The following is a 230,686-nucleotide window of genomic DNA, read 5'->3' as shown; positions in this document are numbered from 1 at the left end:
AGTACTCTCAAAATGATTTGCATCCGTCTTAATATAAAAAAGTATTTTGTCTCCCTTTGATAAAATAAAAGGATATGCTTTTTTATCTACAATTAGAATATAAGATGATAGGTCTAGATCTTTTTTTGAATTCCATGAAAATTTGCCGTCTTTAACAGGAACGTCTACTAAAGTATCTTTTAATTCTTCGGAAACAATTTCCACACTTTTAATTTTATCGGGAGAAGAAATATAACCCTGAATTAAAGTAATTTCTTCATCTTTATGTGGATAGACAGGTTTGGTAATGATTAAATATATACCTATAAATACTGAAATCCCAATTAAAGTTTTTGTAACAGATACACTATTTCCTACAAAAGCATTTTTGAAACCTCTTCTGCTATACCAAATATAACCTGTTACAAAAAATAAAACAGTCCAAAATAAACTTAAATATTCAGTATAATTAAAAAAACCATTCAGCTTAAATGGATCTTTATATTCTAAGGCTGTACATATGTAATTGTAAGGAGATAAATCGTATGTTTCCTGTCTAATTTTCCCTATAAAATTCCCTATAAGGCCTACAAAACCAATAGCAAAAGGCCAAATAAAACCCGAAATAATTACTGAAAACATTAATTGCGCAGAAATTATTCCTAAGCTAAGCACCAGCATCCTGGTATAAGTCTGAAAAAGCCAGTACAAGTCAAAACTGAAAGTCAGATTCTTTTGTGGAAATATGACTTGAATCAAATACCCAATGAGAATTGTCGAAATAAAAAAAATACTTATGGAAATGAAACTAAGAAAGGTCAATACTAAAAATTTACCGGAATAAATACTTAATTTGCTTAAAGGTTGCGTTTCCAAAAACGTCCAGCCGTTATTTTTATGATCAGTCTGCGCAATTCTAGTGGCAGCAATAATTACAAATAAAAAAAGGAAAAAACTACCATAAGCATAAATTAGTTCTTTGATATGAAAGTTAACAGTTGATATTATAATTCCATCGTATAATCTTGCTTCTTTACTGAAAATTTTGAATACAAAAAGACATACGGGTAATAAAATAGCAAAAACAATAGTTATTATAAAAATGCCGAGATTTTTTATTTTCATCCATTCTATTGTGAATGCAGTTTTTATATAGTGTAGTTGCATACTCATTATTCTAGTTTTTATTTGTAACTTCTCTAAACCATTCTTCTAAGCCACCCATTGGAGAAATTTGGAATATCTGCGCACCTTCTTTAACTAGCAATGTATTTATATCAGCAATTTCATTTTGAGAATGGGGAACTACTGTAATTTCGGTCTCGGAAAGAATGTTAACATTGTATTTCTCTTTCAAAAGCTCATGAAATTTATTAGCTTCATTGAGATGGAATTTAATTTTTTTATATTCGTAAAGTTTATGTAATTGAGCCTTGCTTCCTTCAAACTTCATTTCACCTTGAGAAAGAATTCCTAAATGAGTAACCATTTTTTCAATTTCTAAGAGTAAATGACTAGAAATGAAGACAGTTATTTTCTTTTCTTTATTGAGTTTTACCAAAAGCTCTCTTACCTCTAACATTCCAATAGGGTCTAGACCATTCACAGGCTCATCTAATACCAAAAGATCAGGGTTTCCAATCAGAGCTAAACCTATGGCAAGTCTCTGTTTCATTCCCAAAGAATACTTTCTCATTTTAATATTTTTTGCATGAGAAAGCCCGACTGTCTCAAGAATTTCATCGATCATCTTCACATTAATTTTTTTAATGGTACAAACAATCTTTAGATTGTCATACCCGGAAAGATGATCATAAAAAGCAGGATAATCAATAAGAGATCCAATATTCTGAAGAGCTTGCGGATATATTTCCGAGATATTTTTATTAAAAACTTTTACAGCCCCCGAATTATCATTGAAAAGACCCATAATAAGTCTCATTGTGGTTGACTTTCCTGCTCCGTTAGCTCCTAGAAAGCCATATATAGAGCCTTTAGGAACATTTAAATTTAAATTTTTAAGAATTAATTTCTTACCAAAACCAAAATTTAGATTTTTGACTTCTATAATATTCTCCATAATTTTTTTTTAATAAGTGCATACTATTATATAAATAAATTATTTGGGCGATATACCGGAGACCTGAACTTTCATTACTGAATCCTTTTTAGAGATTGTCTCATTTTGTTGTAGACAATAATCAGAACCCTCCAAACAAAATGTTTAATATATCCCTCTGGAAAAAATTAGGAATGCCTGCTATTAATAATAACCTTCCGGCTTGTATGAATTTGTCATTGAAAGATCTTCCCGAAGAACAATGGAAGTGATACCTGGATTTGAAAAAAGGTTTCTCAAATCCAATAAAGGGTGTATAAACGACAGGCGAGCTGGATTTCGATGGAAAGAACAGATCCTCTCTCAAATGATCTCTTTTACAAGTGATACATCGTATTCTCTTTATTGCTTAGTGCGCCATCAGGGATAAATACCCATATACCATTTTCTTCACAATTTAATTTGTCCATAGAGCCACAAATAAGCATTATAAAAGATTCTGGAAAGAAAAATTGAATAATACTTAATTGTTGGTTTCCGTACATAGTAAGATGCTTTGATAATAAACAAATTGAATTGGATAAATTACAAGCATTTAGCCCATCGGTATCTATTTTGAAAGAACTAATTTCGTTCCTATTAATGTATACATGATGGTATTTTTCCCACCGGTAGGACAACAATTCGAATCTTTATCCTTATAGATAGGAAATGTCCTTTTCAATTTCCCTCCTGAGAGTTGAAAATTATCATGTCCCATATACCCTTTCATGGTCAGTGCAGGAATCGTTATCGGAGCTAACTGTTGGTCTTTGACCGACGTAAATCCAAATACACTTTCATAGCTTCCTGAGCCTACACCTTGAGTTACAATATATATCTCATCAAATCCGTTTTTATCCAAGTCTCCTACAAGAACATCTTTAACCGGATCCGTATCCTTGATAAATGTTGAACTTTTTTTTAAAAATCCAGACGTCGCTATTCTAACCGTATACATACCTGTCTTATTATTTTTAGTTTGATATATATTGATGGTTTTATTTGTTTTCGTTTTAATTTTCTTAAGAAGAACTTCATGCTGTAACACTGAACGGCCATAAAAGTTGCTACTGGATAAAACTGCAATACATAAAGCTAAAGGGTAAATTATTTTTTTCATGGTAAATATTTATTAAGTTAAACTGTAATTGAAGAGAAAGAACGATCTGCTCTTAGATTTTAGGGCTAAATACGATCTTCAAACATACTCCCGCATCATTACCAACTCAAACAAAATTATAGAATCAGGAAATAATATATACTACGGGAGCATTAAAATTATAACTAAATCAATGTAGTTTTTTAACTGCCGAGACTAAACCCTATCATCCGAGCATCACTTTAATATTCAGATACAGTCCATAACATTTTCTGTAAAAGGTCATCAAATTGTAGATCGGATTGTTTCTATTGCTCACCCTCCTATTTATTGTAAGCATTCCTATCCAGCAAACAGCAAGTTTTATCTCTAATATAAAATTTGCCGTCCATCAATCTTAACCATATTCTCCTGTTCCATTCTTTTAACAGTGCGTATAACGGTTTCAACCCGCAGACCAGTTAAATTCGCTATTTGCTGTCTTGTGAACGGAACTTCATAAGAATATTTCTTTTTTTTTAAAGAACTCTCCTTATAGTAATCCATTAACGATTTAATCTTGATTATCGGATCAAGAGCCGAATTATTAAAAAGCATAACATATTTATAGAAAAGCCTGTCGGAAAGATATTGGAAAATAACAAACATGAGTTTATTATTCTCACTTAGCATCTTCAGAAAATCCGGTCTCGCCAATTTTAAAACTCTGCAGTCTGTTTTAGCTATGGCATTAGTCGGATATCTTTTATCACTGAAAAGCAAGGACTCACCAAAACTTTGCCCTTGTGAAATTATATTCAATGTAAATTCCTTTCCGTCTTCATGGTAATTGTTCAATTCAACAGTTCCTCTCATCACCTGGAAATAATAGCGGGGTCTATCCCCCACATGATAGATCAGTTCTTTTGCGGAATACTCTTCATATAACGCTCCATTTTTCAGTAAAAGATTTTCATCAATCATATTCTTATTGTTTTAAGAAAGTGTCTAAGGAAGATCACAGTATAACAGGTATTATATTCCCAACACCATATACTGCACATAGTGGTCATCTAATCATAATTTCTTTATCGCTGTCAGGAATCCGTCAGATAATTTATTATTAAAACTCGAAAACCTCACCCAGCTCAGGCAGGATAAGCTCAACATTTCGGTCTGCAAAATGCCTTAATGCGATTTCGTGATCAATCTCAATAAGCGGAAATGTATCAAAGTGACATCCGATCACCTGTGGCGTTTTAAGAAGCTCGGCAGCAGCGAAAGAAGCTCCCTCTCCATCCATTGTATAACGGCCCCCTATAGGAAGAATAGACAGGTCTATTTTTCCGAATAATTCAGGAAACAGCTTCATATCAGCCATAACTGCCGTATCTCCCGCAAGGTAAATATTACGTCCCTCAGAAATTCCCAACAGATACCCCACAGCAACGCCACCGTACTGACCGTCCGGAAAAGAACTTGTATGCAGAGCCGGAACCATCGAAATAGTAAGCTCGCCTACAGCTAAAGATCCTCCAAGATTCATAGACTCCATGTTCTTTGCCGATTTAAAATAGCGGCAGACTTCCGGAACCCCTATAATGGAAGCTTCGGGATGAAACTCTAATACTTCATCTACATCCGCAATATGATCACCGTGGGCGTGAGTCAGCAAAATATAATCAATCTGTTGATCACTGATATTAAATCCTGATGTAGCTTTATTGTAGTTGTAAAAAGGATCACTTAAAATTGTTTTGTTCTTATCATTGAATAAAAAGCAGTTTTGCCCTAAATATTGAATTTTCATATTGTATAATTTAAAGATTAATTTATAAAAGGAATTCTAAGCCTGATATCGGAATGTTGATAATGCTTACCCATATTGATAGGAAAAAATATTTTAGAATAGCAGCCTTTCTTCTTGGAGCAATATTATCCGGTCCGAATTTTCTGCTGTTTTCTTCCCTATGGTGAGCCTTTTGCTTACGCCAACAATAATATAACGGAAATAAAACAATTTTATTATGAGAATTGGCATGCTGCGCAACAAAAACAACGTTTTTTATACAATCAGCCAATATATTTTCTATTGATGTAGTTTTTATATGAAATACTAGTAAAAAAAATACAAACAGTTAGTGATAATACTATATTTTACCGGCAAGATATTAAATCACAACGTTTTATATTTGTATCAGAATATTAAAATAGAACAATTGATATCGATTTGTTCGCAGAACCAGCAATAATCGTATTACTTCCTTTGGCTTAAACCATCCTTTAATACAGCCGGGTAAAAGTTGATGCATGACATACAACAATTACCGATCCATTGCCTATAATGCTTTACTTAAGGCAATAATAAAAGACAAAACCTTTCAACGTACAATAAAGGATGAAAATCAAAACTTAAGAGAATGACACATTAAAAAGATATATTATGAGAAAAACAACATTATGCATCATCTATAGCATTACCGGACACTTTGTTTTTGCACAACAAATCAAATTTGAAGAAAACAGATTTTCAGAAGCTCTTGCTAAGGCTAAAAGAGAAAATAAGCTTGTATTCTTAGATTCTTATACATCCTGGTGTGCTCCCTGCAAGCTGATGGTAAACAAAATATTTTCCCTTCCCAGCGTATCTGATTATTATAATTCTAATTTCATCTGTACTCAATTCGATATGGAAAAAGGAGAAGGACCGGCTCTTGCTAAAAAATATAAGGTAGGCTCATATCCGACTTATCTGTTCGTTGACGGAAATGGTGAAGAAGTCCACAGAGCCTTAGGGTATATGGAAGAAAATGAATTTATCCAAATCGGAAAGGATGCGCAGGATCCCACTAAGCAGATTTCTACCCTTAAAAAGAAATTTAAACATGGAGAGAAAGACCTTGCTTTTTTAAAAAACCTGATCCAATTGACCACGGATGATATGCAATTTAACTATCTTGTTTTTAAGCGCTATTTAATATTAAAGGATAAGATTGATAATGAAGACGCCATTCTTTTATTTACTTCTCTTACCGGCTATCAAGACCTTCGATATAAACTACTCCAGGAAAAAAAAGAAGATATAGTAAAGGTTTTGTCACAAGAAAATTTTGATGAATATAACCGCTTCATAATCATGAAAGGCATACGAAATAAGACATATAACAAAACAACAAAGCAGTTAGATGAGAATACTTTTTTAAAAGAAACAGAAAAATTCTTTGGAAAACAAGAAGCCTATCAGCTTTTGTCAGATCAAAAAGCAAATATCGCTCTTGAAAATAAAGATTATCGTACCTACGAGCAAATGATATTACAAAAATATCGAAACGGATATACCAACCAAGATCCGAACGAACTGTCCTTAATTGCCGGAACTTTCAGTGACTATATTACTACTGCATCCTCCCTGGAAACAGCAATTCTTTGGGTATCCGATGCGGAAAAAAGAAAACCAAATCCGATGAACCAGTATATACTAGGTAAACTATATTATAAACTCGGCGACAATGTTAAAGCGAAAGAACATGCTGAAAAATCACTGGAAGGCGCAAAAAAGTTAGAATTTAAAGACCCTGATTTTATAGGGAAAATTCAGGATTTGTTACACAGTATTCATATTTAATTATTTGACATTATCGTCAGGCAAAATTACCGTTACAATACGGTTATATAGAAAACTCTTATTAAGAAATTTTTCTCTATGATCAATGATATGATCCCTATTGCCTCTATTAATGATCAGTAAATTCTAAGACGAGATATACAATGAATGCGACTATGCTATTAGTCGAAAAAACCGAGCAATCACACAACAACAGCCAAAACACTATTAAAACTACAATAAAACACTTTGTGATAGTGAAAAAACTACAATATGTTAGCGAAAGTACTACAGGATTTAAAACTTCACTAACGATCTTAGGGGTTAAATTTGTATAACATTTTATAGATCATCTTTTTATCACCGCATATATTTACCGGATTTAAAAAGCTGAAAATAATTTAAAAATTTGTTTAACACAAATAATTATACCAATGAGAAAAAGTTTATTTGCTATTGGCTTGTTAGCAGCAACAGGTTCTGTTCAGGCGCAGAACATTCTATTACACGTAGATGACACTGCTAAAACTTTCGTAAGCAAGGGTACACTGTTATATAACGGTGGAGGCTTACAAATGAGAGGAAGTGGTACTATTGAAAACCACGGTAACCTTATGGTTTCAGGTACCCCCTCGGATTCTTTTAAAACGATCACTACAGCAGGTACAGACAAAGCTGAAGGTTCCGTAACAGGTAATTTTGTTAATAAACTTAACGAACCTACCGCCTATGCTTCAGCTAATGAAAACAGTTCTGCTGCCACACCGGTTTATACCTACGGCCAGCTTTACATTTCTGGGATTCCGCAATCCAATATTACAGGTATTGTAGATCAGGAGTATAGAGCATTTAAACATGGTAGTTACCAACAGATCGGAATGCCGTTTTATGACAAAACGGCCTCTACGCTAAGTACAGAGCTGGGTAAAACTTTTAGTAATAACAGGAATTCAAAAAATGAGATCCTCTGGTCGAATAATGCCAATACGGTTTCAACTAATTTTAGTACCAGTTCTAAATTAGGAGTTACTAATCCCGGTAGTACATACTATATGCTTGGAGGAAATGGTCTGGACTTAAGTACCAGTACAAAAGTCCTTTCAGGGAGACCAGTGACCGATATGGAACCTGCTGTAACATTACATGATGCAGCTGTCGGCGTTAATTTCGGTCCCAATGGTTCAGCAGTAAATATGTACAATGAACATTATAGCTCCTATGTGCAAGATTCCTTTGAAATTGCTTCAGGAGGTACCGAATGGCAGGGTAATTATGGTAAAAACATTTATTCATTCGCTAATCCGTTTCTGACTAATCTGGACTTATTCAACATTGCGCAGAATGAACCGGCAGCCAACGGAGACGGCGTTTATCTGAGTAACATATATGGAATACGACTACAACCAGCAACAGTAGTTAGTACCGCTGGAGGTACACTAGATATAGGAGCATTTAAATTTGTAACTTTTAATGCGGGAGTACCTACAGGTGATATCGATTACCTAATGGTCAGACCATTAGAAACATTTACAATTAAACTTAATGACAATAATGCTGCAGATCAGCTTAATTTTGCCAATCTGAGAAGGTTTAATTATTACAGCAGATCAGGGAGTACAGACTATAATGTAACAGCCAATAAAAATACGACAGGAACCGTAAAACAACTTGGCGTTATAGGACTTGATGTTAATGGCAATGAAGTATCCAGAACATATTATATAGTTTATCCGGAAGGAGTAACAGGACACTCTTCCAATGCCAGAACACAAATTACAAACAGTTCTACCAATGCTATTGGTACTTTTGAAGAGGCTCCTAACGGAGGCTATGATACTACCTATATGAACCAATACTGGCTGTATATTAATGAAGCTAACGAAACTAATTTCCAGGGAAAGAATATTAAGTTAGTGAATTACGACTTAAATAGAGTTAAGTCCTACAAATTCGAAATCAGAGAAAATGCACAACTGATTAGTACCGGAGTCTATGCTCTATCTACCGGTATTGGATTCTATTATAAATCACCAAACGGTACAGCTCAGCAGGTTAAACAGGGAGACATTATTCCCGTTAACGATACCGAGTTTGATTTGTACTACGGCGAACCTAACAATGTAGTACTGGCCACCGGTGAAACAAAGCGCCCTTCAAGAACAATGGTTGTTTATAATCCACAGATTACAAACTATATTGTCAGATTCGACCCGACATGGAAAAAAGCAGATATCGAAGTTTATGATATGAGTGGAAAACTGATTATCTCTAAAAAGGCTGTTAATACTTCTACAGATTTTGTAATTGAACTGGATAAACAAGTTAAAAGTACATATGTTGTAAAAGTTGTTTCAGATAATGGGGAAGTTGTTAACACAAAAATCCTAAAATAAAGTATATGAAAACTATTAATAAATTATATTTAACTTTTTTCCTTTTTACAGCTGCATTACTTAGTGCAGGTGTAGGGCCAGTGGGACCGGGTGCACCTCCTAATCCGGGAGGTGTAGGACCAGTTGGTCCAGGAGTTCCCGCGTCACCTATTGATATGTATGTGCATGCCTTAGCTGCTATTGCCATACTCTTGGTACTATTTTTCTCCAGGAAATACGTAGTCAAAAAGATATAAAATTATATTGAATAAAACACTCTCTGAATAATCAGAGAGTGTTTTATTTTATATATATCTTTATTGGTTTATACAATAAGTCAGATTCGATTACTACTACTTCATCAGATCTCATCAAAAATGATTTAAAGGTTAGCGGATTAGCCTTATATCCCTCTAATAAGAATACAGGATTTTGTTATAGGGTTGTAGACGATTTATTTTATATCTTTACAGAAACAAAAAAACCGGAGGTAAACCCCGGTTAACACACAAATAAATGACAAGAAATAATTGTATTCAATAGATCGTAGGTCATGATACTATGAGCTATCGAAAAACCGGAATATTTCTATTCAGGTGAAGTAATATAGTTGGTATTACTCCTAGTGCTTGTCATACAATGTTTTGAAAAATTTAATAACTATTACATCAAAATGTTTCTACATTGTCTTTACAAACATACAGCATATAGAGCAGAGTACACAGGAAAGTCATATAGTTTTATATAGATTTAAACGTAAAACAATCACTACATTTAATATGTATCTTTTTCAGTCAGTGAACCAAGAAATGCAAACTAAGGCAGATAAAAAGATAATTATGCTATCACTCCCATTGAGCAGTTCAATACCACTTTAGAATGAGCCACACAGAATCACAGTTTTCCTACGGGCCGATAACTCACTTTTTTCATAATCACAATAATTCTACCCTGTTTTTTTGGTCTTATATTTTTTTATAGTTAAAAATTTAAAAGAAAAATATTCGCCTGGTGACCATTCTTCGGATATTCTGACCTTAACAGACAGATCATATGGGTCAAGCACAAAAGTTGGAGCAAAAATAAAGTCTTATTTTTGTTAAATGTCTAGTGAGAACGACCTTGTGAAGTTATTGATTCCCGAATTTAATTTCCTATTTCGATATTGTTAGCTTTGAAGAGAAAGACAACTTGTTGCCTATTTACTTTGAAGAAAAAAGCACATTGCCCAAAGAGTTTTCATCTCTTCATTTACAGTCAAAAGGCTTCCATGCCGAAATTTCGGTGATGATTTTCCTCTGCGCGGTAAGTCAGTGAAGCTTACATTAAACGCCGCCGGTGGATCGATGTAAAACCCGGTAAAATTCTTCAGAGAGACTGGAATCTCATTGCAAAAGGGACCCGCATGACTCAAGAGTTTGCTGAGTTCTTAAAAAAACAGCCGATACTAGCCCTTTCCTGCAAAACCATTGGTGATCTGTATGGTGTTGATGGAAGGAAATTTCAGAGACAGTATAAAAATAGCCTCAGCGATTTTAAAGATTGGAAACAAAAATCCCATGGAGAAAATTGGATTCTCCATCCTGAAAACCTTTCAGATCAGCTTTCCCTGGATGAAGTAGCTCTCTGATGGAGAACTGTATACTCTTCTCACCTCAAAGCATGCGAAAGATAAAAAGGGAGCCCTGGTTGCTGTTATCAAAGGGACAAAAAGTCAAACCGTTACCGAATAACTTTTAAAAATCCGCAGCAAACTCCGAATGACGGTAAAGGAGATTACTTTGGATATGGCAAGCTCGATGAAGTTGATTGCAAAAAGATGTTTTTCTTGTGCAACACAGGTGATTGACCGCTTTCATGTTCAGAAGCTGGCTATAGAAGCCCTTCAGAAAATCAGGATCAGACATCGCTGGGATGCTTTTGAAATGAAAAATAAGGTAGTGGAAGGGCCGGGTGAAAAGCAAATTCCAAGCACACGGACAAACAAAACCGGCTGGAATTTTTCCCAGCCGGAGAATGATAATAATTCAGCAATAAACCTAAAGTCTAACAAAAATTCTTATAGAAATGATATTTTTAAATACCTATGTAAAGATAAAGATATAATATGTACAACAACCTAAAACCAAAGTCGTATTTTTACTAATATATTATAATTTTTAAACTATACACATACAGCCGGAATATATCAATCATTTAAATCAATTTTTATAATCGTTTTATAATAATCATCACCCTGTTCTGAAAAGAAGTCAAACTTTTCAGGGAAATAATTTTCCAGGATATGAATTACAGCACTATCGCTGGTTACTCTGGCTGATTTTTCATCAGATGTACTTTCGCCCTTACCCCTACAATTGATTTCATAAAACAAATTAAGATGGTCCGCTTTACAGCTTATCCTTATAAACCCTTCCGGATTTTCTCCTATCTCAGAATGCTTAAGGGCAGTCTGAAATAAATTGAGAAAAAGAGATGATGGAATTTCTATACGATCCAAAATATTCTTACCCTGAACATCCACCGCAAGGTTAAGCTGGTGATTGTATTTTAACTGATACAAAGATGCAAGGGCCTGCACAGAAGAGAGTTCCTGAGCTACCGTTATCTTCTCTTTCTCACTGTCGTAGAGATGATAATGCAAAAGCCTACTCAGCTGTAGAATGGAATCTGAAGTTTTTGTAGGACAGGTAAAACTTGCATCATGAATAGTATTAAGAGTACTGAATAAAAAATGAGGATTTAATTTAGATTTCAGTACCACAGGATAATTATTTCCAGTTTGTTTTTCTTGATCGGAAATACTTCTTTCCATTAAAAATTTATCTTTTGTAATCCCTAAAATTGAGGCAACTACAATGACCATCGCCTGATACATATATACATTATATAAGAAATTCATATAATAGCCTTCTTTACTCAATTCCATTGTAAATACAACCTGCTCCCATAAAATTCTGAAAAAACATGACAATAAAAAACAGATCAAAACATACAGAATAAAAACCGGATATTTACTGGACCTATAGAAATTAGGTACCAGATAATAATAGACCAAATAATAGATACCAACATTAAAAATGCTGTTTAAAATAACACTCCAGATTAAATCAGACATACTGAGAAAAACATTCTCAGTAAAAAAAATGATGCCCATAAAAATAATGCAGAAAAAAATATGCTGGAGATGCAATACCAATTTCCAAGGGAGTTCTGTGCATGTTTTGATGATTTTACCGTTGAGTAAAATCAATATCATCACCGGAATTATAATGATATTGGCTATTAAGAATATTTTTACCATTTCTCTGTGTTAAGTTAGTACTTGATTAGGTTTTTATAAGTGTTATTAGAGCTGTAATGAGGCGGAAGTCTGAATCTTCCAGGCATGTGCTTTCCTGTTGTCAAAAGTCTGCTTTACCCCATAATTTGCCTCAACACCGATTCTAAACTTTTTGTAAGGCTGAAAAATCAGGTTAAGACTCATATGATAAAGGCTTTTGGTCATATCTTCCAAAACATAATCTTTAGCTCCAACTTTTGAGTAGCTGGCATAAGCAACGGAACTCCATTGCCCATCCCACCAATGTTCATACATTCCAACAATGTTAAATAGCGACAGCGTTTCTAGGAGGTTCTGATGACCCGGATTGGGAACTGCATCATATTTCTCTCCGTTTAGATCAGCATTGTAGGTGGATATTCCTTTTCCAAAAGAACTTTCAAAGCTAAAAATGTTTTTTTCATCACTCCTTAATTTCCCTGACATCATACCCCCCCAACCTGCAATAGTACGGGTTTTAAAACGATCTTCATTATTCTGCTTCATCCCATAGCTAATGGGTAACAAAACGGTACCAGCTTTTATATAACTGTTTTTATCACCATACCTGTACATGGCCGAGAATGACGGAAGTATTGCCCTTTTTTTCCATCCTAAAGAATCTGAAGGAAGAGCTATGCTCGGCGTATTGGGATCTTCCAATGAGAAAGAAAGAATCCCTTTTTTGGATACAGCAGTATAATAGCTAATCTGAATTCTGCGTGAATATAATAGACCGCTGGGACCATTAAAATCAAAGATATTGGGATAAATTTCAGTATCTGAAAAGTTACTGGCCGTCTGGCCGATGGTAAATCCGTTCCAGCGAATAAATCCATGTTTGAACCGGGGTGCCGTTGCTCCATCCTTACCGTAAAAGTCTATTTCAAGATAGGAAGAAAAACTTTTTTTCCTTTCAACATTCTTGTTCTTTATTTCCAATCCGATACTGGACTGCTTCAGGCTAAAATATCCTCCCATATTATCGCGCTGAGGAACCTCTATTGCCTGGGGAACAAATCCGTCTGTTGCATTCATATTCTGAAACGTAATGCCGTAGTTCGCCTGTAAAAGTGGCCTTAGGGAAACTTCAAATTCATTATCAGCATTTTGTGTTTTAGTAAGAACAATCTGTGCCCGCCCTTTTGTGGCAATAATGGACATCATAAGCAAAAGTATGGACCTTTGTATTTTCTTCATCGTAATGTGTTTTTGTATACGTTTTCACAGGTATTGGTTTTTTTTTTAAGGATTAAACGATCTTCTAAACCCCTATAGAAAAGTAAATTTATTTCAACGTTTTTGGTAGAATCATGATTCTAATCAGTTTTTAAAGCTATACATCCGTAATAGAAAAAGTTCTATAACCTTACATTCTTATCATATTCTGCATTTTAATATCTGCAACCTTGAGATGAAATAAAAAAGAAAAGCTTCCCCAGAGGGGAAGCCAAAAACACAAGTGAAAAAGTTCCCATATCATTGGGATGTTCAGTCGTTGAGTTCCATAACTATAAAGATTAAAAATATACAATGAGAAAAATTGGACTCAAAACTGAAAAACTTTAGCCAGATGAATTATTTTCCTTATGCTTATCAAGTTCAAGCTTAAAACATCCCAGAATGAATTCAGTATAAAATAACTTGGCACTTACTGACTTTGTTCTTGAATGCAAGTCCAGCCTTTCTGAAAGAACGATATTGCCTTTGTAGGCAATGGCAAAATAAGCATAGACCTTTCCTTTTGATTCTTTTACCGCAGCTGCATATCCTGTTATCCCTATAGACCAGTCGGTTTTATAAAGACTTGCTACTTCCAGGGCCATCGTTTTGGCAATCTGACGCGATACACAGTTGTACTGCCTGGCTTCACCTTCATCCACTGCAAGAAGATTGACCTTTTCATTCAACGAATACGCAGTCATGCCGCCTTTAAAGAACCCGCAAGCCTCTTTCATCTGGGAGAAAGAAAACTGTAAAAAACCTGAGGTAACGCCTTCGGCAGTAGAAACGGTTTCACCGGATGAAAGCAGATACTCCCCAATGCAGTCAAATAAGTTTTCCAATTCTACCATCAGACATACCAGCGATTTTACCGGCACCGGATCATACTCAGAAATTTGAAGATATTTTAAGATCATTTGATGTTTTAATTATAATTATCCATTCTCTCTTTGAGCAGCTAAACTATCTGAATAAAAAACGGAAAATCATGATTACAATCAGTTTGTTTCTCCCACTTGTTTCATCTTCTCATCTAGAGACAAAACAAGTACACCTAATAAGAAACAGCAATTTTAGCCTGAAAGACCCATACAATAGAGATTCTTAGATCAGTTAAAAATGAATATTGTGGGTTTAATAAGACACCTTTTATACTGAATAGAAGTATGTCTTCATGCCTGTAGATAAAGTTCTATCTATATAACGACTGTTTTTCAAATACAACAATCGTAAAAAAAGAGGCTTTCTCAATATTGAGAAAGCCTCTTCAGGATATTAAAATTAGTGTGGAGAAATACAATATTATAATTGCGCGGATCCTTACTGCTACTTAAGGTCATATGAATCTTGAACCATCTTTACTCTGTTATAATAACAACCATCAGAGCAGCTACGAATAAGCCCCTTATCATGATTACCACTTCTTAAGACCCGGATTACGATTATATATAGGAACTTTGTGTTTTTAACGTCAATAAAAGTCATGGGTCTTAAGCAAGTGTAAAAAAATATAGTGATCAGGCATTGTTAGGATTCCATAGTAAGGAGCTTCCTTTTAAAAATACAACATAACATCCGCTTGTGATTTACTGGTAACATCAAATATAGATTTCAGTTACACTACTGATCCCCACCTGTCCGTAGCATAAAACACCAAGGAAAATAGGTAATAAGTACAATTTTTTCTCATTTATTATATATTTAATGAATATTTTATTTTATAACAATAGTAATATATTATCCCTTCATTATAATACTACAAATATAAAACCTCATTGGTCAATAAGAAACGGATTATTAGTCATACTATCGCTAATTCAGTATAGTTTTTTATCTAGTGAAATGCATAACCATTAGTTACATCGCTATATGTAAATCCAGATACTACGACACACCATCATTCCATACGATTAGGAATTCCCTTTATTTTTGTTCAATACTTGTAAAGCATGAAAACTATTTTATACCTTACTGATTTTTATTACGTGGCTAAGGGAAGAGCCTATTACCGAGAAGACCTTTATATTACTTCAAAACTGAAAAATTACTTTAATATCCTGATCGGTCATCCCCACCAAGCCAATTCCTATCTGGAATATGCAGACATTATCATTTTTAGAAATACAGGATCAGTAATGAAATATGAACCTTACTTCAGAGAATTTGTTCATAATGTTAAACATAAAGGTCTTTTAACATTCAACTCATTTGATGGAAAAGGAGATCAGAGAGGAAAAAACTACCTGTTGTATCTGACCAGGATTCATTTCCCGGTTATTCCTACCGTAGATAAATTACAGAAGCTGGATAGGCTGGGAATTTCTGAGAGTTATATGGTTAAGATGAAAAACGGCGCAGATTCCATTGGACAGCAGCAAATCAACATTGAAGATATCCATTCCATAGAGCTTAGCGGCAAGATTATCCAGCCATTTATTGATTTCATCTATGAAGTCTCCTTTGTCTATCTCAATGACAGGTTTCAGTATGCCGTATATGCCCCACAAAAAGATAAAAGATGGGAACTTATTGAGTACATTCCGTCTGCCAGCGATATCGCATTTGCAGATCAGTTTATTCAATGGAACCATCTAACCAGAGGAATTACCAGAATAGATGCCTGCCGTCTACAAGATGGTACACTTCTCCTTGTTGAATTAGAGGATCTTAATCCTTTCCTGTCCCTACAGGTCTTAACTAAAAATAAACAAGAAATATTTATCAAAAACTGGATAGAGATATTGCAGGCCATGTAAGCAAAACAAAATATTCGATAAGTAAATATTTATATTTTACCTCGTCTTACCCTCCCATACCACTAGAGAAATAAAAAACCGGCAATGGAATACCATTGCCAGTTGCTAATAAAAGTAAAACACAAACCTGATGTTAAAAAAATAATCCTTTCGATCAAGATAATGGATACCCTCGAAACAGGTCTGCATGCAAATCTATAAATATGCTTTTGATTCCTAATATCAAAAGCAGTAATATTATATTGAACAGATGATCGTTTTTTAACTACAACTCTATCAGGATCTCAGCTTCTGCAAAAAGCTCAACAAATAATTGTATGCTGCCATTAATAAATATACCAAAGGATTCTTTTATTCAGAAAGATCTTGATCTCCCGTTATTTTTAAGGTCTCATCATATACTTTCCTTCTGAAAGAGACAAAGTTTATATTCTACCGGATAATTAAAATGAGCGTTTCATTACATCATTGAACCTGGAGTAACAATATCATTTTTAGTCTAAAAAAGCATCTTCTGTAGAACTGTCGTCCAGATAATGACTTCCCAGTTACGATACATCTGAGTAATCAAAAAATCATAACAGGTTTAAAAAATATGACGTTATTGTTGTCAGCTATGAAAATTGAAAGTTATTATTATATATTGAAGGTTAATATGAGAGTATCTACAGAAAATAAAAGTATGACCTATCTTTACAACAAGCGCAACAATTTATAGTACTTTATTTAACAGGTTATAGTTTTTTCATTACATCTTATAATTGATAGACAGCTGATTTTTTTTTTTTGACCCTTTTCTTTTGCTTCAGGCTTTGGAAAATCCTGATCGTTTCATCGCCTCAAGGGAGTCTTGTTAAATTTTTAGCAATCCTGCTACAGAGGGGGATTCTAAGCAGGTGTCATATAAAACTAAGAGCCTATATAGGATTGCAATTTCATCTGCCTTGGATAAAATTCACGTAAATACCAACCTATCCATGACCCTGCTATTCAAACCACTATCATAAGTCACAAGCCGCCGCTCTACTTGTTTTATGGTAATTTTTTAATTATTTTTGTTGCATATTTAATACCCAAATTTTTTTTTTGAATAGTGTGCTGCGATCTTCACTGATTAATAGTAATCAGAAGGCAATCGGCGTGATCATATACCAGCGTAAGCTGGTCATTTTAAACTTTCAAAACAAAAAGTAATCATGGATTTTAATCAGGCGTTAAAGCACAAAAAAGAAATTTTACAAAGCTTGGGAGAATTAAGAGATTTTAGTGATTCGGAAATTATGATCTTTCCTTTTAAAGCAGAGGATTTTCAAAGGTATATGGATGAATACAGAAAGAATCCTAAAAAATGTAATGACCAATCCTGTATTAAATTTTCAACCGACAATAAATATATGGTCTACAGGATCTGTGAAGATCAGCTTCTCAATTGCAGATAGAAAATTCCAACAAGTACACTGCCCCTATCCTGTCAATTGTTACTTATCAACATATGGATATTTACCAGATGGCTAGAAGAAAACATGGTGGAGAAACAAAATGAAAGCATGACCTATTTTGCACTTCAAAATATACTTTCCATAATAAACCAAATGGTAATGCCCAGCAGTAAGTTTTAGGAGAATCTGAACAGGTTTTGGAATAAAAGCGGGAGATTGATCTTTTTGACAAAAAAGATTCTCCCGTATTTTTGCTAAAAGCCATTCCATAATTAATACCGGCTTTTACAAATCTTCACACGAATTAATAGAAAGGTGTACCAAATTTCCACCTCCGGGATACACCGCAAAAAATTTGGGATTGCCCCGGTTGGCATCGAAATAGATACTTATCCCGTCCGGCTTTCGGGGATGCGGATTATTTTCAATGAAATATTCTTTCCCCCCCAACTCAATGATAATCTTGTACGTTTTTAAAACCGTCTGATTTCCTTCTCTGTCAAAAATGATAACTTTATCAAATGGAACGTTGCTAACAGCATGATTGTCGTTTTTCATATATTAATTTTTAATTAGACGTAGATTAGGATATACCCAATATCAATAATTACATCCAGATCACTATTTCAGAATGACCCTGAATTTACCTTTCTGACTGCCTGAAGCCATTGAGCTTTTCTGTATGACAATACTGTAGTCCCCTACCTGATTGAGCTCATATTCAAAATCTTTTCCGAAAGGACCATCAATACTTTGCTTATTGAGCTCAATATTATTAAAACGAATATTATCCTGTCCGGATTCGGGGATAATGCGACCTGAAATTTTTGTGCTCCTGACGTTTCTCAACTGCAATACCAGTTTCTGATTTTCATCCGTAAATTCTTCAGCAATTTCAACAGGAAACTGACGCATATCAACAGTGCGGTTTATAACATTATCTGTGACAACTCTTTCAGGTTCCAGATGGTTGCCGGAAATAAGCGTATCGGTTCTGTACATACCCGGAGTAGCCAAATATTGTGGTTTCCTTGTATTATTTGACTTATTCGAACAAGACATGAGAGACAAAATCAAAATGCCTGATAAAACGGAAAAATATAGTTTTCGCATGGAATTGGTTTTTGTATGATTATAATCTAATACTCAATCTGATCAGATTGATGATTTTATTGCGGGGTAAGTGCTGGTTTGCTCTGCGTCAATGAAATAAAATCCGGTAATGGTCTTACCCAATACCGGATAATGAAAACAATAATTCAGATTAAATACTTCAAATATATGTTGAAATATCTTCCTAAGATTGTATACAAAGCTAAAAAGATATTTCACATATTTTGTATAATAGTCTTCGTTTTATTATTAATAAGGTGTAGTTTTTCAACTATTTAAGCCTTGATCAGATTCCCATTTTCAAATGCAGCAATTTCAACAAATAAAATCACCATCACAATGATAACAATAATACAATGTTGAAGTTTCCTTCGGAAATCCGAAAATAGATCTGCTTATCCTAAAAATACCACCCAATTTTTCAATCTGGAAAATACGCCCGGATCCGCATCGGGTACACACGGGAGGCTTTTCATCATCTTCTGCCGTAGTTTTATCTACATACCGCACATCATCATGATTTCTCTCAGAGAGAACATTCATAGCATCCTCCATATCAACATCAAAAACCTGAAGCTGCACTCCCCCTACCGTCTGTGACAACTGCCAATCTGGCTGAACGAGATGTTCATTGGCAATAAATCCATTTATTCCGTTTTTTTCTAATAACCGCTTATCTTTCCTTGCCTCGGCAATCTTCCTGTAAAACCTGATACTTACTAATCTGGACATAATAATCATCTTGTGAAACAGCAGCAAATAAGTCTGAAGCAGATAAAAGATTGGATTCCTAAAAAATAATGAACAAGCGTCTGCCCAACCGGATATTAAAACCTTTTTTAAGGCCTCTTTATGGTTGATACACTTATGTAACAGTGAGTTTAGATCCCAGCTCTTATCAACATATCAATTCTGCTGTTTATAACTTCAACATTCATAGATATAGATACTTCAGTAATAAATTTTACCGTTGCGGATCGTGACAATCTTATCCTTTTCCATTTTTTTTAAGGTCCTGATGACCGTTTCCTCACAAAGCCCCGTCAGACATGCCATCTGATTCCTTGTTAATGGGATTTTGAACGAATACAGGAATTTCTTTTTCTGGAAACCCTTCAAGTAATCCAGCAGTCCTTTTATTTTAACCGCAGGGCTTAAAGAAGTAAGATATTTTTTAATAATACATTCATCATACATTCCATGGGAAAGATTTTTTACCATCACCGATAACAACTCCGTGCTCTGTTCTACCAGTTCAAAAAATGTTTGCTTGGGAAGTCTGACAATACTGCTTTGAGTAACAGTCTCGGCATTCATTGGATAGGGCTTTTCAGCGAAAAGCGTATATTCTCCAAAGCTTTGTCCGTCTGAAAATATATTATGAATAAACTCCTTACCCTCTTCTTTATAACTATTGAGCTTTACCTTGCCATTGATAATCTGATAGTAATAAAAAGGAAATTCATCTTCACAAAAAATTAATTCATTCGGCTTATAATACCTAATTTCACCCTTTGCTAAAAGCAAATCTTCGTCTATTATCATACTGCTTCTTTTAAAAAAGTTGAATAAAATTTACTTAGGTTATAGTTTTCTAATAGCGTAAAAGTCAAACGCTCAATGAATACCCGGCTATGATACTATAAATTGAGAATACCTATACTATTTAGCTGGCAAAGAATATCTGCTATAGGAGCAGATGAATTTTGCTGCAATATTTGCGGAGGAATGTCCTGTATTACTACCTATAAAAATCATAAAGCGATCAGATAAAATACCACAATACTGCAACAAAAGTTAAAATATGGATCTTTAATAAAACAAATGTAAACAGTTCATTTTTAAAATCCTCCCAATTAAAGTCGTATTATCTTGAATTAAATGTCGATTTTTCACTAAACATATTAAGAAAAAATCGATTTTATAATCGAAGTATTTCAGAGGCTTTGAAGGCAAATGCTACTGCACCCGTAAAAGCAAAGGGGCCTTCTCAATTATTGAGAAAGCCTCTTCAGTAAATTAAAAATTAGTGGAGAAAACACTATGATTTGAGGAGGATCCGTACTGCTACTGACGATACATATGAAATCTTGCACAAATTATATTATTAATAACAAAACCATCAGTGCAGCTACGGACCAGTCCCTTATCATGATTACCACTTCTTAAGACCCCGCTAAGATTATATAGGAACTTTGTGTTTTAACGTCAAAAAAAATCATGGGTCTTAAGCTGTTGTAAAAATATATAGTTAGTTAAGCATGGTTATATGGACTATAATGAAATGTTTTCAAACGAAGTTGATCATTTCAATAAGGATAAGAATTAAAACTAACGGTAATATTCAATTGCTTTAACTTTAATGCTAATGATATAAATTAAAGTTAGTTTAGTTCATATGTATTTAATATCGAAACATTTTAATGAATTTAGTACATTAATAAATAGAAAAATTAATACAATCATAGAATTTTGAACTGCTAGTGAACAAATAATAGGTGCCGGCAGTACCTGCATCAATTTCAGTATTGCTCACCCAGTTATCCTGAGAATAATTAAACCTTCGGAAGAACTTCCTTCTGTGGTTTTACTCGTAACATCCAACCTAGATTTGGGAGTTACATTGTTGATCCCAACCTGCCCGTAGTACAGATAACCAAGAAAAACAGGTAATAAATACAATTTTCTCATTTGTTTATATATTAATGAATAATTTTATATGAACATGATCAAAACATTTCCCTCAATACTACCATCTTATAGAAATACAGATGATATTATGCAATCTCCTGAAATTGTTTTATAATGCATTATGGTTCCAAACAATACTACTATATAACCCCTTCATTACCATATCACAAATATAACACCTCATTCGTCAACAAAGCAATGATTGCCAGTCATACTATCACTAGTTCACTATAGTTTTTTATCTAACAATAATAACAACAATCAGCAGTTGGATAGTGCGTCATTCTGACAGCTCAATAGTGGAAATCCTTGGCGGAAAATAAAAAAATCCCTACTTCAAAAGCAAGGATCGTATGAGGTAACGTCATATTAAATCATGGCCGATAGTTATTCGGTATCATGTTTTTCACAATGCCCTTTATGGGTAACGGATATCTGGCCGCCGGTAGTGCAGTGGCATATGCTTTTTTCCGTAAGGACCTTATGATCATTAAAACTGTTCTGCTTTGCAGTGTTCTCCCACTTTATAACAACAGGGATACATTTTATCCTGGTAATGGAACAAAGCCCGAAAGAACCGATATTGACTTCTGTATTCTTATCTGCTTCTGTGGCTATAAGCTTACCATCTGCCCTGTAACAGCATTGGCTGGTAACCGACAATGATGATGGTGCTGCTCCTTTGTCACATAACAAAGAAGCTTTTTCTGTGATTATCTCTGGCATATCTGGGATTTATCTTATTTTTTTTGGGTTGAGCTTACAGGAGCCGTTGGATCTGTTGTCAGTTTTTTGTATTTATCTACGTATTCCAGTCCTTTATCAATACTCGAAGGAATAATTTTCTCCAGACCGAGCGCTTTTACTTTTTCCATATCTTTTTCCTGCTTCGTTTTTTCAGGGCCCTTAGGCTTATTATCCATACTGATTTTACCACCTTTTATCCCTACACTGGACTTGGCATTCACAATAGCCTCCTTATCCGAGTGCATCATTAATTTCTCTTCAGCACTTAAGGTAAGTTCTTTTGTTTTCAGATCGAGTTTCTTTTCACCCTTTGTCATAATTTCCAGCGCCGAATATTCAATTTTTGCTATGGCTTTGGCACTGATCTGGGTGGCAGTGGTTTCCAGCTTATTGGCAATAGCTTGCTCCATATTAACCGTTGCAACCGATATTTTTGCCCCAGCAACCATTTTTATTTCTGCCCCAGCAGTAAGATGAATGGATTTAGGTGCATTAATTTCAATATTCCCCTTACCGTCCAACACAATAGTATTGTTACTGGCATCCCTTATGATAATACTTCCTGTCTCATCATTCATTTCAATACGGTTTCCACTTCGGGTCTGAATCACTTTTTTAGCATTATTTTCCGTCTGGTAGCCACTTTTCTCAGATCCGTTGTAGTGGGCTCCCATCACATAAGGTTTTTCTGCATTGTTACTTTCAAATCCCACTGAAATTTCTTCTCCCGTCTCGGGCACAAAATAAAAGCCTTTTCCAACACCTCCATGCGGCTGAACGAGTCGAAGCCAAGGAGAACTGGTTCCTTTACTCTCCTGCCAAGGAAACTGAACCCTCACTCGCCCCATTCCCATCGGGTCATTATTATCCACAACCCTTGCCGACTGCTGTTCACCTACAGGTACCGCCTCACCATCCTGATAAGGGGCAATATAGAGATCCGGAATACCGGAAAATTCATTATAGTAGATATTTCCGTCATGATAATGCGTAATCTCGGTAATTCTATAGGTCTCCATTGCCTTTCCGTTGATATCTATCAGCTGAACCCTCCCTCCTATCTTTACTGCCGGATCCTTACTTTTTCCTCTTACCTGAACAAGCTTTTCCCGGTTCTCCTTCTCCTTAGATACCACTTCCTTAAGCTCTTTTTCCGTAACATCGGAAATACCACTGTAATTGAACAGCATCTGCTGCTTCTTTTGATATACTTCCTTCGAAGCATTAATAGCAATAGCCTGGAAATGATTTTCTTTATATTGTGAACGGATAGAGGATGATTTTGCTTTTGTATTGATCCCCTTATTGGCATCATAAACCGTATATTCAAAATCCTGAGGTTTGATGTTGAGCTCAAACTCAACTTCAATAAGATCAATATTTTCTTCAAGGATAACCGTAGACTGCACTTTGTTACCAAATACCAGCTGCTGGCCATTATAATAAAAGTACTCCCCATATCGTTGGGCAAGCCTTTTTATAAACTGATAATCCGATTCCTTGTATTGTACAGTATAAGGTAAGATATACTGAGTGTTCAGGTTCTCAACAAGTATTTTAATATCCGAATGTTCCTCTGTGATCTCTTTGATGATTTCATTAAGCTTTTTGTTCTCAAAACTGTGGCATGCTTTGCCATTTTCAAGGAGAATACTAGGCGCATTTCCGGTGATAATGAGCTTACCGTACCCGTTTTCTTTCTTATTCCTGATATTGGTGATAACTCCGCTGAAAGACTGACATATGCTTGCGAAACGATGAAAAGAAAAGGTAATATTTTTTCCTAGAATATTTTTGGAATTCTCCATCACATATCCTTCAAAACCGTCCAATGCATCGTCAGGAACAAGGATCGTAAAACAATCGTGTTCATTGGTAAGCTGCTGCAATTCTAATGAAAAACTGGAGGTATCAAGAAATGGCTTTCCTTCAAGCGCCAGCGTACAATATACTAAAGGACTTTCTTTTTCTTTTAGCATGGAAATTATCGGTTGGGAAGAATTCTGTTCTGCATATGGATCCCCGGATGTATCCGATGAGGGATCAGACTGTGTATATATTTTTTTTGACATGACAAAAATTGCATTGAGATTAACTTGATTTAAAGTGCCTTGCAGGAAGTTTCCTATACGTGAGATGTTACAGCATATCAGGGATATGGATCATACAGCATCACTGCTCAACATTTTTTTATTTATTTCCACATTTTCTCATGAGTTGCACTATTGAGATCAAACTTCTTTGCAATCATGCGCATTTCAATCTGTAAAGGTTGGGTGCTGTTGGCATCAAATTTCTCCTTAAAACCGATGCAGTATGCTTTTTCAAAAACCAGTTCCTGAAGTTTACTGATCGCATCACGGCGATAAAAAATAATCTTACCGTTTTTCGTCTGATTATGATCCAGCATCCAGGTTAAAAGTTCCGAATTTCCCGTACTTTCAATTTTAATCAGGATTTCTCCTCCCTGAGGTATGCCCTGAGGCTTACCGGTATTATCAGTTGCCTGGGTAAAACCATATTGACACTCAAGGATATTGTAGGTAATACCGTCTAGTTCTAATTTCGATAAAAATGACATAATATAATAGCTTATAATTAAATTAATAAACATGGATAAAAAGATAAACAGTAGTAAACAGATTACTACTGTTTATCCTCAAGGTTTATACCCACTCATTTTCATAGGCACCCGTTCCCAATTCGATTTTTCTTGAGGAAATCGTAAAGGCTTCAGTCAATGGATTATCTCCCGTAGAATCAAAATCTTCCTTGTGCTTCACCAGGTATCCTTCTGTGAATTTCAATTCTTTTAGTGTTGCATCGCTATCCCGCTTAGCAAATACAATACTTCCATCTTTTCTTTCAAAAGAATTGGTCATCCACTCGAAAAGATCAGTAGCCCCCGTCCCCTCTATGACAATATCAATCTTCCCTCCTCTTGTAACGGTGGAAGGCCTTCCCGTTGCATCAGTCTCCTGAAATAATCCGTAGCTGACTTTAAGTATATTATACTCTTTACCAGCTACTTTTAACTTTGCTTTAAATGACATAATGTTAAAATTTAATGTTAATAAATATTTGAAATACAATACATTCCTCACACAAGCAGATGCCGAAATATTCAGAAGCGGGAACCCTGAAAAATAGCGTCTGCATCAGCAGATACAGAATGTTTGTAGTTTTGATTCAAGTCAGAAAGAAGTAAATAACAGTCTTTTTACGCTGTACCATACTTACCCGACTTTATATAATATTGGTGCTTTAATCAATCTGCAATACCTTTAAGGATGCATATCTCTAAGCATATTCAGTAATCTCCTCGATAGAAGAGAGAATGCATAAGTATGCTTTAATCGGAACTGCTTTTTTGAATTGATTCCCTAAAATAATTACAGGCGTTGGCAAAATAAGCTCACTCTAGTTTTGCTTATATTCCGTATCCCATTCATTCCCCTGATCTCCTTTATGACCATCCATTTTAATCAAAAAGTTTTTAGCCGGAAAATAAGGTTTCATATGAATATCCAGATGAATACGGTCCTTTTGAACAGGATCCTGCTCAAATCTTTTGATTTCAAAATTTTCTATCAGTTTTCCAGGGCCGGCAATGCTGTCCAAGAATCCGACAATCTGATTCATAATTTCCTTTCGGGTCACTGCCGTGAAATTTTCAAATGCCCTTCTGTTCAGAAAATCCATCAACACTTTAGTAACGTAATCAAAAACCCGCACTACGGAATAGGTCTGCAGCCCCAAGTTGTCTCCATTGAAAAGAGTTTTCCCTGAAAAAGCCATCACCTTCCCATACTCATTCACCATAGGAATAAGACCTAAATTTTCAAGATTGGCAATTTCACTTTTTTTAAGATCAAATTTTACGCCCTCCACTTCATTAATCCCCCCGAATTTTTTTCCTGCTGTAACCTGAGACATCAATGTTTTATAAATCTTTCCCGCCAATGCAGTAGATGGGGGTATATACATGTTCTCACGCTCCTCTATTTCTTCAAACCTGCCTCTGCCTACAAGCCAGTTACAGGTCATCAGCACATTTGATCTGTATACGTCTCCCCCTGTAAGGTAAGCCTGATCAAACATTTCCATAACATCGTCAGGCTCATCAAGATGCTCGAAATCCGTGACAAGCATTACCTTATTTTCATACACCAGTTTAGCCCATTTTTCTATAACCTTATTGGAACCTAAATAACCGGGAATAACTAAAATTCCATAATTATTTTTAAGATCCAGTCTGTCATAATTATCCGTGAGCTCCGTATGGATGGTGTCAATAAAACGGGTATTATCCAGATCCTTGAGCTGGTCCAGTGCAGCATTGACAATCGTAATATTTTTAACCTTTGCAGACTCTGTATTTTTATAAAATAAGGATACCGTTCTGTAATTTGCCTCAATTTCATTGGTATCTTCAACCGCTTTGGATAAATTGTTAACTAACAGCTGTTCCGCAAACTTTTTCCTTTCTTCACAATCCGTAACCATATCTGACAAAGATTCACTGTTAGCCAGCACACTCGCCCACAACTTCAGGGTCTTTTTTAAGGTATCCTTTTCTTTCTCCTTACCAGGCTCCGTTAAAAAAATTCTTTTCCGGGCTTTTCTTTCAGGATTAATATTCTGAACCCCATCAATGGATATTTCCAAAAGGTCAAACCCCCCATAACGTGCCAGTGCTGCCAGGTTATCTACCGGAGCATATTCTTCTTTAAATCGTTCCGGGATACCAGATGATTGCTGTACTTGTTGTTGCTTGTCCATAATTTGTGCTTTTATTGATTATTTTCCAATTCCAGGATCAAAGCCTGCAAAGTGCTATATAAAGCTTTTCGGGCGTCAGGATCCTCTATGGCGGCTTTTAAAATCTTATTGGTTTTCAGCTGCCTGATGATTTGTTGGTATTGATTTTTTTCCGTTTCCAAACCTGACAGAAAATCACTCTGCCTGGTAATCCCTTTAATCCCGAAATCTCCAAGATTATTGAATTTCAAAGATTCTATTTTAGAACCTCCCTTTTCATCCTCAAATTCAACTTTAATTTCCGGCTTAAAATGTTCAAAAACTTTTTCTACCGTATCCAATCCTTCAACCAGTTCAGGTTTTACAGGATCATGGGCCGTTAATTTTTGCGCCAAAAGTGTCCTGTTCTGGGGAATTTCAAAGATGGATTCGCTTATTTCTGGTGGAACTTCGTTTCCTCCAATTCCTTTGTTTAATAACATAATATATATTTTTAATTATTATTTATAGTCTTTAGCTTTCAAGGTCAGGTCTTAACCTCCCTATAAATCAGCAACATATTAATGTTCAAATATCCTGTAAGGAAGCATATGAGTAGAATTATTTTCGAGTTTCAACAAAAAACTCTCACAGCTATATTTCCATTCTTCCTCACCAATATCCCCTATGGACAGATTTCTAAAAAGATGAACATCTACAGTCCTGCTGAAGCCATTCTTTAAAGCCACTTCTTTCCTGGTCCCTTTCTCTACCCTGGCATCTGTAATTGTATCCTTGAAATGTCCCATAGCTAACTCCCGGATATCTGCCGGGGTTACTATTCTTCCTCTGCTAAGCAATGCCGTTCTGAAAGAAAGAATCTTATCCTGTGGTGAAAGGCTTTTTCTTCCACCCCATGAGGAGGTTATCATCACAGAATTCCTTTCACATATCAAACTTCCAGGCTGGTCCGCAGCAAAGAGGGTTCCCGGCCTGATATGATTGGCTTCTTCAGCCTGGGTATTCCAATACGAAATATTATAAGAAGTCTCCGACCTTGATGTATTACCAGTTATCATAAGGTAGGGGTTATGGATATAAGAGAAATTCTTCTCCTGGGCAAGCTGATGCAAAGCTGCCATATTCTGGCTGATCTGCACCAGCATCTCCCTGGCTAAATCACCTCCGATTGCTGAAAATGCAGCCGTTTCATCTTTGATCACTTCCAACAGATATTGAAGCAGCTCAGAAGCACTCCGATGATCAAACCTGCTCACCCCTCCTCTCCTCAGAATAGCAGATATGCTGTCTCTTTCCCTCTCATAGTTCTTTACATCAAATCTTCGCCCTGCATCATCGGATACATAATCCAAAGCTAAAAAATGATCTTCGGACTGAATCGGAAGAATATCAAGTCTTCCCAAAGCTCTCTTATAGGCCTTGGTATTATAAATATTAACGACCGGAACGCAATTAAGAATAATACTGACATTCTGCAGTACCTCATCCTCTACTGTTTCAGGGAATTTAAATTGAAGCCAGATTATATCCTCATCTTCAGCTATTTTGCTATCAGGAAAATAGCGCGTAAAAAGCTCCCCACTCTGACATTTTTCAGCAGGCTCTATTTTTTGCTTCAATGTAAAAAACCTCGAAAAATAATAGGCATTCACATCCTGGTATATATAGTCAAGCTCCAAATGGTTTTTCATAAGAACATCACTAAAGTCAACAGGCTTCTGATCAACATTATATCCCTTGACAAGCTCAAACTCCTGATTATTGTAACATACTTTCACTTGGTTGATATAGTGAAAAAATAATTCTTTCTGATACTGATTATTAAGATCAATATAAAACATCATATTGTCCAGAGATCCTGAATCTGAACTGCGGATTCCTACCCATATTTCACCAGCCGGCATATGGCTCTCACTTTTCTCTAGTACCGCCGTGGAAAAAGAAGTCTCCTGCATCTTCATAACCTTACCGTGAGCCAGATACTCAACCCGGGCTGTAGTCAGGTGAGCTTCTATTGTGGGACAAAAATAAATATCCTTACCTGGAGCCTCCGAACGGTTAAGACCTTGCGATGCCTTTTGATCGATTTTAAAATGATCATGTAATGAAAGCCTGGTCCCATTTTCAAGAGGAAATATCTGAAGTACAGATCTGGAAGGCATCACACCGGAAACTTCCTCCGGAAACAACACCTCCAGGACCCGTTCAGTAATACGTGCCCTTGAGCTTTCGAGTTCAAATCCGAGCTTTTCAAGCTCAGAGGCTGTAGCTGACAGCATAAGACCTACAATAGGGTCAAAGGAAGAATCTGCTTCCAGTTCATTATATCCCCAGAGTTTTGCCGCTCTGCGGAATATTCTGTCTTTAATTTTTTCTTGATTCATACAATTTTAATATGAAAGAGGTCCTATAAAAAAAGATTTTTGAAAAAAGAAAGGCCTGTCCGTTTCTTTTATCAATCCTTTTACAGCAACCGTTACCTTTTTCTTTACTCTTTTCCGTTCTGATTTTCCAATGTCAGTATTGCTAACCGCCACTTCTATATCCTCCAAGAGAAGTCTCTTTTCGTGCCTTATAATAGATTTTTTGACCGTTCTGCTGATAAATTCCTTGATAGAATTATCACTTTTAGGAAGATCAAAGTCTACTTCAAAAATTTCAGTTCCAAAGTGATCATCAAATTTGCACCTTCCTAAGGGAGTGGTAACAATCATAAAAAGATGCTCAGCAATAGACTGATCAACAGATACTTTTTCGCCGTCCCTTTGATCCATAATCCGACCAAAATCCATTGGGGTCTTATAATAAATTCCTCTCATTGCAATAATATCTCCATTTTTAAAGTTTCACCATCACATTCACCTTAACGCTGAATAAAGCATTATTTCTTATCATGTGTTATCCTTGAGGTCATATCGGCTTTATCCTATAGGCAGCCAGACAATGAATCTGATTATTGATATTATAGTTCTGCGTACTACTTATCAAAAATTCGTAATTCTTTTGATAGGTATATATTTTGATAACAGCCATTTCTTTTTCATTTATTGTCTTTAACTCTTTTTGATTAAACTTCCTTACAAAAATGCCGTCACAGTTCACAGGGTAATCATTTTTATAACTCACCGTTTCACCACTGACATATTTGATCTCCACCACCTGCTGTTTTTTAATGCATACATTTTTATCGATAATCCTGATATACATAAAAATAGAATTGACTCTTTTCCCCAGCTCCATGATGGCATAAACAAATTCTTCATTTTCAGCTCGAAGCCTAAGATCCTGGGTACTGACGAAATATTTATTCCCGAGCTTTTCCTTGGTCTGCGTTATTTTACAATCGAACTGAGCCGTTTTCAGAGCAGAGTCCAAAACCACCTGTGCCTGTAAAAACAGTCCCCCGAAACCAATGAAGAAAAAAGTCCAATAGGTTTTGAAAGTATTCATTACTGAGCTTTATAGAGTTGACGACAGACGTCAAGGTCTGTTTTGATTTTATCATATTCCTGTTTCAGGATTTTATTGATCGCCCGTAAACTGTCTATGTTCTTTCCCACTAATGACAGGCGTTTGATCTCTTTCTTACGGTCCACAAGGTCTTTATAACCCATGATAATATTACTATACATAACCTCATTTTTGATACTGTCTTTAGGAAGTTGCTGATACATGTCCGTAAGGAGTGATAAGGCCAGATTCTCATTGAAGAAATCGTTCTTACCCTGTACTCCAATAGAGTCTACAGCGAATTTTACTTTCTCTAATTGAAAAGAAAAGTGATCCTGAATATCCATTTCCTTCTTAAGCGTATTATTTTCAGCCTTTAGTAAAGAATTCTCCTTAAAAGGGAAATACGTATTAAAAAACAGTCCTGCAACCAAAGTAAATACGGCAACCAGAAAGAACAAGATAAAAAAAAGAAATGCACGTAATCTTTCTTTTTTGTTAAGGATTTCCATCATACTACAATAGTCATAAGGTTATTACTCTGCCAGAAAAGAATGATTCCTTTTGGCTTGATGGACAGCATCCCGATCACCCGGCTTTTCAGAAACAAAAATACTTCCGTCTCTCTTTTTACCGATATAATCCAACTGATTAAGAATGGAAAACATCTCCTCTGTAGTTTTTATCAGCCGCTCTGTTTTAACAACAATTCTATCAATCTCATTATGATTATAGTCAGCATTCAGAGCATCAGAAAAAATAGATTCAAAATCTCCCTGACTTACATTACACCACTCCGTCAGGTAATTCAGTAATTCTTCTTTACCTGAACCTGTATAAGTCTCTATACAATTCTTCAGGACTCTTCCCAAAGCAATAACCGATGAGAACATACGAGTCGGAGGCGCATAAGGAGCAGACCAGCGATAAGCATTAATTTCTGATCCGAGGTAGCCAAGCGTTTTATCTGCCATATCATCCACCATTAAAGACAAAAGATGGGTCTGCTTTTTAGCACGAATCTTTTGTTTGATTTGGGAAGCATAAAGTTCCAGCTGGCTATAGAAACGGTCGATCTCAATATACAAATCTCTTAATTTTGTATGACCTGAAACACTGATGCAAGGAGGAATATAATCCATATCCATGGTACATTCTCCACCACTTACCACTATCCTTGCCACCGTAAGATAACCCGCTCCAAAACCCATCGTATTTTTTAACTCACTCTCCGGAATAAGTTTCAGTGAATATCCTGATTTTGCATAAGGATATCTTGGAGGATTTTCATCAGGATCAGGCTCCCCAAAAGGTACTCTGTTAAAGAGGCTTACCGCAACACAAACCATCAGCCGCATATCTTCATCATCTCTGATCTCATAACTCGCATCATGATGTAATAGCATATCTTCAGATAATCCGGCATCATCACCCCCAATATCAATCCTGGAACCATTAGGAGTAATAGCCTGACATTCTTCAATAGCAACTTTCAACAGTCTGTGCTGGTCTACTGCCATTCTGATTCTAACGGCATCACCCGGTAAAAGTCCGTAGTTCACAGGATAAGTATGAATCCCGACTGAATCTCGAACAGCATCACTTATATAGTTCTGAATCCCTATAAAATGATTTTTATTAATCTTCATTCCATCAATCCAGTGGATGGGATAATGTTTTAGCTTTTCTATCATTTTGTTTATTTTTTTATTAATTCACCATATTCTCTTCTTTATACTCAAAGTCGGGCTGCTGATCATTTTCAACCTCACTGATGATCATATGCTGCGCACGGGCACAGATGACTACACAGTTTTCATCAATACCATTCATATAGAGGGGAAGATCTGCATCTACATATTTTGTAGATTCATACCACTTGGGCCTTAAGAAAAAGACCCAATTGTAGAACCCATTCTCCCCTTCCACTTTTATCTCGCTTTCAGGATGTTTATCATTATAATCCAATATAAAACTGTAAAACAGTCTGCCGAAATCAATCCTTGTTGGTCCTTTCGCTTTGTAGGCACTATAATTTTTTGCATTCCTGTCTTTATCGATCAGCAGCGTAAAGACAACCAGATCCTTCATCTCCTCATCTGTAACCCCCGGAAGGTTCTTATAATTCTCCGGAAAATGCCATGTTTTATAAATCTTCGGTGGAATAGCCATTGCCCTGTTAAAAGTCTCATTGAGCAATGTGGGAAGAAGAAATAAAACATACTGTCCCACCATAAGAAAAACAAACTTACTCCCATTTAAAAAAGTATAGATTAAAACAAAGGGGATGATGCTGTAACCCATGATCAACAGAACAAAAAAGTATTCCAAACCCCTTACCTGATTCCCGAACTTCTTAAAAAAAGCCTGATACATATAACAATGTAAACTTCCCAAACACAAAGAGCCCAGTTGATAAAAAGCAAACTCAAGCTGCACATCATCCGTGAAAAGTTTATTATATCCTACAAAACTGAGTAATGCATTGATAATGATGATGACAAAAACATAAGAATTGAATTTGGATTTGTACTTATTTTTAAAATCCGGTATCCTCTGTCTGAAAATTGCGGTCATCATAATACAGACCGAAAGAATGACAAGGATGGAAACCAGAATTTCAGGCTCCGTTAGATTCAGAAAATATTTTTTCAGATGCATTATATCCTTGTATTATATCCTAAAACGGTTACTTCTTTTGCGTTCAGGTCAAAATCTTCTTCTTCCCTGAATAAAGTAATATTAAATTCAATCTCGGCTTCAATGGAAAAGAAATAAGAGCATAATAAATCCAGAAACTTCTTCTTCTTTCCCTTGTCAAGGTAGTCACAAAAACCTCCTTTTTTTATTGGTCCTACGATCACACTTAAGTGGTCCGTATAATGGTCATAATTGCTGCCTGACACCATATCAATACCTAACTTGCAATCTCCCAGCAAACTGTTCTGCGCATCATTATCATATGTATTATAATTTTTCCTGCTGATTTTAACCTGGTCTCCAAGAAGTAGTGAAAGCACCTGGCAAGTCATTTCAACATTACCTACAATCCGATAAGTAAAAGGCAGTATCCTAATCAGGCGGGAAGCCATTTCAGTGGATAAATCATCATGGATACCTAACAGTTCATAAAATATTTCCGGAGAAATCGAACTCTGCAGCCGGCATAAAAAGTCCTGCTCAAAGGTTTCAATGCCTACCCCATAGCTGAAAATTTCATTTTCAAAGGGTTGAAAAAAAAGCCTTGCATTCTTTTGCTCCTGCTTTTTAATCCTGTATTCCTGTATCATCACATCCACGCTGTTCTCAGTAATATCACTGCTCAGATCATGTACTATGTTTTCAGGCAACATATCATAAATGCTGTCACGGGAAAGAATAAGTTTTAAAAAAGGAGCACTCCCAAAGCTATACTTGCCTACCTCGGAATCCAGAATATCATATCGGTAGGCCCTTGAAAACTGCCCATCTTTCTCAATAATAAAATCCTCATATTCCAGATCTTTATTTATCAACAAATCATTGACTATAACCTCTGCCTTGATATCATACGGCAAAGCGCTGATCTGCCCGGCAATATTCTCAAAATATTTCATTCTCCTAGCTTTTAGGTTTTAATCTGCCCGCCGCAACATATCTCAGCTGGAAATACTGATCATTAAAATCATAGATATTTAATCCTCCGGCAGTGCAGGCAATTATTCTGTTATTTTGTAAGTATATAGCTTCATCAGAAATTGGATGCAGTTTATCATACCGGAAGAATAAAATATCTCCCTCCTGTAGAAACTTCCTGCCGGTAAACAATTCAATGTTTTTTGAGCAAAAAACATTTTCAGGAACCGGAGAAATCGTCTCCTGATATACCTCATTAAAAAGTAAAGAGACAAACGGTGCGCAATCAGCTCCTTTATTCTGTGCAGAGGTCTGCTTATTACCTGGATCGCTCATCCACCTGTCGATAAAAGAATATAACTTATAATTTGTGATTTTTTTAGGCATTACTCCCATAATAATAGAGTACCTTTCCTGGATATCCAGATCCTGATCACTGAGCTTTTCATCCTCGTGATCTGTCATTGCAAAAGTGGAATCGATACGATCTTTGATCCCACTTAATTCCTTGGTATATTGCTCATAATGATGCATATAAGGCAATTCGTTTATATACTTTCTCTCCGTACATGACACAAGTCCGGATAAGGAAAGAAGACTTACCAGTGCAACCCAGTATTGTTCTAAATAAAATTTCATCTTTATGTAGGTGTTTTAAAAAATACTAATACGGCATACCTGATACGGCGAGATGGAAAAGCAGGTATTATCAAAAACCAGAATAACGGTGATGAACTTTTTCATATTATATATACACAAATGTATAGGATGAATTTTCTCATTTTCATGATTCAAATCATGAAATGACATAGAATAAAATCTATAAAATAGCAACATAAATTATGGATATAAATACATTGCCATTATCTTTGTTATTATATTACCACAATAAACACAAATACTATGAAATATTTTTTTTCTTCCAGCCTGGATTCCAAGGTCTTTTGGAGCATTATCATCCTTTTAGCTTTAGGTATACTTTTATTCATCTACCAATACAGCAGGCATGTAGATTGCGAAAATGCACGCTTTATCATATATGCCAAAGAGTTTACAACCAATAAGGCAGTAGAATTTGATGACAGCACAACCGGGGCAAAAAGCTGGGAATGGGATTTTGGTGACAGTACCCGGGCAGACAAAAGGCAACGCACCCTGCACTCCTACAAAAAGCCCGGCGATTATATTGTCACACTCACAATTAATAAAAACTGTGTCCATCAAAAATTAATAACAATCACCAGTACTGACCAGTACAGTGAAAATTTGCCATTGATCATTGCCCCCAATGTTGTGACAACAGGAAAAACTGTTGCATTTAACGCGATTAAAAAAGATGGTGTTTCCTGGGAATGGAATTTTGGAGAGTCCAATCAAATAGATGCAGTAATCCAAGCACCCACTTATCAGTTTAATTCAGAAGGTTCTAAGAAAATAACCCTTGTGGTCAATGGTGACAGCCAACATTCAGCAAGTAAAACAATCTATGTTGCCCCCGTAACAAAAGAAGAAAAACCGAAAATAGATATCCGCTCCTATGAATTCGAAAAATCTCATTCTTCTTTTTCATTGCCTGTGGGAAATCCCGAGAAGGATCCCTTAGTAGATGCATTACAATATATTCCGGCTTCTCCTAAGTCAGTGACTAAAAAAGATACCCTCATATCACACGCAAATGCACCCGAAATATCGAACGAACAGTTTAGAATATTACTGCAACAGGTAGCTGCAGAATCAAAAACCAAAGAAGATTTTAGTGGTTTTATATGCAAAAAATATAGCATTCCCGTTGTCGTTAACAACAAAAAAATCATCTCATTTGAACAGTTTTGCCAGCTTATCAGCGGAAAAAAAATAAAAATCACCCTGTTGAGGCTGGAGAAAAATAAGCAAAATTGTATAGAACATATCACAATTCAGTACAAAGTGAAAAAGTTTATGCTATGGATAAAAGAATAAAAATATTGAGAATACATTTCCCTCCAAATAAAAATCAGAGACCATGCCTTCTCTGATTTTTTGTTTTAATTAACTAAACGGACATAAAAACTGGAACTTTATTAAAAGTCATCGTCAATATTCATCCTCTCTTTAAAGTCATCGCTTAATGTTCCCTCCAATTGATCCCAGGATATTGGAATCACAAAATCCAAAAATGAAGAAGAGATAATTTCATGAGGATTATAATGAAAATACAATCCGTTATTATCAAAATAAAAATTACCGGTATCCGGAATTTCATGCAAACCATTCATTTTAGACATCCTTTCATCAAACTCATGGATCCGCGGATCACCTACTGCATTAAAAAATATTTTGTACATATTTTTTTTCAATAGTACCAGCAACTGCTCCCTGGATATTTTGGTGATATCTTCAAGGATAAGTTCCCGATTATTCTTAAGGTCAAACATTTTGTCTTTGTAGGTACACCGTGCCATTGTATAGCCTTCATTATGGATATCTGTATATTGAATATGCAGATACTGATGAAGTAAAAATTTCACCTCCATCTCACTGCTGTAAACCCATACACCATTAAGGTTTTTTGTTTTACGAAGATTTTTCAGATGATCATAATGTTTTAAAAGATCTCTTTCCATATAAATCTCTAATTCCTGCTTTGAAAAATAGGCAGAATCTTTATATTGAAAATAAATACGATTAAGCAAAGCTGTATTCTGGATAAAAGGAAAATAAAGTTTCTTCGAGGAATAGATCATAGAAAACGAATCCGTAATCTTGATCGTATCTGTAACATTGAATGAGTCAATGGTGTATATATCCTTCTCTATCGGAGGATAGGGCCCAGCCTTTTTACATGCCGTAATGACAAAAAAGACAGTAGCTAAAATTATCGTTGCACTTCTCATGAGTTCTTCAAGTTAAATTTGGTAAATTCTAAAAGAATAATTAGAGTTTCATGTTGATCCAATCTCTGGGTTTAAGCCATTCTTCCATCTGAGCTTCAGGACTTCCTGCCATAGGATGAAAATCATATTTCCATGTTGCCATAGGGGGAAGACTGATAAGAATTGACTCTGTACGTCCACCCGTCTGAATCCCAAATAAAGTGCCCTGGTCATGGATAAGGTTAAACTCAACATAACGCCCGCGCCGATAAGCCTGCCATTCCCGATGGGCCCGAGTATAGGGTATATCTTTATTCCTGATGACCAAAGGAATATATGCATTCAAAAAGGCATTCCCGTTGGACTGCGAAAGAGCAAAAATATCTTCAATACTTTTACCTGTATCAGGACGCAGATCATCAAAAAAAATCCCACCAATACCCCTGGCCTCATTATTACGGTGCGCATTGACAAAATATTCATCACACTGTTTTTTAAACAAAGGATAAAGTTCCATGCCAAAAGGATCACATGCTTCTTTAAAAGTACGATGAAAGTGACTCCCATCACATGCTTCAAGGTAGAATGGCGTTAAGTCCGCTCCTCCCCCAAACCAGCAATCTTTAAGCTCCCCGCTTTTGTCATAAAGCTCAAAATACCTGAAATTGGCATGCACAGAAGGAACAAATGGATTAATAGGATGTATTACAAGTGAGATGCCACAACCCATAAAAGAATCACAATTGCTTACCCCCTTAGCTGACAGCATTTCAGGAATCTTACCATGAACAACTGAAGTGCTGACACCTGCCTTTTCAAATACATTGCCGTTCTCAATAACGTGTGTACGGCCACCTTCACCTTCGCAGCGCTGCCACACATCCTGCCTAAAAATAGCCTTCCCATCTATTCCCTCCAAAACTTCACATATTTGTAACTGAAGTGATTGTATAAAATATATAAATTCGTTTTTAATCTTCATCTTCAAAAAAATTAATACAAGACCTACATCCACTACATACAAGCAGGTTTTTACCTTCTGAGCAATTTCAGGACTATTACCAGTAAAAACAACAATATAATAGTGCCTGTAATGAATGGCCCGTAATAGATCATTGCTAAATATTTTAAAATAATACAGCACCCCAGTAAAAGTAAAATCAAAATACCCATCTCATTGATATGCTGTAAATTGATACTTGGAGTCTCTAAATCATATCCTTTTAGTACTTTTAAATGGCGGATTTTCTCAAAACACCAATAATGATAAATGCTCAGCATAGAGAGAAAAATCAATTTTAAATCAAACCACTGCATGGTCAAAAGATATTTTTTTACAAAAAACATAATCAGCCCCGTTACAAGCATAATCAATCCACCCGGAACAACAATAATATTCCATATCCTTTCAATACTAAACAGGTATTGTCTTCTTAAAATCTTCTTTCTTGCTGTTGAAAATCTATCCGTGTATTTGTAACAAAGGAATAAATGTCCTATATAAAATATCCCTAAAAAATAACCTGTAATAGAAATAATGTGCAGCAATTTGATTGTAATGATAAACATATCAGTATCCAACAATTAAAAGGTTTCTATAGTTGTATAGTATATCCGACCATTAACTGAAAACTTCTGTTGTAAACATATTTTGTATTGACAACATTTTGTAATCCCAGATCATATTGCCCTCTGATATAAATTCCTATAGGAGATTGATAACCAAGACCAAAACTCAACCCGTAATCAAAGCGCTTAACCTGATTGACATGATCTCCGAACTCAATTTCTTTGGTGCTTTTTTCAATATCCATATCTGAGCCCCTAATTGTTTTCAACGTATGACCTCCCGTAGCTAAAGCCAGATACATCCCTGCTGACACAAACAAACCTTCAGCATTTTCCCCATTAATATAATATACTAGATGAGCCGGTAATTCAAAATAACTGATTACCCGTCTGGAATTAATAGTTGTATTGTCCTTTGATATCGTCCTTTGAGCGCCTTTTGGATTATAAAATATTCCTGACTGAATTCCCCAATTATTGTTAAGTTTGATACGTACCGAGACTCCCGCATTAAAATTTGATGCATTTGAAATACCCGTGGTCTCATTGGTATGTACCGTGGATATCCCAAAACCTGCTTCCGGTGCTAAAGCTATCTTCTGAGCAGGTACTGTTGCTGAAAGAATCAAAAGTGAAATGATGAATTGCTTTTTCATGTTTATATATGTATTTTTAATTATTATTTCCTGATATCGATAAACATTGTACCTTGGGCTGTATATCCGACCAACTGAGCGTTAGTAACTTTTCCGTCAATTCCATCAGGGTCGACAGCGCCATAAATATATCCGCTATTAGTATCTATAATTGTTGTTATATATGAAGAAGACCCCTGATAAGTAACCTCACCTAAATAGGATGACTGACTGAAGTTCAGATCATCACTGGAATTTCCATTATTGAAATCCAATTGTCTGAGTTTGCATCCTCCATAGGTAAAACCATTCGCAGTATATTCCAATGCAATACTCTGCCCTGGGGCCAGCGCTATCTTTTTATCAGAGCATCCTGTAAATTTCATCACAATATTCTCTAAAGCCGGATAATTAATATTCCTGATTTTTAAAGTAGCTGGGGTGTACTTATTAAATGAATGCACCTGCCTGTCCGTATTACGGTCTGAATTCCACCGTTTCAAATAGATACACGAAGTATAATCATCTATTTTTTGGGATTCCACGATCGCTTTCCTGCTACCGCCATCAATACCGTCCCTATTGGTAAAATGGTAATACGCTGTATTTTCCGGATGCACGTAGTCTTTAATCAGTATCATCGATCCATCGCTATCCATAGGATCTGATACCTTAACAAAATACTTAATATCATTTGATCCCGACCAACTTAACTTTATATAATTGGTGACATCATTTCCATTATTAAGACCAAGTTGCTGTACCACGTGACCGTTATAAGTATATCTATCCTTTTGCGAATCATAATAAAGCATAATTTCTTCCTCCGGATTTAAAAACATGATATCAGGATCACTTCCTTCGGTCCTCATTTTTACTCTGACAACATTATAATCAATATTTCTCAAGATCAGTTTTCTGGTGTAGTAATATTGAACAAGCATGATATCTTTTGGGCTTAATCCTAACAGAGGCCGCTCTACAATACTTCCATCTTTTTTGGTAAAGAACGGCAGAGATTGGCTTATTAATAGGTCTCTCAAAGCAATGTTATTTCTCGGATATGAGCCATACATCATCACAGATTGTATGTCAAATGGAAAAGGATCACCTAAATTGGTCTCCTCTATTCTAAAATTTTCAATTAAAGTCTGGTATATTGAATGGTAATTGCTTTCTATAAAATTAAAAGTTTCAGGCTTCATAATGATATGGCCGTTTCTGCTGGATTTTTGATGTTCATGATTTAATCCAACGACATGGCCTAATTCGTGGATAATACTCTGAAGATCACATGATGGGCTGACCTGAACAATATTTTTTTCTCCGTTTTCCGGGTATCCCAGGCCGGCCCTGCAACCGGAGTCCACTTTTTTAAAATATACTTTTTCATTGACCGGAACCCGAATAAATATGATCCTAGTTTTATTATTCCAATGCTGTATCGCTTTATCTATCATTACCAGCTCCGCATTGGTAAAACCGGGGCCGATATTGAAACTGATGAGTCCCCCAGGCCAGAGAGATACATTAATATTTGTTATTTGCTCCCAATCCAAAAGTGCATACTTATTTTGTCCACCAGATCCGGACAATTCATTCACCTCATTTCTATAAAGGACAATATCATCCCCCACAACGTAATTTCCATTTTTATCCTTCCATGCAGCAAGCTTCTGACCCCTGTATTCCACTTCAACCATTCCGGCGTGGCTTTCAAATTGCAGGTCTGCTGCCTGGTCCTGAAAATCATCCTCTTTGCAGGAAAACATAATCATGCTTACAATTACTAGAATTAAGAGTTTTATATATAACATATTTAAAATGGTTTCGATGCTAATACTTCCGATATTACGCTGTTTATCCAGCTTTGAGTACAGCCATAATATATAACCTCAATCCTTATCAGATGTGTTATAAATAGATTCAGTACCTGACCGGCAGGCTTTTTTGATTATTACGTTTTTATGAAAAATGTAAACCAGAAATCTGTGACATTAACAAAAACATTCAGCAGTATCTATAATTCTTCCTTACTAATAGAATCAGGAATTTACTACACACCAGCCGGTAACTCTACCGCTGATTTCTAAACTTGTGCCTAAAATACCGGGCCTAGAATTCTAGGTCCCGGTTAAATAAAACAATTTCTAAAAAGGTTTAAAAATAATGTGTAAAATGTTATTACAAAGGTAGAAACAAATTTCTACTATAGATATGAATTACTATAGCATTAGATGGATTTTAATGTAGTTATTATGTGACAATACGCAACTTTAATACAAATTTTCCCCACTCTGTTAACCATAATCTTTGTGGTCAATCTAATGATGCAGTAAAGTAGACAGAATATAGGCCAGAAACTATAAAACAGACTTAACTCTAGTTTTTAATCTTGTAAAAAACGTGAAAATAAAAAAGGAACCCAGATGTTAAACCACAATCTGAATTCCCTTATCAAATGAATTATGAAAATAAAGTTTTAAACTTAAAATACAGGGTTTTAATTAAAAAACCCTGTGAGGGAACTTGTCATCTTTCTCATCACTTTGCTAAAAAATGAATAAAAATTTGTACTACAAACATAAGGACAAAATCACTAGAATGACCCTCGTAGCCTGTAGCATTATCACGAATTATATATAGTTTTTTAGTTACATTAAATCATTATTTAGCTGTAAACATATATACCTGAGCCATTTTAACAGAATTGGTTGATTTTTGAATAAAAAACCATTTCCAAAAAGGAAATGGTAAACATAAATAATATAATTAAAAAGTGATTGAATCTATAACTGATGATTAAGGTTCTGCTGGACTTTTTTCAGGAACTGATAGGCTTCTACAGATGTTTTCGTTTCCAATGAAAAAGAAAGAACGTTTTCTTTAAAATTTCTGTAATAAACACTTTCCTTCCAATTCATAAAGTGGCGCTCATTCATCTTTTTTTTCAGTACTATTTGTACACGATCCTTTTCCATTTCCATAAGGCCATACACGGAAAGCCTGTTTATGATTTCAGGGAGAAAATCATTTCGAAAATTAATGCTGACAACATGTTTTCTGAGGTATTTCATATGCCTTACTTCAGGCGTATATTCACCGATCTCCCATACGCAGTAGGCACTTTGCTCATAAGCAACCCACAGGGACCCGTATTTGTAAAACACTATAGTTTTTCCATTTTCTTTTGATATAATGTTTTTAATTGTCATAGCTTTTTCACTATAATTTCAACAATAAACAATTTAAAAACAATCCATTGCCGGGCAATTGTTTGCTTTTGGAATTATTTTATAGTCAGGTTATATTTCTATTTTTCACAGTTTAAATTTACACGTATTACCATTTTAGGCAAAAACCTACCCTATAGTTTTATCACTATCCGAATACAAAATTATAACTACAAAAAAAAGAACAATCATTTGCAATAGTAGATCATAAGCTTTTTAAAAGAATAGATAAAGCATTTTTCAGAAGATGCAGTAAGCAAGCTTCGGCAAAGCAGAAGTAGTAGATTTTAATCTATACTAAATTAAACATAATACTATAACAAACCCTATTAAAAACTACACTTCGAAATAATTCTATGACCTAAATTTGTGTAAATATTGACAAGATGAGAAAATATCTACTATACATCCTAATCTAAGGAGGGTATTAATCTTCAGTCATAAAGAGATAATAAAATATACCATTTACTTTACATTGCCATTCATTTTGTGAAAAATTTTAACCAAAAAACAAATTAAGCTTAAAATTATCACGTCAATTTGAATTACATTATTTTTAATAAAATAAACACAATTATTATATTTTAATATAATATTAAGAAATTAAATATAAAATATATATTTTTTTTAAAATATTCTTAAATTAGAAATCAAAAATAAAATTTAAATCAAAGTGATTTTTTTTTACAATTATTGAAAACAACATGATAGATATAAATTAAAAACCCAATTGTAAGGATGAAAAATAGACTTATATTTATTATATTACTGGCCTTTCTTAAACTGCATGCCCAATCTGAGCTTATATGGCAAAACTATACTATTGATAACGGACTACCACAAAACAGTGTCAAAGATATCATCAATGATAAATATGGCTTTATTTGGATTTCCACGGAAAATGGAATTACCCGTTTTGACGGCAGCCAGTTCATGACCGTAAAAAACCACTATAACCAAGCGAGATATACTAATTTTTGGGGCAGTATAGAAAAGGATTCAATTTTCAATGTTGACGAAACCGGTAAGACAACGTTATTTATAACGGGGCGAAAGTTGTTAAAAAAACCAATGCCTACAAAATACTTTACACTCACTGTAAACTATAACGGTCGTAGGTATAAATTATACAATAAAAATTCTATTGTGACCCCCAGAATGGATAAAGAGAGGCTTTGTATTCATGCAGGCCAATACATTTATTTTCTTGATAAGGATTGTTTTACCTACTATAACCCCGCAACCAATATCGGAACAACAATAAAAGTTCCTTTCAATATGGTTTTAGTAAAGAATATTTTTATGAGTGACAATAATCTCTTTATGACCGTTTCCGGTTATAAAAAGGTCTTTAAAATCAGTAATGGCCTGATTTCACAGGTAGAAAGCAGTCCGCAGCATACAAATCCACAAAGCGTTATTTTCTGGAGCCAAGGCACCCGGCAAGTCTATATGGTCAATAAAGATATCCTTTATAAAAGTATATACCGAAACGGCCAGCTCATTGCAGAAAAAATAGCCCATATTCCCCAAATCAATAAAAGACTCGGCCTGTTGTATATTACCTCAATTGTACACAATAAAGGAAATGGGCATGTATTTTTAGGAAGTCCCACAAAAGGATTATATATAATTACCCTTCCTCAGTTCAGCACTCCAAGTAGTGAGTCGTTATTTACCGGTAATGTTTTTTATGCTACCCTCCCTTTTGATAGCCACAGCGTCATAACACCTCAGGGAAATATCTACGACAGTATATCTCAGATTATAACTCAGCACAAAACTGACAATAAAGATGTGTTTAATGATTATAATAAATATTCTTTGGCTATCAATAAGGCAAAAGATATATTTTTTATAAAAAACGATATACTTTATAAACGCCTTAAAGCGTATCAGTATGATAAATATAGAACCGTCCCCGTACATGAAGAGATGGATGCTGTATACAGTAAGGATGGCCAGCTGTATATTGTGTATATAAAGAATGATAAATACTATCTTTCAGAATATAATGATCAGCTCCAAAAAACAACCCCGCTGTTTTATTTTAACTACCCTGTTAATGATATTAAAAAATACTTCGGTCAGCAGCTTCTTATAGGAGGTTTAAATGGGCTTTATCTGGGCAACCACTCAAAAAAACAAATTAAAAAGCTGCTGGATTACCCCGTAAAAAAAATCATTCAGACCTCTGACCGCAATATCTGGATCGTTACAAAAAATCACGGATTCTTTCTCCTCAAAAAAGATAGGCTGATCAGAATGCCTCTGGATGAAAACTCTTATATTCTTGATACGCACACGATATTAGAAGATAATCAGCACAACCTCTGGATATCTACCAATAACGGTCTTTTTAAGGTCAAAATGCAGAGTCTGCTCCAATATTCCGATCATAGGAATCAACCTGTCGGATATTACCGGTATACTACCGCAGACGGGTTACCAACTAATGAGCTCAATGGTGGCGGAAATCCCAACGGAAATATTTTAAGTAACGGACAAATGGTATTCCCATCACTCAACGGGCTGGTGTTTTTCAGACCGGATAAAGTAAAATCATTCTATCTGAAGGCTACCGATTTTTATATTGACAGAGCCTACCTCGATGGCCGTCAGGTTAATATTAAGGATAATACCCTTCATATTGTCAATGATAATTTCAAGACACTTGAGATTTTCATGGACTTTCCTTATTTCAATAACTTAAATAATGTAGACCTGCATGTATCAACAGATGGAAACCAATGGATAGATTTAGGAATACAGAGAAAATATACCCTGGAAAAATTAACACCAGGAAAACATAAGGTTGTATTTCGATATCTGGGCAGTAATAACAATTATATTTATAAAACAGTAGATGTCAAAATTGGCTTATTTTTTTACCAGAGTCTTTATTTTAAAGCATCAGTCATTGCCGCTATGGCATTTCTAGCATTTTTATTAATAAAATTCAATGATAGAAAGCTTAAATCCAGGAACGACCTTTTAGAAAAAGCCAATACAGAAATCAATGCCCAAAAAGAGGAAATCAACAGCAGTAATATTATTCGTGAAAAACTCATTGAGGCCATTTCTCACGATATTGCTACGCCGATAAAACACCTTTCCCATCTTTCTAAAAAGCTCAATGAAACGGATAGCCTGGAGATTCAGAAAAAGTATTTTCATAGCATACACAGGTCTTCAGAACTTTTGTATCGATTCACCCTTGAGCTGGGTAATTATGCGTTTCTATTTTCCAGCAAGATTGAGGAATCGGTCCCCTATCTGCTCAATAAACTGATTATGGAGAAAAAAACATTTTTTGAAAATATTGCTCAGGATAACAATACTGCTATTACTTTCATCCCTAAAAATGACCTGTATATCCAGACCAATAGCTCCGTTCTGGCAGCAATTGTTCATAATATCCTTGACAATGCAGTAAAAAACACCAGCGATGGCAATATCATCATCGACACAGATTGCGATGATTCCTTTATTTATATACAGATTACAGATGATGGAAAGGGGATGTCTCCCGATCAGATCTACTATTACAACAACCTCCATTCCATCTTGATCGGAGACGTGGAACTCCAGAAAAAAGGCTCCGGCTATGGACTTAAGTTTGTACTTCTTCTGATTGACAAAATTAAATCTCAGATAACTTTTAACAATAATTTCCCCAGAGGAACTGTAGTAGAAATTAAAATACCTAAATAAAATGTTGACAATTATGGAAAAAAACATCATTATAGCAGACGACCATTATGTCGTAAGAATGGGTACTGCTATAATTCTAGAAGGCGCACATCCCGATTTTAGCATTGATCATGCCGAAAGTTTTTATGAAGTTCTCGAAAAAATGAACGAAAAGAACTACGACCTACTGATCCTTGACCTCGAAATGCCGGGAAGTACTTTTGAACATATGATCAGGGATATAAGAAAACTGCAAGATGACATCAAAATTCTTATTTTCACCAGTCATAAAGAAAGTCAGGCAATCTCCTACCTATCCGCAGGAGCTAACGGATACCTTAATAAATCCTGTGAAGACACTAAAATTATTGAAGCGGTACATTCCATTTTTACTTCCGGATATTATTATCCGCAAGCATTATTGCATGAAGTGATCAATAACGATTTTAATCCCTCCGGTAAAGTGACAAGACCTTTGGATATGCTCTCTGAAAGAGAAGCAGAAATTTATCACCGACTGGTAGAAGGACATGGTATTCTGGAAATTTCTAATATACTGAACATTCACATGTCTACTGTCAGTACCCATAAACTCAGAATATTTAAAAAGCTCAATGTCCATTCCATCGCAGAGCTGGTACATCTCCACAATAAGTACTACTCATAATAACTACAAAGGACCGGTCATTAACCGGTCCTTTTTAAATTGTTAAAAATGCACCTGCGCAAGCCTGCTGGAGTTAATTTTAAAACGACATTAAATTCGTGATAATACTATAATAAATCCAGTGCAAAATAAAAAACATCGTTTTACATTTGTTGCATCAATCCATATACCCAAGGACATTACTTTCTTGTCCAATGGTACGCCGAATGGCTTCTGATAAGACTTAGCATTTATCATTAACTTTTATACATCACTCCTCAAAAAGCAGGGTGTAAATCCACAGCCTCCGAAACAGGGGGTCTTAATAATAAACTTATATCCGTGACTCAAATCAAAAAAAAATATTATACAACAGATTTAGCACAACCAATGATGAAAACATTTCTTATATATTTCATACTATGTACACCTTTTCTCATATACGCTCAAAATAATTCAAATCAAGATATGCAATCCCTATTGTGTTATCTGAAATATCAGAAGTTCGATCAGGCAGAGCGGATAATAGATGACAATTTTATCCATTCCCCTGATGATTCTAAAAAAGTAATCGGATATATTGGATTATCTTTACATTATGACGCTGCCAATCAGTCACTAAAAAGAAGGATGTTACTGCAAAAAGCAAATGAAATTGCCGAACGTACCCATAAGCCGACCGATCTGGCTTACGTAAAGTACGGACTTGCAAAATACCATCTCGTTCGTAAGGAATATGACCTGTTTTTAAAAGATTATAATATTGGTTTTACAACACTTAAAGATTTAAGCAAAGAACATTTTCTGGTGAGTATGTTTTACAACCTAAAAACCAGATATTTGATTGAAACTAGTAGCGCTGAAGGTAAAAATCAGCAGGATATTAAGGAGAACTCCATAAAAGCCGTTGAGTATGCCGTTGAATCAGAAATCCCTTTTCTGTTTGATATAGAGAGCAATGGGAAATCATTGGAAATCTTCTATCACATAAGCCAGAAAAATCAAATTATTAAAGAGCTCAAAACAAAAAATAAAAAATACAGAAGGCAAAAATATATCTTTCTGTTAATGACTGTACTTTCAGGACTTGGAATTATTAGCCTGACCTATACCTTTCAGCGTAAACAAAAATTAAACAAGCAACAAACATATCTCATCACTACTGAAAAGAATTTCCTTCAAGCGCAGCACCAGATACTAACCATGCAACGTGAAAAGCTTCAAAAGCAGATTATTGTAACCTCACTTCAGCTGAATTCAAAGAATTTAGCATTAAATGAGTTAAAACAGAGTATAGAAAATAATGAAAACGATCTTAAAAAAATTTTAAAGCAAGAACAGTTAGCAGATAACGATTTCAATGAACTACAGTATATCACTAAAGAGGTCCATCCCAATTTATTTAACCGTATTCAAAAAATTTCCCAAAATAAGCTCACTCATCTGGATCTTAAATACACTGCCTATATCTATCTTAATATGAATAATTTTCAGATATCCAATGTCCTAAAAGTGGACCCTAAGACTGTGAGGGTAACAAAATACAGGTTAAAACAAAAGCTAGGACTCAACAAAGAAGTCGATCTCTGCGACTTTATTCAAAACCTGGGAGCAGTAACATAAATCCTATATAAACTCAATATCTTCTGACAGTCATAAGATTCACTGAAAGTTTTCTTTCCAAAGCCTTCTATACAACATTATAGGAAAAAATAATAATGAAGAGGTTGTCTCCAAGACAGTCTCTTTTTCGTTAGATAATAGAGCGAACCTCTATAATGAGATTTTTTTATACGAAAAAACATGTTGAAAATTAACTTTTTATGCTACTTCCTCTAAATTTCTGGTGATAAGCCATGGTAAAAGTCCGGTTTTTATATGATATTACTCAATATTCAAAAACTTAGAACAATCTTACAGCTTATGTAACAGCTTATGCTGCTCTCTGATCTATGATATATTGCTTAGCTCCACGCCTGATATATTGATGATAAGGCTTCTATAACGAATTTATATATATTATCCCCTATTTAACCGGAGGATAATGTAAACAAAAAGACTGCCTCGCTTTGAGACAGCCTATCATTAAATATATAAAATGTTGAGATTAAATAATTTAAGGCCAATAGTCTTCTCTTGGATTTCCTCCTACCCCGTTTACTCCGGCTGGCCCCATTGGAATGTCACCTCCAAATCCCGGATCAACATTGGTAACACTGGTCGAACTATCATAAATTCCATACAATACAATAGCGGTATTTGTTCCGGATTTAGCTTGCCAATATTCCCTTGTATTAAAAATAATACGGTATTTAAATTTCTTAGTGCCTCCGAGATTATTAAACCATTTACTGCCTGAAGTATTAGCCATCGTAAAAGTAGCCCCTGTTCCACTTACTTCACCATATATTGCAGAATCGATTCCCGCGTGGGCACCTACATCACCGGTTGTTATAGGTTTAACATTGGTACCCTGAAAATCATTCTGAAGGTAGCAATCCAAAGAGCCTAATTTTTCACCGGAACTTATTGTTCCGCTCCACTTTTTTATCTGATTCAGGTTATCTGCACTCGATCTGACAAATATGGACGCAGTCATGGAACTACCTGAAAGATTATGTGCCCATACTTTATAAAATTCTGGGGTACCTGAATTACCATGAAGAGTATATCCATCCTCTACTTCCAGCCTGAACATTCCATTATCTGCACCTGTTCGAAGGCTTTTAATATTTCCGGAAATAAAAGTCTCCCATACATGAGGTTTCACATCAATAGAGAATGAACCGCTTACTGATGAACCACCGCTAGCGGCATAAGCATTACTCACGGAATATGATGAGCTCTGATTATTACTGCCGTTCCCCCCTTGAGAAACTTCTTCAGAAGTCATGGGAAATTTACCCGTAGTTGCAGTTGCTGCATTCATAACAATAGTCTGACTTCCCGTAGTGGTTGTAACAACTTCACCACTGTCAAAGAAAATTCCATTTTTATCGGTGGATTTTAATCTAAGTTTACCGGGTTCGCTTACATTGATAACCACATTAATTTTATTTGAAGAAGTAAGGTCTGTAGCCACTGTGTATGTCCCATGAGGAGTTATACTTGAGGTCGAGAAAATAGCCGGAGTCACACCAGAGTGAGAAATATGAATACTACATACAGACCCGTCAGAATTTGTCATAGGCAGATCAGTATCTGCTGTGGAAGGTGTTCCGCTATAAGCAATATCAATTGATGTTGTAGAAGATGTAGCTCCTGTAATACCCGCAAATGTATATACTACTCCATTGATGGTCTGATTAATCGCCGGAATATTTCCAGTACCCGTTACCGCTACCGGAACTTTCACAATACCTGAGCCCTGCACTCCTTCTGTCATAGATGGAGTAACTGTTGCCGAGGAACAGCTATAAGTGTATGAAGCAGCAGCTACAGAAGATTTGGTATAAGTACATGCTGAAATTCCATTACTTTTAACACTAAAGTTTAAAGTAGAAGAGGATGGAGCACCGGCAGCATTGGCAACGGTTACATTTTGTGTACCTGTTGCTGAAAATGTACCTGTTGCTGAATAAGAAACACCATTATCAGAAATAATTCCGATAGAGTAAGGCCCGACATGAGTAACATTCACACTCACTGTAATCGTATTTCCTGTAACCGCCCCTCCTGCTGTATAAGTATTGGTATCGGCCGCAGGAAACTGATTACAATCTATTGTAAAATCAGCAAACGTAGAAGGATCACAAGCCGTCTGGCATAATGATACCCAAGCACTTTGCGCAATATTCCAGTAATTATAACATCCGGTATCGGTATTGTAAATCAACAATCCGTCACGACCGGCATCTATGGTTCCGGGTGAAATAGCATCTCTTTGAGCCTGCGACATTCTGGGCATTAATACACCCTTTTCCGTGGAAACAATATCCAGCATGGATTTGGTATTGGGACTGGTGGTGCCGATTCCCACCTGAGCCATACCCATACAGCTTAACTGCAGAAGTATGAAATATAATATTTTTTTCATTGTTTTTTCTCTTTAAAGTTTGTACTTTGATTGACAAATTTCTGATGAGGCAAAGGAACCGTAGAATCTGGCATACCACACATTTGCTTCCACACTGCAGATAACGCATGGTAGTAATTGAAACATTTTTCATCTGTATTATAAATTAAAAGGCCGTCTTGTTGAGTGGAAACGGCAATTGCATCTCTTTCCAAGGTAGTAAGTCTTGGAAATAATACACCAGCATCTTTAGACCCCACATCTAAAATTGCCTTTACGTCAGGGCGGAATGAAGAATCCTTACTTATTCCTACACCTGTGTTTTGTTGGGAATAAGCATAAACAGAAATAAAGCAAACCATAGCAAGCAAATTTTTTTTCATTTGTTATGTATTATTGGTTAATAAAAAATTTAAAGTTTGACACATTTCTCAAGTCTAAGAAATGAACGGATATGAATAATCGTGCTATTGATTATGAATCCGCAAAGATTGAATAAAAAACCAAAATATCTAAATTTCTTACATTACAATTGATATACAAGCTGGTAATCAGCGTATACAAAATATATACACTCTTAAAAAAGACATTGATTTTCAGTGGTTTACTTTTTTTGTTATACCTTTTTCTGAAAGCACTTGTGGGTGTAAACATAATTTTTGATAAGTAATCTTTTACCCTAAATAGATATATCACTTGCCAGAATTGCAAGCAAGTGAAAATCCGACCCCTTTAGAGCCGGATTAACAAAAAAAAATTGATGAAAAATTATATGAATTATAAAAACCTGATAGGTTTTACTATTTAAAGTTAGCGGAATAAAGACTCTCTGAAATTGCTGTTATAAATATCTGCACGAATAATCGTATCATCTACAATTAAATATTTTATAATCATCCTCCATTTTCTTAAAAACGAGGCATCGCCTATACGTAAACTATGATACATTCTTCGTATGTGCACTTTTATTTCTTCAGGAACCGAATTCTCTTTGCAAGCCCATTCATGAAGCTCTTTCCACAGGCCCACTTTTTTGGAAGCAGGGCTCATCTCATCCGGAATAATAATGCTGGTCCTCTCAGGTTCATAAATACCTCTCATGGCTATGGGGCTGCTGATAATGCCAGGATACAGATTCAGATAGAATGAAGCACGCAATAAAAAATCCGTATCGGCATAAAAGGGTATAGGTTTAAAAAAATATTTCATTTTTTTTATCAATACTTCCTTCCGAAGCGTCAATGTATTGACATTCAACTGCCCAAAAAGGCTACCCAAGGTCAATTGACCCGTGAAAACCGATTCAGGCCTGCATTTTTCACAAACCGTTATCAGCCTGTTTTTGTAGAGATGATGATATTTATCTTTTGCTTTCTTTGAATGATAATGAACTCCCAATGCTCCATATACACCATCTACCTTACTATTTTCAAATAGTTCCTTTTCTGCATCAAAGCGGTTGGGAAGATAATGATTCCGGGCATTCAAGAATGCAATAAAATCTCCACAGGATTTTTCAATTCCAAGGTTTCTACTTTCACTGACTCCATGATTTCTTAGATCTGAATGCTGAAAAAGCCTAACCCTTTCATACTTTTGCTCCAGGTCCCGACATACACGTAACGACTGGTCATAAGAGCCATCCTCAATAAGGATTACTTCATATACTTCTTCAAATTGTAAAGCAGATTCCACAGCATTTGTAACACATGCTTCTGCATTACAGACAGGGATGATAACGGAAATTCTCATTCAAATAAATTTTAGCCCTTTCTTGCATCGTATCTCCGGTAGAACATAGATTTCCTTTACAATCAATAGTTTGGACCGGAATGATGTACAAAGGATTAGGGGATTAATAGGACAGACAGATTATATATCCACTCTGAACATTTGTTTCATATTTTCAGGGTTGTATGTTTAATTGTAATTACCAAAGATTGACATTAGTCACTGATAACTTCGTAATCAAATACCAGAACGCCTCTCTCAGGATCCAAATACGGACCTACAAAATTTTTAAAATCATCATGCATCGGATCGAAAGTTCCAGGATCATTCTGAAAAGGCTTTCCGACATAATAATCACGATCTTTCTGTGATAAAAAGATGACACGGAAGGCCATTTCAAAATCCGGATCTTTCGCTAAATAGTTATTTTCATATCCGTAGTCAATCAACTCTATATAAGGTTTTCCGTTTTTAAGAGAACTTTTTAACTTAAGAAAACGGTCGGTTATCTTCTGACGGTCATCCGCTGTTATATCTTTCCGGAACTTAAACAAGACCCAGTGGTCCAATCTTTCTTTATTGCCCTTAACATGGGCATTTTCATTGCTGACAAAATCGAAACTGAATAATTCACTATTGGGATCCATATAAGGGATCATAAAAGCTTTGAAATATTCATATGCCGATCCGGATTCCGGCATTCCCGGCTCAGGTGAATTTCCGTCAAAGTAATCACGGTCTTCATAAGATCGGAAAGAAATTCTTACTGCCAAATCATAACCTGCCGAAAGACCTTCCCGGCTATTCTGCCAGCCATATTCTATATGCACATAAGGCCTGCCGTTTTTTAATGATTTCCCTACATCCATGATCTTTCGTAAAAGCCTTCGTTTCCTTTCTTCGGAAATATTTTTTTTTAACCTGATCAAAACCAATCTTTCAATTCTCTGCCCAGATTGTAGGGCAGTAAAGTTCGGATCACATGATAAAGCAGAAAATGCAAGTACCGTTAAAACACCCACACATAAAAATCTCAACAGCTTTGAACCATTAGATCTGCCCTTTGTATACTGATTAACAGTTTCACAATATTTCCAGAGTAGGTCTTCATCCTTATAACTTACTTGCTTGTTTTGTCCTTCCTCCATTATTTAAGTGTTAAATAAATACCATGATCAAGATTCTTGACCTTTTCATATCGTGCTCCACAAATACTTCCGCTGATGCTATATTTTCCCTTTTCAAGGACTATAAAATTCTCGCCATCATGAGGAACTGCAAGATCATACTCTTCATCCGCCTCCCGGATATGTAAAATCATATTGCAATGGCTATGGTTTTTAACCACTAGCAAAGCATTGGGCGAATCTTTCGTACTGTTGAACATCTCGTTTAAAAGAGCAACAGTCTTATTTTTGTGATTCACCCTATCCGCCTGTAAAAGTTTTTCAAACTGCTGAGTATCTACCCCTGTCATCATATTTTTCTTCTCGGCTGCCTCTCTGACTGCCATTGACTCAGAATCCACCGGTCTTTTCATCCATGCATTATTTTTAAGTTCTATGATTCTTTTCTTTAACAAAGCATTTTTTGGGTCATCAGGATGAGCATTATCAAGGTAATTCTCAATCTCACCAATATCATTACTTGTCAAAATATTACGTACATTTTTTGTACCGCTGCAATCAAGCATAACTAAGCTATAGCCCAGCAAAAGCAACACTTTTATTATTTTTTTCATCATTTTGTTTTTATATAGACTCTCATTAAAAAATTAATTTGATTAATTTTTACCGGATTTGCCACTCCTGTACTTGGCTACCCACTTATGCAGGGTGGTTTTTGGAATGCCATATTCTGCAGTAATTGCACTGATGGTTTTCTGCCCGGTGTTCACCAACTCAATCATAAAATCTATAACCTCTTTGGTATAAATGCTTTTCCTGAATTTGGGCATTCCGCTCCTATGGCTGCTCTTAGTATCCAGCATTCCGGAGGCCGGGGCATATAAAATCAGATGCTGGGAATAAATACGGAAAAAATCATATTCCAGAAGTTTACTCCACATCAATAAAAAACCCGAATCAATACTTTTTTCCTCATACATAGCGGTAACCTCTGAAATACTTAACGAAAAAAATGAAGCGATCCTCGATTCATCAATATCCAGTTCACGGGCTCTTTTGCTGATAAGCTCTCCCATATGGATATCCTTATAGATATAATACCCTGTTTTACCTTCCCCCTGACTGTTCATAGCCTTTAAAATTAATTGATTAGAACTTCATTGATTAAACCGCTTACAGAAACTTCTTTTTCCATTTGGTAACCGTATTCCTGCTGAGACTGAAATACCCCGCAAGCTGCTGATTGCTGCACCCATACTTTTTCTGGTAGTCCAGAATCCTCATAATGGTATCAAGGTCATAGCATTTATGCCTGGCATTAAATGATAGGGTCTCTCTATCATCCCTGCAGGTGATAATACTGCTAAGCTGCAATACATCATAGCTCACCAGGGACTCCTTTTCCAGAAAAGACCTGCATTTTTCCATCAGGTGAGGGTATTTCAAGGTGATTAAATCCGTATATATTTTCTTATAATCAGGCCTTGAAGGGCTTTTCGATTGCGCAGGTTCTTGCTTATTATATTTCTTCATATTATATTCCTTGGCATTGTTATAATTGAGGCGGTACATAGGGTCTTGGAGGCCTGCGTATTTTTCTCCATAATTCAGTGGACGGATCCGTAAGCGCCTTGAGCGCATCATCTGCTGAGCCCAGGCGGGAAGTGATATTTCCCCACTGGTCAACAATAAATAAGGTAGGGGTAGCCTGGACTCCGTAATTCATAAAGTTGATCCCTTTCATTCCCTGCGTATCACAGGATATCATCCCCTTCCATGGCAGCTTGACGGATGCCTGCTCACATATCTTCCTGTCCGTATCTGCCGAGATAGCCATCACACGGACTTTACTTTTATTAAGATCCTCAAGCTTCCCGGCAAGGGTTTTCATCACTTCATCACAATGTCCGCAGCCTGAGCTGTAAAATACCAGAAGTGTTTTCTGGTACCTCGTATCGGTAAAGTCCATCTTACCGGTCACCTCCGGCCACGTTCCAATCAGGTGCAGCGACAGCTCAGGGGCTTTACTCCCGGGAACCGCTTTTTGATATACGGACATAATTCCGCTATAAGAAGTTATTTTTCCTGAATTTAGAATTACAGGTGAGAGTCTGGCGATGATATCATCATTCCCCGACTGCGTCAGGTAATAGGTAACCCGCTCTGCAAATGCAGTATACAGCGCATGGTCTGAGATCTTATCCCCAATACGCTGAAAGTCATTAACCAGGGCTTCGCCCCCATCTTTTTTATCTTCCAAATCCGTAAACACAGCCAAAACACCATCCCAATGCCCCGAAGTGTAAAGACCTTCCCAGGGAATGTCCTGGGTAATGGTACGGATGAGTTCCTTTTTGTTATCATCCTCATTTTCCTGTAGCGATCTGCCCAGCCCATTAGTAAGGTTAACCATTCTAAGGAATGCCGAAGCGTAATCCTTATTGTTCATAAGGGCTTTCTCAAAGCCCGCGTAACGGTCCTTCTGCAAACCCAGTTCCTTAGTAAAAACCCCATACTGTTTATGGTCTTTGGGGTACGCTTTTCCAGCCATCACCATGGATGTAAACCGCCCTACAATAGCGCTCTGCTCATTATACATAGTCCCTAACAGGCTGTTTTCATCATTGTCCTTGTACACAATATTCTTATTATCCGGAACCGAAGCCGTGCACTGAACAGAAAAATCATGACCCGGAATGATCATATCAAGTCCTCCACCCTCCTGGGTTCCTGTGATAAGCCACCTGGACATCCCCCTATAAGGAGAGAGCTCCCGGGGAACAGTGAGGGTAAATCTGCCATCAGAAGGGATAACCCCTTTCTGTACCCGGGTATCCTTACCCTGGAATACGATAAAATCATACGACTTCCCAGCGAAATGAGGAAAATACATGCTTACCGCCTGACCGGAAATACCACTGCTCATCCCTAAACAGACCATGATCCTCAGTATTTTTTTTCTATAATGCATAGTAATGATGTTAATAGATTATCAGTTTTTTAAATAGTTTCTTTTATTTTTAAGTTCTTTTAAGGCCTTTTTAAGTGCAATTTCTTTTTGTCCTTTTCTCCTTTTGTCTTTTTGTTTTATGCTATTTTTTGATGGGGGCGCCGCTGCTGCCTGCCAGGTAAAAAACAAATGTTAAAACGTTAAATGTCAAATGTTAAATGTTAAATGTTAAAAATGTACCGTCAAAATATAATTCCCGGCAGCAGCAACGAAACTATGCTCCCCTATGCTTTACAGCCATTCTACCCGTCTTTGCTTTATAGAAACTTTGTGTTTTTAGCTTTTCTTTATTTATTCTAACTTACGCTCGCTTTTGTTGAGGAAACAAAACCGCTGTAACAGGATATCACTCGTTTATCATAACAGGTTTCATGGGTATTAACTAAGTGGGTATTTCTGTACTGCATATAAACTATATTTTTCTAATGATTCGTTAAAGTATCCGTATCTATCATATGGGTTAGGACATTCATTGGCAAGGGTTCGAAAACGTAACCGAAAAGTTTTATAATGCTTCATCAGACCGAGATAAGAATTGAGACTATTTCTTAATATAATCAGATCATTTCTAACTACATAATTTTTCTGACCAAGTATTTTTTTTTGATCATAAACCATTTTTTTAAACGAATTCTTAGTTCTTTTACCAATATAGGTTCGGTACGGTTTAATATATACTCCTAGAAAAGAAAATCCTTTCGTATAATGTTGCAGGAATATTTTTTTAGGATGAATCTTTAACTTAAGGTTTTTTTTTATATACTCGTCAGATATTCTCATGATTTCTTTAAGGTGATCCTTAGAACTATGCATAAAATAAAAATCATCTACATATCTTCCATAGTAATCTATTTTTAATGTATTTTTAACAAAATGATCAAAATCATTAAGATAAATATTACTGAAAAGTTGAGAAGTGAGATTACCAATAGGAAGACCACAGTTTGTCGGAGAACTGAAAAGACTTTTATCATTTGGTAATCCAGCCCAATCTTGGTTATGACCTTTAATAACACAATTTCTAGTAGGATCATTAAAAATAATTTTATGAAGAAGAGCCATAATCATTTCATAACTAATATCTTCTTTATTATTCTCAAATACAGATTGGAATTTTTCCTTTGTGAAAATATTTTGTACTTTACGTATTAAAATATTTTTATCAATAGCCATAAAATAACCTTGAATATCAAGTTTTAAAATATATGCGTCTTTTGAGTAATCAATGCTCACTTCTTTCAGATATTGTTCAGCTTTTTTAATTCCATAGTAAGTTCCTTTTTGTTTCCTACAGCTATAACAATCTTCTATTAAAACAGGTTCAACTAAAGGGTTAAGGTACATATATATTAAATGATGAACTACCCTATCTCTAAAATCAGCTGCAAAAATTTCTCTTTTTACAGGTTTATTAAGAACAAAAGCAATACTTTTACCAATATTATAGGTATCGTCAACTAAATCTTCATATAATTTCCATAACTCTCTTTCATAATTAATCTCAAATCCAAGCTGGTTACAAGTATTCCTTTTATTTTTTCTTGCGAGATAATAAGCTTTGAAAAGATTTATTTTTAGTTCATTCATAAAATTGCTTTATCAATATTTATTGTTAAGTTCTGCAATACAACGGACTGAGAATCCGTTCGTACGGTTGTTATTGTTCGCGGGATTAATGGCACCACTATTGAAGTTCAGGTTGTAGGCGTTCGTACTATTCTCTGTACTGCTCCAATAGTTGCCGTTGTAAGCTCGGTTGTTCAGTGCTCCCGTTGTGTTGTTCCGGTTTCCTGCTGTAGGAAAGAAACACTTTGAGTAGAATCTTTTGTATTTACCTGTTAGCACATCTTTTCTTAGTGACGTCTTTACCCCTACAGGTGTTCTACTGAATTTAACAGGCACTCTCATAAGTGCATAACACACCATGACTCCCACCTAATAAATATTTATAAAATCTCATTCTTTTTTACCTGCTGTATATACCAGGCATTAACTTGTTTACTGATTGTTTCTAATTTTTCTGATAAATTAACAAATTCTTTAAGGGATATCTGTTTTAAATCATTCAACAGACGTATTAGCAATCTTAATACTTCTATATTTTCTTTAGCATCTGATAGAAGTGTTCTTTTGTCATATAAGGTATTAGCCCTATATATACAGATAATAAGCTCAATACCTTCAGCTTTAATCTTTTCGCCTATTGTAAACTTAAAATCTCTTTCCATTTTTTTCGTAACATCGAATAACTGTAACAAAAAATCATAAACGGCTTTATATACAGGCAACTGATCATAAATAGCCATATTTTATTGTTTTACAATAAGATTATTTTTAAGTGTTATCTGTAAGATGCCGATCAATTGAAAGGCATCCATCGGTGTCTTGTTCTCCAGGTTAAAAGACATAATTTCTTGTTCCACGTTTGAAGTGTTTGACCTTACTTTCCAATGAATAAAATCACGCAGACAGATACTCTCAATAAGTTGTATTTTGATATAAGAATCCGATTTCTCTACAGTACAACCTTGACATTCAAAATATTTGATAATTTCCATTAAAGCGCTTTCCGGAAAACTAACACTTGTCACAGTTTGTTTTAGATATTTTATATACTTTGAAATGGCTTTATATTGCCTTATTTTCCATATTTGATAAGCACTTTGTTGATAAGTTATCCAAAAAACCCCTTGTTTGTAGCAATTTATAGTATTGCAATTCTCTTGTAATAGTTTATGTTTCATGGCAATCAGGTATTAGATTAATTATAGTTAATAGTTGAATTATTTTGTGCGGCATTTACTTTGCCGCACAAAACTTAAAAAAAATATTATTTACACTTATACATCGTAGAAAATTAAATTGTTAAATAAAATTATTACATGTTAAAATATCATAAATAAATTCTAAATAGAAAAATTAATACAATGAATAGAATCTATTCTGCAATACAACGGACTGAGAATCCGAACGTACGGGTGCTACTGTTCGCGGGAGTAATGGCACCACTATTGAAGGCCAGGTAGTAGGCGTACGTACTACTCTCTGTACTGCTCCAATAGTAGCCGTAGTAAGCTCGGTAGTTCAGTGCTCCCGTAGTGCTGTCCCGGGTTCCCGCTGTAGGAAAGGTTAGTGTACTTCCATTGTTAGTGAAGACTTTGGCGACAGTAAAATTGGTGGCGCTACCTGGAGATGCAACAAAAGTCCCCATATTGGAGGTCGTACTGTTGGTATTAAAGCTTACCCACTCGTTTCGGGTAGGTACCCTAAATCCGGTAGGACATGGATCATTGACTGTTTTATTAGGAATGGTCTCAGTACCAGTGTTCCACGCTTTATCAGCAGCAGCAGCAGTGTTCCATCCCGCAATAGCAGTGGCAGGAGTATCGGCGTCAGCTACGGGATTCTTTCTTCCCCATTGGTAATAACTTCCATGAATCCCCTTGACAACAATATTAGGATCCAGGCTTGTATCAGCCCCCAGGTTATGGGTCATCATCTGAACGGTCTGGCCATTAATCTTAACCGGCACCACATCAGGAAAGCCGCTTGCAGGATCTACCGTCCTGATTAAACCACAGTTTATACCTCCAAAACTAATATCAAATGTCGCAGTACCATCAGTAGAAGGGGTTCCTGAAATATCAAAAACTAAATTCCCGCTCCCGTTGTTTAATGTTCCTGAAGAAAGAGTAGCGGTAAGACCTGTTACTCCAACAGAAGCTATGCTCATCCCAGAGTAAATACCACCGTTTCCGCCGGTATAAGGAACACTGCTGCTTACACCCGCCGCAGGATCACCCGCTTCCAAAGTTCCCAGTTTAATAGCCGTTGCACATGATAACTGGGTCACAGCGGCCGTAGTAGCGCCACTGGAAATCATCTTTACCCAGCGGTTACTTCCCGCATCGAAGTAATAAAAACCCCTGGAATCCATCCCCTCTACCTGACCCGTACGGTTGGCAGGATCAGGCTCCACAGTAACAAATACCAACGTAGCGTCCTGATCTGCGCCATATACAGTAGCCGTTTCAGCTAACTTTAAAGCGTTTCCAGTTACACGGGGGATAATTAAACCTTCAGAAGCACTCCCATCTGTGGTTTTACTCGTAATATCCAACGTAGATTTGGGAGTTACACTGTTGATTCCTACCTGCCCGTAACATAGAGCCCCAAGGAAAACCGGTAATAAATACATTTTTCTCATTTTTTATATATTTAATGATTAATATTTAAATCAATATCAGAAAAATTGGCCTTAAGGTAAATCTTAGATACATTTTATAGTTCTATCAACTTTATGCTGTACTATCTTTTAAGAAACCTTTAAGAGTTTTTCCGAGATTAAAATTACCAATTCCACCACAAATAAAACCTTGATTATTAGTCGTATTATCACTAAATGATGGTAGTTTTTTAACTATAGCTGTTCTTGCCTTGCAAGAGATTCCAGAAGGAACCTGTGCTAAAGGATCATGTTGATGTGGTTATTAAAAAGCTGTTGTGATATAGCCCTTAAGAATCTAGCCTTACTTTATAGATACTTATTCCAAAGTTGCTTCTAACATTTAAAGCTAACAGAATGCACATGCTTTTCCACAACAATGGAACAGGAAGTATCTCTTATACCAACGATGGGCTTATAGCATACTTAAGAGTATAACGACAAGAAAAGCAGAAAGGTAGAAAGATTGATTACCACGGCAAAGTTCAGATACAGGGCTTTATAGAAGAGATTACTACACCTTCTTCCAGGAATATTGATAAGAATCCATTGCGGTTATCTTTGATCTATCTCTCAGAAGCAGAATATCCTTATTACAAAAGTACAGGAGTGGTAAAGTTTCATTGGCTAGTGATGTATTATAGTGTCTTATTTTTTGTATCTAATGCAGTGGTCCGCTTCAAGCGTCTATCATTTTCAAGATTTATTAGCATTGCTTTTTAAAAACTGCCCTTCTTTATATATATGGTTTTGTTGTAAACTATACTCTAACGCTTCAAAAACACCTCTTTTTATATCCTCTGTCACACGGGAAAAACCAAACAATTTAGACACTAAAGGCACTAATTCTTTTGGTTGTATTGCAATAGAGTCGGAAATAACTTTTTGTATGCCCAAATCAATTTCTTCGATTGAAATATATGATATTTTTCTAGAAGCAGGCGGAAGCATCATTCTGTTCCTAATCTCTAATTTTTTTTCAGGAACATATAAAAAATCTCCTTTTTTTATTAATAGATTATTATCGACTGCGTAATCAACCGCATTTATTAAAGATGTACGGATACGGCTCCCTACTTTAGAGATACCATTGGCCTCGGCCATTCTCCTGACAACTTCTTCAAAATGAACAGGACTTTCAGTTTTCACAACATTACAAATCCACTCACCAAGCTTTCCCACAGTATGTAGATGGAGCTCGCGGTCTGCAACTTCTAAAGATAATACAGCCTGTTCATATTCTGGATATACTTGTTTTTCTTCTGCAGTGGACTCCTCACGGACCAGGTTTCGGAGTTCCTCCATAAGTTCTTCCTCTAAACTATCATTGTGTTCAGCCTGTGTTTTTGCTCTGTTCACAGCTTCAGCAATTAGCCCAAGCTCTTCAGCTGTATTACGGAACCAATCCAAACTCCATACGTGGATTAGAGACCAGCCCATGCCTTCAAGCACTGAATTTCTTAGTCGATCCCGATCTCTTGCTGATTGAGCATTTTGATAGGATCTGCCGTCACAGTTTATACCTAATAAGTATCTTCCCGGATGATCAGGATCTGCAATTGCCAAATCAATATAGAACCCTGCAGAACCTACTTTTTCTCGTACAATATAACCCTCTTTTTTAAGTGTTTCCGCCACTATGCTCTCAAACGGCTGGGGCTGGTAAGGCAACTCGCTGTTATTACTTTCAAATTTTCCATACTGAGCGAAATAGAGAAAACTTTTCAAAGCACGGATTCCAAATTTTGCATTAGGACCTATGATCATATCTGCCGCTGTAATATTAGTAAAGACCTCACAGCGAATTTTCGCTCTTGTAATCAGCACATTGAGTCTCCGTTCCCCTCCTTCATTATTAAGTGGCCCAAAGCTCATCGGTACTTTCCCGTCTTCAGTTCTCCCGTAGCCTAAGCTTATAAAAATAACATCTCTTTCATCTCCCTGTACATTTTCCAGATTTTTCACAAAAAAAGGTTCGTCTGCATGCTCCCCAAAATAATTTTCGACCTCAGGGTTTTTTCTTCTTCTTATTTCTATAGCGTTTTGAATTGCCTGCATTTGCGCTGTACTGAAGGCAACTACTCCCAGACTTAACTTGTGATTAGTCAAGGCGTGTTGAATAACGGCATTTGCTACTTCCTCCGCTTCTCTTGGGTTGGTGCGGGTTTTACCCTTATCATAATATGTATCCGGTAAATGATTAAATACCAGCCCCATCCTATTCTTTGATCCCGGGCTTGGGAAAATTACTAACTTATCTTCATAAAATTCCTGGTTAGAAAGACTAATCAGGGATTCATGTCGGCTTCTATAATGCCAACGCAACATCCGTTGTGGGGCTCCTTGTGCATCGCACATGCCTAAGATACTTTGCATATCGGCTGTTACGTTGTCTTCATCTTCTGTATCGGTATTCAGCTTATCAAAAAAGCTAGTCGGAGGCATTTGTCTGGTATCTCCTACCACCACAATCTGCCTTCCTCTCAGGATGGCTCCCAGTGCATCAACTGGTCTTACTTGGCTGGCTTCGTCAAAGATTACCAAGTCAAAATCAATACTGTTTGGAGGCAGAAAACTAGCAATTGACATTGGACTCATCATAAAAACAGGCTTGATCGCTTGAATTGCCATGCCTGCCTCTTGGACTAGTCTCCGTACCGGCATATGTCTCGCTTTACGGTTAAATTCACTTTTCAGTATATTGATCTGGCCGCCACCATCTTGCTTGGGCACTCCTTCCCAGTGCTTTAAAGCAACCTTTGCCCTGTTATAGTATTGTTTCAATACATCCATTTTTCTAAATCCAGCAATGGTTTCTTCGTGGGTAGACCGTTCAAACTTTCTCAGTTCTGCACTTTCAATCATAGCCTGCTCAAGAATATAATCATACCAGGTTTTCTGGAAAGCAGTTTTTAAATAAAATGCAGCATCTTCCCAGTTTTCAACTGCCTTAATAAGAAAACCGGCTCCATTCTGTTGGATCTCATCCTTCAAAACATTCCATTGAACAACTTTATGAATTTCTGGCAACTGTTCTTTCCAAAGGTTCAGAACCGCAACCTGCTTAGGGAGCTTAAAGCCTTCAATACCATTGCCCTCAAAATCCAGATGCTTAAATATTGCTTTGAAAGCTTTCTGCTGCTCATCTGCAAAATGGATAGCATTTCCTGAATATTGTCTGATAGTATCCGGATTTTTATTTTTTTCTAACAGCTCTATAACCTCTGGATGAGCGTCCCCTTTACTTATAAAGCTATGAACTTTCTGTAAATATTCTGTTCCTGCTTTCAACATTGCCCAATCTTTTTGTTGTTGAAGCCAATGCTGACCATAAAGTTGGGTTCCTAATCTTTCGAAAGGTTGTAATGCTGAAGAAAGTCTTTTTTCTTCCATTATAATATTCACCAGCTCTAGCTTCTTTTCTAAAGGATCTGGCATTGGAGAATTTAACAAGGAACCAAGCTTACTTACACTTTTTTTATAATCTCCGATGATAAATCTGTACCACTTTTTACCATGGACGATTAAATTTTGCCTGATTTCCATCATATCCTGGTTCCAAGCTTCAGGAATAAATACTGAATCATAAGTACGATGGATCTCAGCCAGTCTGCTACCAATCTCCAGCATCGTATCAATATCGGCTTTATTATTTAGCCATGCAATATCTCTTACAGACATTGAACCTATCCCAGGATTTTGTAGGATAAGTTCAACAGTATCCAAAGTTTTGTTGATTTCTTCAAGATCTACCGGGATCTGAAATTCCAGATATTCAGCAAGTGCTTTTGAAGCATTTATGAGATTTTCCGTTAGCTCTATCCCATTTGCCAGCAATTCTTTTGCAAGCTCTTCATCCTTAGGAAGAAAAACTGATAAAGTACTGCCATAGAAGACCAGGCTCTCGGGAGATCCTATTTTATTAAGCCTTACCTGAATCTTTTCGGCACTTCGTTCAATATCCCAGATTTCAGCAGAAGTTAACGTAGAGAGATTTTCTACATTGATTTTGGGAAATCTATAGCCTTTATTTTCAGTATCTATTTTTAACAACAGTCCTATTATGTCATGAACAGATAAGCCGCTTTGCCCGGCAGGATGGTTTATCTCATCTGCATAGGCATTCAGCTCATTGGTTACCGGCTCCAATAAACGGATTTCATCTTCAAGATGGGCCATAGTGGGTTTGCCCAGTTCTAAAATACGTTTCAGCTCTGCGTGGAGTTCACGTTTATTAGCTTTATTACTGTGGAGCTCGAGACAGGCTTCACCTAAACCGATACTGTCCAATCTCCTTTTTACGACTTCCAGCGCAGCCATTTTTTCAGCTACAAACAGTACCTTTTTTCCGGTGCCGATCGCATTGGCAATAAGATTGGTAATAGTCTGAGATTTTCCGGTTCCCGGAGGACCCTGAATGACCATATTTCTACCTTCATGTACCGCCAGCATGGCGATAATCTGGGAACTGTCTGCATCTACTACCTGCAATAACTTATTTGCATCTGTCTCCTTATCCAGCATGTGTTCTTCTCCAACTATAGGTTGTGGCTCAGTAAATCCGTTTCCAAATAAGGACTGCAATATCGGATGGTCGTATGGCTTTTTGGTCTGCGGCCATTCGTTGCTGTCTAGATCATGATAGATCATGAATTTACCAAAGGAAAAGAACCCCAACTCAATAGCATTAGATTCTACCTTCCAGTTTTCAAGATGATTTATATGCTCCTTAATTTTATTAAAATATTCAGCGATATCAAGATCTTCATCCTCTGGAAGATTCGGAATAGTAATATTAAAATCCATCATCATTTTGGCCTGAAGAGATAAATTAGCTCCGATTTCACCACCTGTATATCGTAACCTAAATCTTTCGCTGGCACTTGACCGTTCTAATGCAACAGGAACAAGTATCAGTGGTGCTAATTTAACATCCTCTTTGCCTGTTGCAAACCAGCAAAGCATTCCCAGTGATAAGAATAAGGTATTTACTCCCTGTTCTTCAATACTTGTTTTTGCTGCGTAATAAGTATTTAGAATTTTCGTCTGAAGCTTTTGTTCTGATTCATTAGTTTGGAGTCTGGTATCGTTATAAGCATCCTGCAGCTCAGCTTCTGAAAGCGGAGGCAATTCAAAAAGCTTATCATCATCATCTTTGCCGGGTCTGCCTAAAAAAGTCATCGCTTTATTCTGCTTTACCAGAATATTGTAAATGGAAATTGTCTGTTCCTGGACAATGTGTAACCCGCGGGCTTTCGGAATTTTGTAATTTAATAACGTATTACGCATCCCAAGATCCAGCAGTTCCTTTCTTGCTGCTTCTAGCTTAGGATATAAGAGATCTCTCATAGTTACATGATTATAATAAGTTTCTAATGTAGAAAAAAAAGAGGATATTATAAAACGGAAAGTCGTAAAATATTAGCTCACTTTTTAGTACTGTAGTTTAGGATTCTATAATAATTTAAATGCAACTGGATTTTAGCCTAAAGCAAATATGAATTCTATTATAAGGTTTTTATTTTATAGTCTACCAAAAGGTAATTCATCAACTTCGTCATTTGTTTTGTCTGGATACTCATAATAGTTATTATCCACACTTTCCAATATTATGTTCATAACACTATCAGGCAAATCGAGTAAATTTCTGCTTATTTCATCTTTTATTTTCAACTCTTTTGGATTATCAGAACTTGTAACAGCCGACACCTCTGTAAAACCTCTTAACTCAAATCTTTTTAATATTGAAGAATAGTTCCTTGATAACTTATTATCAATTTCATTAATTATTTCCCATTCTTTGATATGGTCAATTTCGTTTTGCTCTTGCCATCCAGTCATTAGTTTAAACCTACCAGTTTCGATAATGTAATGCAATAATATAAGTTCCTCCTCTTTTAATTTTTTTGAAAGTATTAAGTTAGTAAATTTTGAAAATAAGTCTTCTTTGTTTAAATGCGTAGTTATGGAGATAGTTGGTAGCGTTTTAATATTTTCTTTTGCAGTTGTTGATTCTTCTTTTTTAGTTTTATTCTCGTGAGATTTTAAAATCGTAGTTTCGTAGTTTTCAATTTCATTTAAGAACCTTTTTACACTTTGAGAAATGATAATATTACTTTTTGAATTTCAAAGTCTTCAGAAATTAAATGTAAAAATGATAATATTCTCTCTTCATCAGTAATATAAAATCCAATTTCTCTAGGATCTAGCGCGCCACTTTGAAAATCTTTGCTAGATAAATTAAAATTAGGTGAAAAAATCGCAGCATGCTTGTTCTCAATAATCCAAGCAGCACCCATTTCATTTAAACAAGCAATACTTCTATAGTACTCTTCAGATAAAAGATATATAACAAAAGGTTTTTCTGATATTTGAGATTTTAACCAATTAAATATATTTTCTCCAACAGGAATGCCATATGCAATATTACTAGTGAAAACTATTTCATGTTCTTTTATGCCAACGTTTCTTAGTAGCTCAACTAATTTTTCACCATAAAATTTATTCTTTGATGAATGGGATATAAATATTTTCATTTACGTATTTTATCCTTTTTTGAGAAAATTTAGATAATTTAATGTAGTCAAAATCATTGATTTATTTTCATCCAATATAAATGGAATTATTGATTACGTAAAAAGTCCTGCTTGTTAATATAACCTTTTATCCAACCCATTCTGCACCTTAATTTGCAATGATCAAGATTAGAAGGTTTCAATAACTTTTGATTGTAAATATTTTATACTATTTTACATACAACACAAAAATCCTTTATTATTTTTGTTTCCATAGATAAATGTTTTGACTTTACACCATAAATTTAAGCCTTTGTTATAGCGGATCATTGATACCTTACAAAAAAATCAGTAGTTTTTTTAGTAGGAAAGCTGACAGACATTACATATTATCTGCTTTCTTACTTCTTTAAAGAGAGCTCTATCGGGTTGTTATAATCGTTTATTTTGTCTTTCTCTTTTTTCTCCTCTTCTCTAAACATTTCGCCCCAGGTCTTATTTTGCCCCTCAACCATTTCGTTCATCATTTCAGGTGTTAATCTTGATCTTAATTCCCTCAACGGATCTGATTTATAACTTTCTAAAGCTTTTTCAAATTTTTCTTTTGTTGTAGGAATAGTTTCAAATGTAACGCCCTGCTTAGCAATCATTCTTTCGGCATAAGAAATTTCATCATAGTTTTCAATATTCTGATTTCCTTGGAGTACCCACGAGTAGTTTTTCCCAGTGTCTTCTATTTTTACAATCAGACCCGGAAGTCCATAAAATTTGTAAGGGCCGTCTTGAAAAGGAATTCTGCACTGAACCAAGCCATCCATTGTCTGCCTCCAAATTCTGTAGTCGCCTTTTGGGTATTATATTCTCCAATTTTCTCTTTCTCGTTTAGAATTTTCCAATTAAACTGAATTTTATCAGTATAACTGAATTTATTGCCTGCCCAATCTATAATTTGCTCTTCTTCCAAATCAGGATAAGGTTTTGTGACTTTATGCCCAAATTTCGGAACTTTCACATAGTTTCCCAGATCATATTTCCGTCCTGACTTTTCTGCTGTTTCAACAACATTTTTTACTATAGAATCCTGCGCACGCTTTGTAAAATCTTCATAGATGGATTTTTTATCCATAATATCTAAAATAGTCATTACTTTTTCCGTGATATCAATTTGTTTTTTTGGCTTAAAAGTAAGTTCGTAGAAAAACCTATTGGCAGTTTGTTGAGCCTGTATAAATGGGAAGCTTATAACCAGCAATGTTAATTGTATTCTTTTCATTTCGAGTTTTTTATATCTAATTACAAATATATTAATATATTGTTGAATTTTCATAATATGCCCAGCAGTATGAAATGGAAATTCATCCGTCCAAAGTTTGCAGATATAGATTGTTAGTGTGCTTCATCCTCTCTTAATGGAATTAAGTATCCATTAAATGCCCATTTGTCCGAGAGGGAATAGACCTACCGATGTGTAAGAAAGCTCTAAAAAATCTTCATCATTGTTAATAAATAGTTCTCCCATTCATTAATTCTACTGGCTAAAAATGTTAATATCGCTTGGAAATCAACTCCAGTTACTGTTGAAATTGAACTTAAACATTGAGTCCTAAAATATTATTTTTATTATCCTTATAGGTGCAACCACTACAGCAGGCTCTGAAATCACAGTAGAAGCCTTATCTGAGGTGGCAAGAAAATTGAATTTCAGATTTACCGTTCGCAATAACAGAGCCGGCGGGGCGGGAAATAATTCCGATGATGCTGTAATTACAGTAAACCCCAAAGCAGGCCCATTTAAGGTAAGCTCACAAAATTCTGCTGTAATCTATGCCGGAGGAAGCTCACAAACAATAACATGGAATGTTGCAGGAACTACCGCAAATGGTGTTAATACAGCAAATGTAGATATCCTTTGGTCACCTAACAGTGGAACTACCTGGACTACTCTATTGGCAAAAATTCCGAATGACGGATCTCAGGCTGTAACGATTCCTAATACAGCAACCACAACTGGAAGAATAATGGTGAAAGGTTCCCATCACATTTTCTTTGATGTTAAAACGCCAATATAAAAGTCACCGCATCCTCAATAAAAGGAAAAGACATCAAAGATCTGACCACTGAGGTTAAGCTATATCCTAACCCTGTTAAAAACGTCTTAAGTGTTTCAAATACCACATCAGAAGGGTATAAAATTTTCGATATGGGTGGGAAGCTGATCCTTTCAGGAAAAACTTGAAAGAGGTACTGTTAATGTAAGCAACCTTACAAAAGGTGTTTATCTGATTCAGACAGGAGAAACAACTAAAAGATTTATTAAAGAATAATTTTTTTTGATCATAGCAATTCTAAGCTTTGAACATCACTACCAAAAAGATATGTATTTTTACAAAACTCAATACCGTATCAGTTACTACACTCCCAGCAATAAAACAATAAGAACATTGATTTGCTATATCAATATCGTTATACCCATGTTGGGATCGGCTCACGAAACGAAAAATATTTAGGGGTAAGGATAAAATCTATTGATTTAACATATTAATACAAAATCCATGCATATTTAAAAGATGTAGTTTCTGAATATTTGACCAACTGACCACATAAACGTTCAAAATGACCAACGATTAAATAGATAATCCAGGGTCAAAAAGCCAGGATATGATACAGTATTTAGCTGTATAAAATTTTGGACATTCTGTTAGAGATGTATATAAAAAGGATAAAAAAGGAGCTATTATCATAACAAAAAGTATTTAGTGATAAAAAATTCTGGAGCATATGCGGTCAGTATATCTTTCTGTTTCAATCAGGATATTAGGTCTCGGTTAAACAAAAGACAGAAAATTTAACTGAAAAACATTTAATAATTAATTATCAATGTTTTACTTTTATATTTTAAAAATTTTTATTCTATTTAAAAATCGAATAATTCTTCAGGATTAAATTGAGGTTCTTCCTGCAAAACAGAAAAAAAGGCGGTTTCAAAAGTTGACCATTTCAAGGTTTATGAAGTCACTGGGTCATAAAAAATGAATAGTGTCTGCCAGCATAATTCCTCATATCACATTATTTTATTAATCTCGGAAATATTCAGAGCATCAATACTCCAGCCTATTCTTACGATTTGCAAAGCATCGGATAGGTAAACAGTAAAAAGTGGATTAAGTTAAAACAGAAGTGCATAAAAACAGAAGCCATAATACCCCCTTTATGATATGCTACGCCATATCCGAACCCGGCTATAAATGCCATCAGCATTAGAGGCCATCCTCCAGTAGTATGAATGACCGCAAATATCATTGCTGATATGATCAATGATAAATAATACAGCTGCTTCATGAATACAATATTGCCTACATATCCCTGTAGATATCCCCTAAAAAGTACCTCTTCGGGAACAGCTATCAACAAAAGGTTATGCAATGTCCATATCCATAAATAATTAAGCAACAATTTAGGTTCCCATGCCACAAAATGTAATGCCCATGCGGTAAATATGCAAAGAATTATAATCATTACCAGTGGTATCACAATTGCCTTTGCAATCTTCCCTATGTCATATTTTCCAATATAACCAATTTTTAGTAAAAAGGTAAAAATGCTAAAACCGGCAAATGTTTTGTCGAGATTAAAATACATGGTGAAGGGAGCCGCATCTGGGGTGAATTTTATGTCATCAAAAATAACCACGTTGTGAAAGCCTGGCAGCTGATGTTTAAAAAGTAATATGCTTAATACAAAAACTGCAAGATGAGTAATTATCCTTTTCCAACCCGACGCATATTTCCCTACCAATAAAAGCAACACAGCTTCCAGGGTTAACAGGAAAATACCGATAATGGTGATGTTTCCATTGAAAAATGCCAGCGCATATGCGATGATCAATATGATCCAGCCCACCTTTACAGCACGAAAGAAACAAAGGAGTATGCCGGCAATAAATAAAAGATATCCGGGTAATAATTGTAAATCCAATAACATCATAGCTTTTTTACTTTTTTGAAATGCCTCTAATTTGTATTTTTTGATAGTATATTATTATTCAATCTGTAAAAACTTGTTTTGCTAATCCCGGCCTGAGGACAGGCTTTATCATTTTTTTTTAACTTTCATACAGATGCTGAGCATACTGATATTTTTCAAGAATTTCTTTTTTTGCTCCTTTTGGCCGCCCTAAATGTTTCTTTCTTCTTCTGGCTACTTCTATACCCGCTGTAGTCCTTTCACTAATAAGATTTCTTTCAAATTTTGCAACAGCTCCAAAAAATCTGAATAATAAATTTACGTTAGCAGAAGTTGTATCGAACACATGCTCGCTCAAACTTCTCTGGAGTAGAAACTCTGGCATATCCTACGATCATATTTTTGTTTTATAAAAAGTATATTAACAAAACTATTAAATAAAACTGAAAATGTGACTAAATGGGCTCGGCTCAACTTTGGCTCAGTGACCACATAAACGTTCAAAATAGCCAACTTTTAATTTTCTATTTTTGACTTTAGAAATCGTAAGTCTGGAGCATCTTAACAGGAACTGAATTTCGCTATAGTTTTACAAAATTATGTCGTACGATATTTATAAAGCAATTATTTCTGTGATTTCACTCGCTTATTATATATTCTTATCGGTAGTCTTCAAAAGAAGGCATTAAATGTTTGGAATACATAAGCTTTGCAGTATATTTCAGACAAAGCGGATGAAATACGTCTCCAAGTATTTGAGACCATTTGAGAGGGTATCCATTATTATTTCCCATAATATTTCCCGGATTCATTTTTAAATTGTCATACTGCTGATCCAAAATATCATGGACTTTTTCCAGCCATTCTTTAGCAAAAGGCGTATTTTTTTTAAAAATATAGCCCCCATTACCTATCAGTAGGAAAAAGTGTTTTTTCATATGTGTTTCAAAATTTTTGTCAGAGCAGTTGCCCACACCTCTTTTACCTAATTCCCGATAACCTATTATCCAGTGATTGTTACTTTTATTTAATCTGTGAAATGACTTTTTCCAGGAATTATTAATATGTTTTATGTCACAATATCCTCCCCCGTAGTGATACATAAAATAAGACCTTAAATAATCTGATTTATGTACTAAAGATAAATAAGGATAGGCTTTGTGCAGGGGATACATCGGCAATATATAATTATCAAGCATATCGGCAGTGATGCATTTCACCCTTACTGCGGATTTCTTATAAATACTTTCTAAAGCTCGCTGTCTGTTTTGTGGCATTTCATTGTACCCGGTCCAGAAACAATAAATGATTTCTTCAGCTTTTTCCGAGCTTCTATCATTTTCTTTATCGGGTTTACTAAAGCAAAATACTTTGTAATGTAAAAACATAATCTTTACATAAGCATGATATAGTATTTTTTTTATATAAATCTGCATCTAAAGTTTATTTATGTAAGATAAAATATTTGAAATAATAATTTTAAGTCTCAACTCTCCCGGTTTTAATATTTATTTTATTATTCCAGACATAATCTCAAGTTAGGTGAATATGTTCTCAACCTAATAGGAGAAGATACTAGAGTAATTCCGGGTTAATCTCTTCTCCTTGCTGTTTAAGGTATTTCACTGCATTATATAATGAATTATATCCTTTCGCTACATTATCCCAATATTGGGATTATTCCAATTATTTATTTGTATCCATATAATAAATTATTAACCAAAAACTCTACTTTGACTGTACCCAAAGCCGACGATTACATAAGGCACTACCTATTAAATGCATAACAGATATGCGAATGAATTAAATTACCTAACTCTAAATTACTTCCAAAAATACAGCAACACTTTATTAATCATTATATTGGTAATCAATTGTTGTTGTTAAGGCTTCTGTATTATCCAACTGTATATTTTTTGTAGGATAGCCCTTATCATTATAACTGATCGTGTTCTCAATCATAACTTCCATACTACTACTCAATTTTATGTTCAAAAGGTTATTATTTCCTGGAAAATTTATTTTTTCCAATTCATTAATGCCCTCTCCCACCATATAGATTTTATAGTATCCTCTAATATTTTTCAAGGGATTATTTTTAAGATCGAAAGTTGAAATTAATTTTTCGGGTAGATCAATCTTTATTAGATTTCCATTATTATCAAAATAAGCCTCAATTTGAAATTCGATATTTCCATTATCATCAAACGCATCATATTTTATATGATTAGCATCTAAATATTGGATATTTTTAATGTATTGTACCGCGGGGGATACAGACTCGTTAGTAACTTTTACAGAGGCTACTTTATCATTGGAATACGAAAAATCTTTTGCCATTTTAAGCTCACCTCCTTTATATAGCTCTTCTCTTATAATATTATCGCCATTATAAATATATTTATACCTATTGCCGCTACTAGTCGTTACCTCTTTTAATTTATCTCCGATATAGAAATAATTTAATTGGGATTGGCTATTGTTGTTAACAGCCGTAATAGTTGTAGGAAGCACAGGAACTTTTTCTGCGACACTAGGATTAGAGGTGTCATCGTTTGAACGACAACTTGAAGTTATTGCTAAAGCAATAAGTCCTACTATGAACTTTTTCATTATTGTTATTTTAAAGATTAGTATTAAAAATAATGTACATTACACAGATCATAAACTAATGTAATTCTGGAATACCTGAGTGTGAGCATTCACCCGGGAAGCAATAACCTCTGTACAATATCCTGAGGTACAATACCTGAAAATCCATATCTTTGGCAATATAAGATGCTACATTATCTGTTTTCTCTTTTTCTTTATCTAAAATTTCAGTCCTATTCCTTGGATAATTGATAATGGATATTAGCTGTTTCGCATAAGGGTCCGGAAAGCGAAGACTGAAATCACGATAATGTTTTTGGTTTTGATATTCTTATTCAAAAAACAGGATATTCTTATCAGTTTTTAGGATAAGATCTAACAACCTGAAGCATGGAGTCATGGCACACTAAAATATTCTGTTGTTTTATATATAATTCATTGAGTTCCTTGTTATGCACTTCCTTTGTATACAATATTTTGTCCCATAGGATTAGATTCAGTACATCCTTCCCAGGAAACAGCATATCAAGAACACCTCCATCTTTAGAATTTGTAATAAGCCAGCAGCTCATTCCAGATAGAATATCGTCTTTGGGAAAACAGAGTTAAACTTACCGCTGTTCGGGATAATACCCCTGTAGAAGTTTTTGTTTCTCCCTGGAAGTAAATAAAACCAAAAGCTTTTACCCACAAAATGTGGAAAATACATGGCAATTTTCTGAGCCTGTGTCCAGCAACAAAAACTACACAGCAAAAGATATATTTTATTTTTTCATCATTTTGTTTTTATATAGACTCTTCATTAAAAAATTAATTTGATTAATTATCACCGGATTTGCCACTCCTGTACTTGGCCGCCCACTTATGCAGGTGGTTTTTGGAATGCCATATTCTGCAGTAATTGCACTGATGGTTTTCTTCCCAGTGTTTACCAGCTCAATCATAAAAATCTATAAACTCTTTGGTATAAATGCTTTCCTGAATTGGGGCATCCCACTCTTCCAGTTACTTTTAATATCATGCACTCCCGAAGCAGGGGCATTTAAAATCAGATGCTGGGAATAAATACGGAAAAAATCATATTCCAGAAGTTTACTCCACATCAATAAAAACCTCGAATCAATACTTTTTTCCTCGTACATAGCAGTAGTCTCAGAAATACTTAACGAAAAAAAAGAAACGATCCTTGATTCATCAATATCGAGTTCTTGAACTCTTTTGCTAATAAGTTGTCCCATATAGATATCCTTATAGATATAATAATACCCTGTTTTATCCTCTCCTTGCCTGTTCATGTCTTACATTAATTGATTAAACCTTCGTCGATTTAAAAACTCTTTCTTCCATTGGATATCCTTACCCTGAAGTATAATAAAGTCATGGTATACATCACTAAACAGACAATGATCCCTGGTATTTTTTTTCTATAGTGTATAGTAATGATATTAAATGGGTTATCAGTTTTAATTCGTTTTAATTTTTTAAGCTTTTTTTTGTGTAATTTCCTTGTACTTTTTTTGTTTTTTGAAAGGGCGCCGCTACTGCCTAAGGGGAGAAACAAATGTTAAATAATTGTACTACCAAATATAATCCCCGGCAGCAGCAACGGACTCCCTTATGCTGTTACATCCCTATGCACGGTATTTACTTTATAGAAACTTTGTGTTTTTAGTTTTCCTTATATTAATATTCTAACTTATCCGGGCATATGTAATATATTTAATGATTAATATTTAACTCAACAGAGTCAAGAAAACTCACTTTAAAAGTGAATGTTAGATTCCCAATTATAGGTTCAAGAATCAACTTCAGCCTCTCATTTCTTTTAAGAAACCTTTAAGAGTTCTTCTGAAATTAAAATTACCACTTCCATCACAAATAAATCTTTGATTATCAGTCATATCATCACTAAATAATAGTAGTTTTTTAACTATAGTCGTTATGATTGTTTCTCCTTTTTAATAAAAATACCGCAAAGATACCTATCTATCAAAGGATAAGTATGCAGGCTAAGGATAAAAATAGTAATTCAAATTACCGTTGGATATAGCTAAGAAACTATTTATTTGAGTATAACTCAAAACCAATTATATTTTTGAGAAAACAATTTTTCATATTAAAAATTGAAAGGTACCTAACTTCTTCGTATAGTTGTGAAATTCTATGTATCTCAAAATTGATTTTAAGAAAATCATTATAATAACACTTGCTTGGTTTTTAGCAGTCGCTTGAGTATGGAAAAAAACTGAGCTATCAATATTCTACAAACTTGTAGATGGTGCTTATTTATTTGGCAACTCAGATGAAATGCTCATGGTAGCTGAAATTGATAATGGAGAGCTTACGATTAATATTGATGAATCAATGTTCCCAAACTAGTTTATCGAATACGCGCGCCAATCAATATGGTCTAAGGGCAGGTATGCAAGGTATTCCGCAATTACAAGAAAGACTAAAAAGCTCTGAAGATTCTGCAATAGTCGATATATCATCTAATCTTATTTGTGGAAAAGCAGGAAACGAAACTGCTAAATATGTTTCAGAAAGATTAGGGAAAACTAATCAGAGAAAAACTACCATTAACGAAAGTTCCGAAGGCGAATTTTCGTTTGGATATACAACTGATAAGGATTATTTGGTTTCTCAACCTCGGAGTTAGTGAGTTCTGTGGAACTATTGTTAATGATTTTAAAACAAAGATTAAGCAGAAAAGATTTTTTGGACGTTTCATAGTTGATAAGAACATAGATCCTATTTTATAACTCTAAATCTTGTGGATTTTTATGTCCGTCCAAAAGGAAAGAATTTGAATTGTTTTATTATTAATCCTAAATTAAAAACTTTTTAAGGACAACTACATATCAAACATCTGGAATATCAAAACTTCCTGTCCTGCGTAAAGGTTGTTAGTAATTCAATCCTCTTTTTCAGAAACCTGTTTTACTATCTTTCTTGAATAAGCGGCTTACTTGTTATGATTGATCCAAAATTCCAAAGCTTCCAGATATAAACGTTCTGCTTTCTCGGTACATTCTATTTCGAACATAAAGCCGCTGCTTTTTCTTACTTCTTCACTTGAAATGAGCCTTCCCTCTTCTGCAGCTTTTATACCTTCTAAGATAGAGTGTTTAATCTCTTCAGAAATTATAATGTCTTCCTGGATTTTAAAACTGATTTTCATCTCTTCTAAAAAAAGCTTCAATAACGGAGAATTGTTTTGGGTTATCCGGATAAATAACAATACTTTTCATAATAAGATTATTTAAAAAATAAATATTTCAAACAAACATATCGCAAAATATTTTTATCTTGCAATACTCTTTTCCAGCTGTAAAATTCATGATTCCCGAATATTCTGAGTCCTGTTGAAAAAGGTTAGTTTGTGAAAAATAATTTGACATAGGGATTTAAATAAATATACCTAATGCATAGTAATGACGTTAAATAGATTATCAGTTTTTTTAATAGTTTCTTTTATTTTTTTAAGGTCTTTTTAAGTGCAATTTCTTTTTGTTCTTTTCTCCATTTGTCTTTTTGTTTTATGCTATTTTTTTGGTGGGGGTGCCGCTACTGCCTAAGGAAAGAAACAAATGTTAAATGTTAAAATGTACCGTCAAAATATAATTCCCGGCGGCAGCAGCAACGGACTATGCTCCCCTATGCTTTAAAGCCCTTCTACCCGTCTTTGCTTTATAGAAACTTTGTGTTTTAGCTTTTCTTTATTTATTCTAATTTACAGGCGCTTTTGTTGAGGGATCAAAACCGCTGTAACAGGATATTACTCATTTATAACAGGTTTTCATGGGTATTAACTAAGTGGGTGTTTCTTTAACCGTATATATATAGACCATACTTTTCTAATTGCGTTATTAAAGATCCGTATCCGTCATATGGATCAAGAGTCTTTGATATTGTTATTAGTTTACCAATGGTTTAGTTTTTAAAAAGTGCGGCAAATTACTTTGCCGCACAGGTTCGAATGAAGAAACAAACCTATAATAGCCTTTTAATGCTAATGATAAAAATTAAAGTTAGTTGGAGTTATATTTATTTTTATTTGTAAACTTTTAATGGAATTTAAATAGTAAATGATTAATATTTCAATATTCAGAAAATTTGCTTTAAGGTAAATCTTAGATATATTACAGTTCTATCAACTTTATGCTGTAGTATCTTTTAAGAAACCTTTGAGTTTTTCCGAGATTAAAATTACCAATTCCACAACAAATAAACCTTTAATCATCAGTCGTATTACCACTAAATGATAGTAGTTTTTTAACTACAGTATTGGATTGTTAAACTTTTTATCGAGAGTTATGTAAAATTGGTCTCCCTACTTTTAGTAGTTAAACAGAATTTAGAAAGATTTTACGAAATAAGCTGACAACTGCATCTTTAGAAGTGGTTCTTTATATTGTAAAGGAATTTTTAAAATAGCACAGTACCCATTGAGTATTGATATTGTATTTGTGATTGAGATTATCGTGATGCTGCTCAGTTCTGCCAATTTTATCAGTTTACAAAGCGTTAAAAATAAGTATCCGGCCATTAAACTAAATCTAGTTAATGGCCGGACAATATATTGGTTTTTTAGAATATCTTAATTTAAAATAAATCGCTTCTGAAATTAATATTATACAACCCTGAACGTATACTTTTATAATCCGTAAAGAGATACTTTGTAATCATTCCCCATTTTTTCAGCGGCGGAGCATTGGCAATCTGGAAGCTTCTGTATACTCTTTTAATATGAAGCTTAATATCATCAGGAATGGCATTCTCATTCTCTGCCCAATGATTGACCTCCTTCCACAACATGACTCTTGTAGATGCAGGTTTAACTTCTCTTGTATCTACTTTGGAAATTCTGTTATTCTCATGAACGCCTCTTACTGCTACTGCTTTGTCAATAATTCCGGGATATAAATTATGATAGTAGGAGAGTCTGAATAGAAACTCTGTATCCTCGTGGAGGTCTAAATTTTTAAAGAAATACTCCATATTTCTCAGAGAGCTTTTACGGATGGTCAAAGCATCAATGCTGAAAAGCCCGAAAGTACCTTTCATATTAAGCTGTCCGGGAAATACATCTTTAGGAGCATGTTTTTTATAAACTGTGGTAAGGCGGTCGCCAAAAATCTTATAATACCGTTGCTTTGCTTTTTCACCATAATAATGGACACCAATAGCGCCATACACTCCATCAACATCTTTATTGATAAAAAGTTCTTTTTCTGCATCAAAACGGTTCGGAAGATAGTAATCATCTGCATCAAGGAATGCAATGAAGTCTCCTTCTGATTTTTCTATACCCAGGTTTCTGCTGGCTCCTGCCCCGTGATTCCCTTTGTCCGGGTGCTGAAAGAGTTTTACTCTATCATGTTTTTCAGCAAGTTTTCTGCATACTTTCAATGCATTGTCAGGGGATTTGTCTTCTACTAATATCACTTCATATACATTTTCAAACTGAAGAGCAGATTCTACAGCCTGAGAAACATAGTTTTCGGCATTGTAAACGGGAATAATGACTGAAATTTTCATTTTATCAAATTATGTTTTTGTGGATGTTAAACTAAATTTATGACAGCAATTAAATTTTGTAGAATCCCTTGCCATACTAGCGGTTAGTTCACGGGAAGTAAAAGACCCGATTTTGCAGATCACCATTACTATCTACTGACACAGAAGGTGAGCACGAAGTAAAACCGGTAATAAATACAATTCTTTCGTTTATATTTAATGATTAATTTTTAAATCAAAGACTACGAACTTTTAAAGGTAAATCCAGGTCTATATGCTAGAGTTCTGTATCATAAATTTGTGATACAAAGTTACCATTCCACCACAAACAAAACCCCAGCCTTCAGTCATATTATCACCAAACAAGTATAGTTTTTTAACTAACATACTCACACTGAATTCCTGAAACTAAATATAGATGTGAGTGCTAACAGTAGGCATTGTGATATTTGGAATATTAATCTTAATAGAAATAAGGATAAATCCAGTATCGGAAGGAGCAATTAAATAAACAAATTGACTCTTTAAAAGAACATTAGAAAAATCAAAGAGGACCCAAATAAACAAATAAGCCCTCTTCTTTTAATATGCTGCTGTAAGGTAGTATAACACCTACTTTTTAGATTAAATTTAATATTTAGACCTTTACTTTAAGATTTTTTCCCAAATAAGTCCCATTACAAATGGTACTCTTGCAATATTATGCTGAAGTGTCTTGAAACCGTCTATCGTAAATCTGATATCTTCAGTCATTCCGTATTCTGAAAAGTCAACCTCAGGAACAGCTTTATGTTTAAAGTTGATATTCAATAAGTTATATTGATGGATAATCACGATGTACATTTCCTTGCTGTTATCCACTGAAAAATTAGGATCATGACTTTTTCAAATGTACATGAAATTGACCATACGTGCAAGTAGGTTTTTCATTATAACTATTGGAATTACTACACTTTACGGCTGAGCTAGTTCTTTGTTGCATCTGCCATGGCTCCTATCTACTTTTCTTAAAGTATCATTTTTACCTATCGGATAAGATTTTAATTACGTTCCTCCGGAAGTTTTTTAAGAAAGTTAACAAGGTCTTTTTCTGCAGCACCTTAGCGAAAAGGCCCAATACGTATAAGATACTTTTTTCAAAGGAGTGTTATTTATTTAGATTTCTTTTAAGTTTCAAAAGCAACCGGAATTGTCTGGTTTTAAGAAGTAAAAATAAAGCTTTTCTATAAAAATCTGTATATGTGAAATGATTGATGTTCACGGATGACGTTACGCGGTTTAAATTTTTATAGGCTTCTTTCCTACACAGGCTTTTACCAATAATGCCCTGATCGATGCTGGATTCAATAATATCCCAATCTACCTGATAAACATATTTTTTTAATTTTTTTCCCGATTGTTGCTGATGTGGAAAAATAAAATCTATTATGGCAGTATGTAATTTGAATAAGGATTCAAAGGTGTGTTCTGATCTGCTTAATGAGCTTTCAGTATACTCGTAATGATAAAGGGAGGCATCAATGATCTTTATGGCTTTAATGTGTTTCAAATATTCCAAAAAAAACATCAAATCTTCACCATAACTGACTTCTTTGTTAAAAATAATCGTATTTTTCATTATGATTTCCCTTTCAAAAAATTTTGCAACAGGTCCTCCGAAATACAGTAGATTATTTCTCACCAATAATTCTGTAAAATCTGTCTGTATTTGATAGGTCTTATAATGAAGATTTCTAGGTTTACCCCGGATAATGTTCTGAAGAAGCAAAGTATCTGGTGATGTATAGTTATCAACGAAAACCTGGAGATAATTTTTTTCAACCCAGTCATCAGAATCTATAAAGCAGATTATTCTTCCTTTTGCATGAGAAGTACCGGTATTCCTTGTATCACTTACTCCGCTGTTTTTAATTTTATCAATGACTTTAACTCTTTGATCTTTTTCAGCAAATGAATTCATGATTTCTAAAGAGCGATCAGCAGAACCATCATTTATTAACAGTAGCTCAAAATCTTTATAGCTCTGATCTAAAATAGAATCAATGCAGTGATGCAGACTGTCTGCAGAATTGTAAACAGGAATGATGACGGATATAAATATATATTGTTCTAAAGTATCTTTTCCCATTGCAGTAGTATTTTTTCTTTACTCCATTTTTCTGATTCTGCTTTACTGGATAACATAAGCTCAGTAAGTTGACGAGGGCTGTTAATCAGATGTTTCAGTTTTATTATAAAATCCTCCTTGTCACGCAACCCAATCAGATAGCCGTTATTGGTATTTATTATTTCGGAAGGACCCGTAGGACAGTCATAGGCAATAAGAGCGTTACCGCAGAACATTGCTTCAATGAGAACGGTAGGCAGCCCTTCGTTCAGTGAGGTCATGCAAAATATTTTTGACTTTTTGTATAGCTCCAAGATTTGCTCCTGAGGAATACTTCCGAGAAACTCAATAGTATGGGGGCAGAGCTTTTGAGCCTGCTCTTTCAGGAATTCTTTTTGGTCCCCATCACCGGCAATTATGATTTTCCAATCTTTATCTATATTACATCCTTTGATGATATTAATAAAATCTTCTATATTCTTTTCAGGGCCAAGTCTACTTACCGTACATATAATATTTTCTTTATTGGAAATATCCAGTTGAAAATTTTCATAGTTGTCTCCGATAATATTGGGGATAACAACTGAATTTGGATTTATTTTTTTATAATACTCTAACGACGTATGTGTCAGAGAGATAATGGAGCGCAAGTTTTTATAATATTTCCGTAAAGTATTATAAACCAGCCCGCCTGTTTGGTAGCTGATATGTTCCCAAGCAATGGTTTTCTTGCTTACCTGGCTGTCAACAGCCAGCATTGAAGAAATTTTATACCAGCAGGAAATAATAGTGTCATATTTGTGATGGTTTTCATTAATCCATTGTTTTAGTACCCTGTATGATCCAAAATCATACAAATATGAATAAATATTATATATTTTGGGGATTTTATTATATTTCTTATAAATAGAGGTCCCAAACTTTGCATATTTATCTTCAAAAGAATTAATATAGTGTTTTTTAACTTTAGTATGTATTGGAAAAAAATCTTTGTGAGGATTAATCAGGAATAGAATCTCAATGTCGTAATTAAGCTCTACAAGTTCCGAAGTTATATGAGAAAGTGCTTTTGCTATGCCACCAGCCTTAGTATTTTGGTAATATATAAATAAGATTTTTTTTCGTTCCATTTGTCTTTATTTAATTTTTCTTGTTTTTTTGAATTTGTAAAAAGGTTTTCTTTGATATAGGCATCAGTTTTTTCTCTAACTGACGGGATATTCCGTACAGAGTACCTAGTAACCGAAATAAATACAATTTTCTCATTTGTTATATATTTAATGATTAGTTTTTAATCAATAGATGTAAGAAACTTTAAGGTAAATTTTAGATGGACATGTTATAGGTCTAATCAACTTGTGTTATTTTAAGAAATCTTCTAGTATAAAAATACCATTCCTACTATAAATAAAACCCTGATCATGAGTCATATTATTACTAGCCGCATATAGTTTTTTAACTATATATTATTCTACTCCTATATCGTATAAAAAATGGTTGATTTGGTCTATCAAGGATAAAACAAAAGACTAACGCTAAGAATAAAAATAGTAATTAAATTACTGGCTACAACGATTAAAAAAAGATCTGCTTAAAAGTCTCGGTATTTGATTACAATCCACGCCGGACGCTTCAATTAAAATAATAAGGATAGTAATATTGTCATGGTTTGAAAATCACCTATTATCACTACAATTCATGAGGATAGAAGCGTAATGATTTTTTCTTATCTTATGCGGTAGATCATGCATTTGTGGTCTGTTCCGGCTTCTCATTTATCTGCAATCTCATAATGCAGCTCAACCAACTAGTGATAAAACTATATAAAATTAGATATAATATTACTGTCGCTTAGGGAAATATGAAAAAATTCTTCTTTACATTTGAAGTGTATTTAGAGGATACTGATACTCAATATTATTTTATACAATGAGAAAAATTCAAAGTATTGAATAGTCAGGCGTACTTAAGGCGGCTTAGCTAATCCTTCAATAAACTATAAGAACTAAACATATGAAAGAAAAAACCATAAAAAATTTGTTAGTAATAGCTTTTATAGCCTTTTGTGTTAATGTAAGTATTGCACAAACAATCACACCAACAGTCCCACAGCCAAAAACTAAAAGCGAAGCAGCATCTACTGTTAAGCTAAAGAAAGACGGTACACCGGATAAACGCTACAGTACAGCCAATGAAAAAACAACAGTCAGACCCACACAGAATCAAACGGTTACCAGACCAAGCATTCCAAACAGCACCAATACAACAAGTTATACACCTACCGTAGACCGAACCTTAAAAGGTCCTAATGGTGAAGAAATATTGACTGGTCCCAGGGGTGGTAAATACTATATCAATAAAAATGGAAATAAAACCTACATAAAAAAAAATTAGCAGAAATTTTTTAGTGTTTAATTAGATTTCTCTAAGCTGCAAGACCTCTGGTATTATCAGAGGTCCTGCTATTTATTTGCACCCGGCCGAAAGGAAAAAAAGCTCCTGCTATTGATTTGGGATATCCCTGAAGGGAATATCCGAATCATTCAAACATTTTACTGCTGAGATATTTACGGGAGGAATTCTTGTTAAAGCATGCGGTTCATCCTGATAGAAAGGGCAATAACTGTTTTTTGATGTTTACGCAGTATATTATACAGGCTCCGGGTTCACATTCTTTTATGCCGTTCCTGTCCATAATAATATGGGAGCATTAACTTGATGGGCATTATACAGCGGGTCATTATCCATATACTCCTGTTTATGGGTCACAAATCCCCAAGCTGAACTGCCCGTCTTAGACTGCACCCAAAAAGTTAGACAAAATTAAACAATATTATTATATGAAAGAGTTCGGTACTGTACCGGGCTCTTTCCTTTTAGATTAAGTCTTATCCTGTCGTTATTGTAGTAATTGATATACTTCTTTATTTCTTTTTTGAGCTCATCAATGGTTTTAAATTTCTTAGTATAGAACATTTCAGATTTTAAAGTTCCAAAGAAGTTTTCTATTACCGCATTATCCAGGCAGCTTCCTTTGCGGGACATACTTTGGATAATGCCTTTTTCTTTTAACAGCTGCTGATAGGCTTTCATCTGATATTGCCAGCCTTGATCAGAGTGGATGATGAGGTTTTCAGTATTCTTAATTTTTCTGAGCCCTTTTTTGAGCATATTCACAACCTGCGTAAAGACAGGCCTTTCCGAGAGATCGTAACTGATAATCTCGCCATTGTAAAGGTCAATTATCGGCGAAAGGTACAATTTACTGCCCGAGACATTAAATTCTGTCACATCAGTGGCCCATTTTCTGTTTGGCTGATCTGCCTTAAAGTTCCTCCTCAGAATATTTGGCGCTATCCTGCCTTGCTCTCCCCGGTAAGATTTGTATTTTTTAACCCTAACGATACTTTTCAATCCCAGGGTCTTCATCAGTCTTAAGACCGTTTTATGATTGATTACAATTCCTTGTTGATTCATAATCAAGGTAATACGACGATATCCAAACCGACCCTTATGCCTATGATAAATTTGTTTTATCAAAGTTTTTACTTCTCCATATTTATCCTTTTTATCAAGAGCTTTCTGATGGTAATAGAAACTGCTTCTGGCCATACCTGTACAATCCAGCAGGAGCGACAGGTCATATTTTCGCCTTAATCCTTCGATGGCCTCTGCTTGTTCTTTTTGAGAGTTAAGGCGTCTAACTTTTTTAGAAAATCAATTTCAGCTCGCAGTCTTTCATTTTCCAGTAAAAGTTCTTCTTCTCTGGTCAATGGCTTATCCGACTTTCTTTTCTTACGTTTGTAATCACTCATAATCCTGGGTCTTCCTTTGGGGGTATTCTTTAACCCTAAAATACCACTTTTTTCGTAATCCCTCTGCCAGCTCAATACTGTAGACTGAGCTGCGATATCGAATCGGATACATGCTTCCCTTTGTGAGATACCTTCTGTTTCGATGGCTTTTAAAACTTTAATCTTGAAATCCAGGGAGTAGCTTCTGTTTTTTCTAGGTTGTAGTCCTGAGATTCCGTACTTGTTATAAAATCCAAGCCATTTGCGAAGATTAGATTCATTAAAACTCTTTTCTAATGCAATTGATTTTATGGAACGATGGGAACCTAAATGAAGTTCAATACATTCCAATTTGAAATCAATACTAAATTTTTCTTTCTTATACATAAAAATGCCCCTAAAAAGCGTCTAACTTTTTGGGGGCAGTCCATCTTCATACCTCCAGTAATCAGCAGAAAAATGATTGTAATTAAAGACAAATGAGGTATTGATCACATTTGGAATAGATGCCCCTGAAATATGGGCGGCTGGACTAAAGAGGCAGTAAAATTAATATCCTGTTGAGATGTGGGTTAATGATTAAAAAAAATATTAATCTTAATTTATCTTAAAGCAAACAGCTCCTATCTCCATAAAAATAGCAATAGATATAAAAGTAATATCAAAAATTGTCCCTCTATGCAAATTTATTAAAGACACAAAACATTTGAAAACGCATAAATTATCCTGAATTTAAGAAACTTTTAGAGCTATATTGATCTCATCAAATCTGAATTCCCAAAAAAACTTAGGAGTAGATTTGGCCTTTTTACAATGCTGTCCCTCCCACCAAGATAAAATCTTTGAGTTTCTCATCCCTTCATTAATCATTACAAGAGCTCCCATATTTCCTTGCTTACGGTTTCTTTGTATAACATAATTTCAATTTTTCCAAAAAAATAATTATGCATACCCAGAACCTTATTAAGTGGACGATGTGTGTCTGCCTTTGGCGTTTATTTTCTTATTAGTTGTCATTTATGTTTAGTTAAGAATTGTTTTTAATATGAATGCAATTTCTATCGATGAAATTGTATGTACAAGGTAGCGAACTTGCTTTACAGGAAATCTCCACGAGAAAGCCTATATTAAAGAATCGTGTAGATAAAGCTATTGAAATACTGTTATTGATGTAGCCACAAACCTGCTCTAAGGGGCAGCTTAGAGTAAAGCAACGAGCTTAAAAAGAAAGGCTTTATTGTATCACCAGACGGAGTTAGGAGTATTTGACCCAGAGATAATCTCCATGCTTTTAAATTGAGATTAAAAGCCTAAAAAAAACGTTCAGGACTGTATTGTTCTTACTGAATCTCAGCTTTAAGCATTAGAAAAGAGCCGAGAAAGAGAAAAAGTCTCTGGAGAGGTTGAAACACATCTTTTGGATATTTGAGCACAAGACACTTATTATGCGGATTAACATAAAAGGTTGGGCATATTATGTCGTAAATAGCTGTCTGATCTTTTTATAATAATGCTTGCGTTTATCATCGTTTGTACAAATAATTTGAATTTATGAATAATGAGAGGTTAAAGCTCTCATTATTCCTATTTTTTTTGTGCTCTCCATTCTACAAACTTATCTCTAGTTTTTGGATTGTTTCTAAAGAACTGATCCATGTCTTTTAGGAGCTGATCTCTTTCTATTGGAATAATAACATTTTCCTTCAGGAGCTCTTCTCTATACTGCTCCGTTATTTTGAGCTTTGGTGGTAAAAGCTTTCTGATAAGCGAGATACAGAGCAAGAAAACTGATAATGGTTAAAGCTAAAGAAGATAACCAGACGTAAAGACTTAAATTCGGAATTTTTAAGAGTGAATTAAGACGTTTAACATTCTCTAGTCTTTTCCATGTAGAAAGAATTTATGGCGCTTAAATCAGGCTGTATGGAGACTGTCTTTAATTCCTTTATTTTCTCCTGTATGTCATTTTTTTCTTTCTTCAACAGAAGAACCGTTTCTGCAAGTTCATTAGCAATCTTGCGTTCCCTCAAAATAGAATTATTTATTTTTTCAGCGTTCTGGGTGATAATCTCAGCGAGTTGTTGGTTAGTAAAATCTGTCATTTTTTTAATATTTTATCTTGGTATTCTCGGTCAATGATGCCTTTAATGAATCCTGTTAGATCTTTTCACCCTTGTCTTTCCGATGTCAGAGGCCTTGAAAGTCATAGTTTTTTGTTTGTGCAACGTAAACCACGTGTTCACCTTGCTTAATAATTGTGGGAGCATTTCCTCTCTCTGCACCTAACAGTTCCGAATACTGCGAAAATTACTTCTTTTTATTTCTTTTACGTGCGATATAGAGTACGTTTGTTGATCTTCCAATCCTTGATCCGTAACAAATAATGGTTCGCTTTTTGAGATTAGTTATTCTAAAACATAAGCCTTTTTTAATTATGTAATTGTAAAATCTGACGATTCAATAAGCTCCGATCCTTCTTCAAATAATTTCTTTTCTGATTTCTCCACCGGTTCAACTCTTTTCAATATTATTTCGTGATTTAGTCAGTAGTAGTATATTTTCGCAATTTCATGATGCGGATTCTTTAGAAACAATTACACCATTCTTTTAGATGTTTTTTAAATTCTGTATCACGAAGTTTAAGTTCCTTTGCTTCTTTACCATATTTGATATGCTGACCTTTTCATATCAATTTTTGCGCATAACTTAACTTTCAACTATTCAAATATACAAAATGTATATAATATACAATATCATTATGCTGATTGTCAACGTTTCTAAGTTCGCTGATCCATATGACAAGAGAAAAATTTTGCGATAAAATAGTAAACGTGAAATTTTTATTTTTTTTTAATTTCAGTTAATTGATATTAATTCCTGAAATATAACAACTAAAAAACGAATTGAAAGATCGGGCTTGCGGATAAATAAAGTATATTTATAAAAATATTCCCAACACATATTGTAATTTTTAATGATGAAAAGCCTGATTTTAGGAAAGATCAGCCCGGAGTTTATCAAAGATGAAACTCTGCCTGAATTACTGGTTCCCACCTTTGATAAATATAAAGATAAAACTGCCTTTATATTTAAAGACAAAAAAATATCCTATGCTGAACTAGACAGCTGGAGTAACTCAATAGCTCTTCAACTGCAGGATCAGGGAGTACAACCCGGTGACTGCGTAGGAGTATGGTATCCCAGAAGCCTGGAACTTCCTGTAGCTATACTAGGAATTTTGAAAACTGGCGCATCATACATTCCGTTAGACCGCGAAATGCCTGAAGACAGGATCAAAAAGGTGTTTACAGATATCAATATCAAAACCTATTTTTCTGATACAGATGTCCATATCCACTGCCAGCCCATAGAAATCGCTCCACAGCCTCAACATGTTGTTTCTTTATCTGCCATAGAGTATACGCCGGATCATTGGGCTTATGTCTTATTTACCTCCGGCAGTACCGGAAACCCTAAGGGAATACCTATTTCTCACCGAAATATCTGCCATCTGATTCGTTCTGAAGGGAATTTTATAGCAATTAAAGATACAGACGTCATTTATCAGGGGTTTTCAGTGTCTTTTGATATGTGGTGTGAAGAAGTATGGATCAGCCTCTTTTCAGGCGCTACCCTATGGATTGCTGATGCTACTACTGTAAAAGCAATAGATGAATTGAGTGGTGTTTTAAAAAAAAATAACATTACGGTACTTCATGCCGTGCCAAGTATTCTAGCTATTATTGATGAAGTTCCTACCATACGACTAATCAATACGGGAGGTGAAGCATGTACAAAACAGGTACAGGAAAAATGGGCAAAACCCTATAGAATATTCATCAACAGCTATGGACCTACAGAAACTACGGTTTCATCCAATATGGCTCAACTCAATAGCCGACAAGAACTGACAATCGGCCCCCCTCTTGCTAATTATCATGTTGCCGTCATTGATGAAAATATGAATATTGTTCCGCGTGGAGAACGTGGTGAAATGATTATTTCCGGTCCGGGAGTAAGCAACGGATATTTTAATCTTCCTGAGCTTACCGAACAAAAATTTTCACCTAATCCTTTTCCTGGAGACCTCCCCGGAGACAGGGTTTACAAAACCGGAGATGCCGTTATCATCCGTGAGGATGGCTTTATTGAGTTCCAAGGAAGAATAGATGATCAAATCAAGTTGCGTGGTTACAGAATTGAACTTGGCGAAATAGAATCACGACTCAATCAGCTTCATGACGTTTGCTCTGCTGCTGTGGCAGTGAAAGAAGATTCTAATATGCAGGGACAACTTGTAGGATATGTTGTCGTGAACAGTGACGCTTCTTTTGATGAAAATGTAATGCGGAAGGAACTGGCGAAATTTCTGGCTCCTTATATGGTTCCTATTTCTATTGTACTGATGAAAGAAATGCCAAGGATGCCCAGTGGTAAAATCGATAGAAAACGACTTCCGATTCCAGAAAGTTTTATTAGCCATGAGGGAAACGAAGAGATAAAAATTGACAATAAAGCTCCTATAGAGGAAAGACTTATTCAGACTCTGAAATGGGTGTTTCCCGGAAAAGAAATTAACCTTAATCAGGATTTCTTCACTGATTTGGGCGGACATTCTCTATTGGCAGCGACATTGGTTTCTCATCTTCGTCAAAAAGCAGGAATTCCCACAGCTTCATTGAAAGAAATCTATGAAAATCGACCTTTGTCAGCCTATTCCGAATGTCTTAAAAATAAACACACTCAGGAAACATCTCATCAGCAACCTTTTCACAGAGCTTCTACATTACAGTATATTGCCTGTAATATTGCTCAAACGATCAGTTTGCTGGTCGTATTTGCTTTATTGAGCATTCAGATTTTTTTCCCTTATTTAAGTTATTATTATTTTCAAATGAACGGATATGGACTACATTATGCTTTAATGAGTGCTATTTTACTCTATACATTGATTCCGCCTGTATATTCCATTATTATTGTTCTTACCAAATGGCTTGTGATAGGGAAAATAAAAGAAGGAGATTATCCGCTTTGGGGATGGTATTATTTCCGATGGTGGCTATGGAAAACGATCAAAAGACTATTGCCCTCAGAATTTATTGTAGAAACACCTTTATATCCTAAATATTTAAAATTACTGGGAGTAAAAGTACATCCAAGTGCACAACTGAGTTTACTACCTATTGCTGCTGAAGATCTTGTGACTATTGATGAAAATGTGAACACCAGTTCCGGTTGCAGCATTGACAATGCTTCTGTTGAAAACGGAATTTTAAGAATAAGAAAAGTACATATAAAAGCGCATGCCTATCTGGGATCTTCTGTTATCATATGCGGAGACACGGAGATTGAGAAATTTGGAGAACTTCAGGATTTAAGTTGTCTGAATGAAAGTGAAAGAATCGGCTTTGGAGAAGTGTGGAACGGCAGTCCTGCTGAAAAGATAAGAGTAAAATCAGGTGAGGAAATTGTAGTACCCAAACTGGCTTCAGCAGGAAAAAGAAACCGGTTTGCATTATTGTATGCATGTTCACTATTTTTCTTTCCGCTTCTTATTGTTCTGCCATTAGCACCTACACTTTATACTTTATATTATCTGGATGATCGCTCGGCCGATTATACTTTTTATTATCTATGGCAGGCTCCGATACTTTCTACTGTATATATTCTACTGTTTATTGGAGTGGTAAGTATACTGACACGCATTTTACAGTACCATATGAAACCGGGCATCTATCCTGTGTACAGTTTTATGTATTATAAAAAATGGATAAAGGATCAGATTTTCAACCTGTCTCTCATTATTGTTCACCCTCTTTTTGCTTCTATTTATATTAGTAAATTTTACAGAATGATGGGAGCAAAAGTGGGAAAAAATTCAGAAATATCGACCGCAAGTGATGTTTCTCACCATCTTTTGGAAATAGGTGAAGGTTCATTTATTGCCGATGCCGTCATCCTTGGAGAACATGATGTAAGAAATGAAAAATTAATTTTAGCAAAAACCACCATTGGAAATAACAGCTTTGTAGGAAATAGCGGATTGATTCCCCAAGGATATGAGCTTGGAAATAATATGCTGATCGGCGTATTAAGTAAAGCTCCGTCTGAAGAACAATTGAAAAGTTCTACTGAAAAAGACTGGTTCGGATCTCCTCCAATTGGTCTTCCTGCGAGACAAAAATCTGATATATTTCAGGATAACCTTACCTATAACCCACCATTCAAACTTAAACTTGCTAGAGCTATTGTAGAAGGAATCAGAATCATTCTCCCGCAAACTGTAATAATCATCTGCAGTGTATTATTTATTGCCTATACAAGTACTTACCTGGAAGGAAACATTCATTATCTTATCTTACTGGCTCCTTTTTATTATTTAGGAATTGTAGCTTTACCTTCATTTTTTTTCACAGTAATACTGAAGTGGGTATTTATTGGAAAATATAAAAAAACAGAAATGCCAATGTACAGCATGAAAGTATGGCTGAGTGAAGGAATAACGACTGTTTACGAAGCACTTCCTGTACAATTCTTCCTTGATTTTCTAAGAGGCACATTCTGGCTGCCATTCTTTATGAGATTCCTGGGCGTAAAAATCGGAAAAAGAGTCTGGCTTAATACGACTGACATTACAGAGTTTGACATGGTAACTATTGGAGACGAAACCATGCTGAACGAAGATTGCGGTCCCCAAACCCATCTTTTTGAAGACAGAATTATGAAAATAGGGAGTGTAAAAATTGGAACCCAAAGCACAATCAATTCGAGAACAATTATTTTATATGACAGTGAAATTGGAAACAATGTCAATATAGATCCGCTTTCTCTGGTAATGAAAGGAGAAGTACTTTCTGATAATACATCGTGGTCTGGAAGTCCTTTGAGAACGAAATGATGAAGGTTCGGTTGGAAGCTCGAAGTAATTAAAAGTTAAAAAATATGTTTATGAATTATTCTATCAGAAAAATAAAAATCAATGAAAATCTTTCTATTGTAGATGAAATGGTAGGAGAGCTTCATGTTTCGGAAAAAGAAATGAATAACAAAACTGCTGATTGGAGCCAGATTAAGGAAAACTATCTCCGTTTTATGTCACAATGTGAAAAGGAAAATGATGGCACCTTCTTTATCGCGGAAGTCCATGGAAAAGCTATAGGCTTTCTCTTCGGATATATCGATGAGAGGGATGATAGCAATTTTGAACTTGAAAAAGGAGATGATCTGTATGTATCAGAAGGCTATGTGAAAAAAGAGTTCAGAAAACAAGGAATCTATTCTGCTCTCAATACAGCATTTGAAAAAAACTATGAAGATTATAAAATCAGAAAAATTTACCGCTATACACTTTGTACCAATGACACTATGCAGCGTTGGCTGGCTTCCCAAGGGTATCAGCCCGTAAGATTGGTTTATGAAAAATGGATGTAATGGTAGTGTTAAAGCTCTTTCCTATATAGGAAAGAATAAAAACTCTGACAAGCTTTGCTTGCCGGAGTTTCCGTGAAGACTTGGTCTTATTATTTCTGAATACTCTTCAATCGGAACTCCGGTAAACCTGAATCCTTTTTCTCAGCTGATTTTCAATAAATATCTTATAAGGCACCTGCATACATTGTGGAAGGTTACAGAAAATACAAACCGTGGGAAATATTTAATATTTTCCTTTCAATACCAGTGATGGTGTATTTCTTGAAGATAGGAAGCATTACTTCATTCAGTTGAATTTAATTTTCTTCTTACGGTCTTCATATATCTCCATGCTACTTGCACTCTCTAATTTCATTGTTATGATCATCAATTATCTATTAGTAATAATTTATATGCTGTATATTATATAAATCAATTGAGAAATACAAAGAAAAAGCATACCTGTCGCTTCCTCTCTTATTGTACCCGTAAATCTAAAGTTTAAATTTGAATAATTCAAAAATTTATACATATGGATACAATTACAAAAAATGATCTCGAAACATTCAGAAACCTTATCGTTTCTGATATAGAGAGGCTAATGAAAGTTAAAACTACTGAGGCAGATGGGCACGAAGTATTTGGGTGGCTTCGTAGTAAAGCAATACGAAAAATACTCGGTATCTCCGCTGCAACCCTTCAAAATCTAAGGATTGCCGGTAAAATCCGGTTCAAGAAAATATTAGGTTCTTACTATTACAATAAAGAGGACCTTGAAAATTTATTTAAAGATGAAAAATAATAATCCAAAGAGATGGTTTGATTTTATGGATCATATTGATAGTGATCCAAAACTCAATGTCTGGCACATCTCATTACTGCTTGCTATTGCCAGACTTGCTCAAAGACAAAATGAAAAATGGATCATCAGGGTAAGCAGAAGTAAACTCATGGCTCTCTCCCATATCAATACGCTACCCAGTTATCATAAGTACTTTAAACAGCTCCAGGAGCTCGGATACATTAAGTATACCCCTTCCTATCATCCAGGGTATCGCAGTACCGTCGAGGTATTAAAGAAACAAAAAGATTAATACATTAATAAGCCTCAATATGATATTGAGGCTTATTAATGTATCTTGTCCCGTCCTGAAATAAGTTGACAGTTAATCAGCTTATATTATGAAAGATCAGGAATTAAAAATTGAAAAGCGTACTCAAAAAAGAGATTACAGTGTAGGCTTTAAATACGAGTTGTTTCTCGGTAGAAAAACAGCGATTACACGTATAAGCAAGGCCAAAAAGAGTATGGAATCCAAGGCAGAAGTACTGTTTTGGTTTGGTTGCGAAGATATGGTAACTTAGATTGGAATAAACCTAAACTTCATACTATGCACAATTCTAAAGAAACTCCGGCTTAAAAAATTAAGCGTTTGGAAAAAGAATTAGCTGATGAAGTACTAAAAGACCATCTAAGTCTTAATATGCAAACGCCCAATAAAGTGCATAAAAAATCCGAAGAAATAAATGCTTCTCCGGATTAAATATTGTCTAATTTTATGTCAACCTATTTTAGGACGACTCATCTTATATTTTGTTTTTAAGCATATCCTTAAAGATGGAATATCTATTGGCCAAAATCTTGTTTGGTTCACTTTTGTGAATACTTTTTGACAGATTAGAAGCTTTTTCAATCTGTTTAGAAGGGTTAAATAAATGATTATCCAGATCTTTCTTTTTCTGATTCAATTTCATTTCGAGCTCTTTCATTTCACGGGCAATAGATTCCTGCTGGGTAATTGCATAATCTTCCGTCTGCTTTACGGAATGATGTCCAAGCATTTCTTTTACAACGTGAATCGGAACGCCATTATTTAAAGTAACTGTACTGGCAAAGGTGCGCCTTGCCTTGTGAGTATTAAGGCTCGTAAATACATCACACAATGCAGCAATTTCCTTGAGATATTCATTCATTTTTTGATTTGACCGGCCAGGTAGAACCTTTTTTCTGTTCAAGCATAAAGGATGATCCTTATATTTAGCCATAATTTCAAGAGCTTTTGGCAAAAGAGGAATATCCGTATTTGATTTTGTTTTTTGCCTATCCGACATGATCCACAGGTTTCCATCACTAGCTTCTTTTATGTCTTCCCAGGTAAGCTGATAAGCATCAATATATGATAATCCTGTATAACACTGGAAAATAAAAATATCCCTTACCATATTGAGTCTTTCTGAGCTAAATATTTTTTCTTCAATTCTTTTAAGCTCACTTTGAGTCAGGGGTTTCTTTTTAATTTTGGTTTTCTTACTCACAAAAAGCTTAAAGGGATCTTTAGAAATGATTTCTTTTGCAACCGCTCGTAAAACAATTTTTTTGAAATTACTGATATATTTCAAAGAGGTATTATTTGAACAATTTCTTACCGTTTTTAGATATAGATCATAGTTCTTGATAAATTCATAATTTAGAGCCCTAAATTCTATATCATCTTTATCATACTTAAATCTTATAAATTCTTTTATATGTGAACGTGCCGTAATATACCGCTCATGCGTTCCCTTAGCATATTCACCCCTATTAACCAAGGCTTCTAATTCATCATTATGTTCCTGAAATTCTTCAAGCACTTTATTGCAAGGACTGTAGCGTCCATTTATAAAATTGATAAGCTCTACAGAGGTAATTGCAATACCTTTGTTAAATAGTTCTGTTCTGTAGCTATTGATTTTCGTAATCAAGGATTCAAGAAAATAAGTTAGCGCCCTAGCATCTTCTTTTGTTCCCAATGGTCTACCTTCCTTCTGATCCCATCTATCCAACTCCCATTTCCGTTTAGTAGAAGTCTCTTTAGGTATCCCATTTACAGTTATACGAAGATAAATGTAGCGCATTTTTTTGCTTGAGCTCTTTAAAAAGAAGCTAAGCCCATAACTTTGTTCTAACATAATTCAACATTTTAAAGGTTAATAAATGTCAAACTAAATTTTCTTTAAATCAAGATATAAAAACTCATTACAGGTTAATTGTCATATAGTTAAATTATTTTTTATGGCAATTTTTTCCGATTTTAGATATTGCCACAAAATTGACACATTTATTTTGGAATATAATGAAAATTCAACTCCTGCTAAAAAAACAAAATCCTGCAAATCATTGATTTCGCAGGATTTAAATGTTTTTTGATGCTTTTTGAAAACTTCAGTTTTCGCATCTGGCGGAGAGTGAGGGATTCGAACCCCCGGACCTGTTACAGTCAACAGTTTTCAAGACTGCCGCAATCGACCACTCTGCCAACTCTCCCTAAACTCCGGCTATACCGTTGTTTTCAGTGGTGCAAATATAGAACGATTTTTAATTTCTGCAAAACTTTTCCCACACAAATTTTAACAAAACTTAATAATAGACTAGAAATCAAGGGAATTATTTTCTTGAAACATCTACCCTATTCCCGGTCTACAATTGCAATGAAACTGTTTTTTAAAAAATCTGATGGATATACAAACTGATCTCCATCTTCTCCCTTTACAACAATAGCAGCCTGTTCATCATTCAGGCATTTGTCCAGCTGGGTTTTCATATCATTAAGGGCTCCATTGGGAACATCAATGATATAAGTTCCGGTGGTATGTTTGATTTTTATGATTTTTGTTTCCATTTTGTTTTGATTTGGAACTAAATTTAGAGATTTTACAAATGCTGGTAATGTCCACACCTTCAGCTGTATCATTTTAAAAGAGTGGCTGATTTGATCTATTTTAACTATTCTCCTGCCGGCTCGAATAATTCAATCTTGTTTCCTTCCGGGTCCAGAATGTGTACAAACTTTCCGTACTCATAGGCTGCTACCTCATCCAGAACCGTTACCCCTTCTTTCTTTAGCTCTTCTACCAATGCTTCAATGTTCTCTACATGGTAATTGATCATAAATTCTTTGGTGGAAGGCTCAAAATATTGGGTAGACTCTTTAAAAGGGCTCCACAAGGTATATCCTTTCTTATCGGATTCTGCTTCTCTCCAGTCGAATTTGGCACCGTATGGGCTGGTTTCCAGTCCGAGATGGGTTTTGTACCATTCATTTATATGCTCAGGTTCTTTACATTTAAAGAAGATGCCTCCGATAGCGGTTACTCTTTTCATTTTTATTCGTTTTTTTGTTCAGTTTATAGTTTCTTACATGCAATTTCGATCGTTTTGCAATTTCACAAATATATCAATGTTTTTGTTAGTTGTTTGATGATTTTATTGATTTTTTGACAGGAGTTGTTGGGAAAACTCCAGGGCGCTAAGCATATAGGAAATATACTGCTGCAAGACGCAAAGATTTTATCTTCGGTAAAATTGATTATGTTTTATATTGGCTGAACATCTTGTATACTCTTGCGCCTTAAGACTATTCTGAAAAAACCTTGTGCTTTTGCGGTTATCCAACAAAAGCAAACGAAAAAAGCGCACCCATCGGGTACGCTTTGTAGTGTATAACTGAATACAATTAGTGTAATTCAGCTAAGTATTTTTCTGCATCCATTGCTGCCATACACCCGCTTCCTGCAGCGGTAATAGCCTGTCTGTAGATATGGTCCTGAACGTCTCCGGCAGCAAATACTCCGGGAAGATTTGTTCTTGAAGAACCTTTTTCAGTAACGATATATCCGTTTTCATCAAGATCTACCTGACCTACGAAAATATCTGTATTTGGTTTGTGACCGATTGCGATAAAGATTCCTTCCACATCTACTGTAGATTTTTCCTGAGTCTGGTTGTTGATGATAACAGCTCTTTCTACCAGACTGTTTTCACCTTCAATCCCGATTAATTCATGGTGAAATTTCACTTCAATATTCGGGGTGCTTTCTACTCTGTGAATCATTGCTTTTGACGCTCTGAAAACATCTTTTCTCACCAATAATGTTACTTTCTTACAAAGTTTGGCAAGATAAGTAGCCTCTTCAGCCGCTGTATCACCTGCTCCTACTACGACAACGTCTTTTCCTCTGTAGAAGAATCCGTCACATGTAGCACAAGCTGAAACACCGCCGCCTGCATATTTTTTCTCATCATCAAGACCTAAATATTTTGCGGTAGCTCCTGTAGAGATAATGACTGTTTTGGCCAGGATTCCTTTGTTTCCTGCATATAATTTGTGAACACCGCCTGCTTCCTTGGAGAATTCAGCCTTGGTGATCATTTCATAATGAACTTTGGTATCAAATCTTTCTGCCTGTTTTTGCAGATCCATCATCATTTCAGGACCTGTAATCCCGGCTGGATATCCTGGGAAGTTATCCACCTCCGTAGTTGTAGTTAATTGTCCGCCCGGCTCCAAACCTGTATACAATTCAGGTTTCAAGTCTGCTCTTGCTGCATAGATAGCAGCGGTGAAGCCAGAAGGCCCAGATCCAACGATCACACAATCTAAAATGTTTTGCTCCATAATTTACTTTTGTTCGAAAAGATTTAATTTGAATTAAGACTGCTAATTTCGGAATTTTTAATTTCTTTTTAAAGTTATTTTAATGATACTTGTCAATATCTGATATGTTGAATTTCGATGGCTGCTCTTGTCAGGGATTCGGGGTTTGGGTTACAGGAATTTAGATTACGAAAAATTGAAAAACTTCCTTTTTCTTTTATTTCTCCTATCTTATAATTTGAAGGACTTATCTCTCTACCCCGTATCTCACAACCTCGCATCTCGTTACCTCGTATCTCGCTACCTCGCATCTCGCCTCACACTTTCATCTTAATCTTATCCACATTAATAATCTTGTACACCAGCTCCCGGATCAGTTCTGCTTCGCCCATATTCACCGCTCCGAGTCCTTTTCCTTTCATATCGAATTCTCGGAGGATGGAGATCACTCTTGTCGCATGTTTTAAAGGATAAAGCCTTGCACTTTCTGCATAGTCTTTGATAAAATAAGGATTTACTCCCATTTGTGAAGCAATCGCCTGTGGAGGCTGCCCGGCCATAGTCTGATAAATAATAACGTTCGAAAAATAATTGTAAAGGCTTGCCAGCATCATCACGAAAGGGTTATTCTTCGGATTCTTTCCCATAAAATGGGCAATTTTAAAGGCCGTATTGGCATTTTTGGTCCCCAAGGCCTTCTGTAGTTCAAAAATATTATACTCCTTACTGATTCCGATATGGTTTTCAACGATTGTCCCGTCAAGGATTTCTCCTTCTTTAAGAATCATTTTCAGTTTATTCAGCTCATTGGCAATTCTTGAAAGGTCATTTCCAAGGTATTCTGCCAGAAGATGAGAGATATTGGGAGCTGTATTGATTTTAAGCTTTGCACATTCATCCGAAATCCATTTGGGAAGGTTGCTGTCCTTTACAGATTCACTCAGAAAAAGGGCTTTGGCTTTGTCTAATGCTTTGGACGCTTTTTTCCTGCTGTCCAGCTTCTTGTGTTTATGGGCAAAAACCAATACTGTAGAAGGTACCGGATTTTCTACATAAGATTCCAGAATTCTGTTTTCTTCTTCATTGAACCGCAGATCCTGAGCTTCTTTTACGATAATCACCTGCTTGTCGCCCATCATCGGAAACTGTCTTGCCAGAGAAAGCACTTCCTGATAAGAGGTATCTTTTCCGTAGGTAACGGTTTGATTGAAAGCCTTTTCATCTTCTTCCAAAAAGTTGTGTTCAAGAGCTTTTACAGCAGCGTCGATAAAGTAAGCTTCTTCTCCGTGGAAAAAATAAATAGGTAAAACTTCTTTATTTTTAATATTTTTGAGGATTAAATCTAATTCTTTCATCTTATTAATGGAACTTCCAAAACTGAATTTTCAGGAAACTTTTGATTTTAAATTCAAGAAAGACAAAGATAAGTTTTTTATTTATGATCTGGTTCGCAAAACTTATCTTCTGCTCACTCCTGAGGAATGGGTCAGACAGCATTGGATTCATTATTACCTCACCGTAAAGTCCTACTCCACATCGGCCCTGATTACCGAAAAAAAAATTATACTGAATGGTCTTACCAAGCGTGTAGACCTTTTAATTACTGAAAAAACAGAACCGGTGATTCTGATTGAATGCAAGGCTCCGCAGATTAAATTAACGGAAAAAACATTTGAGCAGACCGCCAGATACAATTCTATTATCGGAGCAAAGGAAATTATCCTGACCAATGGACTTCAACATATCAATGCTTATTATGAAAACGGACAGTATCAATTTTATAAGCCTAATTGAGGGTAAGACCTACAATGTTTGATAATTTCTAAAAAGAATTTAATCATATTCTATTTATACTCTTTCTGATTACATTCTTTCTGAGTTATTTTTATTAAATTCGATAAAGCTTTTTTTAAACATTAATTTCACAAATTTCTACACGAATTACACAAATTGTTATTCGTGGTAATTGTAAAAATTAAGGTCATTTGTATTAAAATAAATTACAAAATATGATACGTTCAATATTATTATCAGCATTTTTACTGACTTCAGGAACGGTTTTCAGCCAGAAACTTAAAACGGTTTCCTACCAGGACGGTTCACAGAAACTGAATGGCTTAATCACCTCCAACGCAGGAAAAAAACTTCCGGGAGTCCTGATCCTTCCAGCCTGGAAAGGTATAGACGAAGAAGCTAAAACAGCAGCTCTGGAGCTTGAAAAGCAAGGCTATATTGCATTTATTGCTGACATTTATGGCGAAGGGAAAATCCCTGCTGACAATGAATCTGCGGCTAAAACTTCCGGATATTATAAGCAAAACTATCCGGAATATCAGAAAAGAATTTCCCTGGCATTGGAGCAGCTGAAAAAAAACGGAGCCGTTTCTGACAAAGTAGCTGTTATCGGGTATTGTTTCGGAGGTACCGGCGCACTGGAATCTGCAAGAGGCCACCTGCCTGTAGCCGGTGTTGTCTCTATCCATGGAAGTCTTTCCCGGGATCAGAGCAGAAAAAATGAAGCGTTAACAGCTAAGATCCTGGTTGAAAATCCGGCCGACGATAAAAGCGTTACGCCAGATGATTACAATAATCTCATCAAAGAAATGAATGAAGGCAACGCCGACTGGCAGATTATTACGTATGCTCACTCAAAACACACCTTCACAGATCCAAAATCACCGGATTATAATGAAGTAATGGCTAAAAGAGCCTGGAATCATACACTGATGTTCCTGAAAGAAATTTTAAAATAACATAAAAGGCAAATTCACTCAATCACGAATTTGCCTTTTTATTTTATATTTTTTAGACTGATTACGGCTTAGCCTGCAGCTCAACATCATATTTCTTTGGAGAATATTTGGTCAGAGATCCTGTGGCAGCATCAATTCCCACTCCTATTGCTCCGCCAAGAATAATATTCAGCAACGTTACGGCATTAAAGTTTTTTGTCAGCTTTACTTCTTTCTTCTCAAATCCTTCTTTTTCAAAGGTAACCATCTGTTTACCCAAAGCTCTTGGAATTTTAGTGGTACAAGGTGTTGTGCATTTTTCTATTCCTTTATGAAACACTTTTGCACCTTCAGGGCTCGAAGAAAAAGCTATTGAATCCTGGGTTCCTGTAAAAATAGTAGCACATGAAGTGGTTGAAAGCATGATTCCCAGCATGAATACAACTGATAATTTGTTTTTCATAGATTTTAATTAGTTCGTTTTTTTAAGTCCGCGAACTTACAAAATAAATTAGAACAATCAGGCATAAACGAAAAAAACTATTGTAAAATATAGTATGGACAGGCAATTTCAATATTAACATATTAAAATCCGAGATCGGAGGTATTCAATAACAGCTGGTTACATTATATTTTTGAATAGTAACAAAAAAGCAAATCTGCTGTTGTGCAGATTTGCTTTTTATATTTTGTAATAGCTTTTTTAATCTACTCCTTCCTCTTCTCTGTTTACCAATTCCATAGAGAAAGCGGGCATACAGATCGCAAGGTATTCGCAAGGTTCTGAAAACGGGTTGCTGTAACGGATTCTTGCTCCTTTTTCAATAAGAATACTCTGTCCTTTTTCTAAAACAACAATTTCTCCGTCAATTTCAAATTGCTTTTTTCCTGAAATGATATAGGTAAACTCATCAAATTCTGGCGTCTGGTGAGGCTCGCTCCAGTCCGGAGGTGCTACCATATGCGCAATCGAAATAGCAGAATTTCCGGTAGAGTTTCCCCAGTGTTCTTCAATCAGTTTTCCGTCTGTAGTAGGCACTACAAATGGGGACTGCTGGATTTTATATTTTTTCATGCCCAGTCTTCTTTTTTGATTTCATACACAAAATTGGTTCTCGTAGGTTCCGCAAAATAAGCTACTTCTTCTTCAGCTATTTTTTGTCCTCCCAATCTCTCCAAAGCTTTTTGGGAACGGAAGTTTTCTTTCCCGATATGGAAATGAACTTTATCTACAAACTGGAAGATATAATCCAGCATCAGCTTCTTAATCTGCGGATTGATTCCTTTTCCCCATGATTTTGTTCCGTAAAAAGTATACCCGATGAAAATATGATTATCTTCTTCATCAAAATCATAATACCGGCTGCTTCCCAATACATCTCCGGTAGCTTTCTCAATAATTTTAAAAGCACCTCTACTCTCCATAGCTCCTGTAAAAAAGTTTTCAAAAACCTCTCTTTTATAACGATCTTTATTGGGGTGCTGTTCCCAGACTTTAGGATCGGAAGCTACTTCATATAAAGATTCAAAATCCCCTTGCTGTAAGGGGATTAATTGAAATTCTTCATTCTCTAAAACAGGCTGAACAGAAAAATTCATGGTTTAGCTCTTTTTAGAAGAATCTGATTCTATTTTCTTGATTTCTTTCAGCTTGTCGGAAATCTTGATGACAGTGTCTAATTTTGATGGTTTTAACGGAACTTCTGCCTGAGCCATATCCCATTTGATGACCAGGTTTCCGGAATTTTCATCTGTAGGATTCAAAGTAATTTCAAACCACTCCTGTTTGTCTGCCAGTTTATTCACCGGTACCGTAACGTCTACTACATCCTGCTTAGGATCGTAAGTATATGCTCCCCACTGTTGGAAATCTTTATTCAGGATTACTTTCCATTCTTTTTCTGTAGGAACGATGAATAATCCGTAAGTTCCTGCCGGTACTGTTTTTCCACCGAAATTAACGGCCTGTCCGAAAGTAATTTTTGTAGATGAGTTAGCTCCGGCTCTCCAAACCTGCCCATAAGGGACCAATTCTCCGAAAATTTTACGCCCTTTCACTCCCGGTCTTCCGTAATCAATGGTAATTTTAGACATTGAAAACTGCTGCTCTACCTTCTGGCGCGGACTTGCTGCCGGCACAGAATAATCCTGAGCAAAACTGAATGCTGAAACTGAAATGCAAACTGCTATTATTAACTTTTTCACGTGTAAATTTTTGTTTAAAATTACGAAAATCAAAATAAAAAAGCTTTCTCAAACTTTAATAATTTTTGTTTTACCGATATTTTTCTACAGTTATTCTCTTCCAGCCAAATCCTATTTAGAAATGAATCTGATTACCAATTTTGTCCTGAAGGGTGAAAAAATTTCTAAAATAAAATCGCCTTTTCCAGCTCCAGTAATTTCTGCTTTCTCCAGATGCCACCAGCATAACCTACCAGTTCACCGTTTGAGCCTATCACACGATGGCACGGAATTAATATGGCAATTTTATTGATTCCATTAGCTGTTCCTACGGCGCGTATCGCTTTTGGATTTCCCAGTATTTCAGACTGCTGCTTATACGTTCTTATTTCTCCCATCGGAATTTCGCGGAGAAGCTGCCAAACTTTTTCCTGAAACTCGGTTCCAGTAATAAACAACGGAACTTCAAAATGGCTTCTTTTGCCGTCAAAATACTCTTTCAGTTCTTCTTCCAGCTGTTTGAAATGAAGATGTTCTTTTTCTGCAATATCTGCCTTCAGAGCTTTTGACAGTGCCTTCAGCTGTTTTTCAATATTCTTGCGGTCTGTGAATTCCAGCAGACAGATTCCCTGGTCTACGGCACAGGCGATCATTTCTCCCAATGGGGTTGATATGGTTTTTTGGTGTATAATTCCCATCATTTAAAATTAAGCTTTTTGGAAAATCATATCTTCTTTTTTTATTTAAAATTCTTTTAATCTGTTCAATATGCCTTGCATTATAATAACAGAAGTATCCGTACTGCCCGGATTCTTCAGAAACTCATTTCTTCTGAATTCTTTCTTTTCCCAATGGATTCTGCTTTGAAGCAATTTTTCAACCATTTTATTTTATTTATTTGCTGTTCCAAAGATAATAGGTAATTTTAAAGTTTTAAAACACTAATCACTGATAATGCTCAAAAAAACAGTCCTTTTCATACTGCTTTCTGCCGGATTTTATGGTATGAAAGCACAACAAACCATTCCCTTCCGGATCACAAAGCACAATAATATTATTGTCAAAACCCTTGTCAACAAAAAGGATTCACTGGATCTGATGTTCCAGATTGCAATGAAGGATTATTCAATTTCTCCCGAACGCAAACGAAATGCTGATCATATTATTTTCGACAAAGAAGAAATAAGTGACCACAATACCGTTCAAATCGGAAAAATTACCCAGAAAAATGTGCGCTTTTTTGATAATCAGTTAACAGGACATGAAGCTGACGGAAAAATAGGAACCGGAATTTTTGAAGGGAAAGCATTCAAAATTGATTATGACAACAATCGATTTGTGATATACGATAAAATTCCAGATCTGAAAGAGTACCAGCCGATCAATATCATCTTAGACCATGACGGGCTTTACCTTGCTGGAGATAATATCATTGATGATCAACAGCAGGAGGCTTATTTTGTACTGCAGTCCGGATTTTCCGGGGCTATCCTGTACAGCAACAAATTTGCTGAAGAAAAGGACCTGGAGAAAAAGCTAAAGGTAACCGGAGAGAAAACCTTAAAAAATTCCGAAGGGAAAAGTCTGATTACCAAACAGGCCGTTCTTCCCTATTTTAAATTGGGCAACAGAGTGTTTAAAGATGTGGCTGTAGGATTTTTCTCAGGAGAGCTTAAAACACAAAATGTAAGCTATCTCGGGGCCGATATGCTCCGCAGATTCATCTGGATTTTTGATGCTGACAGGAAAATGGCTTATATAAAACCCAGCAAATATTTTTCAGAGCCTTATTACAAAATGAATTAGAATATGATAAACACTTTAATGCTAAAGAAGATTATAAACCCCCAAATGGTCGCTACTCTTCTATTTTTGCCATTGGCTATTGTAAGCTGCCAGAAAGAAGAGAAGAAAACGGTTGCCACGGAAACAAAAACCACAACAGACTCTATAAAAACAATAAAAACTAAAGAGAAAATAGATTATACCCATTTTAATATTTTCAGTCTGTCCATCATTTCATCCGCGGAAAAAGATGCTGATATGGATATTTTTATTTCTGTTTCGGATGTTTATAAAGGAGAACAGCCTATTCCTGCGGATATTATGAAAAATCAGAAGCAGATGACCTATGAGGAACGCCAGCATTTTGAGCTGGATGCTCCCGGCAGAAAAAAATTGCTTGATGGGATTTATCTTACAGAAAAAGATTCGTTATATATCTATGAATATGGGACTAATAAACTTCAGAGAATGCCTGTTAGTCAATTAAAAGCAGTGGCTTATTTAAGTCCTTATTCAGATGATGAAGATTTAGATCCGAATTCTTACATGATGGGCTTTCAGGTAGCCACTCACCAAAAAACGACAGACTATGACCGATATAATAATGCCATCGCTTATTTCGGGAATAAAAATCCGTTTGTAGAAAATAAAATGAAGGCTGTAAAATGGCAGAAAGCCGGTACAGCTATTTCAAAAAAATATTTTAGCCAATCAACATTTACTCAGGGAAAAACCTACCAGGCACAGTATGAAAATATGACCTATTACCTGCAGGATTATCTTGAAGAAGGAAACACGGTAGAACGCAGACTGGTCATCATTAATGATCACAATGAAAAGATTGCTGAGAAAACATTTTCCCTTGCCGGAAGTGATGGTGGAGAATTTCTTCCACTTTATGGAATAGATGCGGATGAAGCCAATATTTTCCAATGGACAGGTTATCTCTTCAAAGGAAAACCTCCTGTTATTTTCGGGTTCCTTGCCCAGTCTTTTGGTTGTCCTTCCATTAGCTTTTTAGATAAAAACGAGAAAGATTTTCCGATTAATTGTGATAACAGGCATTAATGGAGCGAACGAGGAAATAGTAAAAAGACGAGTATAAAAACTTGTTGGAGTTTTTGTCATTGCCTTTAATTTCCCTGATATCAATCCTTGTCAAGGTTTTAAAACCTTGACAAGGATTCATGGTAAGCCTAAAGTTATCTCTCCTATATCACGGCAGATGAGATCATGGACATATAATAATTGGTGCAATGCAAAGCGTTTATTAAAACAATTTCTTTCTCCGGAAAGGTTTCAAAATCGTCAGATGTGGTGATCTGATATTCGTAATTCAGGGAGGTCCATTTTAAATGCGGTTTGATGATCATAAGCTCAACTCCTTCCTGATCTGTAAGGACAAATGATTCTTTAAAGATGCCTCTGTGTTTAAAGAGATAACCGTTTTTCACGCCATCAAAATAAGTCTGCACCACAATTTCCCCGTTCCAGTTCATTCTGAATTTCAAAAGTACCCTTTCATGATCTTTGAGCTCAATGGTAGTTCCCCAAAACCCTTTCGGTTCCACCTGATAGATTTGTCCATCTGCAATTTCAATAACAGCATTAAATTTAAACCAGCTCGTATAGGTAAGTTTGCCGATTAATTTTTCTTCTTTTGTGACTTCAAAAGATAAAGAATTGCTTGATTTTGCGTAATATTCTGCCATGGTTATATGGTAATTTGGTGGAATTTTTATTAGTTTTTAAATAGCAATAACAGCTTGAATTTTAACGCTCTAATTTATAAATATTTCGGCAAAAAATAATGTATTTTAAGCTGGTGTGATAAAAACGATTGATAATTAATTGGGAGTTATACTTTTCAATCAAGTTTTTCATAATAATGATTCGAATCTGCATTTAGAACAATCTTAGGTTTTTCAAAATCCCATTTAAGAAATAGGTTTTATAAACAGCTGACTGACCAAAATCTGTATAATGAAGTTCTATTTCAGGATTTATTCCATTATCTAATTTATATGTCCCAATCCCATAAAATTTACTTTTAAACGTATTATCTTTATATAAAACTAAAGTATCAGCGGTATGAGGAGCTTCCACACAGCAAATTGGCTTATCAAAATTCATGTTAATATATTTTCCATAGATATTTTGCTTTCTTAATGGAAAATTGATATTGAGAATAAATATAGCTCCCAATACAAAAGTGAATGCAAAAATTTTTTTTCTCATAAAATAATTGATAATGCCACGATATTCTTAATCGAAATATTTACTGGCCTAAATTATAAAATTTATAGAAAAAACCTCATAGATTTTAGAAATCTATGAGGTTTATAATATTTATTCAAGTTCGAAATTACATCGTCTCCATTTTGAAGCTCATGCTTTCGATCACTTTTAAGATGGCTTCTACTGTATCCATTGAAGTTAAACAAGGAACACCGTTTTCCACACTCATTCTTCTGATCTGGAATCCGTCTCTTTCAGCCTGCTTACCTTTTGTAGTGGTATTTACAACATACTGAACTTTTCCTTTCTGGATCAGGTCGATAAGATTTACGCTTTCTTCTCCTATTTTGTATCCTATTTTGCAAGGAATTCCTTTTTCTCCGAAGAACTTTGCAGTTCCTTCCGTAGCCCAGATTCTGAATCCTACTTCATGGAATCTTGCGGCAAGCGCTGCTGCCTCCTCTTTATGCTTATCTGCTACTGTGAACAGGATAGAACCGTGCATAGGAACTTTTCTTCCTGCTGCTACCAATCCTTTGTAAAGTGCTTTTTCAAGGGTGGTATCTTTCCCCATAACCTCTCCTGTAGACTTCATTTCAGGGCCTAAAGAGATATCCACTTTCGTTAGTTTAGAGAAAGAGAATACCGGTACTTTTACGAATACTCCTTCTTTGTTTGGAACCAATCCGTTTTTGTATCCTAAATCTTTCAGCTTCTGTCCCAGAATTGCCTTTGTTGCAAGGTTTGCCATTGGAACTTCTGTGATTTTGGATAAGAAAGGAACTGTTCTTGAAGAACGAGGGTTTACTTCGATTACATATACATTTCCTTCAAAAAGAACGTACTGAATGTTCATTAATCCGATAACCTTTAATCCTTTTGCCAGTCTTTGTGTATAGTCTACCAGAGTATCAATCTCGCTCTGAGAGATATTTTGCGGCGGATATACTGCGATAGAGTCTCCGGAGTGAACTCCTGCTCTTTCGATGTGCTCCATAATTCCAGGAATCACTACCGTTTCACCGTCACAGATGGCATCTACTTCAATCTCCTTTCCTACCATGTACTTGTCTACCAATACAGGGTGTTCCGGGCTTGCTTCTACTGCATTTTCCATGTAGTGAGCCAATTCTGCTTCTGCATATACAATTTCCATCGCTCTCCCTCCAAGAACGTAGCTTGGACGTACCAATACCGGGTAACCGATCTCATTAGCAATTTCTATAGCTTCTTCTTTCGAAGTTGAAGTTCTTCCTTTTGGCTGAGGAATTCCAAGCTCCTGAAGTGCTTTTTCGAATTTATCTCTGTTTTCAGCCCTGTCAAGATCTTCCAATGAAGTTCCTAGGATCTGTACTCCATGAGAGGCTAATTTATCTGCAAGGTTGATTGCAGTCTGTCCTCCGAACTGTACTACGACTCCTTTAGGTTTTTCAAGCTCGATGATGTTCATTACATCTTCTTCTGTAAGCGGCTCGAAATATAGTTTGTTAGAAATTGAGAAATCTGTAGAAACTGTTTCCGGGTTGTTGTTGATGATGATCGCTTCGTAGCCCATTTCTTTGATCGCCCATACTGAGTGAACCGTTGCGTAGTCAAATTCTACTCCCTGTCCGATTCTGATTGGTCCTGAACCTAGAACGATGATTTTTTCTTTGTCTGAAGCAACACTTTCGTTCTCTTCTTCATAAGTTCCATAGAAATAAGGGGTTTCACTTTCAAATTCAGCAGCGCAGGTGTCTACCATTTTGAAAACCGGCATGATTCCGTTTTCTTTTCTGAAGTTGAAAATCTCACGCTCTTTTACATCCCAAAGCACTGCGATATTGATGTCTGCAAACCCTAATTTCTTAGCTTCAATTAATGTTTCTTTATCGAATTTGTTTTCAGCGATTACTTTTTCAAAATCAACCAGCTTTTTCAGTTTCCAGATAAAGAACTTATCGATTTTGCTCCATTCTACAATCTGTTCCCAGTCGTATCCTCTTCTTAAAGCATCACCGATGATGAATAATCTTTCGTCATCACATACTCTGATTCTTCTTTCGATTTCCTCAGCAGTAAGTGCCTCAGCTTGTTTTGTTTTTAATCCTAAATGTTTGATTCCTGTTTCTAATGAACGGATTGCTTTCTGTAAGGATTCTTCAAAATTTCTTCCGATGGCCATTACTTCACCGGTCGCTTTCATCTGAGTGGAAAGTCTTCTGTCTGCTGTTTCGAATTTATCGAACGGGAATCTAGGGAATTTTGTTACCACGTAGTCAAGAGCAGGCTCAAAACATGCGTATGTTTTTCCTGTTACCGGGTTCATAATTTCATCCAGCGTCAATCCTACAGCGATCTTTGCCGCAATCTTTGCAATCGGATATCCTGTTGCCTTACTTGCTAACGCTGATGAACGGGAAACTCTAGGGTTTACCTCGATGATATAGTAATCGAATGAATGCGGGTCCAATGCCAGCTGTACATTACAACCACCCTCAATTCCTAAGGCTCTGATGATTTTTAAGGATGCATTTCTCAGTAACTGATACTCTCTGTCTGAAAGCGTCTGAGAAGGAGCTACTACGATAGAGTCTCCTGTGTGAACTCCTACCGGGTCTATATTTTCCATGTTACAAACCACAATGGCGTTGTCGTTTGCATCACGCATTACTTCGTATTCAATTTCTTTGAAACCTGCAATTGATTTTTCAATAAGACACTGAGTAACCGGGCTGTATTTTAGTCCCAATTCAGCAATCTCTTTCAATTCAGCTTCTGTGGAAGCGATACCTCCTCCGGTACCTCCCATGGTGAAGGCAGGACGAACAATTACAGGGTAACCGATTCTATCTGCAAAAGCAAGAGCTCCTTCTACCGTATTCACGATATCAGATTCCGGCACCGGCTCATTCAGCTCTCTCATCAGCTCACGGAAAAGATCTCTGTCTTCCGCTCTGTTGATGGCAGAAAGCTTGGTTCCCAATACTTCTACTTTGCACTCTTCAAGAATTCCTGATTTCTCCAGCTCTACCGCCATGTTCAGACCCGTCTGCCCTCCCAGTGTTGGTAATAATGCATCCGGACGTTCTTTTCTGATGATGTGGCTTACAAACTGTAATGAAATCGGCTCGATATATACTTTATCCGCGATTTCCACATCCGTCATAATTGTTGCAGGGTTTGAGTTGATCAAAATTACTTTGTAGCCTTCTTCTTTCAGAGACAGACAAGCCTGCGTTCCTGCGTAATCAAATTCAGCTGCCTGACCAATGATGATAGGTCCTGAACCGATTACTAAAATTGTTTTTATATCTGTACGTTTTGCCATTTTTCTTTTTTTAGATACAAGATGCTAGATGTCAGATTTCAGACATCCAACAGGATGTTTTACTTTTTTAAATTAGATTTGAATGTATAAATCATTCTTTGAATTTCATTCAGATTTGATATTAAACTGTTAACTTTTTCTACATCAAGTAAATTTAATTCTCTAGTTAAAATTAACTGGGTCTGCAATTCAAAAGAGGAGGCATTTGCGATACCTAGAAAATGATAAAACTCTTTATCATTATTTCTTCCTGCACCTTCCGCTATATTTGAAGGAATGGAGATTGCAGATCTTTTAATTTGAGAAATCAAACCAAACTTTTCATCTTTAGGCAATTCTGAACAAATGATATACACCTGTTTTGCAAGTTCAATCGATTTTTGCCAAAAAACTAATTTTTCAAAATTATGCATGATAAAATCTGTTATCTGATGTCTAATATCTGAAGTCTTTCTTACTTTTTAAAGTCTTCCATCATTTGAATGAACTCATCAAACAGGTAGTTTGCATCTTCCGGGCCAGGGCTCGCTTCAGGGTGATACTGAACTGAGAAACAAGGATGGATTTTGTGTTTTAAACCTTCGTTTGTTCTGTCGTTCAATGCGATGTGTGTTTCGATAAGGTCTGTTCCTTTTAAGCTTTCCTGATCTACAGCATATCCATGGTTTTGAGAAGTAATGGCTACTGTATTTTTCTCCAGATCCAATACCGGGTGGTTTCCTCCTCTGTGTCCGAATTTCAGTTTGAATGTTTTTGCGCCACAAGCAAGACCAATCAACTGATGCCCTAAGCAGATTCCGAAGATGGGAACTTTTCCTAATAGCCCTCTGATCATATCCAAAGCATGTGGTACATCTTCCGGGTCACCAGGACCGTTTGAAAGCATGATTCCGTCCGGATTCATCAACAGAATTTCTTCTGCTGTGGTATCCTGTGAAACCACGATGATATCGCAGTTTCTTTGAGATAATTCTCTGATAATTCCCAGCTTGGCACCGAAATCTACCAATACTACTTTGAAACCTCTGTTGGGGTTAGCATAAGGCGTTTTTGTTGAAACCTCTTCTACCTGATTGGTTGGGAAATTTGTTGATTTCAGCTCTGCAGCTACTGCATTTTCATCGGCATCAGCATTGACAATTTTTCCTTTCACCACTCCATGGTTACGAAGAATTCTTGTCAGTCTTCTGGTGTCGATTCCTGAAATTCCTGAAAGGTTTTTCTTTTTAAATAATTCATCTAAAGTAATCTGAGTACGGAAATTGGAAGGAAGATCGCAAAGTTCTTTTACGATAAGCCCTTTGATTGCCGGCTCAATACTTTCATAATCATCACGGTTAATACCATAATTTCCGATAAGCGGATAGGTCATACAAACTATCTGACCGCAATATGACGGGTCAGAAATCAATTCCTGATACCCTGTCATTCCGGTATTGAAAACTACTTCCCCCGCAGTTTCCAATTCTGCTCCGAAACCTTCTCCATGAAACACTTCACCGGACTCCAGTATTAATTTTTTCTTCATTTTTAAAAATTAGATTTTCTATTATTTTTTTTGTACAATGTATTCACGTACTAATATATTCATGAATACTTTTTACATTTTACTTTTTACAACTTATTTAAAGGTATATCCTTTACTTTCCAATGCCTCTTTCAAAATGGCCATTCTCGCGAAAACACCATTCTGCATTTGCTTGAAGACTCTTGATCTTTCGCATTCTACAAGATCTGAATCTATTTCCACCCCTCTGTTGATGGGAGCCGGGTGCATGATGATTGCTCCTTTTTTCATCGCCTGTTCTCTTTCTTTAGTCAGGCCATATCTTCTGTGATATTCTGAAGCTGTGAAGCTCATTGCATCATCATGTCTTTCATGTTGAATTCTTAATAACATTAAAACATCTACTTCACCGATCAGTTCATCTACTGACATGTAAGTTCCGTTGATCAGGGCTCCTTCATCAAACCATTGTTCCGGTCCTGAAAAGTATACTTTAGCGCCTAATCTTCTTAAAGCCTCTGCATTGGAGTTGGCAACGCGGCTGTGTTTTACATCTCCTACAATTCCTACTTTCAATCCTTCAAACTTTCCGAATTCCTGATAGATCGTCAGCAAATCCAGCATACATTGTGAAGGGTGGTTTCCTGTACCGTCTCCTCCGTTGATCACAGGAATGCTAATATTTTTAAGTTCTTCGAAATATCTGTCTTTCTTGTCACGGATTACCACCAGGTTTACGCCTATACTTTCAATGGTCTTTACGGTGTCATAAAGGTTTTCACCTTTGTTTACCGAACTGTGTGATGCATCAAAAGGAACTACCTGAAGTCCCAGTTTTCTTTCCGCAAGGTCAAAACTTGTCTTTGTTCTTGTACTGTCTTCGAAGAAAAGGTTTGAGCAAAAAACTTCTCCTTCAATTTTAGCAGTTTTACCATTTGCAAAAGCCATTGCTTCTGTCAGTATACTGTTGATTCTCTCGGTGCTTAGTTCTGTAATCGTAAACATAATTCTTATTTTTGGGCATAAAAAAAGCGAAGACAACAATCTTCGCTTAATAACAATAAATATCGTAAAGGGCGCTTTCGCCCGGTAAATCTAATGATATAAATGCTTTTTTATTCATTAGGTGCAAAGATACAACAATTTTATGAACCTGCAAAAATTATGTTCAAAATAAATTAAAACTTCAGTCCTTCTTTATTCTCATTAAAAATTAATATTTTTGTTACAACTCAAATTTATTCTATGGATTTAAAAGACAAAATGATTCTCAGCATTATTCAGGAAGACTCTACACTATCGGTTAAAGAAATTTCCGAGAAGATTGGTCTTACTTTTACGCCAACGTATGAGCGTATCAAACAACTGGAGAAGCAGGGAATCATTCAGAAATATGTTGGCCTTTTAAACCGTGAAAAACTGGGTTTAAATATTGTAGTCTACTGTAATGTACGTCTTAAGGAACAATCCAAGAAAGTCCTGGAAACCTTTGAGAATCACATTGGAAAATATGATGAAGTACAGGAAATCATCAGCCTTTCCGGAGAGTATGACTATATGCTGAAGATTATCGCCAAAGACATCAATTCTTATAACGAATTTGCCGTTAATGTTATCTCCAACATTCCTAATATCGGGCAATACCACAGTTCTATCGTACTTCACGAGGTGAAAAAATCTACCAAGTTTAAAATTGATCTGGAATAATCTTTCTATTTTTAAACTCATTATTATTCTGATTTCACTTGCTGAAAAATCTTTGATTTTCTTGCGTCTTGAAAATAAGATACATCATTATCATTTTGCGTTTTCCAACAGATTTTTTCTGATCTTTATTTTTATGAGAAAAGTGCAAAGGCGCAAAAGGAATTTATAAACTTTATGCTATAAGGCGCAAAGATTTTTATCTCCGATAAAATTTTATGCTCAGATTTTCACATGTTGAAAAGTCAACCAAGTTTAAAATTGATCTGGAATAAATTCTTCTATTTTTTAAGTCATTAAGAGCTTTTAAGAGGTGAAGATAGATAAGGAATTCGCAAGCGAATTTTAAAACTTTATAGCTAAAAAATCGCAGATTTTCTTAATTTACCTTACAATCTTTATTTATCTTAATTGTTCAGTTTATCAATCATCAAATTCAAAGAGCGGAATTACAATCCAGCCATTAAGATCACTTACGCAGTAAGATTTATTAAAGATTAAGGTTCACAACGAAAAAGACAGCAGGCTAAAATAATTTTTAGAATTCTACTGATAATGCCTACGTTTATGACCCTAATGGCTTAGATTCTAACCCAATAATTTATTTTTCAGTTTATTGAACTGATATTCTATTTTATCCAGACAAAGATTTCCGATACTTCCCTGGTGGGTATGTTCAAGAGTTCCCTGTTCAAATTCAAATTGATTATTTTCAATCTCCTGCCCTACTTTTATATAAGCGTCACGGAACGAGCTTCCGTTTTTCACTTCTTCATTGATCTTTTCTACGCTGAACAGATATTTATATTTTTCATCTTCCAGAATGCCGTCTTTTACCTGAATATTGGGTAAAGTATAGCTTACAATTTCCAGACATTCTTTTAGAGAATCTATTGTAGGGAAAAGTATTTCCTTGGTCAACTGTACATCCCGGTGGTACCCCGAAGGCAGATTGTTTGTCAGAAGAATCAGTTCGTTTGGAAGTGACTGGATTCTGTTGCATCGTGCACGAACCAGCTCAAAGATATCCGGGTTCTTTTTATGAGGCATGATACTGCTTCCTGTAGTAAATTCCTTTGGAAAGCTGATAAAGTCAAAATTCTGACTCAGATATAAGCAAACATCATAAGCAAACTTTCCAAGTGTTCCAGCTAAAGTAGCCATTGCCATTGATAACATTTTCTCCGACTTGCCACGGGTCATCTGAGCATATACCGAATTATAATTCATCGACTGGAAGCCCAGGTTATACGTGGTACTTTCACGATTGATCGGAAACGAAGAACCATAACCAGCTGCAGATCCCAGTGGGTTTTTATTAATGATATTCTTTACAGAAAACAACATTTCTACATCATCCAAAAGCGCCTCTGCATACGCTCCGAACCATAATCCGAATGATGAAGGCATAGCAACCTGCAAATGGGTATACCCCGGAAGCAGCACGTTTTTATGCTGATCGGCCAGTTGAATTAAAATCTGGAAAAACTTGTCTGTAAGGACTGTTATTTCACGGATCTCATCCAGTAAGTACAATTTAATATCCAGTAAAACCTGATCATTTCTAGATCTTGCTGTATGGATTTTCTTTCCTGTATCGCCTAATTCTTCAATGAGAATGGCTTCTACCTGAGAATGGATATCCTCAGCATCTTTATCAATTTCAAAACTGCCGTCTTCAATTTTATTTAAAATACTGTTTAAAACAGATAACATCTGCTCTGATTCTTCCTGAGTGATAATCCCGGTTTCTGCCAGCATTTTACAATGCGCCATAGAACCTTTCACGTCATATTTGGCTAAACGCTCGTCAAAGTCAAGATCTTTCCCGACTGTGAAATTATTGACTAATATATTGGTGGCAAGGTTATCCTTCTGCCATATTTTTTTCATATATAATTGTTTATTTTTTTTAAATCATATGCAATCACCACTTCTATCTGTTCTATTACCAGAAAAATTCGTTGGTAGTGATTCATGATAAATGATTTAAAATATTTGTTGATTTTGACATGCCCGGCAAGGCAATCCTTATTACTATTAACTATAAAAAAACATTTCCTTATGTAAAGCTTTCATTTCTAATTTTCTTTTTTGCATAAATCTTATTAAAAACTAAACTTCAATGCCTGCCGGGCGGAGTCAAAACATATATTGAGCTGGAAGCCTGAAGCTGGGGGCTGGAAGTTAATAACGTACTGTAATAACTTCCCTCTTCCTGCTTCCCTCTTCCATTTTTATAACACTTTTTCTAAAATGCTGATGTAGATTTCTATACCCTCTTCTATTTCCTGGATATAGATAAATTCATCTGCGGTGTGGGAGCGCCTACTGTCTCCAGGTCCCAGTTTTACTGATGTACATGGAATAATCGCCTGATCTGAAGAGGTAGGTGAACCGTAGGTTGTCCTTCCGATCTCAATTCCCGCTTTTACAAACGGGTGATCCATTTCGATTTTTGAAGAATTCAGCCTGAATGATCTCGCCGTTAAAGTAGATTTCATCTGAGACTGAATGATTTCAAATGCCTCCTGATTGGAATATTCGTCTGTCACCCTCACATCCAGCGTAAAATTGCACGATTCCGGAACAACATTATGCTGTACGCCTGCATGAATTCCTGATAAAGTAACTTTAACTTCTCCCAGATATTCTGAAACTTTTGGAAATTTAAAGTCTAAAATATGCTGCAGATCCTGCATACATTTTATAATCGAGTTATCATCATTAGGATGAGCGGCATGAGAAGGAGTCCCTTTCATTTCTCCATCAATCACCAGAAGTCCTTTTTCTGCAATCGCCAGATTCATCTGCGTGGGTTCTCCTACAATGGCAAGTTCTACGTTGGGTAGCTGCGGAAACAGTGCTTCAATTCCATCAAATCCTGAGATCTCCTCCTCTGCCGTCAAAGCAATAACTAAATTATATTTTAAATCTTCTTTATCATAAAAATGTAAAAAAACCTGTGCCATAGAAACCAAAGAAGCTCCGGCGTCATTGCTTCCCAACCCAAACAGCTTACCCTCTTTTTCAATAGGAATAAACGGATCCAGCGTGTAAGCTTTATTGGGTTTTACCGTATCATGATGGGTATTCAGCAAAACGGAAGGTTTAAAAACATCAAAATGTTTATTCACCGCCCAGATATTGTTTTTAAAACGTTTGGTAGGAATCTGGTGTTTTTTGAAAAAATTCTCAATTTCTACCGATGTATTAAATTCATCTTTGCTGAATGAAGGAATCCCAATCAAATTTTTAAGCAATCCGACCGCATTATTCAATAGCTCTTCTTTATTATAAACAGATTTCAGTTCCTGCATGATGATTTTCTATATGGTTTTTCAATTCTGTTTCTTTGATCAGAAACACCTTATCTACATTATTTTTTATGGCTCCGAGAGCATTTTCAAGTTTGGGTAAAATCCCTTTGTGAAGCTTTCCTTCTTCTTTTAATAGGGTAAAATCTTCTTCAGTAACACTTTTGATCACTGATTCAGGATCGTTCACATCTTCTAAAACGCCTTCTTTATCAAAACAGTACAGCAATTCAACTTCATATTTTTCTGAAAGAGCCTGCGCCATTACAGATGCAATGGTATCTGCATTGGTATTGAAAAGATTTCCTTTTCTATCATGGGTAATCGCTGAAAACACCGGAACAAGATCCAGCTTGATCAGTTTTGAAACCAGCTTCCTGTTCACACTTTTCTTATTGATATCTCCAACAAATCCAAAGTCTATCTCAGGATGTACTCTTTTTTTGGCTTTGATTAAGTTTCCATCAGCCCCGGAAAACCCTATGGCATTGCATTTTTTATGCTGCAGCTTTTCGACAATATTTTTATTGATTCCTCCCGCATACACCATCGTTACAATATCCAGCGTTTCTTTATCCGTAATCCTTCTTCCGTTGATCATTTTCTGTTCGATGCCCAGTTTATCAGCCAATGTTGTCGCCAGTTTTCCACCGCCATGAACAAGGATCTTTTTTTCCTTAATTTCAGAAAACTGTTCTAAGAACCGGGTTAATAATTCCTCATCATCAATTAAAGCTCCGCCAATTTTTATGATGTATAACTTTTTTTTCATTGTCAACTTTTTTTCATCCTTGTCAAGGTTTTAAACCTTGACAAGGATCATTATTTGGCTTCTAATTCATCTAAAATTTCACTGAACACAGCCTGTGCAGAGAAAATACGGTTTTTAGCCTGTTGGTAGATGATGGAATGGTCTCCATCCATTACCTCGTCACTCAACTCCACATTACGGCGAACCGGAAGACAATGCATTACTTTCGCATTATTGGTATTGGCTAATTTCTCGTTGGTAAGCATCCAGTTACCTTTTACTTCAGGCATTGCTGCATAATCATCAAAAGAAGACCAGTTTTTCACATAAATAAAATCTGCATCTTTTAAAGCTTCATCCTGATCATGGATTACTGTGACATCTTTTGTAAAGTTTTTATCCAGATCATATCCTTCAGGGTTTGCAATCACCAACTCCACATCCATTTCCTGCATCCATTCTGCGAAAGAGTTTCCGACCGCATGAGCAATAGGTTTGATGTGCGGCGCCCAGGTCAATACCACTTTTGGTTTGTGCTCTTTTTTCCAGTTTTCTGTAATGGTAATACAGTCTGCCAGACTTTGCAACGGATGACGGGTTGCACTTTCCAGTGAAATAACAGGAACTTTTGCATGTTTTTCAAACTGGCTTAAGATACTTTCATTTACATCGTCTTCTTTGCTTTTCATTCCTGCAAAACAACGTACCGCGATGATATCGCAATATTGGTTTAAAACTTCGATTGCATCTTTGATATGTTCCACAGTATCACCGTTCATGACAGCTCCGTCAGCAAATTCAAGATTCCAGGCTTCCTGGGCAGCATTTAAAGTCAAAACATTCAAACCTAGATTTTGTGCTGCAATCTGACTGCTCAGACGGGTTCTCAGACTTGAATTTAAAAATACAAGTCCGATTGTTTTTCCCTTTCCTTTTTCTGTTTCAGTAAGGGGGTCTGCTTTTATCTGTAAAGCTTTTTTTATGATGTCCTGTAAGTTTTCTACATCACTTACAGAGGTAAATTTTTTCATTTCGAATTAATTTTAAAGATTTTGTTTACACATTGATTATTGATCTAACCACAAAAGGCACAAAAGTTTTTATTAAAACACTCTAGAATATTAAGTTTTAAAAGCTTATTATTAAAAAAACATATAAGTTCACATAAGAAGAAAATCAAAGATTTTCGAAAACTTAAGTGCACTTCTTAAGCCTTTAATCTTTTCTTAAAATCACTTAAGTGTTTAAATTCTTTTGTGACTTTTGTGGTTTAAATTTTTCCAAGCACTGCTTTCAAAGCATTGATGAAAAGATCTGTTTCCTCTTTTTTGATATTCAGTGCCGGAAGAATCCTCAACACTGTTGTATCATTCGAGTTTCCAGTGAAAATATGATGATCAAACAATAAGCTTTTCCTTATTTCTGAACAGTCTCTGTCGAGTTCTATTCCGATCATCAATCCTTTCCTTCGGATGGATTTAATATGTGGTAAATCTTTAATTTCACTTTCAATATATTCGCCCATCTGTTGAGCATTTTCGATAAGATTTTCATCTTTCATGACATCCAGCACTGCAATGGAAGCCGCACAGGCAAGATGACTTCCCCCGAATGTAGTTCCCAGCAAACCGTTGCTTACCTGGAATTTAGGATGGATCAAAACTCCACCCACAGGAAATCCGTTCCCCATTCCTTTGGCCGTAGTGATGATATCTGCTTCTACACCAAATTCCTGATGGGCAAAGAAATATCCGCTTCTTCCATATCCGGACTGCACTTCATCCAAAATAAGAACAGCGTCATATTTTTCGCATAGTTCTTTAATTTTAGACAAAAACTCCGGTGTAGGAATCATAATTCCGCCTACGCCCTGAATTCCTTCAATAATCACAGAAGAAATTTCATTTCCGTGGAGTTCAAAAGTTTCTTCAAGCTGTTGTACATCATTCCATTCTGATTTGACAAATCTTTCGGAAAAGTTAACCGGAGCCACAATTTTAGGATTATCAGTCACCGAAACCGCTGCAGAAGTTCTGCCGTGGAATGAACCTGAAAAATAAAGCACTTTGCTTTTTCCATTATGAAAAGAAGCCAGCTTCAATGCATTTTCATTCGCTTCAGCTCCCGAATTACATAAGAAAAGGTTATAATCTTCATATCCTGAAAGTTTCCCTAATTTTTCAGCTAATTCTGTCTGCAATTCATTCTGAACGGAATTGGAATAGAAAGAAATTTTTTCCAGCTGATCCTTTAATTTGTTTTGATAATAAGGATGGTTATGCCCAATGGAAATGACAGCATGACCTCCGTAAAAATCAAGATATTGTTCTCCTTTATCATCCCAAAGGAAAGATCCCTGAGCTTTTACCGGATTGATGTTGAATAATGGATATACGTTGAATAAATTCATTTTTTTGTTTTTTATTTTTCTTTTGTCTTGAAACAAAAGAAACAAAAGTTCAAGACCTGGAAACTTCCGCTAAAAATTAGTTCTATTCTCTAAAAATTCTAAAACTTGTGCGAAATCCAAATGGGTTCTTCGGTTCTGTTTTTTTCTCGCACTTCGAACAGTAGAATTTTCTTAACGATTCATTTTCCTAAGTCAGATTTACTTTTTATTTAAAATTTTCAATTATTTATTGTCAATTTAAAAGGCTATTGGTTTCAGGTTAAGTCCTGCATTTTCTTCCCAGCTCATGGCCAGATTCATATTTTGAACTGCCTGTCCCGAAGCACCTTTTAACAAATTGTCAATCGCTGAGTGAATAACGACAACATTTCCACTCTTTTCGATCTGAATCACACAGCGATTGGTATTGACAACCTGCTTTAAATCAACTGCCTTCCTACTTACCGTAACGAAAGGCTCCTCTGCATAAAAATCCTGATACCATTGTTCTATCTCATCCAGATTCAAGTCCGTCTTCATGGTGGAACTTGTAAAAATTCCTCTTGCAAAATCTCCTCTCCATGGAACAAAATTCAGGTTTACTTCTTTATTATTGAATGAAACCAGCTGCTGCAAAATCTCATCTACATGCTGATGAGTTAATGTTTTATAGGCTGATACATTATCATTTCTCCAGGTAAAATGAGTGGTAGCCTGCAAAGATTGTCCGGCTCCTGTAGAACCTGTAATCCCTGTAGTAAAAACTTCACTTAACACTCCCTTTTCTGCCAATGGCAATAAGGCCAGTTGAATAGCTGTTGCAAAACACCCCGGGTTCGCAATGCTTTTTGCACCTGCCAGTTCTTTTTTATTGATTTCCGGTAACCCGTAGATAAAATCCCTGTTTCCGAAATTCCCTTCCAAACGGAAATCGTTTCCGAGATCAATCACCAGCGTTTCATCTTTAACAGGATTCTGAGTTAACCAGTTTTGACTTTCCTTATGCGGAAGACACAGAAAAAGAATATCTACGTCTTCAGGTTGATCCGTCAAAACCATTTCACAAACCGTCGTTAAATCCGGGTACAGGTCCGAAATTTCTGTTCCCGAATTCGAGCGGCTATATAAAAAACTCAATGTCACATGGGGATGAAAAGCCAGTAAGCGTATCAGCTCACTTCCTGTATAACCATTGGCACCAATTATTCCTACTGTTTTCTTCATTTTGATTCTGACAGAATTTTGTTCTGCCTTCCATTAAATCGTCCCTTCGGAACTAGTTGATATTCTGGTTAATCTGGTGGTATATGTTTAAAGAATTGCTTACAATCTTTGTATATCCTTTTACATCATCGCCTGTCCATGCTCTGTTGGCTTCTCCATAACTTCCGAATTTATCGGACATCAGGTCATGATCGGATTCAATTCCATTCAAAATAAATCTGTACGGGTGAAGGGTTACAAATACTTTTCCGCTTACTGTTTTTTGAGAATCTGTCAGGAAAGATTCAATATTTCTCATCACAGGATCTAAGAAAAGTGCTTCATGAAGCCAGTTTCCATACCAATCGGATAGCTGGGACTTCATCATTTGCTGATATTTTGAAAGGGTATGCTTTTCTAATAAATGATGGGCTTTGATGATTACCGATGCTGCAGCGGCTTCAAATCCTACTCTACCTTTAATCCCAACAATGGTATCTCCTACGTGAATATCACGACCGATTCCATATGCTGAAGCCAATGTTTCTATTTTTTGGATAGCATATACTGAATGTTCAAAGCTTTCTCCATTTACCGCTATTACTTCTCCGTTTTTAAACCCGATCTCCAGTTCTGAAGGCTGGGTTTCTTTGATTTGAGACGGAAAAGCTTCTTCCGGAAGATAATTTCTTGAAGTTAAAGTTTCTTTTCCTCCTACTGAAGTTCCCCAAAGTCCTTTATTCACGGAATATTGCGCTTTTTGGAATTCCATTTCATAACCATGTTCTTTTAAAAACTCAATTTCCTCTTCACGGGATAAAGCCATATCGCGAATGGGCGTAATGATTTCAATATTCGGACACATCACCTGGAAAATCAAATCAAAGCGAACCTGATCGTTTCCAGCTCCTGTGCTTCCGTGAGCAATAGCATCTGCTTTTACTTCAATCGCATATTTTGCAATTTCCTGTGCCTGAATAGTACGTTCAGCACTTACAGAAAGAGGATAGGTATTATTTTTCAATACATTCCCGAAAATCAAATACTTTACACATGAATTATAGTAATCTTCCTGAGCGTCTACACACCTGTATTCTTTTACCCCAAGGGTTAAAGCTTTTCTTTCCAGTTCTTTTTCCTCTTCTTTTGAAAAACCTCCGGTGTTTACAGTAACTGCATACACATCATACCCTAGTGTTTCACTAAGATATTTGGCACAGTAGGAAGTATCTAAACCTCCACTAAACGCTAAGATGACCTTTTTCTTCATAACTTTCATTTTCGGGCTTATTGTTACCAGCCTCATTTTCTCTTATATTATCCGGAACGAACAACATGGCTGTACACAGACAGTTTTTACGTTCCTTCATCATTAAAATCTCATAGTTCACACAGTTCTTGCATCCGTTCCAGAATTCTTCATCCTGAGTCAGTTCAGAATAAATGACCGGTTTATAGCCTAAATCACTGTTGATTTTCATCACGGCCAAGCCTGTGGTTAATCCAAATATTTTTGCATCCGGATATTTATCTCTAGATAGCTGGAAAACCTTCTGCTTAATCTGAGTTGCTACTCCCCCGTTCCTGAATTTCGGTGACACAATCAGTCCCGAATTGGCCACAAACTTACCGTGCGACCAGGTCTCTATATAACAGAAACCTACCCACTCACCGTTTTCAGTGGCTACCACAGCATTGCCTTCTGAAATCTTCTTACTTAAATATTCTATAGAACGTTTTGCGATGCCCGTTCCTCTACGCTGTGCAGAATCATACATTTCCTGCTGTATTTCACTCACATACATTAGATGTTCGCATGAGGAAATTTCTATTTCCATTTATTTATCTAAATTTATCGGCAAATTTAAAATATAATTTCTTTTAAATCCAAATAAAAAAGATATTTTTTTTGTTTTAAAATTTTAAACAGGTAAATTTATCTTTATTGAAAATAATATTTTTGCTAATTTATTATATATTTGCTAAAATAATATAGTCATGGAAAATACCTGTCCTAAATGCAACAGTATCAAAGTAGTAAAAAGCGGCATCATCAATGAGAAACAGCGCTTCCACTGCAAAGACTGCAAGTATTATTTTACCGTTAAAAAACTGGGGAAACAGATTGATGACTACTATGTCACCAAGGCACTTCAGCTTTACCTGGAAGGCTTAAGCTACCGTGAAATTGAAAGAATTATCGGCGTTTCACATGTTACCATAAGTTCATGGATTAAAAAATACAATATTACCAGACCTCCTCATTCTGAATTTCACCCTGTTTATAAAATATTGAAACAAAATGAATTGATTGATTACATTGCGCAGGAAGAAAATATTAAAAATTCAGGGATTATCATTACTCAGTTTGCGGATAAGTATATGCTGATCAAATGGGAACGATTTAAGAAATAAGTAAGGAAAATGGGGGTAGTAGACTAATAGATAATAGACTAATAGATAATAGACTGATAGATAATAGACTGATAGATAATGGGCTGATAGATAATGGACTGATAGATAACAGATTTTACATTTCATTCAAATACTAACTATATCATTACCATTAATATATATTAAATTTTCGTAAATAAATTATTAATTACAATTTGGCATTCACAAAAAACAACGCCAAAAATTGATAATTTATGAAGAAATTACTTGTATTTATTGGAGTAGCCTTAATCAGCAGTTCTATATACTCCCAAGGGTCTCCTGATTACGGCAATGGCTTAAAACTCAACCTCAACCCCGATGGTGATAAATTCGTCCGTTTCATTTTATGGGACCAGCTTTGGCTGAGAAACACCTCTATGAATCCCGGAAGTATGGTAGGTGGCGAGCCTACAGATAACTCCTGGAGCATAGGAAACAGACGATTACGTGCTTTAGCCTATGCACAGGTCTCTAAAAGATATATGATTCTCCTCCATTTCGGAATCAACAATCAGACTTTCATCAATGGAGGGGCCACAGGTACTTCCGGCACAGGAGGTTACGGAAACGGAAAGAAAACCCAGTTATTTTTTCATGATGCCTGGAATGAATATGCAGTTATTTTACCTGGAGAAGCAGGAAAATTCAGTTTATCTTTAGGAGCAGGCCTTCATTACTATATGGGACTTTCCCGTATGACGATGGCTTCTACGCTTAATTTCCTAACTTTAGATTCTCCTGTTTTCTCATGGCCGTTGATTGACAATTCTGACCAGTTTGCAAGACAGCTGGGAATGTTTGCAAAAGGGAAATATGGTAAACTGGAATATCGTTTCAGCTTAAATAAACCTTTCGCAACAGATATTATTCCTGTGAACGTAACAGATCCTTCGAAAGCTGCAGCTGTAGACAATAATGGTAATCCAAGTTTCTCAAAAGCAGGATATATGGAATATCAGTTTCTTGATGAGGAATCAAATACGCTTCCCTACAAAGTGGGATCTTACCTGGGAACAAAAAAAGTATTTAATGTGGGAGCCGGTTTCTATCATCAGGCAGACGGAACAAGAACTTCTGTGAACTCCAATATTGAAAAGCATGATATTACTCTTTTTGCCGTAGATGCTTTTGCAGATATTCCTTTGGGAGAAGCAAAAAACAAAATGGCCGTTTCAGCATATGCAGGATATTACAACTACAATTTCGGACCGAACTATGTAAGAAATCTGGGAACGATGAATATTGCAGCTTCAGACCCTAATTTCACTGGCAATAAAGCCATCGCAGGACCAGGAAATCTGCAGCCAACTATCGGGACAGGTAATATTATCTACGCACAGGCTGGTTTATTATTACCGAGCCAGGCAGAAAAACCAAAAATCAGAATACAGCCTTTTGCAGCCTATACTCACAAAAACTTTGAAGCTTTTGACAAATCTTCATCACAGTTTGATGTGGGAGCCAATTGGTTCATAGACGGTCATCATGCGAAAATTACGACACAATATTCAACAAGACCTGTTTACACCAATCCTACAGAAAGTCCATCTTCTAAAGGGGAATTTATTGTACAGTTTCAGATCTACTTGTAAAATTTGAACTATTAAGAAAAGTAAAGAAATTAAGATAAGTTAAGTTCCATCAAGGATGGGTAGGAAGAATACCGCTGCATAAAATAGTTTAGCTATAATCTTAAATTATTCTTATCAACTTAAAAGCTCTTAATGGTTTAAAACAATTTCAAACTAAATCCTAATCCAATAACATCAAAAACTAATCTATATGAGCGAAAATCATCACGAAAGCTACGAAAATATGACCGACAGGCAGAAAAACCGCACTATCTGGAGCGTGATCACTGCTTCATCCCTCGGAACATTGATAGAATGGTATGACTTCTATATTTTCGGAAGTTTAGCCGTCGTTTTAGCGACCAAATTTTTTCCTGCAGACAACCCTACAGCGGCATTTTTATCCACGCTGGCCACTTTTGCCGCCGGATTTGTTGTAAGACCTTTCGGAGCTTTATTTTTCGGAAGACTCGGAGATCTTATCGGAAGAAAATACACTTTCCTTGTCACCTTACTGATCATGGGATTTTCCACGTTCCTGATCGGATGTATTCCAAGTTATAAAACCATTGGATTTCTGGCGCCGGTCTTAGTTTTAATTTTAAGATTACTCCAGGGCCTTGCTCTTGGAGGTGAATACGGAGGAGCTGCCACTTATGTTGCAGAATACGCCCAGCCTCATCGCCGCGGATACTGGACTTCATGGATCCAGACTACCGCAACAGCCGGCCTGTTTATTTCATTAATCGTTATTTTAATTACCAAGACAACGCTTTCTGCGGAAGAATTTGACAATTGGGGATGGAGAGTTCCCTTCTGGATTTCTATCCTGATGGTGGCTGTATCTTACATTATCAGAAAGAACATGAAGGAGTCTCCGCTTTTTGCTAAGGCTAAAAGTGAGGGGAAAACTTCTAAAAATCCTTTAAAAGAAAGCTTCGGGAATAAATACAACTTCAAGTTTGTATTATTGGCTTTATTTGGGGCTGCAATGGGCCAAGGGGTAATCTGGTATACAGGACAATTCTACGCCATGAGCTTCCTTCAAAAAGTAATGAATGTAGAGTCTGCACAGGTAGATTCACTGATGGCTACCGCTTTATTTTTAGGAACGCCTTTCTTTGTGTTTTTCGGATGGCTGTCAGATAAAATCGGCCGAAAAGCAGTGATGATGACGGGAATGCTGGTTGCTATTTTAGCTTACAGACCTATTTACGACAGCATGTTCAAGAGTGTAAACCTTGAAAATAAAACTGTTGCTGCTAATGGAATTACAGAAAAAAGAACGGCGAAAATACATAGTGATATTGCGACAGACAGCCTGGTTACTTTTCATAAAGAAACCCTTTATACAGATGGAACTTTAATCAAAAAAGACAGTATTGTTCACTGGTCGCCTGCCGGAGTTGTCATGAAAGACGGTAAAGCTGAAGAAGCCAAAGTTTCTCAAAGCTTAAAGTTAAGTGATAACACCAAGTGGTATCTCGTGTTCCTCGTATTCATCCAGGTGATCTTTGTAACGATGGTATACGGACCAATTGCAGCTTTTCTTGTTGAAATGTTCCCTGTGAGAATTCGTTATACTTCAATGTCATTGCCTTATCACATCGGAAACGGGGTATTCGGAGGACTTCTTCCGGCAGTAGCAACTTACCTGGTAACTACCGGAAAAGAAGCGGGACACGCGACATGGTATCTGGAAGGACTCTGGTATCCGATTGGAGTTGCCACAGTATGTTTGCTCATCGGATTATTTTATCTTAAAAATAAGAACAATAATCTTCACGATTAGGCACTGAATCACTCAAATTTTTATTAATTTTAAAACTACTAAAATGAACGGACTAAAAAAAATATTAGGCATTCTCTGGATCGCTATCGCGGTGGTTGTAGGCTATTTCGGAATTACGGTATTGGGAATCCCAAAAATAGCATCCGGAAAACAGGAAGATCTGGTTTTTGGGATCATTATTCTTTTTGTATTGATGCCGATTATCTCAGGCGGAATGGCTATTTTCGGTTATTATGCCTTAAAAGGAGAATATTCTGACGATAAAATTTAAAAACAATAAAATAGATAATTGATGGATGCTGCATTCATCAATTATCTGTTATCAATTATAAAAAAATGGATATTACAATTAAAGCAATTTCTCGTCCCTCAGAAGATAAAAGAGTTATTGATCTGATTCATAGATTAAATACTTCTCTTATTACAATCTCCGGTGAGAGCGGAATCAAAAGTGCAGATCTTGATGACTTTACCCAGGAGAAAGCTTTGTTTCTAATTGCTGTAAGTGATGAAAAAGCCATAGCCTGTGGAGGCTTTCGTCCCCTTTCACCAGAAATATGTGAAGTTAAGCGAATGTTCTCCCTGGAAAAAAACAGAGGGCTGGGTGGAAAGATTCTCTCAGCATTAGAAATAGCCGCAAAACAATTTGACTATAAATACATCTATCTGGAAACCCGTAAAAAAAATGAGAGCGCCGTGAGATTTTATCTGAAAAACGAATATAAGGTCATTGAAAATTATGGAATTTACATCGGACGTGAAGAAGCTATATGCTTCCGTAAGGAAATAAAATAGTTATGAAAAAAAGGCATGAACAAAAACTTATCATACTGAGTGTAGGCCTCATGATTGCTTTCAGTATTCCTATTTCATTGCTTTTTAACAGTGAAAGAGAGGTTTCCGGCTATCCCATGATCCTGATCTACCTGTTTGTGGTCTGGATGATCTCCATTGTTATTTCTTTTGTAATTGTAAAAAGGTATGATGAGTAGTTTCGCTTTATTTTTTGTCGTTCTGCTTTACCTGGCCCTTCTTTTCTTAGTTGCTCATCTGGCAGAGAAGAAAAGGAGCAAACTCTGGATCAACAACCCATACATCTATGCCTTATCTCTTGCAGTATATTGTACTGCCTGGACGTATTACGGAAGTATTGGTGTTGCAGCGACAAGCGGATTAAATTATCTTCCGATTTACATTGGCCCTATTATGATTATCCCGGCATGGATCTACATCAACACCCGGATTGTAAGGATTTCAAGGGTCAATAAAATAAGCAGCCTGGCTGATTTCATTTCATTGAGATATGGTAACAGCAGGAGTCTGAGCGCCATTATCACGGTAGTCTGCCTCCTGGCAATAGTTCCTTATATTGGCTTGCAGATCAAAGCCATTTCAGAAACCTTCCATCTGGTAACAGAAACTCCGATGTCTAAAGATATCCTCACTGATAATGCAACTTTTGTAGTGGTTTTAATTGCCCTTTTCTCATCCTATTATGGTACGCGGTATGTAGATGCTTCGGAAAAACGACTGGGAATTATCTCTGCCATTGCCCTGGAAAGCTTTTTAAAACTGTTTTTTATTATTATTCTCGGGCTTTTCGTAATTTATTATGCCTTTGATGGATTCTCAGATATTTATGAGAAAGCCAGCAAATTCGAAGATTTTAAAGAAAAAAATACCTTTAACGGAATTGAAGGTGCTATGAACTGGATGGTTCTGTGCATGATTTCCGCAACAGCAATATGCATTCTACCGAGGCAGTTTCACACCGCGATTGTTGAGAACAGGCAGGAAAAACACATTAGAACAGCCATCTGGTTTTTCCCGCTTTATCTTTTAATTTTCACTGTATTTATTTTCCCGATTGCCTGGGGAGGAAGACTGATTTTTGACGGACAGAAAGTAAATCCCGAGTTCTACTCTATTCTGATTCCACAACATTTTGACAATACCCTAATCACAGTACTGGTTTTTCTTGGAGGACTGAGCTCATGTATCTCCATGATTATTATTTCTGCTATTACTTTATCCATCATGCTTTCCAACAACCTTATCATTCCATATGGATTGCTTGGAAAATTAAAATCTGAAAGCGAAGAGAAAAATACAAGAAGTATTACCAATATCAGAAAATTCAGCATTTTTGCGCTGATCATCATGGCTTTTGCCTTCTATAAATATTTCATCCTGAAAACTTCACTGGATTCTGTAGGATTGATCTCATTTGTTGTCATTGCTCAACTGGCACCTGCATTCTTCGGGGCTTTATTCTGGAGAAGAGGAAGTTACAAAGGTGCTGTTACAGGACTTTTAGCCGGATTGGTGATCTGTTATTTTGGTTTAATTATTCCGCAGTATTATTTTTCATACAACCAGGAGTTTAAAGGTGTACTCAGAGATATGTATAATGCCTTTGGATTTTTTACCATTCCGTATCTGGGAAGAATTCCGCAGATTTTTTTCTGGTCGATGTTGATGAATACAAGCCTGTTTACCATTGTTTCCGTAAGTTCAAAAGGAAATTACCGTGAAAGAAACTTTGCTGAGCTGTATGTGGATATAGACAAGTATATTCAAAATCATGAAGATGCCTTCATCTGGCGCGGAACAGCTTATATTTCGGATATTCAGAACATTCTGGAACGTTTTTTAGGAAAAAATAAAACCGAACAAGCCTTAAGAATTTTTAATTTAAAATATAATATTGATTCAAAAACTGAAACTGCCGACTCAAGGTTTATCAAATTTTCAGAAAATCTTCTGGCAGGAAGAATTGGTACGGCTTCAGCAAAAATATTAATTGAAGGTGTCACCAAAGAAGATAAAATATCTTTAAAAGAGGTTTTGAATATCCTCGAAGAATCAAAGGAAAACATCAGCTTAAATAAAAAGCTTACCGAACAGTCTGAAGAACTCCAGAAACTTTCTGATGATCTGAGAACAGCCAATGAAAGTCTGATCATCAAAGACCGCCAAAAAGACGACTTCCTGGATTCCGTTGCCCATGAGCTGAGAACTCCAATCACTGCCATACGCTCTGCAGGAGAAATTTTAGCGGATGACGATGATATTCCTTTTGACATCAAACAGGAATTTTTAAACAACATCATCACAGAATCCGACAGATTAAGCGAAATCATCAACGATATTCTTTATCTGGACAAATTACAGCACGGTGAGATTTCTTTACACATTCAGGAAAACAATATTATTGAAACCTATAAAAAAGCATTAAACCCTCTCCTTCACCTGATACAGCAGAAAAATATCCATTTAAGTGAAGTTAATCTCCTGAATCAGTTTATATTTGAATATGATGAAGCGAGAATGATTCAGCTGTTTCAGAATATCTGGGGAAATGCCCTGAAATTTACGGAAGAACAGGGAACAATTCAAACCAAATTATTTGAAAAAGACAGGCAGTTAATCATCACCATTTTTAATACCGGAAAACATATTCCGGAAGAGGATCTGGAAATGATTTTTGACAAGTTTTATCAGTCGAAAAACCAAAATATTTTAAAGCCTACAGGAAGCGGACTGGGACTGGCTATTTCCAAAAAGATTGTACAGGCACACGGAGGAAGTATAAAAGCCGAAAACAGCGGACTGGGCGTAACTTTCACCATCAGCATTCCTGAAAAAACTAAAAAAGAGATTACAAATGAAGTTGAACCCCATTAAAACCTTCTTATGAAAAAGATAATCATTGCGGATGACGAGCACAAAATATTAATGTCACTGGAATACAGCTTTAAGAAAAACGGATACGATGTCTATATTGCCCGTGACGGAACGGAAGTCCTTGAATTTCTTAAAACAATGGTTCCGGATGTGATCCTTCTTGATATTATGATGCCTAATCTTGATGGATACAGCACGTTGGATATTATCAGGCAGGATGCAAAACTGAAGGATACCAAGGTCATCTTTCTGAGTGCCAAAAATAATCCCAGAGACATTGAAAAAGGATTGGAAATGGGCGCCGATGCATATGTTACAAAACCTTACTCGATCAAGAAACTGATGCAGCAGATTGATGAGATGTTCTAAGAGATTGCTTCGCCTTCGGCTCGCAATGACATGCAGATACCAAAACACAACTATTAACCTTAATATGGATACCGATACATTATTTAAACAAAGCATAGAAAATAAAGAAGACTTCTGGAAGGAACATGCTGGACAAATACAATGGTTTGAATTTCCGCAGCAGATTCTTTCCAATGATGAGAACAATTACCCACAGTGGTTTTCCGACGGAAAGCTTAATATGTGCTATCTGTGTATTGATAAACATATTGAAGACGGATTTGGAGATCAGACCGCCATCGTGTATGATTCTCCGGTCACGAATCAGAAGAAAGCTTATACCTTCAATGAGGCGAAAGAGGAAATTTCAAAATTTGCAGGAGGCTTGGTTTCTTTAGGATTAAAAAAAGGAGACACAGCCGTTATTTATATGCCTATGATTCCGCAGACGCTTTTTGCCATGCTCGCTTGTGCCAGAATCGGGATTATTCATAATGTAGTTTTCGGAGGTTTTGCGCCACACGAGCTTGTGGTAAGAATTGACGACTGTAAACCTAAAGTTTTAATTACTGCTACAGCCGGTGTGGAAATTGTCAAAAGAATCCCTTATCTACCGCTGGTAGAAAAAGCCATTTCACTGGCACAGGATAAGGTAGACAACATCATTGTATACAACAGAAAATTAGTCGATAATCAGGATGAAATGTTCGAAGGACTGATTGATTACGAAGAATTGGTTGAGAATTCCGCTCCGGCAGACTGCATTCCTGTGGAATCCACCCATCCGCTTTATCTGCTTTACACCTCGGGAACCACCGGAAAACCGAAAGGTATCGTCCGTGATACCGGAGGTTATGCTACAGCATTGCAATTCTCAATGACTTATGTATATGGTGTAGAACCGGGAGAAATCTATTGGGCAGCCTCGGATTTCGGGTGGGCAGTTGGACACAGCTTTTCCGTATACGGACCATTAATCAATAGAAATACAACTATAATTTTTGAAGGAAAACCTGTTATGACCCCCGATGCAGGAACTTTCTGGAGAATTATTTCAGAATATAAAGTTTCGGTGATGTTTACAGCGCCTACTGCGATCAGGGCTATTAAAAAAGAAGACCCGAACGGAGAACTGGTAAAAAAATACGACTTATCGCATTTCAAAAAACAGTTTCTGGCTGGTGAAAGATGTGATGTCGCTACGCTGGACTGGTTTGCAGAACATATCGGTGTTCCGGCCATAGATCACTGGTGGCAGACAGAATCCGGCTGGCCCATGCTGGGATTGCTGACCCATGATGAAAACTATCAGATCAAAAGAGCCTCTGCCGGAAAACCTGTTCCGGGATATGATATTAAAATATTTGATGAAAACGGATTTGAAACTGGTCCTCATCATGAAGGATATCTGGTGATCAGACTTCCTCTCCCACCCGGCGCCATGCTTGGTATCTGGAAAGACTATAATCGCTTTGAAAGCAGCTACCTGTCACAGTATAAAGGGTATTATTTTTCAGGAGACGGTGCCATACAGGATGAGGACGGCTATATTTTCATTACGGGGAGAGTGGATGATGTGATCAATGTAGCGGGACACAGACTTTCTACTTCTGAAATGGAGGAAATCGTTTCTTCACATCCCGATGTTGCTGAATGTGCTGTGGTAGGCATTGATGATGATTTAAAGGGACAGGTTCCTTTTGCTACAGTTGTTTTAAAGAATGGTTCAACTATTTCTGAAGAAGAGATTGAAAAAGATATTATTCAGATGGTCCGCAACAAAATCGGAGCAGTGGCTTTTCTGAAAAATGTAATGGTTGTAAAACGTTTACCCAAAACAAGATCCGGAAAGATTTTAAGAAAGCTGATCCGAACTTTACTGGACGGAAAAAATTTTCAGATTCCATCCACCATTGATGATGAAAAAATCATTGATGAAATTCAGGAAAAAATCAGGGAATATAGGGCTTAAACAAGAAATTAAACATAAATTTAAAATAAAATAAATTCAAATTTCAAAAAACGAAAGGGATATGAGAAATTACTTAATAGAAGATTTACCACAATATTTTGAAGACTATAAAAAATCGATCAAAAATCCTAAAAAATTCTGGGATAAGGTTGCGGATCAAAATTTTGTGTGGTATCAAAGATGGAGCAAGGTTGTTAAGTACGATATGAATGAAGCAAAGATCACCTGGTTCAAAAATGCCAAACTCAATATTACCAAAAACTGTATAGACAGACATTTAACAATAAGAGGAGAAAAAACAGCGATCATTTGGGAACCCAACGATCCTAAGGAAGAAGCACAGCATATTTCTTACAATGAATTGTATACCCGCGTTAATAAAACAGCTAATATTTTACGTGATATGGGGATTGAAAAGGGAGACAGAGTCTGCATTTATCTTCCCATGATTCCGGAACTGGCCGTAACTATGCTTGCCTGTGCCAAACTGGGAGCGGTCCATTCTGTTATTTTTGCAGGATTTTCAGCTTCAGCAGTTGCTTCAAGGGTAAATGACTGTGAGGCAAAAATGGTGATTACATCAGACGGCAGCTACAGAGGAAATAAGGTTCTTGACCTGAAAACTATTGTGGATGATGCATTGGAGAAAACTCCGACTGTTGAAAAAGTTCTTGTTGTAAAAAGAACCCACAATGAAATTACAATGAAAGAAGGAAGAGACCACTGGATGACTGATCTGTATGAGAAGGCTTCCCCTGATTTCGTAACCGTAATTATGGATTCTGAAGATCCGCTTTTCATTTTATATACTTCCGGATCTACAGGAAAACCCAAAGGAATGCTTCATACCTGTGCCGGATATATGGTGTATACGGCTTATACATTCAAAAATGTATTCAATTATAAAGAAAATGATATTTATTGGTGTACTGCAGATATCGGATGGATTACAGGACATTCTTACATTCTTTACGGACCTTTATTAAATGGTGCTACCACAGTAATTTTTGAAGGTGTTCCTACCTATCCGGAACCAGATCGTTTCTGGGAAGTGATTGAAAAACATAAAATCACTCAGTTTTATACCGCTCCTACCGCCATACGTTCCTTAGCGAAGGAAAGTGCGGAATGGGTAGATAAACATGACCTTAGCACTCTGAAAGTAATTGGTTCCGTAGGTGAACCTATCAATGATGAAGCTTGGCACTGGTTCAACGATCACGTCGGAAAGAAAAAATGTCCGATTGTAGACACATGGTGGCAGACAGAAACAGGAGGAATTATGATTTCACCACTACCCTTTGTTACCCCTACCAAACCAACTTATGCTACTCTTCCACTTCCAGGCGTGCAACCTGTTTTGATGGATGATAAACGAAATGAAATTACAGGAAATCAGGTAACCGGAAATCTTTGCATCCGTTTTCCATGGCCGGGAATTGCAAGAACCATCTGGGGCGACCACCAACGGTATAAAGAAACGTATTTCACAGCCTTCCCTGGGAAATATTTTACAGGAGACGGCGCCTTGAGAGATGAAGTAGGTTATTACAGAATTACAGGTCGTGTAGATGATGTGATCATTGTTTCCGGACATAATCTGGGAACAGCACCTATCGAAGACAGCATCAACCAGCATCCAGCGGTAGCCGAATCTGCAATTGTTGGCTATGCACACGATATCAAAGGGAATGCGCTGTATGGCTATGTAATGCTTAAAGAATCAGGAGAAGGACGTGATAAAGAAAACCTGAAGAAAGAGATCAACCAGCTGATTTCAGATCAGATAGGGCCAATTGCGAAACTGGACAAAATACAGTTTGTTTCCGGGCTTCCAAAAACACGCTCCGGAAAAATTATGCGTAGAATCCTGAGAAAGATTGCAGAAGGTGACTTCAGTAATTTTGGAGATATCAGTACCCTTTTAAATCCTGAAATTGTAGAGGAGATCAAAAACGAAAGAATTTAAAATTTAATTTTTTTTTAACAATAGAAGCCCTGAAAGTCATTTTCGGGGCTTTTTGATTTTGATTTTGAAATTTAAAAAAATACGACAGATTCTGTCGTTATACAGAGATATTTTTGCATCAGAATAAAATTAATTTTTAAATATTTGTAAAGAGAATAAAACAATAAATAGTATGATTTGCATTAGATCTCACAAAAGTGATTTTCATGTCTTAAAAAGTTTTAAATTCGCGAAGTTTTAAAAACTAATTACTAACTCAAAAAACAACAATACGGGAATGAAAAAACTCTATCTCGGAGCGCTCACCTTAGGCGCTGTTCTGGGCATATCTGCCCAGGAAGTAATGTGGCAAAAAGACATCCAATCCTCTACCCAGGATTTTCTGAGCCAGGTCACAACAACTATCGATCAACAATATCTTATCACAGGAAGCTCTATTCAAGGCGATAAGCAAAAGGCTTCAGGCAGTAAGCAAAATAACGGTTACGATTTTCATTTAGTAAAACTCAACCAGCAGGGACAGGAGGTTTGGGAAAAATACTTTGCAGGACAAAATCATGATTACCTGTCTGCTACTGTTACTACACAGGATGGCGGATTTCTCTTGGCCGGAACATCTTATTCGGGAAAAGGACTTGACAAAAAAGAAGATTCCAAAGGAGGTTCAGATATCTGGCTAATCAGAATCAATGAATTGGGAGATGAATTATGGCAGAAAACTGTAGGAGGCTTTTCTGATGAAGAAGCAAGAGCTGTTATCCAAACTACCGATTTAGGATTTTTTGTGGCTGGAAATGTACAGAATTCTGCAAAAGGTTATGGTTCTAAAGATGTCTGGATCACGAGACTCGATAAAAATGGAAAAGAACTCTCTCAATTAATTTTAGGAGGAAAAGGTTTAGATGAAGTAGAGAAGATGATTCCAACGAGAGATGGAGGAGCATTTCTGGGAATGTATTCGAGGAGTTCCGAGGTGCGTGTTTCAGGTTCTGAAAAAAGTTCAGTGTTAAACGTCCAAAACTCGAATCCCGAAACCCGAACCCCGAAACAAACGGAAAATTTTGGCGAAGGTGATTACTGGATTGTAAAGCTTGACAAAAACGGAAAAGTGGAATGGGAAAAGAACTTCGGAGGCAAAGGTGATGATCATATCAGAACGTTAGCACTGACTTCAACTGGCTTTATCATCGGTGGAGAATCCAGATCAGAGAGATCAGGTAATAAAACCGTTGGCTTGGAAGAAGGAACTGACCTTTGGCTGATTGCTTTAAATGAAAGAGGTGATGAACAGTGGCAGAAATCTTACAATTTTAAAAACCGTGATATCCTGATGGGAATGAGCGTTCTTCATTCAGCAGATGACAAATCTTCGAAAGGAATTTTATTAGGAGGTTACACTCAGGCAGAAGGAAGAATAGAAACAGATGATGAAACTTTCTGGATGCTTTACCTTGACCAGAACGGAAATGAGCGGTGGAGAAAACACGTCAAAGGAGAATCCAGAAAGAAAGAAGAAAGACTTTCGGATTTAACGCTAAACAGAGATGGCTCCATTATCCTTGCCGGAACCAGTGCAGAAGAACTCGGCAAAGAAAACTGGAAAATAGTAAAGCTTGGCGACAAACAGGTTGACCAGTTAATCGAAAAATACGATATCAAGATTTATCCGAATCCTGTGTCTGATTATGCCTACGTAGAAATCGGCTTTGATCCTTCGACAGGCTCAGGACAGGGTTTTAAAGAGGCAGATATTCTGTTGTATGATATGAGCGGAAGACAGCTTCAAAGTATAAAAACCAAAAACAGAGTAACTAAGATCAATACCCAGGCTTTGGTGCAGGGTGCTTATCTGGTGGCTATAAAAACGGATACCAATAAAACGGCGAATGCTAAATTGATTAAAAAATGAAAAAATATTAAAGAATAAGAAATGAGGCGTTTTTTCTGCCTTTGTCTGTATCATAAATGAAGGATTCAAAGGTTAGAATATCTATAACCGGCTATGGATTCCCTCTCTTTACCATTAAATAAAAAAAAATGATAAATTATAAAATTATCACTTTATTATTTTGTATAGCAATTGCACATGTCAATGCTCAACAAAATAACCTTATAAGTGATCAAAACAATATCAATAAGATTACTAATGTAGTTCCGCCAACTCCGCAAGCTGAAGAAATGACTCGATATGGAAATCTGCCATTAAATGAATTTAAAGGAATGGCTCAGATTAACATTCCTATCGCTGAAATAAAGGAAAAAAATATATTCAATAAAGTTGAATTAAATTATTCAAAATTAGGTGTAAAAGTAAATGATTTGCCCAATAATGTTGGAGTAAGTTGGTTTTTAGATGCAGGAGGGGTAAGAATTTAAATCCTGTTTTAACTACAAATAGTCATCAGTTTAAAATTGAAACTATAGGGGATTTTAAAACGACACATCAATTTGTATTAACAACTAACGACGGGATTAAATACTATTTTGGAGGAGAAACAGCTGTTGAAAAAACCTGGATTCGTGATGCTCCCATATATTCAGGATACACAAGTTTTTATTTAACGAAAATCACAGATGTTGAAAATAACGAAATTACCTTTGAATATCAGAATATAGGGGCAAAGTCGTTCTTAAACTCAATAACAGAAAGAAAAGTACTTAGATCTAAGGAATTAAATGGTACTGTTTGCCAGGGATCCGGAACAGCTACTGTCCCAGCTTATGTAAAAGAAAATAATATTCTAAAAATTCAGGATGCAAGAGTATTGGTAAAAATAATAGGTAAAGAAAAAAGAATAAATTTTAATTATAACAACGTGAACGGCATTTATTATAATAAAATTTCATCCATTGATATTATTAATAATTTTTCAAATAAAAAATACCAGCAAATAAGTTTTGAATATCTCGATCAATATTCAAAATTAAACTCTTCTATTCTTGAACGATTCTTTTTAACAAAAATAAAAAAATATAATTATCAAGGAGATACATTAATATTTGATAACGAATATTCATTTTCATATGATGATCCTCAAAGCTTGCCAGACAAATATAGTTATAGTGCTGATGTATTCGGATATTTTAATAATAAATCTAATTCCACGCTAATCCCGAATTTGAGATTGTTAGGACTTCCTAGTTTCCCTTATGCTGTTGACGACTTGTACAGCTATGCAGATCGAACTTCTGATTTTTCGTCAGCAAGAAAAGGAACGTTAACCTCTATTACCTATCCTACCAAAGGCACTACTTTTTTTGATTATGAAGCCAGACCACAGAAATATGCTCTTTTACAAAATAAAAATGGTGAAGTTCATAGCACTCCTTATGATGTTCCTGTAACTGAAAATACTTTAACATTAGACGGAAGTGCTATTATTGATAACCAACTGGCATTTGATCTAGTTATTACACAAAATGAAATTAATTCTATAACCACAATGCTTGAAGTTAATTGTAAAATCTTGGATGACGTTACAGGGAGCATATTGTTGAATGAAGTAATTTCTTTGCCCAAAACTACACAACAAGATATAGACAATGGTTACAGAACAAAAAACAAAAGTTTCACGTTTACCACTGATCCGACTAAGAGATATATTATAAAATTATCATTAGTACCGAAACCTAATATTAACTATATGGGTACTTTTACGGTTTCATACAAAAGTGGTTATGGTAGTCAGAATATAGCAGGATTGAGATTAAAAAAGACCTATGATGTTGATGAAAATAATACTATTACCAATATCAAAAGAATCTATTATTCTTTATTTAAAGATGTCAATAATGTAAATCTTTTACCAACCACTCTTTATCCTACAAGCTATACTACATCCCAATATACTGTAGAAGGCTGCACAGGAAACATGGTTCTTGTCCCATTAGCATATAATCACGACTTTGAATCATCAGAACTTATAGGTGCTTTTTCTGATTACTTTATGTATCCATCATATCCTAGCATTACTATTAGTTATGGAGGTGATAATTTTGAAAAAGGCGGAGAACAAAAAATATTTAGTAATGGATATCATCAAGAACAGTTTATTATTAGAACACCTTTAATGCCAGTCTTTGACGGAAGCTATCAGAATTTTTTTGGCTCCGATGGTTATTTAGGAAGTGTGGTTTCAAGTTCAGTAAGCTCACTGGACAAAAGTTTTTCTTATGATGATTTTAATGGAAAACTTCTTGAAAATAAAGTTTTTTCTAAATCATCATCAGGACAATTATTTCTTAAAAGCAAAATTTCAAATAATTATGAATTAAAAACATTAAAAACTGTTTATGATTTGCGTGGTAAAGAAGTATATTCATTATTTTCTTCACATGTAAACTTACCTCTGGAAACGATTATTTCTAATTACAGTATGGTATCATTACCCAAAGAAAGTTATTATTCAATTCTTTCAAATACAAAAAGCGTCGAATATTATGAAAATGTGCCTGTAGATGCACAAGATGACACACTATATAAGAAACTAACAACGACTACAAATTATTCTTATAACAATACCTCTCATTATCAGCTGACTTCCCAGAAGATTATTTCGCCAGAACAGAGTTTTACAGATATAAATTATACTTATGCTCATGAGAAAAATAATCAGAAGTTGATCAACGCTAATATAATAGGCATTCCACTACAAACGATAACAAAAAAAGATAATGTAATTGTTTCAAATACAGAAACCAAATACGATAATCCATTGAACTTACTTCCAAGCTCTGTTATCTCTACAGATTTACAAAACGTTGTTTCTACTGAAGTGACTTATGATAAATATGACAAAGGTAACCTTCAGCAGTATACCACAAAAGATGGGGTTTCCACAGTCATCATCTGGGGTTATAACCTGACCCAGCCCATTGCAAAGATTGAAGGAGCTAAATTAATAGATATTTCGCAGTCACTGATTGATTCCATTGTTAATGCTTCTAATACAGATGCCTCTGCTGGTATGAACAATGATGAAACCTCATTTTTATCTGCGTTAAATACCTTCAGAAATAATACTGCATTATCCAGTTATCAGATCACTACCTACACCTACGATCCTTTAGTAGGAGTAAGAAGCATCACCCCGCCATCTGGAATCAGAGAAAGCTATGTCTATGATTCAGCTAACCGACTTGAAAAAGTGATTGATGTGAATGGCAAAGTGCTGAAAGAAATGAAATACAACTATAAAAACTAAAACCGATGAAAAAAATATTAATTCCCATAGGAATTCTCATACTAGGAACTGCCCAGGGGCAGCTTACCAATACGGAAAATTATGTCTACTCAAAGACGTATTTGTCAGATCCTGCACTTGCTAATGTTAAAACCTCTGAAACGGTTCAGTATTTTGACGGGTTGGGAAGACCCAAGCAAATCGTTAATGTAAAAGCCTCACCTTTAGGCCGTGATGTTGTGACCCATATCGAATATGATCCGTTTGGAAGACAGGTGAAAGATTATCTTCCTGTTCCCCAGCTTTCTACGGCTAACGGAAGTTACTATTCAGGTCCTTTGGGCGTTTACCCTACCACTTATGGCAATGAAAAGATCTATTCAGAGAAAATTCTGGAGACCTCACCATTAGACCGTATTTTAGCGCAAAAACAGGTCGGAACTGCTTGGAACAACAAGCCTGTACAGTTTGGATATGATGCCAATACAGATGGCGAGGTTAAAAAATACACCGCCACTTTTAACTATACCAATTTTACTTCCCAACTCACCTTATCCGGAACCTACGGAACAGGGCAGCTGTATAAAAATACGGTTACCGATGAAGACGGAAACCCAACCATTGAGTTTAAAAATGGGCAGGGACAGATTGTATTGGTCAGAAAAGTAATCAGTGCTACAGAAAACGCAGATACTTATTATGTTTACAATGATTATAACCAGCTGGCTTATGTGATTCCTCCCAAGGCTTCTGTAGAAGCAGATCCCAATACCGTACTGAATGATTTATGCTATCAGTATAAATATGACGGGAGAAATCGGCTGGTAGAAAAGAAACTGCCTGGTAAAGGCTGGGAATATATGGTGTATAATAAAGCTGACCAGCTTATTCTGACTCAGGATACTGAGCTTAAAGGAAAAGGACAATGGCTCTTTACCAAATATGACCAATTTGGAAGAACCGTTTACACGGGAATTACAAATAATACTGCCAGCAGGGCTTCAATGCAAAATAGTGCCAATGTCAATGTTAATTTATATGAAACCAGGACTGCTGCGACCGGATTTACCTTAAATGGTATGGCTGTATATTATACTAAGGTATCCACACCTTCCAGTGTTAGCCAGATACTAAGTGTCAATTATTATGATACTTATCCTCCGGGTTCATCTGCAGTGACCAATGTGTTTGCGCAGCCTCTTCTTACGGACAATCCGGCTAATGAACAAACTACCAAAGGACTCCTTACCGCTTCCTATATCAAAAATATAGAAGATGATCAGTGGACAAGGAACTTTATCTGGTATGATACCAAAGGAAGAAACATCGGTTCAAGAAGCAACAACCATTTAGGAGGCTATACTGTGGTAAACAATAAGCTTGATTATACCGGGGTTATCCTTCAGACCAATACCTATCATAAAAGACTTGCTGCAGATCCTGAAAAGACCATTGTAGAAAAATTTACCTATGATTCCCAGAACAGGCTTCTGACCCATACCCATCAGGTAGGCAGCAATCCCGTTGAATACCTTGCCCAGAATAAGTATAATGAAATTTCCCAGCTGGAATCCAAGAAAGTAGGAGGAACAGCTGCATCTCCATTACAGACCATTGCTTATCAATACAATATCCGGGGCTGGATGACTAAGGTTAATGATCCTGCAAACCTCAATGGAAAATTATTTGGATATGAAATGAAGTATAACAATCCTGTGTATACCAATACGTCAACAGGAAGGTTTAATGGAAATATTGCTGAGATTGATTGGAATATTTCCAGTAATGAAGGGCTGAAAAGATACAATTATCAGTATGATGCTTTAAACAGGATGCTGAAAGGAGTGTATTCCGAGCCTAATTCTTCTGTAGCCCAGAATAATTATTTTAACGAAGAGTTGAGTTATGATCTCAACGGAAATATTAAAACCTTAAAAAGATTTTCATGGCCTGTTTCCGGGGGAACTACCGCAGAAAAAATTGATGATCTGATTTATAATTATCAGAATGGAGACAAAAGTAATACTCTGGACAAAATTACCCTTCCTTCAGGGGTTATTAACAACCGTTCAGGATACAATGCTTTGCAGGGAACCATGGCCTATAACCTTAATGGGAATATGACGGATCATCCTGATAAAAAAATGAAGATCAGTTATAATTACCTGAATTTGCCTAGTTATATTTCAGTTAACGAAGGGTTGATAGGTATTTGCAACACCAGCTACACCTACAGGGCAGACGGAACGAAAGTCTCTAAAACATATAGTATGAACGGGTCCATAGAAACCAATTATCTTGATGGCTTCCAGTATGATAACAGGCATGCATATGATACCTCAGCATCCCTTTATACTGTTCCTACATTGAAATTTGTACCTACCTCAGAAGGGTATTATGATTTTACTGAAAATAAGTATATTTACAATTACACGGATCATTTAGGAAATATAAGAGTGAGCTATAAGAATAATGGTACTGCACTTGAGGTTATTGATGTCAACAACTATTATCCTTTTGGGTTAAAACACCAGAACGGAACTGTTGTACCGGTTCCTTTTGCAGGAGTTCCTTATAATTATAAGTTTCAAGGACAGGAATTACAGGAGACTGGTTTTTACTCGTTTAAGTGGAGAAATTATATGCCCGATGTGGGAAGGTTCTTTAATATTGATCCGCTTGCGGAATCTTTTCCATATAATAGTACCTATGCATTTGCAGAAAATCGTGTAATTGACGGTAGAGAATTAGAAGGATTAGAATGGGTAGCGAGTAGGAACTTGGAAAATAAAACTGTCAATTTACATCTTACATACAAGCCTGTAAATAATACGGGAGGGGTTCTTTCTAATGCGCAAATGTCTACCTTGTTAAAAGAACGAGAAGATCAAATCGTTTTTTCTTTTGGTGGAAAAGACTCTGCTGGTAATCAAGTTAATATTACGTTTAGCCAGAGCGATAAATCTACTATGATTTGGGATTATAATATAGGGTATGATACTAATAATGTTGATGATTTTAAAAATGGAGAGAATACGGATGCTACATACTATACCAACGGAATGACCGATACCAACAACAATACACAGACAAATAGAACTCAAATCAATGTTATTACTACGGACGGACTCGGCTGGGATGAAAAGAAGGATCAATTAAATTTTGATAATAAGAATAGATCTGATGTCGCTAAAACAGGAGCTCATGAAACAGGCCATACATTAGGAATTCGTCATAATGATAAAGCAACTTTAAAATCTACTCCAGACAACTTAATGAGAGAGGGAGGTCCTGGAACAAAAATAACTCCAGAACAAAGAACTAATGCTATAAAGTTAGTAGAAGAACAACAACCAAAAAACTAGATAATGAAAAAATTTAATATAATAATCTTTTGCTTATTTGTTTTTATCAGTTGTTCAACTGTAAAAACATCCGAAATATACGGAACGGAGATGGACGTTGTTGATAATGTACGTTCAAAAGTTATGATTAAAAAATTTAATGCACACGATAAAAATAAATCTTTCTTAACCTTTACATCTGAATTTGACAATATTATAACAGTCAAAAATGGAGATAGTTTAATTCTTGATAAAAGAGGTAAAACTATGCCAATGCTTGGATTTACAACCGCTTGTGTAATTTTTAATGATAAAGAAATTATTATCACTATTGACAAGAAGCAGGAAATAAAATTGAATAAAGAACAATTGCCAAAATATAAGTTTATATATATTGGAAAAGATAAAAATCATTATAAAATTGAATATACTAATAAAGCTCGTTCTTTTATGTAAATTTAAGCCATGTAATACCCAATCCCCTTGCAATTTGCGAGGGGTTTGGGTATTACATAATGCTTGCAATTTAGTTTGTATCAGGAAGAGCGAAGACGTGTTGTCTGTCGTTCTCTTTTAGTTTTTGGATGTCGAGAATTTTAAAGACGATATTTTTTTCCAAAAGAACATCCGTAGACCGTACGAGATAATCCAGAGATACTTCTAAGGCTTCTGCCAGTTGCGTGGCCATCTCAATAGATCGTTTTACTTCCTCACCCGCTCCCGCACGAATCCTTTCGTGTGGCAGATAATAAAAAAACCTCGCAATTTGTGAAGATTTTTGTTTATGGCCTTCTGTCTTCAAACGGAAAACAAAACGAAAGAGGTGTCAAGGTTTCAAAAAGACATACATTATCCAATTGTTAAAATTAAACACCCGTTCAATAATTATTCCTAAACATTACCCTTATCTATTTAAAACCAAATATTAATTAACAAATTATATTGCCTTAAACTCCATGAAAATCAGAAAATTATTACTAACTTTAGTCATAACTTTAAAACCAATTAACTATGTCACATATATTAGCTGGGCTATTTGATTCTCACAGCGACTACAAAAAACTGGAAAGTGATCTGGAAAATTCAGGATTTGAAAACTCAGATTACATTGTGTACCTTAACAACGCTTCTCATAATTCCCAATATCTGGCAAGTGTTACCGTAAATGATATCAATCAGATTGACCTTGCACGGAACGCATTTATTGAGAATGCAGCATTGAAATCATATTTGTTTGAAAATATGAGTATCAAAGAAGCCAACTATGATACTATTAAAAAGTATATTGACGCAAGAAACAGAGCTGAAATTCATAACAGCCCTGATATTAAAATCAAAACGTCAAGTGACGGCATGAATTCTGAAGTAAAATTCTAATCGATATAAAATCTAATAACCGGAGATCCGCAGTGTATTCTGCGGATCTTTTATGTTTGAAAAACTAAAAAATTTCGTATTTTCGTCTAAATATAGGCATGTGCACAAATGAGTTACGATTTAGAACAAGAGAATAAGGAGATCCTTGCCAGATATAAGGACCTGATTTCTAACACATACAGAACATTGGATGAGGAGAATAATAAGCTCATCCGAAAGGCATTCGATATTGCGCTGGATGCCCACAAGGACCAAAGGAGAAAATCCGGAGAGCCTTACATCTACCACCCTATTGCTGTTGCTAAGATTGTAGCAACAGAAATTGGTCTGGGGGCTACTTCTATTGCCTGTGCACTGCTGCATGATGTGATTGAAGACTCCGATTATACCTATGAAGACCTGAAAAAAATATTCGGTGAAAAGATTGCCAATATCGTGAATGGACTGACCAAAATTTCCATCATGAATCACCAGAATATCTCTGTGCAGTCTGAAAATTACAGGAAACTGTTATTGACTCTATCAGAAGATTTCAGAGTTATTCTGATTAAAATTGCAGACCGTCTCCATAACATGCGGACGCTGGAAAGCATGGCCCCGGACAAGCAGAAAAAAATTGCTTCAGAGACAGTTTATATTTACGCTCCCATGGCTCACCGTCTTGGATTGTACAATATTAAATCTGAGCTGGAGGACCTTTCCTTAAAATACAATAATCCCGAAGTATACAATGAGATCACGGAAAAACTGGAATTGGCCAAGGAAAGCCGTGAAAGATATATTGAAGAGTTTAAGAAAGAAGTATCCGAAAGGCTTCATGAAGAAGGCTTAAACTTTAAAATCAAAGGCCGTGCAAAAGCCATTTCCTCTATTTACAGAAAGATGCTGAAGCAGGGAGTTTCCTTTGAAGAGGTTTTTGATAACTATGCTATCAGAATTATTTATAAATCAGATGCAAAAAATGAAAAATTCCTGGCCTGGAAGATCTACTCTATCGTTACGGATGTATACCACAGCAACCCATCAAGAATGCGTGACTGGATTACCCAGCCCCGTTCTACAGGATATGAAAGCTTACACTTAACGGTGCTGGGCCCTGACAAAAAATGGATTGAAGTGCAGATCCGTTCAGAAAGAATGGACGAAATTGCTGAAAAAGGAGTTGCTGCCCACTATAAATACAAAGAAGGATATAAACAAAGCTCCGATGACAGGAATTTTGAAAAATGGGTAACCGAAATCCGCGAAGTACTGGAGCAGCAGCAAAACCTTTCCACCTCGGAGCTTTTGGATAATATTAAGCTTAACTTATATTCCAAAGAGGTATTTGTATTTACTCCAAAGGGGGAAATTAAAATTCTTCCAACCAACGCCACAGCCCTGGATTTCGCTTTCTCCGTGCACTCTGATCTCGGGATGAAGTGTTTAGGCGCCAAAATCAACGGAAAGCTGGTTCCTATTTCCTATATTCTTCAAAACGGAGATCAGATAGATATTCTTTCTTCTCAGAATCAGAAACCAAAATCTGACTGGCTTGAATTCGTTGTGACTTCAAAAGCCAAGTCCAAGATTAAAAGCTACCTGAATTCCCAGAAAAACCAACTGGTAGAGGAAGGGAAAGAAATCCTGCAGAGAAAGCTTCGCCATGCGAAAATCAATTTCAATGATGAAGAAATTAATAAACTGCAAAAGTTCTTTAATTTAAAATCATCTCAGGAGCTCTTCCTTAAATTCCAGAGCAATGAGCTGGATGTCAGCAGCCTGAGAAGATATATAGAAAGTAAAAACGTATTCAATAACTTACTTTCAAGATTCAGAAAATCACCTAATAAAAGCCAGCATTTTGAGGAGCCCAAAGAGGAAAACCTTGATATGATCGTCTTTGGAAAGGATGAAGAAAAGCTCAATTACACTTATGCTAAATGCTGTACGGTGATTCCGGGAGATAAAATTTTCGGATTTATTACCATTTCAGATGGAATCAAGGTACACAGTGACAACTGCCCGAATGCCATCAATCTGAGAGCCCAGTATGATTACCGCGTCATTCCTGCCAAATGGGTAAATGCCGAAAGCTTCAAAAACAGGGTGAAAATTGAAATTGAAGGGCTTGACAGAATGGGTATGATCAACGATATTACAACGGTCATCAGTGGAAGTATGGGCATGGATATGAAAAGCATGTCTATTGAATCCAACAATGGTGTTTTCACAGGAAATATCAACCTCGAAGTCAAAAATAAAGGCCAGCTGGAGGAGACCTTTAAAAAACTTAAGAATATTAATGGAGTTTCAAGAGTGAGACGAGTACAATCATAAACATGAATTTATCCCTTTATTTTAAAAAATTTTTCAACAATAGCCAGTCTTCAGGAATTATTCTTATTTTCTGTGTACTTATTTCACTGCTTATTGCCAATTCGTCTGCTGCTGAGGACTTTCAGCATTTTTTAGACAAAGAAGTGGGCACGCACCTTTTTGGGTTGGAATATCCGGTCAGCATCTGGATTAATGACGGTCTGATGGCCGTTTTCTTCCTTTTGGTAGGCCTTGAAATAAAACGGGAGCTTGTAGAAGGTGAGCTTTCATCTTTTAAAAATGCTTCCCTTCCTATTTTTGCAGCGGTAGGCGGAATGCTTGTGCCAGCTGTTATCTACAGCATTTTCAACACAGGAACAGAATACAGCAACGGCTGGGGAATCCCTATGGCCACGGATATTGCTTTTTCCCTGGCTATCATTTCAATGCTGGGTAAAAAGATCCCCAATTCTATCAAGATATTTTTGGCCGCATTGGCCATTGTAGACGACCTGGGAGCTATTCTTGTAATTGCCATCTTCTATACCGAACAGATCCACTGGAGCTATCTCCTGTTATCTTTTGGGGTAACGGCCCTGCTTTTTGTTTTAAACTTTTTAAAAGTAACCAAAGTTGTATTTTATATTATTCCGGGGTTATTTTTATGGTACTTCCTTCATCATTCCGGGATTCATGCAACAATAGCGGGTGTTTTGCTTGCGTTTTCAATTCCTACCAATGCTTCCAATGTAGAAATTTCACCATTGGAAAAACTGGAACATAAGCTTCATATTCCGGTAAGTTTTCTGATCATGCCTATATTTGCTTTAACAAATACCAATATTACTTTTTCCAGTGAAATGGTTGCAGGTGTTACGAGTACATTAGGATTGGGAATTATCTGCGGTTTAGTGCTGGGTAAATTGATTGGAATCAATTTATTTTCATTGATTGCTATTAAATTAAAGCTTAGCTCACTGCCTCAAAACAGTAACTGGCTTCAGATGATTGGTGTAGGTTTACTGGCCGGAATTGGATTTACAATGTCCATTTTCATTGCACTGCTTTCTTTCAAAGGAGAAATTCCGATTCAGGATGAAGCTAAGTTTGCAATTCTGATTGCTTCTTTTATCGCTGCAGTTGCCGGGTTTACGATTCTCAGCATAAGTTCAAAAGAAAATCCTGAACTGGAAGAGAATTAATCTTCCTTCCGGTTCTCCAGCTTTCTTTTATGTTCTTCATCCCCATCAAAATCCGGTTCAGTAATCGGGGAATGATATCCTGAGGCCTCCTTCCGGATCTCGTCAGACAGCAGTTTTTCTATTCTGACCTTTCTGATCGCCATATTCAGCTCGTTCCCGAATAAAAGGAGATATACATTCACATTTACCCAAACCATCAGCAGGATCATACTTCCTATGGATCCGTAAAGCACATTATATCGTGCAATATCTTTTACGTAAATGGCAAAAATATAGGTAGTCAGCACAAACAGCACTGTTGTCAGGATAGCACCTGGCACCGCCTGACGGAATCTTGTAATTTTCACAGTTCCCAGCCAGTAAAACAGCGTTAAAAGTATGAAGTAAAAAAGTGGAAAAGAAACAAATCCGATAATCTTTGAAAGGTTATCTACCAGCCATGTGACATCGTAAGCCGGAGTGAAAAGCTTCATCACAACCTCTGTATAATACACTCCGAAAAGGGTTAAAAAAACAATCGTGATAAAACCTATGGTGATAAAGAATGAAAGGATAAACTCTTTTACATCACTTAATTTTTCATCTGTATTTTCATTAAATCCGTTGATCAGGGAAAATGTACCGTTCGTAGCAAAAACAAGTGCCAGCAGAATGGTCAGGTTGCTGATTCCTTTCATATTCGGAATGATATTGCTTACGATGTATCCTTTCACGTCGCCTTCCATGTTGGAAGGAAAAACATTATGCATCAGCACATCAAAAATATAGAACTGAAGCTCATCATATAGAGGCATATGAGGCAGTACGGAAAGCAAAAACAAAATAAAAGGAAACAGACTTATGGTAAAGCTCCACGAAATAGCAGCTGCTTTTCTTCCTATTTTTCCTTTAAAAATCCCGGAGATATAGATCTGAAACATCTGCCAAAGCGATATTCCCAAAACAGGAATATGGATGCTGTCGAAAAACTCTTGAATCTTTAAAATAAATTTAGGAACCTTTACACTCATCGATCTGTTTGTCTTTATACAAATGTAGGGGAATTAAATTAAATAGGGAAAGAAAGGTGATAGGTTGCAGGAATTAGGGTTTTAAGTTTGAGCGTTTGAGAGTGGGAGGGCTTTAGAGTTTAAAGTTTAAGGTTTAAAGTCTAAGGTTCAAGGTAACCCGTAACTAATATAACTTGCAACCCGCAACTCGAAACCAAAAAACCAGCAACAAATTCACCACGAAACCCTATCTTTGCGGTCTGAAACTTCTTACAATGCGAATCAGTTTACTTTGTATCGGTAAAACAGATGATAAGGAAATTACGTCGTTACTCAATTATTATCTCAACCGTTTACCCAAACACTGGAATTTTGAAATTACAGAAATTCCGGATGTAAAAAATGCCAGAAATCTGTCTTCTGACCTTCTTAAAAAGGAGGAAGCTAAGTTATTCTTAAACCATATTGATAAAAACGATCTGGTTGTGATTCTTGATGAAAAGGGAAAACAGTTTACCAGCCGAGAATTTTCTCAGAAAATTGATACATGGATGAATTCTTCTGTGAAGAAAGTGCATATCCTGATCGGAGGAGCTTATGGCTTCTCTGAAGACATCTACAGCAGGGCCAATGAAAAAATGTCTTTGTCCAAAATGACTTTTACCCACCAGATGATCCGCCTGTTTATTGTAGAACAGCTTTACCGCGCTGATCAGATTCTGCAGGGAAAACCGTATCATAACGATTAAAACAAAAAGAGGCTATCAAAATATCATTCTGACGAAGTAAGTATCTCAACCGTACAATTTATGAGATCCTTCACTACATTTCTGAACTACGTTCGCAGACTTTCAGCCTGTGTTCAGAATGACAAAAGCCAAATAATTTGCTTTTGAGACAACTTCTTTTTTTATTTCAGACTGATCTGCCTCTTGGCTTCACCCACCACAAAAGCAACAGAATTGGCAATATTAAAACTTCTGATAAGCTTCGACATAGGAATGGTTAAATGATTTTCAAAACGGTCCAGAACTTCTTTACCCAGCCCTACACTCTCTTTTCCGAAAACCAGCCAGTCGCCATCCTGGAAATCGGTTTCCAGATAAGACTTTTCAGCATGTGAACTCATTAAAAAAACACGTGACAGATCTGGAATATTGTCAATCCATTCTTCTACATCTGCATATTCAGTAACATCAAGATGAACCCAGTAATCCAATCCGGAACGCTTCAGGTTTTTATCATTAATCACAAATCCAAAGGGATGAACCAGGTGCAATCTGCTTTCGGTTCCTACACACAATCTTCCGATATTTCCTGTATTATTGGGTATTTCGGGTTCTACAAGAACAATATTCAACATTTTTCTATCTCTTATTCATTTTTAAACAGCTAAAACCTGCTATTGGTATTTGTATTAATTGATTTTGAATTGGTGAATTCTTCATTTATTTCTTTATACATTTAGCATAAGAATCTGTGAGTACTGCTTTTTCATACCCCAGCGCTACTGCTTTATCCAGGTTTTCGCAGGCTTCCTTCAGCTTGGAAGTGTCCATCAGAATCATGGCTTTGCTTACATAAGACTGGGCAAATTTCGGGTCTATGGAAATGGCTTTATTGGCATCTGTAAGTGCTTCCTTATATTTTTTCATTTTAAAATATACATCTGCCCTGCCGTTATAAAGCAGTGATTCCGGTTTTTCGGCAAGAAGTTTATTATAATCTTTTAAAGCTCCGTCCAGGTCACCATTATTTTTTTTCAGATTGGCCAGTCCTGTCTTTGCAAAAAGATTATCAGGAGCAAAAGTCAGAATCTGGTTTAGGTCTTTGATCGCAAGATCTTTTTTCCCCTGACTGTCATAAATTTTCGAGCGTGTAAGATATAAGTCCGGTGTTTCAGCATTCACCTGAAGCCCTTTTTCTATATATTCCAGGGCTTTTACCTTATTCCCCTTCTGGCTGTAAAGAGATGAGAGATTGGCATACACAGAAACTGACATAGGGTTCGCTTTCAGAGCAGATTCATAAGATTTAAAAGCCTGAGCTGTCTTTCCGAGTCTTCTCTGGGATGTTCCGAGATAATCGTAATATTCCGATTGAAATTTTTGGATCTGTTCTTTCTCTGCCAGTTTCAAATACTGCTCTTCAGCACATTTATAATCGGCTTTATTGAAACATTCTTCAGCCAGTTTTTTATCCTGGGCATAGAAATTAAGAGAGAAATAAAGGGAAGTTACTAATAATAAAGTTTTTTTCATGAGGTTATAGTTTGTTTATTGATCACTTTTTTGGCGAGTGCACCAAATATCACTCCCAATAAAGATCCAACAAACGCCCCCACCAAAATATCTATCGGGAAATGCACTCCTAAATATATACGGCTGTAGGAAACAACCACAGCCCATACAAATATAGCATATGGAAACCATTTAAGCTTATTTTTCAATAAAAAACTTAAAAAAGAAGCCAGAAAGAATGTATTGGAAGCATGCGCAGAATAAAATCCATACTGTCCGCCGCATTTAACAATTCTCATGTGATGCTCCAGCGTAGGGTCATGACAGGGTCTCAGCCTTGCCACACCGTATTTGAATACACTTGCCAGCTGGTCAGAAACCGTTGCCCCAATAGCTATAAAAATAAGGATAAAAACTAAAGATCTTAGTTGATAATTTTTGTATAAAAAGTAAAGAAAAATAATATAAAGGGGTACCCATATCCAGGTACTTGAAATCAGCATCCAAAACTGGTCGAAAGATGAATCGCCCAAGTTATTAAGGTAAAGAAATACCTTCTTATCTTCCTGAATAAGCTCCTCCATGATTATCTGCTTACAGGTCCTTCGTAAGTCTCATCATCTGCCGGCTTAGGTTTTGGAGGCTCATTAGAAGCAGCTGCAGCAGGATCGGTAAGAATATCTTTCTTGATATCATTCATCGGATTGAAATCTTTGGCAGCATCTTTTACCTTTTCAATCTCACGCTTGATTTCAGAAACAGGATTATCCGTTTCCTTCATGATTTCAGTTTTGATATCTTCTACTGCTCCACGCATTTTTCTAACGCCTGCACCTAGGTCACGCGCAATCTGAGGCAGTTTATCCGGACCGAATAATACAACGATTGCAATGGCAATCAGTGCCATTTCTCCAATGCTTAATTCCATGCGGTAAAATTACGAAAGATTATTGCATTTATGGAATGTAAACTGAAAATTTAAACAAATTTTAAGATTTTATAAAAGTTGTATGGGTTCGGCTTGCAGGGTTATTTTGTTGCTGGTTGTTTCGTTGCTGGTTGTTCGTTACTCGTTTTTTAGTTTCGGATTCTAGTTTTTTGTTACTGGTTCTTTTTGTTGCTGCTTAACCACAACTTTACACCTTAAACTTTAAACTCTAAAGCCCTCCCACTCTCAAACTCAAAAACCCTAATCCCTGCTAACTAAGATCTGCGACCTGCTACCTAATTCCTACCACCTATCAATTAACAAATATTTAATTCAAAACATTGAGAATTACATTACAATTTTGTATATTTATAACACATAACCAAACAAATATTCATTATGAAAAAACTAGTGACTACTTTTAAAGTTTTCGCCGTAATATCGGTATTGGCACTCCACAGCTGCCAGAATGAAAACAACGACATGAACCAGCAGGAAACCGTTCAGGCTAAAGTAACAGCAGATGACCTGAAAAGAGAAATCACGCCTCTCCCATCAAATGTTGTTCCGGATGCCGTGCAGCTTCAACTGAATGAATCCGGCAAAAATCTTGAAACCTATCTGAAGAACGATTTACAGATTGCGGAAGTGAAGGTCCTGGGGAAAATTTCCACGCAGAAAGCTATTGAACTTTCGAAAAGCCTGCTTACTGATAAGGAGCAATTCATCGCATCCGGAAACATTATGGATCCTTCTTCTGTAAGGATCGGAAAGATGGGTGATCTGTATAGCGGTGATGAGCTGATAACAGCACAGCAGGGATTGAAAGAAGCTGTTGCTGAAGAAGTGAAATCCGGTACTTCTGTTATGGAAATCACATGGAACGGCAAAAGCGGGAGATTTACCACATTATGTTTTTATGGTGATTCAGGAATAATCTGGGATAATATCTTCGGAGGTCTTGTTATGATAGATACCCGCGGAAGTTCAGAAGCTTCTAACAATCAGGCTTCAAAAGTAGTTTCCACCTGGTATAAACAATGGTGGACAGCCAAGTGGCTATGGGGATCTAAGCGAGGCGAAGCCGGGTATAAGATTACCATCTATTATTCCGGTTCTACGGTTTCCAACACAGATGTAAGTGATTGGGGATATATCAGTTTGGGGAAAGCAAAAAGCGAGAGTAAAATTACAAAGAGAACGGGTGCTTATGGCCAATGTCGCTATGCATTAGGGCTTTGTACTCCTACAGGTTCTTTAAGCTTCAATTCCTCTAATTTTTCTGTATCATTCTCCGGGCTGGGCAGTAATATCGTAAGCAACGGGACAAAATCCCTTTATCCATAATTTCCATAAAATAAAATTTTACAGAAAACGGGAAGCTCCAGGCTTCCCGTTTTTATTCATATAAGATTGCAATTTGAATTCTTACCCAATTCTGACTTTTGATTTTAAGGCTTCTATTGCATTTTCTTTTAATCCAAAAGTATGGGTCAGTATTTCATACAGCTGCATATCGTTTTCTATCGCTATAGATTCTTTTTCACCATCATCAGACCTTATATTCAGCACATGGTCTGTATATGTATAGCGGGCATTCTCATCTACTTTTGAAAGAATCAGTTTGTTCTTAAAATGGGAATCCGGATGAGTAGACAAATACCAGTTGGAAATATCCAGATCGATAAGTTCTACATGCTCAGGAATAAATCGGTACACCGGAAGCCACTGCTCTTTCCACATCCAAAGTGTGTAGGTTTTTTCTTTATGGGAAACTTTAAATATTCCGTTGGGAGTTTGCTGCTGCTGTTCTTCATTTAAAAGTACAGGTGCCGTGAGGGTAGCTGTTCCAAATCCACAGTCTACGATATATTTTTTCTCTTCAAAGTCAACAATAAGCAGTAAATGAGTCTGTGCAGCAATACTGTCTTCCTGCCTTCCCCAAACAACCCTTCCCAACTGAAGCTTCACATTAAATCCTATATATTTTAAAACTTCACTTAACAGCAGGTTTTGTTCATAGCAATATCCCCCTCTGGACTCTACAACCAGTTTTCTGAAGACATCATCTCCTTTCAAAGAAGGAACAGTTCCTGTATAAGAATCAATATTCTCAAAGGGAATATATTTGGGATGAAGCTGATGTATTTTTTTTAAGGTCTCCATACTCAGCTCCGGCGTGCCGGGGAAATGGATCCTTTCAAAGTATTTTTCCAGGTTTGATGTATTCATAATTTGTTTTTCTGGTTCAAAGTGAGTAAAATTATTGAATAGATTTATATATGCTCTGAATACATCTATTTTTCCTGAAAATCTTTTTTCGGGGCTACATCAACCAGATTTTTATTTTTTTTCTGAAATGCAGAATAGGTAATTACCACACTGAGAGCCATTAAAATAAATGCCAGGAAAAAAGGTGCCCCCGAAAACTTGAAAGGTGCTTCATCATGCGTGAAATAATAAAACAGATTCGTCATCATTGGAGGTCCGATAATAGATGTAGCGCTCATCAAGCTCGTTAATGCTCCCTGAAGCTCACCCTGCTCATTGGAAGGCACGCTTTTCGTAATAACAGACTGTAAAGCCGGCCCGCAGATTCCCCCAAGGCAATATGGAATTAAAAAAACAAACATCATCCAGCCTTCCGATGCAAAGGCAAACAACAGCATTCCTACTGCATAGAAAGCCAATCCGTAATAGATACTTTTCTGTTCTCCCAACCTTGGAGTGGTATATCTGATAAGGCCTCCCTGTACAAGACCTACCAATAAACCTACAACGCCCAATGAAATTCCCACCATTCTTTCCGTCCAGCTGAACTTATACATGGTAAAGAAGCTCCAGTTACTCTGTACGGCATGCCCTGCGATATAAATTAATATTAAAGAAACGATCAATCCGGAAATTTCAGGGTGTTTGCCTAAAAATTTAAATGAACCAATAGGATTCGCACGCTTCCAGTCGAATTCTCTTCTTTTATCTTTATCCAGACTTTCAGGAAGGATGAAATATCCGTAAAGGAAATTAAGCAGACATAAGCCCGCTGCCGCATAGAAAGGAACCCTGGCCCCATAATGTCCGAGAACTCCACCCAGAACAGGTCCAATGATAAACCCGAGCCCAAAAGCGGCTCCTATCAGTCCAAAATTTTTAGCCCTGTCTTCATCAGTGGAAATATCTGCAATATAGGCACTGGCGGTAGTTACACTCGCACCGGTAATTCCGGCAATAATCCTTCCCAAAAACAGCCACCAGATTGTGGGCGCCAATGCCAGGAAAATATAGTCTACGGCAAATCCGAAAAGAGAGATCAGGATAACAGGCCTCCGTCCGTATTTGTCACTTAAGTTTCCAACCAACGGGGAGAATATAAATTGGGTAAATGCATAGGCAAATCCCAGCCAGCCGCCATATTTTGCCGCTTCACTGATATCTGCGTGAATGAGCTCCTCAATTAATTTGGGAACCACAGGAATAATGATTCCCCATCCTGTAATATCAATCAGTAAAGTAATAAATATGAAGCCTATGGCTGCTTTTTTCTTTGAATTTTCCATGATGGTGCAAAATTAATCAAATCTGAAAAATAATGATTCTAAATTATGAATAGTTAATATGAATACTAAAAAAAAAGTAAAGCCAACATGTTTATGAATAGTGGACCACTATTTTTTTGACTTTAGCTTAAAAAAAGGCCGTCTCTTTCGAAACGGCCTTTACTAATTTATTGTAGTTTGTATTACTTTGAAGCAAGTTCTTCTTTTGCAGAAGTGGATTTTCCATGTACCTCTTCTTCTTTTCCTGTTTTAAGGAAGTCGTAAGCAATTGCAGACGCAACAAAGATGGATGAGTACGTACCGAATCCAATACCGATTAACATCGCAAACATGAATCCTCTTAAGTTATCACCACCGAAAATGAAGATCGCAAGGATCACCAAAATCGTAGTGAATGAGGTGTTGAATGTTCTACCCAATGTACTTGAGATAGAGTCATCAAACAGACCTGCCAATGTTAAAGACTTTTTCTCTCTCAGGTATTCTCTGATTCTGTCGAAGATAATTACCGTATCGTTAATTGAATACCCCAATACTGTAAGGATCGCAGCGATAAAATCCTGGTTGATCTCCATGTTGAAAGGCATATATTTGTGAAGCAGTGAATACGCTCCTAAAATAATTACCGCATCGTGGAATAGAGCAGCAACCGCTCCAAGAGAGAACTGCCATTTTCTAAATCTTATAAGGATGTAGATGAAGATCATTGCCAGTGCAGCTAATACCGCATAGATACCATGAGTCTGGATATCATCAGCAACAGAAGGTCCTACTTTCTCAGAAGAAACAATTCCTGCGTGGTCTTTATCAGCAGATTTGAAATCTTTCAATGTAGTTCCTGCCGGTAAGTTTGATTTTAAACCTTCAAATAATTTTTGCTCTATAATCTGGTCAGCTTTTAAAGATTCATCCTCAATAAGGTAATCCGTAGAGATCTTTAATTGTCTGTTGTTTCCAAAAGTTTTAGCTTCTACAGAAGAGTTTTTACCGTCTTCAGTTTTGAATAATGCTACTAATTTATCTTCAACATCTTCAGCTTTTACATCTTTATCAAATCTTACCACATAGTTTCTACCCCCGGTAAAATCGATACCGTATTTGAAACCGTGCGTTGCAATTGAAATGATACAAACAACTGTAAGAACAGCAGAAATGATGTAAGCATATTTTCTTTTTCCGATGAAATCGATCCAGGTATTTCTGAACAGGTTCTTCGTAGCCGGAGTCCATACAGAAAGACCTTTTCCTTTATTTAATCTTGAGAAGATCATTACTCTTGAAAGCAATACAGACGTGAATAAGGTCATCAAAATACCGATCATCAGCGTCAATGCAAATCCTTTGATAGGTCCTGTTCCGAAGAAGAACAATACAACCGCCGTTAGGAAAGTCGTAGTGTGACCGTCAATAATCGCATTCAATGCATGTTTGAAACCATCTTTATAAGCTTCAAGAATACTTTTCCCGGCGAATAATTCTTCTTTAGTTCTTTCATAAATGATAACGTTCGTGTCGACCGCAACTGCCATCGTAAGAACGATACCTGCGATACCTGGAAGCGTAAGCGTAAAGTCTCCCGAGTCCATGATACCGAAAATATAGAATAAGTTGATCACCATTGCAATTACCGCATATACACCAGCTCCGCCATAGTAGAAAATGATATAAACGATGATAATAGCAAATGCGATTATGAACGACATTAAACCAGAGTCAATAGCCTCCTGTCCTAAAGATGGCCCTACAACTGTAGCCTGAACTACTTTTGCACCTGCAGGTAACTTACCGGCACCTAATACGTCTACCAATTCTTTAGCTTCTTCCTGAGAGAAGTTACCGGAGATTTGAGTTCTACCGTTAGGGATAGCATTCACAACGTTCGGAGCTGTATATACTCTGTTATCAAGAGTTACAGCAACTGGTTTTCCAACGTTTTTCTCAGTTAATGTTTTCCATTCTTTTGCCCCTTTAGAGTCCATCTGCATATCTACCACTACTCTGCTTAGTTCATCGTAGCCGATACTTGCAGTTTCAACAGCACCGTCTACCGGAGCCTTTTGATTGATGTTACCCCTGATGGCATACAATACTAAGCTTTCGCTATCTGTAGCTTCAGGTTTGTAACCCCACATGAACTGTGTATATTTAATGTTAGCCGGACGTAAAGACTGACCTACTTTGCTGTTTAAGATTTTGTTTACAACAGCAGTATCGGATAATTTTACGTTAGCAACACCATTTGTTCTTAATTTGTCAAGCTGTAAAAGGTTCATGAAGTTTACATTCTTTGCAACTCCCATAGAATCTCCTTTTGCAGCAACCATAGTTGTCAGCGTCTGGAAGTAAGGTGCAATTTCAGGAACCTGCTGTACTTCCCAGAACTGAAGTTTTGCAGAAGTCTGAAGCATTTTCTTTACTTTATCGATGTCCTTCATACCAGGCATTTCCACAGAAATTCTCGCTGTACCAGGTACTCTCTGAACGTTTGGCTGGATCGCTCCAAGCTTGTCAATTCTCGTTCTGATTACCTCAAAAGCTGTTCCTACAGATGCATCGATTTTTCTTTTAACAATGCTTTTCACCTGCTCATCAGGCGTGTTGTACTTCACCTCAGTAAGGGTTGTATTTCCGAAAATTTCCGGATCTGCCAACTTAAGGTTTGTTCCTTTAGCTTTGTTTATTACATCGAACTGCTCAAAGAAGTTGTCGATGTAAGGTTTAGTAGAATTCTTCTGTGCTTCATCAGTTTTGTTTAAAGCCTCAATAAGAACAGGATTTGTAGAATAATTGGTCAAATCATTCACAAGATCTCTCTGGTTGATTTCCAAAAGAACGTTGATCCCTCCTTTCAGGTCAAGACCAAGTTTCATTTCCTTGTCTTTGGCTTTAGTGTAATAAAGTTTTGTGAATCCTAAATTCAAAGTATCCTTAGATAATCTTGCGATTTCTTTTTGATACTTCTCCGGATTGTCTCCTGCAATAGCAGTCGCCTGCTTTTCAATTTTGCTGGCGTACCATGTTGGTAATAGCTCGTTTAAGCAAATCAACCCTAGTACAATAGCGACAATTGTAATAAGTCCTTTTCCTTGCATTTTGTTATAACTACGTTAAATTAAGTCGGCAAATATAATGATTTTCTTGTATTTTATGAATTTTTAACAACAGAAATGGTTTATTTCCAGATATATTGGTATTGTGATTTCTATTTAAGATTTAACAATTTTTTTATACTATCATAATGAAGTCTTCAAAATTTGATTGGTATAAAATTTTCATTCACTTTTACAACACACTAACCCTCAAAATATTATGAAAAAACTACTTTTTAGCATCAGTATTTTTTCTTCCTTAATTGTTAATTCTCAAAGCATTAATTTGGAAGAATTTGTCACAGGGCTTACGAGTCCTGTAGAGATCACGAATGCCAATGACAGCCGGCTTTTTGTTGTCCAACAGAACGGTATCATAAAAATTATTCAACCCAGCGGGACAATTAACGCCACTAATTTTCTGAACATCAGTTCAAAAATTGTTTTTGGCGGTGAAAGAGGCCTTCTGGGTCTGGCATTTCACCCGCAATACTCTACCAACGGGTATTTTTTTGTGTATTATAACAACCCTGCAGGAAATATTATCGTCGCCAGGTACAGCGTGAGTTCCACAGATCCTAATGTTGCTGATCCCAGTTCTGAAAAGATTCTGCTGAATATCCCCAAACCATTCGATAATCATAACGGAGGAAGCATTCACTTTGCCCCTGACGGAAAACTCTGGATCATCACCGGAGACGGAGGAAGCGGCGGTGATCCTAACAATAACGCTCAAAACAAGAATTCACTATTGGGAAAAATGCTGAGAATAGATGTGGATGCAACCGGTCCCTACAACATTCCTCCTGATAATCCTTTTGCAGGAACCGGTGTGGATGGCGCAGACGAAATATGGGCTTACGGCCTCAGAAATGCATGGAAATTTTCTTTTGACCTTACTACCGGCAATGCGATGATTGCTGATGTGGGCCAGGGTGCCATAGAGGAAATCAACAAAATGCCTATTACCCAGGCCGGCTTAAACTATGGCTGGCGTTGTTATGAAGGTAATAATGCCTACAATACGTCAGGATGTGCTGCACAGTCTACAATGACCTTCCCTATTGCGGTATATGATCATTCCGGCGGGAAATGTTCTATTACAGGTGGTTACGTCTACCGGGGAACGCAGTATCCCTCGCTTCAGGGAAAATATTTCTTCGCAGACTATTGTTCTACCCAGATCGGAATTCTGGATAGCAATAATGCCATAACATGGACTTCTCCTTACACCGGAAACAATTTCTCTACGTTTGGGGAAGACTATCAGAAAGGACTGTATGTAGCAGCCGTGAACAGTGGAAAAATATTTAAAATAACTACAGGAACTTTAGGAACCCAGGAAAATAATACCTCCGGAACGATAAAAGTTTATCCTAATCCTGCATCAAAAGAAATTTTCATTGAGGGTATTAAAGATAAAAAAACTGTTTTGGAAATGATCAGCGCAGAAGGAAGAAAAGTGCTTGAAACGGATCAGATTACGAATGGCAGATCTATCAATATTTCAGGGATTCCTGCCGGAGTGTATTATATTAATCTGAAATCCGGAGAACTTAAATCTTACAGTCAGAAATTAATCATTAAATAAAACCGTTATTCAAGATAGCATGGTTTCGTGAACTATGTCCGTAAACTTTCAGTTTATGCTCAGCCTAACAGTGATTCCATTACAAGCTGAATAACAACAGTACTTCAACTAAAATTTTAAAGCCAACAAAAAAGCGGTTCAGAACTGAACCGCTTTTGTATTATATGGTCATGGAAAAAATCCTTGTTTCAGGTTTATTCCTCATCATTCTCAGGTCAAAAACCATAGCTACATTTCTCGTAAATGCCCTGCCGGCTTCGGTAATTTTAACTTCTGTACCATTGATCTCAACCAAACCGTCATTTTCCATCTCTTTCAACATTTCCAGTGCATTTTCAAGCTCGGGGAAAGAATTGTTGATATCAAAGGTGGTTTCAAGCTGGCACATCAGGTTCAGAATATGTCTTCTTACGATAAGATCCTCTTCACTCAGAACGTGTCCTTTAACCACAGGAATTTTCCCTTCTTCAATCATTTTCTGATATTCTTCCACCGTTTTTACATTCTGTGCAAAAGCATACCATGAATCTGATATTGCAGACATCCCAAGTCCTACCATCAGCTGGGTTTTGCTTGAAGTGTAGCCCATGAAATTTCTGTGAAGTTTTTTATGAATTAAAGACTGGTACAGGTCATCATGCTCAAGAGAAAAGTGATCCATACCCACTTCAATATACCCTAAATCCTGAAGGAGTTTTTTACCGTCTTCATATAAACGGCGTTTTTCCTCCCCGCTTGGCAGGTCATTTTCATCAAAACCCCGCTGCCCTACTCCTTTTACCCATGGAACATGGGCATAAGAATAGAATGCAAGCCTGTCCGGTTTCAGTTCCATTGTTTTTCTGATCGTATGTTCCATGGCATCCCAGTTCTGGTGCGGCAATCCGAAAACAAGATCATGGCTGATTCCTCTGTACCCGATTTCCTTCGCCCATTCTGTAACATTTTTTACGTTTTCAAAGGGCTGGATCCTGTTGATCGCTTTCTGGACTTTAGGATCGTAATCCTGAACTCCAAAGCTCACTCTCCTGAAACCAAGGTCATATAAAGTCTGAAGGTGTTCTTTCGTGGTATTGTTGGGGTGTCCTTCAAAAGAAAATTCCGGATGCTCTGCAATATCTACTGTAGAGAAGATTCCTTCCAGTAATGTTCTTAGGTTCTCAGGGGAGAAAAATGTGGGAGTACCGCCTCCAAGGTGTAATTCTTTCAGTTTAGGTTTTTCGTTGAAAAGATCAAGATACAATCTCCATTCTTTTAAAACACTTTCCAGATAAGGTATTTCCACACTGTGCTGTTTGGTAATACGCTTATGGCATGCACAGAATGTGCACAATGCCTCACAGAAAGGTAAATGGATATAAATAGAAATTCCCTCCTCCGCATTGCTCTCATGAAAAGACCTGATGACAGTTTCCTCCCATTTTTCCGGTGAAAATGTTGATTCATCCCAATACGGAACGGTAGGATAAGAAGTGTAACGCGGTCCGGGAATATTGTACTTATCTATTAAAGAATTCATTTTGAACATAAAATTTATAAGGCATGAAATTTAACATAATAAATTTCATCCTACAAAATTAACCATTAGTTATGAATTTTAACCTATGAATTATATTAGGTTCTATTTTATAATGAGTCTAAATACCTATGATCAGGCTTTTGGCAAATAGTGATAAATTCTATTCCTGATATTTACAATTTTAATTTCATAACTGCAATCCTGTCTTTTCCTGCAAAAACAATGCGGTTACCCTCTATCCACTGGCAGACAAAAAAGCCCTTCTCATCGGAAATTTTCTTCCATGTTTTTCCAAAATCTGAGGAATAGCTGATGTGTTTGTCTCCCACTGCAACAATTTCTTTCCCTTTCGATCCCGGCTTAATTTTTACACAGGTAGTATATCCTGCATTCTGTCCGGAAGCCTGAATATGCCAGGTTTTACCGCCATCATTCGTAGTGGCAATATTATTGACATTAGCATCCTGTTTTGTATAATCCCCGCCAGCAGCAATTCCAAAATGATCATCGTAAAAATCTATAGAATACATTCCCTGGGAAGATTCCCCCTGTATAATGGGTGTATTGAAAACTTCAATGTTTTCATCTTTCAGATTCATTCTTACAATTCTTGAAGCTTTTCCTCCGGTGGCGATCCATACATATTTTTTTGTGGATGAAATATTGGTATTACTGGCGGCAAAAGCAGCTTCACCCTCATTTAATATTATATTATTCTTAAACATCCCCCATTTCCCATCTTTATACACCGCCAGCTTCAGCCGCTGATCTTTATCTGAATCACTGAAGGCATAAGCAAGCTTATCATCTACAAAGTGCAAAGCATCATAGAAAGCGGTTTTTGCAGTATCTTTAAAAACAATCCGGGATTTCAGATCTTTTTTATCGATAGTAAAAAAACGTCCCGGGCTTTCAATATTGATAGCGTAAAAAGAAGTTTTATTCTGTGCCAGTGTTCTGAACTGAAGTTTCTCTTCAGATAACTTTATCTGTTTCTGATTCTTGTAGTCGTTAAGGTCTACAAAACCAAATTTTGAATCCGTACCGCTGTACCAGACTTTGCTGTCATATAATTCAAGGGCTCTGATACTGATTTTATCATTAAAAATGGTTTCAAAGCTTTCCACCTGTTGGGAAAATACTGTAAGTCCTGCGGACAGAAATATAATGGAAAAAATCTTTTTCATAGTATAATATTGGGACGAAAAAAACCGCCGAAGCGGTTTATATGATTAATCTTGGTTCTGATATTTTTCAGGATTGTTAAGTTTACTGTTTGATTTTCCGTAAAGGAAATATACCAAACCTCCTAAGCATAACCATACAGCAGAAAGCTCCAATGCATGGGCACTTAAGTTAAATATCAAATAAATATTGATAAACACTCCCAGTGCTACTACGATTTTATAAGCAGGAACTTTGAAAGGTCTGATTAAATTAGGTTCTTTCTTTCTCATTACCCAAACGGCAACACAAACCAGTGTAAATGCAAACAGGGTTCCGAAACTGGTCATATCTGCCAATGTTGAAATCGGGGTAAACGCTGCGATCAACGCTACTACAATTCCCAACAAAATGATTCCTTTATAAGGTGTCTTTGTTTTTGGGTGAAGCTGTCCGAAGAATTTAGGAATCAAACCGTCTTTTGCCATTCCGATGAAGATTCTTGACTGTCCCATCATCATTACCATTACTACGGAAATTAATCCTACAGTAGCAGCAATGGTTACGATATTACTCGCCCAGTGTTTTCCGGCAATTTCAAAAGCATAGGCTACAGGAGCTTTAATGGCATCCGGATATTTTCCTTCCGGGTTAAAGTCTGTATAATGCATCATCCCTGTTAATACAAGAGATACACAAATATATAAAGCTGTACAAACCAATAATGAAGCAATAATTGCAAAAGGCACATCTTTTTTAGGATTTATAGCTTCTCCCGCCTGTGTAGAAACAGCATCAAAGCCAATATAAGCAAAGAAAATAGCGGCAGCTCCGGAAATAATCCCTTTAATACCATAGGCAGAAACCAGGTCACCCTCGGAGTTTCTGATCTTTACCGGATCCGGAATAAAAGGCTTCCAGTTTTTAACACCGTCTACGGCATTATACAAATCAGTATTAGAGAAAATGATATACACTCCTGCGATAATTACAAAGATAACAGCAGAGGTTTTCATCAAAACGATCAGGTTATTAGCGCCTGCAGCTTCTTTCGTTCCTTTTACCAACAATGCAGTAATCAGAAGAACAAGAATGAAAGCCGGCAGGTTCATAGAAAATCCGTCTCCGGTATAACTTGCAGGATCTGAAGTGAGATAAGTCGGTAAATGAATATTAAAAATTTTCAGAAATTTATTAAAATATCCGGACCAGCTCACAGAAACTGCCATGCTCGCCATGGCATACTCAAGGATAAGGCACCAGCCCATGGCCCAGGCAAAAATCTCTCCTACTGTTCCGTATGCATATGCATAAGCTGAACCTTCTACAGGAATAATGGATGCAAACTCTGCATAGCATAATGCAGCAAAAACGCAGGCAATTCCTGCTATGATAAAAGAAATCGCAAGTGCTGGTCCTGCATGATAATAGGCTCCCGTTCCGGTAAGAACAAAGATTCCGCCACCAATGATAGCACCCACTCCAATTGCTGTTAAACTCCATTTTCCAAGGACTTTTTTCAGCTCACTTTTCTTCATATCTGCCTCATAGGCACTTAGTGGCTTTTTAACCCAAATTTTTGACATGTTTTTTATTTATTAAGGATTTACGAAAATATAAAAAAATTATAAACTCTCACGTTAATCGTTAAAATTTCATCATTTATTTTACATTAAAAACTTTAAAAACCTGAACAACACCTTATTCATAGTATTCCTCCAGGCATGAAGTTTTCTCGCTCTGGTTACGAACCATATAATTAGGGAGTCAGTTATGATACAAATATGCTGTAATCCGTTGTTTTACACAAAAAAAGAATGTAAAGATAAATAATGGTGACTATAGTTTGAAAACGACTGTAATGTCATTATTATTTGACAACTGCTTTAGAACAAAGAAACAGAATTCCTGGTTAATCATCTCTTCCCATGGAATTTTCACAAACAGGAAAACTTACGGGAACGTTATGATATTGGATAAATTGTAAGAAAAACATCTAAAAAAAGTAAGATTTCGTTATTTTTGATGATATGAATTTATATGATCTTTTCATAAAGCCTTATAAAGGTTATGATACATTACAGATTATGCTGGAAGCTTCGGGAGCCGTCCTGGGAACCCTGAGTGTTTATTTTTCGATTAAAAAAAATATCTGGGTATACCCTACCGGCATTGTCTCTACGCTGATTTATGTCTATATTCTTTTTAATTTCGGTTTGCTTGGAGACTGTCTGATCAATGTATATTATACTGTGATGAGCATCTACGGATGGATTTTATGGGCTAAAAACTCTCAAGATCATATTCATGTGGATGTCACCTGGGCAGCCAAAAAGGAATGGCTCTTTGCCGCCATACTTTTTATACTGAGCCTGGCACTTGTTACCCTTATTTATTATTACAAACCTTATATTGATCATCAATTTTCTATGGAAGGAACCAGCCTCGGATTGTATCACCTCGACTGGGCGAATTGGATGGATGTTTTCACCACTTCAATATTTTTAGTTGGAATGTGGTTTATGGCCAAACAACGCATTGAGAGCTGGATTTTCTGGATTATCGGAGATATTATCTGCATTCCCATGATGATTTTTAAGGGACTTGGAATCACTTCGGTTCAATATTTGGTATTTACTATAATGGCTATCTTAGGATACCTTAATTGGAAAAAAAGTTTTAAAGAAAAAAAGTACATACAATAAAGTCATGAAAAATTTATTAAAAATAGCAGTCAGTATTTTTGCTATTGCCAGCTTAACATCTTGTTTAGCATATACCGATGGATATGGAAGCAATAATGGTGGTTATGGATATGGTGATCCCTATTATAACAACGGGTATTACTATGCACCTTCCGGATATTACGGAAGTGGCGGATATTATGGTAATGACGGCTATTATTACAGAAATAACGTTAATTATTACTATGATAATGGAATTCCTTACTATTATGATAATTACAATAACTCCAGAAGAAAAGTCTACGTAGAAAGAAGATCTTCTTCTTCCTCGAGACCTCAAAACGGATTCCAGAATACACGTACAACGAATAGTAACGGCTCATACAATAATAACGGAGGGTTCAATAACAGAAGCTCCAATAGCAACAGTGGATTCCGAAACCAGAATAGCGGTTACCAGAACAATCAGGGAAACCAAAACAACAGCGGATTTAGAAACTCCAACGGCAACAGCGGATTCAGAAACCAAAGCAGTGGTAATCAGAACAATCAGGGAAACCAGAATAACAGCGGGTTCAGAAATTCTGAAAGCAGCAGCAGATCAGAATCTTCCGGCGGTGGATTCCGAAACAGCTCAGGCAGCCAAAACAGCAGCTCAAACCGACAGCAGAGCAGCGGAGGCGGCTTTAGATAAAACGATTATAAATAAGGAAACGAACAGCTAACACTGTTCGTTTTTCATTTTAAATATATTAATTTTGCTTCTTTATTTAACAAAGAATTATGGAATTTTATAAATATCAGGGAACAGGGAATGATTTTGTAATGGTAGACAACCGTGATCTGCAGTTTACTAAAGATAAAGATATTATTGAAAAGCTATGTGACAGACGTTTTGGAATAGGTGCTGACGGCCTTATTCTATTAGAAAATGATGCTGATTATGATTTCAAAATGGTGTACTACAATTCTGACGGAGGAGAAAGCACCATGTGCGGAAACGGAGGAAGATGTCTTGTCGCTTTTGCTTTTTTCCTAGACATTTTTGAACATAAATGCAGGTTCATCGCTACAGATGGCGAACATGAAGCTGAAATCCATAACGGAATCATTAAATTAAAAATGATCAATGTGGACACGATCTCACATGACGGAAACGACTTTGTTCTGAACACCGGATCTCCCCACTATATAAAATATGTAAAAAATCTAAACAATTATCCCGTTTACGACGAAGGATATGGAATCAGAAATTCCGAAACGTATAAAGAAAAAGGAATTAATGTGAACTTTGTAGAAAAAATTTCCGATAATGAAATTTTCGTAAGAACCTATGAACGAGGCGTTGAGGATGAAACTTACAGCTGCGGAACAGGAGTTACAGCTTCTGCTTTAACTTTTCTGCAAAAACATAATCTAACCTCTGTAAAAGTTAAAACTTTAGGCGGAAACCTTAAAGTATATGCTGAAAAAAGCGGTGATGCATTCCATAATATCTGGCTGGAAGGTCCCGCAAAGCAAGTTTTTAGAGGCAAAACAGATCTTCTTTAAAAACAAAAACTTTTAATCAACATTTATAAGAATGAAAAAAACAATTCTCATTGTCATTCTGCTGATTTTTATAGTCGCAGGATTTTTTGGTTTGAGATTTTATAATAAATATTTAGGAAATAATGTAGAAAAAGACGGCTATGTTCTGATTCCTCATAGAGCAGGTTTCAAACAGATCATGGATTCTATTGCTCCTTATATTAAAGACAGGGAATCTTTTGAGGCCGTGGCTAAAGAGAAAGGTCTTGACACCAGTTTTAAAGCAGGGCGCTATCATATCCAGAGCGGGACAGGAAACAAGAACCTTGTCAATATGATCAAAGCAGGTAACCAAGCAGCAAATTCTTACAGAATCGGAGATTTTGGAGATATGTACCAGATGATCGGTAAGGTAACCAAAAAGACGGAAATTGATTCACTGCATTTTGTGAATGATCTGGATGCCGTTGCAAAGGAGAAAGGCTATAACAATGCTGAAGATTTAAAAAAATATTTTTTCATTGATACTTATAATTTTTTCTGGACAGTAAGTCCGAGAGAATTTTTCGCAAAATTTGAAGATCAGTATAATGATTTCTGGACGAGCGAAAGAAAAAACAAAGAACAGCAGTCCGGTCTTACAAGAGATCAGGTGTATGCTCTGGCTTCTATTGTTTATAAGGAATCAGGAGGAAAAAAAGATGAAATGAAAACGATTGCCGGATTATATTTAAACCGCTACAGAAAAGGAATGAAACTTCAATCCGACCCTACGGTAATTTATGCGATCAATAAACAGACAAATTTTAAAGAACCAATAAAAAGGGTATTTTATAAGCATTTATCTACACCATCACCTTATAACACCTATGCCAATGCGGGTATTCCCCCGGGGCCAATTTGTGTAGTGGATAAGAACTCAATAGATGCTGTTTTAAATGCTGAAAACAACAATTATATATTTATGTGCGCTGATCCGGCAAGATTCGGGTACCATAAGTTTACAGCAAGTGCAGAAGAACATGCTGTGAATGCAAAGGCTTATCAGGACTGGCTCAACTCAAAAAATATAAAATAGGCTTAGAAAGCACCTAAAAAATTTATACAGTTAAAAAACAATAAACGACCATAATATTTTGATGATCAAATCAATATGAACATTTAAAATATTAAGGGTTATTCTTTCACGATCTTATACAAAAAAATAACCTATGAAGAATAAGACAGAAATTGTCAATATTTTTACCAGAAAAACTTTAGGACTTACATTAGTACTTTCTGCGGCAGTGATGGCATTTGCACAGGAAAAGGCTGAAGTTTCAGGAATCATTGTCAACAAAAAAAATCAACCGGTTCCTTACGCTTCTGTAACATTCAGTAATAAGGCCAGCCAATCATTAAGCGATGCTGTACTGACTGATGAAAAAGGACAGTATAAGCTTCCGCTTGTGCCGGGAGATTATGATATTACAATAGAGGCTATTGATTACAAAAAAAGCGTAGTCAGCAAAAATATTGCAGCTGCAGGTAATATCGGGGCTTTATCTATTGAAGCTGAGCCTTCCTCTACTATTGACGGCAAAACAAAAGAAATACAAGGTGTGGTTATTACCGCCTCTGCAGCTAAACCTTATAAAGTAGAACTTGACAAGAAAACCTATGATCCTTCACAGGATATTGTAAGTAAAGGAGGAAGTCTTCAGGATGTTTTGACCAACGTTCCTTCGGTTTCTGTAGATACAGACGGAACAGTTTCAATGAGAGGAAGCACCAATGTAAAGTTTTTGATCAATGGGAAACCGTCTTCTCTTCTTGGAATTGATGATGGCGCAAATGCTTTGCAAAGTATTCCGGCTGACCAGATCGAAAGAATTGAAGTGATCACCAATCCTTCTTCCAAATTTGAAGCGAGTGGAACATCCGGTATTCTGAATATCATTCTTAAAAAGGATAAAAAAATGGGATTCAATGGTAGTGTAACCGGAACTTTAGGTTACCTTCCAAGAACCAATCTTAACGCGAATTTAAACTGGAGAAAAGGTAACTGGACCTGGTTTTTAAATGGTGGCGGCGGTTATCAGAAGAATGAAAGCACCATGAAGAATACAACTACCAGAAAGGATGATATTGGCAGCCTGACTTCCGATGCATTCCCTTTTACACAGTATTCTCAACAAAATGGTAAAACAACAAGAGAAAGTAACACTTATAATGTGACTGCTGGTTTTACTCATGACTTCAGCGATAAGACTTCCATCAATTTCTCAGGAATGATCAGAAGTTTTGATACCGATCAGACAGGTCTTAATTCTTATAATGAAAGACAGTATACTACACCTACTTCTGGTGTAAGCAATGTTTTAAGGGAAAGAAACAGCTACGGAAATAACACAAACCTGGCAACCCAGTTTGATCTTGGGCTTGATCAGAAAATTGGAGATAATGGTCAGTTATTATCTGCATCCGCAAGTTACCAGACGAACAAAACAGACGGACTTAATAAAATTGTTCAAACAACATTTATTGAAAATATTGTACAGCCAAATGGTAACATCATCAATAATGTAAGTACAGATTCTAAAACGGATACTTTCATTGGAAAAATCGATTATGAACTTCCAATAGGTGAAAAATCTAAATTAGAAGCAGGAGCACGTTATGATTATAACAGAAATACCTATAACTATTTTGTAGATCAAAAGTTAAACGATCAACCTACAACTACCAGATTCGATTTTACAAGTAATACGGTATATTCTGAAAAGATTTTGGGAGTTTATGCACAGTTCAAAAGTAAAATTGGAGAAAAATTTGCGTATCAGTTAGGATTAAGAAGTGAGACTTCAAAAATTGACGTTAATTTTCAAAATTTTGATGTAAACGGAAACCCAGCAAATACTCCGGAAGTTAATAAAAACTATACTAAGTTCTTCCCTTCTGTATTTTTAAGCTATAATCTGGCAAAGAACAATCAGATCTTGTTAAATTATTCAAGAAGAATTAACCGTCCGAGAGCTTTCTCCCTGATCCCTTTTATGTCTTTTGATGATGACAGAAACTATTTCAGAGGAAACCCGAATCTTAATCCAACCTACGAAAACTCTTTTGAACTTGGATACAATCTTTCAAATAAAAAGATTACGTTTAATCCAACTTTGTATTTTAAAAAGTCTGAAGACGAGCAAAACAGATATCAATATGTAGATCAGACGGGAGCTGTAAACACCATTCCTTTCAACGTGGGTACGGAGACCAATTATGGTTTGGATTTAAACGGAACTTATGATCCTTACAACTGGTGGAAAATAATGCTTTCTGCTGACCTTTACGGATATAAAAATACAGGAAGCTATAACTTATTCCCGGACAATCCAAAAACCTTAAATGATTTCTCAGGTTCCGGATTCTCATACAGAATACGTTTTAACAATACGTTTAAGCCTACTAAAAACTTAAGCCTTCAAATCCAAAGCTTCTATAGAGCTGCTGAGAAAACAGCTATGAACAACAGAAAGGCAATGTATGGTATAGATTTTGGAGCGAGCCAGACCATCTGGAAAGGAAACGGAATTATAGGATTCAACATCAGAGACATCTTTAATACCAGAAAGATGAAAAACTTCTCTGATAATGCTCAGTTTACCCGAGAAATGGAAATGCAATGGCAACCAAGACAATTTGCTTTATCTTTCACTTATAAGTTCAAGCAAGGCGAGAAGATTGATGCCAAACCTAAAATTAAAAAAGATATTAATTCTAATACAAAAGGGGACGAAGAACAAGGCGTTCCAATGTAATACAACAAAAATCCCGAAAGTTTCCTTTCGGGATTTTTTTATTATTGATTTATTATTTTACAGGCTCTGCTTTCGAATCTTTCTCTTTTTCAGCTTCATAGATTCTTCTTCTTAAATCACTGGTGGAAAACCGATGGTCTCTTTTATTGTAAAAGATCTCAATTCCTTTTTCTTCACAGTACTGCTTACCTGTAAAATCTCTGTCCATATAATCATCTCCGATGATTCTTACATCAATCACAAATGATTTTAAAATATCCAACAGATCTTCTTCCGTGTAATAAGGAACGATCTCATCCACGGCATTCACTGCCTTCAGTTGGATATATCTTTCAACGATGGTCTGGCTTGGCTTATTTTTGTTGGGACGATCGTGAGATGGGTCGATCTGAAGCCCAACGATTAAATAGTCACATACGGTTTTGGCTTCTTCAAGCATTTTGATGTGACCTGCATGCAATAAGTCAAACGAGGAAAATGTAATACCTATTCTCTGTGTCTTCATATTAATTTAAATTAAAGCGTCTCTGAAAATACATGTTTTTAAAAGATAAACACTAAATATTCAGGGAAATGTTTTGTAATTTGTTTTTATTGATCGTTTTAAATTATTCTTTCATATACCATTAAAATATTTCTCAATACTCAAGTTTATGAATTTCTGCTGCTCAGATATTTCTGCCATTCCCAAACGGTTCTTAAAGATTCTTCCAGCGATGTTTCAGACTTCCAGTTAAGTTCTTTTTCAGCTTTTTCAGGGTTGGCATATGCAATAGTAATATCTCCTTCTCTTCTGGCACATATCTGATAAGGCACTTCTACATTATTGGCTTTCTCAAATGCTCTTACCACTTCCAGCACAGATGATCCTTTTCCTGTTCCCAGGTTGTAGGTATCAATCACAGCATCAGCAGAAGGATCTTCTACCAGCTTCTTTAATGCTGCGACGTGTGCTTTCGCCAGGTCAACCACATAGATATAATCACGAACGGCTGTTCCGTCCTCTGTAGGATAATCATCGCCCCAGATATTCAGTTTCTCACGCACTCCCGAAGCCGTCTGCATTACATAAGGCACCAGGTTATTGGGAATACCTATCGGCAGCTCGCCAAGCTTTGCAGATGGATGCGCTCCGATTGGGTTAAAATACCGTAACAATGATATTTTACTTTGATAGGCTTTTGCAAAATCAATCAGGATCTGTTCGCCCATTTGTTTTGTTTTCCCATATACACTTTCAGGTACTTTTAACGGAGTATTTTCATCTATTGGCATTACATCTGCCTGCCCGTATACGGTACATGATGAGCTAAAAATAAAATTGGAGATTTTTCTTTCCTTAAATTCCTGAAGGATATTAATCAAAGAGAACAAATTGTTCTCATAATAATCTACAGGTATTACCTGACTCTCTCCTACTGCTTTAAAGGCAGCAAAATTGATACATCCGTCAATATGGTGGGCATCAAAAACCTGGGTAAGAAGCTCTTTTCTTCTTAAATCAAAAGGATAAAAAACCGGCTTCTTGCCTGTAATTTCCTCAATATTTTTTAAAATAAACCTTTCCGTATTGGATAAATCATCTACAATAACCACTTCAAAGCCGTTATTGAGAAGTTCTACCACGGTGTGAGAACCGATATATCCAAGTCCGCCGGTAACAAGTATAGCCATTTTTATTTTTTAATCTTTGCTGTTTCCTATATTTTCTATTTCATTAGCTCCTGCATGTTTCTTCACCTTAAATACATTTACAATCAGCAAACACAGTATCATTATAATTAAAAATTTAAAAGTAAAATGTTCTAAAACGTAATATCCATTTAAAAATCCAAGCAGTATAGGATAGCCTAAAACAATGATGGACAGAAATAAACTAAGATTCAGAAACAATACCGCTTTATCATATTTCTCTACCAGATTGACAAATGCAAATGAATTAATAACTAACGAAATACCAGTAAATAATATTTTATATAGGTTAAAATCATTAAATATTTCAAGGATCCAAAATGCTGATATTGTAAAAAGTAGTAAGCTGGTTATGACTGCTAAGTAGTATACCAGCTTATATTTAAATATCTTTATTTTCATATCCCATAAACTCAAGCACTGCATCTGTAATATACTTCAGCTGCTCTTCGTCTAATTCGGTATGCATCGGTAAAGAGATTACCTGATCCAGAAGTTTATCGGTATTTACAAAATCTGCAGGATCACTTTCCTGGAAGTATGCTTTTTGCTTTCTCAGCGCTACCGGATAATAGATCATGGCAGGAATTTCTTTTTCCGTCAAAAACTTCTGAAGCTCATTACGTTTCCCGTTCAGGATTCTTAAAGTATACTGATGGAATACGTGGGTAGAATTTTCTGCTCTTTTCGGAGTCAGAATATTCGGATTTCCGGCAAATGCTTCATCATAAAAATCCGCAGCTCTTCTCCTTGCTTCGTTGTAAGAATCAAGATGGGGAAGTTTTTTTCTTAAAACTGCAGCCTGAATACTGTCAAGACGGGAGTTTACCCCTACCTCATCATGGTAATATCTTTCGTACATACCATGGTTTACAATTCCTCTTAAACGGTGAGCCAGCTCATCATTATTGGTGAAAATGGCACCTCCGTCTCCGTAACATCCCAGGTTTTTTGAAGGGAAGAAAGAAGTGGTTCCAACAGTAGACATTGTTCCTGCCTGCTTTACACTTCCGTCGGAGAATGTATACTCTGAACCGATGGCCTGAGCGTTGTCTTCAATAACATATAGGTTGTGCTCTTCAGCAATTTTTAAAATCTCTTCCATATTGGCACACTGTCCGAAAATATGTACCGGAATAATCGCTTTTGTTCTTGGGGTAATTGCTTTTTTAATCTGCTCTGTAGAAATTGTGAATGTATCATAATCTACATCTACCAATACAGATTTCAATTTAAGCAGGTGAATCACTTCTACCGTTGCCGCAAAAGTAAAATCAGCTGTGATAATTTCGTCTCCTTCTTTCAGATCTAAGGCCATAAGGGCAATCTGTAATGCATCTGTACCATTGGCACACGGAATCACATGTTTTACGTCTAAATAAGACTCCAATTCATTCTGGAAAGACTTTACTTCAGGACCGTTAATAAATGCCGCAGAATCCATTACATTCAAAACTGCATTGTCTACATCATTCTTTATTTTGTAATACTGACTTTGCAAGTCAACCATCTGAATTTTTTTCATATAATAAATATTTCTGTAAAAATAAGGAATTTAAAATCCTATCAAAAATTTTATTGATTTTGTTTTTATCTTTATACAAATAAATTTTATGAAAAAATTTTTACTCTTTTGTTTCCTAACAGGTTACCTTACTGTTTCCGCACAAACGGAACTCGTTTTTGTTTACTTCACGGATAAGCCTAATAAGGCTGCATTTTATGCAAATCCGCTTTCGGAACTTAGCCAGAAATCACTCAACAGACGTGCCACGCTGGGGATACCGTTGAACGATCAGGATGCTCCTATTGAACAGTCATATCTTCAGAATCTTCAAAATTTAGGGTTTGCTGTTACAGATTATTCAAAATGGCTCAACGGAGCAGCGGTAAATGCTACTCCTGCACAAAAAACCTTATTGCAGTCTCAGTCTTTTGTTTCGTCTGTTGAAAGCTTTGCGAGAAATACTTCTGGTACATTGAAAACAGCATCCGGCAAATGGAAAGACGATGCAAGCTTCAATAAAATACTTACCAACTTCAATTACGGGGCTGGTGCTGCACAAATTGACCAGGTAAATATACGGCCGCTTCATCTGGCAGGCTATACCGGAACAGGAGTTTCCATAGCAGTGATTGATGCGGGATTTCCCACCGTGAATACAGGAACTGCTTTTGCAAGATTGTGGACCGACAACCATATCAAGGCGTCCTATGATTTTGTTACCAAAACAGGAGATATTTACAATACGGCTCTCAGTCCTCATGGTTCTGTGGTGTTAGGTGTTATCGGAGGATATCTGCAAGATACTTTTGCAGGAGCAGCCCCTGATGCAGATTTTTACCTTTACCGCAGTGAAAATGCAGCTGTAGAAATTCCTGAAGAAGAGTTATACTGGATTGAAGCGGCCGAAGAAGCTGATACAAAAGGTGTAGAAATTATTACCTCATCATTGGGATACAATGTTTTTGATGACAGCCGTTACAATTACACGTATGCCCATATGAACGGAAATACTTCTTTCATTGCCAGAGGCGCTGGTATTGCGGCCGAAAAAGGAATTTTCGTTCTTGCTGCCACCGGTAATTCGGGACAGCAGCCATGGCATTATCTTTTGACACCGTCGGATAATGCTAACGTATTTTCTATCGGATCTGTAGATTCTGCAGGAAATGTTTCCGGATTTTCATCATATGGGCCTAACGCTCTCGGAGTGGTAAAGCCAGACGGAAGTACTCAGGGAACCGGTACAACAACAGTTTATGATAATGCTACCTTGATTGTCAACGGAACTTCTATTGCTACTCCTATTGCTGCAGGCGGTGTAGCGTGTCTTATCCAGGCGTTTCCAACGATGAACAGGGAACAGATGAGAACAAAACTAAGGCAAACCGCTTCGCTTTATCCAGCCCATTCGGACCAGACCGGATATGGCATTCTTAATTTCGGAAGTTTATACAACCTTGTCCTGAACACTTCTGAAATCGTAAAAAAGGAAAAATATGCCATATTCCCGAATCCTGCTAAAAATATACTGAATATTGCAACAGAGCAAGAAGTTCAGTCGTTAGAAATATATGATAACCTGGGCAGACTCATCAGGAAAAGCAATAACCAGAAATCTATAAAAGTGGAAGATTTTTCTAAAGGAACTTATTATCTGAAAATCCAGATGAAGGATAGCGTTTCTTATGAAAAATTCTTGAAGGAATAATTTTTTATTTCCCACACATCCAACAGATTGAGTAGATTCTGATATTCTATTTGATCTGTTGAATGTGTGGAAGCTATTTTTCTCAAACTGCATTCCTATGTTTTGGCTGAAGCCGGAGAATTGGCCATAAAAAAGAATGGGCTTCAGCCCATTCCTATTGATACAATATTGTACGATATGTACAAAATTTTGGTAATAACTTATGCTGAGTTTCTGCTGGCATTAATATTTCCGAATAAAGAACGTGTCACCAGTTTTTCATAAGCTTCTTTATTGCCTTCTCCTTTCTGAATCTTCATCAAAGCATACTGTTGAATACTCAACAGCGGAAGCACAATCTTTTCACGGATCTTCACCGATTTTCTGGACAGCGGATCTTCTTCCTGAAGCATTTTAAATCCTGTCAGCTCAAGCATGATATCTCGTGAAAGCTCATATTCATCGAAAAGAACATTCCAGAATGCGCCAAACTTAGGGTTGTTTTTAATATAATAGGTCAAAGGGAAATAAGACTTGTTCATACTCATCATCGAGTTCAAAACTAAAGTTTTAAAGAAATCGGAACCTTTGTAGAGCTCTCTTACTTCTTCAAATCTCCCCTGCTCCTTCATTTTTTGCATGGCATATCCAAACCCAAAGAATCCAGGTACATTCTGCTTCAGCTGTGACCACGAGCCTACAAATGGGATTGCCCTCAGGTCTTCGAATTTCAGCTCGCTTCCGTTTCCTCTTTTCGAAGGGCGGCTTCCGATATTGGTTTTTCCGTAATATTCAAGGGTACTCATTTCCTGAAGGTACGGAACAAACATAGGATGTGCTTTCAGGTCTGAATATTTTCCGTAGCTGATATCCGCAAGCTCTATTATTAAAGTCCTTTCTTTTTCTGTAAGCTCTTTCTTGGCATTTTTGAACACATCATTTTCAACTCCGGCAGTCAGAAGCTGTTCAAAATTATATTTTGCCTGTTCTTTGTTTCCAAAAATACTGGTAATGGTCTGCCCCTGAATAGTCAGTTCAATTTTATTATTGGCGATAGTTTTTCCCTGGGAAGCATAGAAATCGTGGGTCTTGCCTCCTCCTCTTGCAGGCGGGCCTCCTCTGCCATCGAAAAATACGACTTTGATGTTATTCTGTTCCGAAAGTTTTGTCAATACTTCTTTGGCTTTATAAATTTCCCAGTTGGCTTTTAAATATCCGCCGTCCTTAGTTCCGTCTGAGAACCCAAGCATAATGGTCTGCTGGTTTCCTCTTCTTTCCAGGTGCTTTTTATAAACGGGATTCTGGTACAGTTCATTCATCACATGCTCAGCGTTGGCAAGACCTTCCATCGTTTCAAAAAGGGGAACGATATCCATATTGACAGCTTCGTCTTTATATCCGCAAACCTTGAAGAATGCATACACATTCATCACATCTTTTACCGCATCAGAGTTGGAAATAATATAGCGGTTCATTCCTCTCAGTCCATTCAGGTGCTGAATTTCGGTAACCTGTGAAACCGTCAATAGGGTATCTTTCACAATATCCTCAAAATCTTCCGGATTTACCGTTTCTGAAATCTGAATCAGCTTGTTGAATTTCTGCTCGTAATCAGCCTCTTCATTTCCATATACTTTGGCAAAAACCTCATCAATAACTTTCTGGTGAATTCTGCTGTCCTGGCGGATATCCAACGTTGCAAAATGAGTTCCGAAGATCATCACCCGATCCCTGAAATTAACCAAAAGATCTAGAAATAAGGAGTTATGTTCGTTGATTACTATTTTTTCAGCTTCATCAGCTTTCTTTAAAATATCTTCTGCATTAATGCTTTTTCCATCAAAAATTGCAGCATACAATTCTTCGCTTAACTGGGTTAACACTTCAGAAACCCCTCTGAAGCTTAATCTTCTTCTGATAAATTTCAAATGGCTGTAATAGGATTTCAGAATGGCTGAACGAAGTTCTTCTGCTACTCTTTTCGTTACTTCTGCCGTTACAAAAGGATTTCCATCCCTGTCGCCTCCCGGCCAGAATCCCAGCTGGATAATATCTTCATGCAGATGAAAATGTCCGTTCCCGAAAGTCTTTTTAATCTTCGTAAACAATTCACCAATAGTATCATAGTAAACATATCTGAGATAGGAAATAATACTCAGGGCTTCATCTATCGGAGTAGGCTTTTCCTTGTTCACAAAAGGTGTCTTCCCCAACTGCTGCAGAAGCGTATCGATCTGAGTCACGGAGTCACTGGTAATAGCACCTCTTAAATCCTGAATAATTCTCTGTACTGAGCTTGGATAAAACTGGGTAGGGTGCGCTGTAAAGACAACTTTTACACTGAAATCTTTTAACTTTTCCCTTACTTTTTCAATTTTATGATCCTGTAAAGAGCGTTCAAAAAGATTGGTTACCGTACCATTGTCACTTTCGGAGTGAAGATTGGGAAATGCCGCATCTTCAATACTGTCAAACAAAACTACCTGTCTTTCTATATATTGTATGATCTTGAACAGCAGTTCCAGCTTCTGCTCTTCGTTCTGGAGATCGGTATGGTTTTTAAAAAATTCTTCGACGATTTCTTCAGGAGTCTTTCCTGCTTCATAGCCGTTTCGGCTTTCTTCATAAAGAAATGGAAGCAGCATTCCGATATTCGTCATTTTATCATAAGGCAGGCTCATAAACAATGAATTGTAGATCTGGAATTTATTTTCCACAATCTGCCTGAATTTTTCTGCGCGTTGGTCGTGTATCATAGTAACAAATGTAAGCGATTTTGAAATGTGTTGGATTGACAAATGACAAAAATTGAGGACAAAAATCAAAAAAACATTTAAAATTCATAACTACTTTTTCAGATAAACGCATGATTCAACCATGAATATTTGTGTCAGTTTGAAAATATGCAGAGTTCGTTTTAATAATTCAGGTTTAATATAATTTTTGTTTAATTTTACTCTTCACACCATCCATAATCCATGAAAAAAATATTTCCTTTCCTGCTCATGATAATTTTGTTCACATCTTGTGAAAAAGACTGTTACAATGCACCATTACCCGTCATTTTTGAGTTTGTCAATTCCAATAATGAAAATCTTATTGCCAACGGGGCATTAACAGCCTATTCAATTCAGGACGAAAATAATGTGAACGTACCGTTAACCAAAACATCCGACAACAGGGTTATTGTAGAAAATGTAGGTGCCTATAACGGAACAAAAAATTATACATTTTATTCCAATATCAAAAACATCGATTTTTCCATCCAATCCTCAGAATTTAAAGGAGGTTGTGATGGTTTTCAAATCAATAAATTGACTTTTACAGGGATAGATATTGATGTAACTGATGAAAAAGGCTATTATAAAATCGTTTTGGAATAATTCTCTTCCTAAATTTGCACCGGAAACCTATTCTCTATGAAAACAATCATCGCATTTTCCCTGATCTTCTCCAATCTGCTTTACAGCCAGATCAAGGTTCCCGATGATTATAAAAAAATCCCTGATATTCTTGAAACTCCGGATTATCTTTATCCGTTCATTGTTCCGGATAAAAACTATGTCTACTGGCGGGTTCTCAGCAATGATATGGATTATGAAAAAGCAGTGATTTATGAGAGCCAGGCTCCGGATTTTATGACCATCAATGAGCCTGTTCCCGAAAAAGGTTTCTTCCAGAAATGCATTGGTAACAATTGCTTTACTTACATTCTGGCTTGCAAAAATGAAAGATCTGTTTATTTTTCCAGCGAACAGCAGTTAAGAAATTTTATCGGAACCGTAGATAATCTCCCGGAAGCTATTTTACTGGCCAAAACCTATGGCTATTCCGTGGATACGAGCAATCGGTTTACAGGAGCCTATAAAATTGAAGACCGTTATATTTCCATGTACCTTATGCAGTCTAAAGGTTGTCCGGCCGTAAAAGAATCTTTTATGGTTAAAATCAACAGAAAAACCGGAAAGCTGGAAGCCAAAAGCAATGGAGTCTATGCAAAGGATGAAAACTGTCCTGCTTTGTAACATGTTGGGAAATACAAAACATAAACGAATATTCTTTAAGATAGTTCGCAAAGAATATCAATAGGAATATTACCGAAGTTTCGGAACAGCGCATTCAATAGCTTTCATAAAACTGAATAATAGCAATTTTAAAATTTCATTAACTCAGTTTTCCTTTTTCATTCCGTAAATTTGACTTAAAATAAATTTAGAACATGCTTAATTTCGAGTTTAAAAACCCAACAAAAATACTTTTCGGGAAGGGTGAAATCGCTAAAATTTCCAACGAAATTCCTAAAGACGCGAGAATATTAATGATTTACGGAGGCGGAAGCATCAAAAGCAATGGTGTTTACGACCAGGTAAAAGCAGCGTTGAAAGATCATGAAGTGTATGAGTTCGGAGGGGTTCCGGCCAATCCTGAATATGAAGTATTAATCAATGCGTTAAGTTTTATTAAAGAAAAAAACATCACTTATCTTCTTGCTGTAGGCGGCGGATCTGTGATTGACGGAACGAAATTTCTCTCCGCAGCAGCCCATTATGATGGGGAGCCATGGGATATTCTGAGAAAATCGGTAAGAACGTTTGAAGGTCAGGGAATGCCTTTCGGAAGTATTCTGACCCTTCCTGCAACGGGTTCGGAAATGAATTCCGGGTACGTAATCTCCAGAAGAGAAACCAATGAAAAATTATCTTCAGGAGGACCGGGACTTTTCCCGCAGTTTTCTGTCCTGGATCCGGAAGTCATCAGATCAATTCCAAAAAATCAGATCGTAAACGGAATTACAGATGCCTACACCCACGTTTTGGAACAGTATATGACGGCTCCTTCTTCTGCTGATCTTCAGGAAAGAATTGCAGAAAGCATCCTGATCAGTCTTCAGGAAACTGCTCCTAAAGTATTGGCTGATGATTTCAACTATGATGCTGCCGGAAACTTTATGTGGTGCTGCACAATGGCTCTGAACGGGCTTATTCAGAAAGGAGTAATTACAGACTGGGCCGTACATGCCATGGGCCACGAACTGACAGCGTATTTTGGTATTGACCATGCAAGAACGCTGGCCATCATTGCACCCTCTCACTACCGTTACAATTTTGAAGACAAGAAAGGAAAACTGGCCCAATATGCTGAAAGAGTTTGGGGAATTAAAGGCGGAAGTCTAGAAGAGAAAGCTGAACTGGGAATTAAGAAACTTGAAGAATTTTTCCACAGTCTTCATATCAAAACCAAACTTTCTGAATATACAGGAGATTTTGAAGGAACCGCTGAAAAGGTAGAAAAAGCATTTACAGACAGAAACTGGTTTGGCCTTGGAGAATATAAAAAACTCACTCCACAGGATGCTTATAAGATTGTAGAAATGAGTTACTAGTAGATTCCAGGTGCGGGATACGAGATCGGGAAGTGTTTATATTAGGTTTCAAACTCAAAATATCAACCCGAAACCCTTATCCCGCATTGTAACTTGTATAAAATTATTTAATTTATAAACATTCGTTTAAAAATTCATTATTTCATTACAGATATTTCAAATTTATTTATATTTTAGCATATTCTTAAATTTGTGAAAATGAAAAAACAGCTACTTTTATTTGCCTTTTCTGCCCTGGCACTTACTTCTTGTAAGGATGACAATCTTGACGCTTACGAAATGGATATCATGAAGGGAGATTGGAAGGAAGTTAAAAGGGAAATAATTTCAGGGAAAGATAATAAAACAGTGCTTTATTCTGAAGTTGTAACAGGATGTGCAACCAAAAACACCCTTTTCTTAAGAACAGACTATTATGTAAGCTACACAGCATATACAGGAGAAGGTGCAGATTGTACTCCATCTAAAAAAAGTGAGGGAAGATATACCTATGATGCTGATTCCAAAATAATCGGAATCAAACTTGGCGACGAGGGATCGGTAAACTACAGAATTGATGTGCTGACAGCCAAAGATCTTAAACTTGCCCAGCAATCAGGAATCTTTGATATGGACGGAGATAAAGTTCCGGACATTCCTTACGTGACTTACAAAAGATAAATCATAACTCCCGCTGATCGGGAGTTTTTTATTACTTTTATAGTTGAATTTAAAACTGAATATAATGAAGAAGATTCTATCAGCATTTCTACTGCTGTATTTTACTATTGCCTTTTCTCAGGAAAAAAAACCGATGTTCTGGCAGGACATCCAGGAGTTTAAAAAGCTGGATCAGCAAAATCCGCCGGCTAAAGAGGCTATTTTATTTATCGGAAGCTCATCTTTCACCAAATGGACTGATATAGCGGATTATTTCCCTGGCAAAACCATTATCAACAGAGGGTTCGGAGGATCACGACTTACAGACCTCAATTACTTTGCCAATGATCTTCTTGCCCCTTATCAGCCTAAACAGATTGTTATTTACTGCGGAGAAAATGATTTTGCAGACAATCACCAGCTGAAAGCAAAAGTGGTGGTAAACCGGTATAAAGCTTTCTACAAAAAAATACGTGCGAGATTTCCTGATATTGAAGTCGATTATATCTCTATCAAATATTCGCCAAGCAGAGAAGTGATCTGGCCGCAGATGAAAATAGCCAATAAAAAGATTGCTGCTTTTATGAAAAAGGAACCGAATGCTGAATTCATTGATGTAACGAAAGCAATGGAAGATGCTAACGGAAATGTAAGAAAAGATATTTTCGTGGAAGATATGCTTCATTTTAAGCCGGAAGGATATAAAATATGGGCTAAGATCATCACCCCTTATCTGAAATAAAGACGAAGAAAATTAAACCTTAGTAAAATAAAAACGATTCCTATGCTAGGAATCGTTTTTATTTTATTTCTTTCTTTTCGATTTTGATATTGCTTTCTGTTGGGCTCTGTTGGCTCCAAACTTCTTAGGTGCTTTTCTTTTGGAAGGTCCACCCCAGTTTTCTTTTGTATTTTTAGCCTTCTTCTCGTGGAATGCTCCTCCGCCATCATTCAGTTTTACCTGTGCAGGATTTTTCATAACTACCTGCTCTTCTTCAGCAGCAATCTTTTTAGGATTGATCTTAACGCCTTCCGGGAATTCATTAAATATCAATTCTTTGTCCATCAACAGTTCGATATCAAGGATTAAAGGTTCTTCTTTTTTAGTAACAAAAGTAATGGCCTTTCCTTCTTTATCTGCTCTACCCGTTCTACCGATTCTGTGGATATACTGCTCAGGAATATCCGGTGTTTCAAAGTTGATCACATGGGTAATGTTTGAGATATCAAGACCTCTTGCCATTACATCTGTAGTAATCAAACCTCTGATCTCTTCATTTTCAAAGCTTTTCATAGCCTTAAGTCGGTAGTTCTGAGATTTATTGGAGTGAATGACATCAAACTGTTCAGGGAAAAGCTCATCTATCTTAGTAAAAAGAAGGTCCGCATGCCTTTTATTATTGTTAAAAATCAACACTTTAGACATGTCTGCATTATTTTTCAGCAAATGTTCCAATAAGTTGATCTTGGTGTTGAAGTTTTCCACTTTGTAACCCGTCTGTTCAATTTTTTCAAGCGGTGTTCCTGATTTGGCCAATGAAATTTCTATCGGACTTGCAAAATACACATCCAGCATCTCATCTACTGCTTCCGTCATGGTTGCGGAGAAAAGAATATTCTGTCTCTTCTCTTTCATCATTTCAAAAATATGGGTAAGCTGTGGTCTGAAACCTAAGTTCAGCATCTCATCAAATTCGTCAATGATCAGCTTCTGAACTTCTTTCAGAGAAATGGCATTGTCTATGGAAAGATCCATCACTCTTCCCGGCGTTCCTACCAAAATATCGCAACCGTCGTTGAACAACAGTTTTTGAGTATTGATATTTTTCCCACCGTATATTCCGATTACTCTTGCAGTAATATTTTCTGTCAGTTTCTCAAGGATTTCAGTCACCTGCACCACTAGTTCTCTTGTAGGAACAAGTACCAAAACAGTTGGATTTCCTGTTCTGCTGTATTTCCATGTTTTCAGAACGGGTAAAAGATAAGCCAGTGTTTTTCCGGTTCCGGTCTGCGCAATTCCCATTACATCTCTTCCTGAAAGAATGGGTTTTAAGCTCTTCTCCTGAATTGGGGTAGGTTCAAATAATTCCAGATCCGCTAAAACATCAAGAATTTTAACCGGCAGGTCAAAATCCGCAAAAGTGAGTTTTTCCATTTTGCAAAGATAGGTATTTAATTACAAGTTAAAAATTAGGGTTGCAGATATTAGGCAACAGGTTGCAACAACTCGTTATTAAGAGTGATTCACTGATTATATTTAATTAAGCCCAAGAATATTTATAACAATACGTTAAACCAGCAACAAAATACAACCAGCAACAAATTAATTCCTAATTCACTTTTACACTATTGACCTTGATTTTAATGTCATCATCTTCCCATTTGCTGGAGGTAACGATAACGTATCCTTTCTTTTTGGGATCTTTTTTGATTGGAAATCTGTCTTCTTCCCACTGGTTACAATGCGTTGAAATAGATGGTAATAATGGCTTCCAGCCTGTTTTACTTAAAGTATATACATAGAACGGATGCCAGCAGCTGGTACACCAGTTCGGATAAAAGCCGATCTCATCTTTCCCATCATCATTGAGATCTCCCAAATTATACAGGCTCCCCTGATTGGCTGGTGAAATCGTGATAGGCTTTATACTTTTATCACTGAAGTAAATAGTTGTTTCACATTTTCCTTCACATTCGTCACCACAGTCACTGACTTTTGTATAGGCAAATTCTTTTGTTCCGTTGCCGTCAAAATCTCCTTGAAGGTTCTCTTCATTTCCTTGCTGGGCGTTGCAGTATGAGCTCAATAAAGTGATTGCGGTTATAATAAGTGTTTTCATTGTGGGGTTATAAGTTATGGGTTACGGGTTACGAGGTTCGGGTTGCGATATTTTTGATTCGAATGGTGTGATTCGGGCTATAAATACGGATAGAAAAACCGGAGGTTTAATTACAGTTTTATTTTCTTGTCACTCTCAGTAAAAGTATTAAAACTAAAATGACAGAAAAAATAAAGCCTAAGACTGCCACCAGAGACAATTCTCCTATTCTCGGTCCGGATTCTGAACTAAAAACGATGGCTGTAGCAATGATATTTGCGCCTAAGACCATGGCCAGAATCAGATTCACCACACTGGATTTGATCAATTGGTTGGTCTTCTCAATATTTTTGATCTCACTGGAAACCGTAAATTTATTTTCATCCAGTTTCTGAAGAACAGAACGGAGTTCTTTCGGAATTTCATCTACATTATCGGTGAAATTCATCATACGGTCCATCCCTGTTTTTAAAAGATTCTTTGGACTGATTTTCTTGGTGAAAATCTTTTTGGTATAGGGATGAAGGCTTTTGACGATATCCAGATCGGGATTAATGCTTCTCCCAACCCCTTCTATCAGACTGATCCCTTTAAATAAAAGATAGAAATAATCCGGCATGTAAAGCCTGTTATCTTTCAGAATATCCTTCATCTTGTTGATGATCACCTGCACATTAATGTCCTGTAATGAAGAACTGTGTACAAAGTTCAGAATGTCTTCCACATCATTTTCAAACCGTCTTTCATCAGGTATCTCGTAGCTTATAGCCATTTTTTTAAGGGAACGGACTATTTTATGCGAATTTTTGGCTACAAAACTTACGATAAGATTTTCAAGAATTTCTTTATCGTTAGGCTGAATTTTTCCTACGGCTCCGAAATCAATGAAAACGATTTTACCGTCTTTTTTCACTAAAATATTTCCGGCGTGAGGATCAGCATGGAAAAATCCATAGTCCAGGATCTGGGAAACAAACAGCCTTAATCCTGTTTCAGAAATTTTCACAGGGTCAATATCATTCGCCAGAAGAACCGTTTTATCGGTAACTTTTATCCCATCAATAAACTCCATACAAAGAATATTGTTGTTAGAAAATTCTTCGTAGACTTTCGGGACGTAAGTTTCTTTATTATTTTTAAAATTAAGGCGGAACTGCAGGATATTATTTCTTTCATTCGTCAAAGAAACCTCTTCCAGCAATGATTTTTCAAAAGTGGAAATAGCCTGTTTAAGATTAAGCTTTTCTCCTATTTCCGAATAGGCAGATATCAGTCTTTCAATATCTTTGATCAAAAGTAAGTCATCTTCAATAACTGACTGTACATCGGGTTTTCTCAATTTTAAGATTACCGGGCTGCCATCCAGTAAAACAGCTTTGTAAACCTGGGCAATGGAAGCTGTAGCCAAAGGTTCTTTCCTGATTTCACGAAAATAATCTTTCACGGAAATATTAAACTCACTTTCCAGCGCTTCTTCCACATCCATATCTACCGTTTCCACCTTGTCCTGAAGTTTCTGCAGCTCCTGAATCAGCTCCGGAGGCAGCAGGTCTTCTCTATTGCTGAATGTCTGACCCAATTTTACAAAGGTAGGTCCCAGCTCTTCAAGCGCCAGCCTTATTCTTTCGTAAACGGTTCCTTTTGAAATAATTTCGTCTGAACCGGAAATTTCTTCCTGCTTATTTCCCCCGTTCATTCTTGCCAGCATATCTTTGAACCCATATTTACTCAATACAGAAATCAGTCTTGCGGATCTTTTCAGTTTTCTTTGCTGCTTGTCAAACATAGTGTATCAATAGTAGGTGCAATGTACTCCAAAAATTGTTCCTTTATAAAAGAATTATTGTAGTAACATCAACATATAAATTAAAAATAACAACATATAATCAGTATTTTAAAGAATTAAATACATCAATACTTATAAAACCTATCATTTGTTATAAAATTTAATATATTTACAGTGTACAAATAAAACAAACCGAAAGTATTAGAACATGAAAAATTTACGTAACAACAAACTTTCAAGAGAGCAATTAAAAGGAATTGCAGGAAACGGGATCATCATCGGAAACTGCTCATACCAGTGCTGCCCTACAGATGGAAGACCAAAATGTCCAGGGCTGATCTGTCCTGCTGTAGTGTGTCCTCAGTACGTTTAATTTTATTTTAAAAAATTTTAGGCCAATAAAAAACAGAATGCTGACGCATTCTGTTTTGTTATTTAAGATAAGTCTCATAAAGATCTTTTCGGCGGTCTTTCATTACCTGAACAGAACCGTTATGATGGAGATCTTTTAACAGATTAAGGTCTACATCAACAATCAGGGTCATTTCGGTATTGGGCGTTGCCTCACCTTTCACGGCATTGGATGGAAAAGCAAAATCAGAGGGGGTAAATACAGCAGCCTGCCCAAACTGGATATCCATATTGTTTACCTTCGGAAGGTTTCCTACGCAGCCGGCAATCGCTACATAACATTCATTTTCTATGGCTCTTGCAGCAGCACAGTGGCGTACCCGCATGTAGGCATTCTGTGTATCTGTCAGATAAGGAACAAACAAGATTTTCATGCCCTGATCGGCCAAAATTCTTGGTAATTCCGGGAATTCCACATCGTAGCAGATTACAAGACCTATTTTACCGCAGTCGGTATCAAAGACTTTTATTTCATTTCCTCCTTTCATTCCGTAATACCTTTTCTCATTCGGAGTGATATGGATTTTTCTGTATTCATCAATACGGCCGTCACGGTGAAGAAGGTAGCTTACGTTGTACAGGTCGTTGTTTTCAAAAACAGGCATACTTCCGGAAATAATATTTACGTTATAGCTGATGGCAAGCTCTGAAATTCTTTCTTTAATCTCTTCAGTAAGCTTTGCCAGCTCTATCATACTGTCACGTTCTGAAAGCTTATTGAATGGTGCCAGCAAAGGGGTATTGAACAGCTCCGGAAACAGCACAAAATCTGATTTATAATCTCCCATCACATTCACAAAGAATTCTACCTGCTCATAAAAGGCTTCTATATCTTTGAAGTGCCTCATCTGCCACTGTACCAGCCCAAGGCGTATGATACTGTCCTGCATGGTATTCGGTTTTCTACTGTAATAGATGTTGTTCCATTGCAGAAGCACTGCATTTTCTTTGGAAGCTTCATCTTCGGGAAGATATTTTTTCAGCACCCTGATGGGTAAGAAATTATTGGAAAGCTGGAAAGACAGTACAGGATCATAGATTTCTTTATCTCTTACTTTTCTAATGTATTCTCTGGGTGAAAGCTCATGGCTGTATTTATGATAGCTCGGAATTCTTCCACCAAGAATGATGGATTTTAAGTTTAACAGCTCACAGAGTTCTTTTCGGGCATCATAAAGCCTTCTTCCCAGTCGCAGTTCACGGAACTCGGGGTCTACAAAAACCTCTATTCCATACAGTACATTCCCTGTTGAGGAATGGGTATTGAAGGTATAGTTTCCTGTAATATCGCTATAGGTATGATCATCCCCGAATTCTTCATAATTGACAATAATGGAAAGTGCTACTGCAGCCAGCTTTCCGTCCACGGTGATGCAAATCTGCCCGTTAGGAAACATCTTTGTCAGTTTATCAATACTTTTTTTGGACCAAATGGATTCCGACATTTGCGGATAGGCTCTTTTCATCGTTTCCGCCAGTTCATCATAATCCTGAAGTGTCAGGTTTCTTGTTTCTATTTGCATTTGTCTAATTTTACTTAAATTTAGAGAAAATTAGACAAATACCATTTAAAACAATAACCAATTTATTTCTATTTTTTATTTATAATGAAATCCTACGCATTAACCTTAATTATAAGCATCGTAATTATTTTTATTTTAAGAATTTTTTATCCTGACGCAGTCATTCATCTTTCACACAATTTAACCCTGTTTTCAGGATCTGAAATAAAACCTCAGGAAACCAAAAGTGTTGTTTACTTTTATCTGGCAGGGGCAATGCTGTTAAATTATCTGATTTTTCATAAGCACATGCTATTCAAGCTGGTGTATTGTTTATTGATTGCTATCAATATGGTACTGATTGTTTTTTCATTAAAAGCATTTTAACAAAAAATCCTGCCCGTTGGGCAGGATTTAATATTTTAAATTCAAGTCAAGAAATTATTCCCACTCAATGGTTGCTGGTGGTTTGCTTGAAATATCGTAAGCTACTCTGTTGATTCCTCTTACTTCGTTGATGATTCTGCTGGAAACAGTATCAAGGAACTCGTAAGGAAGTCTGCTCCACGTTGCGGTCATAAAGTCAATAGTGTTGGCAGAACGAACTACAGCAGTGTATTCATACGTTCTTTCGTCTCCCATTACTCCTACAGATTTCACCGGAAGAAGCACTACGAAAGCCTGAGATACTTTTTCGTAAAGATCATTTTTGTATAATTCTTCGATGAAGATATCATCAGCTTCCTGAAGGATTCTTACTTTTTCAGCATCTACAGCGCCCAATATTCTGATTCCCAATCCAGGACCCGGGAAAGGATGTCTGTATACCAAATGGTGAGGAATACCCAATTCTTCTCCTACTCTTCTTACTTCATCCTTGAAAAGCTCTCTTAACGGCTCTAGTAATTCGAATTCCATATCTTCAGGAAGTCCTCCAACGTTGTGGTGAGACTTGATTACTGCAGAGGGTCCGTTGACAGACTGACTTTCGATAACATCGGGGTAAATAGTACCTTGTGCAAGGAATTTAGCACCTTCAATTTTGTGAGATTCTTCATCAAAAACATGGATAAATTCATTTCCAATGATTTTTCTCTTCGCTTCAGGATCGTCTACTCCAGCTAATTTTGAAAGGAATCTTTCCTGAGCATCCACCATTTTAATGTTCATATGGAAATGTTCTCCATACTGATCCATCACTTTCTTACCCTCATCTTTTCTTAATAATCCCGTATCTACGAAGATACAAGTCAGCTGATCACCGATTGCTTTATGGATCAAAACTGCCGCTACAGAAGAGTCTACTCCTCCGGAAAGACCAAGGATCACTTTGTTGTCTCCTACTTTCTCACGGATTTCCTCAACTGTTTTTTCGATATAATTGGTCAGTTTCCAGTTTTTCTCTGCGTTACAGATTCCGAAAACAAAATTTTCAAGCATTTTCCCTCCTTCTTCTGTATGAGAAACTTCCGGGTGGAACTGAACACAGAAGATTTTACTTTCTTCGTTAGAGATAGAAGCAATTACGCCTGATTTTGCATTTAATTCAAAACCTGCAGGCAATTCTCCTACTTCGTCAAAATGGCTCATCCAGACTACAGAGTTCTGAGTAACCCCTTTCAGTAAAGAGCTTTCTTTAACGATATCAAGGTTTGCTTTACCATATTCTCCTTTTTCTCCTTTGTTTACTTTTCCTCCTAAAAGGTGGGCCGTCATCTGCATTCCGTAGCAGATTCCCAATACAGGAACTCCCTGCTCGTATAATTCTTTTTCAACCAGGTGGGCATTTTCTGCATTTACAGAGCTAGGTCCACCGGAAAGGATGATTCCTTTCGGCTGTTTTGCTAAAATATCTTGTAATGGTGTATTGTAAGGTAAGATCTCAGAGTATACTCCCATCTCACGGATTCTTCTTCCGATAAGCTGATTGTACTGGGATCCGAAATCTAAAATAATAATACCGTTGTTCATTGTTGATAATTGATTTGTTTGAAAGATATCAGATTTCAGACATCAGATTTCAGATTTTTTTTCTGAAGTCTGGTATCTGACCTCTTAATTTCTAATATTAACTGTTTTACAAAAAAAGACTTGGAATAGCTCCAAATCTTTTTTGTGATTTTTATTAAAACTTTCCGATGTCTTCTCTGTAGAAGCCGTAATCGAAATGTACGTGACCTGCATCTTCGTAAACTTTTTTGCGGGCATCATCGTAGGTAGCTCCTGTAGCCACGATATTCAGAACCCTACCGCCATTGGAAACCACTTTATCTCCTTTCTTTACAGCACCTGCATATAATAGTTTGCTGTGTTTCAGTTTATCCTCACCTGTAATTTCGAAACCTGTTTCGATGTTTCTTGGATAACCTCCTGAACACATTACCAGACAAACTGCTTTTTCGTCTTTAAATTTAAGTTCAACTTCTTTCCCTTCCATACAATCCTGAATGACATCAAGAAGATTGTTTTCCATAAGTGCCATCAATACCTGCGTTTCAGGATCTCCGAATCTCATGTTGTATTCAAGAAGGTACGCTCCGTTTTTCGTTACCATCAATCCGAAGAAGATGATTCCTTTAAATCCAAAGCCTTCAGCTTTAAGTCCTTTAACAGTAGGTTCTAAGATATTTTTTTCGAAGTCTGCATAATGCTCCTGAGTGAATTCCGGGCTTGGTGCCACAGAACCCATACCTCCTGTATTTGGTCCTGTATCTCCGTTTCCGGCTTTTTTATAGTCCTTTGCAGCGATACATGGGAAAAGCTTGTCACCATTAGAGAATGCAATGATAGACGCTTCAAAACCTTGTAAATATTCTTCGATAACTAAACGGATACCCGCATCTCCATAGATTCTTCTGATCATGAAATCGTGGATGGTAGCTTCAGCTTCTTCAAGGTTATCACAGATAACAACCCCTTTTCCACCTGCCAAACCGCTAGCTTTGATCACTAAAGGATATTGCTGAGTCTGGATATATTCTTTAGCATCGTTGTATGAATCAAATACTACTGCCTTGGCTGTTTTGATATCATAGGTCTGCATAAATTTCTTAGAGAAAGCTTTGCTTCCTTCAAGGCTTGCTACCTTTTGAGTTGGACCGAAAACTTTAAGATCGTGTTTTTTAAATTCGTCCTTGATACCCGCTACAAGAGGAGCTTCCGGACCTACGATCGTAAGATCAATCTTTTCTTTGATAGCGAAATCTCTAAGTTCTTTGATTTCTGATAAATGGACATTTTTCCCTATTGCATCGGTAGTAGCATTCCCGTTGGCAAAAAACATTTTAGAAATTCTTGGGTCATTCTGAAGCTTTGCCGCTAAAGCAGATTCTCTACCGCCTTCACCTATGATTAATATTCTCATACTTTATTTATTATCTAGTCTTATTTTACAAATATATAATTTTGAATGCTAAAAATACAATCCCTAATTATTTTTAATTCTATTTTAATTAGTGAAAAAAGTGTCTCACTCCTGTAAACATCATTGGGATACCGTGCTCATTTGCAGCTTCTACGCTATCCTGATCTTTTACACTTCCCCCTGGCTGAATAATCGCCTTGATACCTTCCTGAGCGCAGAAATCTACCACATCACGGAAAGGGAAAAATGCATCTGAAGCCAATACCAGATCTCCGGAGAATTTTTCTTTTGCTCTTTCGATCGCCTGCTGAGTCGCCCAGATTCTGTTGACCTGTCCGCCACCGATACCGAATGCCTGAATTCCGTTGGAAACTACAATAGCATTAGATTTCACGTATTTTACCACTCTCTGAGAGAAAAGCAATGCTTTTTTCTGTTCTTCTGTAGGCTGTACTTCAGTTACTACTTTGATATCGTCTGAAAAGTGGGTATCATTATCCTGAACCAGGATACCGCCGTCTACTTTCACCCAAGTCTGCTTATCAGAAACCGGGTTTACGATTTTGATAATTCTTAAGTTTTTCTTTTTTCTTAAAATGTCAAGAGCTTCTTCATCAAATTCAGGAGCCATGACAATTTCAAGGAAAGTTTTATTCAGTTCTTCAGCTGTTGCTGCGTCTATTTTATAGTTCATTGCAACAATTCCGCCAAAGATAGAAACCGGATCACATTCGAATGTTTTCTGATAGGTCTCCAATGCTGTTGTTCCGATGGCCACTCCACAAGGGGTAGAATGTTTTACGGCACAACAGGCCATTTCTTCTTTGAACTCAGTAACTACTTTCCAGCAAAGGTCCATATCACGAAGGTTGTTGAAAGAAAGTTCTTTACCTCCAAGCTGCTCGAAGTCTTTCATGGCTCCGTTCTCGAAAGTAGAAACGTAATAAGCAGCTGTCTGGTGAGGGTTTTCTCCATATCTTAAGTCTGCCACTTTTTTATAAGAAGCATTCAGATAGGCAGGATATTCTTCATCCAGAAGCATTCTTGAAATGGCTGCATCATACGCAGAAGTAAGGTTGAATACTTTTCCTGCAAGCTTTTTACGGGTTTCGATGTAAGTATCACCGTTTTGCTCCATTTCAATTTTCACTGTCGCATAGTCTTCAACATCTGTGATTACCGTTACAGAATCAAAGTTTTTCGCTGCAGAACGAAGCATTGAAGGGCCGCCGATATCAATAAACTCTACTTTTTCATGTAAAGAAATGTCTTTGTTTACATTTTCAAAGAAAGGATAAAGGTTTACGATAACCATGTCAATCAGATCAATTCCGTGTTCCTGAACGGTTTTCATGTGCTCTTCGTTGTTACGGACAGCCAGCAGTCCACCGTGCACTTTCGGGTGTAGAGTTTTTACTCTTCCGTCCAGCATTTCAGGGAAATTGGTTACCTCATCAATCTGAATAGGATTTAAACCAGCGTCTTTCAAATGTTTGAACGTTCCTCCTGTAGAGATCAACTCATAATTCTGAGCTTCCAGAAACTGCGCGAATTCTATTAATCCACTTTTGTCAGAAACACTGATTAAAACTCTCTTTTTACTCATTTTACTTTCAATTTTTTACTTTTTACAGCTATTTCAAACTGTGTCCGGGTCTTTCACCTCCGAACTTACTTTTATTTTACTTAGATTTTTTACTAATATAACAATGTATCAGTATAGCAATGTAACAATTAATAATTGGTAAACTGATACATTGTTATATTGTTACATTACAGATTTCCCAAAACCTTATTGATCGCTATTGGAAATATTTCATATTCAATCTGGTGAACTTTCTGAGCCAGTGTATCAGGAGTATCGTCAGCAGTTACTTCAAACGATTTCTGAAGAATGGCTTCTCCTTCATCAATGCCTGGCGTTACAAAATGTACAGTGGCTCCACTCTCTACTTCCTTAGCTTCAATGACTGCATTATGAACGTTCATTCCCCACATTCCCTTTCCTCCGAATTTCGGAAGCAAAGCCGGGTGAATATTGATTATTTTACCATTCCAGTTTTCACAGAATTCAGATTTTAAGATGGATAAAAATCCTGCCAATACGATCAGATCAGTATTTTCAGGGATTACTTTAGCCAATTCACTGCTGAAATTCTTTCCTCTTGGAATGAGAATGTTTTCTATATTGTGATTCTTTGCTCTTTCCAATCCGAAACATTCTCTGTCAGCAACCACCAAACTTACTTTTGCGTTCTGGATTTCTCCTGAGCCAATAGTATCAATGATCCTCTGAAGATTGGTTCCTGAACCGGATACGAGTACAACGATGTTCTTCATTAATTTAGATACTAGATATCAGATATCAGATACAAGACTAAAGTCTGAGATCTGATATCTGGAATCTGAAGTCTTTTAAAATGTTAAGTTTATTTTCTCTGCTCCTTCAGTGATTTCTCCGATTTCGTAAGCATCATCTAAAAGGTGTAATACTTTTTCAGCATGTTCAGCATCTACTACGATCACCATCCCAACACCCATATTGAATGTACCGTACATTTCTTCACGGGTTACTCCTCCTCTTTTTTCAAGCTCAAGCATTACACTTGGAATTCTAACCTTAGAACCATCAATAGAAGCACAAAGTCCTTCAGGGATAATTCTTGGAACGTTTTCATAAAGACCGCCTCCTGTAATGTGGGCAATTCCGCTTACTTTTACCTCTTCCAATACTTTATGAATATCCTTGTAGTATAGTCTTGTAGGAACCAGAAGTGTTTCATATAAAGGTTTTCCTTCAAATTCTTCTTCGAAGTTCGGGAATACTTTTCTTACTAAAGAGAATCCGTTTGAATGGAATCCTGAGCTTGGTAAAGCAATAATTTTGTTCCCTGCCTTAATCGTAGAACCGTCAATAATCTGATCTTTTTCTACAATTCCTACGCAAAATCCTGCAACATCATAATCTCCGGGCTGGTACATTCCCGGCATTTCAGCAGTTTCTCCGCCAATCAACGCACAGTTGTTATCCTTACAAGCAGCTACCATTCCTAAAACGATTTCTGCAGCGATTTCTGAATCAAGCTTTCCACAAGCCAGATAATCTAAGAAGAATAAAGGTTTTGCACCGTGGCAAAGGATATCATTGGCACACATCGCAAAGCAGTCTACCCCGATAGAATCATATTTTTTAGTATCTAAAGCTACTTTCAGCTTTGTTCCTACTCCATCTGTTCCTGATACAAGGACCGGATTTCTGTATCCACCGATTTCATAGAAAGCACCAAAACTACCCAAATGGTTCAGTACATTGGAATTGTGGGTTTCACCGACCGCCTTTTTGATCTTGTCAACCGTTTTGTATCCTTCTTCTTTGTCTACTCCTGCTGATTTGTAAGTGTTGCTCATGTCTGCTTAGATTTTTAGATATAGGATTTCAGATCTCAGATTTCAGATAATTCTTATCTTGTATCTGGCGTCTTGCGTCTTCTTATCTTTTAATATTTCAATTACTTTTATACTCAATTTTAGAAAACAAAAAAGCCGACAATCTTTTCAGATTATCGGCCGTTATTTTATCTCAGAATTTCAGAGCCCACAACTTTCCCTTTATGAGAAAAACATTGTTTATAGGAGGTCTGAATTTTCATCTCTTTTCTTTTTGCAAAAATAGTAATTTTAAATGAATATTCAAATTCTATTTTTCAAGGATGGTTTCAATAGCCGCAATCTTCTGTATTCTTTCTTTTAACTCACTGGCTTTCTCTTCGTTAGAAATTTTTTGAGTTTCTTTATCAAAGTTATCATTAAAGTAAAATTATTAAATATTTGATAAATAAGAAATTGCAGTATATTCTTCTTGATACTCTTTTTATACAAAGAAAAAATAAACATTCAGATAAATGATTATATAAGTTAAGTCTTATTTTTGATTCACTTAAATTATTCAAATATGTATATGTTAAAAACAATTGATAGTATTTCAGAATTAAGAAATACTAATGGACAATCGGAAGGGGAATCTATTTTATTGTTAGGCTATTATTTTCCAGGAGACAAAGGACATTTAATATATATGTGGACATTTAGTACAGCAATTGATAACGGCGGAAGTATTATTAATGGTACGGGTGGAAGTTGGATTGCTATTTTTGAAAATCAACAATTCAATTCAAAGGACTTTTCTTTATTTCCGCTTTTAACGACTCCCAACTACAATAATTTTAGTTCTCAACAAGCTTTATTTGACAAGGTAAGAAATTATGCTATAGATCATAATTTAGATTTAGTATTTGACAACGGTAACTATTCAGTTAATATTTTCAGAACCGGATATGCCGTTGATAAAATGAAAATCAATATTATAGGCAAAGGAATAGTTAATTTTTATCTTAAAAAGAATAGTACTCCTACAATGGTTCAGTTCTGGGATGACGCTTACGTTGAAAATATCAACTTTTATTCTTTAGAAACAGAATTAGATTCTCAACGTGCCACTACAGAATCCAGGAATCGTATTTATCTTAAAAAATGTGGTTTTTTTAATTTTAGAAATCAAATAAATGGTAATTCATGGGGATTATATGCAAAAAACACAAATGATCTGACAGTTGACAATTGTTTTTTCGGTAATAACGGTCAATCTGATTTTTCAATTGTAGATAACTGTAATAATATCAAAATTGTTAACCCTGTAAATATCATTGATAATGGGATGTATTTGAATATTGAGCCCAATTCTATAGAAATAAATCAAAATATTCAATTACAAGGTGGTGTCTATTGAAGAATTAATTTATTAGTAAATACATTATCTGCAAATCCGGTACAAAATATGACTATTATTGGCTGCCAAATAGATTGGCTGATGTACGATGGGGCAGACTGCGAAATAATTGGATCACAAATAAAGAAAATAACAAATCAGGAAGTAGTCAATATACCGATGGGGAATCTAGACCTTAATTTAAGATTTGGACCTAATTTAATTCCTGATCCGTATTTAATAGATTTTGATTATTCCGAGTCGGTACGGTCATGGGTTTTCGGTACTGCAACTTCACTTGTGATAGATAGAACTAATAAAGATTTCACAAGAATAGGGAATAGGAATATTGTTAATCACTCTACTACTATAAAATCTAAATTGATACCTGTAAATGCCACCTCTAAATACCTGTTTATGCTTAACGGCAAGGCTAATTATTTTGGTACAATAAGCAACATCGCCAGATGTTTTCGAATAGAACTATATGATTCTAACCAACAGTTAATTACTATAACCAAACCAGTAGCGGGTATAGACACTCAGTTTCAAAATATAGTAGGCAGTGCATTTCGTTTTCCATTAGCTACTGAAGGCTCAACAGGTTTCATAAATCAAATTGCGATCTTAGAATTTGAACAATATGCTCCTCAGACAAAATATTTAAAAATAGAATTAGGTAAATATAATGTGAATCAAAATGAATTCGACTTTAAGTTTATATCATTGAACGAAATATTAAGTTTTGAGAAGGGCGAGAGTATTTCAAGTTATATATCAAGAAATCTTCCTAATGGCAAATATAAAATAACAACTACACCTCCATCAAATCCCATAGAAAACAGAACAACAGGAGCAATGACGGGAGATATCTTGTATTCAGAAACTGGAGAATACTGGGTTGTCACAGATGGCGGTGTCCGTCCAATTAAAGTAGATAAAATCAATAAAAAAAAGATGAATCAAATGAATTCATCAGCCGTAGATATTGCAACTTTGGTTTCAGATTTTAATGAACTTTTGAAAAAATTAAAAGAAGTTGGGTTAATGGACAATTAACGTATTCAAATTCATTATAAATAGATGTTAATATAAAAAACCACTCAAAATGAGTGGTTTTTATGTAAATACAAATTCAATTCTATTTTTCAAGGATGGTTTCAATAGCCGCAATCTTCTGTATTTTTTCTTTTAACTCACTGGCTTTCTCTTCGTTAGAAATTTTTTGAGTTTCTTTATCAAAGTTATCATTAAAGAAAGGAAGCGAAAAAGTTTCCACCACATTTCCTCCGTGGAAAGGGAAACGCTTTGATGCTGCTTCCAAAACTCCTGCTCCTCCTCTGCCTCCCGGAGATGTAGACATCAATAGCATTGGTACTTCGTTCCAAACCGTTCTGTCTTTAATTCTGGATACCCAGTCGAACACATTTTTGAATGCTGTAGAATAGGTTCCGTTATGTTCTGCCAAAGCTACCAACAATACATTTGCACCGTCAATTTTTGCGGCAAAATCACGAGCTTCCTGAGGAACCCCATTAGCCAGTTCTCTTTCATGTTTGTAGATTGGCATTTCGAAAGGATTCAGATCTACTACTTCCACTTCTGCATTTTCAAATAATGTTGAGGCATATGCTACCAACTGTTTGTTCATTGAAACTTCTGAATTACTTCCTGCTATTGCTAAAATTTTCATAGGTGAGGTTTATTTTTAAGATTACAAATTTAGTTTTTTATTTAAGATAAGCGGGTAGTTCCATTGGGACTTCCATTAATAATACTTCAGTGTCTTCTACGGCTTCAATATTAAAGCTCTGTGTGTCCCAGATTCCTAATCCGTCTCTTTCATTCAGGACACGGTCTCCTATTTTTGCGCTTCCTTTTAAAACAAATGCATAAACCCCGTTTCCTTTTTTGTTGAGCATATAATTTTTGCCGTTCCCTTTTTTAAAGTTGGCCAGGTTGAACCAGGCATCCTGATGAATCCAGACTCCGTCATCATTTTTATTGGGAGATAAAATCTGTTGTAATCCATTGATCTTTTCACCTTCTTTAATACTTTTCTGATCATATCGTGGTTCCACATCCAGTTCTCTCGGGAAAACCCAGATCTGCAGGAACTTCACCTCTTCATCTTTATTTTTATTGTATTCGCTGTGCTTTACACCGGTTCCGGCACTCATTACCTGGATTTCTCCTTTTCTGATCACCGCAGTAGTTCCCATGGAGTCTTTATGTTCCAGATCTCCCTCCAAAGGAATTGAGATAATTTCCATATCCCTGTGCGGATGTGTTCCGAAGCCCATTCCCTGAGAAACGGTGTCATCGTTCAATACCCTTAAAACTCCAAAGTTCGTTCTGTCTCTGTTCTGATAGTTGGCAAAACTGAATGTATGGTAAGAATTTAGCCATCCGTGGTTGGCATGGCCTCTTGAATCTGCTTTATGATATACTGTTTTCATTTTCTGTGATTATTTATAGTACAAATGTACGGTATGTGTGTGTTTAAAAAAGTTGATGTAGGTTAAGAAAGGAAATTGGGGAAATAAAAATAGGTGAAAGAGCTCAGAAATGAGGATAATTATGGTTAGGCAAAGACGCTATTTTTCTACATTCGAAGTTTTTAAGGCGCAAGGATTTTATCTGCGATAAAATTCCATACCGCGAATAGCATTTTTCCGGAGATCGAAAAGAATAAACGTAAACATCTGTGTTATCCGTGAAATCTGTGGGAGACTAATAGATTCTGAATACTGTAGATTTAAATTTTCGCTAAAGCCACTTGATGAATATCTAAAGAGAAAGCGGGTTTTAGCCCGCTCCTATTGAATTTTTCTATATTATTTTAGATTTAAGTTAAAGTTTTCAGCCTAACTTCTAACTTCTAACTTCTAACTTCTAACTAAAAATGCACCTGCTTGATCTCTTCTTCAATTTCTTTAGGGGTTTCATCCTCAGATTTAATAAAAATCATGGTCACTAAAGCTCCAATCAGCATGCAGACACCTCCTACCACAACATAATCCATCGCCTGTTTTCCGAAAACACCGCTTACAACAGGTCCTCCGAATAAACCATTGATGATCTGCGGAATGACAATAAAGAAGTTGAATATTCCCATATAAACCCCCATTTTTCTTTGTGGAATCACCTCAATAAGCATGGCATAAGGCATTGCCAGAATACTTGCCCAGGCGAAACCTAATCCGATCATTGAGATCCATAGATTATTAACGTTTTTAATGAAGTACATGGAAACAAGCCCCAATCCTCCACATAATAAAGCCAGGGCATGAGTCTGTTTTTTACCAATCAGCTTAGCTATCGGAGTCAGTAAAAAGGCAAACGGGATTGCCCAGAGATTATACATTCCGAAAAGTTTCCCGGTAAGATCTCCCGCATCATTAAATGCTTTGGAATGGGTATCCTCTGGAGAAAGCCCAAAATGATGGGTTGCCAGGGCACTGGTTGTAAAAACCCACATCGTAAATAATGCGAACCATGAGAAAAACTGAACAATTCCCAGCTTTTTCATCTGTGCAGGAATGGCAGCAAAGTCTTTAAAAATATCTGAAAACTTCGATTCCTGTTGTTCCACTTCTTTCCCATCTTCAAAATCAGCAAATTCCTGTGGAGAATACTCTCTGGTTGTCATTATCGTATATAAAATTGATACGATAAGCAATCCTGCTCCAATATAAAAAGAGTAAATCACATTATCTGCGACAAATCCTGCAGGGGCTTCATTGGAAATTCCCATTTTCGTTAGCCAGTCCGGCAGATAAGAACCCAACACTGCTCCGACCCCTATCAGAATGGTCTGTACTGAAAATCCTATTGTTCCCTGATGTTTTGGGAGCATATCTCCTACCAAAGCTCTGAAGGGTTCCATTGCAATGTTTACAGAAGCATCCATCATCGCCAGGAATATTACGGCTAACAAAAGCGCGCTGGCTGCAAACATCTGGGTAACGGAAGCTGCATTTGGAAGCAAGACCAATCCTACGGCACACAAAACAGCGCCAATCAGGAAATAAGGTTTTCTTCTGCCAAGCGGACTCCAGGTATTATCTCCCATATGCCCAATAATAGGCTGAACAATCAACCCTGTCACCGGAGCTACCAGCCAGAACCAGGATAATTCGTGAACATCTGCTCCCAGATTACCCAAAATACGGCTTGCATTACCATTTTGTAACCCGAATGCCATCTGAATCCCGAGGAATCCCATACTCATATTGATAATCTGGAGCATGGATAAGTCTGGCTTTTTTATTTTTCCGAATGGCCCCGAATTATCTCTACCTACCATTTCTGCCATTATGATTTCAGTTTTTGAATTAATACATCCTCGATAGGTGCTTTTTCTATAACCACTTTATCAACGACCTCATTAGGAACCGTCACAGAAAGAACATATTGCTTTACCTTCCAGCTTCCGTTGATTTTCTCTACCACTCCGGAACCTCTGCAGATTTTCATCTGGGTATCCAATAGTTCATCAAACCATGCCAGTTTCCCGTCTTTGCTGAAGTAAATATTCCTTTTCAGCGCTTTAAAATTCCAGGTTTTCTTTTTGTCAAAATAGGGTTTTGCCCACACCATGAATGCTTTTTTATCCCATATCTCGGTAGCATCTGTTCCAATGAATGTAGATTCATCCGCAAAGAAGTTAAAATAAGCAGTATAATCTGCTTTTGCCGCAGCTACGTTGAAGGCATCCAGCATCGTACTGATTTCCGTTTTTTCTTTTTCAAATGTATTTTTTGACTGAGCGCTGAATAAAGAAAATCCCAACACAAAAAGGATTAAGGTATAAGCAGTCGTTAGTTTTTTCATATGTAGTAATTATTTTTCAAGTTCAATGATAAATGGTGTTTTAGCAGGAATATTCATACTGTTTTGTAATGATATTTCTTTTCCTGAAACTACTTCTTTTCCTTTTGTAAACCCATTAAGTGATTCTGCAAACCGTTTCAAATCTAACGTCTGATCCTTTTCATTATTGTTGATGACCACCATTACGCTTTCTTTTTCATTATATCTGAAATAAACAAAGACACCATCCTGAGGAACGTAATTTTTAGTTTTCCCGTTATGAATCACGTCTTTGCCCTTTCTCCAGTTTAATAATTTTTGAGTAAACCGGAAAAGTTCTTTCTGTTCCTGAGTCTGAATAGATGGATTGAAGGCATTCTGAGAATCAGACTTCCAGCCTCCAGGAAAGTCTCTGCGGATATCTGCATCACCTCCCTTCGTTTTATCACCTCGCATTCCTATTTCTGATCCGTAATAGATCTGTGGAATTCCTCTTACCGTTGAAATGAGGGTAAGTGCCATTTTATAAGCATCAGGATTGGCATTAAAGATCTCGTTCCATCTTTCGGTATCATGATTTTCAAAGAAAACTAAAAGATTATTGATATCCGGATAAAGGAAATCGCTGGTAAAAGAATCGTAAATACGAATCATCCCTTTGTCCCAGCTTTCTTTTTCTTTAAGGGCTTTAGGCATATTTTCAAACAGCATAAAATCCATTACCGACGGTAGATTTGAGTTGTATCCTGCTATCTCTCCAATTTTGGAATCTTTCTGCCATGCTGCGATTTGTGCGGCTGTATAAAGCCAGGTTTCTCCTACAATATTGAATTTCGGATATTCATCGGTGATAGCCTTAGCCCATTTGGCCATGGCGTCTTTATCATTATAAGGATACGTATCTACCCGAAAGCCTCCCAATTCCGCATATTCAATCCACCAGATTGCGTTTTGGGTCAGGTATTTTAAAACCAATGGATTTTTTTGATTCATATCAGGCATCGTTTTATCAAACCAGCCATCCAGTGCATATTTTTTATCAATATCCGAGGCATTGATATCAAATTGTGTTGTAGTCTTGTAATTGGAACGTTTAAATCCATTCTCACCTTCATCAAACCAGTGGATCCAGTCTTTGGAAGGCAGGTCTTTGATCATCCAGTGTGATCCTCCCCAGTGGTTGGTTACATAATCCATCACCAACTTCATATTTCGCTTGTTCAGTTCCCGGGATAAGGCTTTATAGTCTTCATTGGTTCCGTAGCGGGCGTCTATTTTATACAGATCGGTCTGGGCATAGCCGTGATAGGAATACACTTTTTCGTTGTCTTCATTTACAGGGGTAAGCCATACGGCAGTAGCTCCCAGGTTCTGAATATAATCAAGGTTGTTGATGATACCACGGAGATCTCCGCCATGTCTGCCATTCGGGAGGCTGCGATCTGCTTTTTCAGTAAGTCCCGGCATTGAATCATTCTTTTCATCGCCGTTGGCAAAGCGGTCCGGCATAATCAGGTACATAAAATCTTTTGAAGTGAAAGATTCGCGGTTTGCAGATCCAGGATTTCTTTGTTTGAGTTCATAGACATACGAGCCTACACTCTCTTTTCCTTTTTTAATATTAATGGTAAACTTCGGAACGTTTATTTCATTGGTGTTGACCGTAATAAAAACATAGTTGGGATTATCAACTTTCCGGATGTCTTTGATCTGTATTCCATCTGTAAGAGTAATCTCATTATTGCTCACTTCCTTTCCATAAACAAGAATCTGAAGCTCAGGGTTTTTCATTCCTTTCCACCAAAAAGCCGGCTCTACTCTTTCCAGGTTTTTTTGGGAAAAAGCTACAGAAGCTATAGAAAGGGCGAATGTTGCATATATTGTCTTCATATTAATGTTCAATTTAGCATAAAATTTTCATATACACCGTTAAAAATGCAAGAGAAAATCGCTTTTTTTTGATCTTCATTCATGTAAATTCTCAAGATTAAATATCCTTATTTATAGTTTTATTAAGAGTTATTAACTTTTTCACAAAAAATTCATGTGTAAAATTACTTTTCCATACTTTTTATCTTTAGTTTTATAGAAAAAATGTTGGATTTCAGCAATATATTTAAAACGGAGGGACCTGATGTTGTTTACACCTGGACAATTCCTGTGTTTGCAGTCATTATTTTCTTTGAAATGGCTTACAGTCACTTTAACAAAGAGAAAATCTATGAAACGAAAGATGTCGCAACAAATGTCCTTTTTGCTTTGCTTAATTATGGATTAGACATCATCATGAAAGGTTTTTCTTTGTTTGTTATGATGTTCTTTTACCAGCACCGTCTTTTCGACTGGCAGGAAGGAATATGGTACTGGATTGCGGTATTCCTGGCTCAAGACTTTGCTTATTATGTGCATCATTACGTAGATCATCACTCCCGTGTTTTCTGGGCGGTACATATTACGCATCATAATTCTGATTATTTCAATATCAGCACAGGGTTCAGGAGTCCTGTATTTCAGCCGTTATACAGGTATTTATTTTTCTCTCCATTAGCATTTATGGGTTTTCATCCATGGCATATTCTGGTCGCCTACTCTTCTATACAGATCTACGGCACATTTGTACACACCCAGTCGATTAAAAGTATGGGATTTTTAGAATATATCCTGGTGACTCCTTCTCATCACAGGGTACACCATGCGTGTAATATCAAATATCTGGACCGTAATATGGGAATGGGTCTCATTATCTGGGATAAAATTTTCGGAACTTTTGAAAAAGAAGATCCTGAAGTTCCTGTAAAATACGGTGTTTATCCTAAAATAAAATCGAAGGATCCCGCCACCATGCTTTTCTATGAGTGGAGAAGAATAGGAAAAGACATCGTACAGCCGGGAATTTCCTTTAAAGACCGGATAAAATATCTTTTTTATTCCCCGGGATGGAGACATGACGGAACTGGAAAAACAGTAAAACAGTATCAAAAGGAATATAAAGAGAAGATAAAGACCGGAACTCCTGCTAAAGTAAAAGAGCAGATATCAGAATCTGGCCATCAATATTCTCAGCTCATTCAACAGGCAGAGGATAAATAACTGCAAAAAAATACCCCGGACATCGAAAATTCAATGAGCCGGGGCACCTTAGTGTATCTTTAAAATTATTTTACCGGCTTAATTGAAACTGCGAACCCGCCGCTTCTTGCCATTTTAAAATTAATTTTTGATTTTCCTGTAATCTCTTTCTTATAGATATTATAGCTTTGAGGATTATTAACATAGTCGGCATCTTTTCCATCTTCATAGATTGTTGCTTCATATTTTTTTCCTTTATCCAGAAATGAGAAATCTACTGTATACTCACGTTTGTTTTCATCGGTAATACCTCCTACAAACCAGTTTTCAGTACCTTTTGCCTTTCTTGCTGTAACTACATAATCACCAGGTTCTGCAGATAAGATCTTGGTATCATCCCAGTCTGCTGCCACATCTTTGATAAACTGAAATGCATCCATATGCTTTTTGTAGTTCTCAGGAAGGTCTGCAGCCATCTGAAGCGGCATGTACATCGTTACATAGAGAGCCAGCTGTTTTACCAGGGTAGTTTTTACAAAACGATTATCTCCAGGGAAATAGTAGTCAAGTTTTGTCTGGAAAATTCCCGGCGTGTAATCCATAGAACCTCCCATCCATCTTGTAAACGGAAGAACGGTCTGGTGATCAGGCTTATTTCCTCCAAATGCTTCATATTCTGTTCCACGGGCTGCTTCTGCAGAGATATAGTTCGGGTAGGTACGGCTTTCTCCTGTAGGACGAACAGATTCGTGAGAATTAACCATGATTTTATAGTCGTTTGCTTTTTCAGCAATTCTATAATAATGGTTAATTGTCCATTGAGAATAATGATGTTCTCCTCTAGGGATAATATCTCCTACATATCCTGTTTTTACAGCATCATACCCGTATTTATTCATCGTCTGGAAAGCTTTGTCTGCCCATCTTTCATAGTTCGTGGCAGAACCTGAAGTTTCATGGTGCATGATCAGCTTAATTCCTTTTGAATGGGCATATTCATTCAGCATTTTGATATCAAAATCCGGATAAGGGGTAATGAAATCGAAAACAAACTCTTTTGAATGTCCGAACCAGTCTTCCCAACCGATGTTCCAACCTTCAATCAGTAATCCCTGGAATCCGTTTTCTGCCGCAAAGTCAATGTATTCCTTAACTTTTGTATTATTAGCAGCATGCTTTCCGTTTGGAGTCAATTTTGTAAAATCGGTTTTCCCTAAATGAACATTTTCAGCTGTAGAATATGCCCATTGTGATTTTCCGATGATCATTTCCCACCATACTCCCATGTATTTTGTAGGATGAATGTAAGATGTGTCGGTATATTTCGTAGGCTCATTAAGATTGAAGATCATTTTGGAATCCATCACCTGCTCTGCTTTCGGAGCTACAATAATGGTTCTCCAAGGCGTTACCGATGGTGTCTGAATATATCCTTTCGCTCCTTGTCTGTCTGCTGTAAGATGTGTTTTGAACTTATAGTTCTGTGCATCCACTTCAAGGTGTGAAGCCGGATAATCCAACACTGCTGCTTCTGCAACATTGATATACAGTGGTTCTTTTCCTTCTTTTTTAAGCATTAAAGGAGACTGAACAGCATTTTTCACCAATGATTGTGAAGCATTCGCATCGTATGCCTTGTCCCATTTTGAAGGAATTTCAGATACTTTTGTTTCCTGATACTGGTATTCCTGAGAGTCGTAATCTGCAACGATCCACCATGCCTTCATATCAGTAGGAAAATCAATTTCAGAATCTTCTTCTCTGATTACGAAATAATTTAGGTTCTTCTGCTGCGGGAATTCATATCTGAAACCAAGGCCATCATTAAACAATCTGAACTTTACCACAATGCTTCTGTCTGTAGAAGCCTGGTTCAGGGTAACTGCCAGCTCGTTGTAATGGTTGATATAATTTTTCTTTTCTCCTAAAACCGGCTGCCAGGTTTCATTTTTGGAGTCTCTTTTTTCATCTGTCTTTGCAAAACCGTTGTTCAGATCGTATTTTGCATCTTCTGGTTTGGCAATCTCAGAAGCGAACTTTATGGCTGTGTCTTTAAATAATCTCAATCCCAATTTAGAATCTTCAACCACTACCGCACCATTATACTTCAGGTTGTAGTAAGGTACTCCTTCTTTCAGCTGAAAGTTCATTTCGAACTTCCCGTCCGGAGATTTTAAAGATTGGGCTTTCACACCTGTAAACATCATTGAGAGCAAAAGTGCTCCAACTGTAATTTTCTTCATAATGACTATTTATTAACTTAAAAAATAGATAAAGTGCTGCGGTAAAGCAGCACTTTGCTTTGTTTTAGTTTGATTTACAATTTAGTAACGGTTAATTTGTAATATGCTGAATTGTGTAAATCCAGTTCAATTTTATAGTTTCCTGCCTGTGAAACTTTATATCCAGGATCTCCTGTAACAGTTCCTTCTGAACTTAAATAGGATTGAACACCTGTTCCTGAAACCAGAGTCTGTTCTGCATCCTTTGGCTGGAACTTGATTGCCCAGTCATCATTGGCTCTGAATTTAAATACTCCGGTATTGGATAAGGCAATTGAATTGATAACATATGTTTTGGTTGCAGGATTGTATACAAAGTCAGTATCTGATCCCCATCCTGTAGGTGTTGCATCTCCGATAACTCCGAAGTTGGCTAAAACTGAAGAGTAGGTATTTGCCACCCAGTCTACTTTGATATAATAGGTTCCTGCTGCAGGAGCTTTAATATTATCTCCATCAGCTTTTAATTTTCCTGTCTTGGTACCATCATCCCCTTTATTTCCTGGCCAGTCCTGATTGATTGCAAATTTATATTTTCCATCTTCAGCACCGGTAACAGTATTGATCCATATAAATCCTCTGTATTCATCATTTTTTCCAGGGGAAAATAAATTAGGTGAATTGGCAGGAGTCCAGTTTGCATAACCTGCTGCTGCTGCATAGCTTCCCGGTACATTGATCTTAGGGTATACCAAATCCGGGTTTGGAGTATAAGGAGTTACCTTAACGGCTATTACATTAGAATAAAAGGCCGCTGATCCTACAGAGGTTTTCAATCTTACCTCGATATCATTTACAGCATCAGGCACAGCTCCAATAGAAAACATTGCGGCATTCATCGCAGCATGAGTCAAAGCTCCTGAAGTCATATCATTGGAAAAGTCAATAGCAGCACTTTTTTTAAAGCCATCACCTTTAATTCCAAATTCTAATTCTTGATTGGGAACTACGGCAATATTAAATGTCGGTTTTATCCATGTAAAAGTGATAACAGCCGTATTGGCATTAAGCTCATTAAGAACAACTGCACTTTTATCAGCAGATATTTTACCTGCGGATGTTTCGTTGATAACCGCCTGATCTTCGTCTTTTTCACAGGAAAAAACTAAAAGTCCGGTAAAAACCAGAGCTAATATTTTAAATAAATTTTTCATTTTTAGCAGGATTTAAATTAATATCCAGGATTCTGAATCAGATTAGGGTTAGCAATAATATCTTTTGCAGGAATAGGATAAAGATTTCTGTAATTTTCTACCGCTTTACCTTCTTTTATATTTCCTTTCCATGGCCATAAATAATCTCCAGTCGTAAATTTTCCAAATCTAATTAAGTCTGTACGTCTAGTCATTTCCCAAGATAATTCTCTTGCTCTTTCATCTAAAATGAAGTCTAAATTAATTGAAGCTACATTTCCGCTAGTATTTCCGTAAGCTCTTTGTCTTAATTGATTAACATAATCAATTGCAGTAGACATATTTCCGTTTCCACCTCTAAGTGTTGCCTCAGCGTACATCAAATAAATATCTGCTAAACGATATAATGGAATATCTGCCTCTACCCAGTTAGTATTAGATCCAGGAGTACCATCACTTTTAATATTCTTAAATTTGATGAAAGCATAGCCATCGTTAAATGAACCTAAATCATTTATTTCTAAACTCTGTCCACTTGTATAAAAGTTACCTCTTTTATCACTTCCGTTTGTCGGAAATTTATTTACCAACGCTTTTGTAGTTCTAATACCACTCCATCCACCATTAATACCAAAATCTGCAGCCGGCATTGTTCCTCCTACTGAAGCATGTACCAAATAAGTTGTCCCACCATTCGTCTGGGTATTGATCCCATCAAAATTAACTGTGAGAATTGCTTCCGGATTATTAACATTATTATCAGCTAAGAATAAAGAACCATAGTTTGATTTCAATGAATATCCTGCACCAATTATTTTATTACAATAAGTGATAACATCATTGTTTCTTTGTGTACCAGTATATACACCTGCATTTAAATATAATCTTGCTAATAATGACCACGCAGCTGCTTTATCAGCTCTTCCATAGGCATTCGTTCTCGGATCTTTTAAATCATTTGCACAGGTTAATAATTCCTGCTCAACATAATTGAACAATGCAACTCTTTCTATTCTTTGAGGTGGATTAACAGATCCCGGAAGATAGTTTTCATCCACAAACGGTACATTTCCAAAAAGATCTAACGCATGATAATATGATTGAGCTCTCAAAAATCTTGCTTCAGCACGCATACGTTTAGCTTCTGCCAGATTATCTCCTGTAATATTATTAGAAGCAAGCTTCTCATCTGTTACATTTCTAAGAAATTCATTACAAAAAGCAATTTCTGTAAAAATCCTGTAGTACATTGCTGCTACAAATTCGTTGGAAGAGTCCCAAGTCATTTTATGAATAGTATGCAAATTTCCATCGTTCCACCCAATTACAGCTTCATCAGTAGAAATTACATCTAAAGTATACATCAATCTTGTATATTGAGAAAAACCTCCATTTACTCCATTAATATCACTGTTTGGTGGATCTCCGTCACCACTTACCTGTCCTCCCATAGCAAGACCACCATATAATTTTGCTAACGCGTTGGGATAATTGGCAAAATTGGCAAAAACACTGGCAGATGTAACATCAGTAATAGGTTCTCTTTCAAGATCATTAACACATGATGTTGTTGAAAGCAACATGACAACAGAAGCTGATAAAATGATGCTTTTGAATTTTATTTTATTTGATTTCATCTTTTTTATTATTTAAAATTGAAAATTAAAGCCTAAAGAGTATACTTTTGGGCTCTGATAATAACCATTATCAATTCCTCCAAAAACTTCAGGGTCAACACCAGAATATTTTGTAATTACAAAAACATTCTGAGCCATTGCATATACCTTTAGATTACTTCCTTTTGTAAATAATTCTCCAAAATTATAACCGATATTTACATTATCTAATCTAAAGAATGAGGCATTTTCTACGAATATATCTGAAAACGCTCTGTTGGCATCTTTAAATTTATATTCCGGTGCAGTATTGAAAACGTTTTGCAAATATTCGTTTGTAGAAGCCGATTGTAAAGAACTATTAGATGAAGCATTGTTATAAACATAATTACCCAGCACAGCTCTTGCGCTTAAACCGAAATCCCAATTTTTCACAGATAATTTAGTTGAGAATCCTAAAAGTGCATCAGGAGTAGTAGACTTGTAATAATATTTATCATAAACATCTATTTTACCGTCATTATTTCTATCTACAAATGCACCATCTATAGGTTTTCCAGCACTATCATAAACCTGTTGATATACCCAGAATGCATTGGGAGCATAGCCTACAGCATGAGCCTGTATTGTATTTCCTGCACCACCTTCAATTCCACCCACAGGAATATTAAAGCTTGCATCCGCTCTTGTTAATAAATTAGTAATAATCGGCTTATAATGAGTAGCATTGAAATTTAATTCCCAGGTTGTTTTCCCGTTTTTAATAGGAATTACTGTAATGCTTGCTTCAATTCCCTTATTCTCCATATTTCCTACATTTAAGAGGTTGTGATTACTTAAATCACCTGCAGCGATGGGAGAATCTACCAATAGTTTTTCGGTATCCTTTCTAAATAAATCAATAGAACCCATAATTCTGTTGTTCAGGAAACCATAATCTAAACCTATATTTTTTGTAGTGGTAGTTTCCCATGTAAGATAAGGGTTGTAGATATTGGCACGGAACATATAATAATACTGTTCTCCAAATTGATAGTTTGCCCCCGCACCACTTGGATTATAGGCTGCAAAAGCAGGATAATTATTAGGCTTATTAGCATCAAGCCCCGGAAGTTCCTGCTGTCCTGTTTTTCCCCAACCAGCTCTTAATTTTAATGTACTTATAGAAGAAATATTTTTAATAAAACTCTCTTCATTTAATTTCCATGCAACAGAAACTCCCGGGAAGTTTCCCCAAAGATTATCTCTGGTTCCGTTAAAGAAACGAGAAGAGCCATCTCTTCTTAATGATCCGGAAATAATATACTTATTGGCTACTGTAAATATTGCCCTTCCATAAAAAGATATCAATGTATTTCTTGTTTCAAAATCATTATTAATTTGAGTTGGGGCATTTCCTTTATAATTGATAGCTCCAGGAATTGATGTTAAGAAATCCTGATAAGAATATCCGGCTGTAAGGTCCACTCCGGTATTAATAGCTGAAATATTCTTAACATAGTTAAAATAAGTTTCTAACAACTTATTCTTCTTTTCCATGCTATAAATATTTGAGCTTCCTTTATCATTGAATCCTGATTTATACCTTGCATCAATTTTCTTTTGCCCTTCACTTTTGGTATAATCATAACCAGCATTTACATTAAAATGCAAGTCTGGAAGGAAATGAAATTTATAATCCAATTGTGCATTTCCTAAACCTCTGGTAACTGATGAAACATCGTGTATAGCCATCAAAGTAGCAAGTGGATTAGCGTTTGCATTTACGTTCAATCCTCCATTTAGTAACCATTCATAATATCCGCCATAGTTTGAATTACCCGAATATACCGGCTGAGTTGGGTCAAAATAGGTAGCAGATTTAATAACACCTCCATCTGCAAATCTATTATCTGTAAAAGTACCTTTAGCACTTACATTAACCGATAAATGATTATCAAAAAATTTAGGATTCAAGTTTAAACCTACAGAAGTTCTTCTAAATGAATTTGTTTTAACAATACCATTCTGTTCATTATATCCAACCGATAATCTGTATGGCAATCCTTTGATTCCTCCGGAAATAGCGACGTTATTGTCTGTTCCCCAAGCTTTCTGATAAATCAGATCTTGCCAATTTGTATTTGCTGTACCCAGTTTTGCTTTATATACATCAGAAGCATAGGCACTTACAAAATTTCTAAACTCATCAGCATTAAGGACATCAACATTACCCATTTTAGTAGATAATGAAGCTACTGTTGAAAAATTCACTTTAAGCTTTCCTGCTGTTCCTTTTTTGGTTGTAATTAAAATAACCCCATTGGTAGCACGGTTACCATAAATGGCTGTTGCAGAGGCATCCTTTAAGATATCAAATGTTTCAATGTCATTTGGGTTAATTAAAGATAATGGATCTGCCGCACCATTTACTCCCGTAAAATCCTGTGGTACACCATCAATTACAATCAACGGAGAGTTATTACCATTCAGAGAAGCTGTACCTCTGATTCTAATTGCAGTTCCGGAACCTGGTGCTCCACTGTTATTGGTAATTTGTACCCCGGGTGTTTTACCCTGAATCAGCTGGCCTGCAGAAGTGGCTCCTCCATTGAAGTCTTTAGCCGTGACAGAAGTGATAGAACCGGTAAGGTCAGATTTTTTCTGTTTTCCATACCCAATCAAGACAACCTCGTCAATCTTCTTCTCCTGAGGAAGAGAATCTTTTTTCTGCGCGTGCATTACTGTACTGGCCAGTAGAAAAGCGGGCGCAATTTTTAATACTGTTGTAAAATTCTTCACAATCTTATTTTTTTATAGTTTCGTTTTTTCAGTCTTTATTTTAGCTTGAAGCCAGACTTGCAATTTAAAAAAAAATTAGAATTATTATAAATTTAATATAATTTTAGTTAAAATTATGTATATTACGAAACCATTTTAAGTTAGTTTTTTAAATTCCAATATTTTACAACGTCTTATGCTTTGCATAATATTTAATTTAAATTAATAAAATGTTAAACAAATGTTTAACTTTATTTTATCTTCAGCTCCTGAAAATCGTATTCTGTGTCATAATAACACCTCCAATAGCGGTATTCTAGAGATAATCCTTATCTTTGCAGTCAAAACTTTACTATAAATGTCAAACAGAAAGATGATTACGGCAGCTTTGCCTTATGCAAACGGGCCGGTTCATATAGGGCATTTGGCAGGTGTTTATATTCCTGCGGATGTTTACGCAAGATTTCAGAGAAGATTAGGAAAAGATGTAGCGTTTATCTGTGGTTCAGATGAGCACGGGATTCCTATCACCATAAGAGCTAAAAAAGAAGGAGTAACTCCTCAGGATATCGTGGACAAATATCACGAAATCATTAAGAAATCTTTTGCTGACCTGGGAATTTCATTTGATGAATATTCCAGAACAACCTCTAAAAAACATTATGAGACCAGCCAGGATTTCTTCAAAGTTTTATATGAAAAAGGAAAATTCACGGAAGAAGTTTCTGAACAGTATTTTGATGAACAGGCAGGAGAATTTCTTGCTGACCGTTATATTGTAGGAACGTGTCCGAACTGTGGTAACGAAAATGCTTACGGAGACCAGTGTGAGAAATGTGGTTCTACCCTTTCTCCTTCTGAACTGATCAATCCGAAATCAATGCTTAGCGGAAATGTTCCTATCCTTAAAGAAACAAAAAACTGGTATCTGCCATTAAATGAATACGAAGACTTTTTAAATGAGTGGATCATTGAAGGTCATAAAGACGATTGGAAGCCTAACGTCTACGGACAGGTTAAATCATGGTTAAATGACGGTCTTAAGCCTCGTGCCATGACCAGAGACCTGAACTGGGGAGTTCCGGTTCCTCTTCCGAATGCTGAAGGAAAAGTATTATATGTTTGGTTTGATGCTCCTATCGGTTATATATCTTTCACCAAAGAATGGGCTGAGAAAAACGGAAAAGACTGGAAAGACTACTGGCAGAGTCCAGAAAGCGATCTGGTACATTTTATCGGAAAGGATAATATTGTATTCCACTGTATTATTTTCCCGGCCATGATGAAAGCGCATGGAGATTATATTATGCCTAAAAATGTTCCTGCTTTTGAATTCCTGAACCTTGAGAACGATAAGATCTCAACATCAAGAAACTGGGCAGTATGGGCTCATGAATATGTAGAAGATTTCCCTGGGCAGCAAGATGTGTTGAGATATGCTCTTCTTTCATCTGCTCCGGAGACAAAGGATAATAACTTTACTTGGAAGGATTTCCAGACTAAGAATAATTCTGAATTAGCTAATATCTTCGGTAACTTCATCAACCGTGTTGCTGTATTAATTAACAAAAACTTTGAAGGAAAAATTCCTGAAGGTGATGTAAATGCGCCTGAATTAGAAGAAATCAGCAAAAGAGCTGTTGAAATCAGAAACTTTCTTGAAAATTATGAATTCAGAAATGCATTAACCGCATTTATGAATCTTGCAAGATTTGGAAATCAATATTTGCAGAATGAAGAACCTTGGAAGACTGTTAAAAATGATATTGAGAAAACCAAAAATACACTGTTTATTGGAGCTCAAATTTCAGTAGCACTAGCAAATCTGGCTGAACCATTTTTACCATTTACTGCTCAAAAATTATACGAGATTTTTAATGTTGAACAAAAAGAATGGGCTGAAATTGAAAATTCAAAAGTATTGATTGAAGCTGGTCATTCAATAATGGCCAATGCTCCAATTTTATTCTCGCAGATTCCTGATGACGTAATCGAGGCTCAAATCCAAAAGCTGGAAGACACAAAACAAAACAATAAAAAAACAAACCTTAACGCAAACCCTATGAAAGAAGAGATCACATTTGATGACTTTACTAAAATAGATCTTAGAACAGCTACTATTTTAGAAGCTGAAAAAGTAGAAAAAGCAGATAAATTACTTAAACTTACTGTAGATACAGGAGTAGATGTAAGAACTGTTGTTTCCGGGATTGCCGAAAGTTTCACTCCTGAAGAAGTAATCGGAAAGCAGGTCATGATCCTTCTGAACCTTGCGCCAAGAAAAATCAGAGGAATTGAATCTCAGGGAATGTTATTATTAACCACAAAACCAGACGGAAAATTATCTTTCGTAACACCGGATGACAGCAATGTTGAAAACGGTATTGAGATCGGATAATTAAAATCCTTATAAAGATAACTGGCTGTTTCACTAGAAGCAGCCTTTCTTTATATACAGCTTATGGTCAGTAAAAATATTTTAAGAAAGCTTTCCAATCAGGAATTAGAAGGATATTTAAAGGAAGGTAACCGCTTTGTTCCAGAAGCTGTTCAGGCAGCTTTTGAAATTCTGGAAGAAAGAGGGCGTATTTTCAATGAGCAGGAAAAAACAGCTGTTCAAAAATTGATTCAGCGTAAACAAGAAGCTGAAGAAGCAAAATTTACAGAAGAACGTGAACTTTGGAAAGATCATATTACTGAAGATACGAATGCTGTTAAACTTTTTCCGAGAGACCTTATTTTCCTTGCTGGAGGACTTTTGGGAACTATTCCAGGAGCTTTATTGTTAGGACTGAATTTTATTAAGCTTAAAAAGTATGGAGCAGCAATTCTAACATTTATTTTCGGAATTGTCTTTTTGCCTATTCAGAATTTTTTAGTTCCTCTCATATATAAGGAAAGTACACAAGGCTTTTTTACTTATAGAAAAAGTCCGGAATTTTTCATGGCTGCTGTAGGTGCTTTAATTTTACTGGTATTATGGGTTTTGTTTACACCAAAAAAGCTACCTTATAAGGCAGCTTCTTATATCTTACCAGGTATTATTTGCCTGATAATGTTAGCAATTATCATCAATTACCCCGAATGGTTTTCTGGTTATTTCTTAGTAAGTTTCGCTAAGTAAGAATCTTCATCTTTCAAAACCCTTTCTATTTTGAAACCATTATTTGTGGCAGCATTTTTCAACGTATTAAAGTCAAGATACAGCCAGGTAATCGGTTCTTCAGATTCCCCTTTATAATGAACCACATATTCCAGTTCTCCGTAATATCCTCCGGCAGGAATATACACTCCGCCATCTTTATCACGGTCGAACATATAAAGGATATCCGTACTGTCGATCAGGATCTGCCCTTTATCATTTAATAAGGTATGCAGTTTCTGCAGGTACGTATCAATTTTAGCAAGGCTTTCAAAAACTCCTGTGCCATTCATCAATAATAAAATAGTATCAAAAGTTTCTCCTGAAAAATTAAGCATATTTTCACAAACTGCTTTTTTAATGCCTCTCAGTTTGCAGATCTCAACAGATTTTGGCGAAATATCCAATGCGGTCACCTCAAGTTTTTTTCCGTTTTGAAGGTATAAAGAATGAGAACCTGCACCCGCTCCGATATCCAGAACTTTTCCGTTGGATAGCTGCAGTGCTTTCTGCTCAATATCATTCATTTCTTCAAAATCTCTGAATAAATAATCCACCGGAAGTTCATCCAGCTCAGAAATTGACGTTTCAGTCTGCAGATCTTCAGGATTGTCATTGTGGTAATAATCCCAGATTGCTCTGCCCATTAAATCTTTCATAGTGCAAAGATACGGCTTCAGAAACTAAAGTTCAAAGTTTGAGATTCAGGTTTTTGAGTTACGGACTCTTGTTGTTTTCATTATAGCATTTGGTGTATTATTATAACGCAATAGATCGCAATTTTTTAAGGATGCGCGTACTCTTTAAGATCGCTAAGACGTTTCACTCAGCAATGAAACAGCAATATCTTAGCTAAATGAAATGCCTTCGCGAACGAAATTATTTTCAGATCGGATTAAAAAACTTTGCGGGCCCAACGTTAAAAAAAATTTTCATGATAGCATTGGTACATTATTATAACGCAATAGATCGCATCTTTTTTAAGGATGCGCGTACTCTTTAAGATCGTTAAGAGGTTTCATTCAACAATGAAACAATAATATCTTAGCTAAATGAAATGCCTTCGCGAACGAAATTATTTTCAGATCGGATTAAAAAACTTTGCGGTCTTAGCGTTAAAAGAAATTTACGTTATTCTATTGATTTCTAGATTATTGAAATTTTAGCCAAAAGTAATTTTTTTCAAGTTAAAATCCGGTTTCCAATTGATTCAGAAACCGGATTTGAAATATAAGATGTTTTCAGACCAAGGCATTTACCTCCTCTTATTTTAAAATTCAAAAGTGTAAGAAAGGTTGAATGTTCTTCCTCTTCCTTTATAATTAAACAATTCCGGAAGTCCGTAAGTAGAGTACAGAACCTGCGAACGTTTACTCCATATGGTCTGATAATCTGTATTGAATAGATTCTGGATTCCTAAATTGAATTTTCCAAAATGAAATCGGTATCCTATCATCAGATCTGAAGTATTATAGCCTTCCACCACATTATTAAGCTCGTCTTTCTGTTTGAAATTCTGCAAAGACTGGAATCTGAATGACCAGTTCTTAATATTATACCCGATATACGTCACCAATTTGGAAGGAGAAGCATTGTAAATTTCCTGCTTCTGCCATTCTCCGTCTTTGTCTACTTCAGATTTAATCAAAAGTCCGCTGGTACCGAAATACACTCCATTGCTTAAAGAATAGGAAACCTCAGCTTCAATTCCCATATTTCTTAATTTCAAATCATTCACAAGGATCTGGAAGGTCTTTTTATCTACAGCAACCGTTTTGTCGGAATTACTCAGGAATCCGGCAATCTGAGCTCTTAATCCGCCTCTGTTGACACGGTAGCCAACTTCAAACTGATTGGTTTTGATGGCTTGAAGCGGCTGTTCTTTTACATTGATACTGGATACTACATCCCAGTTTGTACCTGCCAGTTTATATTGTCCGATTCCGTAAAATTTGGCAGGATCTGCTAAGCTTGCCCCCTGTGAAAAAGTTCCCCAAACCTGGTGCTGCTCATTGAATTTGTACAACAATCCGGCATTGGCTAGGGTCACATTATAAGAACTTTCACCTCCCGGGATTGCCGATGCTGAACTCCCATAGCCCATAGCAACCTGAGTTTGCTGTTCTGAACCTACAAAATCATCCATTTTTACATTGATATGCTGGTAGCGGATCCCTGCATTCAATTGCAGTTTTGGAAGAATATTGTATTTTGCCTGAACATATCCTGCATAGCTTTGCGAATGATTGGTAGGATATCTGCCAAGACTGTATTTTGTTTCATTGACTAAACCTCCGCTTGACATTGTCTTTGCAATATCGTAAACAGATTGTGCCCCCTCAAATTTTTCAAAATCGAAGTCTGCTCCGTAAGTAACATTTAAGCCTCTCCATGATTTTGACAATAAAGCTTTAATCCCGGAATAATAAGTATCCTGCTGAGAAGAAGACATATAAGGTATTTTTCCCGTCTGTAAAGTAACATTTCCCGGGAATGGATAGAATCCTAATTTTTCACCACGGGTAGCCAATTGTACATACAAATCCTGTCCGCCTAAAATTCCGTTTCCGTTATACGCTGCGGTTGCCATATAACGTTCTGTTCCTACATTTTTATCGGATGAAAATCCATCTCTCATTTCGAGTAATGAAGCATTTTTTGTTGTAAATGCACTCAGATTTTCACCTAAAAATAAGCTTCTGTCTCCATTAAATTTAGAATTGTAATACTGAACAGATGCTGTTATTTTATGCTTATTGTTAAACTGATATCCTCCGGTAGCTAGGATATCAATAGACTGGTTATACTGAAGGTCCGTCTGGGTAATATCTGTAAAAAGCTGTTTCTGATCTGCCCCATACACGCCGCCATTCTGTTGATAGGCTATTCCCAGTCTTCCGAAGAACTTATCTCCCTTAGCGGCAATAGACTGAGCAGCACGGAAATCATGGTCATCTTTCCCCATAAACCCTGTCCGCACACCCAATTCAGTTTCACCGCTGATTCCTTTTTTGGAAGGTGTCTTTGTAATAATATTGATAATTCCGCCTGTAGCGTTGCCTCCATAAATTGAGCTTGCTCCTGAAAGCACTTCTATTCTTTCAATATTAAAAGGATCTATCGCATCCAGCTGACGGCTTATGGCACGGATACTGTTCAGAGAAACTCCGTCAATCATCACAAGGGCAGAGCGTCCTCTCATATTCTGTCCGTAATTGGTTCTTCCCTGGGGACCGATATCCATGGACGGAATCAGAATCGACAGCATTTCTTTAATAGGAACCCCGCTTTTGGCCTGTTCCTGAATTTTTTCTTTCTGTACTACCCAAACTGTTCCGGGAACTTCAGAGATTTTTGTAGGTTTTCTGGAGGCAACAATTACCACATCTTCAATACCTTTAGAGGCAACAGAGTCTTTAACTGTCTGGGAAAACAGGAATCCCGAAGCTAAAAGACCTATGAATGCATACTGCTTTTTCATTCTTTCTACTCAACGTTTTATAATCTGCAAAGATAAATTTTATTTAGAAAGAATAAAAATAACAAAATATGAGATTTCCCCTTTTTTATAAAAGAATGGAAGCTGGAAGCAGGAGTTGGAAGTTATTTATCATGTGTAATCAATATAAATATTTTTGAGATAAAGGTTTTAAATAAAACTATTGGCTACAACAGTCTTTCATTACTTCCCTCTTCCAGCATGCAGCTTCCCCCGTTAAAAAGCGTAAAATCCCAGCCCAACGAAGGACCAGGATTTTACTAGTAAAAACAAGGTATCTTTTATACTGCAGGTCCTGCAGCATCTTTTATTTCTTCAAGTAATTTTTTTCTTTCGCGAAGTCTTTTTCTTGCAATGACGGATTTACCGCCAAGGACTCTTACAAATCTGAAATATTGAAAACGTTTTGCTCCGAAGTGATGGGTTGCAACATAAATCAGCACTCCAAATCCGGCTAAAATAATATATCCGAATATCTTTTTGGTGGCTATAATAATGGCATTAAGCTGAATGGCCTTTATATTGGCAGCAACATTCTGAGGGGTTACGGTCATTCCATCCATATAAACGGCAAGATCACCAATTGCTGTCACCTGAAAACGGTACTGGAACCACGAGTACAGCGTTGAAAAAATTCCTACGGCAAGGAAGGTTCTCCAAACCAGTACAAGCCCGATGGCAGCAAGCATTTCATCCATTTCAAGCTTATCCAGCGTATAAAACCATACGGAGATAAATAGTGAACACATTCCGTATCCTTTTAAAAACATAGGCAGATACCAGCTGTCATAGCTGAATTCCAATACCATAGAAAAATACATGATAATGGCATATGCAACCATTGCAGAGAAACCGGAAAAAATATACATTTTCAAAGGTTTTTCTTTTTTGAACCAGAAAATTGCAACGATCCCGGCCAGGATGATTCCGGGAATCATCAGCAGGCTCAGTCTGGTATTGGTCAGCTGATCATAACCCAATACCCCCACTGCAAAAGTATTCTGAATAGAAGCTGTTCCTAAAAACATTCCCAGCCAAAACAGCATAAACAAACCGTGCTGTACATTATTTTTGGTGAAAATTTTGAATGAAAGGTACGGCCGTTTCAAGGTTAACTGGCGGATAGAAAGCAGGGCAAAACTCACAAAAGCAGCAATACTTGCATAGATGATATTTTTTGAATTGAACCAATCCTGCTGTCTTCCAAATGAATATACATACGCTGAAAACATAAATGTTGAGATGAAAAGCAAAATACTTAACCAATCAATATAATGCAGCGGAACTTTCAATGCAAAATACTTATTATGCATAAAAATCCAGTGTATAAGCGCTAACGTAAAGCATAGAACTGCTGTAAACAGGTAAAACTGCTGCCAGTTGTAAAGAAGAGCAAACTCTGCTGCATAATAGGTAGCCACCTGATTCATCACAAGAACGAATGTATAGAACGCTCCGTAAAACATACCCCGGTTTCCTATCATAGCCATCAGTGGCAGGAAAAGTTCAATGGTAACCATCATTTTCATAAAGCCAATCAGCAAAGAGGTAAATATGAAAATCATTGGCTGTAAAGTTGTCCCGTTCACATAGCTGAGCAATCCTAAAAGCACAAGAAGTAAAACCATCTTATCCCTTACTTTGAATCTCATTTTAATCCTGAGGACAACAGGCATACAGGCTCCCATACCAATGGTAGTTGCGTAATTGGCCCACATAAAATATTCTGTCATGGCACCGGTACCGCTTACCAGCGAACTGATATTTCCGGTATACACGCCACCGATAGGCATTACTACCGTAAGCAGTAATATGATCAGCAGCAGCTGTACGGGTTTTGGTACCCAATTGCTATATAATCCTTTGTTGTACATGATTTTTAGGTAATAGATTTCAGATATCAGATGGCAGACTTTCAACATTCAGCCTTAGCTCCACAAGCATAATATCTGGAATCTGATATCTTACATCTTTAGTCTTTATTAATATTCACATTCATATTCATTCCGGCACTTAGTTTATCCAGATCTTCTTTTTTGTTGGAAGCTGTAAACTCTATTCTTACAGGGATTCTCTGCTGTACTTTAATGAAGTTTCCGGTAGAATTATCTGTCGGCACACTTGAGTATCTTGATCCTGTAGCTGCTGAAACGGCTGTTACTACTCCTTCGAATTTTTTTCCTCCCAAAGCATCTGCCGTCATGGAAATTTTCTCTCCTACTTTGATATTTGGCATCTGGCTTTCCAGGAAGTTGGCTGTTACCCATTTCTGACCATTCAGAACAATGGTTGCTACCTGCTGTCCCGGCTGGATCAACTGGCCTTCTGAGATCGTTCTTCTTCCCATTACCCCATCATAAGGCGCTGTAATAACCGTATATGAAAGATTGATTCTCGCCATATCCAGTGCGGATTTTGTTCTTTTAATTTCAGCATCATTAATTCCCAGTTTGCTTCTTACTTCTGTGGTGGAAAGATTTGCAGATTGTTTCTGATTCACTAGGGTTTCATAAGCGGCCTTTTGTGCATCATACTCTGTCTTTACCTGATCGTATTGCTGTCTTGTCACCGCTTCGGCTGCCAAAAGGTTTTTATACCGGTTTAAATTCTGCTCGGCATTCCATAATCTGGCTTTTGCTCCCGCAATATTGGACTGCATTACATTGATATTGTTGGAAACTGTATTCACAGAAGAACTTGTTGCTGTCTTTTGTGCCATGGCATTCTGATAAGCGGCTTCTGCCTGTCCCAGCTGGGTAAGAATTTCACGGTCATCAAGGATTACCAGGGTATCTCCTTTTTTTACGCGCTGATGTTCAATAAACTTAATTTCTTTGATGTATGCAGAAACCCTTGTATTGATGGGGTTGATAAATTCTTCTACCTGTGCGGCCTCTGTATAGGTTTTGCTTCCGATGTGGAAATATTCACGTATCAACCAGAATAATCCGAAACCGATCACCAGAAAAACGATGATATTGGAAATGATCGCTCTGATCTTATTGGTTCTGTTTTTCTTTTTCTTATTTTCTGCAGCAGATGGTGCTGCCTGACTTGTAGTTGTATGTTGAGTAGTTTGTCCCTTGTTTTCCATTGTGTTGATTTTCAGTTGTAAAAATTAAAGTGTTCCGGTAGATTTCAAAAGGTTGTAATACTGATACAAAACATTGATCTCAGCATTAGCATAATCAAGCTCCGACTGGAGTTTCTGGTTCTGAGCATCAATCATTTCTGCCTGCACCGCCAGTTGATTCAGATATTTGGCTTCCGTAATCTTGTAGTTTTCTTCTGCCAGTCTTTTGGCATCATTCAGAATATCGGCCTGCTGAATCGCTTCCTGATATTTTGTGTAAGCTGCATTGACTCCCATATCCACATTCTGCTGTACCAGAGTCATTGCACCATTTGCCTGGTTCTTCTGCAGCTCCCCTAATTTTACTTTTTCCTTCGTCTTATACAGGGTATCTATATTGTAACTTAAAGAAACCCCGGTCTGCCAGCCACCTGAATACATATCCAAAACAGGGTTTCTCGTAGTAATTGGTCTCTGAAGCGTATATCCGCCAAATCCGGCTACCGTAGGTGCATTATCCGTTTTGATGATCTCAATATTCTTATCTGCTACTGCAATATTTTTTTGTGCAGATTTCAGCAGAGGATTGCTTTCATGGGCAAGATCCGTATAATACTCCATGCCTATTCCGGATTCTTTATTCTCCAAACTTTCTGTAGGAACAATCTCTGTGTCAGAAGCCAGCCCTAAAGCAATATTCAAATTATAAGTAAGGATTTTTTTATTATTTGAAAGGGTTAAAATTCCCTGATCCAGATTTTTGATCGCTAATTCTGCACGAATCACTTCATTTCTTGTTACCATTCCCTGCTGGTAGAATTTCTGAATGTTTTTAAGACGTTCCTGAGCCAGCTTTTTGTTATTCTGAAATACCTCTTCCTGGTTGATGATTTTATAAACATCCAGATAATTGGAAATCACTAAAAATTTTACATCCTGCTTATTTTTCTCCAGATCCAGTTCGGAAAGCTGTTCGCGAAGCCCTGCCATTTCAATAGACTTATTCACCAGTCCTCCTTTGAAGATCAGCTGTGTGGCCTGTACCGCATATGAACTTCCGTAATGCGGCATCGGAACATTTGTAGAATTTGAAAAATCTTTGTCAATCGCTACCGCATTCCCTAAATAGAACTGGCTTGTGGAAGCCGTGATTGTAGGAAGCTTCTGAAGCTTAACCACATTCGTATTCTGTTTTGCAATATCGATGTTCTGGGCGGAAACCTTGAGCTGCTGATGGTTCTGAACAGCAAGTTCCGCTACCTCAGCTGCGGTCATCTGTTTGATCTGTTGTGAAAAAAACAGCGCAGGAAAAGCTGCTATCACCACTGATAGTGCTGTTTTTATTTTCTTTGTCATTTTACCTTGTTTTACACATGCAAAGTTAGGTCAACAACAAAATCAATCAAATGTTTGATTTTTGGAAAAAGATGTTCAAATGTAAGATTTTAACTTTCGAACTGATGTCTGTACTGTGTAGGGCTTACTTCCAGATGTTTCTTAAAAAAGTGAGAAAATGAGTATTGATCGCTGAATCCGAGAATTGATGAAACTTCCGAAACCGGTTTATTGGAGGAGTTTAAGAGTACTTTAGCTTCATTGATGACAATTAAAGCAATAATCTGACTGGCAGACTTGCCGGTAATCGTCTTCACGACTGAAGAAAGATGTCTGGTTGTAATTGATTGTCTTTCGGCATAGAATTCAACGGTTCGCTCAGTAAGGTGGTGTTCTGCAAGATCGGTAAGAAAGACAAATACGATTTCTTCCTGCCTGGACATCTGGTTCATAGAACTGTTATCTTCTTTTGAGATAATTCCGGCCATCTGGTAGCAGAAAACGGAGAAAAGATGCTCCACCATTTCTTTCTTATAAAGCATTTCGGTATCAGAATCCAGAATATATTTCAGAAAATTAACACTTTTCCAGACTACTTCCATTTCATCTTCCGGGAAGGGTACTCCTTTGTTCATCTGCTGTCTGAAATAACGATAGGTAATCAAACGGTTAAACTTCAATGATAGCGCTGAAATAAATTCTCTTTTATAAGAAACCATCCGGGACTGAAAGTCATCAGTCACTCCCACCACTTCATAAATGGTTTGCGGATCGGTCACCATAAACATATTGGCCGAAACTTCCAGATCACTGAAATGCTGGCGAAGTTTTATGGTTCCGGATTTAATAAAAATAAAAGCAGGATTATCGGGACGAAAAGGCTTGCCAACAGCTATTCGCTCGAAAATATTATGTTCCGTAAAGATATCAACTCCGAATTTTTCCAAGGCAGACATAAGACAAATGTAAGCAATCTTACCAGTGATTACAAAATTTTATTATTTTAGCATCAATCCAATTTTCTGTTAATATGAGAAAGGTTGATCTATTATTTGCCGAATACAGTAAAAGCCATAGAAATGCCACAAACAAGTTCATTCACTGGATTTGTGTGCCATTGATTTTCTGGACCATTCTGGGTTTTGCCTCTATGATTCCCGCTCCCCATTTGTGTGCTTCCTATTTGGGATGCATCAGTATTGTAAGCGTTGTAGTGATTATTCTGATCACTTTATTTTATATAAGGCTTTCTTTCGTAATCACGATGATAATGCTTTTTATAATGCTTCTTATGGAGCATTTGATTTATCTTACCAATATCAGTTTGGGAAAGCAATCCTGGGTTGTTTACCTTTCTGTATTTGTTATTACCTGGATTTTCCAGTTTTTAGGTCATAAAATTGAAGGAAAAAAGCCTACTTTCCTTAAAGATCTGCAGTTTCTTCTCATTGGACCCATCTGGCTTTTAGGCTTTATTCTGAAAAAAGCAGGAATCAGATATTAATCTTCCAAAGCATATACAGCAAAACTTGCCAGCCAGTGGTCCCCTCCATAGTTTCCCTGGAAAAGCAGAGGCAGCCCGTTAGCCAGAAATACATCTGCCTTTTTTTTGAACTCTTTTTTCAGTGGATGGTTGGCAGGAAGTGCATTTGAAATTCCTTTCATACACCATGCTTTGGAAAAAGACAATCCTACCAGGTGGACTGTCTGATAATCGCTCAGATCACTTACTACAGGAATTTTTTCGATATTCTCAAGACTTCTTTTTTCGTAGAAAGCATTCAGCCACCCGATAAATTCTTTTTGCGGCAGAACCCTGCGCATCAGATCTGCAATTTCCAGACTTGGCGAAAAGAAATCTGATCCGTCCGGTTCCAGATAGGCCGGTGTTTTCTGATCTTTTAAGAAAAAGTATCTGGCCTTTTCTATCAGCTGGTTTTCAAACTCTTTGTTCTTACTGGCTCTTGCCCAGTCTATAGCAAAAGCCATTGCAAAAGCTGTATTGGGATGAACTCCGGTTCTGTTTGGATAAGTTTGTTTGGGAAGATAAGTTTTCCAGGACTTCAGAATCTGATCGGTTAGCGGTTTCAGATTCTGGTGCCATATTTTAGCTTTGGGATGATCCCAGCTGATAAGTTCTTCATCCAGCTTTAATATCCAAGCCCAGCCATAGGTTCTCTCGAAAGTTCCTGTCAGCTGATATTTTGTAAAATAATCTGCTTCTGCCTGCAGTTTTTCTTTTTGAAATGATTCGCCCAGAATTTTTTCAATTTCTTTGGCATTGGAAAGATCAGGTTTTGTTTTCAAAAGCCTTGTCAGCATCCAATGCCCGTGAACAGAGCTATGCCAGTCGAAGCATCCATAGAAACTGGGGTGAAGATCTTTGGGAGTCAAAGGAACTTCACCTGCATTATTAATAATATGGGCCGTTTTATTAGGATATTCCTGGTTAATACAGTGAAGAGGTTTGTCGGATAATTTCATGGCCATTTCGTCTGTAAGTTTCGGAGCTTCCTGGGCACACATCAGAAACGGTAAAAACATGAATGCTAAGAGATTTTTTTTCATGAATTAAAAATAGAAATAATTTACCAGTCTCAGCAATTTTCAGATCGGTTTTAGAGCTATTTATTGATTTGTATTAACATTCTTTCGTTTTAAATTTTCATTCATTTACAAATGATCATTTTTAAGCACACTTTTAGATCCTATCCAAGAAAAGCTACATACCCATGAAAAATTATATTATTCTGTTATCAGGTCTTATTCTGATCAATTGCAGCAAATCAGGTTCTGACAAATATGAAGTGAAAGCAGATCTGATGGAAGTCATTCCTGAAAATAAAGCACCTTCTGCGGAAGCTGTATCTCCACCACCTCATGTTTCCGAAAAGCTAGTTTCTGATGAAAACAAAGATGTTTACACTCCAAAGAAAACAGATACAATCTCCAAGAAAATCATCAAAAACGGAGATATGAAAATTCAGGTGGGTGATAGTAAGAAAGCACAAAATCAGGTTAATGAGATTATTAAGAAAAACAACGCCTATATCCAGAAAGAAGAGTTTCAAAATACAGATATGGATGATAATCTTATCCTTATTATCCGTGTGCCTCATAAAAACTTTGATTCATTGATCAGCTCATTCTCAAACGGAGTAGGAACTGTTTTATCTAAAAATATTTCTTCCAACGATGTGACCGAGGAATATACTGACGTAGCCATTAAGCTGGCCAACAAAAGAATATATCTTAAAAAGTATCGCGATATGCTTAAAAGTGCTGCTACAACAAAGGAATGCTGGAAATTCAGGAAAAAATACGGGATCTTGAAGATGAAATTGATGTAGCAGAGGGCAGACTTCGTTTTATTGATGACCGGGTGAATTACAGCACTTTAAGTTTAATTCAGTACAAATCCGGGCATCTTTCGATACCCGGATTTATACTGCATAATCAACAATTTAATTATTAAAATGGTCTTTTACTGTTTCCAGCACTTTCTCATCTGTCATTTTCTGTGAGGTTCCCAATGTAATTTTCAAATCTCTGAACTGAGCCGTATCATGAAGGAAGTGCTTAAGTTCCTCCTGTGTTACACCCGGTCCTGTAATATACACTTCCTGGGAATTGACCAGCAGATGTTCGATTTCTTTAAAAAACTTGTTTCTGTTAGTAATTTCAGCATTATTTCCTGCATTTTCACTGGAATTACCATGCTGAATCTCCGCTTTTACAGGCTTACAAAGGATAAATTCAGAAATATTCTGTCCATCATGATTTTTGGCTATAATGGCTTTCTCTGTGTCAATCCAGATTCCTGCTAATTTTTTATCAGACATAATCATATAATTTTTAAGTGATGTCTGATAAAAAAATCAAGAATAATGCAATAGTCATGTTAACGGCTGTTAAAAGTTTTTACTTTTATCTTCCCAAAACAAATACTGCAGGAATTTTATGAAGTTCCGGCTTTAGTTTTTGCCATTCTTTTATTGATTTTGTTTTGATGAACTCGTGTTCCGGATCATTGATATTGGCGGCAATACATAGTTTGGTATTGGGTGAGAGAAACTTACACAAATCTTCAAAAAGCTGATTATTTCTGTAAGGTGTTTCCATAAAAATCTGCGAATATCCGGTTTTCTGAACAAGGTTTTCAAGATTCTTGATCTGTTTCTTTTTCTCTCCTTTATCAATAGGAAGATAACCATGGAAAGTAAATTCCTGTCCATTGAATCCGCTGGAAATCAAAGCCAGAATAATGGAAGACGGGCCTGAAACCGGGATCACTCTGATATTTTTCTCATGACACCATTTTACGATCAGGTTTCCGGGATCAGCAATACAAGGCAGTCCGGCTTCTGATAACAGTCCGAAGTCCTGTCCTTTGAGCATCAGCTCCTGAGCCTCTTTGATATCTGCACTTTCCGTATATTTATCTAACAGAAACAATTTAAGATCGGCCTGCTTTTTTTCCGGAGCAAAAAATTTAACGACCTTTCTTGCTGTTTTCTCATTTTCTACAAAGAAATAATCCGTTTGCATAATATAATCCTTCAAAACGGGTGAAAAATGATCGATAGAAGTATTTTCTGATAAGTAAGCAGGGAGTAAAAAAAGCATTGTATTATTTTTTAGTTCTTTCGTTTAATGAGGGTGGTGGAAATATTTTGTCAGATCTATAGAAACAGTTTTTTCATGATTCCTATTTTATTATTTGATTTTTAATCGCATCACATCCTTTATCCAGAAGCTGGAAGACATTCTCAAAGTCCTCCATATCTCCCCAATAAGGGTCCGGAACTTCTGCATTTTTATGATCTCCAAATACTTCTAAAAACAATGATACTTTCTGACGTTCTTCTTCATTTTTAGCTTTAGAAACAACATCTTCAAATACGTCAATATCCATGCAGTAGATTTTATCAAAGGTTTCAAAATCTTTTCTGGTAACAGGTCTTGACCTTTGTTTTGAGATATCTATATTATGGTTGGCAGCCGTTTTAACAGCTCTTCTGTCGGGATGCTCTCCTTCGTGCAACGAAATGGTTCCTGCTGAATCTATTACAAAACTTTCCGGCACCTTGGTTTTCATAATTCCTTCTGCCAGAGGACTTCTGCATATATTGCCCAGGCAAACCATTAATATTTTCATAGGGTGATTATTTACAAAGCGTCTTTTATCATGACAAAACTAAATAAAAAATGAAGAATAAACTATCCTTCATTTTAAATTATTTTCAGCTCAACACTATTTTATTGTTTGATTCTTTCTGTAAGGTCTTTTACGTATTTTTTGATTTCTTTATCAATTTTTGATACGTCTTTGATGGTATCACAGGCATACATTACTGTCGAGTGATCTTTTCCTCCCATTTCCTCACCAATTTTTGTAAATGTAGAATTGGTGAATTCTTTTGAGAAATACATTGCAAGCTGCCTTGGCAATGCGATTTCTCGTTTTCTTGTTTTTGAAAGCAGCTGCTCTTTTTTAATTCCAAAATAATCACAAACAACTTCCTGAATGTAAGGAATATTGATTACTTTTTTCTGGTTGGCAGCAATTCTGTTGATGGTTTCCTTTAATAATTCAAGACTCAGGTCTCTCTTATATACTGTAGAGTAAGCGATCACTGAGTTGATAACTCCGATAAGCTCTCTTACATTGGTCTTAGTTTCAACAGCAAGGAAGTCAAGCATATCTCCCGGAAGAACGATTCCGTCTCTGCTTAATTTATCTTCAATGATCTGTCTTCTTGTAGATAGATCCGGAGATTTGATTTCTGCAGAAAGTCCCCATTTGAAACGGGAAACAATTCTGTCCTGAATATCCATAATATCTGCCGGCGCCTTATCTGAAGTAAGGATAATCTGTTTTCCATTCTGATGCAGGTGATCAAAAATATGGAAGAAACTGTCCTGGGTAGCCGATTTTCCTGATAAGAACTGGATATCATCAATGATCAGTACATCCACCATCTGATAAAAGTTAGCAAATTCTGTCTGCTTATGTGCTTTGGCAGCAGAGATAAACTGCTGGATAAACTTTTCAGAAGACAGATAAAGCACTACTTTATCCGGGAACTGGTTTTTTACTTCAAGACCAACAGCCTGTCCTAAGTGGGTTTTACCAACCCCATAACCTCCATATAAGAATAACGGGTTGAAAGCTGTTGCTCCGGGTCTTTTTGCAATGGATCTGGCTACAGTCGCTGCAAATTTATTGCTTTCTCCTTCCACATAACTATCAAATGAGTAGTCAGGTTTCAGGTTTGAATCTATATTTACTTTTCTTATTCCAGGTACTACAAAAGGATTTACAATATTAGCAGAGAATCCCTGCGGCATCGTTTCCTGTGTTTTGGGAGTAGGTACACTTTGTCCCTTAATATTCATGGTAACCGGCTTTTCTTCGCCTTTCGGTCTGTTTTCCATCACGGAATACCATAATTTCACTCCTTTTCCAATATTTTTCTTCAGGGCGGCAGAAAGTAAGGATAAGTAATTGTCCTCAATATATTCCTTGTAAAAATCGCTCGGTACGATAAGTGTAAGGTTGTTTGCTACTAATGAAAGCGGCTGAACCTTATCAAATAACATATCGAAAGATTTTTCAAGTTTTTTAAGGTCAGAATTGTCTTCAGCTGCGTTCAGGTTATCACGCATAAACTGAAGGCATTTCTGCCATATCATCATTAAATTGTCATCCAT

196 protein-coding genes, 1 tRNA gene and 2 pseudogenes (1 of these 199 cut by a window edge) are annotated in these 230,686 nt (G+C 36.4%); 64 read left to right on the top strand and 135 right to left on the bottom strand.

Translation table 11 applies throughout. From position 1 onward, the window contains the following. From ACP3T3_RS00995 to ACP3T3_RS00975, 5 genes are all read right to left on the bottom strand, one after another. Nucleotides 1-1,152, bottom strand: partial view of an ABC transporter permease gene (locus ACP3T3_RS00995; protein WP_426478092.1) — the 5' portion only. 1,053 nt of this gene lie to the left of the window's left edge; the window shows 1,152 of its 2,205 coding nt (coding positions 1-1,152); its start codon is at nucleotides 1,150-1,152; the stop codon falls past the left edge of the window. A gap of 4 nt (nucleotides 1,153-1,156) precedes the next feature. Next, entirely contained in the window at nucleotides 1,157-2,059 is a 903-nt protein-coding gene (locus ACP3T3_RS00990; protein ID WP_426478091.1) for an ABC transporter ATP-binding protein, read from the bottom strand. A 589-nt stretch (nucleotides 2,060-2,648) separates the two neighbouring features. Further along, a complete protein-coding gene (locus tag ACP3T3_RS00985) occupies nucleotides 2,649-3,200 on the bottom strand; it encodes a hypothetical protein (RefSeq protein ID WP_426478090.1) in 552 nt (183 codons plus the stop codon). A gap of 348 nt (nucleotides 3,201-3,548) precedes the next feature. Further along, nucleotides 3,549-4,142 (bottom strand): Crp/Fnr family transcriptional regulator, encoded by a 594-nt coding sequence (locus tag ACP3T3_RS00980; RefSeq protein ID WP_426478089.1) that lies wholly within the window; start codon nucleotides 4,140-4,142, stop codon nucleotides 3,549-3,551. 139 nt (nucleotides 4,143-4,281) lie between these two features. Then, on the bottom strand, nucleotides 4,282-4,968 hold the full coding sequence (locus ACP3T3_RS00975; RefSeq protein ID WP_426478088.1) for a metal-dependent hydrolase: 687 nt from the start codon (nucleotides 4,966-4,968) through the stop codon (nucleotides 4,282-4,284). Between the two features lie 633 nt (nucleotides 4,969-5,601). On the opposite strand from ACP3T3_RS00975, the gene ACP3T3_RS00970 reads away from it, so the two are divergent. The 5 genes from ACP3T3_RS00970 (at nucleotide 5,602) to ACP3T3_RS00950 (ending at nucleotide 11,257) form a co-directional block, all read left to right on the top strand. After that, complete coding sequence (locus ACP3T3_RS00970; protein ID WP_426478087.1) at nucleotides 5,602-6,783, top strand: thioredoxin family protein; 1,182 nt, start codon at nucleotides 5,602-5,604, stop codon at nucleotides 6,781-6,783. A gap of 413 nt (nucleotides 6,784-7,196) precedes the next feature. Further along, nucleotides 7,197-9,155, top strand: coding sequence for a T9SS type A sorting domain-containing protein (locus tag ACP3T3_RS00965; RefSeq protein WP_426478086.1), 1,959 nt, complete (start codon nucleotides 7,197-7,199; stop codon nucleotides 9,153-9,155). A gap of 5 nt (nucleotides 9,156-9,160) precedes the next feature. Beyond that, nucleotides 9,161-9,391, top strand: coding sequence for a signal peptidase (locus ACP3T3_RS00960; protein ID WP_426478085.1), 231 nt, complete (start codon nucleotides 9,161-9,163; stop codon nucleotides 9,389-9,391). A gap of 1,148 nt (nucleotides 9,392-10,539) precedes the next feature. Then, nucleotides 10,540-10,764 (top strand): hypothetical protein, encoded by a 225-nt coding sequence (locus tag ACP3T3_RS00955; protein ID WP_426478084.1) that lies wholly within the window; start codon nucleotides 10,540-10,542, stop codon nucleotides 10,762-10,764. Between the two features lie 130 nt (nucleotides 10,765-10,894). After that, entirely contained in the window at nucleotides 10,895-11,257 is a 363-nt protein-coding gene (locus ACP3T3_RS00950) for a transposase (protein WP_426478083.1), read from the top strand. A gap of 65 nt (nucleotides 11,258-11,322) precedes the next feature. Here the strand turns inward: ACP3T3_RS00950 and ACP3T3_RS00945 are convergent, their stop codons facing one another. From ACP3T3_RS00945 to ACP3T3_RS00935, 3 genes are all read right to left on the bottom strand, one after another. After that, nucleotides 11,323-12,036: a histidine kinase gene (locus ACP3T3_RS00945; RefSeq protein ID WP_426478082.1), complete on the bottom strand. Its 714-nt coding sequence runs from the start codon at nucleotides 12,034-12,036 to the stop codon at nucleotides 11,323-11,325. Nucleotides 12,037-12,483: 447 nt separating this feature from the next. Beyond that, the gene (locus ACP3T3_RS00940) at nucleotides 12,484-13,656 is read right to left on the bottom strand and encodes a DcaP family trimeric outer membrane transporter (RefSeq protein ID WP_426478081.1); all 1,173 of its coding nucleotides are present in this window, start codon (nucleotides 13,654-13,656) and stop codon (nucleotides 12,484-12,486) included. 365 nt (nucleotides 13,657-14,021) lie between these two features. After that, nucleotides 14,022-14,597 carry a CinA family protein gene (locus ACP3T3_RS00935; RefSeq protein ID WP_426478080.1) on the bottom strand — a complete coding sequence of 192 codons (576 nt, stop codon included), beginning with the start codon at nucleotides 14,595-14,597 and terminating at the stop codon, nucleotides 14,022-14,024. Between the two features lie 1,032 nt (nucleotides 14,598-15,629). Between ACP3T3_RS00935 and ACP3T3_RS00930 the strand changes: the two genes are divergently transcribed. Together ACP3T3_RS00930 and ACP3T3_RS00925 are read left to right on the top strand one after the other, a co-directional pair. Beyond that, nucleotides 15,630-16,436, top strand: coding sequence for a hypothetical protein (locus tag ACP3T3_RS00930; protein WP_426478079.1), 807 nt, complete (start codon nucleotides 15,630-15,632; stop codon nucleotides 16,434-16,436). 1,196 nt (nucleotides 16,437-17,632) lie between these two features. Then, nucleotides 17,633-17,875, top strand: coding sequence for a hypothetical protein (locus ACP3T3_RS00925; RefSeq protein ID WP_426478078.1), 243 nt, complete (start codon nucleotides 17,633-17,635; stop codon nucleotides 17,873-17,875). Nucleotides 17,876-18,160: 285 nt separating this feature from the next. Here the strand turns inward: ACP3T3_RS00925 and ACP3T3_RS00920 are convergent, their stop codons facing one another. The 18 genes from ACP3T3_RS00920 to ACP3T3_RS00835 form a co-directional block, all read right to left on the bottom strand. Then, nucleotides 18,161-18,433, bottom strand: a complete 273-nt coding sequence (locus ACP3T3_RS00920; RefSeq protein WP_426478077.1) for a hypothetical protein — start codon at nucleotides 18,431-18,433, stop codon at nucleotides 18,161-18,163. A gap of 63 nt (nucleotides 18,434-18,496) precedes the next feature. Beyond that, the gene (locus tag ACP3T3_RS00915) at nucleotides 18,497-18,937 is read right to left on the bottom strand and encodes a hypothetical protein (protein WP_426478076.1); all 441 of its coding nucleotides are present in this window, start codon (nucleotides 18,935-18,937) and stop codon (nucleotides 18,497-18,499) included. A gap of 366 nt (nucleotides 18,938-19,303) precedes the next feature. Continuing rightward, on the bottom strand, nucleotides 19,304-19,720 hold the full coding sequence (locus ACP3T3_RS00910) for a DUF2007 domain-containing protein (RefSeq protein ID WP_426478075.1): 417 nt from the start codon (nucleotides 19,718-19,720) through the stop codon (nucleotides 19,304-19,306). A 219-nt stretch (nucleotides 19,721-19,939) separates the two neighbouring features. Then, nucleotides 19,940-20,533 carry a Crp/Fnr family transcriptional regulator gene (locus ACP3T3_RS00905; RefSeq protein ID WP_426478074.1) on the bottom strand — a complete coding sequence of 198 codons (594 nt, stop codon included), beginning with the start codon at nucleotides 20,531-20,533 and terminating at the stop codon, nucleotides 19,940-19,942. Nucleotides 20,534-22,066: 1,533 nt separating this feature from the next. Continuing rightward, nucleotides 22,067-22,405 carry a DUF4280 domain-containing protein gene (locus ACP3T3_RS00900; RefSeq protein WP_426478073.1) on the bottom strand — a complete coding sequence of 113 codons (339 nt, stop codon included), beginning with the start codon at nucleotides 22,403-22,405 and terminating at the stop codon, nucleotides 22,067-22,069. Nucleotides 22,406-22,419: 14 nt separating this feature from the next. Continuing rightward, a complete protein-coding gene (locus ACP3T3_RS00895) occupies nucleotides 22,420-24,498 on the bottom strand; it encodes a type VI secretion system Vgr family protein (RefSeq protein ID WP_426478072.1) in 2,079 nt (692 codons plus the stop codon). A 122-nt stretch (nucleotides 24,499-24,620) separates the two neighbouring features. After that, the gene (gene tssD, locus ACP3T3_RS00890; protein ID WP_426478071.1) at nucleotides 24,621-25,007 is read right to left on the bottom strand and encodes a type VI secretion system tube protein TssD; all 387 of its coding nucleotides are present in this window, start codon (nucleotides 25,005-25,007) and stop codon (nucleotides 24,621-24,623) included. Nucleotides 25,008-25,092: 85 nt separating this feature from the next. Next, complete coding sequence (gene tssD, locus ACP3T3_RS00885; protein WP_426478070.1) at nucleotides 25,093-25,479, bottom strand: type VI secretion system tube protein TssD; 387 nt, start codon at nucleotides 25,477-25,479, stop codon at nucleotides 25,093-25,095. A 367-nt stretch (nucleotides 25,480-25,846) separates the two neighbouring features. After that, a complete protein-coding gene (locus ACP3T3_RS00880) occupies nucleotides 25,847-27,208 on the bottom strand; it encodes a DUF5458 family protein (RefSeq protein ID WP_426478069.1) in 1,362 nt (453 codons plus the stop codon). Nucleotides 27,209-27,219: 11 nt separating this feature from the next. Next, a complete protein-coding gene (locus ACP3T3_RS00875) occupies nucleotides 27,220-27,669 on the bottom strand; it encodes a hypothetical protein (protein WP_426478068.1) in 450 nt (149 codons plus the stop codon). A 78-nt stretch (nucleotides 27,670-27,747) separates the two neighbouring features. After that, on the bottom strand, nucleotides 27,748-29,571 hold the full coding sequence (locus tag ACP3T3_RS00870) for a type VI secretion system baseplate subunit TssF (RefSeq protein ID WP_426478067.1): 1,824 nt from the start codon (nucleotides 29,569-29,571) through the stop codon (nucleotides 27,748-27,750). Nucleotides 29,572-29,577: 6 nt separating this feature from the next. Then, the gene (locus tag ACP3T3_RS00865) at nucleotides 29,578-30,006 is read right to left on the bottom strand and encodes a GPW/gp25 family protein (protein WP_426478066.1); all 429 of its coding nucleotides are present in this window, start codon (nucleotides 30,004-30,006) and stop codon (nucleotides 29,578-29,580) included. Between the two features lie 91 nt (nucleotides 30,007-30,097). Beyond that, the gene (locus ACP3T3_RS00860; protein ID WP_426478065.1) at nucleotides 30,098-30,637 is read right to left on the bottom strand and encodes a hypothetical protein; all 540 of its coding nucleotides are present in this window, start codon (nucleotides 30,635-30,637) and stop codon (nucleotides 30,098-30,100) included. Next, nucleotides 30,637-31,152, bottom strand: coding sequence for a type VI secretion system TssO (gene tssO, locus ACP3T3_RS00855; protein WP_426478064.1), 516 nt, complete (start codon nucleotides 31,150-31,152; stop codon nucleotides 30,637-30,639). Before tssO ends, ACP3T3_RS00860 begins: the two co-directional genes overlap by 1 nt. A gap of 21 nt (nucleotides 31,153-31,173) precedes the next feature. Beyond that, nucleotides 31,174-32,331, bottom strand: a complete 1,158-nt coding sequence (locus ACP3T3_RS00850; RefSeq protein ID WP_426478063.1) for a hypothetical protein — start codon at nucleotides 32,329-32,331, stop codon at nucleotides 31,174-31,176. A 16-nt stretch (nucleotides 32,332-32,347) separates the two neighbouring features. Further along, nucleotides 32,348-33,298 carry a TssN family type VI secretion system protein gene (locus ACP3T3_RS00845; protein ID WP_426478062.1) on the bottom strand — a complete coding sequence of 317 codons (951 nt, stop codon included), beginning with the start codon at nucleotides 33,296-33,298 and terminating at the stop codon, nucleotides 32,348-32,350. After that, nucleotides 33,298-34,233, bottom strand: coding sequence for a type VI secretion system baseplate subunit TssG (locus ACP3T3_RS00840; protein ID WP_426478061.1), 936 nt, complete (start codon nucleotides 34,231-34,233; stop codon nucleotides 33,298-33,300). Before ACP3T3_RS00840 ends, ACP3T3_RS00845 begins: the two co-directional genes overlap by 1 nt. Before the next feature lie 4 nt (nucleotides 34,234-34,237). Then, the gene (locus ACP3T3_RS00835) at nucleotides 34,238-34,891 is read right to left on the bottom strand and encodes an NlpC/P60 family protein (protein ID WP_426478060.1); all 654 of its coding nucleotides are present in this window, start codon (nucleotides 34,889-34,891) and stop codon (nucleotides 34,238-34,240) included. A gap of 264 nt (nucleotides 34,892-35,155) precedes the next feature. Between ACP3T3_RS00835 and ACP3T3_RS00830 the strand changes: the two genes are divergently transcribed. After that, nucleotides 35,156-36,211, top strand: coding sequence for a PKD domain-containing protein (locus ACP3T3_RS00830; protein WP_426478059.1), 1,056 nt, complete (start codon nucleotides 35,156-35,158; stop codon nucleotides 36,209-36,211). 101 nt (nucleotides 36,212-36,312) lie between these two features. Here ACP3T3_RS00830 and ACP3T3_RS00825 read toward each other — a convergent pair whose 3' ends face one another. The 6 genes from ACP3T3_RS00825 to ACP3T3_RS00800 all read right to left on the bottom strand — a co-directional run bounded on the left by ACP3T3_RS00825 (nucleotide 36,313) and on the right by ACP3T3_RS00800 (nucleotide 42,523). Further along, on the bottom strand, nucleotides 36,313-37,125 hold the full coding sequence (locus tag ACP3T3_RS00825) for a hypothetical protein (RefSeq protein ID WP_426478058.1): 813 nt from the start codon (nucleotides 37,123-37,125) through the stop codon (nucleotides 36,313-36,315). Between the two features lie 40 nt (nucleotides 37,126-37,165). Continuing rightward, a complete protein-coding gene (gene hemF / locus ACP3T3_RS00820) occupies nucleotides 37,166-38,086 on the bottom strand; it encodes an oxygen-dependent coproporphyrinogen oxidase (protein WP_426478057.1) in 921 nt (306 codons plus the stop codon). Between the two features lie 50 nt (nucleotides 38,087-38,136). Beyond that, nucleotides 38,137-38,673, bottom strand: a complete 537-nt coding sequence (locus tag ACP3T3_RS00815; protein WP_426478056.1) for a CopD family protein — start codon at nucleotides 38,671-38,673, stop codon at nucleotides 38,137-38,139. 26 nt (nucleotides 38,674-38,699) lie between these two features. Beyond that, nucleotides 38,700-39,329: a porin family protein gene (locus tag ACP3T3_RS00810; protein WP_426478055.1), complete on the bottom strand. Its 630-nt coding sequence runs from the start codon at nucleotides 39,327-39,329 to the stop codon at nucleotides 38,700-38,702. A 23-nt stretch (nucleotides 39,330-39,352) separates the two neighbouring features. Then, nucleotides 39,353-41,080 (bottom strand): M12 family metallopeptidase, encoded by a 1,728-nt coding sequence (locus ACP3T3_RS00805; RefSeq protein ID WP_426478054.1) that lies wholly within the window; start codon nucleotides 41,078-41,080, stop codon nucleotides 39,353-39,355. Nucleotides 41,081-42,097: 1,017 nt separating this feature from the next. After that, a complete protein-coding gene (locus ACP3T3_RS00800) occupies nucleotides 42,098-42,523 on the bottom strand; it encodes a hypothetical protein (RefSeq protein WP_426478053.1) in 426 nt (141 codons plus the stop codon). A gap of 756 nt (nucleotides 42,524-43,279) precedes the next feature. Between ACP3T3_RS00800 and ACP3T3_RS00795 the strand changes: the two genes are divergently transcribed. From ACP3T3_RS00795 to ACP3T3_RS00785, 3 genes are all read left to right on the top strand, one after another. Further along, entirely contained in the window at nucleotides 43,280-46,255 is a 2,976-nt protein-coding gene (locus ACP3T3_RS00795; protein WP_426478052.1) for a sensor histidine kinase, read from the top strand. A gap of 13 nt (nucleotides 46,256-46,268) precedes the next feature. Further along, nucleotides 46,269-46,901 (top strand): response regulator, encoded by a 633-nt coding sequence (locus tag ACP3T3_RS00790; RefSeq protein ID WP_426478051.1) that lies wholly within the window; start codon nucleotides 46,269-46,271, stop codon nucleotides 46,899-46,901. A gap of 447 nt (nucleotides 46,902-47,348) precedes the next feature. Then, complete coding sequence (locus ACP3T3_RS00785) at nucleotides 47,349-48,503, top strand: helix-turn-helix transcriptional regulator (RefSeq protein WP_426478050.1); 1,155 nt, start codon at nucleotides 47,349-47,351, stop codon at nucleotides 48,501-48,503. A gap of 493 nt (nucleotides 48,504-48,996) precedes the next feature. Here the strand turns inward: ACP3T3_RS00785 and ACP3T3_RS00780 are convergent, their stop codons facing one another. From ACP3T3_RS00780 to ACP3T3_RS00700, 17 genes and pseudogenes are all read right to left on the bottom strand, one after another. Continuing rightward, nucleotides 48,997-50,916, bottom strand: a complete 1,920-nt coding sequence (locus tag ACP3T3_RS00780) for a hypothetical protein (protein ID WP_426478049.1) — start codon at nucleotides 50,914-50,916, stop codon at nucleotides 48,997-48,999. Then, the gene (locus ACP3T3_RS00775; protein ID WP_426478048.1) at nucleotides 50,913-51,278 is read right to left on the bottom strand and encodes a hypothetical protein; all 366 of its coding nucleotides are present in this window, start codon (nucleotides 51,276-51,278) and stop codon (nucleotides 50,913-50,915) included. The genes ACP3T3_RS00780 and ACP3T3_RS00775 overlap by 4 nt, the downstream gene beginning before the upstream one ends. A gap of 427 nt (nucleotides 51,279-51,705) precedes the next feature. After that, the gene (locus ACP3T3_RS00770) at nucleotides 51,706-52,647 is read right to left on the bottom strand and encodes a glycosyltransferase family 2 protein (protein WP_426478047.1); all 942 of its coding nucleotides are present in this window, start codon (nucleotides 52,645-52,647) and stop codon (nucleotides 51,706-51,708) included. Between the two features lie 194 nt (nucleotides 52,648-52,841). Beyond that, the gene (locus ACP3T3_RS00765) at nucleotides 52,842-53,774 is read right to left on the bottom strand and encodes a Dabb family protein (protein WP_426478046.1); all 933 of its coding nucleotides are present in this window, start codon (nucleotides 53,772-53,774) and stop codon (nucleotides 52,842-52,844) included. Continuing rightward, nucleotides 53,774-54,370, bottom strand: coding sequence for a DUF6759 domain-containing protein (locus ACP3T3_RS00760; RefSeq protein ID WP_426478045.1), 597 nt, complete (start codon nucleotides 54,368-54,370; stop codon nucleotides 53,774-53,776). The genes ACP3T3_RS00765 and ACP3T3_RS00760 overlap by 1 nt, the downstream gene beginning before the upstream one ends. 39 nt (nucleotides 54,371-54,409) lie before the next feature. Next, entirely contained in the window at nucleotides 54,410-54,883 is a 474-nt protein-coding gene (locus ACP3T3_RS00755) for a transposase (protein ID WP_426478044.1), read from the bottom strand. A 43-nt stretch (nucleotides 54,884-54,926) separates the two neighbouring features. Further along, nucleotides 54,927-55,286, bottom strand: a complete 360-nt coding sequence (locus ACP3T3_RS00750) for a helix-turn-helix domain-containing protein (RefSeq protein ID WP_426478043.1) — start codon at nucleotides 55,284-55,286, stop codon at nucleotides 54,927-54,929. A 19-nt stretch (nucleotides 55,287-55,305) separates the two neighbouring features. Continuing rightward, the gene (locus ACP3T3_RS00745) at nucleotides 55,306-56,694 is read right to left on the bottom strand and encodes a TlpA family protein disulfide reductase (RefSeq protein ID WP_426478042.1); all 1,389 of its coding nucleotides are present in this window, start codon (nucleotides 56,692-56,694) and stop codon (nucleotides 55,306-55,308) included. Nucleotides 56,695-57,141: 447 nt separating this feature from the next. Continuing rightward, nucleotides 57,142-58,350, bottom strand: a complete 1,209-nt coding sequence (locus ACP3T3_RS00740; protein WP_426478041.1) for a reverse transcriptase domain-containing protein — start codon at nucleotides 58,348-58,350, stop codon at nucleotides 57,142-57,144. Nucleotides 58,351-58,362: 12 nt separating this feature from the next. Continuing rightward, nucleotides 58,363-58,671: a hypothetical protein gene (locus ACP3T3_RS00735; RefSeq protein ID WP_426478040.1), complete on the bottom strand. Its 309-nt coding sequence runs from the start codon at nucleotides 58,669-58,671 to the stop codon at nucleotides 58,363-58,365. 38 nt (nucleotides 58,672-58,709) lie between these two features. Continuing rightward, a complete protein-coding gene (locus tag ACP3T3_RS00730) occupies nucleotides 58,710-59,069 on the bottom strand; it encodes a four helix bundle protein (RefSeq protein WP_426478039.1) in 360 nt (119 codons plus the stop codon). A 3-nt stretch (nucleotides 59,070-59,072) separates the two neighbouring features. Continuing rightward, nucleotides 59,073-59,507 (bottom strand): hypothetical protein, encoded by a 435-nt coding sequence (locus ACP3T3_RS00725; protein WP_426478038.1) that lies wholly within the window; start codon nucleotides 59,505-59,507, stop codon nucleotides 59,073-59,075. 194 nt (nucleotides 59,508-59,701) lie between these two features. Continuing rightward, complete coding sequence (locus ACP3T3_RS00720; protein ID WP_426478037.1) at nucleotides 59,702-60,970, bottom strand: FISUMP domain-containing protein; 1,269 nt, start codon at nucleotides 60,968-60,970, stop codon at nucleotides 59,702-59,704. A 714-nt stretch (nucleotides 60,971-61,684) separates the two neighbouring features. Further along, entirely contained in the window at nucleotides 61,685-66,337 is a 4,653-nt protein-coding gene (locus ACP3T3_RS00715) for a DUF3320 domain-containing protein (protein ID WP_426478036.1), read from the bottom strand. Nucleotides 66,338-66,511: 174 nt separating this feature from the next. Further along, a complete protein-coding gene (locus tag ACP3T3_RS00710) occupies nucleotides 66,512-66,829 on the bottom strand; it encodes a hypothetical protein (protein ID WP_426478035.1) in 318 nt (105 codons plus the stop codon). A gap of 248 nt (nucleotides 66,830-67,077) precedes the next feature. Next, a complete protein-coding gene (locus ACP3T3_RS00705; protein WP_426478034.1) occupies nucleotides 67,078-67,524 on the bottom strand; it encodes a toll/interleukin-1 receptor domain-containing protein in 447 nt (148 codons plus the stop codon). Nucleotides 67,525-67,904: 380 nt separating this feature from the next. After that, nucleotides 67,905-68,776 (bottom strand): annotated as a pseudogene (locus ACP3T3_RS00700) (GLPGLI family protein). Nucleotides 68,777-69,197: 421 nt separating this feature from the next. Between ACP3T3_RS00700 and ACP3T3_RS00695 the strand changes: the two are divergent. Beyond that, nucleotides 69,198-69,572, top strand: a complete 375-nt coding sequence (locus ACP3T3_RS00695) for a hypothetical protein (RefSeq protein ID WP_426478033.1) — start codon at nucleotides 69,198-69,200, stop codon at nucleotides 69,570-69,572. A gap of 1,048 nt (nucleotides 69,573-70,620) precedes the next feature. Here the strand turns inward: ACP3T3_RS00695 and ACP3T3_RS00690 are convergent. The 5 genes from ACP3T3_RS00690 to ACP3T3_RS00670 all read right to left on the bottom strand — a co-directional run bounded on the left by ACP3T3_RS00690 (nucleotide 70,621) and on the right by ACP3T3_RS00670 (nucleotide 75,353). Beyond that, the gene (locus ACP3T3_RS00690) at nucleotides 70,621-71,487 is read right to left on the bottom strand and encodes a CPBP family intramembrane glutamic endopeptidase (protein WP_426478032.1); all 867 of its coding nucleotides are present in this window, start codon (nucleotides 71,485-71,487) and stop codon (nucleotides 70,621-70,623) included. A 118-nt stretch (nucleotides 71,488-71,605) separates the two neighbouring features. Next, a complete protein-coding gene (locus ACP3T3_RS00685; protein WP_426478031.1) occupies nucleotides 71,606-71,851 on the bottom strand; it encodes a recombinase family protein in 246 nt (81 codons plus the stop codon). 274 nt (nucleotides 71,852-72,125) lie between these two features. Beyond that, nucleotides 72,126-72,854, bottom strand: a complete 729-nt coding sequence (locus ACP3T3_RS00680) for a capsular polysaccharide synthesis protein (RefSeq protein WP_426480012.1) — start codon at nucleotides 72,852-72,854, stop codon at nucleotides 72,126-72,128. A gap of 463 nt (nucleotides 72,855-73,317) precedes the next feature. Then, a complete protein-coding gene (locus ACP3T3_RS00675; protein ID WP_426478030.1) occupies nucleotides 73,318-74,079 on the bottom strand; it encodes a hypothetical protein in 762 nt (253 codons plus the stop codon). Between the two features lie 929 nt (nucleotides 74,080-75,008). After that, nucleotides 75,009-75,353, bottom strand: coding sequence for a transposase (locus tag ACP3T3_RS00670; protein ID WP_426478029.1), 345 nt, complete (start codon nucleotides 75,351-75,353; stop codon nucleotides 75,009-75,011). A 1,037-nt stretch (nucleotides 75,354-76,390) separates the two neighbouring features. Here ACP3T3_RS00670 and ACP3T3_RS00665 point away from each other — a divergent pair. Then, entirely contained in the window at nucleotides 76,391-76,717 is a 327-nt protein-coding gene (locus ACP3T3_RS00665; RefSeq protein WP_426478028.1) for a TraM recognition domain-containing protein, read from the top strand. Nucleotides 76,718-77,023: 306 nt separating this feature from the next. Here the strand turns inward: ACP3T3_RS00665 and ACP3T3_RS00660 are convergent, their stop codons facing one another. The 5 genes from ACP3T3_RS00660 to ACP3T3_RS00640 all read right to left on the bottom strand — a co-directional run bounded on the left by ACP3T3_RS00660 (nucleotide 77,024) and on the right by ACP3T3_RS00640 (nucleotide 82,815). Continuing rightward, the gene (locus ACP3T3_RS00660; protein ID WP_426478027.1) at nucleotides 77,024-77,260 is read right to left on the bottom strand and encodes a hypothetical protein; all 237 of its coding nucleotides are present in this window, start codon (nucleotides 77,258-77,260) and stop codon (nucleotides 77,024-77,026) included. A gap of 1,403 nt (nucleotides 77,261-78,663) precedes the next feature. Next, the gene (locus ACP3T3_RS00655) at nucleotides 78,664-79,599 is read right to left on the bottom strand and encodes a glycosyltransferase family 2 protein (protein WP_426478026.1); all 936 of its coding nucleotides are present in this window, start codon (nucleotides 79,597-79,599) and stop codon (nucleotides 78,664-78,666) included. Between the two features lie 624 nt (nucleotides 79,600-80,223). Then, on the bottom strand, nucleotides 80,224-80,421 hold the full coding sequence (locus ACP3T3_RS00650; RefSeq protein ID WP_426478025.1) for a hypothetical protein: 198 nt from the start codon (nucleotides 80,419-80,421) through the stop codon (nucleotides 80,224-80,226). A gap of 304 nt (nucleotides 80,422-80,725) precedes the next feature. Beyond that, the gene (locus ACP3T3_RS00645; RefSeq protein ID WP_426478024.1) at nucleotides 80,726-81,706 is read right to left on the bottom strand and encodes a glycosyltransferase family 2 protein; all 981 of its coding nucleotides are present in this window, start codon (nucleotides 81,704-81,706) and stop codon (nucleotides 80,726-80,728) included. Next, entirely contained in the window at nucleotides 81,688-82,815 is a 1,128-nt protein-coding gene (locus ACP3T3_RS00640) for a glycosyltransferase (RefSeq protein WP_426478023.1), read from the bottom strand. Before ACP3T3_RS00640 ends, ACP3T3_RS00645 begins: the two co-directional genes overlap by 19 nt. Before the next feature lie 883 nt (nucleotides 82,816-83,698). On the opposite strand from ACP3T3_RS00640, the gene ACP3T3_RS00635 reads away from it, so the two are divergent. Continuing rightward, a complete protein-coding gene (locus ACP3T3_RS00635) occupies nucleotides 83,699-84,079 on the top strand; it encodes a hypothetical protein (RefSeq protein ID WP_426478022.1) in 381 nt (126 codons plus the stop codon). A gap of 429 nt (nucleotides 84,080-84,508) precedes the next feature. On the opposite strand, the gene ACP3T3_RS00630 is transcribed toward ACP3T3_RS00635, so the two are convergent. The 3 genes from ACP3T3_RS00630 to ACP3T3_RS00620 all read right to left on the bottom strand — a co-directional run bounded on the left by ACP3T3_RS00630 (nucleotide 84,509) and on the right by ACP3T3_RS00620 (nucleotide 87,581). Further along, on the bottom strand, nucleotides 84,509-85,351 hold the full coding sequence (locus ACP3T3_RS00630; protein WP_426480011.1) for an IS3 family transposase: 843 nt from the start codon (nucleotides 85,349-85,351) through the stop codon (nucleotides 84,509-84,511). After that, the gene (locus ACP3T3_RS00625; protein ID WP_426477658.1) at nucleotides 85,339-85,866 is read right to left on the bottom strand and encodes a helix-turn-helix domain-containing protein; all 528 of its coding nucleotides are present in this window, start codon (nucleotides 85,864-85,866) and stop codon (nucleotides 85,339-85,341) included. The genes ACP3T3_RS00630 and ACP3T3_RS00625 overlap by 13 nt, the downstream gene beginning before the upstream one ends. Nucleotides 85,867-87,344: 1,478 nt before the next feature. Beyond that, nucleotides 87,345-87,581, bottom strand: a complete 237-nt coding sequence (locus ACP3T3_RS00620; protein ID WP_426478021.1) for a hypothetical protein — start codon at nucleotides 87,579-87,581, stop codon at nucleotides 87,345-87,347. A gap of 872 nt (nucleotides 87,582-88,453) precedes the next feature. Here ACP3T3_RS00620 and ACP3T3_RS00615 point away from each other — a divergent pair. Together ACP3T3_RS00615 and ACP3T3_RS00610 are read left to right on the top strand one after the other, a co-directional pair. After that, on the top strand, nucleotides 88,454-92,377 hold the full coding sequence (locus ACP3T3_RS00615; RefSeq protein ID WP_426478020.1) for a Pls/PosA family non-ribosomal peptide synthetase: 3,924 nt from the start codon (nucleotides 88,454-88,456) through the stop codon (nucleotides 92,375-92,377). Between the two features lie 50 nt (nucleotides 92,378-92,427). Next, on the top strand, nucleotides 92,428-92,910 hold the full coding sequence (locus ACP3T3_RS00610) for a GNAT family N-acetyltransferase (RefSeq protein WP_426478019.1): 483 nt from the start codon (nucleotides 92,428-92,430) through the stop codon (nucleotides 92,908-92,910). A gap of 106 nt (nucleotides 92,911-93,016) precedes the next feature. On the opposite strand, the gene ACP3T3_RS00605 is transcribed toward ACP3T3_RS00610, so the two are convergent. Continuing rightward, nucleotides 93,017-93,091: a hypothetical protein gene (locus ACP3T3_RS00605; protein WP_426480010.1), complete on the bottom strand. Its 75-nt coding sequence runs from the start codon at nucleotides 93,089-93,091 to the stop codon at nucleotides 93,017-93,019. A 330-nt stretch (nucleotides 93,092-93,421) separates the two neighbouring features. On the opposite strand from ACP3T3_RS00605, the gene ACP3T3_RS00600 reads away from it, so the two are divergent. The 3 genes and pseudogenes from ACP3T3_RS00600 to ACP3T3_RS00590 form a co-directional block, all read left to right on the top strand. Further along, nucleotides 93,422-93,691, top strand: a complete 270-nt coding sequence (locus ACP3T3_RS00600) for a helix-turn-helix domain-containing protein (protein ID WP_426478018.1) — start codon at nucleotides 93,422-93,424, stop codon at nucleotides 93,689-93,691. Next, complete coding sequence (locus ACP3T3_RS00595) at nucleotides 93,663-93,983, top strand: hypothetical protein (RefSeq protein ID WP_426478017.1); 321 nt, start codon at nucleotides 93,663-93,665, stop codon at nucleotides 93,981-93,983. The genes ACP3T3_RS00600 and ACP3T3_RS00595 overlap by 29 nt, the downstream gene beginning before the upstream one ends. A gap of 88 nt (nucleotides 93,984-94,071) precedes the next feature. Next, nucleotides 94,072-94,307 (top strand): annotated as a pseudogene (locus tag ACP3T3_RS00590) (IS3 family transposase); the annotation flags it as partial. Between the two features lie 169 nt (nucleotides 94,308-94,476). Here ACP3T3_RS00590 and ACP3T3_RS00585 read toward each other — a convergent pair. The 6 genes from ACP3T3_RS00585 to holA all read right to left on the bottom strand — a co-directional run bounded on the left by ACP3T3_RS00585 (nucleotide 94,477) and on the right by holA (nucleotide 99,658). After that, on the bottom strand, nucleotides 94,477-95,838 hold the full coding sequence (locus ACP3T3_RS00585; RefSeq protein WP_426478016.1) for a site-specific integrase: 1,362 nt from the start codon (nucleotides 95,836-95,838) through the stop codon (nucleotides 94,477-94,479). Nucleotides 95,839-96,105: 267 nt separating this feature from the next. Further along, a tRNA-Ser gene (locus ACP3T3_RS00580) sits at nucleotides 96,106-96,193 on the bottom strand. Nucleotides 96,194-96,335: 142 nt separating this feature from the next. Next, nucleotides 96,336-96,548, bottom strand: a complete 213-nt coding sequence (locus ACP3T3_RS00575) for a glyceraldehyde-3-phosphate dehydrogenase (protein WP_426478015.1) — start codon at nucleotides 96,546-96,548, stop codon at nucleotides 96,336-96,338. 104 nt (nucleotides 96,549-96,652) lie between these two features. Next, complete coding sequence (locus tag ACP3T3_RS00570) at nucleotides 96,653-97,030, bottom strand: VOC family protein (RefSeq protein WP_426478014.1); 378 nt, start codon at nucleotides 97,028-97,030, stop codon at nucleotides 96,653-96,655. A 352-nt stretch (nucleotides 97,031-97,382) separates the two neighbouring features. Beyond that, nucleotides 97,383-98,324: a thioredoxin-disulfide reductase gene (trxB, locus tag ACP3T3_RS00565; RefSeq protein ID WP_426478013.1), complete on the bottom strand. Its 942-nt coding sequence runs from the start codon at nucleotides 98,322-98,324 to the stop codon at nucleotides 97,383-97,385. A gap of 296 nt (nucleotides 98,325-98,620) precedes the next feature. After that, entirely contained in the window at nucleotides 98,621-99,658 is a 1,038-nt protein-coding gene (gene holA / locus ACP3T3_RS00560; protein ID WP_426478012.1) for a DNA polymerase III subunit delta, read from the bottom strand. Between the two features lie 7 nt (nucleotides 99,659-99,665). Here holA and ACP3T3_RS00555 point away from each other — a divergent pair, with 7 nt between their 5' ends. After that, entirely contained in the window at nucleotides 99,666-100,097 is a 432-nt protein-coding gene (locus ACP3T3_RS00555; RefSeq protein ID WP_426478011.1) for a type I restriction enzyme HsdR N-terminal domain-containing protein, read from the top strand. Between the two features lie 215 nt (nucleotides 100,098-100,312). Beyond that, nucleotides 100,313-101,056, top strand: coding sequence for a dienelactone hydrolase family protein (locus ACP3T3_RS00550; RefSeq protein ID WP_426478010.1), 744 nt, complete (start codon nucleotides 100,313-100,315; stop codon nucleotides 101,054-101,056). A gap of 61 nt (nucleotides 101,057-101,117) precedes the next feature. On the opposite strand, the gene ACP3T3_RS00545 is transcribed toward ACP3T3_RS00550, so the two are convergent. The 6 genes from ACP3T3_RS00545 to ACP3T3_RS00520 form a co-directional block, all read right to left on the bottom strand. Beyond that, nucleotides 101,118-101,498, bottom strand: a complete 381-nt coding sequence (locus tag ACP3T3_RS00545; RefSeq protein ID WP_426478009.1) for a PEGA domain-containing protein — start codon at nucleotides 101,496-101,498, stop codon at nucleotides 101,118-101,120. A 240-nt stretch (nucleotides 101,499-101,738) separates the two neighbouring features. Then, a complete protein-coding gene (locus tag ACP3T3_RS00540) occupies nucleotides 101,739-102,110 on the bottom strand; it encodes a cupin domain-containing protein (RefSeq protein WP_426478008.1) in 372 nt (123 codons plus the stop codon). Then, nucleotides 102,107-102,634, bottom strand: coding sequence for a GNAT family N-acetyltransferase (locus ACP3T3_RS00535; protein ID WP_426478007.1), 528 nt, complete (start codon nucleotides 102,632-102,634; stop codon nucleotides 102,107-102,109). The genes ACP3T3_RS00540 and ACP3T3_RS00535 overlap by 4 nt, the downstream gene beginning before the upstream one ends. Before the next feature lie 3 nt (nucleotides 102,635-102,637). Next, the gene (locus tag ACP3T3_RS00530) at nucleotides 102,638-103,240 is read right to left on the bottom strand and encodes a DUF2911 domain-containing protein (protein WP_426478006.1); all 603 of its coding nucleotides are present in this window, start codon (nucleotides 103,238-103,240) and stop codon (nucleotides 102,638-102,640) included. Nucleotides 103,241-103,404: 164 nt separating this feature from the next. Continuing rightward, a complete protein-coding gene (locus ACP3T3_RS00525) occupies nucleotides 103,405-103,917 on the bottom strand; it encodes a methylated-DNA--[protein]-cysteine S-methyltransferase (RefSeq protein WP_426480009.1) in 513 nt (170 codons plus the stop codon). A gap of 45 nt (nucleotides 103,918-103,962) precedes the next feature. Further along, the gene (locus ACP3T3_RS00520) at nucleotides 103,963-104,103 is read right to left on the bottom strand and encodes a hypothetical protein (RefSeq protein WP_426478005.1); all 141 of its coding nucleotides are present in this window, start codon (nucleotides 104,101-104,103) and stop codon (nucleotides 103,963-103,965) included. 70 nt (nucleotides 104,104-104,173) lie between these two features. On the opposite strand from ACP3T3_RS00520, the gene ACP3T3_RS00515 reads away from it, so the two are divergent. Together ACP3T3_RS00515 and ACP3T3_RS00510 are read left to right on the top strand one after the other, a co-directional pair. Then, nucleotides 104,174-105,025: a hypothetical protein gene (locus ACP3T3_RS00515; protein WP_426478004.1), complete on the top strand. Its 852-nt coding sequence runs from the start codon at nucleotides 104,174-104,176 to the stop codon at nucleotides 105,023-105,025. Between the two features lie 45 nt (nucleotides 105,026-105,070). Then, entirely contained in the window at nucleotides 105,071-106,072 is a 1,002-nt protein-coding gene (locus ACP3T3_RS00510) for a hypothetical protein (RefSeq protein ID WP_426478003.1), read from the top strand. Nucleotides 106,073-106,215: 143 nt separating this feature from the next. Here the strand turns inward: ACP3T3_RS00510 and ACP3T3_RS00505 are convergent, their stop codons facing one another. The 6 genes from ACP3T3_RS00505 to ACP3T3_RS00480 all read right to left on the bottom strand — a co-directional run bounded on the left by ACP3T3_RS00505 (nucleotide 106,216) and on the right by ACP3T3_RS00480 (nucleotide 113,064). Then, nucleotides 106,216-106,716, bottom strand: coding sequence for a hypothetical protein (locus ACP3T3_RS00505; protein WP_426478002.1), 501 nt, complete (start codon nucleotides 106,714-106,716; stop codon nucleotides 106,216-106,218). Between the two features lie 193 nt (nucleotides 106,717-106,909). Continuing rightward, nucleotides 106,910-107,242, bottom strand: a complete 333-nt coding sequence (locus ACP3T3_RS00500) for a hypothetical protein (RefSeq protein WP_426478001.1) — start codon at nucleotides 107,240-107,242, stop codon at nucleotides 106,910-106,912. 127 nt (nucleotides 107,243-107,369) lie between these two features. Continuing rightward, nucleotides 107,370-110,552 (bottom strand): carbamoyl-phosphate synthase large subunit, encoded by a 3,183-nt coding sequence (gene carB / locus ACP3T3_RS00495; RefSeq protein ID WP_426478000.1) that lies wholly within the window; start codon nucleotides 110,550-110,552, stop codon nucleotides 107,370-107,372. A gap of 59 nt (nucleotides 110,553-110,611) precedes the next feature. Further along, nucleotides 110,612-110,965, bottom strand: a complete 354-nt coding sequence (locus tag ACP3T3_RS00490; protein WP_236850512.1) for a four helix bundle protein — start codon at nucleotides 110,963-110,965, stop codon at nucleotides 110,612-110,614. Nucleotides 110,966-111,006: 41 nt separating this feature from the next. Further along, nucleotides 111,007-112,080: a carbamoyl phosphate synthase small subunit gene (locus tag ACP3T3_RS00485; protein WP_426477999.1), complete on the bottom strand. Its 1,074-nt coding sequence runs from the start codon at nucleotides 112,078-112,080 to the stop codon at nucleotides 111,007-111,009. A gap of 93 nt (nucleotides 112,081-112,173) precedes the next feature. Then, nucleotides 112,174-113,064: an aspartate carbamoyltransferase catalytic subunit gene (locus ACP3T3_RS00480; protein WP_426477998.1), complete on the bottom strand. Its 891-nt coding sequence runs from the start codon at nucleotides 113,062-113,064 to the stop codon at nucleotides 112,174-112,176. Nucleotides 113,065-113,304: 240 nt separating this feature from the next. Between ACP3T3_RS00480 and ACP3T3_RS00475 the strand changes: the two genes are divergently transcribed. Then, on the top strand, nucleotides 113,305-113,766 hold the full coding sequence (locus ACP3T3_RS00475) for an Lrp/AsnC family transcriptional regulator (protein ID WP_002980286.1): 462 nt from the start codon (nucleotides 113,305-113,307) through the stop codon (nucleotides 113,764-113,766). Nucleotides 113,767-114,351: 585 nt separating this feature from the next. On the opposite strand, the gene argH is transcribed toward ACP3T3_RS00475, so the two are convergent. The 8 genes from argH to ACP3T3_RS00435 form a co-directional block, all read right to left on the bottom strand. Next, entirely contained in the window at nucleotides 114,352-115,656 is a 1,305-nt protein-coding gene (argH, locus tag ACP3T3_RS00470; protein WP_426477997.1) for an argininosuccinate lyase, read from the bottom strand. A 344-nt stretch (nucleotides 115,657-116,000) separates the two neighbouring features. Beyond that, complete coding sequence (locus ACP3T3_RS00465) at nucleotides 116,001-117,083, bottom strand: M20 family metallo-hydrolase (protein ID WP_426477996.1); 1,083 nt, start codon at nucleotides 117,081-117,083, stop codon at nucleotides 116,001-116,003. Beyond that, nucleotides 117,058-117,852 (bottom strand): acetylglutamate kinase, encoded by a 795-nt coding sequence (gene argB, locus ACP3T3_RS00460; RefSeq protein ID WP_426477995.1) that lies wholly within the window; start codon nucleotides 117,850-117,852, stop codon nucleotides 117,058-117,060. The genes ACP3T3_RS00465 and argB overlap by 26 nt, the downstream gene beginning before the upstream one ends. 50 nt (nucleotides 117,853-117,902) lie before the next feature. Next, nucleotides 117,903-118,862 (bottom strand): N-acetylornithine carbamoyltransferase, encoded by a 960-nt coding sequence (locus ACP3T3_RS00455; protein ID WP_426477994.1) that lies wholly within the window; start codon nucleotides 118,860-118,862, stop codon nucleotides 117,903-117,905. Nucleotides 118,863-119,101: 239 nt separating this feature from the next. Then, entirely contained in the window at nucleotides 119,102-120,241 is a 1,140-nt protein-coding gene (locus tag ACP3T3_RS00450; RefSeq protein WP_426477993.1) for an aspartate aminotransferase family protein, read from the bottom strand. Between the two features lie 237 nt (nucleotides 120,242-120,478). Further along, nucleotides 120,479-121,444: an N-acetyl-gamma-glutamyl-phosphate reductase gene (argC, locus tag ACP3T3_RS00445; RefSeq protein ID WP_426477992.1), complete on the bottom strand. Its 966-nt coding sequence runs from the start codon at nucleotides 121,442-121,444 to the stop codon at nucleotides 120,479-120,481. 52 nt (nucleotides 121,445-121,496) lie between these two features. Next, nucleotides 121,497-122,693 carry an argininosuccinate synthase gene (locus ACP3T3_RS00440; protein WP_426477991.1) on the bottom strand — a complete coding sequence of 399 codons (1,197 nt, stop codon included), beginning with the start codon at nucleotides 122,691-122,693 and terminating at the stop codon, nucleotides 121,497-121,499. Beyond that, complete coding sequence (locus ACP3T3_RS00435; RefSeq protein WP_426477990.1) at nucleotides 122,665-123,261, bottom strand: GNAT family N-acetyltransferase; 597 nt, start codon at nucleotides 123,259-123,261, stop codon at nucleotides 122,665-122,667. Before ACP3T3_RS00435 ends, ACP3T3_RS00440 begins: the two co-directional genes overlap by 29 nt. A gap of 160 nt (nucleotides 123,262-123,421) precedes the next feature. Here ACP3T3_RS00435 and ACP3T3_RS00430 point away from each other — a divergent pair, with 160 nt between their 5' ends. From ACP3T3_RS00430 to ACP3T3_RS00360, 15 genes are all read left to right on the top strand, one after another. Beyond that, a complete protein-coding gene (locus tag ACP3T3_RS00430; RefSeq protein ID WP_426477989.1) occupies nucleotides 123,422-123,838 on the top strand; it encodes an IS1/IS1595 family N-terminal zinc-binding domain-containing protein in 417 nt (138 codons plus the stop codon). 233 nt (nucleotides 123,839-124,071) lie between these two features. Then, the gene (locus ACP3T3_RS00425) at nucleotides 124,072-125,451 is read left to right on the top strand and encodes a porin (protein ID WP_426477988.1); all 1,380 of its coding nucleotides are present in this window, start codon (nucleotides 124,072-124,074) and stop codon (nucleotides 125,449-125,451) included. Between the two features lie 190 nt (nucleotides 125,452-125,641). Next, a complete protein-coding gene (locus ACP3T3_RS00420) occupies nucleotides 125,642-127,222 on the top strand; it encodes an MFS transporter (RefSeq protein ID WP_426477987.1) in 1,581 nt (526 codons plus the stop codon). Nucleotides 127,223-127,265: 43 nt separating this feature from the next. Then, on the top strand, nucleotides 127,266-127,493 hold the full coding sequence (locus tag ACP3T3_RS00415) for a DUF6814 family protein (RefSeq protein ID WP_149834959.1): 228 nt from the start codon (nucleotides 127,266-127,268) through the stop codon (nucleotides 127,491-127,493). A 65-nt stretch (nucleotides 127,494-127,558) separates the two neighbouring features. Further along, nucleotides 127,559-128,017 (top strand): GNAT family N-acetyltransferase, encoded by a 459-nt coding sequence (locus ACP3T3_RS00410; RefSeq protein ID WP_426477986.1) that lies wholly within the window; start codon nucleotides 127,559-127,561, stop codon nucleotides 128,015-128,017. Between the two features lie 2 nt (nucleotides 128,018-128,019). Beyond that, the gene (locus ACP3T3_RS00405; RefSeq protein WP_426477985.1) at nucleotides 128,020-128,214 is read left to right on the top strand and encodes a hypothetical protein; all 195 of its coding nucleotides are present in this window, start codon (nucleotides 128,020-128,022) and stop codon (nucleotides 128,212-128,214) included. Next, complete coding sequence (locus tag ACP3T3_RS00400) at nucleotides 128,207-130,909, top strand: ATP-binding protein (RefSeq protein ID WP_426480008.1); 2,703 nt, start codon at nucleotides 128,207-128,209, stop codon at nucleotides 130,907-130,909. Before ACP3T3_RS00405 ends, ACP3T3_RS00400 begins: the two co-directional genes overlap by 8 nt. A gap of 9 nt (nucleotides 130,910-130,918) precedes the next feature. Further along, nucleotides 130,919-131,278: a response regulator transcription factor gene (locus ACP3T3_RS00395; RefSeq protein WP_426477984.1), complete on the top strand. Its 360-nt coding sequence runs from the start codon at nucleotides 130,919-130,921 to the stop codon at nucleotides 131,276-131,278. A 64-nt stretch (nucleotides 131,279-131,342) separates the two neighbouring features. Continuing rightward, nucleotides 131,343-133,229, top strand: a complete 1,887-nt coding sequence (locus ACP3T3_RS00390) for an AMP-binding protein (RefSeq protein ID WP_426477983.1) — start codon at nucleotides 131,343-131,345, stop codon at nucleotides 133,227-133,229. A 61-nt stretch (nucleotides 133,230-133,290) separates the two neighbouring features. Continuing rightward, entirely contained in the window at nucleotides 133,291-135,198 is a 1,908-nt protein-coding gene (gene acs, locus ACP3T3_RS00385) for an acetate--CoA ligase (RefSeq protein ID WP_426477982.1), read from the top strand. A 277-nt stretch (nucleotides 135,199-135,475) separates the two neighbouring features. Further along, nucleotides 135,476-137,107, top strand: a complete 1,632-nt coding sequence (locus ACP3T3_RS00380; protein WP_426477981.1) for a T9SS type A sorting domain-containing protein — start codon at nucleotides 135,476-135,478, stop codon at nucleotides 137,105-137,107. 128 nt (nucleotides 137,108-137,235) lie between these two features. Continuing rightward, nucleotides 137,236-137,574 (top strand): hypothetical protein, encoded by a 339-nt coding sequence (locus ACP3T3_RS00375; RefSeq protein ID WP_426477980.1) that lies wholly within the window; start codon nucleotides 137,236-137,238, stop codon nucleotides 137,572-137,574. Continuing rightward, a complete protein-coding gene (locus ACP3T3_RS00370) occupies nucleotides 137,541-140,402 on the top strand; it encodes a hypothetical protein (RefSeq protein WP_426477979.1) in 2,862 nt (953 codons plus the stop codon). Before ACP3T3_RS00375 ends, ACP3T3_RS00370 begins: the two co-directional genes overlap by 34 nt. 5 nt (nucleotides 140,403-140,407) lie before the next feature. Further along, entirely contained in the window at nucleotides 140,408-143,746 is a 3,339-nt protein-coding gene (locus ACP3T3_RS00365; RefSeq protein ID WP_426477978.1) for a DUF6443 domain-containing protein, read from the top strand. Between the two features lie 3 nt (nucleotides 143,747-143,749). After that, the gene (locus ACP3T3_RS00360) at nucleotides 143,750-144,181 is read left to right on the top strand and encodes a hypothetical protein (protein WP_426477977.1); all 432 of its coding nucleotides are present in this window, start codon (nucleotides 143,750-143,752) and stop codon (nucleotides 144,179-144,181) included. A gap of 70 nt (nucleotides 144,182-144,251) precedes the next feature. On the opposite strand, the gene ACP3T3_RS00355 is transcribed toward ACP3T3_RS00360, so the two are convergent. Next, nucleotides 144,252-144,413, bottom strand: a complete 162-nt coding sequence (locus ACP3T3_RS00355; RefSeq protein ID WP_426477976.1) for a hypothetical protein — start codon at nucleotides 144,411-144,413, stop codon at nucleotides 144,252-144,254. Nucleotides 144,414-144,736: 323 nt separating this feature from the next. Between ACP3T3_RS00355 and ACP3T3_RS00350 the strand changes: the two genes are divergently transcribed. From ACP3T3_RS00350 to nhaA, 3 genes are all read left to right on the top strand, one after another. Then, on the top strand, nucleotides 144,737-145,102 hold the full coding sequence (locus ACP3T3_RS00350) for a hypothetical protein (RefSeq protein ID WP_426477975.1): 366 nt from the start codon (nucleotides 144,737-144,739) through the stop codon (nucleotides 145,100-145,102). A 108-nt stretch (nucleotides 145,103-145,210) separates the two neighbouring features. Beyond that, nucleotides 145,211-147,421, top strand: coding sequence for a RelA/SpoT family protein (locus ACP3T3_RS00345; RefSeq protein ID WP_426477974.1), 2,211 nt, complete (start codon nucleotides 145,211-145,213; stop codon nucleotides 147,419-147,421). Between the two features lie 2 nt (nucleotides 147,422-147,423). Further along, a complete protein-coding gene (gene nhaA, locus ACP3T3_RS00340) occupies nucleotides 147,424-148,602 on the top strand; it encodes a Na+/H+ antiporter NhaA (RefSeq protein WP_426477973.1) in 1,179 nt (392 codons plus the stop codon). Here nhaA and ACP3T3_RS00335 read toward each other — a convergent pair. Then, a complete protein-coding gene (locus ACP3T3_RS00335) occupies nucleotides 148,599-149,612 on the bottom strand; it encodes a YihY/virulence factor BrkB family protein (RefSeq protein WP_426477972.1) in 1,014 nt (337 codons plus the stop codon). The genes nhaA and ACP3T3_RS00335 overlap by 4 nt on opposite strands. Nucleotides 149,613-149,866: 254 nt before the next feature. Here ACP3T3_RS00335 and ACP3T3_RS00330 point away from each other — a divergent pair, with 254 nt between their 5' ends. Continuing rightward, the gene (locus tag ACP3T3_RS00330) at nucleotides 149,867-150,340 is read left to right on the top strand and encodes a 23S rRNA (pseudouridine(1915)-N(3))-methyltransferase RlmH (RefSeq protein ID WP_426477971.1); all 474 of its coding nucleotides are present in this window, start codon (nucleotides 149,867-149,869) and stop codon (nucleotides 150,338-150,340) included. 161 nt (nucleotides 150,341-150,501) lie between these two features. On the opposite strand, the gene ACP3T3_RS00325 is transcribed toward ACP3T3_RS00330, so the two are convergent. The 4 genes from ACP3T3_RS00325 to ACP3T3_RS00310 form a co-directional block, all read right to left on the bottom strand. Continuing rightward, nucleotides 150,502-150,954 (bottom strand): tRNA (cytidine(34)-2'-O)-methyltransferase, encoded by a 453-nt coding sequence (locus ACP3T3_RS00325; RefSeq protein WP_426477970.1) that lies wholly within the window; start codon nucleotides 150,952-150,954, stop codon nucleotides 150,502-150,504. Between the two features lie 85 nt (nucleotides 150,955-151,039). Then, complete coding sequence (locus tag ACP3T3_RS00320) at nucleotides 151,040-151,852, bottom strand: tetratricopeptide repeat protein (RefSeq protein ID WP_426477969.1); 813 nt, start codon at nucleotides 151,850-151,852, stop codon at nucleotides 151,040-151,042. Continuing rightward, the gene (locus tag ACP3T3_RS00315; protein ID WP_426477968.1) at nucleotides 151,849-152,415 is read right to left on the bottom strand and encodes a phosphatase PAP2 family protein; all 567 of its coding nucleotides are present in this window, start codon (nucleotides 152,413-152,415) and stop codon (nucleotides 151,849-151,851) included. The genes ACP3T3_RS00320 and ACP3T3_RS00315 overlap by 4 nt, the downstream gene beginning before the upstream one ends. Before the next feature lie 2 nt (nucleotides 152,416-152,417). After that, a complete protein-coding gene (locus ACP3T3_RS00310) occupies nucleotides 152,418-152,759 on the bottom strand; it encodes a Sec-independent protein translocase subunit TatA/TatB (RefSeq protein ID WP_426477967.1) in 342 nt (113 codons plus the stop codon). A 399-nt stretch (nucleotides 152,760-153,158) separates the two neighbouring features. Between ACP3T3_RS00310 and ACP3T3_RS00305 the strand changes: the two genes are divergently transcribed. After that, entirely contained in the window at nucleotides 153,159-154,106 is a 948-nt protein-coding gene (locus ACP3T3_RS00305) for a hypothetical protein (RefSeq protein WP_426477966.1), read from the top strand. 81 nt (nucleotides 154,107-154,187) lie between these two features. Here the strand turns inward: ACP3T3_RS00305 and ACP3T3_RS00300 are convergent, their stop codons facing one another. The 3 genes from ACP3T3_RS00300 to secD all read right to left on the bottom strand — a co-directional run bounded on the left by ACP3T3_RS00300 (nucleotide 154,188) and on the right by secD (nucleotide 159,408). Further along, nucleotides 154,188-154,991: an arylamine N-acetyltransferase family protein gene (locus ACP3T3_RS00300; RefSeq protein WP_426477965.1), complete on the bottom strand. Its 804-nt coding sequence runs from the start codon at nucleotides 154,989-154,991 to the stop codon at nucleotides 154,188-154,190. Nucleotides 154,992-155,056: 65 nt separating this feature from the next. After that, nucleotides 155,057-156,316 carry a TCR/Tet family MFS transporter gene (locus tag ACP3T3_RS00295; RefSeq protein WP_426477964.1) on the bottom strand — a complete coding sequence of 420 codons (1,260 nt, stop codon included), beginning with the start codon at nucleotides 156,314-156,316 and terminating at the stop codon, nucleotides 155,057-155,059. Nucleotides 156,317-156,498: 182 nt separating this feature from the next. Further along, entirely contained in the window at nucleotides 156,499-159,408 is a 2,910-nt protein-coding gene (secD, locus tag ACP3T3_RS00290; RefSeq protein WP_426477963.1) for a protein translocase subunit SecD, read from the bottom strand. A 217-nt stretch (nucleotides 159,409-159,625) separates the two neighbouring features. Here secD and ACP3T3_RS00285 point away from each other — a divergent pair, with 217 nt between their 5' ends. Beyond that, a complete protein-coding gene (locus ACP3T3_RS00285) occupies nucleotides 159,626-160,996 on the top strand; it encodes a PQQ-dependent sugar dehydrogenase (RefSeq protein ID WP_426477962.1) in 1,371 nt (456 codons plus the stop codon). 160 nt (nucleotides 160,997-161,156) lie between these two features. On the opposite strand, the gene hemN is transcribed toward ACP3T3_RS00285, so the two are convergent. The 3 genes from hemN to ACP3T3_RS00270 form a co-directional block, all read right to left on the bottom strand. After that, complete coding sequence (gene hemN, locus ACP3T3_RS00280; protein ID WP_426477961.1) at nucleotides 161,157-162,515, bottom strand: oxygen-independent coproporphyrinogen III oxidase; 1,359 nt, start codon at nucleotides 162,513-162,515, stop codon at nucleotides 161,157-161,159. A gap of 173 nt (nucleotides 162,516-162,688) precedes the next feature. Further along, complete coding sequence (locus tag ACP3T3_RS00275; protein ID WP_426477960.1) at nucleotides 162,689-163,702, bottom strand: WD40/YVTN/BNR-like repeat-containing protein; 1,014 nt, start codon at nucleotides 163,700-163,702, stop codon at nucleotides 162,689-162,691. Nucleotides 163,703-163,747: 45 nt separating this feature from the next. After that, complete coding sequence (locus tag ACP3T3_RS00270; RefSeq protein WP_426477959.1) at nucleotides 163,748-165,265, bottom strand: amino acid permease; 1,518 nt, start codon at nucleotides 165,263-165,265, stop codon at nucleotides 163,748-163,750. A gap of 444 nt (nucleotides 165,266-165,709) precedes the next feature. Between ACP3T3_RS00270 and pnuC the strand changes: the two genes are divergently transcribed. From pnuC to ACP3T3_RS00245, 5 genes are all read left to right on the top strand, one after another. After that, a complete protein-coding gene (gene pnuC / locus ACP3T3_RS00265; RefSeq protein ID WP_426477958.1) occupies nucleotides 165,710-166,384 on the top strand; it encodes a nicotinamide riboside transporter PnuC in 675 nt (224 codons plus the stop codon). 4 nt (nucleotides 166,385-166,388) lie between these two features. Beyond that, the gene (locus ACP3T3_RS00260) at nucleotides 166,389-167,057 is read left to right on the top strand and encodes a hypothetical protein (protein WP_426477957.1); all 669 of its coding nucleotides are present in this window, start codon (nucleotides 166,389-166,391) and stop codon (nucleotides 167,055-167,057) included. Nucleotides 167,058-167,146: 89 nt separating this feature from the next. After that, nucleotides 167,147-167,914 (top strand): diaminopimelate epimerase, encoded by a 768-nt coding sequence (dapF, locus tag ACP3T3_RS00255; protein ID WP_426477956.1) that lies wholly within the window; start codon nucleotides 167,147-167,149, stop codon nucleotides 167,912-167,914. Between the two features lie 31 nt (nucleotides 167,915-167,945). Beyond that, entirely contained in the window at nucleotides 167,946-168,971 is a 1,026-nt protein-coding gene (gene mltG / locus ACP3T3_RS00250) for an endolytic transglycosylase MltG (RefSeq protein WP_426477955.1), read from the top strand. Between the two features lie 133 nt (nucleotides 168,972-169,104). Continuing rightward, nucleotides 169,105-171,690 (top strand): TonB-dependent receptor domain-containing protein, encoded by a 2,586-nt coding sequence (locus ACP3T3_RS00245; protein ID WP_426477954.1) that lies wholly within the window; start codon nucleotides 169,105-169,107, stop codon nucleotides 171,688-171,690. A 52-nt stretch (nucleotides 171,691-171,742) separates the two neighbouring features. Here the strand turns inward: ACP3T3_RS00245 and ACP3T3_RS00240 are convergent, their stop codons facing one another. The 4 genes from ACP3T3_RS00240 to ACP3T3_RS00225 all read right to left on the bottom strand — a co-directional run bounded on the left by ACP3T3_RS00240 (nucleotide 171,743) and on the right by ACP3T3_RS00225 (nucleotide 174,907). After that, nucleotides 171,743-172,195: an adenylyltransferase/cytidyltransferase family protein gene (locus ACP3T3_RS00240; RefSeq protein WP_426477953.1), complete on the bottom strand. Its 453-nt coding sequence runs from the start codon at nucleotides 172,193-172,195 to the stop codon at nucleotides 171,743-171,745. 146 nt (nucleotides 172,196-172,341) lie between these two features. Further along, complete coding sequence (galE, locus tag ACP3T3_RS00235; RefSeq protein WP_426477952.1) at nucleotides 172,342-173,364, bottom strand: UDP-glucose 4-epimerase GalE; 1,023 nt, start codon at nucleotides 173,362-173,364, stop codon at nucleotides 172,342-172,344. A gap of 9 nt (nucleotides 173,365-173,373) precedes the next feature. Next, nucleotides 173,374-173,784, bottom strand: a complete 411-nt coding sequence (locus tag ACP3T3_RS00230) for a hypothetical protein (protein WP_426477951.1) — start codon at nucleotides 173,782-173,784, stop codon at nucleotides 173,374-173,376. Next, nucleotides 173,765-174,907 (bottom strand): DegT/DnrJ/EryC1/StrS family aminotransferase, encoded by a 1,143-nt coding sequence (locus tag ACP3T3_RS00225; protein ID WP_426477950.1) that lies wholly within the window; start codon nucleotides 174,905-174,907, stop codon nucleotides 173,765-173,767. The genes ACP3T3_RS00230 and ACP3T3_RS00225 overlap by 20 nt, the downstream gene beginning before the upstream one ends. 88 nt (nucleotides 174,908-174,995) lie before the next feature. Between ACP3T3_RS00225 and ACP3T3_RS00220 the strand changes: the two genes are divergently transcribed. After that, nucleotides 174,996-176,597, top strand: coding sequence for a S8/S53 family peptidase (locus ACP3T3_RS00220; RefSeq protein WP_426477949.1), 1,602 nt, complete (start codon nucleotides 174,996-174,998; stop codon nucleotides 176,595-176,597). Between the two features lie 200 nt (nucleotides 176,598-176,797). Here the strand turns inward: ACP3T3_RS00220 and ACP3T3_RS00215 are convergent, their stop codons facing one another. Then, nucleotides 176,798-179,332 carry a phosphoenolpyruvate carboxylase gene (locus tag ACP3T3_RS00215; protein WP_426477948.1) on the bottom strand — a complete coding sequence of 845 codons (2,535 nt, stop codon included), beginning with the start codon at nucleotides 179,330-179,332 and terminating at the stop codon, nucleotides 176,798-176,800. 222 nt (nucleotides 179,333-179,554) lie between these two features. Between ACP3T3_RS00215 and ACP3T3_RS00210 the strand changes: the two genes are divergently transcribed. The 5 genes from ACP3T3_RS00210 (at nucleotide 179,555) to ACP3T3_RS00190 (ending at nucleotide 183,340) form a co-directional block, all read left to right on the top strand. Then, nucleotides 179,555-179,959 carry a hypothetical protein gene (locus ACP3T3_RS00210; protein ID WP_426477947.1) on the top strand — a complete coding sequence of 135 codons (405 nt, stop codon included), beginning with the start codon at nucleotides 179,555-179,557 and terminating at the stop codon, nucleotides 179,957-179,959. Between the two features lie 36 nt (nucleotides 179,960-179,995). Then, entirely contained in the window at nucleotides 179,996-180,601 is a 606-nt protein-coding gene (locus ACP3T3_RS00205) for a hypothetical protein (RefSeq protein ID WP_426477946.1), read from the top strand. 194 nt (nucleotides 180,602-180,795) lie between these two features. Then, the gene (locus tag ACP3T3_RS00200) at nucleotides 180,796-181,959 is read left to right on the top strand and encodes an iron-containing alcohol dehydrogenase (protein ID WP_426477945.1); all 1,164 of its coding nucleotides are present in this window, start codon (nucleotides 180,796-180,798) and stop codon (nucleotides 181,957-181,959) included. A 198-nt stretch (nucleotides 181,960-182,157) separates the two neighbouring features. Next, nucleotides 182,158-182,619, top strand: coding sequence for a lipocalin family protein (locus ACP3T3_RS00195; protein ID WP_426477944.1), 462 nt, complete (start codon nucleotides 182,158-182,160; stop codon nucleotides 182,617-182,619). Nucleotides 182,620-182,683: 64 nt separating this feature from the next. Continuing rightward, a complete protein-coding gene (locus ACP3T3_RS00190; protein ID WP_426477943.1) occupies nucleotides 182,684-183,340 on the top strand; it encodes a GDSL-type esterase/lipase family protein in 657 nt (218 codons plus the stop codon). A 63-nt stretch (nucleotides 183,341-183,403) separates the two neighbouring features. Here the strand turns inward: ACP3T3_RS00190 and ACP3T3_RS00185 are convergent, their stop codons facing one another. The 3 genes from ACP3T3_RS00185 to ACP3T3_RS00175 all read right to left on the bottom strand — a co-directional run bounded on the left by ACP3T3_RS00185 (nucleotide 183,404) and on the right by ACP3T3_RS00175 (nucleotide 187,206). Continuing rightward, nucleotides 183,404-184,756: a DEAD/DEAH box helicase gene (locus ACP3T3_RS00185; RefSeq protein WP_426477942.1), complete on the bottom strand. Its 1,353-nt coding sequence runs from the start codon at nucleotides 184,754-184,756 to the stop codon at nucleotides 183,404-183,406. Between the two features lie 175 nt (nucleotides 184,757-184,931). Further along, on the bottom strand, nucleotides 184,932-185,441 hold the full coding sequence (locus ACP3T3_RS00180; protein ID WP_426477941.1) for a hypothetical protein: 510 nt from the start codon (nucleotides 185,439-185,441) through the stop codon (nucleotides 184,932-184,934). Between the two features lie 118 nt (nucleotides 185,442-185,559). Further along, a complete protein-coding gene (locus ACP3T3_RS00175; RefSeq protein ID WP_426477940.1) occupies nucleotides 185,560-187,206 on the bottom strand; it encodes an ABC1 kinase family protein in 1,647 nt (548 codons plus the stop codon). A 208-nt stretch (nucleotides 187,207-187,414) separates the two neighbouring features. On the opposite strand from ACP3T3_RS00175, the gene ACP3T3_RS00170 reads away from it, so the two are divergent. Beyond that, a complete protein-coding gene (locus ACP3T3_RS00170; protein ID WP_426477939.1) occupies nucleotides 187,415-187,579 on the top strand; it encodes a hypothetical protein in 165 nt (54 codons plus the stop codon). Nucleotides 187,580-187,637: 58 nt separating this feature from the next. Here the strand turns inward: ACP3T3_RS00170 and ACP3T3_RS00165 are convergent, their stop codons facing one another. The 6 genes from ACP3T3_RS00165 to purM all read right to left on the bottom strand — a co-directional run bounded on the left by ACP3T3_RS00165 (nucleotide 187,638) and on the right by purM (nucleotide 195,891). Further along, on the bottom strand, nucleotides 187,638-189,140 hold the full coding sequence (locus ACP3T3_RS00165; RefSeq protein ID WP_426477938.1) for a nitrilase-related carbon-nitrogen hydrolase: 1,503 nt from the start codon (nucleotides 189,138-189,140) through the stop codon (nucleotides 187,638-187,640). A gap of 420 nt (nucleotides 189,141-189,560) precedes the next feature. Beyond that, nucleotides 189,561-191,090, bottom strand: a complete 1,530-nt coding sequence (guaA, locus tag ACP3T3_RS00160; protein ID WP_426477937.1) for a glutamine-hydrolyzing GMP synthase — start codon at nucleotides 191,088-191,090, stop codon at nucleotides 189,561-189,563. 154 nt (nucleotides 191,091-191,244) lie between these two features. Then, on the bottom strand, nucleotides 191,245-192,483 hold the full coding sequence (gene purD, locus ACP3T3_RS00155) for a phosphoribosylamine--glycine ligase (RefSeq protein WP_426477936.1): 1,239 nt from the start codon (nucleotides 192,481-192,483) through the stop codon (nucleotides 191,245-191,247). A gap of 88 nt (nucleotides 192,484-192,571) precedes the next feature. Continuing rightward, nucleotides 192,572-194,089 carry a bifunctional phosphoribosylaminoimidazolecarboxamide formyltransferase/IMP cyclohydrolase gene (purH, locus tag ACP3T3_RS00150; RefSeq protein WP_426477935.1) on the bottom strand — a complete coding sequence of 506 codons (1,518 nt, stop codon included), beginning with the start codon at nucleotides 194,087-194,089 and terminating at the stop codon, nucleotides 192,572-192,574. A 167-nt stretch (nucleotides 194,090-194,256) separates the two neighbouring features. Beyond that, nucleotides 194,257-194,823, bottom strand: coding sequence for a phosphoribosylglycinamide formyltransferase (gene purN, locus ACP3T3_RS00145; protein WP_426477934.1), 567 nt, complete (start codon nucleotides 194,821-194,823; stop codon nucleotides 194,257-194,259). Between the two features lie 75 nt (nucleotides 194,824-194,898). Then, entirely contained in the window at nucleotides 194,899-195,891 is a 993-nt protein-coding gene (gene purM, locus ACP3T3_RS00140; RefSeq protein ID WP_426477933.1) for a phosphoribosylformylglycinamidine cyclo-ligase, read from the bottom strand. 550 nt (nucleotides 195,892-196,441) lie between these two features. Here purM and ACP3T3_RS00135 point away from each other — a divergent pair. Both ACP3T3_RS00135 and ACP3T3_RS00130 read left to right on the top strand, forming a co-directional pair. Beyond that, nucleotides 196,442-197,269: a hypothetical protein gene (locus ACP3T3_RS00135; RefSeq protein ID WP_426477932.1), complete on the top strand. Its 828-nt coding sequence runs from the start codon at nucleotides 196,442-196,444 to the stop codon at nucleotides 197,267-197,269. A gap of 48 nt (nucleotides 197,270-197,317) precedes the next feature. Then, nucleotides 197,318-198,307, top strand: coding sequence for a hypothetical protein (locus ACP3T3_RS00130; RefSeq protein WP_426477931.1), 990 nt, complete (start codon nucleotides 197,318-197,320; stop codon nucleotides 198,305-198,307). Between the two features lie 82 nt (nucleotides 198,308-198,389). On the opposite strand, the gene ACP3T3_RS00125 is transcribed toward ACP3T3_RS00130, so the two are convergent. The 5 genes from ACP3T3_RS00125 to ACP3T3_RS00105 form a co-directional block, all read right to left on the bottom strand. Further along, nucleotides 198,390-198,941 (bottom strand): NADPH-dependent FMN reductase, encoded by a 552-nt coding sequence (locus tag ACP3T3_RS00125; protein ID WP_426477930.1) that lies wholly within the window; start codon nucleotides 198,939-198,941, stop codon nucleotides 198,390-198,392. 37 nt (nucleotides 198,942-198,978) lie between these two features. Next, the gene (locus ACP3T3_RS00120; protein WP_426477929.1) at nucleotides 198,979-199,707 is read right to left on the bottom strand and encodes a pirin family protein; all 729 of its coding nucleotides are present in this window, start codon (nucleotides 199,705-199,707) and stop codon (nucleotides 198,979-198,981) included. A 440-nt stretch (nucleotides 199,708-200,147) separates the two neighbouring features. Further along, on the bottom strand, nucleotides 200,148-201,566 hold the full coding sequence (locus ACP3T3_RS00115; protein WP_426477928.1) for an MFS transporter: 1,419 nt from the start codon (nucleotides 201,564-201,566) through the stop codon (nucleotides 200,148-200,150). Beyond that, nucleotides 201,566-202,084, bottom strand: a complete 519-nt coding sequence (locus ACP3T3_RS00110) for a nuclear transport factor 2 family protein (protein WP_426477927.1) — start codon at nucleotides 202,082-202,084, stop codon at nucleotides 201,566-201,568. The genes ACP3T3_RS00115 and ACP3T3_RS00110 overlap by 1 nt, the downstream gene beginning before the upstream one ends. A 9-nt stretch (nucleotides 202,085-202,093) precedes the next feature. Then, nucleotides 202,094-203,953 (bottom strand): glycoside hydrolase family 13 protein, encoded by a 1,860-nt coding sequence (locus ACP3T3_RS00105; RefSeq protein WP_426477926.1) that lies wholly within the window; start codon nucleotides 203,951-203,953, stop codon nucleotides 202,094-202,096. A gap of 204 nt (nucleotides 203,954-204,157) precedes the next feature. Between ACP3T3_RS00105 and ACP3T3_RS00100 the strand changes: the two genes are divergently transcribed. Next, the gene (locus tag ACP3T3_RS00100; RefSeq protein ID WP_426477925.1) at nucleotides 204,158-205,153 is read left to right on the top strand and encodes a sterol desaturase family protein; all 996 of its coding nucleotides are present in this window, start codon (nucleotides 204,158-204,160) and stop codon (nucleotides 205,151-205,153) included. A 65-nt stretch (nucleotides 205,154-205,218) separates the two neighbouring features. Here ACP3T3_RS00100 and ACP3T3_RS00095 read toward each other — a convergent pair whose 3' ends face one another. The 4 genes from ACP3T3_RS00095 to ACP3T3_RS00080 form a co-directional block, all read right to left on the bottom strand. Continuing rightward, nucleotides 205,219-207,375, bottom strand: a complete 2,157-nt coding sequence (locus ACP3T3_RS00095) for a glycoside hydrolase family 97 protein (RefSeq protein WP_426477924.1) — start codon at nucleotides 207,373-207,375, stop codon at nucleotides 205,219-205,221. 74 nt (nucleotides 207,376-207,449) lie between these two features. Beyond that, nucleotides 207,450-208,568: a SusE domain-containing protein gene (locus ACP3T3_RS00090; protein ID WP_426477923.1), complete on the bottom strand. Its 1,119-nt coding sequence runs from the start codon at nucleotides 208,566-208,568 to the stop codon at nucleotides 207,450-207,452. A 17-nt stretch (nucleotides 208,569-208,585) separates the two neighbouring features. Further along, a complete protein-coding gene (locus ACP3T3_RS00085; RefSeq protein WP_426477922.1) occupies nucleotides 208,586-210,184 on the bottom strand; it encodes a RagB/SusD family nutrient uptake outer membrane protein in 1,599 nt (532 codons plus the stop codon). A 12-nt stretch (nucleotides 210,185-210,196) separates the two neighbouring features. After that, nucleotides 210,197-212,944 carry a SusC/RagA family TonB-linked outer membrane protein gene (locus ACP3T3_RS00080; protein ID WP_426477921.1) on the bottom strand — a complete coding sequence of 916 codons (2,748 nt, stop codon included), beginning with the start codon at nucleotides 212,942-212,944 and terminating at the stop codon, nucleotides 210,197-210,199. A 337-nt stretch (nucleotides 212,945-213,281) separates the two neighbouring features. Here ACP3T3_RS00080 and metG point away from each other — a divergent pair, with 337 nt between their 5' ends. Both metG and ACP3T3_RS00070 read left to right on the top strand, forming a co-directional pair. After that, the gene (gene metG, locus ACP3T3_RS00075) at nucleotides 213,282-215,321 is read left to right on the top strand and encodes a methionine--tRNA ligase (RefSeq protein WP_426477920.1); all 2,040 of its coding nucleotides are present in this window, start codon (nucleotides 213,282-213,284) and stop codon (nucleotides 215,319-215,321) included. Nucleotides 215,322-215,384: 63 nt separating this feature from the next. Next, nucleotides 215,385-216,047: a hypothetical protein gene (locus ACP3T3_RS00070; protein WP_426477919.1), complete on the top strand. Its 663-nt coding sequence runs from the start codon at nucleotides 215,385-215,387 to the stop codon at nucleotides 216,045-216,047. On the opposite strand, the gene ACP3T3_RS00065 is transcribed toward ACP3T3_RS00070, so the two are convergent. The 6 genes from ACP3T3_RS00065 to ACP3T3_RS00040 form a co-directional block, all read right to left on the bottom strand. Further along, nucleotides 216,020-216,724 (bottom strand): class I SAM-dependent methyltransferase, encoded by a 705-nt coding sequence (locus ACP3T3_RS00065; protein ID WP_426477918.1) that lies wholly within the window; start codon nucleotides 216,722-216,724, stop codon nucleotides 216,020-216,022. The two genes, ACP3T3_RS00070 and ACP3T3_RS00065, sit on opposite strands and share 28 nt — an antisense overlap. 611 nt (nucleotides 216,725-217,335) lie before the next feature. Next, entirely contained in the window at nucleotides 217,336-219,546 is a 2,211-nt protein-coding gene (locus tag ACP3T3_RS00060; RefSeq protein ID WP_426477917.1) for a TonB-dependent receptor, read from the bottom strand. Between the two features lie 299 nt (nucleotides 219,547-219,845). After that, the gene (locus ACP3T3_RS00055; protein WP_426477916.1) at nucleotides 219,846-221,438 is read right to left on the bottom strand and encodes an MFS transporter; all 1,593 of its coding nucleotides are present in this window, start codon (nucleotides 221,436-221,438) and stop codon (nucleotides 219,846-219,848) included. A gap of 98 nt (nucleotides 221,439-221,536) precedes the next feature. Beyond that, nucleotides 221,537-222,658 carry an HlyD family secretion protein gene (locus tag ACP3T3_RS00050; protein WP_426477915.1) on the bottom strand — a complete coding sequence of 374 codons (1,122 nt, stop codon included), beginning with the start codon at nucleotides 222,656-222,658 and terminating at the stop codon, nucleotides 221,537-221,539. Between the two features lie 24 nt (nucleotides 222,659-222,682). Further along, nucleotides 222,683-223,993 carry a TolC family protein gene (locus tag ACP3T3_RS00045; RefSeq protein WP_426477914.1) on the bottom strand — a complete coding sequence of 437 codons (1,311 nt, stop codon included), beginning with the start codon at nucleotides 223,991-223,993 and terminating at the stop codon, nucleotides 222,683-222,685. A gap of 89 nt (nucleotides 223,994-224,082) precedes the next feature. Continuing rightward, entirely contained in the window at nucleotides 224,083-224,928 is an 846-nt protein-coding gene (locus ACP3T3_RS00040; RefSeq protein WP_426477913.1) for a helix-turn-helix domain-containing protein, read from the bottom strand. Between the two features lie 74 nt (nucleotides 224,929-225,002). Here ACP3T3_RS00040 and ACP3T3_RS00035 point away from each other — a divergent pair, with 74 nt between their 5' ends. After that, nucleotides 225,003-225,476, top strand: coding sequence for a DUF962 domain-containing protein (locus ACP3T3_RS00035; RefSeq protein WP_426477912.1), 474 nt, complete (start codon nucleotides 225,003-225,005; stop codon nucleotides 225,474-225,476). On the opposite strand, the gene ACP3T3_RS00030 is transcribed toward ACP3T3_RS00035, so the two are convergent. Then, nucleotides 225,473-226,540, bottom strand: a complete 1,068-nt coding sequence (locus tag ACP3T3_RS00030) for a DUF2891 domain-containing protein (protein ID WP_426477911.1) — start codon at nucleotides 226,538-226,540, stop codon at nucleotides 225,473-225,475. The two genes, ACP3T3_RS00035 and ACP3T3_RS00030, sit on opposite strands and share 4 nt — an antisense overlap. 164 nt (nucleotides 226,541-226,704) lie before the next feature. On the opposite strand from ACP3T3_RS00030, the gene ACP3T3_RS00025 reads away from it, so the two are divergent. Then, nucleotides 226,705-227,322: a DUF4349 domain-containing protein gene (locus ACP3T3_RS00025; RefSeq protein ID WP_426477910.1), complete on the top strand. Its 618-nt coding sequence runs from the start codon at nucleotides 226,705-226,707 to the stop codon at nucleotides 227,320-227,322. 114 nt (nucleotides 227,323-227,436) lie between these two features. Here ACP3T3_RS00025 and ACP3T3_RS00020 read toward each other — a convergent pair whose 3' ends face one another. The 4 genes from ACP3T3_RS00020 to dnaA form a co-directional block, all read right to left on the bottom strand. Then, entirely contained in the window at nucleotides 227,437-227,814 is a 378-nt protein-coding gene (locus ACP3T3_RS00020) for a hypothetical protein (RefSeq protein WP_426477909.1), read from the bottom strand. Nucleotides 227,815-227,899: 85 nt separating this feature from the next. After that, nucleotides 227,900-228,598, bottom strand: a complete 699-nt coding sequence (locus tag ACP3T3_RS00015; RefSeq protein WP_426477908.1) for an SAM-dependent methyltransferase — start codon at nucleotides 228,596-228,598, stop codon at nucleotides 227,900-227,902. Between the two features lie 82 nt (nucleotides 228,599-228,680). After that, the gene (locus ACP3T3_RS00010) at nucleotides 228,681-229,130 is read right to left on the bottom strand and encodes a low molecular weight protein-tyrosine-phosphatase (RefSeq protein WP_426477907.1); all 450 of its coding nucleotides are present in this window, start codon (nucleotides 229,128-229,130) and stop codon (nucleotides 228,681-228,683) included. Nucleotides 229,131-229,231: 101 nt separating this feature from the next. Beyond that, nucleotides 229,232-230,686 (bottom strand): chromosomal replication initiator protein DnaA, encoded by a 1,455-nt coding sequence (gene dnaA, locus ACP3T3_RS00005; protein ID WP_089695534.1) that lies wholly within the window; start codon nucleotides 230,684-230,686, stop codon nucleotides 229,232-229,234.

This window comes from Chryseobacterium sp. CBSDS_008, from assembly GCF_049959325.1.
Lineage (GTDB): Bacteria > Bacteroidota > Bacteroidia > Flavobacteriales > Weeksellaceae > Chryseobacterium.
This window is presented reverse-complemented; position numbering and strand designations above follow the sequence as displayed.

What these genes read in the sequence shown, in the direction of transcription:
- ACP3T3_RS00980 (WP_426478089.1), bottom strand. Translation starts at nt 4,142, where the DNA reads ATGATTGATGAAAATCTTTTACTGAAAAATGGAGCGTTATATGAAGAG.
- ACP3T3_RS00705 (WP_426478034.1), bottom strand. Translation starts at nt 67,524, where the DNA reads ATGAAAATATTTATATCCCATTCATCAAAGAATAAATTTTATGGTGAA.
- ACP3T3_RS00210 (WP_426477947.1), top strand. Translation starts at nt 179,555, where the DNA reads ATGAAAAAAATATTTCCTTTCCTGCTCATGATAATTTTGTTCACATCT.
- ACP3T3_RS00345 (WP_426477974.1), top strand. Translation starts at nt 145,211, where the DNA reads ATGAGTTACGATTTAGAACAAGAGAATAAGGAGATCCTTGCCAGATAT.
- ACP3T3_RS00570 (WP_426478014.1), bottom strand. Translation starts at nt 97,030, where the DNA reads ATGAAAAGAGTAACCGCTATCGGAGGCATCTTCTTTAAATGTAAAGAA.
- ACP3T3_RS00920 (WP_426478077.1), bottom strand. Translation starts at nt 18,433, where the DNA reads ATGAAAAACGACAATCATGCTGTTAGCAACGTTCCATTTGATAAAGTT.
- ACP3T3_RS00625 (WP_426477658.1), bottom strand. Translation starts at nt 85,866, where the DNA reads ATGTATAAGAAAGAAAAATTTAGTATTGATTTCAAATTGGAATGTATT.
- ACP3T3_RS00270 (WP_426477959.1), bottom strand. Translation starts at nt 165,265, where the DNA reads ATGTCAAAAATTTGGGTTAAAAAGCCACTAAGTGCCTATGAGGCAGAT.
- ACP3T3_RS00415 (WP_149834959.1), top strand. Translation starts at nt 127,266, where the DNA reads ATGAACGGACTAAAAAAAATATTAGGCATTCTCTGGATCGCTATCGCG.
- ACP3T3_RS00215 (WP_426477948.1), bottom strand. Translation starts at nt 179,332, where the DNA reads ATGATACACGACCAACGCGCAGAAAAATTCAGGCAGATTGTGGAAAAT.
- mltG (WP_426477955.1), top strand. Translation starts at nt 167,946, where the DNA reads ATGAAAAAAACAATTCTCATTGTCATTCTGCTGATTTTTATAGTCGCA.
- ACP3T3_RS00015 (WP_426477908.1), bottom strand. Translation starts at nt 228,598, where the DNA reads ATGCTTTTTTTACTCCCTGCTTACTTATCAGAAAATACTTCTATCGAT.
- ACP3T3_RS00910 (WP_426478075.1), bottom strand. Translation starts at nt 19,720, where the DNA reads ATGTCCAGATTAGTAAGTATCAGGTTTTACAGGAAGATTGCCGAGGCA.
- ACP3T3_RS00440 (WP_426477991.1), bottom strand. Translation starts at nt 122,693, where the DNA reads ATGAAGAAAAAGGTCATCTTAGCGTTTAGTGGAGGTTTAGATACTTCC.
- ACP3T3_RS00645 (WP_426478024.1), bottom strand. Translation starts at nt 81,706, where the DNA reads ATGGGAAAAGATACTTTAGAACAATATATATTTATATCCGTCATCATT.
- ACP3T3_RS00185 (WP_426477942.1), bottom strand. Translation starts at nt 184,756, where the DNA reads ATGGAAAAACTCACTTTTGCGGATTTTGACCTGCCGGTTAAAATTCTT.
- ACP3T3_RS00715 (WP_426478036.1), bottom strand. Translation starts at nt 66,337, where the DNA reads ATGAGAGATCTCTTATATCCTAAGCTAGAAGCAGCAAGAAAGGAACTG.
- ACP3T3_RS00975 (WP_426478088.1), bottom strand. Translation starts at nt 4,968, where the DNA reads ATGAAAATTCAATATTTAGGGCAAAACTGCTTTTTATTCAATGATAAG.
- secD (WP_426477963.1), bottom strand. Translation starts at nt 159,408, where the DNA reads ATGCAAGGAAAAGGACTTATTACAATTGTCGCTATTGTACTAGGGTTG.
- ACP3T3_RS00220 (WP_426477949.1), top strand. Translation starts at nt 174,996, where the DNA reads ATGAAAAAATTTTTACTCTTTTGTTTCCTAACAGGTTACCTTACTGTT.
- ACP3T3_RS00020 (WP_426477909.1), bottom strand. Translation starts at nt 227,814, where the DNA reads ATGTCTGATAAAAAATTAGCAGGAATCTGGATTGACACAGAGAAAGCC.
- ACP3T3_RS00180 (WP_426477941.1), bottom strand. Translation starts at nt 185,441, where the DNA reads ATGAAAACACTTATTATAACCGCAATCACTTTATTGAGCTCATACTGC.
- ACP3T3_RS00930 (WP_426478079.1), top strand. Translation starts at nt 15,630, where the DNA reads ATGAAAACTATTTTATACCTTACTGATTTTTATTACGTGGCTAAGGGA.
- ACP3T3_RS00675 (WP_426478030.1), bottom strand. Translation starts at nt 74,079, where the DNA reads ATGAAAAAGTTCATAGTAGGACTTATTGCTTTAGCAATAACTTCAAGT.
- ACP3T3_RS00325 (WP_426477970.1), bottom strand. Translation starts at nt 150,954, where the DNA reads ATGTTGAATATTGTTCTTGTAGAACCCGAAATACCCAATAATACAGGA.
- ACP3T3_RS00635 (WP_426478022.1), top strand. Translation starts at nt 83,699, where the DNA reads ATGAAAGAAAAAACCATAAAAAATTTGTTAGTAATAGCTTTTATAGCC.
- ACP3T3_RS00915 (WP_426478076.1), bottom strand. Translation starts at nt 18,937, where the DNA reads ATGTCTTGTTCGAATAAGTCAAATAATACAAGGAAACCACAATATTTG.
- ACP3T3_RS00840 (WP_426478061.1), bottom strand. Translation starts at nt 34,233, where the DNA reads ATGAAATATTTTGAGAATATTGCCGGGCAGATCAGCGCTTTGCCGTAT.
- tssO (WP_426478064.1), bottom strand. Translation starts at nt 31,152, where the DNA reads ATGATGGAAATCCTTAACAAAAAAGAAAGATTACGTGCATTTCTTTTT.
- ACP3T3_RS00515 (WP_426478004.1), top strand. Translation starts at nt 104,174, where the DNA reads ATGCTCAAAAAAACAGTCCTTTTCATACTGCTTTCTGCCGGATTTTAT.
- ACP3T3_RS00935 (WP_426478080.1), bottom strand. Translation starts at nt 14,597, where the DNA reads ATGATCTTAAAATATCTTCAAATTTCTGAGTATGATCCGGTGCCGGTA.
- ACP3T3_RS00780 (WP_426478049.1), bottom strand. Translation starts at nt 50,916, where the DNA reads ATGAAAAAAATATTATATTTCATACTTCTGCAGTTAAGCTGTATGGGT.
- ACP3T3_RS00395 (WP_426477984.1), top strand. Translation starts at nt 130,919, where the DNA reads ATGAAAAAGATAATCATTGCGGATGACGAGCACAAAATATTAATGTCA.
- ACP3T3_RS00725 (WP_426478038.1), bottom strand. Translation starts at nt 59,507, where the DNA reads ATGAAACATAAACTATTACAAGAGAATTGCAATACTATAAATTGCTAC.
- ACP3T3_RS00335 (WP_426477972.1), bottom strand. Translation starts at nt 149,612, where the DNA reads ATGAGTGTAAAGGTTCCTAAATTTATTTTAAAGATTCAAGAGTTTTTC.
- ACP3T3_RS00130 (WP_426477931.1), top strand. Translation starts at nt 197,318, where the DNA reads ATGACTATTATTGGCTGCCAAATAGATTGGCTGATGTACGATGGGGCA.
- ACP3T3_RS00815 (WP_426478056.1), bottom strand. Translation starts at nt 38,673, where the DNA reads ATGTTTATCATTACAATCAAATTGCTGCACATTATTTCTATTACAGGT.
- ACP3T3_RS00810 (WP_426478055.1), bottom strand. Translation starts at nt 39,329, where the DNA reads ATGAAAAAGCAATTCATCATTTCACTTTTGATTCTTTCAGCAACAGTA.
- ACP3T3_RS00230 (WP_426477951.1), bottom strand. Translation starts at nt 173,784, where the DNA reads ATGAAAATAAAGATATTTAAATATAAGCTGGTATACTACTTAGCAGTC.
- ACP3T3_RS00790 (WP_426478051.1), top strand. Translation starts at nt 46,269, where the DNA reads ATGGAAAAAAACATCATTATAGCAGACGACCATTATGTCGTAAGAATG.
- ACP3T3_RS00555 (WP_426478011.1), top strand. Translation starts at nt 99,666, where the DNA reads ATGGAACTTCCAAAACTGAATTTTCAGGAAACTTTTGATTTTAAATTC.
- ACP3T3_RS00120 (WP_426477929.1), bottom strand. Translation starts at nt 199,707, where the DNA reads ATGAAAACAGTATATCATAAAGCAGATTCAAGAGGCCATGCCAACCAC.
- ACP3T3_RS00740 (WP_426478041.1), bottom strand. Translation starts at nt 58,350, where the DNA reads ATGAATGAACTAAAAATAAATCTTTTCAAAGCTTATTATCTCGCAAGA.
- ACP3T3_RS00730 (WP_426478039.1), bottom strand. Translation starts at nt 59,069, where the DNA reads ATGGCTATTTATGATCAGTTGCCTGTATATAAAGCCGTTTATGATTTT.
- holA (WP_426478012.1), bottom strand. Translation starts at nt 99,658, where the DNA reads ATGAAAGAATTAGATTTAATCCTCAAAAATATTAAAAATAAAGAAGTT.
- ACP3T3_RS00950 (WP_426478083.1), top strand. Translation starts at nt 10,895, where the DNA reads ATGACGGTAAAGGAGATTACTTTGGATATGGCAAGCTCGATGAAGTTG.
- ACP3T3_RS00745 (WP_426478042.1), bottom strand. Translation starts at nt 56,694, where the DNA reads ATGGTCTGTTTAGGGATGAGCAGTGGTATTTCCGGTCAGGCGGTAAGC.
- ACP3T3_RS00755 (WP_426478044.1), bottom strand. Translation starts at nt 54,883, where the DNA reads ATGAACAGTCAGGGGGAAGGTAAAACAGGGTATTATATCTATAAGGAT.
- ACP3T3_RS00770 (WP_426478047.1), bottom strand. Translation starts at nt 52,647, where the DNA reads ATGAGAATTTCCGTTATCATCCCTGTCTGTAATGCAGAAGCATGTGTT.
- ACP3T3_RS00435 (WP_426477990.1), bottom strand. Translation starts at nt 123,261, where the DNA reads ATGGAAATAGAAATTTCCTCATGCGAACATCTAATGTATGTGAGTGAA.
- ACP3T3_RS00060 (WP_426477917.1), bottom strand. Translation starts at nt 219,546, where the DNA reads ATGAAAAAGCAGTATGCATTCATAGGTCTTTTAGCTTCGGGATTCCTG.
- tssD (WP_426478070.1), bottom strand. Translation starts at nt 25,479, where the DNA reads ATGTCATTTAAAGCAAAGTTAAAAGTAGCTGGTAAAGAGTATAATATA.
- ACP3T3_RS00285 (WP_426477962.1), top strand. Translation starts at nt 159,626, where the DNA reads ATGAAAAAACTACTTTTTAGCATCAGTATTTTTTCTTCCTTAATTGTT.
- hemN (WP_426477961.1), bottom strand. Translation starts at nt 162,515, where the DNA reads ATGAATTCTTTAATAGATAAGTACAATATTCCCGGACCGCGTTACACT.
- ACP3T3_RS00655 (WP_426478026.1), bottom strand. Translation starts at nt 79,599, where the DNA reads ATGAAAATTTCAGTCATTATTCCCGTTTACAATGCCGAAAACTATGTT.
- ACP3T3_RS00955 (WP_426478084.1), top strand. Translation starts at nt 10,540, where the DNA reads ATGACTCAAGAGTTTGCTGAGTTCTTAAAAAAACAGCCGATACTAGCC.
- ACP3T3_RS00750 (WP_426478043.1), bottom strand. Translation starts at nt 55,286, where the DNA reads ATGAAGAAATATAATAAGCAAGAACCTGCGCAATCGAAAAGCCCTTCA.
- galE (WP_426477952.1), bottom strand. Translation starts at nt 173,364, where the DNA reads ATGGCTATACTTGTTACCGGCGGACTTGGATATATCGGTTCTCACACC.
- ACP3T3_RS00690 (WP_426478032.1), bottom strand. Translation starts at nt 71,487, where the DNA reads ATGATGTTATTGGATTTACAATTATTACCCGGATATCTTTTATTTATT.
- ACP3T3_RS00870 (WP_426478067.1), bottom strand. Translation starts at nt 29,571, where the DNA reads ATGAATCAAGAAAAAATTAAAGACAGAATATTCCGCAGAGCGGCAAAA.
- ACP3T3_RS00550 (WP_426478010.1), top strand. Translation starts at nt 100,313, where the DNA reads ATGATACGTTCAATATTATTATCAGCATTTTTACTGACTTCAGGAACG.
- ACP3T3_RS00305 (WP_426477966.1), top strand. Translation starts at nt 153,159, where the DNA reads ATGAAAAAACTAGTGACTACTTTTAAAGTTTTCGCCGTAATATCGGTA.
- ACP3T3_RS00940 (WP_426478081.1), bottom strand. Translation starts at nt 13,656, where the DNA reads ATGAAGAAAATACAAAGGTCCATACTTTTGCTTATGATGTCCATTATT.
- ACP3T3_RS00680 (WP_426480012.1), bottom strand. Translation starts at nt 72,854, where the DNA reads ATGTTTTTACATTACAAAGTATTTTGCTTTAGTAAACCCGATAAAGAA.
- ACP3T3_RS00090 (WP_426477923.1), bottom strand. Translation starts at nt 208,568, where the DNA reads ATGAAAAATTTATTTAAAATATTAGCTCTGGTTTTTACCGGACTTTTA.
- ACP3T3_RS00985 (WP_426478090.1), bottom strand. Translation starts at nt 3,200, where the DNA reads ATGAAAAAAATAATTTACCCTTTAGCTTTATGTATTGCAGTTTTATCC.
- guaA (WP_426477937.1), bottom strand. Translation starts at nt 191,090, where the DNA reads ATGAACAACGGTATTATTATTTTAGATTTCGGATCCCAGTACAATCAG.
- ACP3T3_RS00960 (WP_426478085.1), top strand. Translation starts at nt 9,161, where the DNA reads ATGAAAACTATTAATAAATTATATTTAACTTTTTTCCTTTTTACAGCT.
- ACP3T3_RS00410 (WP_426477986.1), top strand. Translation starts at nt 127,559, where the DNA reads ATGGATATTACAATTAAAGCAATTTCTCGTCCCTCAGAAGATAAAAGA.
- ACP3T3_RS00350 (WP_426477975.1), top strand. Translation starts at nt 144,737, where the DNA reads ATGTCACATATATTAGCTGGGCTATTTGATTCTCACAGCGACTACAAA.
- ACP3T3_RS00115 (WP_426477928.1), bottom strand. Translation starts at nt 201,566, where the DNA reads ATGGCAGAAATGGTAGGTAGAGATAATTCGGGGCCATTCGGAAAAATA.
- purH (WP_426477935.1), bottom strand. Translation starts at nt 194,089, where the DNA reads ATGAGTAAAAAGAGAGTTTTAATCAGTGTTTCTGACAAAAGTGGATTA.
- ACP3T3_RS00620 (WP_426478021.1), bottom strand. Translation starts at nt 87,581, where the DNA reads ATGACAGATTTTACTAACCAACAACTCGCTGAGATTATCACCCAGAAC.
- ACP3T3_RS00875 (WP_426478068.1), bottom strand. Translation starts at nt 27,669, where the DNA reads ATGTTATTAAACAAAGGAATTGGAGGAAACGAAGTTCCACCAGAAATA.
- ACP3T3_RS00465 (WP_426477996.1), bottom strand. Translation starts at nt 117,083, where the DNA reads ATGCAGGAACTGAAATCTGTTTATAATAAAGAAGAGCTATTGAATAAT.
- ACP3T3_RS00905 (WP_426478074.1), bottom strand. Translation starts at nt 20,533, where the DNA reads ATGATAATAGACGAAGATTTGCTTTTAGCAAAGGGTGAAATTAGGTAT.
- ACP3T3_RS00040 (WP_426477913.1), bottom strand. Translation starts at nt 224,928, where the DNA reads ATGTCTGCCTTGGAAAAATTCGGAGTTGATATCTTTACGGAACATAAT.
- ACP3T3_RS00095 (WP_426477924.1), bottom strand. Translation starts at nt 207,375, where the DNA reads ATGAAGAAAATTACAGTTGGAGCACTTTTGCTCTCAATGATGTTTACA.
- ACP3T3_RS00765 (WP_426478046.1), bottom strand. Translation starts at nt 53,774, where the DNA reads ATGGAGGAAGGACAAAACAAGCAAGTAAGTTATAAGGATGAAGACCTA.
- ACP3T3_RS00710 (WP_426478035.1), bottom strand. Translation starts at nt 66,829, where the DNA reads ATGACTGGATGGCAAGAGCAAAACGAAATTGACCATATCAAAGAATGG.
- ACP3T3_RS00300 (WP_426477965.1), bottom strand. Translation starts at nt 154,991, where the DNA reads ATGAATACATCAAACCTGGAAAAATACTTTGAAAGGATCCATTTCCCC.
- dnaA (WP_089695534.1), bottom strand. Translation starts at nt 230,686, where the DNA reads ATGGATGACAATTTAATGATGATATGGCAGAAATGCCTTCAGTTTATG.
- ACP3T3_RS00365 (WP_426477978.1), top strand. Translation starts at nt 140,408, where the DNA reads ATGAAAAAAATATTAATTCCCATAGGAATTCTCATACTAGGAACTGCC.
- ACP3T3_RS00360 (WP_426477977.1), top strand. Translation starts at nt 143,750, where the DNA reads ATGAAAAAATTTAATATAATAATCTTTTGCTTATTTGTTTTTATCAGT.
- pnuC (WP_426477958.1), top strand. Translation starts at nt 165,710, where the DNA reads ATGAATTTATATGATCTTTTCATAAAGCCTTATAAAGGTTATGATACA.
- ACP3T3_RS00420 (WP_426477987.1), top strand. Translation starts at nt 125,642, where the DNA reads ATGAGCGAAAATCATCACGAAAGCTACGAAAATATGACCGACAGGCAG.
- ACP3T3_RS00965 (WP_426478086.1), top strand. Translation starts at nt 7,197, where the DNA reads ATGAGAAAAAGTTTATTTGCTATTGGCTTGTTAGCAGCAACAGGTTCT.
- ACP3T3_RS00170 (WP_426477939.1), top strand. Translation starts at nt 187,415, where the DNA reads ATGAAAAATTTACGTAACAACAAACTTTCAAGAGAGCAATTAAAAGGA.
- ACP3T3_RS00390 (WP_426477983.1), top strand. Translation starts at nt 131,343, where the DNA reads ATGGATACCGATACATTATTTAAACAAAGCATAGAAAATAAAGAAGAC.
- ACP3T3_RS00430 (WP_426477989.1), top strand. Translation starts at nt 123,422, where the DNA reads ATGGAAAATACCTGTCCTAAATGCAACAGTATCAAAGTAGTAAAAAGC.
- dapF (WP_426477956.1), top strand. Translation starts at nt 167,147, where the DNA reads ATGGAATTTTATAAATATCAGGGAACAGGGAATGATTTTGTAATGGTA.
- ACP3T3_RS00615 (WP_426478020.1), top strand. Translation starts at nt 88,454, where the DNA reads ATGATGAAAAGCCTGATTTTAGGAAAGATCAGCCCGGAGTTTATCAAA.
- ACP3T3_RS00190 (WP_426477943.1), top strand. Translation starts at nt 182,684, where the DNA reads ATGAAGAAGATTCTATCAGCATTTCTACTGCTGTATTTTACTATTGCC.
- ACP3T3_RS00455 (WP_426477994.1), bottom strand. Translation starts at nt 118,862, where the DNA reads ATGAAAAAATTTACCTCTGTAAGTGATGTAGAAAACTTACAGGACATC.
- ACP3T3_RS00030 (WP_426477911.1), bottom strand. Translation starts at nt 226,540, where the DNA reads ATGAAAAAAAATCTCTTAGCATTCATGTTTTTACCGTTTCTGATGTGT.
- ACP3T3_RS00050 (WP_426477915.1), bottom strand. Translation starts at nt 222,658, where the DNA reads ATGGAAAACAAGGGACAAACTACTCAACATACAACTACAAGTCAGGCA.
- ACP3T3_RS00485 (WP_426477999.1), bottom strand. Translation starts at nt 112,080, where the DNA reads ATGAAGAAAAAATTAATACTGGAGTCCGGTGAAGTGTTTCATGGAGAA.
- ACP3T3_RS00795 (WP_426478052.1), top strand. Translation starts at nt 43,280, where the DNA reads ATGAAAAATAGACTTATATTTATTATATTACTGGCCTTTCTTAAACTG.
- ACP3T3_RS00035 (WP_426477912.1), top strand. Translation starts at nt 225,003, where the DNA reads ATGAGAAAGGTTGATCTATTATTTGCCGAATACAGTAAAAGCCATAGA.
- ACP3T3_RS00575 (WP_426478015.1), bottom strand. Translation starts at nt 96,548, where the DNA reads ATGGAAACAAAAATCATAAAAATCAAACATACCACCGGAACTTATATC.
- ACP3T3_RS00610 (WP_426478019.1), top strand. Translation starts at nt 92,428, where the DNA reads ATGAATTATTCTATCAGAAAAATAAAAATCAATGAAAATCTTTCTATT.
- ACP3T3_RS00400 (WP_426480008.1), top strand. Translation starts at nt 128,207, where the DNA reads ATGAGTAGTTTCGCTTTATTTTTTGTCGTTCTGCTTTACCTGGCCCTT.
- ACP3T3_RS00865 (WP_426478066.1), bottom strand. Translation starts at nt 30,006, where the DNA reads ATGAGAGGAATTTATTATAAGACCCCAATGGATTTTGGTCGGATTATG.
- ACP3T3_RS00240 (WP_426477953.1), bottom strand. Translation starts at nt 172,195, where the DNA reads ATGAAGACACAGAGAATAGGTATTACATTTTCCTCGTTTGACTTATTG.
- ACP3T3_RS00760 (WP_426478045.1), bottom strand. Translation starts at nt 54,370, where the DNA reads ATGATGAAAAAAATAATAAAAGTGTTGCTTTTGCTGGGCTATAGCTTA.
- ACP3T3_RS00355 (WP_426477976.1), bottom strand. Translation starts at nt 144,413, where the DNA reads ATGGCCACGCAACTGGCAGAAGCCTTAGAAGTATCTCTGGATTATCTC.
- ACP3T3_RS00535 (WP_426478007.1), bottom strand. Translation starts at nt 102,634, where the DNA reads ATGAATTTTTCTGTTCAGCCTGTTTTAGAGAATGAAGAATTTCAATTA.
- ACP3T3_RS00670 (WP_426478029.1), bottom strand. Translation starts at nt 75,353, where the DNA reads ATGAACAGGCAAGGAGAGGATAAAACAGGGTATTATTATATCTATAAG.
- ACP3T3_RS00085 (WP_426477922.1), bottom strand. Translation starts at nt 210,184, where the DNA reads ATGAAATCAAATAAAATAAAATTCAAAAGCATCATTTTATCAGCTTCT.
- ACP3T3_RS00070 (WP_426477919.1), top strand. Translation starts at nt 215,385, where the DNA reads ATGGTCAGTAAAAATATTTTAAGAAAGCTTTCCAATCAGGAATTAGAA.
- ACP3T3_RS00315 (WP_426477968.1), bottom strand. Translation starts at nt 152,415, where the DNA reads ATGGAGGAGCTTATTCAGGAAGATAAGAAGGTATTTCTTTACCTTAAT.
- ACP3T3_RS00720 (WP_426478037.1), bottom strand. Translation starts at nt 60,970, where the DNA reads ATGAGAAAAATGTATTTATTACCGGTTTTCCTTGGGGCTCTATGTTAC.
- ACP3T3_RS00295 (WP_426477964.1), bottom strand. Translation starts at nt 156,316, where the DNA reads ATGGAAAATTCAAAGAAAAAAGCAGCCATAGGCTTCATATTTATTACT.
- ACP3T3_RS00500 (WP_426478001.1), bottom strand. Translation starts at nt 107,242, where the DNA reads ATGAGAAAAAAAATTTTTGCATTCACTTTTGTATTGGGAGCTATATTT.
- ACP3T3_RS00310 (WP_426477967.1), bottom strand. Translation starts at nt 152,759, where the DNA reads ATGGAATTAAGCATTGGAGAAATGGCACTGATTGCCATTGCAATCGTT.
- ACP3T3_RS00425 (WP_426477988.1), top strand. Translation starts at nt 124,072, where the DNA reads ATGAAGAAATTACTTGTATTTATTGGAGTAGCCTTAATCAGCAGTTCT.
- ACP3T3_RS00135 (WP_426477932.1), top strand. Translation starts at nt 196,442, where the DNA reads ATGTTAAAAACAATTGATAGTATTTCAGAATTAAGAAATACTAATGGA.
- ACP3T3_RS00275 (WP_426477960.1), bottom strand. Translation starts at nt 163,702, where the DNA reads ATGAAAAAGATTTTTTCCATTATATTTCTGTCCGCAGGACTTACAGTA.
- purD (WP_426477936.1), bottom strand. Translation starts at nt 192,483, where the DNA reads ATGAGAATATTAATCATAGGTGAAGGCGGTAGAGAATCTGCTTTAGCG.
- ACP3T3_RS00970 (WP_426478087.1), top strand. Translation starts at nt 5,602, where the DNA reads ATGAGAAAAACAACATTATGCATCATCTATAGCATTACCGGACACTTT.
- ACP3T3_RS00165 (WP_426477938.1), bottom strand. Translation starts at nt 189,140, where the DNA reads ATGCAAATAGAAACAAGAAACCTGACACTTCAGGATTATGATGAACTG.
- acs (WP_426477982.1), top strand. Translation starts at nt 133,291, where the DNA reads ATGAGAAATTACTTAATAGAAGATTTACCACAATATTTTGAAGACTAT.
- ACP3T3_RS00100 (WP_426477925.1), top strand. Translation starts at nt 204,158, where the DNA reads ATGTTGGATTTCAGCAATATATTTAAAACGGAGGGACCTGATGTTGTT.
- ACP3T3_RS00225 (WP_426477950.1), bottom strand. Translation starts at nt 174,907, where the DNA reads ATGAAAAAAATTCAGATGGTTGACTTGCAAAGTCAGTATTACAAAATA.
- metG (WP_426477920.1), top strand. Translation starts at nt 213,282, where the DNA reads ATGTCAAACAGAAAGATGATTACGGCAGCTTTGCCTTATGCAAACGGG.
- ACP3T3_RS00925 (WP_426478078.1), top strand. Translation starts at nt 17,633, where the DNA reads ATGGATTTTAATCAGGCGTTAAAGCACAAAAAAGAAATTTTACAAAGC.
- ACP3T3_RS00480 (WP_426477998.1), bottom strand. Translation starts at nt 113,064, where the DNA reads ATGTTTACGATTACAGAACTAAGCACCGAGAGAATCAACAGTATACTG.
- ACP3T3_RS00490 (WP_236850512.1), bottom strand. Translation starts at nt 110,965, where the DNA reads ATGCATAATTTTGAAAAATTAGTTTTTTGGCAAAAATCGATTGAACTT.
- ACP3T3_RS00450 (WP_426477993.1), bottom strand. Translation starts at nt 120,241, where the DNA reads ATGAATTTATTCAACGTATATCCATTATTCAACATCAATCCGGTAAAA.
- ACP3T3_RS00110 (WP_426477927.1), bottom strand. Translation starts at nt 202,084, where the DNA reads ATGAAAAAACTAACGACTGCTTATACCTTAATCCTTTTTGTGTTGGGA.
- ACP3T3_RS00025 (WP_426477910.1), top strand. Translation starts at nt 226,705, where the DNA reads ATGAAAAATTATATTATTCTGTTATCAGGTCTTATTCTGATCAATTGC.
- ACP3T3_RS00735 (WP_426478040.1), bottom strand. Translation starts at nt 58,671, where the DNA reads ATGAGAGTGCCTGTTAAATTCAGTAGAACACCTGTAGGGGTAAAGACG.
- ACP3T3_RS00055 (WP_426477916.1), bottom strand. Translation starts at nt 221,438, where the DNA reads ATGTACAACAAAGGATTATATAGCAATTGGGTACCAAAACCCGTACAG.
- ACP3T3_RS00260 (WP_426477957.1), top strand. Translation starts at nt 166,389, where the DNA reads ATGAAAAATTTATTAAAAATAGCAGTCAGTATTTTTGCTATTGCCAGC.
- ACP3T3_RS00545 (WP_426478009.1), bottom strand. Translation starts at nt 101,498, where the DNA reads ATGAAAAACAAATTATCAGTTGTATTCATGCTGGGAATCATGCTTTCA.
- ACP3T3_RS00540 (WP_426478008.1), bottom strand. Translation starts at nt 102,110, where the DNA reads ATGAAAAAATATAAAATCCAGCAGTCCCCATTTGTAGTGCCTACTACA.
- ACP3T3_RS00525 (WP_426480009.1), bottom strand. Translation starts at nt 103,917, where the DNA reads ATGGGAATTATACACCAAAAAACCATATCAACCCCATTGGGAGAAATG.
- ACP3T3_RS00245 (WP_426477954.1), top strand. Translation starts at nt 169,105, where the DNA reads ATGAAGAATAAGACAGAAATTGTCAATATTTTTACCAGAAAAACTTTA.
- ACP3T3_RS00520 (WP_426478005.1), bottom strand. Translation starts at nt 104,103, where the DNA reads ATGGTTGAAAAATTGCTTCAAAGCAGAATCCATTGGGAAAAGAAAGAA.
- ACP3T3_RS00330 (WP_426477971.1), top strand. Translation starts at nt 149,867, where the DNA reads ATGCGAATCAGTTTACTTTGTATCGGTAAAACAGATGATAAGGAAATT.
- ACP3T3_RS00665 (WP_426478028.1), top strand. Translation starts at nt 76,391, where the DNA reads ATGGAGAGCTTACGATTAATATTGATGAATCAATGTTCCCAAACTAGT.
- ACP3T3_RS00200 (WP_426477945.1), top strand. Translation starts at nt 180,796, where the DNA reads ATGCTTAATTTCGAGTTTAAAAACCCAACAAAAATACTTTTCGGGAAG.
- purM (WP_426477933.1), bottom strand. Translation starts at nt 195,891, where the DNA reads ATGAGCAACACTTACAAATCAGCAGGAGTAGACAAAGAAGAAGGATAC.
- carB (WP_426478000.1), bottom strand. Translation starts at nt 110,552, where the DNA reads ATGGCAAAACGTACAGATATAAAAACAATTTTAGTAATCGGTTCAGGA.
- ACP3T3_RS00845 (WP_426478062.1), bottom strand. Translation starts at nt 33,298, where the DNA reads ATGCATCTGAAAAAATATTTTCTGAATCTAACGGAGCCTGAAATTCTG.
- ACP3T3_RS00405 (WP_426477985.1), top strand. Translation starts at nt 128,020, where the DNA reads ATGAAAAAAAGGCATGAACAAAAACTTATCATACTGAGTGTAGGCCTC.
- argC (WP_426477992.1), bottom strand. Translation starts at nt 121,444, where the DNA reads ATGAAGAAAACAGTAGGAATAATTGGTGCCAATGGTTATACAGGAAGT.
- ACP3T3_RS00860 (WP_426478065.1), bottom strand. Translation starts at nt 30,637, where the DNA reads ATGAATACTTTCAAAACCTATTGGACTTTTTTCTTCATTGGTTTCGGG.
- trxB (WP_426478013.1), bottom strand. Translation starts at nt 98,324, where the DNA reads ATGGAGCAAAACATTTTAGATTGTGTGATCGTTGGATCTGGGCCTTCT.
- ACP3T3_RS00105 (WP_426477926.1), bottom strand. Translation starts at nt 203,953, where the DNA reads ATGAAGACAATATATGCAACATTCGCCCTTTCTATAGCTTCTGTAGCT.
- purN (WP_426477934.1), bottom strand. Translation starts at nt 194,823, where the DNA reads ATGAAGAACATCGTTGTACTCGTATCCGGTTCAGGAACCAATCTTCAG.
- argB (WP_426477995.1), bottom strand. Translation starts at nt 117,852, where the DNA reads ATGAAAAAAAAGTTATACATCATAAAAATTGGCGGAGCTTTAATTGAT.
- ACP3T3_RS00505 (WP_426478002.1), bottom strand. Translation starts at nt 106,716, where the DNA reads ATGGCAGAATATTACGCAAAATCAAGCAATTCTTTATCTTTTGAAGTC.
- ACP3T3_RS00945 (WP_426478082.1), bottom strand. Translation starts at nt 12,036, where the DNA reads ATGAATTTCTTATATAATGTATATATGTATCAGGCGATGGTCATTGTA.
- ACP3T3_RS00685 (WP_426478031.1), bottom strand. Translation starts at nt 71,851, where the DNA reads ATGCCAGAGTTTCTACTCCAGAGAAGTTTGAGCGAGCATGTGTTCGAT.
- ACP3T3_RS00205 (WP_426477946.1), top strand. Translation starts at nt 179,996, where the DNA reads ATGAAAACAATCATCGCATTTTCCCTGATCTTCTCCAATCTGCTTTAC.
- ACP3T3_RS00320 (WP_426477969.1), bottom strand. Translation starts at nt 151,852, where the DNA reads ATGAAAAAAACTTTATTATTAGTAACTTCCCTTTATTTCTCTCTTAAT.
- ACP3T3_RS00880 (WP_426478069.1), bottom strand. Translation starts at nt 27,208, where the DNA reads ATGGACAAGCAACAACAAGTACAGCAATCATCTGGTATCCCGGAACGA.
- ACP3T3_RS00835 (WP_426478060.1), bottom strand. Translation starts at nt 34,891, where the DNA reads ATGAAATTTTATTTAGAACAATACTGGGTTGCACTGGTAAGTCTTCTT.
- ACP3T3_RS00065 (WP_426477918.1), bottom strand. Translation starts at nt 216,724, where the DNA reads ATGAAAGATTTAATGGGCAGAGCAATCTGGGATTATTACCACAATGAC.
- argH (WP_426477997.1), bottom strand. Translation starts at nt 115,656, where the DNA reads ATGAAAAAAATATGGCAGAAGGATAACCTTGCCACCAATATATTAGTC.
- ACP3T3_RS00990 (WP_426478091.1), bottom strand. Translation starts at nt 2,059, where the DNA reads ATGGAGAATATTATAGAAGTCAAAAATCTAAATTTTGGTTTTGGTAAG.
- ACP3T3_RS00775 (WP_426478048.1), bottom strand. Translation starts at nt 51,278, where the DNA reads ATGAAAAAAAATTTGCTTGCTATGGTTTGCTTTATTTCTGTTTATGCT.
- ACP3T3_RS00895 (WP_426478072.1), bottom strand. Translation starts at nt 24,498, where the DNA reads ATGTCAAAAAAAATATATACACAGTCTGATCCCTCATCGGATACATCC.
- ACP3T3_RS00800 (WP_426478053.1), bottom strand. Translation starts at nt 42,523, where the DNA reads ATGACAATTAAAAACATTATATCAAAAGAAAATGGAAAAACTATAGTG.
- ACP3T3_RS00010 (WP_426477907.1), bottom strand. Translation starts at nt 229,130, where the DNA reads ATGAAAATATTAATGGTTTGCCTGGGCAATATATGCAGAAGTCCTCTG.
- ACP3T3_RS00850 (WP_426478063.1), bottom strand. Translation starts at nt 32,331, where the DNA reads ATGATAGAAAAGCTAAAACATTATCCCATCCACTGGATTGATGGAATG.
- ACP3T3_RS00640 (WP_426478023.1), bottom strand. Translation starts at nt 82,815, where the DNA reads ATGGAACGAAAAAAAATCTTATTTATATATTACCAAAATACTAAGGCT.
- ACP3T3_RS00830 (WP_426478059.1), top strand. Translation starts at nt 35,156, where the DNA reads ATGAAATATTTTTTTTCTTCCAGCCTGGATTCCAAGGTCTTTTGGAGC.
- ACP3T3_RS00805 (WP_426478054.1), bottom strand. Translation starts at nt 41,080, where the DNA reads ATGTTTTCCTGCAAAGAGGATGATTTTCAGGACCAGGCAGCAGACCTG.
- ACP3T3_RS00380 (WP_426477981.1), top strand. Translation starts at nt 135,476, where the DNA reads ATGAAAAAACTCTATCTCGGAGCGCTCACCTTAGGCGCTGTTCTGGGC.
- ACP3T3_RS00785 (WP_426478050.1), top strand. Translation starts at nt 47,349, where the DNA reads ATGCAATCCCTATTGTGTTATCTGAAATATCAGAAGTTCGATCAGGCA.
- nhaA (WP_426477973.1), top strand. Translation starts at nt 147,424, where the DNA reads ATGAATTTATCCCTTTATTTTAAAAAATTTTTCAACAATAGCCAGTCT.
- ACP3T3_RS00900 (WP_426478073.1), bottom strand. Translation starts at nt 22,405, where the DNA reads ATGCCAGAGATAATCACAGAAAAAGCTTCTTTGTTATGTGACAAAGGA.
- ACP3T3_RS00600 (WP_426478018.1), top strand. Translation starts at nt 93,422, where the DNA reads ATGGATACAATTACAAAAAATGATCTCGAAACATTCAGAAACCTTATC.
- ACP3T3_RS00175 (WP_426477940.1), bottom strand. Translation starts at nt 187,206, where the DNA reads ATGTTTGACAAGCAGCAAAGAAAACTGAAAAGATCCGCAAGACTGATT.
- ACP3T3_RS00045 (WP_426477914.1), bottom strand. Translation starts at nt 223,993, where the DNA reads ATGACAAAGAAAATAAAAACAGCACTATCAGTGGTGATAGCAGCTTTT.
- ACP3T3_RS00585 (WP_426478016.1), bottom strand. Translation starts at nt 95,838, where the DNA reads ATGTTAGAACAAAGTTATGGGCTTAGCTTCTTTTTAAAGAGCTCAAGC.
- tssD (WP_426478071.1), bottom strand. Translation starts at nt 25,007, where the DNA reads ATGTCATTTTTATCGAAATTAGAACTAGACGGTATTACCTACAATATC.
- ACP3T3_RS00375 (WP_426477980.1), top strand. Translation starts at nt 137,236, where the DNA reads ATGATAAATTATAAAATTATCACTTTATTATTTTGTATAGCAATTGCA.
- ACP3T3_RS00195 (WP_426477944.1), top strand. Translation starts at nt 182,158, where the DNA reads ATGAAAAAACAGCTACTTTTATTTGCCTTTTCTGCCCTGGCACTTACT.
- ACP3T3_RS00125 (WP_426477930.1), bottom strand. Translation starts at nt 198,941, where the DNA reads ATGAAAATTTTAGCAATAGCAGGAAGTAATTCAGAAGTTTCAATGAAC.
- ACP3T3_RS00475 (WP_002980286.1), top strand. Translation starts at nt 113,305, where the DNA reads ATGGATTTAAAAGACAAAATGATTCTCAGCATTATTCAGGAAGACTCT.
- ACP3T3_RS00650 (WP_426478025.1), bottom strand. Translation starts at nt 80,421, where the DNA reads ATGTACATCGTGATTATCCATCAATATAACTTATTGAATATCAACTTT.
- hemF (WP_426478057.1), bottom strand. Translation starts at nt 38,086, where the DNA reads ATGAAGATTAAAAACGAATTTATATATTTTATACAATCACTTCAGTTA.
- ACP3T3_RS00825 (WP_426478058.1), bottom strand. Translation starts at nt 37,125, where the DNA reads ATGAGAAGTGCAACGATAATTTTAGCTACTGTCTTTTTTGTCATTACG.
- ACP3T3_RS00510 (WP_426478003.1), top strand. Translation starts at nt 105,071, where the DNA reads ATGGTCGCTACTCTTCTATTTTTGCCATTGGCTATTGTAAGCTGCCAG.